Consider the following 226,121-nt stretch of genomic DNA (forward strand, 5'->3'; position numbering starts at 1 on the left):
GTGCCGGTCGGCCAGATGGGCGACGTGTTCTCCGGCGGACAGCTGCTCACCGCCGCCATCGCCCTGTACTGCACCATGGCCGCCCTGCGCAGTAACGACCGGGGCCGCGACAAGCACCGGCACGCCGGCACCCTCTTCCTCGACAACCCCATCGGCCGCGCCAACGCCACCTACCTTCTGGAGCTCCAGCGCGCCGTGGCCGACGCCCTGGGCGTCCAGCTGCTGTACACCACGGGCCTGTTCGACACCACTGCGCTGGCCGAGTTCCCCCTCGTGATCCGGCTGCGCAACGACGCGGACCTGCGCGCCGGGCTCAAATACATCAGCGTCGAGGAGCACCTGCGCCCCGGACTGCCCCAGCAGCGCTCCGGCGAGAGCGAGACCATCCACGGCGAGATCACCGCTACCCGGGTCTACCGCAAGCCCGGGGCGGACCCGGCGGCGGAAGCCGGAGCCGCCCCCGCTCAGTGATCGCGGTACCCGGCGGACTTGCGCCCGCGGGCCACGCTGCTCGGCACGGACACCACCCCGTGCCGCTGCCGCCAGGCCTGCCGGGTGATCCAGATGTCCAGCACCGCCCAGGTCGCCACCACCGTGGAGGCGACCGAGGAGATCGTCATCGGCAGCGCCAGCCAGGACCCGGCCAGCGTGCACAGCAGGACCACGACCACCTGACTGAGCGTCAGTGCGATGATGATGACCGCCCGTACCGCCGCGTTGCGCACGGGATCGGGCATCCGGGGTCTCGCATACACTCCGCCGTCCTCCGGTACGGTGAGATGTTCTGTTATGTCCCGCGGCTCCATGGTAAGGCGCCGCCCGGCGTACGCCCTCACCAAGTCCTCACGCCCAGCCGCTCGTCGCGGTAGTAGGCTCGCGCTGTCGCAGCACGCAACGGCACGGACACACCCCGGGGAGGGCACGCACGTGCGAGGGAAGTCGATCCGACGAAAGATAGGGGCGCTGCTGCTCGTGCCCCTGCTGTCGCTCGTATCGATCTGGGCGTTCGCCACGGCCATCACCGTCGCCGAGGCCAGATCGCTGCTCGCCGTCGCCTCCGTCTCCGACAAGCTCGGCACCCCGGCCGAGGCCGTCATCCACGCCATCCAGCAGGAGCGCCGCCAGACCCTCGTCTTCCTCGCCGACCCGCGCCGCTCCGACGCCCTCGCCGAACTCCACGACACCCAGGAGGCGACCGAGGCGGCCGTCGCCGAGGTACGCGCGCAGGCCGCCGGCGGCGCCCGCGACGACCTGGCCGGCGGCGCCGAGGACCGGCTGGACGCCTTCCTCTCCGGCCTCGACGGACTCGCCACCCTCCGCGACCAGGTGCAGAACAACATCATCTCCCGCACCGCCGCGCTCGACGCCTACACCGTCGTCATCGACCCCGGCTTCCGCTTCCTCGCCGCCCTGCACCTCGTCGAGAACGTGGACCTCGACCGGCACGGCCGCGCCGTCGTCGGCATCGCGCAGGCCCGCGAGTACCTCTCCCGCGAGGACGCCCTGGTGGCCGGCGCCCTCGCCGCCGGCCGCATGACCGACACCGAACTGCGCCAGCTCGGCGACCGCATCACCGAACGCGCCCTCGCCTACACCACCTACCTCCCCGACCTGCCCGCCGAGGACCAGCGCGCCCACGAGGTGTTCTGGGACACCGGGCCCGGTCATGTGCTCACCGTCGTCGAGGGCCGGCTGCTGGACGGCGGCACCCGCTCCGCCCGCCCCGACCAGTGGGTGGACACCGGCGGCAACGCCCTCGAACAGCTGCGCATCCTCGGCGAGTCCGCCCAGGAGCGCTACGGGGACGCCGTCGATCCCGAGGCCACCGCCGTCCTGGTGCGGGCCTGGGCCGCCGGGGTGCTCGGCGCCGCCGCCGTGATCGTCTCGCTGGTGGTCTCGCTGCGCATCGGACGGGCCCTCATCCGCGACCTGATGACGCTGTCGAAGGAGGCCAAGGACGCCGCCGAGGTACGGCTGCCCGGTGTGCTGCGCCGGCTCGCGGCCGGCGAGCGGGTGGACGTGGAGACCGAGGCCCCGCACCTGGAGTACGGGCGCGACGAGGTCGGCCAGGTCGGCCAGTCCCTCAACACCCTCCAGCGCGCGGCCGTCGCCGCCGCCGTCGAACAGGCCACCGTACGGCGCGGGATCTCCGACATCCTCGTCAATCTCGCCCGCCGCAACCAGGTGCTGCTGCACCGTCAGCTCGGCCTGCTGGACACCATGGAACGGCGCACCGACGACGCCGACGAACTCGCCGACCTCTTCCGGCTCGACCATCTGACCACCCGGATGCGCCGGCACGCCGAGGGCCTGGTGATCCTCTCCGGCGCCGCCCCCGCCCGGCAGTGGCGCAAGCCGGTGCAGCTGATGGACGTGGTGCGGGCGGCGGTCGCCGAGGTCGAGGACTACGAGCGCGTCGAACTGCACCGCATGCCGCAGCTCGCGGTGGCCGGCGGCGCCGTCGCCGATCTCACCCACCTCATCGCCGAACTCCTGGAGAACGCCACCGTCTTCTCCCCGCCGCACACCTCCGTGCAGGTCTCCGGCGAACGCGTCCCGCACGGCTACACCCTGGAGATCCACGACCGGGGCCTGGGCATGAACCCGGAGGCGCTGCGCGAGGCGAACGAGCGCCTGGCGCACACCCCCGAGTTCGATCTCTCCGACACCGACCGGCTCGGCCTGTTCGTGGTGGCCCGGCTCGCGGAACGGCACGGGGTGCGGGTGGCGCTCAAGGAGTCCCCGTACGGCGGCACCACCGCCGTGGTGCTGCTGCCCGGCGAACTGCTCACCGAGACCGGCGAATGCCCCGACGAACGCTCCCCGCTGCCCGAACGCCCGGCCCCGCCCGAGCTGTTGAACGGGCCGGTGGACGGCCCGGTGGAGCTGGAGGCGCCGGTCGGCTTCCGCGGTCTTGAGCGGTCCCGGGAGAGCGCGCGCGGGTTCGGCCCCTACCCCTTCTCCGACCCCGCACCCGGGACCGAGCCGCACCCCGGCACCCACACCGGGCCCGACGGTGACCCCGGACCCGGCGCCCGCGACCGGGTGCGCCACGCCGAGCCGGACCCCGGATACCCCGAACCACCCGCCGTCCCCCACCACGAGGATCCCGCGACCCCGGCCGGCACCCCCGCCGGGGCCGGCCCCGAACCGCCGATCCCGCTGCCGCAGCGGCGCCGCACCCCGGTGCTGGTCGCCGACCACGGCCGGCCGGTCGGCGAACCACCGGGCGAGGACCCCGCGCCCGGCCACGAGGAGGACGCCGGCACCGGCACCACCCTCGCCGGACTGCCGCGGCGGCAGCGCCGCACCCGGCCCGCACCCGCGCCCGTCCCCGACACCTGGGACGAGCCGGAGCCCGCGGGCCACCCCGGCTCCGACCCCACGGAGCAGGACGCCGACGAAGTGCGGGCGAGGATGGCCGCACTCCAGCTCGGCTGGCGGCGCGGCCGGCAGCACAGCCACCGTGATCACCGCGGTGATCACGCAACCACCACCAGGCGGGACGACGACCCGCAGGCACCGACACCGTAAGGGGCAGACCCATGACTGCACCGGGGGCCGACGCCCGGCACGGAACACCGCAGGACGGCGAGCGTCTCGACGGCGTACTGGACGAGTTCGTCGGCAAAGTGGCGGGAATGCGCCACGCGCTGATACTCTCCGCCGACGGTCTGGCGCGCGGCGCCTCCAGGGCCCTGAGCCGGGAGGACAGCGAACAACTCGCGGCCGTGGCCTCCGGGTTCCACTCACTGGCCAGGGGCGTGGGAACACACTTCAACACCGGCGGGGTGCGCCAGACCCTGGTGGAGCTGGACGACGCGTTTCTCTTCGTGGCCGCTGCCGGCCAGGGCAGCGCGCTCGCCGTCTTCGCCGACATCGAGGCGGACATCGGACAGATCGGCTACGAGATGACGCTGCTGATCAAGCGGGTCGGCGCGCAGCTGGGCATCGCCGCACGCGGCGGCCCGGCCGGCGAGAGCTGACCGGCCGGCCGATGAGCCACGGCTGGTTCGACGAGGAGGCGGGTCCCATCGTGCGGCCCTACGCGATGACGCGTGGCCGCACCAGGGGAACCGTCGATCACCCCCTCGACCTGATCGCCCTGGTGACGGCGGAGACCGGCGATCCGGACGGCGCGGCCGGCGGCGTCAGTGATCTCACCGACCGGGAACTGGCCCCGGAGCACGCCGAGATCATGCGCCGCTGCCGCCGTACCACCGAGTCCGTGGCCGAACTGGCCACCGGGCTCGATCTGCCGGTCGGCGTGGTGCGGGTGCTCATCAGCGATCTGCTGGACGCCGGCCTGGTCCGGGTCAGCCGCCCCGTGCCCGCCTCCCAGTTGCAGGACGACAGCACACTCCGTGAGGTGATCGATGGTCTCCGGGCCCTTTGAGCGCGGCCGCAGCCGGCCGGCGGATCCCACGGCACTGAAGATCCTCGTCGCGGGGGCCTTCGGCGTGGGGAAGACGACGCTGGTCGGCGCCGTCAGCGACATCAAGACCCTTCAGACGGAGGAGTCGCTGACGGAGGCCGGGCGGCCGGTGGACGACATCCGGGCGGTGTCCGGGAAACGGTCCACCACCGTCGCCATGGACTTCGGGCGGATCACGATCAGCGATTCGGTGATCGTGTACCTCTTCGGTACCCCCGGGCAGGAGCGGTTCCGCTTCCTGTGGGACGAGTTGGCGCGCGGCGCGCTGGGGGCGCTGATCCTGGTGGACACCCGGCGGCTGGCGGACAGCTTCTCGGTGGTGGACTTCTTCGAGACCCGCGGGCTGCCGTTCGCGGTGGCGGTCAACTGCTTCGACGGGGCGATCCGTTACCCGCCGGAGCAGGTGCGCCGGGCACTGGACCTGGACGAGGACGTCCCGGTGATGCTGTGTGACGCGCGGGAGCGCGCCTCGGCCCGGGACGCCCTGGTGGCGGTGGTGGAACACGCGCTGCACCGCTCGGCGCGGCAGCGTTCCGCCGTGTCCTGAACGGGGGTTGCGGCCGTGACGTCCTGAGGCTGTTGCGTCCATGTCGCGAGTAGGTGACAACGCGCCGGAGCGTGAAACGGAGCGCGCACACGTGGCGTCGGTGATCTGTGACGGCGGCGGACATCGGGACCCACGGGGGTGGCTCCAATGACCGCCGCCGTTGCCTGTGCTAACGAGCCAGGGCTTTGGTGGACACGGGAAAGTCGAAGTACGTCTCCGGATACGGCTCGTCCCGGTAGCCGAAGTGCCACCACTCGGTGCTCACGGGTGCGAATCCCTCGGCGTCCAGGGTGTCGGCCAGCAGCCGGCGGGCGGCCCGCGCCCCGGCGGGGACATCCGGCGAGTCGCCGTGCGATCGCGGGTCGAAGAAGTCGAAGCCGGTCCCCATGTCGACCGGGGCACCGTCCGCCGCCCGCACCAGGGTGAGATCGACGGTGCTGCCCCGGCTGTGGCCCGAGCGCACCGCCAGATACCCCTCCTCCACCAGCCGGTCCTTGGGGACACGCGGATAGAACTCGGCCCGGGTGCGGCCGTCCTCGGGGCGTTCCATCCAGGCGGTGAAGTGATCCACCGCGCGCTGCGGGCGGTAACAGTCGTACACCCGCAGCCGGTAGCCCCGCTCCCGCAGGGTGCGGGCGGCCCGCGCCAGCGCCTCGGCGGCGTCCCGGGTGAGCAGACAGATTGGCTCCTCGTAGCCGTCCACGGGCTCACCGGTGAAGTTGTGCGCCCCCGCGTACCGCATCTCCTCCTCGATGTCCGGGGCGATCTCGCGCAGCGCCACGAAGCCGGCGGGCGCGGTGTCCGTCACCGGCGCCGGGCCCTGCGACCCGGACAGCGGCAGGACGAGAGCGGCACCGGCGACCGCGGCGGCGGCCAGGACGGCGGGGGAGCGGCGCATAACCGGTTCCTATCAGGGGTGCGGAGGAGTCGCGAGCGCGGTGCGGCCGATGTGATGACGGAGTGCCGGATTCTCCACGTACCCGGTGGTAGGCGAGGCGGGCGAGCGCTCCTACCGTGAGGAGTACTCAGCCGTCATGGCGGTCCGGACCAGCCTCTGCCGCGGTGTCACCCCCCTGTGATCAGCGAGGAGCCGCCCCATGAAGCTGCCCGGGTTCCGTACCCGCACCCGCACCCGGCCCCGTACCGTACCCGCCGCCCTCGGCGCGGTGCTGGCCGCCGTCCTGCTCGCCCTGCTGTCCGCGCCCGCCGGCGCCGCCCCCGCGGCGACCGCCACCGGCGGCTGGAACAAGGACGGCTGCGTCCCGGCCGCCGCCCACCCCCGCCCCGTGGTCCTGGTGCACGGCACCCTGGCCGGCGGCACCAGCAACTGGCTGGGGCTGGCGCCCTACCTCGTCGCACGCGGCTACTGCGTCCACTCCTTCGACTACGGCCGGCTGCCCGGCGTCCCGCTCCTGGGCGGCCTGGCCCCCATCGAGGAGTCGGCGGACGAACTCGCCGCCGAGGTGGACCGGGTGCTCGCCGCCTCCGGAGCCTCGGAGGTGGACCTGGTCGGCCACTCCCAGGGCGGCCTGATGCCCCGCTACTACCTCAAGCACCACCCGGACGCGGCGGGCAAGGTGAATGCGTTCGTGGCGATCGCGCCCAGCACCAACGGCACCACCCTGCTCGGGCTCACCCGGCTCCTCGACCTGATCCCGGCACTGGACCGGGCCATCGCCGAGAACGCGCCCGCCCTCGCCCAGCAGGTGGCGGGCTCCGCCTTCCTGCGCGAGCTGAACGCGGACGGCTACACGGTCCCGGGCGTCACCTACACGGTGATCGCGACCCGCTACGACGAGGTGGTCACCCCGTACCGCTCACAGTTCATCGACGAACCGGGCGTGCGCAACGTGCTGCTCCAGGACCTGTGCCCGCTCAACATCTCCGAGCACGCCACCATCGGACTCCTGGACCGGATGGCCTTCCACGAGACGGCCAACGCCCTCGACCCGGCCGGCGCCGAGCCGACCACCTGCTGGTCGGTCTTCTCCTAGCCGGGATCAGTACAGACCCTCGGTGTAGCGCGGGCCGTAGTGCTCTTCCAGCTGCGCCAGGGAATCGTCCGGCCGCTCCAGCGCCTTGGCGATCCGGGCCCGGCTCGGCAGCGACTCGGGCTGCCAGCTGTCCGGGTCCCAGGTGTGGGAGCGCAGGAACGCCTTGGAGCAGTGGTGGAAGACCTCATCGATCTCCACCACCAGGGCCAGCCGCGGGCGGTTGCGCCGCACGATCATGTCGTCGAAGAACGGTGCCTCGCGCACGATCCGGGCCCGGCCGTTGATCCGCAGCGTGTCGCCGCGGCCCGGCAGCAGGTAGATCAGCCCGACGTGCGGGTTGGCGAGGATGTTCCGGAAGCCGTCCAGGCGCTTGTTGCCCGGGCGGTCCGGGATGGCCAGGGTGCGGTCGTCCAGGACGAGGGTGAAGCCGGGCGGATCGCCCTTGGGCGACACGTCGCAGCTGCCGTCCGCGCCGCTGGTGGCGATCAGGCACAGCGGGGAGCGGGCCAGCCAGTCGCGGTCCAGCGCGTGCAGCGCCGGGCGGGCCTTGTCCCGGGTGTACGGGGCGGGTTCGCCGATCAGCTCGCGCAGTTCGCTCTCGGAGGTGACCTCCGTGAACGGTCCGGATGCGGTCGTCATCGCTCTCCCTTTCCGGGTGCTCGCGGATGCTGACAGCAGGCAGCCTACGGCGGTGCCGCCGTCCTCCCCGAAGGTGGGGGCCGGGAAGACGGCGGCACCGGTCGGTGGGCCGCGCCGGTCAGGCGCGGCGGGCGGCGGCGGCCCGGCGCCGGGCCGCCAGCAGGAGGGTCGCGGTACCGGCGGTCAGCGCCGCGGCGCCGCCGAGGGCGAGGGCGGCGGTGCCGGCCGCGTCACCGCCGGTGGCGGCCAGTTCCGGGTCGTCCTCGCCGGTGACCGCGGTGCCCTGGTCGCCGGCCGGGGCGGGGGCGTTGCCCGCCGGGGCGGTGGTGTCCGCGGGCGGCTCCCGGTCCTCCCCGGGGGTGGTGTCGTGGCCGCCGGGCCCGGTGTGGTCGCCGTGGTCCTCGTGGTCGCTGTGGTCCTCGTGGCCGCTGTGCTCCCCGTGCTCCCCGTGCTCGCCGTGGTCCGTGTGGCCGGATTCCTCCGCTCCGGGCCCGGTCTCCGGCGCGGTGGCGGGCGGCGCCGGCTCGATGACCGTCCCGCCGCCTGCCGCGCCGCCGAACACCACGTCAGAGCATGTGTAGAACGCCTCGGGGCTGTCACTGCGCTGCCAGACGCTGTAGATCAGATGCCGCCCCGAGCGGTCGGGCACGGTCAGGTCGAAGACGTACGAGCCGTTCTCCAGCGGCGGGTCGGTGACCGTGCCGAAGGACTCCAGGTCCGACCAGCGCAGCGGGGTGCTGGGGTCGTACCCCTCCTTGGTGATGAACAGTTCGAAGCCGCCGCGGTGCGGCGCGGTGGCCCGGTAGCGGAAGGTGTGCTGCCCGGCGGAGAGCGTGGAGGCGGGCCAGTCGGCACGGGCCTGGTCGAGACCGGCGTACTTGTCGCGGCCCGCGCTGCACAGCTTGCCGTCCGGGATCAGCTCCCGGTGCCGGCCGGCGGCGTCGGCGAGGTTGACCTCGTTCCAGTCGTACAGGGGCTGGGTGCCGCCGATGGCCACCAGGTCGCGGCAGGCGTCGGAGACCGGGCTCTCGGGTCCCTCGTCGAAGCAGGTCTTCACCCGGCTGACCGGGTCCTCCAGCGAGCCGTGGGCCCCGGCCGGGGACGCGGTGGCCAGGGTGATCATCAGCGGGGCAACGGCAAGGGCCGCGACCGTGGCGGCGGCGCGCAGCGCAGTCATCGTCGAACGTCTCCTCGGATCGGGGGCCCGGGCCGTGACGGGGGATCAGCGGCCCGGGGAATGAGCACGCTAGCCGCCGGGCTGGCCCGATCCGGGCGGTCGAAGGGGGTTTCACGGGTCTTTAAGTCCGGGCTAAGGAGCGGGCCAAGGCCGGGTTAAGCACGGAAGGGGCGGGTGGGGCGCCTCGGGCGGACGGTGGACTTTCGGTCATAGGCCCCGAGCGGGGACAGGCATGGTTGACATGGTTAGGTATGCCTAACCTAAATTGATCGACGGCCGAGCCGCACTCGACCGCTGCGCACCACCCGCACCACCCGCACCACCGAGCACCCCCACCGTCAACGCAAGGGACCGTACAGAGCCCATGAGCATGCCCGGCCACGCACCAACCGTGCCCGTGCCCCCCACCCTGCTGGAACCCGACCTGCTCGCCGCCGACCCCGCCGGACTGGCCGACGTCGGCAGACTGGTCACCGAACTCACCCGCGAAGCCGCCGGCGCCCTGCGCCGCCGCACCGGACCGCTGCCCACCCAGACCCCCGGCCAGCTCGCGGCCCTCGTCGACCGGCAGTTCCCCGACGGGCCGATACCCCGGCACGGCGGCGGCCGGGCAGCCGTCCTCGCCCTGGCCCGCGCCTACGCCGCCGGCACCGTGGACCTCGCCGACCCGCGCGCCGCCGCGCACCTCCAGCCCCCCTCGCTCAGCGTCGCCGCCGCAGCCGACGTCCTCGCCTCCGTCTTCAACGCCTCCGTCGACACCTGGGACTCCGGCCCCTACGCCGTCGAACTCGAACGCCGTCTCATCGCCGCCCTCACCGAACTGGCCGGCTACGGCCCGGCCGCCGGCGGCGTCCTCACCCCCGGCGGCAGCGCCTCCAACCTCCAGGCCCTGCTCATCGCCCGCGACACCGCCCTGCGCCCCGGCCGCGACGTCCGCACGGCCGGTCTGAGCGGCCTCACCGTCCGCCCCGTGCTCTACTGCTCCGAACTCGCCCACTTCTCCATGGCCCGCGCCGCCGCCCTGCTCGGACTCGGTGAAGACGCCGTCCGGCCGGTGCCCGCCGACGAACACCACCGGATGCGCCCCGAAGAGCTCGACCGCGCCCTGCGCACCCGCGCCGCCGACGAACTCCCCATCGCCGTCGTCGCCACCGCCGGCACCACCGACTACGGCTCCATCGACCCGCTGCCGCAACTCGCCGCCATCGCCCGCGACCACGGCGTCCATCTGCACGTGGACGCGGCCTACGGCGGCGGCGCCCTCTTCTCCGAGCGGATGCGGCCCCTGCTGGACGGCATCGAACACGCCGACAGCATCACCATCGACCTGCACAAAACGGCCTGGCAGCCGGCCGCCGCCAGCGCGCTGCTGCTGCGCGACCGGGCCGGCTTCGCCGTCACCACCGGGCTGCGGGTGGCCTACCTCAACCCGGAGGACGACGGCGAAGCCGGCTACGACGGACTGCTCGGCCACTCGCTCCAGACCACCCGGCGGGCCGACGCGCTCAAAGTCGCCGCCACCTTCCTGGCCCTCGGCCGGGAGGGCGTCGGCGCGATGCTCGACGCCTGCCACGACCTCGCCCGGCACGCCGCCCGCGCGGTGAGCGCCCACCCCCGGCTCGACCTCACCACCGAACCCGTGCTGACCACCGTGGTCTTCCGCTACCGGCCCCGCACCACCACCGACCCGGCCGCCGTCGACGCCATCAACGGCGCGCTGCGCCGCCGGCTGCTGCGCGAGGGCAGCGCCCTGATCGGCCGCACCGAGACGGCCGGCGCCGTACAGCTGAAACTCACCCTGCTCAACCCGCAGGCCAGGGCGAGCGACATCGACGAGATGCTGGCCGCCGTGGACGCGGCCGGAGGGGCCGAAGAGGCCGAGGAGGAACACCACCATGGCTGAATCCGAACGGGAGACCGTGCTCGACCTCGCGGCGGTCGGCATCGGCCCCTTCAACCTGTCGCTGTCGGCGCTGGCCGACGGCGTACCCGGCCTCGCGTACGCGGCGTACGACCGGCGCCCCGCGTACGACTGGCACCCGGGGCTGATGTTCGACTGGGCCAAGCTCCAGGTCGGCTTCCTCGCCGACCTGGTCTCCCTCATCCGGCCGACCAGCCGCTGGTCGTTCCTCAACTACCTCGTCGAACACGACCGGATGTACCCCTTCTACATCGCCGAGCGCTTCCACATCCCGCGCCGCGAGTACGCCGACTACTGCGCCTGGGCGGCGGCCCGGATACCCGGGCTGCACTTCGGCACCTCGGTGGACGCGGTGGAGTGGGACGCCGGCCGCGACCTGTGGCTCCTGACGGTGCGGGAGGTCGCCACCGGCGCCACCCGGGTGCAGGCCGCCAGGAACATCACCCTGGGCATCGGCACCGAGCCGGCCCTGCCCGCCCCGCTGAAGGACCTCGCCGGCCACCCCCGGGTCCTGCACTCCGGCGAGCACCTGCACCGGATCGACGCGCTCGCGGCGGCCGGAGTACGGGACATCACGGTGATCGGCTCCGGCCAGTCCGGCGCCGAGGTCTTCCTGGACCTGATCCGCCGGCAGAAGGAGACCGGCTGGGCGGTCAGCTGGCTCACCCGCTCCTGGGGCTTCGCGCCGCTCGACTACTCCAAACTGGTGCTGGAGTACACCACCCCCGCCTACATGCGGTACTTCCACGGCCTGGACCCGGAGGTGCGCGACCGGCTCATCGCCTCGCAGTGGCAGCTGTACAAGGGCATCGACAGCGAGACGATCGACCTCATCCACGACGAGCTGTACGACCACCTGCTGGACGGCGACCGGCCGCCGGTCACCCTGCTCCCCGCCACCGCCCTGGCGGCGGCCGAGACCGGCGGCACGGACGGCAGCACGCTCCGCCTCACCACGCACCACGCCGATACGGGCGAACGCGCCGTCCGCGAGACGTCGGCGATCGTCGCGGCCACCGGCTACACCGCCCGCCGTCCGGACTGTCTGTCCCCCGTGGACAAACTCATCGCCTGGGACCCCAAGGGCCGTTACGACATCAGCGAGGGCCACCGCGTCACCACCGCCCCCGAGGTGACGGCCGGCCTGTACGTCCAGAACGCCGAACTCCACACCCACGGGGCAGCCGCCCCCGACCTGGGCATCGGCGCCTACCGGGGCGCACTGATCCTCAACGCGGTCACCGGAACGGACCACTTCCCGATCCCCCGCCGCACGGCGTTCCAGACCTTCGGTCCGCGGTAGCACTGCGACGACCGAGGGAGTCACCGCCGGCCGGGTACGTGGCCGGCGGTGACGTGCGCATGGTGACGGAGGCTAGCCGCTCGTGATGACGCGGTAGGAGCTGACCCACTTACCAATCTTCTTGTAGCCGGTCCGATCGATGACGATCGCCCCTCCGCTGCAGTTGTAGTTGTCCCACAGCTCCACCCTGGCCGCGCTGCTGGTCCGGGCGGACCGGATGCTGTCGTTCCAGCCGTCGCCGACGTAGACGCACGTGCCCACCGCCCCGGTGAACCTCTTGTTCGGCCCCTTGAAGTCGGTCTGCGCATAGGCGTAGAAGCCACCGGTCGCCTGCGCGGAGACATCGTTGGCGCTCTCGGTGACCGCCGGTGCGAGGGGCTGGGCGGATGTCGGGTTGGCCAGGATGACCGAGCCACTCAGAGCCGCCGCGGCGGCCGTGATGGCGACAAAACGCTTGCGCATCTGTTTCTTCACTCCCCTTCGGTGCCGGCCGCGGCTCCCTCCGCTGCCGTACGTCCCGTAGCGTCGCAGTCCATCAGAAACCCGGGCAACACCTTCGGTCCACCCCGAAACGCCCAGGTCGGGCAGAGGTTAGAGTCGACTGTCAGGCGTCCCCTCCAGCAGCGCACGGCCCAGCGGGCTGAGCGAGTGCTGGCTTGTCGCCCCCTCGCGCCGCGTCAGGACCAGACCCGCCTCGCGCAGCACCCGCAGATGTTCGCTCGCCGACGCGGCCGAGGCACGGATGTGACCGGCCAGCTCGGTCGTGCTTCCGCCCGAGGCGGCTGCCTCCAGCACCGCCGCCCTGGTCCGTCCCAGCAGCCGCGACACCCTGCGCAGCTGACCGACGTCGGGCGGCGGCGTGGCCCACGCCGTCTCGTGGCGGATGGGGTACACCAGCACCGGCGGCAGCGCCGGATCACGCAGTACCGTGGGCACCCGCCAGCAGAAGAACGCCGGAACCAGCACCAGGCCCCGGCCGTCCAGGCGCAACTCGCGTCCGAACGGCCCCTGTGCGACGCGCAGCACCGGGGGTTCCCAGGTCACCGTCGGATGCAGGGTGCTCAACAGGAGGTCGACCCCGCCCCGTAACAGTACCTGTGCCCGCCATGCCCGGTCGGCTGCCAGTTGCCGCTCCATGACGGGCATGAACGGTGCGAGCAGGGCACGGCGGAAAGCCGCGATCCCCTCTCCCAGGCGTCGCATGTCCGCCGCCTCACCACGGGCCAGAGCTCTGACCCAGGGAAAGTCCCGGCGGGCCGGCGGCAGCTGGGCGAGTTCGGCGCTCAGCCGGGCCCGGCCGGTCTCGCGCACCGCGTTCAGGCCGGCGTCGAAGCCGCCGCTCCGTGCCTCGGCAGGGGTGAGGAAGTCCGGTGAGTACCCGCGCGCCGGGGCGAGTACCAGCAAGCGGCGCATCGGTCCGGTCAGCCGGGAGGCGGCGAACCGCCGCCACTGTGCGAACACCTCGGCCCCGTCCTGCCGCTGCAGCTGATGAGCCGCCAGCAAGATCTCCCACAACTCGTCGGATCGCTCGGCCACCCGCACACGGCCCGTATCGGACTCACTGAACCTCACCCGCAGTGCCATTCACCCTCCCCGGAACAGCGGTGTTCACTTGCCTTGATGACGTGGCGCGGCGCCGACAGGATGCCGCAGGGCGGGCACCGGTGCGGAAAATGGCGGGGATTGGACGACGGGGGACATCAAGTGAGGGGCGATCCACCCAGGCCGGGGCGAGCGCCGGCGCCTGTGATGGCACTGACCCCAACGCCCTTGCGCACACGTGGTTTTGACAGCAGCGGACGGCCCTGTAGGTTCCGCTTCACGGTCTTCGCCCCTCCGGGAGGGTGGGCCGTCGGACAGGTCGAGCCGTGGAGCGAGCATGCGGGGGAAGACGCGGAAGCCGCGGGTTCCGGTGTGCGTGCCGCGGGGCTCGCCGGAGGCGGAAACGTCTTAGCCCCGGCGACATGATCGCGAAGATCAGCGGTCCACCGGGGCTTGTCACCGTGCATCCTACCCGATGTCCCGCAGGAGGAACAGTGACGCACATACCCCCGGCCCCCGCGCCGGGGCCGTGGGTGGAGGAGTGGCTCAGCCCCGCCCGGCACGCCGTCTACCTCGACGCGGCCGGGGGCGACCCGGCGCGGGCGCTGGCGCTGTACGAGTGGAACACGGCCCTGGCCTGCGCGGTGCTGCGCGATCTGAGTCACTTCGAGATCGCGCTGCGCAATGCCTACGCCCGGGCGCTGGACGCGACCTGGACCGGTGAGGGGCACTGGCTGGACGACCCGGCCAGCCCGCTGCGGGCCCCGCTGATCCGGGTGCGGAAGGGCGGCCGGGGCCGGGCGCGGCGGCGGGTGGACATCAATGACAAGACCCGCGGCGCCATCGACGGGGCGCGCCGGCGGTACGGGCGCGCGGCCCCGCCCGGCAAGGTGATCGCCGAGCTGTCGCTGGGCGTGTGGCGGTATCTGTCCACCTCCGCTCACGAGAAGACGCTGTGGGTGCCCCATCTCCACCGGGCCTTCCCGCCCGCCACCCACCGCGCGACGGTCGACCGGCATATCGGTGGGCTGCACGAACTGCGCAACCGGGCCGCCCACTGGGAGCCCTTGCTGACGGTGCCCGTCGGCGCGCGGATGCGCGACCTGCTGGAGGTCACCGGCCTGCTGGGCCCCGACCTGGCCGCCTACATCGAGCACACCAGCCAGGTCGCCCCCACCCTCGCCCGGCGCCCGTAACCGCGTCCGGCCGCCGGGCCGGTCCGGGGCCCGCACGGGTGGGGTGGGGCCGGCACCCCGGTCCCACCCCACCCGTACCTCACTCCTCGTCCTGCCGCATCGCCGCCGCCAGGCGCAGATGCGGGGCCGCTTCCGCCGGGCGGCCCTGGCGTTCCAGGGTGCGGCCCAGGAGCAGCCGCAGATACGCGTCGTCCGGGGAGTGGGCCGTCAGGCTCTCCAGTTCCGTCCGCGCCCGCTCCAGCTGCGCCGAGTGGTAGTAGGCCCGCGCCGCCAGGACGCGGACCGACCACTCCGTGCCGTGGTCCGCCAGCAGCGGGCGCAGCAGCGTCAGGGCGCCCAGCGGGTCGCGCTTGTCGAGCAGGGACTCGGCCAGCCGCAGGCGTTCCACCTCCTCCGGGAGCTCCCGCTCCGGCGGCGTGTCCGCCGCATCGCGCAGGAACGCGGTCATCGCTTCCGGGGACTGCGCGCCCGCCAGGGCCCGCTTGCCCGCCACCAGGGTGGGGGAGGAACGGACGCCGATGGCCTTGCCGCGCAGCAGGTCCTCGCGGACCCGGTCGGTGCCCGCGCCGGAGGCGAGCAAGTCGCCGCCGTCCGCGAATCCGGCCGCGCGGGCCGCTTCCGCCAGCACGTCCGGGTCGCTGATGTCGCGCGCGGTGACGAAGTGGGCCTTCAGGACCTCCTCCACGACCGCGTCCTGCAGCGCCGCCCCGCCCCGCTCGTGGGCGAGCGCGATCAGCCGGTGGGCCGGTCCGCTGTCCGCGCGCCAGACCGCTCCGAACGGGGTGCCGAGGCCGGCGTCGGCCGCGATCCGCGAGACGCGGGTGGCGTTCTCGACGGGGGAGAGGCCGTCGGGCGTGCAGGCGCTCAGCGCCTCGTCCGCCAGCGGGTCGATCTGCCACTCCGCCAGCGGCTCTGCCTTCCGCGGGGCCATCGGGTCGATGCGGAACGGCCGCCACACCACCTCGACGCGCTCGCCGTCCCAGCCGGCGAGCGCCGCCTCCAGGCGCCGCTTGCCGATGTACGCCCAGGGACACACCACGTCGGCCCAGATCTCGATTCGCATGCCCGCACCATAAACGACACCTGTTGTGTATGCAACATCTGTCGTACAGTAGGGGCCGTGAGCCCACTCAACCCCGACGATCCCCGCGCCCGCCGCACCCGGGAACGGCTGCGCGCCGCCGCGCTCGAACTGGCCGGTGAGCACGAGCTGAGCAGCATCACCATGTCCCTGGTCGCCCGGCGGGCCGCGATCAACCGTGCCACCGTCTACGCGCACTACCCGGACCTCGACGCCCTCGTCACCGACGCCATGGACGACGCCATCGGCGGGCTCTCCCGCGCCGTCGCGCTCTGCCCGCTCCAGGCGCCGCGCGACGCCCCGCCGCAGCCGCTCCTCGATCTCTTCGCCGAGGTGGAGGCGGGCGCGGTGCTCTACCGGCGGATGCTCTCGGAGAGCGGCAGCGCCCGGTTCGCGCACCGCATGCAGCGCCGGCTGGCCGCCGGGCTCGCCGAACGCTTCGCGCACGGCCACCGCCCGCCCGCCACCGACGACGTACCGCTCGACCTGCACGCCGGCTATCTCGCCGGCGCGCTCTGTGGGGTGATCACCACCTGGATCACGGCGGAGCCCCCGGTACCCGCCGCCGACGCGGCACTCGCCACCTGGCGGCTCCTCCTCGCCTAGGGCCCTGGCCCTGGCCCCGTACCCGCCCCGAGGCGGCAGCGCGCGTCGATCACGCCGGGCCCCGCGCACCGGGCTCGTATGATCGAACACCCTGCGCGTCATGCCCGGCGCACACCCGGTCGGTGAGCGCTTCCGGCTCACCGGCGCTTTCCGGCGCGCGGGGTCCGGACGAAGGGAACACCGTGGCGGAGAAGACCGGGGCGGACACGCCGACGGTGCGGAAGGCCCGTCGGCCGGTGATCCGGTGGCCGGGTGAGGACGCCCGGGGCCGGTCGGTCTGGACCCGGGGGCGGGTGCTCGCGGCGTGCGCGGTGCTGACGGCCGGCCTGCTGGCGTTCCCCGGCCTCGTGCCCAACACGCCCGGCCGGCTGGGGAGTCTGCTGGAGTCCTTCCTGCCCTGGCTCGGCCTGGTGATCGTGGTGCTGCTCGGCCTCGCCGCGCTGCGGCGTTCGGCCACCGCTCTGCTCGCGCTGCTGCTGCCGGTGGTCGCCTGGACCGCTCTCTTCGGCGGGCTGGTCCGGCCGGCCCAGGGCGGTGACGTCGATCTCGTCGTGGTGCAGCACAACGTGAGCGACGAGAACGACGACCCGGCGGGCACCGCCCGCGCCCTGGCCGGAGCGGAGCCCGATCTCATCGCGCTCCAGGAGCTGTTGCCCTCCGCGCTGCCCGTCTATCAGGAGGAACTGGCCGCGCGGTACCCGTACCACGAGGTCCGGGGCACCGTGGGGCTCTGGTCCGTTCACCCGCTCAGCGACACCCGGGCCGTGGACATCAAGCCGCGGGACATCGAGGAGTACTGGAGCCGTGGGATGCGGACCGTGGTCCACACCCCGCACGGCGAGATCGCGGCGTACGTCGCGCACCTGCCGTCGGTGCGCCTCGGGACCGGCGGGTTCGCGTCCGCCCGGCGCGACGAGAGCGCCCAACGGCTGGCCCGGGCCATCGCGGCCGAGGAACTGCCCCGGGTGGTCCTGCTGGGCGACCTCAACGGCACCGTCGAGGACCGCGGGCTGGCGCCGCTGACGGACCGGCTGAACGTGCCGGAGAGCGGCTTCGCCTTCAGCTTTCCCGCGGCCTTCCCGGTGGCCAGGATCGACCAGGTCATGGCCCGGTCCGCGACGGTCTCCCGCATCCACACGCTGCCCACCGCCGGCAGCGACCACCTGCCGGTGGTCGCCCACCTGCGGTGGGAGTGACCGGCACCGGCGCGGATCGGGGCCGGCCCCGGGACGTCCGCCCCCGGCGCCGCCGGGCGGCCCCCGCCCCGGTCAGCCCACCTGGATGGAGCGCTTGGCCAGCCCGCCCCAGAAGCCGTCGATCACCGTGCGCTGGCCGGTGAGCTGGTCCTCGCCCGCGCCCAGCGTCACGAACAGCGGTGCGAAGTGCTCCGTCCTGGGGTGGGCGATCCGCCCGGACGGGGACGCGTGCTCGAAGTCGAGCAGCGCGTCGATGTCCCCGGTGCGCAGCGCCTCCTCGCCCCAGGCGTCGAACTCCTTCGACCACCCCGGCGCGTCCTGGGGCGAACTGCCCCAGCTGAACCCGCTCAGATTGTGGGTGAAGAAGCCGCTGCCGACGATCAGCACGCCCTCGTCCCGCAGCGGCGCCAGGCGCCGGCCCAGCGCCAGCAGCCGCTGCGGTTCGAGGGTGGGCATGGAGATCTGGAGCACCGGGATGTCCGCCTCCGGGTACATCTCCTTCAGCGGTACGTACGCCCCGTGGTCCAGGCCGCGCGCCGGATCCTCGTGCACCGGGGTGCCGGGGGCGCCGGTCAGGGCGCGGACCCGAGCGGCGAGTTCCGGGGCGCCGGGCGCCGGATAGGTCACCCGGTAGTAGTGCTCGGGGAAGCCCCAGAAGTCGTACATCAGCGGCACCGGGTGGGTGGCGCCGATGGTGAGCGGTGCCGACTCCCAGTGCGCGGAGACGATGAGGATCGCCCGGGGGCGGGGGAGTGCGGCCGACCACCGGGCCAGCTGCCGGGTCCACAGGGCGTCGTCGGCCAGCGGGGGCGCGCCGTGGCTGAGGTACAGCACGGGCATCCGGTCAGTGGCGGGGGCGGTCATGGCACTCCACTCCTTCGGGAGGTGAATCCGGTCCGGTCGGACCGTCAGTTGCGGATCAGCAGGGTGACGCCCGCGACCACCAGGGCCAGCGCCAGCGCGGCGAGACCGTGGGTCAGCCGGTGCTCGCGCACCTGGGCGGGCAGCGGGAGGACGTGGTCGACCGCGTACCGGCCCGGCCCGGAGAGGGTCAGCGCGACGGCGGCGAGGCCGAGGACCAGCGGCAGTTCGAAGCCGCCGAGGAACGGGTCGTCCCAGTGCGCGGAGACGATGACGTTGATCATGGTGCCCACGATCGCCGCGCCCGCCAGCGGGGTGAGCAGACCGAGGGCGAGACCGAGGCCGCCGAGGGTTTCCGAGAGGCCGGCGACGAGGGCCATGGTGCTGCCGGAGGGGTAGCCGAGGAACTCGAAGAACTGGCCGGTGCCGTCCAGCCCGCCGCCGTCGAACCAGCCGAACAGCTTCTGCGTGCCGTGCGCGGCCATCGTCAGGCCGACGGCCAGGCGCAGCACGAGCAGGCCCAGGTCGGCGCCGGTGGGCGCGGTGCCGCCGCCGTCGAGGGCGGCGCGGGACGTCAGAGTCGTGGGGGAGGTCATAGGTGAAGGTCTCTCCATGTCGACGGTGTCATCGTTCAAATTCGAACCACGTGTCCCGGAGCGTACAGGAGAGGTTCGAATTTGAACAACAACGTAGTATGGAGATATGGCGAAGACGCGATGGCTGGACGAGCAGGAGATGGCTGCCTGGATTGCCTTCCTCGAAGTGAGCCACCGGGTCTTCCGCTCCGTGGAGGCCCAGCTCAAGGAGGACGAAGGGCTCTCCCACGCCCAGTACGAGATCCTGGTGAAGCTCTCCGCCGCCGGTGAGGCCGGACTGCGGATGACGGTCCTGGCCGACTCGCTCATCACCCCCAAGAGCGGGCTCACCTACCAGGTCGGCCGGCTGGAGCAGAGCGGCCTGGTCACCCGAACGGCCTGCGACTCCGACGTACGCGGCGTCACCGCCCGCATCACCCCCCGCGGCCTGGACGTCCTGCGGGCGGCGGCCCCCGGCCATGTGGCACGGGTGCGCGAGGTGCTGATCGACCTCATGGACCGGCCCCAGCTGCTCGCCCTGGCCGACGCGCTGGGCACCGTCAACGGGCGGCTGCGCGAGGGCACGGGCGGCACCGCGTAGCGCGCCGCGCCGGGCCGGGCGCCCGGGACGGCCCGCCGCCGGTGGCCGCCCCGGTGAGCGGGCGACGGGAGAGAATGACCGGCGTGAAGATCGTCATCGACGCCGACTCGGCCACCGCCCCCTTCGAGCAGCTGCGCGCCCAGATCGCCGGCCAGGCCCACGACGGCACCCTGCCCACCGGACACCGGCTGCCCACCGTGCGCGGCCTCGCCGAACAGCTCGGCCTCGCCGCCAACACGGTGGCCAAGGCCTACCGGGCCCTGGAGAGCGACGGGGTGATCGAGACCCGGGGCCGCAACGGCACCTTCGTCGCCGCCGCCGGGGACGCCGCCGCGCGCGAGGCAGCGGCGGCGGCCCTGGACTTCGCCCGGCGCGCCCGGCGGCTCGGCCTGGACCGGGACGCCGCCCTGGCCGCCGCGCACGAGGCGGTGCGCGCCGCGTACGACGAGAGCCGGTAGCGGGGTACGAGCGGTCCGCCCCGGCGGGTCCGCCCGCCGCCCGCCCCGGCCGCTGCGGTCCGCCCCGGCGGGTCCGGCCGCCGCCCGCCCCGGCCCCGTACCGCTAGACCGCCCGGGCACCCCCGCCCCACAGCCAGGCCGTCGTGTCCGGGGGCAGCTTGCCGGACTCGATGCGGTCACTGGACAGCAGCACGCCCCAGTTCTTCGGCAGCGGGTACGGCTCGGCGGAGAGGTTCACCACGCAGCGCAGCACCGCCGCCCGTTCGAAGGCCAGGATGTCCGGCGGCGTCTCCAGCCACCGCAGCGACTCGGCGGCGAACCCGCGCTGTCCGCGCCGCAGCCGCAGCGCCGACCGGTACAGCTCCAGCATGGAGCCGGGCGTACCGGACTGCCGCTGCGCCGTCCGCCCGTGCCACTCGCGCGGCTGCGGCAGCCACGGCTTGCTGCCGCGCGGCCCGAAGCCGAACGGCGCCTCCGTACCCGACCACGGCATCGGCACCCGGCAGCCGTCCCGGCCGCGCACCGTACCGCCGGTGCGCTTCCACGTCGGGTCGCGCAGCAGGTCCTCGGGGAGGTCCTCGACCTCCCACAGGCCCAGTTCCTCGCCCTGGTACAGATACGCGTTCCCCGGCAGTGCCAGCATGAGCAGCGCCGCCGCGCGCGCCCGCCGGGTGCCCAGATCGTGGTCGGCGGGACCGGACACGGGGACGTCGTACCCGTGCTCCCCGAGCATCGTCGCGCTCCGGCCGTACCGGGTGACCTGGCGGGTGACGTCGTGGTTGGCCAGCACCCAGGTCGCCGGGGCGCCCACCGCCGCGTGCGAGGACAGATTGCGGTCGATGACCCGCCGCAGCGCCTCCGGCTCCCACGGCGCCGTCAGGAACGGGAAGTTGAACGCGGTGTGCAGTTCGTCGGCGCGCAGGTAGTTCGCCAGCCGCTCCTCGCGCACATGCGCCTCGGCGACGAACACCCGGTCACCGGCGTAACTGTCGGCGATCTTCCGCCATGTCTGGTAGATCTCGTGCACGCCGTCGTGGTCCCAGTGCGGATGCCCCTCGCGGTGCCGCTCGTGCTCGAACAGCATGCCCTCCGGGACCCCCAGGTCCGGCAGCGCCGGATCCTTGGCGAGACCGTGCGCCACATCGATGCGGAAGCCGTCCACGCCCCGGTCGAACCAGAAGCGCAGAATCGATTCGAACTCCGCGCGCACCTCGCGGCTCGCCCAGTTGAGGTCGGGTTGTTCGGGCGCGAACAGATGCAGGTACCACTGCCCGGGGGTGCCGTCCGGGTCGGTGGTCCTGGTCCAGGCGCTGCCGCCGAACCGGCTGCGCCAGTCGTTGGGCGGCAGCGATCCGTCCGGGCCGCGCCCGTCCCGGAAGTGGTAGCGGTCGCGCTCGGGCGAGCCGGGCGGCGCGGCCAGCGCCTCGGTGAACCAGGCGTGCTGGTCGGAGGTGTGGTTGGGCACGATGTCCAGCAGTACCCGGATGCCGTGCGCGTGCGCCTCGGCGATCATCTCCTCCGCCTCGGCCAGCGTGCCGAAGGACGGATCGATGCCCCGGTAGTCGGCGACGTCGTAGCCGCCGTCCTTCATGGGGGAGGGGTACCAGGGGGTGACCCAGACGGCGTCGACGCCCAGCTCCTTCAGATAGGGGAGCCGGGCCCGCAGTCCGGCGATGTCGCCGATGCCGTCGCCGTTGCCGTCGGCGAAGCTGCGGATGTAGACCTGATAGCTGACGGCCGTACGCCACCAGGGCGTGGCCGGTGTCCGGTGAATACGGGTGCGGGGCACGTATCTTCCATTCCTCTTGCGAGTTGACCCTGGGAGATGCGCGGCTTCAGCGGCTCACCGCGCGGTGGTGCGGGTGTGCTGGTCCGGGAGCCGGTCGTACGCCGTACCGTCCCGGGGTGCCGGCGGCTCCGCCGCACGGCCGGGGTGTCCGGGGCGGTCGGGGTGCCCGGCGCCCTCGGGTCGGTCGGGAAGTCCGGGATGGTCCCGGCTGGTCCGGGGGCCGGCCACACGGGCCGCTCCGGTGGTGCCCCGGACCACGAGCCGGGTGGGCACCACCACCTCGGCGGGCTCCTCGCTCGCCCCGGACAGCGCGTCCAGGATCTGGCGGGCGAGCAGCTCCCCCTGGTGGGTTACGGGCTGGGCAATGGTCGTGAGGTTCAGCAGCTCGGCCGTCTCGTGGTCGTCGAACCCGATGACCGAGACATCGTCGGGGGCCCGCAGGCCCATTCTGGTCAGGGTGCGCAGCGCGCCGAACGCCATCAGATCGGACTCGGCGAACACGGCGGTCGGCGGATCGGGCAGGCTCAGCAGCCGGGCCATCGCGGAGGCGCCCTCCTCGATGCCGAAGTTGCCCGGTGCCTCCAGATCCGGCTCGTACGGGATGCCGGCCTCGGCCAGCACCGAACGGTAGGCGTGCTCACGGACGATGGGTGTGGTGAAGCCCCGGGGATCACCGAGCGCCCCGGTGATCATCCCGATCCGCCGGTGCCCGAGATTGATCAGATGGCGCACCGCCGTGGTGGCGCCCTGGGCGTTGTCGATGGAGACGTGCCAGCAGCCCGGCACGCGGGTGCCGAGGACGGCCACCGGGACCTCCATGGAGACCAGCGCGTCGGACTCCGCCGCCGACAGCGGGAGATTGAGGACGATGAGCGCGTCCACCCGGCGGCGCAGCGGCATCCGGGCGAAGAACCGTTCATGGACGCGGGCGTCGCCCAGGTTGTACAGCAGCAGATCCAGGTCGTTGGCGCGCAGCACCGAGTCGATGCCGGAGAGCACCTGGCTGTAGAACCACCGGTTGACGAACGGCAGTACGACGCCGATGGTGCCGGTCCGGCCCGAGGCGAGGCTGGAGGCGTGCGGGGAGATCGCGTACGACAGCTCCTCGGCCGCCCGCAGCACCCGTTCCCGGGTCACCTCGGACACGTTCGGCAGCCCGCGCAGCGCGCGCGAGACGGTGGCCGTGGACACCTTCGCGCGTTTGGCGACATCGATGATGCTCGCGGCCATACGCTCTGCTGACCCTCCGTTCGCTGCGACGAGAGCGAACGTAGCGCCGGTCACGGAGTGAGTGCAATCGTTTACATGAAAAGATCTTCGATATGCGCCAGTTCCCGCCGCACCCGGTGATCCACTCGCCAAAACAGCTGGTGGCGGCCGTGAAAGGCGATGTAAGCGTGTACATGCGGAGGCGGTGGCACACCGGTGGCCGGGCCGGATGACCCGGCCCGGCACGGTGAGGAGTGGCCAAAAACGTACGCTCCCGGCCGCCCTGACGATCAGCCGCCGAGCTTGGTCAGGGCGATCGCGGTGGTCTCCTTGAACGCGGACACCGGGGCGTCGGACAGCCGGCCCATCTCGCCCCAGCCGACGACGGTCACGGTGTCCCCGCTGCGCCCGACGCCGAACAGGTTCAGCCCGAGCCCCGCCTGCTGCGGCGCGGTGTGCACCCCGAACACCCGGGCGCCGTCGCCGGCCTCCACGGTGCCGAAGTCGTCCCAGCCGGCCGTCGCGCCCGGGTTCTCGCGCAGCCAGTCGGCGGCGCAGTCCGCCACCGCGTCGGCGAGTCCTGCGGCCAGCGCCTGCGCCTCGGCGGCGCTGCCGGTCTCGACCACGAGCTGGTGGGCCGTGGTGTCGACGTCGGTGTAGTAGTCCCGGCTCCAGGTCCCGCCGGCCGGCAGCTCCACGTCCCCCAGACAGAACTGCGGCAGCTCCGGCGCGCCCTGCCGGATGTCCTGCGCGAACCAGTCGGAGCTCTGGTGCGGCGGCAGGTCGCCGGTCTCCAGGAACGCCGGCGCCTGGCCGGCCGCCGTCGCGGCGCCCGCCGACGACAGCGTGAGCGCCGCCAGCGCGGCGAGCGCGCCGGCCGCCACGGCGGTACGGGTGCGGGTGAGTCGCATGGGAGTGCCCCCCTCGAAGTGGTGTGCAGCTGAACGCTCCGAGCCTCCGCCGCGCCCCGCCGCCCCGGCAACGCTTCGAGCACGTTCCGGGACGCCGGAACCGTTCCACCCCCCTTGACGTGGGACGATGCGGGGACCTGGAACGGTGGAACGGGACGGCAACAGGGGGCGGGCATGGCGGAAGACGACGCACCGGCACGGGAATTCGCCGAAGGGCTGCGGGCGCTCAGGGAACGCTCCGGGCTGAGCTTCGGCACTCTCTCCAGGCGGCTGCACCTGAGCACCTCGACCCTGCACCGCTACTGCTCGGGGGCCACGCTGCCGCAGGAGTTCACCCCGGCCGACCGGCTGGCGCGGGCCTGCGGGGCGAGCGAGGAGGAGCGGCGGCGGCTGCACCGGCTGTGGCTGCTGGCCGACGCGCGGCGGGCGGACACGGCGGCCAGGCGCGCCCCCGGCGCGGCAGCCGCCGCCACGCCGGAGCCCGAACCGGAGCCCGAACCGGAGCCCGAACCGGCTCCCGCTCCCGCGCCCGCGCCCACACCCCCGCCCGCGCCCACACCCCCGCCCGCGCCGACCGCCCGCCGGTCCTTCCCCTGGCGGCTGACGGTGGGGCTGGCCGCGCTGCTGCTCGCCGCCGTCCTGACCGTGGACGCGGCGGGCCGGGCGGAGGCGGACCCGGCCGCCGCGGAAGCGGCACCGCTCACCTGGACCGTCCGCTCCCACCTGTGGGCCTTCGGCTGCGGCCACACCTATCTGATCGACGCCCCGCCCGGGGACGTCCCGGCGCCCCCGGTGGCCCAGGACGCGCGGCGCTGGTCGGCCGAGCGGGGCGGGGTGCACGGCGACGCCGCCATCGTCGAGATCACCCTGACCCCGGAGCCGGACGGCGCCCCCGTCGTGGTCGAGGCCGCCCACATCCGGGTCGCCGAGCGCCGCGAGCCGCTGCCCTGGCCCGCCTACCGGATGGACAACGGCTGCGGCGGCTCGCTGACCCCGGCCGCGTTCACCGTCGACCTGGACGCGGACCGGCCGCTGGCCCACCCGGTCCCCGGCAGCGACGCGGCCACCGGCGAGGACTTCCCGGCCCCGCGACTGCCGTTCGCGCTGGACACCGCGGAACCGCTGCTGCTGCGTTTCGAGGTCCGGGCCGCCACCGGAGACGTCGACTGGTCGGTCGACCTGGACTGGAGCAGCGGCGACCGCGCCGGCACGCTCCGCGTCGACGACGCCGGCCGGCCCTTCCGCACCAGCGCGGCCACCGGACCGCTGTACGTCCACGACGTGCTGTCCGGGGAGTGGCAGCCGCAGTAGCGGCCGGGGCCGCTCCCGCTTCACCGCACCGGGACCCCGGCCCGCTGCCCCGGTGCGGCAGGATCGGGGCATGAGCAATCTCGATCAGCGCCCCGCCCCCACCCCCTGCGGCGCGGCACCCCGCACCGGCCCGGTGCACGAACTCCAGCCGGGCCGCGAGGTACCGCTCGGGGAAAGCACGGTCGTCCGCCGCCTGCTGCCCAACCTCGGCCGCCGCATGGTGGGCGCCTGGGTGTTCGTGGACCACTACGGCCCGGACGACATCGCGGACGAGCCCGGCATGCAGGTGCCCCCGCACCCGCACATCGGGCTCCAGACCGTCAGCTGGCTGCACGCCGGCGAGGTCCTGCACCGCGACAGCCTCGGCAGCCTCCAGACGGTCCGCCCCCGCGAACTGGGCCTGATGACCGCCGGCCGCGCCATCTCCCACTCCGAGGAGTCCCCGAGCCCGCACCGCAACGCCCCCATCCTGCACGGCGCCCAGCTGTGGGTGGCGCTCCCGGACGCGCACCGGCACACCGCGCCGGCCTTCGAACACCACACCACCCTGCCGGTCCTGCACGGCGGCGGCGGACTCACCGCCACCGTCATCCTCGGCGAACTCGACGGCGCGGCCTCGCCCGGCACCACCTACAGCCCCCTGGTGGGCGCCGACCTCGCCCTGGCGGCCGGCACCGACACCCGGCTGCCGCTGACCGAGGACTTCGAGTACGCGGCCCTGTCCATGTCCGGCTCCCCGGTCATCGACGGCGTACCACTGCCGCCCGGCGCCCTCCTCTACCTCGGCGAGGGCCGCCGCGAACTCCCGCTCCGCTCCGACCACGACGCCGCCGTGATGCTTCTGGGCGGCGTCCCGTTCGAGGAGGAGATCATCATGTGGTGGAACTTCGTGGGCCGCACCGGCGAGGAGATCGCCCAGGCCCGCGCCGACTGGGCACGGGGCACCCGCTTCGGCGAGGTCACCGGCTACGCCGGCGACCGCCTCTCCGCCCCTGCCCTCCCCCCGGTCCCCCTGAAACCCCGGGGCCGCACCCGCTGACCTGGTCTTTTCATGACCGGGTCTCTCATGACACGACGCCGTCCATTCCCGGGAGCGGTAGCGGCTCGCGGGAGTGGACGCGCAGCGCGGAGGGAACCGACGGGCCGTGGCCGCCTAGGGCTCGATCGAGATGATCGTGGACGACACGACCGCGACGGTGAAAGAAGAAGCCCTCTCGGGCGACCGAGCCGTGTGCTACTCGCAGATCTTCGACCGGCTCGGCGTCGGCTGAGCAGGGCGGGGGGCACGGCATCGCGACGCAGAACCCTCCCCGTCGGCGACCCTGACAGAGCGCGAACCGCCTCCGGTCGCCGCCGGTTGGCCAAGCGGCTTCTGGGACAGAGTCTCGCTACCAGCCGTGGACGGAGAACGTGTCGCCTTTGAGGTAGTGGGCGATGCCTGTGGCGTTGTACGACACGGTGTGGTCCGGGAGTTGGGCGGGGTGGTGCCATGTGATGCCGGTGCACTTGTGGGGTTCGGCGTTGACCGGTTCGCCGGTCCAGTGGGCGGTGGCGAAGAACCAGCCGATGCGGGGCCGGCCGTCGGGGTTGCGGTAGTGCATGACGTGCACGGTGCGCAGAGCTGCCGGGTCGATGGTGATGCCGACTTCTTCTTGTGCTTCGCGTACTGCGGCTTCGATGACGCTTTCGCCGGGGTCGACTTTCCCGGAGGGCAGGTTGAGGAGGCCGTCCGCGTAGCCGGTGTTGGCTCGTTCGGCGAGGAGGATCCGGTCTCCGCGTTCGAGGATGATCATGACGTCGATGACGGTGTGGGGCTGCACTCGGGTCCCTCCGCGTGGGTCTGGGGGCGGTAGGGACCCTAGCGGTCGTGCGGGGTCCGGGCGGCGAGAAGCCGGCGTTCATCCGCCTGCTGAGCTGTCCAGCGCACGCGGTCCGCGGCGGGACCGCTTGCGCAGGAAATCAGTCATCGCAGCGTCACAGCGCGGCGAGTTCGTCCGTCAGGTCGTCCAGGCCGAGTGAGCCGAGCGACAGGGCCGCCATGTGCCATGCCTTCAGGTCGAAGCCGGCGCCACCCGCTGTACGTGCTGCCTCGCGGCCGGCCAGCCAGGCGCGTTCGCCGAGCTTGTAGCTGATGGCCTGGCCCGGCTGGCCGAGGTAGCGGGTGAGTTCGGAGCGGGTGTACTCCGGCTCCGTGCCGGTGTGGGTCATGAGGAACGCGGCGGCCAGCTGAGGCGTCCACACCTCGCCCGGGTGGTAGCTCTCACCCGCCGGGATCTTCAGTTCCAGGTGCATGCCGATGTCGATGATCACCCGCACCGCGCGCAGCATCTGGGCCGACAGATAGCCAAGGCGGTGCGCAGGGTCGGTCAGGTAGCCGAGTTCGTCCATCAGCCGCTCGGCGTACAGCGCCCAGCCCTCGGTGGCCGCGCCGACCGAGCCGACGCTGACCTGGAAGCGGGAGAGCCGGTCCTGCACCAGCACCCACTGCGCCAGTTGGAGGTGGTGGCCGGGGACGCCCTCGTGGTACCAGGTGGAGACCAGGTTCCACACCGGGAAACGGGTCGCGCCCAGCGTCGGCAGCCAGGTCTGGCCCGGGCGCGCGAAATCCAGCGAGGGGCGGCTGTAGTACGGGCCCGCCGCGCTGCCGGACGGGGCGATCCGGGCCTCCACCCGCTTGATCGGGTCGGCCAGCTCGAAGTGCGTACCGTCCAGCTCGCGGATCGCCCGCTCCGTCAGCTCCTGGAGCCAGACCCGGATCTCCTCCTCACCGTCGATCGCCTGACCCTTCTTCTCCAGGTGCTGCATCGCGGCGAACGTCGATTCGCCGGGCAGGATCTCGGCGGCGACCGCGCGCATCTCGCGCTCCAGGCGGTGGAATTCCTCCCAGCCGTAGGCGTACGCGTCCGCCAGATCCAGGTCGGAGCCGGTCCACAGGCGCGCCGACAGCCGATAGCGCTCGCGGCCCACGGCGTCCGGGGTACCGGCGACAGCGGGCAGGTAGTCCTCGCTCAGATAGGCGCGCAGGTCCGCGAGACCGGCGGTTGCCGCGTCGGCCGAGGCGGCCAGCTCCGTACGCTGCGCCTCGGGGCCGCCGGCCGCGAAGGTGCGGTACCAGTCGGACTCCAGCCAGGCGTCCAGCTGTTCGACGACGGTCTCCACCTGGCGCGGCGCCGCGTTCAGGCCGCGGGCGCTGCCGGCCCGCAGCGAGTCGGCGTAACCGCGCAGCGCGGCCGGGACGTTACGGAGCCGGCGGCCGATGACGGCCCAGTCCTCGTCGGTGGCGGTGGGCATCAGCTGAAAGACGGCGCGCTGTTGCTGCACCGGGCAGAAGATGTTGTTGACCTCCCGCAGGTTCTCCCCCGCCTCCTCCAGGGCGAGCGAGGCGCCCAGCCTTTCCCGCAGCAGCCGGGCCGCGCGCCGCTCGTCCACGTCGCCGGGCTCGCCCACCGCGTCCAGCCGGGCCAGGGTGGCGCGTTCGAGGGCGGCGAGGGCGGCGTGCCCGGCCGGGGAGTAGTCGGGAAAACCGTCCGCGTCCGGGGTAACACCGAACAGGGTGCCGATCACGGGGTTGAGCTCGGCGAGCTGGTCGACGTAATCGTCGGCGATCCGGCGTGGGGTGCCGGGGAGGGGTGCAGTGGGGGAGGAGCCAGAACGCTGCATCGTGCCATCCTCTTCGACATGCGGGGACAAAGGGGAGGAACCCCGTTCGATTGAGGGGGTGCCTCGGCCGCAACCGTACGGTGGTGGCCGAGCCGCCGCCGTTGGGTCCGGCGGGCGAGCGTTACCAACGGGCCGGCGGGCTACCGCTGATCGTCACCTGTACCGGCAGCGCCCGGGAGCAGGACACCGCCTCCGCCCGTCTCGCCGCTGTCGTGGACGAGGCGGCCGAGGGCCGTACCGTCCTGGAGTCGATCAACGTCGAGGCGCTCACCGTCACCGACGAGGAGACCGCCGCGCTCTGGGCAGCCGTCACCGGGGCGACCGGCGAGGAAGCGTTCTCCCTCGCCGCCGCCCCGGGCATCGCCGCCATCGTGCTGGACGGCGTGGTGGAGAAGTCCCTGGCCGAGTCCGCCGCGACTCCACCGCCCCGGCCGGCAAGAAGTCCTTCCGGGTGCCCTTCGGCGTGCAGGGCACAGCGGAGGCCCACCCGTCGTCGGTGAAGATCTCCTACTCCACCGACGGCGGTGCGACCTGGAAGAAGGCGCCGGTCGCGGCGGGCGCCGTGCAGATCGACAACCCGCGGGCCGGCGGCTCGGTGTCGCTGCGGGCCGAGATCAAGGACGGCTGCGGCAACAAGGCCGTCCAGACGATCACCGACGCCTATCCGACGCGCTGAACAGCGCCGTTTCGCCCCGATGTACGGCCGGCCGGGTGGATCGCGTTCCCCGCGCCCAGCCGGCCACGGGTGCTCGTTACGCGGGCGAGCCGGGGGCCGGGGGTACCTCCAGCACGAAGAGCATGAAGCAGATTTTGGTCGAGAGGTCCTGGAAGTCGTCGGGGTACAGCTCCCGGGCGGCCGGGTCGGGCCGTGGCTCGCTGATCACGGTCAGGCGGAAGCCGGCCGCGGTGAAGGCGTCGGTCATCGCGTGCAGCGGCCTGCGCCAGAAGCTCATCCGGACGGGCTGCTCCGACAGATGGGTCCAGTCCTGGGTGTAGGGGGTGGTCGCGTGATAGTCGGGCCGCGGATCCCGGGTCGCGTAGTCCATGAACGGGTGGTGTATCGATGCGATCAGCCGGCCGCCGGGCCTGAGTACGCGCCGCAGCTCGGCCAGCGTCGGCCCCCAGTCCTCCAGGTAGTGCAGCACCAGCGAGGCCACGACGTCATCGAACGCACCGTCGGCGAACGGCAGCGGCTCGCCCAGGTCAGCCACGTGCAGGTCCGCGTCGGCGCCCAGCCGGCGCCGTGCCAGCTCCAGCATCCCGGCACTGGAGTCGAGGCCGGTGACGCGGGCACCCCGGTCGCGCAGCGCGGCGGACAGGGGGCCGGAGCCGCAGCCGGCGTCGAGGATCCGGCGGCCGGCCACGTCCCCGGCGAGGGACAGCATGGCGGGTCGCTCGTAGTAGGCGTTCAGCAGGCTCGTCTCGTTGTCCGTCGAGTACGCCTCGGCGAAGCTGTCGCAGTCGTTCGCCCGGGCCTCAGGTGCGGGTTGGGCACGGTTGTCGGTGGCTGTCATGCTGCGGTCTCCGTCGTGTCGTCTCGGCGCGGTGCACGGGCGTTCCGTCCTGGTGACCGACGTGGTGCCGTACGCCCCGGTTCCCCTCGCAGCGGATACGTGGCCGGCCGCATGATCGCTGCTGTGGGCGCGGGAGATCGCCGGGACCGCCGACGACTTCCGCCGAGCGGCGGCGGCAGCCGTCGTGGTGGGAGCGGACGGCGTGGAGGTCAGCGCACGGCGGTGCCGGGGGCCGTGTCGAGGAGCGGGAGTTCGTCCCGGTGCGGCAGGCCCTCCCAATCGCCGGAGGTCGCCACGGCGAAGGCGGCCGTGCGGGTGGCCCGGTGCAGCCGGTCTCCCGGGGACAGGCCGTCGAGCAGCCCGGAGAGATAGCCCGCGCAGAACGCGTCGCCCGCCCCGACGGTGTCCGTCACGGGCACCGGATGCGCCGGAACGTGCAGTGCGGGCCGGCCGGGGAGGTGGAGATCCGCGCCCTCGGCGCCGCGTTTGACGACCACCTCGCGTACCCCGTCCCGCAGCAGGAGTGCCGCCCGCTCCGCCTCGGCGGTGTCGTCGTCACCGGCGACCAGCGGCAGTTCGTCGTCCGAGGCGATCACGATGTCGACCCGGGGCAGCAGCGGACGCAGAGCGGCGGCGGCCTGGTCGGCGCTCCACAGCCGGGTGCGGTGGTTGACGTCGAGCGTCACGGTCCAGCCGCGCCCGGCGGCGTGTTCGGCCGCCGCCCGCACCGCGGCGAGCGGGCCGGCCCCCAGGGCGCAGGTGATGCCGGTGAGATGCAGGACGCGGGCGCCCGCGTCGAGGGCGGGCCCGAGGTGTCCGGGGCGCAGCCGGGAACCCGCCGAGCCGCCGCGCCAGTAGTGCACGCGGGCCAGGTCGGCGACGCGTCGTTCGCGCAGCATGGCGCCCGTGGGCGCCTCGTCGTCCGTGGTGGCGTGGGCCACGTCCACGCCCTCGCCGCGCAGGGTGCGCAGCACCATCCGCCCGGGCTCGTCCGCGCCGACCCGGCCCGCCCAGCGCGCGCGGTGCCCGAGTCGGGCCAGGCCCACGGCCACATTGGACTCGGCGCCCGCCACCGTGGGCCGGACCGGGTTGCCGACCGCGAGCGGCCCCTCCAGTTGCAGCGAGAGCATCGTCTCGCCGAAGGTCAGTACCTCAACGTCCGGTGCGCTCATGCCGCTTCCCCCGCCCGGCACAGGGCGCGGAACGCCCGGGCCCGCTCCCGCAGTGCGGCCGGGTCCCCGCCGTCGGCCGCGTCGCCGAGCAGGGGCGAGCCCACGCCGACGGCGACGGCCCCGGCCGCGAAGTACGCCGGGACCAGCTCGGCGTTCACCCCGCCCACCGGGACGAACGGCACACCGGGCAGCGGGTCGCGCAGCGCCCGCAGATAGCCGGGCCCGCCCAGCGACGCCGGGAACAGCTTCACGGCGTGAGCGCCCGCCCGCATGGCCGCCACCGCCTCGGTGGGCGTCAGCGCCCCGGCCAGCACCGGAACGCCCAGGGCGACGGCCTGTTCGAGCCCTTGGCCCAGCGCGGGCGTCACCATCCAGCTCGCCCCCGCGTCCCGGGCCCGCAGGGCGTCCTCCCGGGTGACGACGGTACCCGCGCCGACGATCGCGTCCGGGCCCGTCTCCCGGATCGCCCGCCGGATGACCTCATCGGCCTCCGGCGTGGTGAGCGATACCTCGACGAGCCGCACCCCCTCGCCGGCCAGGGCCACGACGCTGCGCAGCGCCGCCTCCGGGTCCTTGCCGCGCACGATGGCGACCAGGCGGTCGTGGCGCAGTGTCTGCGCGAAGTCGCTGTGTTCCGGCATGTCCTGTGCTCCGTGGTTCGGCTCGTCGGCGGGGGGAGGACGGGGAGGGCGGGGGAGAAGGAGCGGCGGCCGGCGTCACCACTCGGCGAACGAGCCGTCGGGGTGCCGCCACACGGGGTTGTGCCAGTCCGGCGCACTGCCGTCGGCACGGCGTACCGCCTGCTCGTCGACCTCGATGCCGAGCCCCGGGCCCAGCGGGCGCCGCAGATGGCCCGCGTCGAACCGGAACACCTCCGGGTCGACGAGATAGTCCAGGACTTCGGCGCCCTGGTTGTAGTGGATGCCGATGCTCTGTTCCTGGATGAGGAAGTTCGGTGTGGTGAAGGCCACCTGGAGGCTCGCGGCCAGCGAGATCGGCCCCAGGGGGCAGTGCGGTGCCAGCAGTACGTCGAACGTCTCGGCCAGCGACGCCAGCCGCCGTACCTCGGAGATGCCGCCGGCGTGCGACAGATCGGGCTGCAGGACGGCGATGCCCGCCCGCAGCGCGGGCAGCGCCTCGGCGCGGGAGTAGATCCGCTCGCCGGTGGCGATCGGCACCGGCGACGCCGCGACCACCTCGCCGAGCAGTTGCGTGTACTCCGGCAGGACCGGTTCCTCGACGAACAGCGGATGCAGCGGGGCCAGATGGGGCAGGACGCGGCGGGCGCCCGCGGCGCTGAAGCGGCCGTGGAAGTCGAGGGCGAAGTCCCGGTCGGGGCCCAGCACCTCCCGGGCGGCGGTGGCCCGTTCGACGACGGCGGCGACGTCCGCGGCGGTGGGCATCCGGTTCATCCGTCCGCAGGCGTTCATCTTGACGGCGGTGAAGCCCGCCTCCACCTGCGCCGTGACGGCTTCGGCGACGTCGGCCGGCTCGTCACCGCCGACCCAGCTGTAGGCGCGGACGCGTTCGCGCACGGGGCCGCCGAGCAGCATGTGCACCGGCACCCCCAGTGCCTTGCCCGCGATGTCCCACAGCGCCTGGTCGAGTCCGGCGACGGCGCTGGAGAGCACCGGCCCGCCCCGGTAGAAGGACCCCTTCGTCATCACCTGCCAGTGGTCCTCTATCCGCAGGGGGTCCCGGCCGATCAGGTGCTCGGCGAGTTCGTGGACGGCCGTGCGGACCGTGGCGGCCCGGCCTTCCACCACGGGTTCGCCCCAGCCCACCACGCCCTCGTCGGTCTCCACCCGGCAGAAAAGCCAGCGGGGCGGTACGGCGAAGGTCTCCACGCGCGTGATCTTCAAGGTGGCTCCAGAGCAGGTGGGGAGGGATCGGGGCCGGCCGCGCCCGGCCGTGGTTCAGGCGGAGTTCTTCAGCACGCTCCAGCCGCCGTCCACCACGAGCGAGGCGCCCGTGACGAAGGAGGCGTCCGCGCTGAGCAGGAAGGCGATGGCCGCGGCGACCTCCTCGGGTGCGCCGAGGCGCCCGGCGGCCGTTTCCCGGGCCGCCGCTCGCCGGTCCTCCTCGGCGATGCCGTCCCAGGCCCGGGTGAGGACCGGCCCCGGCAGCACGCTGTTCACCCGGACCCGGCCGCCGTACTCGACGGCCAGCTGCCGTGTCAGTCCGGTGAGTCCGGCCTTGGCCGCGGCGTAGGCGGGCCGTCCCGGCAGGCCCACCAGGGCGTGCACCGAGGAGACCAGGACCATGCTGCCGTTGGTCGCGGCGAGGTCGTCGAGGCAGGCGCGCGCGCCGAGGAACGATCCGGTGAGGCTCACGGCGAGCTGCCGGTTCCACTCTTCGGCGCTGGTCCGGTGGGCCGGGGCGACGCGGACGGTGTAGGCGTTGCTCACCAGGGCGTGCACGGGCCCGAAGGCCGATCCGGCGGCGCGTACCGCCGCGGCCCAGGACGCCTCGTCGGAGACGTCGCAGCGCTGGAACCGTGCGCTGCCACCGGCTTCTTGGATGGCGGTGACGACGTCCGCGCCCGACTCCTCGTCGATGTCGGCGACGAGGACGCCGGCTCCCTCCGCGGCGAGCCGGCGGGCCGTGGCGGCACCGATGCCGGAGGCGCCGCCGGTGACGAGCGCGCAGCGGCCGGCCAGCCGGGGGGAGAGGGGTGGTGGTGCGGACGGCACGGGGTGCCTCCTGTGGGCCGGCGGCAACGACGGAACAGATTAAATATTAATTATCTGACCGTGCCAAGAGGGTGCCGCACCCTGGCGAGATCGCCGTCACCCGGCCGCTGCCAAGCCCCGGGCGGGGATGGTTACGCTCCGAGCGCCTCGGCCGCGAGGGCGGTGCCCTGCACACGGGCCGCGATCTTGGCGAAGGCCACGTCCTGCGAGGTCACGGTGTCGTCGGCGAACGGGGCGAAGCCGGCGTCGTCGCAGGTGCCGAGCCGCGCGAGGGGCGGGGCCGCCGGCCGGCACGGTGGGTGACCGGGGAGGACCGGGGAGGACCGGTGGCGCGCCCCTCGCCGCGGGCGCAGGATGGCCATGGCCGCAAGCCGCCGGAACGGATGGCGGCGGGCGCACCCACCGTGCTCCCGTGTCACCGCCACCTGATCGTCCGGGTGGGCCACGGCTGCCGTGGACCGGCATCGGCCGCGAGGGAGTGCGCAGGGAGGACCCGGCATGAACGAAGCCGCAGCGACGCCGACGACGATGCGAGCCGTCGTCGTCTCCGAGACCGGCGGCCCGGAAGCGCTCCGGGTGGCCACCGTTCCGGTGCCCGAGGTGCGGCCCGGCTGGGCGCGGATCGAGGTGAAGGCGTTCGGCGTCAACGAGTCCGAGGTTCTCACTCGAAAGGGTGAGTCGGATCCGGAGGTGACATACCCGCGCATCCCCGGTATCGAGGGCGTGGGAATCATCGACCTCGCGCCGCCGGACAGCGGGCTGCGCCCGGGGCAGCCGGTGGCGACCATGATGGGCGGCATGGGCCGGTCCTTCGACGGCTCGTACGCGCAGTACGTGACCGTCCCCGTCGGGCAGATCCTCCCGTTCGAGACCGAGCTGCCGTGGGAGGTGGTCGGCGCCCTGCCCGAGGTGTTCCAGACGGCCTACGGCTCCCTCACCGCGGGCCTCGGCCTCACCGCGGGCCAGACGCTGCTGATCCGCGGCGGCACCTCCGCGGTCGGGCTGAGCGCGGCCACCCTCGCGAAGGACCTCGGAGCCACCGTGCTGTCCACCTCCCGCAGCCCGGACCGGGCCGGGGACCTGCGGGCCGCGGGGGTCGACCACCCCCTGGCCGACGACGGGGCCATCGCCCTCCGGGTGCGGGAACTGGTGCCGGGCGGTGTCGACGCCGCGCTGGAGCTGGTGGGCGCTTCGGTGCTCGCCGACACCCTCCGCGCCGTCCGCCCGCAGGGCACCGTCTGCTTCACCGGAGCCCTGGCGGGACAGTGGACGATCCGCGACTTCTCCCCGTTCATGCTCCCCGACCGGGTGCGGCTGACCAGCTACGGAGGCGAGGCCGCCGACCTGCCCGCGCAGGTCTTCCAGCGGCAGCTGCGAGCGATCGCCGAGGGACGGCTCCAGGCTCCGCTCGCGAAGGTCCACCGGGGCCTCGACCGGGTCCGCGACGCCCACGCCGGCCTCGAAGCCGGCACGACACCGGGCAAACACGTGGTGCTGCTCGACGACTGAGAAGACACATCCCCTGCCGTCGCCGCCCGGCGCGGGGCCGGACCAGGCGCGCGCCGGGCCCCGCCGGACTGTGCCCGGCGGGGCCCGTGTTCACCGGAGCCTCAGTCGAAGTGGATGGTCTCCCGCCACACGATGTTGATCGGTACCCCACCCCGGTTCTGGGAGCCGGGGCCGTAGGCGTTCCACGGCGTGAGAGTACGGAGCAGGGAGTCCCAGTTCATGTTGTCCGAGACCTTGATGACGACCTCCGCCGTGCCGGCGTTGTGGTCGATGCTCTCCACGTGCACCCGGACGTTGTAGGACCCGAGTGCGGCGTAGGAGCTGTTACCTGTCCCCACCATGTAGTTGGCGATGTCCTCCGCCGCCTGCGCGGCCTGTTCGGGCAGGGTCTTGTCGCTGTTCTTGTATTTCCACTCCTCGCCCTCGAACAGCGTGCCCGGCTCGGCCCCGCCGAGTCGTTCCCTGAGCTTCTCCCGGACGATCTCCATGTGGTGGTGCTGCCGCACCTCCTCGGTGAACGCGTCCCCGCCCGTGAAATACCACTCCTCGGGGTTGTTGAACCGGAGGAACTCGTCGATGATGTCGTACCCGTTCGGCCCGCCCTTCCGCTCCATCAGCCACGTGGCGAGCGGGCCGGCTCCGGTCACCTTGACCCACTGGCACAGGGCGTTGCAGCCGACCTCGGTCTCCCACGGCGCGGGCTTGCGCAGCGCGCTCTTCATCCCTGTGAAGGACGCGTTCCTGACCTGGTAGGTGGTCTTCTTGCGGGTCGGATTGCCGAGGTACTTCGTGTTCTTCTTCGCCGAGGGCTTGCCGAGTTGCTTCTTGATGCCCGAGCCGCCGGAGGCTTTCTTCTTCTTCGCCGAGGGTTTGCCCAGCTGCTTCCCGTACAGCCCGCTCGCGTCCGAGTACGCCAGCGGGTTGTTGTAGGCGTAGGCGTAGCCGTTCAGCTGCTGCGGATTCCGGTGGTCCACCACCGGGTCCGCGGACAGGAAACGACCGGTGTCCGGGTCGTACTCACGCGCCCCCAGGCCGACCAGGCCGGTGTCCTTGTCGTCCGTGCCGTTCGCGAAGGTACGGCCGCCGGGCCACTCGCCGCCCGACTGCTCGCCCCGGAGCCCGCCGAACGGCAGGGTCCGCCGCTGCACCAGCGCCTGGCTGTCCGCGTGCACGGCCAGCTGCCCGGTGCCGTGCTGGTCGGCGATGCTGAACGACACCTGCCGGTCGTCACCGATCACGGCGAGATGCCCGCCGCCCAGATCGAGGTGGCGGGTCGCCACCGCCCGGTCGCCGCCGGCCGGGACCGTCACCTCGGTGTCGCCCAGGTACAGCGTGGTGCCCGAGGCGGTCCGGCCGATCAGCCGGTTGCCGTCCGCGTCGTACACATAGGAGGCGGTGCCGCCGTCCGAGCCCTTCACCTCGGTCACCCGGCCCTCGGCGCTCCAGGTCAGCTCCTGGTCGACCGCGCCACCCGCCCGCGTGACGGTGTTGCCCGCCGCGTCGTAGGCGTAGCTGAGGGAGACCGGATCGGTCCCGGTGCCCTCGACACCCAGCAGCGCGCCGGGCCGGTCCTCGGCGTACCGGTAGGTGCGCGTCGTCCCCTGCTCGTGGCGGGTCTCGGTGAGCCGGTTGCCGGAGGTGTCGTAGGTGTAGGAGTGGTGGTACGGGGCCGGGCCACCCACCGTGGCCGCGCTGCCGGAGTCCGCGCAGCCCGTGGTGTCCTGCGTCCAGGCGTCGGTCAGCCGCCGCAGATGGTCGTAGGCGAAGCACTGGGTGTCGGTGCCGCCGCGCGCGACATCGGCGATGGACAGGACGTTGCCCGCCTGGTCGTAGGAGTACGTCTCGTGGCGGTCGACGCCCGGCTGGTCCTCCCGGTCCAGCCGGGTGGTGCGCAGCCGCTGCGTGCCCCACTCGTAGGTGTTGGTGACAAAGGACCGCTTCCCGTCCGCGCGGCCCAGGGCGAAGCGCAGCGGCTTGCCGGTGAGGCTGTACGTCACCTCGCTGGTGACGCCCAGCGGCCCGGTGGAGGCGACCGGCCGCAGCGTGCCGTCCTCGTATGTGAAGGTCACGCTCTGGCCGGGCAGGGACCCGGCGGCCGGCAGCCCGATACTGCGGATCTCACCGGACGCGTCGTACTGCGTGGTCGACACATAACCGCCGGCCAGCGCGCCCTCGGACTCCGGGATGACGACCCGGCTGCGCAGCGGCCGGTAGAGCTTGTCGTAGGTCATGACCTCCGACACATAGGCTTCGCCGTCCTCGTAGCGGATGCTGCGCCCCAACTGCCCCTGGGCACCGGGCACGGTGTCGTACTCCCAGCGGGCCAGCAGGGTGCCGTCGGCGGTGTCCTCGCGCAGTTCGGTCTGCCGTCCCATGCCGTCGTACCCGTACACCAGGGTCTGCCCCCGGTCGTCCGTGATCGAGACGGTGTGGCCCCGTTCGTCGAACTCCGTGGTCCGGGTGCCGGTGTGCGGGCCGGTCGAGGAGATCTGCTGCCCCACCTGGTCGTAGCGGTAGGTCCAGGTGCTGCCCGCGGGGTCGGTGACTTCGGCGAGGCGGCCGTGCCGGTTGTAGGTGTAGTGGGTGCTGTCGTAGCCGGAGTCCGCGTCGCGCCCGTGGTGGTGGCGGACCTCGACGGGTTCGCCGAGCGCGTTGACGAGGGTGGTGACGGTGGTGGCCCCCTCGGGCGGGACGACGGTGGCGCGGTCGCCGCCGTGGAGGGTGCGGGTGGCGGCCAGGACGGTGCCGCCGTCGCCGTCGCCGGCCATCACGGTGGACTCGGTCTCCCGGCCGAGACCGTCGTAGCGGTGCCGGGTCTGGGACTCGACGACCGACTCGTCCGCGGGCAGGAACACCTCCTGGGCGGGCGCCCCGGTGGTGTAGTAGGTCGCGAACGTCTTGGCCGTCAGGCCGCGCTCGTCGTAGAAGATGTCGGTCAGCAGCCGGCCGCCGTCCGGGCCGGGGGCCTGGGTCTGGCGCTCGCGCAGGAAGCCGTCGTACAGGACGTAGGAGGTGTCCTGGAGGCCCCGGTTGCCGATGGTGCGGGTGCCCACGGCCACCGGCTGGTCCTCGGCGATCCGGTAGGTGTAGGCGAGGCTGGGCAGTTGCCCGGTGCTGCGGTCGGGCAGCCACACCGCGGTCATCCGGCCCAGCGCGTCGTGGGTGTACGTGGTGGTGTTGCCGTTGGTGTCGGTCAGCCGCTCGGGCAGTCCGCGCAGCCCGTCCAGCCGGGTGATCCGCCGCTGGGCGGTGGTGGCGTCGCCGGCGACGGCGGGCGGGGTGGTCTCGGTGACGGTGTCCGGGATGCCGGTGGCGGGGGAGTACGCGGTGGTGACGGTCAGTCCGTCGCCGCGCGGGACCCGGACCGGGGCGCCGTCGCCGGTGACGGTGACGTCGGCGGTGATGTCGGTCGCGGCGGTGACCCGGCCGTAGCGGTCGTGGACGGTGCCGGACTCGACGTAGCGCGCCGTCGTGCCGTCGTGCTCGTGCAGGACCGCCGTGGCGGTCGGGTTCCCGGTGGTCGGCGCGTCGCCGTAGCCGAGGCCGTCGTAGGCGTACCGGATGTCGCTGGTGACGTCCTCGGCCCGGTCCGGGGTGGCGGAGCAGCGGCCGGCCACCGCCTCCTCGCGGGCGACGGCGCCGAGGATGTTGCGCTCGGTGCTGGTGGCGTACGTGGTGCGGACGCACTGCTCGTCGCCGGTGACGGCGGTGTCCCCGGTGTTGTCGGTCTCGACGACCCGGCCGGCCACCGTGTCGTAGCGGAAGGACTGTTCGGTGATCCGCCACCGCTGCCCCGCCCCGTCGTCCAGCGAGGTCCACGAGGTGCGGTGCGCGTCGTCGGTGAAGGCCGCCCGCAGCGTGCCCCAGTCGCGCTTGTGCTCGGCGGTCTGGTGGTGCCAGGGCCGGCTGACGGTCTTGGCCAGGACATCGCCGCCGGCGCCCGAGAAACTGACGGTCTTGTAGGGGTAGCCGGCCAGTACCGGGTGGTCGGTGAGCGGATCGCCCTCACCGGGGCCCAGCGCCACGGTGACGGACCGGGTGCCGCCCGAGGAGTTGCTGCGGTCACCGTCCATGCCGCGCAGGAAGTAGGTGTCCTCCTGGGTGGCGGTGCCGGTCTGGCCGCCGGTGGTGACCCGGACCTGGCCGTAGCCGCGCCACTGGGACCAGGTCTTCTCCTTCTCCGGCACCATGCCGTTGTCGTCGTCCCAGTGCCAGGCCGCCCCGCCCAGGTACTGGTAGCGGGTGACCTGGTCGGGTGCGCCGCCGGTGCGGTCGGTGCCGGTGACCGAGGTGGTCACGTACTTGTTGAACCAGTGCAGTTCGGGATCGTGGTGCGGGCCGCCCGCCAGGTACTGCGGGAAGCAGCGGGTGGTGTTGGACGCCGGGCTCGGCAGCGAGCCCGCGTCGCAGGCCGGGGCCGAGTAGCCGACGTCGAGCTGGCCGCCGACCTCGTCGGCGACGGTGGACAGCCTGGACTTGATGAACGGCGCGTACCCGTCACCGCTGCGGTCGAGCCGGTTGGCCAGCTGGGTGTAGCCGAAGGTGACCGGCGGCAGGGTGATGGGCTGCGCGGCGCTGTGCCCGGTGTGCGTCACCGAGTCCAGGAGCAGCTGGTAGTCGACGTCGGCGGTGCCCCAGTGGTGGTCGAGTTCCCAGGAGTCGACGGCCCGGTACGCGGTGCCCGAGCGGACCTCGGTGGTGACGCCGGTGAGCCGGTGGGTGGTGAAGAAGGTCGGGCTGAACCGTCCGGCGTCGCAGTCCTCGCCGGGCGCGCAGTGGAGGTCCCACGGGGTGTCGTACCAGTACCGCGGGTTCTTGTCGATGTCCGAGCAGTCGGCGCCGCCGCCGGGCAGGCAGCGGTCGCCGTTGGTGAACCGCACCCGGGCGAGCGGGGCGCCGTCCAGCACGGTGTCCTCGGTCAGGCCGTACTCGGCGCGGACCAGGGTGCCGCCGCGGGTGTAGCGGGTGTTGTTCTTTTCGTCCAGGAACCGGCCGTAGGAGTTCTCCTCGCGGTCGTAGTAGTAGGTCAGGACGTTGCCGCGGGTGTCGATGACGTAGTCCAGGTTCCAGCGCCAGGCCTGCTGGCACCAGGAGTCCTTCAGCGGGGTGGCGCGGCACGGGTCGGAGCCGTCGGTGCCGTAGACCGGCACGGTCCACGTGGAGTCGGTGACCGGGTCGCCGCTGCTCCAGCCGGGCAGCCGGTGGTAGCCGAAGTGGTACCGGACGCCGTCGGGGTCGGTGAGCCGCCAGTACTCGTTGTCGTTGTCGCCGTTGGCCCGCGCGCTGTCGGTGAGGCGTTCGATGACGGTGCCGTTGTCGTTCCGGAGTTTCCAGCGGTCCCGGCCGGCCGGGACGAGTTCGCCGGCCTCGCCGTTGAACGAGATGTAGGCGTTGTCGTGGTCCCAGCACAGGTCGGCGATCTTCACGCCGTCGCCGTTCTCGACGTCGTCGTAGCCGCACTGCTTGTACTTGCGCTCGATGTAGCCCGGCCACAGGTCGAAGCCGTCACCGATCCAGGAGCCCTGGTTGTTGGTGCCGCCGGTCCGGCCGTCGATGCTGCCGGAGGAGTAGGACAGGCCCAGGTCGGGGGCCAGGCCGCCGGGCACCTCGGGGGCGGGGAAGTCGTAGGACCAGGTGAACGCGCCGGAGTTGAGGTCGGTGCTCCAGGTGGCGGACGCCGCCAGGTCGGTGGCCTGGTAGGAGCCCTGCTCGCTCTCCTCCTCGGCCGCGGCGGCCAGCACCAGCGGCTCGCCGGCCGGCAGTTCCAGGGCGGTGGCGGTGAGCGCCTGCCGGCGGGTGTCGTTGGCGGCCGGTACGGGTTCGCCGCGCCGGCACTCGGCGCGTTCCGGGCTGGTCAGGGCGCAGGCCGGGAGCGCCACCAGGCCCAGCCGGGCGCCGTACCCGCCGCCGTAGTCGCGGGCGATCGCGGAGTAGTCGAGCGTCAGGTCGGCGGTGGCCGTGCCGGTGGCGGAGGCGGCCAGCGGCACGGGCGCGTTCCCGGTCTCGGCGGTGACGGTGAGCAGCGGGCCGGCCAGGCCCAGCGCGGCGGCGTCCGCCGGTTCGTGGACGGTGACCTCGGCGGTCAGCGGCGTGTCGGTGGCGGCCAGCGTGACCGGCAGCCCGAGCGCGCCGGCCGGCAGCCGCAGCGGCCCGGGCCCGGCGTCGAGGGTGATGGCGGCGGTGCCCGTGCCGTACGCGGTGGGTTCGGGCGGTGGGACGGGTTCGGCGGTGCTGCCGGGCCGGGGCAGGACGGGCAGTCCGTCGGTGCCCGGCACGCTGGTCTCCGCGTCGGGCAGGTCCGGTGGGCCGGCGGCCAGCGCGGGGCCGGCGCCGGTGGACAGCAGGGCGCCGGTCATGACCGACGCCAGCGCGGCGCTCAGCCAGCGCGAGGGCAGGGGTATGCGCGTCATCGGGCAGGGATTCCTTCGGGGTCGGCGCACGGGGCGCGGATCGGGGCGGCGCGGGGCGGGACGCGGCGAGGGGCGGGGGCGTGGGCGACGGCGGGGGGGGGTGGGGGCGGGCACGGTCCCGCCCCCACCCACCCGGTCGGTCACGGGGTGCCGGGCACCTCGGTGGGCATCCCGGAGACCCCGGCGGCCAGTTCACCGATCTGTTCGGCCGTCAGCGGCCCGTCGAAGACCCACAGGTCGTCGACGGAGCCCGGCCAGTGCCCGCCCCACTCCCCGTCGGCCAGACCGCGGCCGGCCTGGAAGGAGGCGGTGGCGGGGAAGACCGTCACCTGGTCGGCCCAGGACTGCTCCTCGGTGCACTCCGGCAGCGGGTCCTCGGTGCACACCGTCTCGGCGAGCCGGCCGTTGACGTACAGCCGCAGCCGGTGGTCGAGGCCGTCGTAGGCGACCGCGACGTGGTGCCACTCGCGGACGTCGGAGGCCAGGCTGTTGCCGACCGTGACCACCCGGGCCTGCGGTGCGTCCCGCTCGGGCACGGTCACCTGCCAGCTGCCCCAGGCCGGATCGTGCGCGTCCGGCACGAAGCGCACGGTGAGGGCGCTGTGGTGCTCACCGGCCGCGCTGATCAGCGTCACCGGGCCGTCGGGGGCGGCGGCGGCCTGCGCCCAGGCCGCCACGGTGAAGCCGCGCGAGAGGTCGGCCGGGACGGTGGCGGTGTCGGCGTGCCCGGTGACCCCGTCGAGTTCGAGGGCGCCGAGGTCGACGAAGCCGTCACCGACGCCCGCGCCGCCGCGCAGCGTCAGCGCGTTGCCGGTGCCCGCAGCGTCCGGCGTGGTGCCGCCGGTGCCGCCGTCCGTGCCGGTCTCCTCGAACATCCAGCGGGCGGCGACGTCCACCGGCTGCTGGTGCAGCCGGCCGGCCTCGTAGCCGGTGACCACCCGGTCCCAGATCCGGACGTCGGCGATCTCACCGGGGAAGAACGACTTGACGACGTCGTCGTACCGCCCGGCGCCGAACTGCACCGGCCCGGTCGCGTGCCAGGCGCCGCCGAGTGCCACCCGGTCCGCCTGCCGGCCGTTCACATACAGCGTGAGGGTGTCGCTCACCTGGTCGTGCACGCCCAGCAGATGCGTCCACTCACCGACCCGGGCGCTCTCCCCGTCGGGCTGCATGGCCCGCACCGGGCGGCTGCCGGGGCCGTCGGCGCTGTACTGGTTGAACGCCCAGCGGTCGTAGGTCGCCGAGTAGTACAGCTCGAACCCGGGCCTGGCGTCCGACAGCTGGGTGGCGATCACCGCCGCCGCGTCCGGTGCGGTCTCCAGCCGGGCCCAGGCGGAGACCGAGAAGCTGCGGTCGGTCCGCACGGCGCCCGTGGTGGTACGGGCCAGGCCGTCCGTGCCGTTGAAGCGCACCGCGCGGTCGAACGGGCCCTCGGCGCCCGCCGTCACGCCGCCCTCGGCCGTGGCCGGCAGCGCCCGGGCGTCCCCGCCGACGCTGTCCGCGCCCGCTTCCTCGTCCAGCCCGAACACCGCGAGCGCCGGCAGCGCGGGCTCGGTGTCCAGCCGTTCCCCCGCGTACAGCCGCTCGACGGAGGCGGTGCCGTCGTGCACGGCGCCGCCCAGGAGCTGCACCTCGTCGACCTGACCGGGGAACCAGGACTTCTGCTCGGTGCCGTACCGGCCGACGCCGAGCTGCACCGGCCCGCGCGCGTCCCAGGCCGCCCGGTACGCCAGCGACCCGGCGAGCACCCCGTCGACGTACAGCCGCAGGGTCGCCCCGTCGTAGGACCCCACCAGATGGGTCCACTCGCCGGTGCGCACCTCGGTGCCGGCCAGCACCCGGGCCATCCGGTCGTCGTCCGGCGCGTCCTCCCGGTACTGGTTGAAGGCCCAGCTGTCCTGGGTGGCCGAGTAGTACAGCTCGAACCCGGGCCGGTGCGCTCCCGTCTGGGTGACGACGATGGCGGCGTGGTCGGGCTTGTGGTCCAGCCGGGCCCACGCCGACACCGTGAACGGCCCGCCGGTGTCCACCACCGGGCCGTCGGTCGCGGCGTACCCGCTGCTGCCGTCCAGCGCCAGCGCGGTGCCGCCGGCGGCGGGCGCCCCGGGCGCGCCGGTGGTGGCGCCCCCGTGCAGGGCGGCGGTGCGGGCCGGCGCCGAGGCGGCGAAGTGCTGCGTGCCCTCCGGCTCGTTCAGCTGCCAGGCCATCCGCTCACCGCTGCCGGTGCCCACCCGGAACTGGTAGGTGCGGATCTCCGAGAGGTTGCCGGCGGCGTCCAGCGCCTGGGCGGTGACCATGTGCACGCCGGGCCGGTCCGGCAGCACCTGGACGGTGGCCGGGGCCCCGGCGGTGGTGGCCACCCGGTTGGCCGGGTGCGGGTCGCCGTTCACGCCGTACCGGTAGGCGGTGATCGAGGGGTCGTCGGTGCTGAAGGTGAAGGTGCCGTACTTGCCGGTGCCGTCCCGCCACGGGTCCTGCGGATCCTCCGGGTCGGAGGCCGGGTACTGCGCCGAGCTGATCACCGGGGCCTGCGGCACGGTGGTGTCGTACACGAAGTAGCAGCCGGTGGGGGAGCCGTCGGAGGACCAGGGCCCGTAGTCCCGGCCGTCGTAGGGGCGGATGATCCAGTGCAGCGTCTCGCCCTGCGGGAGGCCGGCGGGCATGGTCACCGCGTGCTGCGAACCGGACGCCTTGGCCGTGGTCAGACCGGAGTTCCACAGGATCTCGGACCCGCGCTTGATCTGGACCTGCACCCGGACGCTGTCACCGTCGGGGTCGGTGACGCCGGCGGCCCGCAGCTGGCCCAGGGTACGGACGCCGACCGGGTCGGCGGGCCCCCGGCAGGTGCCGCCGTACTCCATCGTCAGCTGCGCCATGGGGATCTGCCGGGGCGGCCGGTTGTACTCCACCCGCAGATGGGCGTTCTTGTGGAACCGCTTCCAGTGGTACGGGCTGGTCTCGTTGCCCGCCCGCAGCCCGAAGGTCATGGTGGACGTCCGGCTGTCGGCGGCCTGCTGCACGGCGGCGCGGATCGGGAACTCGGCGTCCCCGGCGGGCTTGCAGCCGGACAGCCCGCTGCCGTAGTTGAAGGACTCGGTGCGCAGCCGCTCGATCCAGAACCCGGAGGCGTTCTGCGTGTTCCAGTTGGTGCTGCTGGAGATGGCCTTGGTGCGCCACAGCTCCACGGGGTGGTTGGAGCACTGGGCGGAATGCACGTTGCGGACCACGAACTCGGCGCTCAGGACGCGGGTGCCGGCGAAGCGCGAGGTGTCCATCCGGTACATCAGCCGCTTCACGTCGCCGGAGGTGCAGCCGGACCAGCCGGTGCAGTTGCCCAGGCCCTCGTCGTTCTTCCCGTTGAACTGCCAGTAGCGGGTACCGGGGTACGCCTTGGAGGTCATCGTCCAGGCGGAGGCGCGCGGCGAGTGCCACTGCGGGTCGATGAACACCGGGTAGCTGGTGTCCTCGCCGGTGAGCAGTTCGGCGGCGGGGGTGAGGACCAGGGCGGAACCGCCGTCGGCGACCTCGACCCCGAGTTCCGCGATCCGGGACGCGGCGCCCGGACCCTCGGCGGCGGACGGCGGGGCCGTCCCGTCCTCCGTGGCGGCCACCCGGGCGGCGGCCTCCTCCGCGTCCGGCTGCCCCGAGTCCCACATCAGGGGCGCCGGTGCCTCGAAGACGGTGCCCCCGGCCCCCGCGTCGGTGGCGGCCAGTCCGCCGTCGGCGGTCACCGCCACCGTCATGCCCTCGGCCGCCAGGCCGAACCGCAGCTGTTCCAGCTCGGGATGGGCGGCGGCCTCCGGCGAGGAGACCACCAGCAGGGACAGGAACCCGTCGGGGACGGCGGTCAGCCGCAGCTCCACACCCGGCAGGATCTCCGGATAGTGGGCGGTGGGGCCGGCCAGCCGGGGCTCGGGCAGCGGACGCGGCCAGGACAGCGCCAGCTCGCGGCCGTTGCGGGACAGCCGCACCAGTGTGGTGTCGCCGCCCGGTGAGAAGGCGAGACCGACGGTGGAGGCGACCGGTCCGACCGTGCCGTCGGCGCGGACGGCCAGATCCAGGTCGACGGCCCGCCACTCGCCGCCGGCCCTGGTCCACACCGGAGTGACGTACTCGCGGGCCTCCAGCGTCCCGTGCGGAGTGGCGAAGACCTCCCGGGTCTCGCCGCGCAGCGCGAGCACCTCCACCGGTTCCCCGGAGGCGCGGGCCGCCGCCAGGGCGGTGCTCTCCGCGCTCTCCTCCGCCACCGACGGGTCGTAGCCGGCGCCCGCCTCGGCCGCCTCGGCCGCCTCGGCCGTCCGACCGGACGCCGGGTCGGCGGCCGACGCGGGCGGCGGGCCCGCCAGCGCGGTCAGCCACAGCGCCGCGCAGATCGCCGTCGTCAGTGCGGCGCGCCGTCCCCGCCGTGAGCCCCCTGGCCCCATCCTGTCCCCCTGTGCGGTGTGAACCGCGGTCGTGAACTGCCCCAACAGGGCCCGCACCAGGGCGGTGCGGGCACCCTTGCTCCTTCCTCCGGGCACGAGATGACCGGAGGAAGGAGAAAACATGAAGAAAAATTGGTCGTCAGGACCGTAGCCGCAGTTGATACGCGGCGGTGACGGTCATTCGACCCACACGGATACGGCGCCTCCCGACCATGGGCCGGGTGATCCTTTCAACCGACGCCGCCGAGACGGCGTTCACCGCCCTGTGCGCGGAATGGGCCGCCCGGCTGCGGGCCCTGGTGATGTGCTGCTGCGCCCTGCTCGGCGTGGCTGCTCCGCCCGCCGCGCACCCGGTGGCCGCCGGTGCGGCGGCACTGGCCGTGGTGTGGAGCGGTCTGCACGCGGCGGCGGTGCGCCGGGTGCCGCTCTCCCGGCCGCTCGCGGTGGCCGATCTCGGGGCGCTGTGCGCCCTGTGCCTGAGCCAGGGTGCGGTCCCGCCGGCCTCGTCCGCCTGGATACCGGTGGCGGTCGGCGTCGCCGTGGCGGGCGCGCAGCTCACTCCGTCGCGCGCCGTTGGAGCGCTGGTCGCGGTGGTGACGGCGGGGGCCGGGGCCGCCGGTGTACTGCTGGGCCGGGCGGACGGCGGGTGGCCGGCGCTGGCCCAGGCGGGCTGGCTGCTGGTACAGGCGGCGGTGGCCCGAGCGGTGTACGAGACGGTGCTGCGCCGCTGCCGGGAACGGGACGCGGCCGAGGCGGCGGCCGACGGGGAACGGCTGCGCCGGGAGACGGCGGAGGCCGGACACCGGGCCGAACGCCGTTTTCTGGCCACGCTGCACGACACCTCCTGCGCCACGCTGCTCCTGGCCGCGGACCCCCGCTCCGGGATGGACCCCCGGGAGCTGCGGGCCCAGGCGGCCCGAGACCTCGCCCTGCTCGGCGCGACCCCGGACGGCTCGGGCGCCGGGGAGGAGGGAGAAGCGATGGAAGCCGGGGAGAGTGGGGCGGCCGGATCGGCCGGATCGGCCGGATCGACCGGGGCGGCTGGGGCGACGGGGGCAGCTGGGACGGCCGGGGTGACGGAGGCAGCCGGGGTGGCCGGGGTGACGGAGGCAGCCAGTGTGGCCGGGGCGGCCAGGGCGACGGGGGCAGCTGGGACGGCCAGGGCGACGGGGGCAGCCGGTGTGGCTGGGGCAGCAGGGGCGGCCGGGGCGACGAGGGTGGCTGAGACGGCCGGACCGACCGGACCGACCGGACCGACCGGACCGACCGGGGCGGTCGGAGCGGCTGGGGTGGCCGGGGCGACGGGGGCGGTTGGGGCGATCGGACCGGCCGGGGCAGCCGGTGCGGCCAGGGCCACAGGGGTGGCCGGGCCGATCGGGGCAGTTGGGGCGATCGGACCGATTGGGGCGGCTGGGGCGACCGGGACCACAGGGGCGACGGGGGCGGCCGGGCCGATCAGGGCGGCCAGGGCAACGGGGGTGGCTGGGGCGACCGGATCGACCGGGGCGGCTGGGGCAGCCGTGGCAGCCGGGCCGGCCCGGGACAGTGACGAGACCACGCCCGCCCCCGGGACACCGCTGGCCGCCGCCCTCGCGGCCGAACTGCGCGGCCGGCGCCTGCGGGTGATCTCCGCGCTGGACCCCGGTCTGGGCTCCGTCCCGGCACCGGCCGCCCAGGCGCTGTGCGGCGCCGTGGGTGAGGCGCTGCGCAACACCGCCCGCCACGCGGGGGTGCGCACCGCACATCTGCGCGCGGTGCGCGACGGCTCGGGGGTCACCGTCACCGTGACGGACGACGGCGTCGGCTTCGACCCCGAGCGCGTCCCCGCGGGCCGGCGCGGGCTGTCCCACTCGGTGACCGAGCGCATGGCGCTGGCCGGTGGCACCGCCCACGTCGTATCCCGCCCGGGACGGGGCACCGAGATCCGGCTGCACTACGCCCCGCCCGCGGACCGGCCGGCCGAGGACCCCGGCCCGCCGGGGCCGCGGGCCGGATTGCCGCGGGTTCCGGGGCGTCGGCGGCGCGCGGAGGCGGCGGGCCGCCGTACCGAGACGGCGGACGCGGCGGGCCGCCGAACTGAGACAGCGGACGCCCCGCGCCGGTCGCCGCGCCACGGGAGGCCGGAGGCCCGGCCCACCGGGGCGTGGACTGGAAACGCCGGGACCGGAGGCATCGGAACCGGAGGCGGGGGGACCGCACCGGCGGGGCGCGGCCCCGCGCGCGGTACCCGGGCGCCGGGCGCGCCGCGGCGGCCGGACCGTGTCCAGCCCGGCCGGCGGCCGTTCGGGACACCGGCGCGAGGCCGTCCGGACCGGGACGCCGCCGCACCGCCCGGCCCTCCCGCCGGGGCACCGGACGCCGGGCAGCGGAGCCGGACGCGGGCGAACCGGTTGCCGGCCGGTACGGTCCTCGCCTCCCTCCGGGCCGGTGCGGGTCGTCGGCGGGTTCGGCCGCTGGCCGGTACGGTCCTCGCTCTCCTCCGGGCCGGTGTGGGCTGCAGGCGGGTTCGGCTGCCGGCCGGTACGGTCCTCGCTCTCCTCCGGGCCGGTGTGGGCTGCAGGCGAGCCCGGCCGCCGGCCGGCACAGTCCCCGCCCCCCTCCCGGCCCGTGCGGGCTGGCGGCGTGCCCGGGCGTGCCCGGGACCCCCGCGCGTCCGTGGTACGCGCCGGCCGCACCCGGCGGGCCCCGGCGTCGTCGCGGCTCTGTCCCTGGGGCTCGCGTTGCCCGTGCTCCTCCACCACCTCCCGCCGCACCCCGCGCCCGGGCCGGAACCCCTCGTCCTCGCCCTCCTCCTCGCCACCTGGCTGCCGGCCCTTCTGGCCCGGACCGCACCCGCACCCGCCCGCACCGCCGCCCGGCGCCGCGCCGCACCGGTCCTGACCCTGGCCCTGACCCGGGCCCTCACTCTGACCCTGTTCCTCACCCTCACCGCCGCCGTCCTGCTCCCGCTGTCCGGTGGCGGACACCCGGCGGGCGCCGCGCTCGGGGCCCTGCTCACGGCGGGCTGGCCGGCGGTGCTCCTGCTCCCGGACCGTGGGCGGCCCGCCCTCCTGTGCGGCGCGGTGGCCCATCTCGTCCACGCGGGCGCCCACCTGTGGCCCGCCGGAGCCCCGGACCACCGGACGACGGACGGACTGGTCCTCGGCGCGCTCACCCTGCTCACCGTCCAACTGGGCTGCGCCGCCCTCGGCCTCCTGCTGCGCGCCCGCCTCGCCGCTGCCCGGGACCGAGCCGCCCGCCGGCAGCACGCACACCGCCGGGCGCTGATCGGCGCCCGGCTCCGCAGCGACCGGCTGGCGTGCCGGGCCGCGCTGTCCCGTACCACCGTGCCGCTCCTCTCCGCCCTCGCGGACGGCCGGCTGGACATCGCGGACCCGGACGTACGGCACCGGTGCGCCGTGGAGGCCGCCCGGCTGCGCCGGCTGTTCGCCGAGCACGACAACACCGGCGACCCGCTGGTGCACGAGGTACTGGCCTGTGCCGAGGGTGCCGAACGCCGGGGCGCCTCCGTCGCCCTGGCGGTGCGCGGGGCCCCCGTGCCGCTGCCCCGGCCGGTGCGCCGGGCGCTGACCGAGCCCGCCCTGCTCGCGCTGGCCCTCACCCGGCGGACCGCCCGGGTGACCGTGGTGCGCGACCCGCGGGAGGTCCGGATCGCCGTCGTCACCGATCACCCGGGCGAACCGCCCGCCGTGCCACCGCTCCCGGACGGCCGGGCCGGGCCCCGGGTGCGGGTGACCGTGCTCGCCGGGGACGGCCGGCTGTGGCTGGAGGCGGTGTGCCCGGTTCACAGCTCGTCGAGCGAGACCAGCCCGTCCTGAACCGCCCGCGCCACCAGATGAGCCTTGGTGGACGCGGGCCGGCCCGCGTTGGCGTACTTGATCCGCACCCGGTCCAGATAGGTGTTCACGGTCCGGACCGAGATGCCCAGCCGCTGGGCCACCAGCAGCTTGGACTCGCACTGGAACCAGGCGCGCAGCACGTCGATCTCCCGCCGGGCCAGCGCCGGCCGCCCCGGACGCCGGTCGCCGATGAGCGCACCGGCCAGCGCGGGCGGCGTGTACGGCAGCCGCGCCGCGGCGGCACGGGTGGCGGCCACCAGGTGGTCCGCGCCCTCGGCCTTGGTGAGAAAGCCGACGGCGCCCAGGTCGAGGGCGGTCAGGGCGGCGTCCTCGGTGTCCAGCACGGTGTAGACGATCACCGCCCGGCCTTCGGCCACCAGCTCCCGCAGGAGGCCGAAGCCGGGCCCGGCCGGGCTCAGCTGGAGGTCCAGGACCACCACGTCCGCCTCCCGGCCCGGCCCGTGGAGGGCGGCGGAGCGGTCCGGCCCGGCGGCGAGCACCCGCACGGGTGGGTCGGCGGCGGCGTACCAGGCGGCGATGCCGGCCGCCACCACCGGATGGTCGTCGATGACGGCGACCGTCACGACGGGGGACTGCGGTGTCATCGGTGCGGGGTTCCTCTCCGGGCCGGCCGGCCTCGAATGTACGTGCTGCCGCCCCGCCGGGCGCCACCCGGGCGCCGAGATCGGATGCGGGTGCGAAAGCACTGGATCGCCGGGTGCGCACCCCCGTACGGTGGCGCCATGAGTGATCACTCCGACGCACCTGTCGCACCCATCGGGGCGTTCGAACCCCCGTACTACGTCGCCGTGTTCAGCACCATCCGCACCCAGGAGCAGGACGGCTACCGCGAGACGAACGCGCGCATGGAGGAACTGGTGCGGGCCGTCCCCGGGTTCCTCGGGATGGACCACGCCCAGACGCCCGGCGGGCTCGGCATCACCGTCGGGTACTTCCGTGACGCCGACGCCCTCGCCCAGTGGCGGACCAACGAGGAGCACCGCGCGGCGCAGCGGCGCGGCCGGGCCGAGTGGTACGAGAGCTACACCCTGCACATCGCGAAGGTGGAACGCAGCCACGGATACACCCGGGGGTAGGCCCCGCGCCCGGCCGGACCGTACCCGTGCCACCGGCTCGCTCCGCTCCCCGGGGCCCGCGCGGCTTGCAGCTGACACCGGCGTCAGCTTCTAGCGTGAGGGCGAACGGCCGGCCCGGCCGCGGAACAAGGGAGAACGTCATGCGCGCAGCGCGCTATCACGAGTACGGCGGTGTGGAGACCCTCGTCGTCGAAGAGGCACCGGAGCCGCATCCGGGGCCGGCGGAGATCCGCGTCCGGGTCGCGGCGGCCGGGGTCAACCCCGTCGACTGGAAGGTGCGTTCCGGAGCGGTGCGCGCGCTGCTCCCCGTGGAACTGCCCGCGATTCCCGGCCGCGAGGCCGCCGGGGTGGTCGACGCGATCGGGGCGGACGTGCGCGGGGTGAGCGTCGGTGACCGTGTCTTCGGACTGGGCGGTGTCACCGGCGCGACGGCGGAGCTGGCCGTCCTCTCGGCCTGGGCCCGGACGCCCGCACCGTGGACCGACGAGCAGGCCGCCGGGGCCGCTCTGGCCTCGGTGACCGCGATGGGCGGGCTGAAGGTGCTCGGCCCACTGCGGGGGCGCACCCTGCTCATCGAGGGCGCGGCCGGAGGGGTGGGCAGCGCCGCGGTCGAGATCGCGGTGGCCCGGGGCGCCACGGTGATCGGGACGGCGAGCGAGCGCAATCACGCGTTCCTCGGCTCGCTCGGGGCCGTGCCCACCACCTACGGCGCCGGTCTCGCCGAGCGCGTCGCCGCGCTGGCGCCGGGCGGCGTCGACATCGCGCTGGACACGGCGGCCTCCGGCTCACTGGCCGACCTCGTCTCCGTCGTGGGCGACCCCGCCCGGGTGGTGACGGTCGCCGACCACACCCGCGCGCCGGGCCTGGGGGTGGTGGTGGCCAACGCCGAGAACGACCCCGCGTTCCTGGCCGAAGCGGCCGAACTCGGCGCTCAGGGGCGCTACACGCCGCGCGTCGAGCGCGCCTGGCCGCTCGCCCAGCTGGCACAGGCGCACGCCCACGCCGAGCGCGGCCACACCCGGGGAAAGCTGGTGATCCGGATCTGAGCGTCCGGCCCCCGCCGGCCCCCGCCGGCCCCCGGCGCGCGGGGAAACCGGTTGCCTCCCGCCGCCCCCGACGCGCAGAATCGGCACCTCACAGCGGACGCGTCAGGAGGCACCGTGCGGACGATCGGCCTGATCGGTGGCATGAGCTGGGAATCGACGGCCGGGTACTACCGGGCGCTGAACGAGCTGACCCGGGAGCGGCTCGGCGGCCTGCACTCCGCCCGCTGCGTGCTGTACTCGGTGGATTTCGCCGAGATCGCCCAGCTCCAGGCCGCGGGCCGCTGGCAGGAGGCCGGCGAGATCCTGGCCGGCGCCGCCCGGGCGCTGGAGCGGGCGGGCGCCGACCTGGTGCTGATCTGCGCCAACACGATGCACAAGGTCGCCGATCAGGTCACCGCCGCGGTGTCCGTGCCGCTGCTGCACCTGGCCGACGCCACGGCCGAGGCGGTGCGGGCGGCCGGGGTGAGCGAGGTCGGGCTGCTGGGCACCGCGTTCACCATGGAGCAGGACTTCTACCGGGCGCGCCTGGAGACACACGGTCTGAAGGTACGGGTCCCGGACGCGGAGGATCGCGCCCTCGTCCACCGCGTCATCTACGACGAACTGTGCCGCGGGGAGGTACGGGACGCCTCCCACGAGGCGTTCCGCGAGGTGATCGGGCGGCTCGTCGAGGAAGGGGCGGAGGGCGTCATCCTCGGCTGCACCGAGTTGGAACTGCTCATCGGGCAGTCCGACAGCCCCGTACCGGTCTTCCCCACCGCCCAACTGCACGCCGAGGCCGCCGTCGCCGCCGCCCTGGCCCCCGAGGCGTAACGGCGCCCGCACCCCCGCCGGTTGCCGGCCGGGGCGGGCCGGCCCCGTACCCCCGGACGCGGAACGACCACCCCAGCGAGAGGAGACCGGGCGAGCATGGACCGCCCCCACGCCCGGCGCGCGCGTGCCGCCGCCCTGTCGATCGCCGCGTCACTCGGCCTGCCGGCGGCGGAGGCGATCGTGCTGCGCGACTCCAACAAGCTCACGCTGCGGCTGCTGCCCTGCGACGTACTGGCCCGGGTCGCCCCCGAAGCCGAACAGGTCGCGCACACCGAGGTGGAGCTGGCGCAGCAACTGACGGCGGCCGGAGCCCCGGTGGCCGCGCTCGATCCGCGGGTGCCGCCCCGGGTGTACGAACGGGACGGCTGGGTCGTCACCTTCTGGACGTACTACGCGCCCACCGCCGGCACCGGCGTCCCGCCGGCCGGCTACGCCCGGGCGCTGGAACGCCTCCACGCCGGCCTGCGCACGCTCGACGTCCCGGCACCGCACTGGACCGAGCGGGTCGGACGGGCGCTGCACCTGCTGGACGACCACGACCTCACCCCGGCGCTCGCCGACCGGGACCGGGACCTGCTCACCGGCACCCTGCGCGATTTGAGCCGGGCGATCCGCGCACACGGCGCCCCCGTCCAGCCGCTGCACGGCGAGCCGCACCCGGGCAATCTGCTCGCCACTCGCGGCGGACCGCTGTTCATCGATCTGGAGACGGTCTGCACCGGGCCCGTCGAGTTCGACCTCGCCCACGCCCCCGAGGCCGTCGCCGCGCACTACCCGGGCGTCGACCACGCACTGCTGCGCGACTGCCGGACGCTGGTCCTGGCCGTCGTCACCACCTGGCGCTGGGACCGGGACGACCGGTACCCGGACGGACACCGGCTGGGCACCGAGTGGCTGGGCCGGCTCCGGGTGGCCCGCGAGGGCGGCGGCCCGGACACCGGCGGGGCGTAGGCCGCCGCCGGGGCGCCGGATCGTCGGGGACCGCGATCGCCTTCGTCCGCGGAAGGGACGTCAGGCACCGTCCGGGCCCGCCGTCGCGCCCGCGGGCCGGCCGGCCGCCGCCGCGATGCCCGGTGTACCGCAGACGATGTACCAGACCGTCGTGGACCACAGGATCGCCGCGCATCCCAGGCCGCACAGGGCCAGCACTCCGGACACCTGCGCGCCGGCGAGAGCGGCGACGCAGCCGATGACGCCGACGCCGACCAGCAGGGTCGCCGTCCACCGGTACTCCGGGCGTCCGAACGGGCGGGCCAGCGGGTAGAAGTGGGCGCCGACCACGAGGGTGACGAGGGCCGGGATCCAGTGCTGCCGGCCGGTGCCGACCCCGATCGCGACGACGGCCGCGATACCGGCGGCCTGCGCGGCGTTGCTCCAGCGGAAGGTGGAGGCGGCGCGTTCGTAGGACTCCCGGCCGCCGGAGTTGTCGAGACGGCGGACGGCGAAGACCCCCAGCGCCACGGCAATGGCGAGGCCGGTGGCGACGGCGGCGGCCCGGGTGGCGGTGCCGTCCCCGAGGGCGAGGGCTCCGACCATCCACCAAACGGTGCCGAAGAAGGTCAGGATCACGCCGGAGCCGAGCGTGCCGTGCTGGGGCCGGAGCGGAAGAAGCGCGCGCATGGCAGTCATTCCATCGTATGGCAGCTCCGTCGGCGCGGCTGGGGTTGCGCGGGTGGCCTGCTGCCCGCGCACCGGGCGCCACGCCGCTCAGGCCGGTGGCGCGGCGGCGGGCGGGCCGAGCAGGGGGCGGACGCTGCCGGCCGCGCTGAGGGCGCGGTGCAGGGCGAGTTCGGCCGTGGGGCCCTCGGTGAGCAGGATGCCGGTGCATGCGCGCTGGTCCGTCAGCGCCGTGATCCGGTCGCCCGGGGCCAGGGTTGGATACCAGCGCGGGTCGCCGGGGAAGGCCGCCAGGCCGTCGAGTCCCTGCCAGCCGGCCAGCGTTCCGGTGCCGGGCGCGTACACCAGCACGAAGCCGCAGGCCGGGCCCGCTGCCGGGGGCGCGTCCAGCAGCGCCGGGCGGCGGCCCAGCGCGATGTCGATCTCCGCCGTGTACACATTGGTGCCCAGCCGCCGGCACAGCGCCTCGCCGACCAGCGCGCCGCCGATCCGGCGGTTGATCTCGACGAGTTCGGGGCCCTCGGTGGTCCGGACGAACTCGGTGTGCGCGAACCCGGCGTCGTGGCCCACCGCCGCCAGCAGCCCGCCCACCCACCGTTCGAGCCGCGCGTGGCCGGCGGCGTCCAGCGCCACGGGGAAGGCGGCGGCCTCCTCCCGGACGGCGGGTTCGGGCGACATCTGCCGGCTGGTGACCCCCAGCAGCGTGGTGTGCCCGGCCCAGGTCAGCGTCTCCGCGCTGTACACGGGGCCGCTCAGGAACGGTTCGGCCAGCAGCCCGCCCTTCAGCGGGACGCTCGCGGCCTCGGCGAGGGCGGCCCGCAGGGACGGTTCGTCGCGCACCGGCCACACCGCGCGCGAGGAGGTGCCGGCGGTGTCCTTGAGCACGGCCGGCAGCCCCACCGCGCGCAGCACGCCGGACGCGGCGGCCGGGTACGGGGCCGCCACCCGGTGCGCCGGTACCCGGCCGATCCCCAGGCCGTGCAGGACGGTACGCACCCGGTACTTGTCGCGGACCAGCCGGACCGCCGCCGGGTCCGGCCCCGGCAGGCCGAGCGCGGCGGCGGCGTCCGCGCCGGTGACGCCGAAGGTGTCGGTGGAGTTGATCAGCCCCGCGAGGTCCGGGACGGCGCCGAGCGCCGTGACGCAGGCGGCGGTGTCCAGGGTGTCGACATCGACGATGTCCAGGGCGTCCGGCGGCAGCCGGTCCAGCTCGTGGCGGTAGACGGCGCGGTCCCGGGTGAGCAGGCACAGCCGGTGCCCGGACTCCCGGGCGGCCGTGACGAGCCGGCCCAGGCCGAAGGTGAGCAGTTCGAGTGCGGCGATCGTCATACGGCGCCCTCCTGGCGGTCGGCCGGGCGCGGGCCGGCGGCGGGGGAGTGGGGGCCCGGCCCCGGGCCGTGGCGCCGGCGCCGCCACTCCATGACGGACCAGGGCGGGGCGAGGTCGGCGAGATCGGTGATCTGGTGGGGTTTCAGCGCGCGCGGGTCCGGCAGCTCCCGGTGCCGGGCGAACGCCCGCTCGGTGTACCGGTGGCCGGTGTCCGGGCCGATGACCAGGAAGGACTGCCCGGGATGGCGCGCCGCCTCCCAGGTGGCGGCCAGATAGGCGGCGCCGGTGGACAGTCCGGCGAACACGGCGTGGTCGCGCAGCAGTCCGACCGCCCCGGCGGTGGCGTGCCGGAAGTCGGTCCAGTGCACCGTGTCGTACAGCTCGTGGCGTACGTTCCCGAACGGGATCGCGCTGCCGATCCCGGCGATGATCGCCTCCGGGTCCTGGAAGCGGTCGCTGCCGAAGGTGACGCTGCCGAACGGCTGGAGCCCCACCAGCCGCACCGCCACGCCCCGCTGCCGCAGCGGCAGGACGAGCCCGGCGGTGGAGGCGCCGGTGCCGACCGCGCCGACGACGGTCAGCTCGGTGACCGGCAGCGCGGCGGCCACCAGATCGGCGAACTCGCGGTACCCGGCGTAGTGGACGGCGTCGTGGTACTGGCGCATCCAGTACAGTCCCGGCCGTCTCCGCAGCAGGTCGCGGACGCGCCGCACCCGGCGCTCCTGGTCCAGCCGCAGATCGTCCGAGGGCGGCATCTGCTCGACCGTGGCGCCCAGGATCTCCAGCTGGAGGCGGAGCGTCGTGTCCACGGTGGTGGACGCCACGATGTGGCAGCGCAGTCCGTAGCGGTGACAGGCCATCGCCAGGGCCAGCGCGTAGATGCCGCTGGAACTGTCGACGACGGTCTGCCCCGGTGTGAGGGTGCCGCGCTCCAGCAGGGTGCGGACCGCGCCGAGGGCGGCGTACACCTTCAGGGTCTCGAAGCGGGCCAGCACGGTGTGCGGGCCGAGCCGGATCAGATCGGGGGCCTTGACGGCGTCCGTGACATGCGGGTGGACGGGTACGGGCGCGGGACGGGCGGGGGGACGGGCCGGCACGGCGGTCACCGGCCGGCGGGCCGGACGCCCCGGACGATCAGCCGCCGGGCGTGCTGGTCGTAGGGCGCCCCGTCGAACCCGCCGAAGCACTCCACCTTGGTGAACCCGGCCGCCTCGAGGAGCGCGCACAGCTCGGCGCCGCTGTACAGCCAGCAGGTGATGGACGCCTCCCGGGCCGAACCGCCGCGCACCAGCGTCCAGTCGGTGCGCAGCCGGCGCCAGCCGTCGAGCACGGTGTCGCGCTGGATGACGTAGCCGTCGCCGAGTTCGACGAGCTGGGGCCGGCCGATCCAGCCGGCCAGCACCTCCTTGCCGAGCACGTCGATCAGCAGCCGGCCGCCGGGCGCCAGTGAGGCGAAGGCGTTGCGCAGCACCCGGACGTTGTCCTCCTGGCGCGCGAAGTACCCCCAGGAGGTGAACACGTTGAGGATCACGTCGTAGTGGCCCGGCTCGGTGTGGGTGAGCATGTCCGCGCGGACCAGCCGGGCCCGCGCCCCGGCGTCCGCGAGGGCCGCCCGTGCCCGCTCCAGCATGCGCGGACTCAAGTCGACACCGGTGACGGCGTATCCCCGGCGGGCGAGCGGGACCAGAAAGAGACCGGGACCGCAACACAGATCGAGCACCCGGGCGCCGGAATCGAAGGACAGTAGCGGGGAATCCGCTACCAGACGGGCGACTTCCGCCTCCCGGCGCGCGGAGAACATGGTGCCGGAGAAGTCGGACCAGAATGACTCGTCCTCGTACCATTCCATGTCATCGCCACCTCGCTGGAGAACCGTGCGGGACGCACATCGTCTGCTCGTTCGGCCCCGCGCGGCGGGGATCGCCGCAGCTCGGTGGGCACCGGCGCATGGCGGGCGGCGGCGGGGAACGGTGCGCGCATTCCCCTTTCGAGATGCTGCGGGAAGAGGCCCGCCAGGCATGGCGAATGATGCCCGGAGCCCGGATCGATAAACTCCGGAAAACGACTTCGAAAAGCCCGGTCGGGCCGGGAACCAACAGCCCTTCCGAGCCGACTCATCGAGAGGAATCCGCCGCGTCATTCCCCGCCGGAAGGCGGCACGGCGGGGCTCCCCTTCGGCTGCCGGGCCCGCCGCCCGCGGTGATCCGGCGGGATCTTCGCGCCCCGGAATTCTCCTCTGCCGCACATCTCCCCGATTCCGGATCCCGGTGCGAGGATGAGCCCCGCCATGGGGAGTTCCGGGAGCCGACCGAGCAGAACCCTGCGGGCCGCGGTGTTCGCGGCCCTGTGCGTGCTGCTCGCCGCCGCCGGGCACAGCCACGCCGCCGGGACGCCGCTGCCCTGGTGGCTGCCGCCGGCCGCCTGGCCGGTGACGGGGTGTGCGGCCTGGTTCCTCACCGGCAGGGAACGCGGCATCCCGGTGGTGCTCGGCGCCACGGTGACCGCCCAGGCCGCGCTGCACGTCGCCTTCTCGGTGGTGATGGCCTGGAGCGGGCCGGTCACCGGCGCGGCCGGCGACGGCGTGCCGGGCCAGTCGCTGCCGCACGCCCTCACCCTCGCCCTGGAGCACGCCGGCCACGCCGGTCACACCGCGGCGGCCCCCGGTACCGGGTCCGGCCCGAGTGCCGGCATGGCCGCCGCCCACCTCGGCGCCGCCCTGCTCAGCGGTCTGTGGCTGGCGTACGGCGAACGCGCCGTCTTCCGCGCCGCCCGGGCGCTGAGCGCCTGGCTGGTCGCCCCGCTGCGGCTGCTGCGCCGCCCACCGCGCCCGCCGCACCGGCCGTCTCCGGTGCCGCCGGCACCGTCGCGCCGCCCCCGGCGGCACCCGGCGCTCCGCGTCACGACCACCCGGGGACCGCCGCCGGGACCCGCTGTCGGCTGACAGCGGGTTCCCGCGCCGGAGCAGACTCCGGCGGCGGCTCCCCGGCCCACCCCCCACCGGGCCGGCTCTCCTTACGGGCGCGGTCCCGTGCGTTCCCCACGCGTCGGCGCGTGAGCGCACGCGTCCGCACGCGTCCGCACCGCTCCGCGCCCGGTGACCGGAAGGACCAGCGTGCTGACCACGCCTGCCCCCACACTTCCCCCGCCACCGCACCGCACCTCCGCCACCTCCGCCACCTCGGCCACCTCCCGTCCGGAGGCCGCCCACGACACGGTCACCCGGGTCGCGCTGCGCGCCCGCACCGGCGACCCGGACGCCGTGGAGGCGTTCGTCCGCGCGCTCCACCGCGATGTGTGGCGGTACGTCGCCCATCTCGCCGGTGACCCGCGGCTGGCCGACGACCTGACCCAGGAAACGTTTCTGCGGGCCCTGCGCTCCCTGCACCGGTTCGAGGGCCGCTCCACCGCCCGTACCTGGCTGCTGTCGATCGCCCGGCACACCGTCGTCGACAGCCTGCGCCGGGCCGCCGCCCGTCCCCGGACCTCCCCCTGGGAGGACTGGCGCAGCGCCGTCGAACAGGCGCAGCCGCGCGGCCTGCCCGGGTTCGAGGACGGCGTGGCGCTCATCGACCTGCTGGCGGCCCTGCCGTGCGATCGCCGCCGGGCGTTCGTGCTGACGCAGATCTGCGGCATGCCCTACGAGGACGCCGCCCGGCTGCTCGGCTGCCCGGTCGGCACGGTGCGCTCCCGGGTTTCGCGGGCCAGAGCCGGCCTGCTCGCCCTGCTCACCGAGGCCGATGCCGAGGCCGAGTCCGCCTCCCGCCGGTCCCGGGCGGCCGGGCCGTGCCCGCCGTGACGGCGCCCGGGCCGGGCCGGTACGGCGGCACCCGGGCGCCGCGCACCGGCCCGGGCCGGCTGCGGCCGGCGCGCGGGACACCCGGCCGGCGCGGGAGCCACGGGTGAGGGCCGGGCGCCCGGCGCCCGCCCCGGGCGCGGCCCGGCGCCGCGCTCCGGCCGATCGCGCCGGGCGGTCCCTCAGCGGCGCGCACCGTGCCCTGCTGGCCGGCGGATTCCTCGTCAACCTCGGTACCTTCGCCGTCTACCCGTACCTGGCGGTGCTGCTGCGCGACCGGCTGGGCGCCGGTATGGCCGAGGTGGGCCTGGTTCTGGGCGCCGCGACCCTGGTGCAGTTCGCCGGGGCGCCGTTCACCGCCGCCTTCGCCGAACGCGCCGGACTGAAGCGGTCCCTGACGCTGGCCACCGGGCTGTACTGCGCCGGCGCGGTGACCTATCTGTACGGCGCGGGGCGCCCCGCGCTGACGGTGCTCGGCCTCTTCCTCAGCTGCGGGGCCGGCGCCCTGTACTCACCGGCGTTCCGCGGCTATCTGGTGCACGCGGCACCGCCCGGGCGCCGTCCCCGCCTGCTGTCGGCAGGCAACGCCGCGGGCAACCTCGGCATCGCGCTCGGACCGGTGGCCGGCGCACTGTTCCTGGCCGAGCCGGGGCGGCTGTTCGCCCTGACCACCGTGCTGTACGCCTTGCTGGCGGCCGGTCATCTTCTCCTGCGGCCCGAGCCCCGGGACGGGGACGCGCCACCGGTGGAGCCGTTCCGCCGGGTGCTGCACGGCCTCGCGGGCCTGCCCTTCGCGGTCACCGTGCTCACCCACTACCTGTACCTCCAGTTCTACCAGTACCTGGCGGTCTACGCGGAAGGCCGGCTGGCGACCGCGGTGTTCGGCGCGGTCATGATGGGGTACGCGCTCGGCCTGGCGGTCCTCCAGCCGCTGCTGGCCGGCCGGATCGGCCCGCTGCGCTATCCGGTGGCGCTGGCGATCGGCTTCTCCTGCACGGGGGCCGGCATGGCGGCGTTCGCGACCGGCCACCCGGCGGGTATCGGGGCCGGGGCCCTCGCGCTGAGCGCCGGCACCGCCGTGCTGTTCCTCAAGAACGACCTGGAGGCGCTGGCCCACTCGCGCCGTTCGGCGACGGTGACCTTCGGCCAGCAACGGCTGGCGGTCGGTCTCGGCTCCCTGCTGAGCGGGCTCATCGGCGGCCGGCTGTACGGGCTGCTGGAGGAGGCCGGAGCGCTGCCCGGCTTCTGGCTGCTGGTCGCCGCCCAGTGCGTCCTGCTGCCGCCGCTTCTTCTGCTGGCCGCCCGGCGGCTGCCGGGCGCGCGGCGCGGCTGAGTGGCCCGTGCGCGGGGCGGCCCCGGCCGCGAACCGCCCCGCGCGCCGCGGCGTCAGGACGCCGCCGGCTTCTCGTACACGGAGATGTGGCCGCCCTCGGCGGTGAACGGCTCACGCCCCCAGCCGCCCCACCGGTACCGGCGCTCCAGCCCGGCCAGCCGGGCCATCAGATCGAGTTCGGAGGGCCAGGCGTACCGCATCGACGCCGGCGCCAGCCGGATCCCGTCGTTGCCGATGAGCACATGGTGCCCGTCGAACCGCTGCGCCACCGGATCGTGCCGGACGGCGGTGAGCCGGACCCGGTCGAGGTCCACCCGGTGCACCTCCAGATTCTGGTTGCGCCGGTAGCGCCCCACGTCCGGCATCGGGCACTCCAGCACGAACCGGCCACCGGGCAGCAGCCGCCGGGCGACATTGCCGAAACACCGCACCTGCTCCTCCTGCGTCAGCAGGAAGAAGAAGGTGGAGAACACGACGAACACCATCGCGAACCGGTCCGTACCGCCCGGATCCACATCCGCCATGTCGCCGATGGTGACGGGGATCCGCTCCCCGCCCGGCTTGGCCCGCATCCGCGCCACCATCGCCTCCGAGGCGTCGATGCCCCGCAGATCGACCCCGGTGGCGGCCAGCGGGATGGTCACCCGGCCGGTGCCCACCGCGAGTTCCAGGACCGGCCCGGCGGGGCCCTCCTCGATGAGCGCAGCCAGGGAACGGACGGCTTCCGTGGGGTCCAGCTCGGCGTGCCAAGCGTCGTAGACGTCGGCGTTCAGCTCGCCGTAGGTCTCCGGTCCGTGGTTCTGCATCACGCGTCCTCCGCGAGGGTCGGTTGAGCGGCCATCCTGCGGTCCGGGCCGAGCGCGGCGGCGCGGGAGAAGAGTGCGGAACGGGCCGCGCCGCCACGGCCCCTGACATCGGTCGGCCCGCGGTCCGGGGAAGTTCCCGCCGGGCCCGGCGAACCCGCCGCTGTCCGGTCCTGGCCGCGCTCCCGGCCGGTCCGCCGCGCGGCCCCTCACCTTGAGAGGTCGTGCGCGGCGGGGAGTTCGTTCCCGTGCTGTCCGGCACCGGCCAACTCCCGTGCAGCGACTTCCCGCTCCACCCGAACCCGGCTACTGTCCATCGCCGGTGGCGCCTGGCCCGGCGCGCATCGCAGCTGTGCCCTCCTGCCCTCGGCATACGGAAAGTGGTGTCCCGGACATGCCGGAACTCTCCGGATCGGTATCGGCCGCCCCGCGCCCGCCGCGCGGTCCGCGCGAACGGGGCCGCTTCGACTGGGCGGGGCTGCGGGCCGACCTGCGCGGCGCGGTACCGGACGCCTCCCTGGCGCTGCTGGCGACCGGGCTCATCTACTGGCTGCTGTACGCCCGGATCTCCAGCGGCACCTCGGCCACCCTCTCCCTGATGCCGCACATGGAGAACCCGGCCGAGTACTGGATGTACTGGATGTGCCAGGCGTTCGGCTGGTCGGCGCTGCTGTGGGCGTACATCACGGTGGTCTTCGGGCTGCTGCGCTCGGGCCCGTACCCGCGCTGGCGGTGGCTGCCGGTGACCCGGCTGGAGAAGTGGCACCGCACCACCAGCCTCACCACCATCGGGCTGATGTTCCTGCACGCCGCGTTCTTCTTCGGCGACCAGCTGCGGGACAACCTGACCCGCTGGGGGACCGGCCGCAGCCTGTGGACCGCGTTCGTGGATGTGTTCGTGCCCGGCGGGTACGCCACCGGCACCGGCCGGATCGCCATCCTGATCGGACTGCTCGCCCTCTATCTCGCCATCCCGCTGAGCCTGGCGTTCTATCTGCGGCACCGCACCGGCTCCCGGATGTGGGTGGCGCTGCACCGCTTCGTCATCGTGGTGTACGTCCTCAGCGTCTGGCACACCCTGCTGTACGGCACCAACGTCTGGTACGACGGCACCTTCCGCACCCTGGTGTGGGCGCTCCAGATGCCCATCGCCGCGCTGATCCTGCTGCGGCTGCTGGCCCCGGCGCGGCCCCGGGAGCGGCTGCGGCTGCGCGGCCACCCGCTCCCGGTGACCGTACGGCTGGCCGGCCGGCTCGCGGTGGTGGCGACCGTCCTGGGGCTGCTGGCCGTGCTGGTGACCGGGGTGGACGGCGGGCGCGACCCGGACGACCACGGGGGCACCTCGCCCGCGCTGTGGCCGGAACGATGGGTCATCTGGGCGGGGCTGCTCGCCCTCACCCTGGCCCTGGTGGCCGTCGCCCACCGCACCCGCCCCGCCGCCCGCAAGGACCGGGAACGGGACCGGGACCGGGACCGGCCCGGGGCCCCGGCCGGCTGACCGGCCGGGACGGCGGGCGCGCGGTCCGGCGGCGCGCCGCGGCCGGGCGGTCAGAAGCCGCGGTCGATCCACTCCGGGAGGTGCGGGGCCTCCTCGGCGATGGTGGTGGTCGGGCCGTGCCCGGTGTGGACCGTGGTGGCGCCGGGCAGGGTCAGCAGCTTCTCGCGCAGCGAGACGATGATGGTGCCGAAGTCGCTGAACGAGCGGCCCGTGGCGCCCGGTCCGCCCGCGAACAGCGTGTCGCCGCTGAACAGCGCCTGGAGCGCGGGGGCGAACAGGCAGACCGCGCCGGGCGCGTGCCCCGGGGTGTGCAGCACCTGGAGTTCGGTGCCCGCCACCGTCAGCGTCTGACCGTCCGTCAGCTCGCCGTCGGGCGCCCGGTCCGGGTGGGTCTGCCGCCACAGCGGCAGATCGTCGGCGTGCAGCAGGATCGGGGCGCCGGTGCGCTCCGCCAGCGCCGGCGCGGCGTCGATGTGGTCGTTGTGGGCGTGGGTGCACACGATGGCCCGCAGGGTGCGCGCGCCCACGGCGGCGGCGATCGCCTCCACGTCGTGCGCGGCGTCGATGACGATCACCTCCTCGTCGTCGCCGACGATCCACACATTGTTGTCGACGTCCCAGGTGCCGCCGTCCAGCGAGAAGGTGCCGGCGGTGACGAGCTGTTCGATACGGGGTCCGGTGGTCACAGGATCACCACCGAGCGCAGCACGTCGCCGTGGTGCATCCGGTCGAAGGCGTGCTCCACCTGGTCGAGGGCGATGGTTTCGGTGACGAAGGCATCGAGATCGAGCCGTCCTTGCTGGTAGAGATCGACGAGCATCGGGAAGTCCCGGCTGGGCAGACAGTCCCCGTACCAGGAGGACTTGAGCGAGCCGCCCCGCCCGAAGACATCCAGCAGCGGCAGTTCCAGCCGCATCTCCGGGGTCGGCACTCCCACCAGCACCACCGTACCGGCCAGGTCACGGGCGTAGAACGCCTGCCGGTAGGTCTCCGGGCGGCCCACCGCCTCGATGACGACGTCCGCGCCGAAGCCGCCGGTCAGCTCGCGGATCGCCTCGACGGGGTCGGTCTCGCGGGAGTTGACGGTGTGGGTGGCGCCCAGCCGCTGCGCGGTGGCCAGCTTCCGGTCGTCGATGTCCACCGCGATGATCCGGGCCGCGCCCGCCAGCCGGGAGCCGGCGACGGCCGCGTCGCCGACGCCGCCGCAGCCGATCACCGCCACGCTGTCGCCACGCCCGACCCCGCCGGTGTTGATGGCCGCGCCGATGCCGGCCATCACCCCGCAGCCCAGCAGCCCCACGGCGGCGGCGGACGCGTCCGGGGCGACCTTGGTGCACTGGCCGGCCGCGACCAGGGTCTTCTCGGCGAACGCGCCGATCCCGAGCGCCGGCGACAGCTCGGTGCCGTCCTCCAGGGTCATCTTCTGCCGCGCGTTGTGCGTGTCGAAGCAGTACCAGGGCCGGCCGCGCTTGCAGGCCCGGCACTGGCCGCACACCGCCCGCCAGTTGAGGATGACGAAGTCACCGGGGGCGACGTCCGTGACGCCCTCGCCCACCGCCTCCACCGTCCCGGCGGCCTCGTGGCCCAGGAGGTAGGGGAACTCGTCGCCGATGCCGCCCTCGCGGTAGTGCAGATCGGTGTGACACACCCCGCACGCCTCGACCTTCACCAGCGCCTCGCCGGGCCCCGGGTCCGGCACGGTGATCGTCTCGACGGTGACGGGGGCGCCTTTCGCCCGCGCGACGACAGCACGAACCTGGTGGGTCATGGGTCTCCTCGGTCGGTACGGATGCCCGGTTCGGGACATCGCGGCACAGCATGGGCGAGTGCTCCGCGGTGGTCAAGGAACCCTCCGGCGCCGCGATCCCCCGCCTTCGTTATCCTTTCGTGACAACCGATGGCCGGGGAACGGGGTCCATGGGGCGTGGACAGCGAAGCAGAGGAGTTCTTCACCGAGTTCTACCCGCGGCTCGCCGGCTGGTGCCGCGGGCTGGTGGACGACGACGCCACCGCGCACGACATCGCGTCCGAGGCGTTCACCCGCCTGTGGTCGCGCTGGCGCACGGTGGACCGGCCGGAGTCGTATCTCTTCAGCGTCGCCGCCAACCTGGTCAAGGACCACTGGCGCGCACGGGAGCACGAGCGCAGCGCCGTACGCGGGCTGCTCGCCGGGCGCCGGGAGCACGCGCCGGCCGCCGACCAGGGATTCGATCTGCGCAGCCTCGTGGAGGCGCTGCCGAAACGGCTGCGGGTGCCGGTGCTGCTGTACTACTACGCCGGCCTGCCGGTCAGCGAGATCGCGGCCGTGCTGCACCGGCGCCCGAACACCGTCAAGGGTGATCTGCACCAGGCACGCGAGCGACTGCGCACGGCCTTGAGGGGACTTCATGAGATCAGCACGTGATTCCGACCAGCCGCACGAGCCCTCGGAGATCGCCGAGGCGTTCCACGCGGCCGATGTCCGGCTCGATCCGCCGCCGGGCCGGTACGAGGACCTGCGGTACCGGGCCGCCGCGCGCCGCCGGCGCCGGGTGATCGCGGTCACGGCGGCCGTGGTGCTGTCGGCGGGCGGGACGACGGTGGTGGCCGCCATGGCGCGCTCGGGCGGCGGGGAACAGCCCCCGGTGGCCGCCGAACCGCCCGCGGAGGAGCGGCCCACCGCGCCGTCGGACGGCCCCGCCGTCCTGCCCACCGACGACACGGACCGGGACGGGGCGGGCGAGCCGGACCCGGAGCCGGGCGGCGGCGAGAGCGAGCGGGAGAGCCCGCCGGCCTCCGAACCGGCGGACGGCACCACCGGATCGGCGGGCACGGTGTGCGCGGCGGACGCGCTGGAGCTGTCCGTCGAGGACCCCAACGCCGGTGCCGGATCGGTGATGTACACCCTGGTGTTCACCAATACGGGGGACACCACCTGCTCGATGACCGGCTACCCCGGGGTGTCGCTGCTGACCGCCGAGGGCGGCGAGCAGATCGGCGCGCCCGCCGTCCGCGGCCCCGAGGGCGGGGCCGCGGAGCGGGTGGAGCTGGCCCCGGGCGAGACGGCCCGCGCGGGGCTGCGGCTCGCCCGGGCGGAGAACTACCCGGCCCCGGAGTGCGGCCCCGCGCCGGCCGCCGGTCTGCTCGTCTATCCGCCGGACGAGACGGAGGCGCTGTTCCTGCCGCAGGAGGGCGTGACCGGCTGCACCGACGAGAACGTCGAACTGCTGTCGGTGACGGTGGTGAGCTGACGGTGGGCGCCCGGTCAGCCCAGGGCCGCCGCCACCTCGGTGCGCAGCCGCGGCAGCATGTCGTGCAGCACCCCGGGACACAGGGTGGCGTTGAAGTCCTTGTGCCCGTACAGCTGGGTGGGCGCGATGCCGTACTGCTGGCAGGTGTACGCGCACAGGCTGACCAGGACGTCCCACTGGGCCTGCGGCGGGGTGGCCCCGTCGTGGTAGGCGCCCTCGTTGCAGATGCCGATGGCGTCGTAGTTCTGCCCGGAGGTGTGCGCGCCGAGCACCAGGCCCCGGCCGGCGCGCAGGGTGCGCAGGCTCTCGTGCCGGCCCTCGGTGATCCAGCCGCCCCGGCTGACGACGAAGTGGTAGCCGGTGTCGGACCAGCCGTTCTCGTCCATGTGGAGGTTCTGGACCCAGCGGGCGTGGCTGTGGGCCTGGGCGCGGGAGTAGTCGGTGCTGTTGGGGCCGGCCGCGTGGTGGACGATGATCTTGACGGGCCGGTTGTCCAGGACCGAGATGGTGCCGGACGGCGGGCGGGCGCCCCAGGTGGCCGTGGGATCGATGTCCGGTTCGACCGCCGCCGCCCGGGGGGCGGCGTGCGCGGTGCCGGAGAGGGCTATGGCGGCGCCGCCCGCCACCAGGCCGGCCGAGCCGGCCAGCAGCAGGCGGCGGCGGGTGAGATCGGCATCGGACATGGGATCTCCTTCGGGCTGAACGTGCGGGGGAGGGGGAGGAGAGCACCGGGGGAGCCGGAGGTAGGGGCCGGCTCCCCCGGGCGTGTCCTGCGGGTGGCGCGGGTGCTGCTACGGGGTGTTGTTGGCCAGCGCCAGCAGCCGGTCGCGCGAGCCGTTGAACTGGTTGCGGTCGACGGCGCCGGAGATGCCGCTCACCGAGCCGGAGTCGGTGTACTGCCAGACGGTGTGCACGTTGAAGCCGCCGGGCAGCGTCGGGCTGTTGGCGGTGGTCCAGTGCGCGACCCACAGCGGGCTCTGGCTGGCCATCCCGCTCCAGCTGCCGGTGCAGGTGTTCCACCAGCTGGGCGAGGTGTAGATCACCACGTCACGGCCGGTCCTGGACTTGTACGTGTTGTAGAAGTCCTGGATCCAGTTGCGCATCTGCGTGGTGGACAGCCCGTAGCACTGGGCCCCGTACGGGTTGGACTCGATGTCCAGCACGCCGGGCAGGGTGAGGTTGTCGGCCGACCAGGCTCCGCCGTTGGAGGCGAAGAAGTTGGCCTGGGTCGCCCCGCTGGAGGAGTTCGGCAGCGCGAAGTGGTACGCGCCCCGGATGACCCCGGCGTAGTAGGCGTTCGGGTAGTTGGTGTTGAAGTTGGGGTCGCGGTACGTGGTGCCCTCGGTGGCCTTCATCCAGGCGAACTGGATGCCGGCGTTGCGCACCGAGGTCCAGTTGATGGACCCCTGCCAGTGGGAGACGTCGATGCCCTGGACGCCGTCGGTGGGCGCGAACGGGATGAACTGGCGTTCGTCCTCCTGCGGGGTCTCGCCGTGGGCCAGCTCGCCGGCGCCCATGAAGGCCTGACCGGGGCTCAGCTCGCCCACCTCCAGGGTGGTGGGCTCACCGGCCGGCGCGCCGGCCGCGTCGGCGGCGGTCGCGCTGGTGGCGGTCAGCGGCGCGACGAGCAGGGCGAGGGACGCGGCGAGCACGCCGCCGAGGGTCAGCCGGCGCCGGCGGGATCCGGCGCCGCGGGATCGGATGGACATGTACTACCTCCTGGCACAGAGATGTGGGGTGAGTGCCACAGAGCGAATCAAGCAGTCCGGCGGTCGTGGGGCAGGGCGGCACGCCGGGCCGCCGCGTCGTCGTGTGGGGGGACGGGGGTGATGCGTTCCGGTGTCTTGAAGTGTTCGCGCCAACAGTCACGCACACGAACCCGGCGCTCGTAAAGGGACTTCGGTACCCGGCCGTGGCCCAGTCCAGTGAAAACGGCGCTGACCTGGTGCAACGGGCGTAGACTCCGGGAACTTTCGCGCGCGGAAAATTACCGCGGGTCGCACTGGAGCGCGGACAGTACCGGCCGACCCGGCACAGCGGGGCCGGTGACCCTCCGTCACCGGGACTGCCGCGGATACCGCCGGACGGGTCGTCAGCCACCGGGTTCTTGCCGCCGCCCCGCACCGCGTGACAGCCTGACCCGGCATCCGCCGCACCGAGGAGCCACCGGGGAGAGGCCAGTGACCAGCCGGAAGGAGCCCTCGCCCGACGGCGTCCGCCGCTGGCGCGCCGGGCTCTTCGTCCTCTTCGTGATCGTCGGCGTCACCATGTCGTCCTGGATCACCCGCACCCCCGACATCCGGGACGCCATCGGCGCCTCCACCGCCGGCATGGGCCTGGTGATCCTCGGGCTCTCCCTCGGCGCCATGATCGGGGTGCTCGGCTCCGGCCAGCTGGTCGCCCGGTACGGCGGCCGGCCCGTCGCCGGCACCGGCATCGCCCTCGTCGTGCTCGGACCGGTCCTGGTGGGCACCGGCGCCGTCACCGGCGCGGGCGGCCTGGTCTTCGCCGGGCTGGTGATCTTCGGCTCCGGCAGCGGACTGATGGAGATCGCCGTCAACATCGAGGGCGCCGCCGTCGAACGGGCGCTCTCCCGGCCCGTCCTGCCCGCCCTGCACGGCTGCTTCAGCGCCGGCACCGTCGTCGGCGCCGCCGGCGGCATCGCCCTGACCGGCATCGACTTCGCCGTCTCCTGGCATCTGTGGCTGATCAGCGCGCTGTGCGCGCCCGCCGCCGCCTGGGCGGTGCGGCAGCTGCCCGCCGGCACCGGCCGCGAGGGCGCGGGCGCCACCGACGAGCCGCGGCTGACCCGCGCCGAGCGGCTCGCCGTCTGGCGCGAGCCGCGCACCCTGATGCTCGGCGCCATCGTGCTCGGCATGGCCCTGGCCGAGGGCGCCGCCAACGACTGGCTGCCGCTCATCATGGTGGACGGCTATGACCTCGACGCCACCACCGGCTCCCTCGTCTACACCCTGTTCGCCGCCGCCATGGCCACCGGCCGGTTCGGCGGCGAGTTCGTGCTCGCCCGGCTCGGCCGGGTCGTGGTGGTCCGCGGCAGCGCCGTGCTGGCCGCCGTCGGCATCCTGATCGTGGTCTTCGCCCCGCACCCGGCCCTGGCAGCCGTCGCCGTCGTGCTGTGGGGCCTGGGCGCCGCCCTCGGTTTCCCGGTCACCATCTCCGCCGCCGGCGACAGCCCGCACCACGCCGCCGCCCGGGTCAGCGCGGTGGCCACCATCGCCTATCTCGCCTTCCTCGCCGGGCCGCCCGCTCTCGGACTGCTCGGCGAACACACCGGGCTGCGCAACGCAATGCTGGCCGTCGCCTTCGTGGCCCTGCTGGTCAGCACCCTCGCCTCGGCCGCCCGCCGCCCCGCCGCCCCGGCCGGCGGGACCGGGCGCGCCGCTACCGGGACGGGGCCGCGGCCCGCAGCCGCTCCCGCGCCGCCATCAGCGCGAAACCCAGCAGATTGAGCCCCCGCCAGCGGGCCGGATCACGCGCCCCCTCGTCGTCCGCCGCCAGCCCGATGCCCCACACCGCATCCACCGGACTCGCCTCCACCAGGACCCGCGCCCCGGTGCCCAGCAGATAGCCGCGCAGCTCCGGATGGCGGGCGAACTTGTGGACGCTGCCCTCCACCACGATGCCGAACCGCTCGGCGCGCCACCGCTCCTCGTCGAAGCCGCGCACCGCACGCCCGGCCAGCTTCGCCTCGCGCGGGTGCCCGGCCGCCAGCACCCGGGCCCGGGCCTCCTCGTCCCCGAACAGCCGGGCTTTGCCGGCCATCATCCAGTGCTCGGCGGTGGCGTACTCCTCACCCGCCACCGTGAACGGCGCGGGCCACCACTGGCTCAGGCACCCGGCCCCCACGCTGCCGTCCCGTTGCGGCCGGTGGCCCCAGAAGCACAGATACTTCAGCCGTTCACCGGCCGCCGCGCGCTCTCGCAGTTCCGTGATGTCCATGGGTCTAGAGATACAGGCCGGCCGGCTCGCGGGCGGGCGCGCCCTCCACGGCCGTCGGACCGGCGCCCCGGCGCAGCGCGTACAGCTCCGCCAGCGTCGCGCCCTCGCGCGGCACGCCCTCCTCGGTACCGAGCCAGGACACCGCCTCCGGGCGGGTCAGCGGCCCGACCTCGATCCGGGCCAGACAGCGTCCCGGACGGACCACGGCCGGGTGCAGCCGCTCCAGGTCCTCATTGGTGGTGATGGCCACCAGCACCCGGCGGCCCTGCCCCAGCAGACCGTCGGTGAGGTTCAGCAGCCGGGACAGCGCCTGCCCGGTGGCGTCCTTCGCGCCGCCCCGGATCAGCTCGTCGCAGTCCTCCAGGACGAGCAGCCGCCAGCGGCTCTGCCGGGCGGCGGCCGGGGACGGCTCCCGCTCCTCGCCGTAGCTCAGCTCCTGCTCGCCGCCGTCCTCCTCGTCCTCGTCCTCGTCGCCGATGACCACGTCCATCAGATAGCCGACCTCGGAGAACAGCCGCTCCGGGTCCAGCACGCAGTCCACCTGGCACCACTGGCGCCAGGAGCGGGCCAGGGTGCGCAGCGCGGAGGTCTTGCCGGTGCCGGGCGGCCCGTGGAGCAGCAGGAGCCGGCCGGCCACATCGGCCGCGGTGACCCCCATCAGCTGGTCCATCGCCCGGGCGACCGGCGCCGAGTACCCGGGGCGTACCGTCTCCCAGTTCTCCGCCGCGATGGTGCGGGTGGTGCGCACCGCGCCGCGTCCGCCGGGGGAGAAGTGCCAGAAACCCATGCTCACATTGCCGGGATCGGCATCCGGCGGCTCCTCGGCACCGGTCACCGTCTGCTTGAGGATCTGCTGCGCGAGTTCATCACTTCCGGCGATCACGGTCACCTGGGCGCCGTACGTCCAGCGCCGGGAACGCAGCATCCAGCCGGGCCCGGTGGCGAGCACCGCGTAGGTGTCGTCGCCGCGCACGGTGCGCAGCACCTCGGCGCCGTCGGGCAGCAGGAGATGGTGCTTGCGGACCTTTTCCAGCCGGCGGCTGCGCGCGTACGGGAGCCGGCCGGAGGCGAATTCGCTGACCAGCAGCATGTCGACGATGTCGGCGGGCGCGGTGCTGTCGGTGATGGTGACGGGCAGGGCGGCCTCCTCGCCGGGTGCGGTGGGCGTGGGGTGGGCGGTCATGCCCGCCATGATGACCGGGCCCGGGCGGCGCCGCATCCGGATTTCTGTCGCAAAACAGCTCACGGACGATGTTCGTCAACACCCTTGTGGGGAAAGGTGAATCCTGGGACCGGGATACCCACGCGCACTCGGGGGGCGTTAGGGTTACTCTGCCCGGACCGGGTGCCCTCGTACGGGTGGGAGAGTCATGGAGCAGATAACACGCGGCAGGCCCCGAGTGCCTGCGATCGATTGCGGGAGCGGCGCAAGCTCTACGCGCCTGGAACGCCATCTGAGCGTGCTGTCCGGACCTGCCGTGCCGGCGCGCGAGACCGAAGAGGCCACCATGCTGATGCGCGAGCTGACAACGCGGGATCGGCAGTCCGCCAGGAGCACCACCACCCGTGGTGCCCGGGTGCGGCTGTTCACCCCGCTGCGGAGGCTGCGGCGTACGCTCTTCGGCAGTCACGGCTGATACGGAACGTCACTTCCGTACCAGCCGCCTGGTCACTCACGCGTCACTCGGGGGAGGAGTCCACCGATACGGCGAAGGAGAAGCGGTCGCCCCGGTAGTGGATGCGCGCGACATCCACGGTGCGTCCCTTCTCGTCGTACACCACCCCCGTGATGTGCAGGATTGGGCTCAGCAGCGGCACCGCGAGCAGCTGCGAGGTGGTCGGGTCAGCCAGCCGAGCCTGAACCGTGTTGGCGATCCGGCCCACCGTCACTCCCGCGACGTCCCGCAGTACCCGGGTCATGGGCCAGCGTTCCAGATCCTCGGGCGTGATGCGCGCGGCGACCTCCGGGTGGAGCAAATTCTCCGCCCAGTTGGCGGCTTCTCCGCTCTCCCGGTCATACCGCAGCCGCCGGAAGGCCACCACTTCGGCCAGGCCGGGAAAGTGCGGGGCGACCTCCACCGGGACGGGGACCGGGCCGTGTTCCAGCAAGGTGGTGCTCTCGCCGGACTGCTGGGCCACGATGGCGTCCACCGAGCCGAGCAGCCGCACCGGTGAACCGGGCCGGGCGGCCGGCTCGATGAAGGTGCCGCGCCGCCGGTGCCGGCTGATCAGCCCTTCGAGTTCGAGTTCCTTGAGGGCCTGGCGCATGGTGAGGACGGAGACCCCGTAGTGCTCGGCCAGTTGTTCCTCGGTCGGCAGCCGCAGCGGGGCCTGCGGCGGGCGGCCGAGTATGGAGGCGCGCAGTGACTGGGACACCTGGTACCACAGGGGCAGTTTGCGGTTCAGTTCGAGTGAATCGGGTGCGAAGACGGTCACGGCGCGCTCCGGGAGTCGGGGCTCAGGCGGTGAAGTGCCGCTGAAGACCCTCCCACACATTGTCGTAACCGTGTTGCGGACGGTGCTCGTTCACCGCCGCGGGGGTCAGGGTCACCGGCCAGCGGGTCTCGAACATGAAGGCCAGACCGTCGGCCACCTTGGCCGGCACCAGGTCGGCGGCGCTGGCCCGTTCGAAGGTCTCCCGGTCCGGTCCGTGCGCCGACATCATGTTGTGCAGTGAGCCGCCGCCCGGCACGAAGCCCTCCGCCTTGGCGTCGTAGGCGCCCTCGATCAGCCCCATGTACTCGCTCATCACATTGCGGTGGAAGTACGGCGGGCGGAAGGTGTCCTCGCCCACCAGCCAGCGCGGCGCGAACACCACGAAGTCGACGCCCGCCAGCCCCGGGGTGTCCGAGGGCGCGGTCAGCACGGTGAAGATGGACGGATCGGGGTGGTCGAAGCTGATCGAGCCCAGCACATTGAAGCGGCGCAGGTCGTAGCGGTAGGGCACATGGCTGCCGTGCCAGGCCACCACGTCGAGCGGGGAGTGGTCCAGGGCGGTCGCCCACAGATTGCCGCAGAACTTGGTGACGGCCTCGACCGGGCCCTCGATGTCCTCGTACGCGGCGACCGGCGCTTCGAAGTCGCGGGCGGCGGCCAGTCCGTTGGCGCCGATCGGGCCCAGGTCGGGCAGCACGAAGGGCCGGCCGTAGTTCTCGCAGATGTAGCCGCGCGCCGCCTCCCCCGCCGGGAGTTCGACGCGGAACCGTACGCCGCGCGGCATGAGGACGATGTGCCCGGGGCCGGCCCGCAGTACCCCGAACTCGGTGCGCAGCCGCAGCTCACCGCGTTCGGGCACGATCAGCAGTTCGCCGTCCGCGTCGCTGAACACCCGGTCCTTCATGGAGGTGTTGGCGTGGTACAGGTGCACCGCCATCCCGGTGCGCTGCCGGATGTCGCCGTTGCCGCCCAGGGTCCACAGCCCGGCGACGAAGTCGGTGCCGGCCGGCGGGGCGGGCAGCGGGTCCCAGCGCAGCCGGTTGGGGTCGGGCACGGTGTCGTCGAACGGCGCGCCGCGCAGGGCGCCGTTGCCGATCCGGGTGAACGGGGGGTGGGCGGCCGAGGGCCTGATCCGGTAGAGCCAGGAGCGGCGGTTGGCGGCGCGCGGCTCGGTGAAGGCGCTGCCGCTCAGCTGCTCCGCGTACAGCCCGAGCGGGGCGCGCTGCGGGGAGTTGCGGCCGACCGGCAGGGCGCCGGGGACGGCTTCGCTGCTGTGCTCGTTGCCGAAACCGGTCAGCTGACCGGTCCCGCCGCCGGTCGTCACCGTCGTTCGCTCTCCGCTGCCCATGGCGTGCTCCCGCCCATCGGTCCCGACGATCATTCCTGTGAGTGACCGTAGGAATCGATGGGTGACAAGTCAACTACCCGGACCGCATCGGGTGGTGAAACCTTTGTTCAGAACGTGCCCTCCCCGGTCGGGGTCCCGGACCGCGCGAGCAGCCGCCCCACCCGGGGCTGCCCACGGTAGGGGCGCAGGGCGCGCCGCATCTCCCGCAGCGACCGCTCCGCGTCACCCGAGCGCAGCCGCTCCCGGCCGGTCACGAAAGCCTCCCAGGCCCCGCACGCCTCCTCCAGATGCCCGGTGTGCAGCAGCAGTTGCGCGCAGCGCGCCTGGGTGAGGGCGTGGCCGCGCAGGTCCGTCGCCGACCGCTCGGTCACCGCCCGGCGGCAGGCCGCCAGCGCGCCGGGCAGATCGCCGAGCGCCTGGAGGGTCAGCGAGGTCTGGTACAGCAGGCCGGCCCGGGGGTAGCTGTCGAACGGCCCGCCGGCCCCGGGGTCGTCCTCGGCCCGCTGCCCGGCGTACTCGGCGCGGGCCAGCGCCTTCAGCGCGCCGCGCCGGTCGCCGCAGCGGGCCAGGACCACACCGAGCTGGGCCTGGATGTACGACTGGTGCGCGGGCGGTGCCCAGCGGGCGGCGCGGGCGGCGGCCTCGGCCAGCCGCAGCGCGGTCGGCAGCTGGCCGAGCCGCCCGGCCTGGGTGCTCATGGCTCGCAGCACCAGGCTCCAGGTGAGCCGGTCGCCCGCCTCGGCGGCCAGCTGGTGCGCGGTGGTGAAGTACCGCTGGGCGAGCCCGTGCCGCTGGCCGTCCTCGTACATGCGGGCCAGCAGGAAGGCCAGCCGGGCGGCTCCGGTGAGCAGTTGGGCCCGGGCGGCGGCGGGCCGGCCGGTCACCGCGAGCAGCGGGGCCACGTCGTCGGCGAGATGGACGGTGAGGGCGCCGCGCGCGTGCCGTCCGCCGTGCGCGCGCATCGCGGCGGCGAAGAAGACCGCGGCCTCGTGCAGCGCCCGGGTGCCCTCGGCGGGCGCGGCCGGCGGCAGCGGCGGCCGGGGCGCGGGCACCGGCTGCGGTACGGCGGCGTCCGCCAGCCGGTAGGGGCGCTGGCGCAGCAGGGTGGCGCGCCGCCCGCCGTCCGCGTCGGTGCGGCACAGGGCGGCGAACCGGGGGACGGCGCCCAGCCGGTCACGGAGCGCGCCGGTATCGGGCGGGGTTCCGCCGGGGAAGCCCGCCGCGCGGGCGGTGACGGGGCGTCCGGTGCGGCGGGAGAGGGCTTCGGCGATCAGCTGGGGGACGGGGTGGCGGGGCTGGGTGCCGGAGAGCCAGTGGGCGACCGCGGTGCGGTCGTACCGCAGCGGGGTGCCGGTCTCGGTGCCGAGCGTGTTGACCGCGCGGGCGAGTTCCTGCTGGGTCCAGCCGGCCTCGCGCAGTAGGGCTCGCAGCTGGTCGTTGGGGCCGCGCCGTTCCTTCATGCCTCCTTGGTCTCACGGCGCGGGGTACGGGTGGCAGGGCGCATCGGCGCATGATCACACCCGGTTCTGACCCACTATCACACCATTGGGTAAGAATTTCAGTGCGATGTCACCCGCAGGAGGGAGCGCCCGGTGGTGCGTTGACGGCGGGTGCCGGTCAGAGGAAATACCGCGTGACCGTCTCCGCCACGCACACCGGCTTGTGCCCGCCCTCCCGCTCCACCGTCACCGTGAGCGTGAGCTGCACGCCGTCCCCCGGCACCGGCACCACCTCGTGGATCCCGGCCGTGCCCCGCACCCGCGAGCCGGCCGGCACCGGCGCCGGGAACCGCACCCGGTTCACGCCGTAGTTGACGGCCAGCCGGGCCCCGTCCACCCGCAGCAGCCGCCGGACGAACTCCGGTACCAGGGCGAGCGTCAGATAGCCGTGCGCGACGGTCGTCCCGAACGGACCGCCCGCGGCCCGCTCCGGATCGACATGGATCCACTGGTGATCGCCCGTCGCCTCCGCGAACAGCCCGATCCGCCGCTGGTCGATTTCCAGCCAGTCACTGGTACCCAGATGCGCGCCGGCCGCCGCCCGCAGCTCATCGACCGACGCAAAAACCCGCGGCTCAGCCATCGGGCCAGCATGCTGACCGGCGCGCGGCACTGTCAATGCCCGCGCGATGCCCGCGACCGGCGCCCGCCGGACCCCATTGACGCCCCCGTGCGCCGATGATCTGATCGACAGCGCCGTGGGGGCTGGTCAGATCGCCGTACGCCACCGACCCAAGGGGAGACGTTCATGCACGCCAGGCGCGCCAGGACGACCGTCACCGCCGCCCTCGCCGTACTCACCACCCTCACGCTCACCACCGGCGGCGCCTGCGCCACCGAGAACGACACCGGCTCCGGCACCCCGCCCACCGGCGGCGCACCCACCGCGAGCGAGGAGGCCGCCCCGCCCGCGGCCCTCACCCAGCCCGCCGGGATCGAGGAACTGTCGGCCGGCTGGTCGATGCCCTGGGGCGCCGACTGGCTGCCGGACGGCTCCGCGCTCTACACCGAACGCGACACCCACCGCATCGTCCACCTCACCCCGGACGGCACCCGTACCGTCCTGGGCACCGTCCCGGACGTCGTGCACGGCGGCGAGGGCGGCCTGCTCGGCCTGGCGATATCCCCCGGCTTCGCCGAGGACCGCACGCTGTACGTCTTCCACACCGCCGCGAACGACAACCGCATCGCCCGCCTCACCTGGGACGGCGACACCCTCGGCGGTTACGAACCCATCCTCACCGGCATCGCCAAGGCCGCCATCCACAACGGCGGCCGGCTCGCCTTCGGACCCGACGGCCACCTCTACGCCACCACCGGCGACGCCGCCGACCCGCCGCTCGCCCAGGACCGCGACGCCCTCGAAGGCAAGATCCTGCGCATCACCACCGCCGGCGAGCCCGCCCCCGGCAACCCCTTCGGTACCCCCGTCTACAGCCTCGGCCACCGCAACCCCCAGGGCCTGGCCTGGGACGACGAGGGCCGGCTGTGGTCCTCCGAACTCGGCCAGGACACCTGGGACGAACTCAACCTCATCGAGCCCGGCAACAACTACGGCTGGCCGCAGTGCGAAGGCGTCTGCGGGGAGCCCGGGTTCACCGACCCCAAGGAGACCTGGTCCACCGCGACCGCGTCCCCCAGCGGCCTCGCCTACGCCGACGGCTCCCTCTACATGGCCGCCCTGCGCGGCCAGCGGCTGTGGCACATCCCGCTGGAGGGCGCCGACACCGGCACCCCGCAGGCGTACTACCAGGGCGAGATCGGCCGCCAGCGCACCGTCCTGGCCACCCCGGACGGTACCGCCCTGTGGGTCTCCACCTCCAACGGAGCCGGCAGCGACACCGTCCACCGCGTCACCCTCCAGTAGGGCCGGGACGTGTATTGACGGCGGCCCGCCGGGACCCGAGGATCGGTGACAGCAGCGACGGCCGAGGCGACGGGACGAGGCAGGCATGGCGTACGACGCCGATGTGATCGTGATCGGAGCCGGCCTCGCCGGACTGGTCGCCACCGCCGAACTGGCCGCCGCCGGCCGCACGGTGATCCTGCTCGACCAGGAGCCCGAGACCTCTCTCGGCGGCCAGGCCCACTGGTCCTTCGGCGGCCTCTTCCTCGTCGACTCCCCGGAACAGCGCCGGCTGCGCATCCGCGACAGCCACGCACTGGCCTGGCAGGACTGGCAGGGCACGGCCGGCTTCGACCGCCCCGAGGACGACTGGCCGCGCCGCTGGGCCAAGGCGTACGTCGAGTTCGCCGCCGGGGAGAAGCGCGCCTGGCTGCACGGGCAGGGGGTGCGCTTCTTCCCCGTCGTCGGCTGGGCCGAGCGCGGCAGCGGCGACGCCGGCGGCCACGGCAACTCCGTCCCCCGCTTCCACATCACCTGGGGCACCGGACCCGGAGTGCTGGCCCCCTTCGAACGCCGGGTGCGGCAGGCCGTCGCGGCCGGCCGGGTGGCGCTGCGCTTCCGGCACCGCGTCACCGGGCTCGCCACCACCGACCGCGCGGTGGACACCGTCACCGGCGAAGTCCTCGCCCCCGATACGGCACCGCGCGGCGCCGCCAGCAGCCGCGAGGTGACCGGCGCCTTCGAACTGCGCGCCCCGGCCGTGCTCATCACCTCCGGCGGCATCGGCGGCAACCTCGACCTGGTGCGCGCCCACTGGCCGCAGCGGCTGGGCACCCCACCGCGCCGGATGCTCACCGGTGTGCCCGCGCACGTCGACGGCCTGATGCTGTCCGTCGCCGAACGCGCCGGCGCCCGGCTGATCGGCGGCGACCGGATGTGGCACTACACCGAAGGCATCCACAACGGGAATCCGGTCTGGGCGGGGCACGGCATCCGCATCCTCCCCGGCCCCTCCTCGCTGTGGCTGGACGCGACCGGGAAGCGGCTGCCCGTACCGCTCTTCCCCGGCTTCGACACCCTCGGCACCCTCGCCCACATCACCGGCACCGGCCACGACCACACCTGGTTCGTGCTCACCCGCCGCATCATCGAGAAGGAGTTCGCGCTCTCCGGCTCCGAACAGAACCCGGACCTCACCGGCAAGAGCATCCGCCAGGTGCTCGGCCGGGCCCGCTCCGGAATCCCCGCCCCGGTCCGCGCCTTCCTCGACCACGGCACCGACTTCGCCGTAGCCCGCGACCCGGCCGCCCTGGCCCGCGCCATGAACGCCGTCACCGGCGACGCGCTCGTCGACGAGGCCCGGCTGCGCCGCGAGATCGAGGCGCGCGACCGGGAGATCGGCAACCCGTTCAGCAAGGACCTCCAACTCACCGCCGTGCACGGGGCCCGGCGCTACCTCGGCGACCGGCTGGTGCGCGTCGCCCCGCCGCACCGGCTGCTCGACCCCGCCGCCGGCCCGCTGATCGCGGTGCGGCTCAGCCTGCTCACCCGCAAGACCCTGGGCGGCCTGCTCACCGACCTCGGCGGCCGGGTGCTCGGCGCGGACGGCACCCCCGTACCCGGCCTGTACGCGGCCGGTGAGGCCGCCGGCTTCGGCGGCGGCGGCATGCACGGCTACCGCTCGCTGGAGGGCACGTTCCTCGGCGGCTGCCTCTTCTCCGGCCGCGTCGCCGGCCGCACGGCGGCCCACAGCGTGTGAACCATCGAACCCCGGGGGAGACATGCGCATCACGGCCCGCACACCCGTCCTGCTCGTCCTGCTGCTGCTCCTGACCCAGCTCGCCGCCCTCGCCCGGCCCGCGCACGCCTGCGGCTGCGGCGCCCTGGTCACCGGAGCGGGGCAGCAGCTCACCGTCGCCCGGGAGACCTCGGCGGTGCACTGGGACGGCGAGACCGAACGCATCGTCATGAGCCTCACCGTGACCGGCGACGCCGCCGAGGCCGCCTGGATCATGCCGGTGCCCAGCCGCGCCGAGGTCACGCTGGGCGACCCCGCCCTCTTCGACGACCTCCGCGACGCCGCCGCCCCCGAGTACCGGGTCCGCCACTACTTCTGGCCGCGCGAGGACGACTGGCCACGGGGCGAGCGGGACAACAGCTACGCCGGCGCCGCGCCGGGCGACGGCGCCGCCCCCGTGGACGTGGTCAGCCGCGACCGGCTCGGCCCCTTCGACGTGGCCCGGCTGACCGCCACCGACCCCGCCGCCCTCGGCGACTGGCTGGCCGGCAACGGCTTCGCCCTCCCCGACACCCTGGCCGGCGCCCTCACCCCCTACGTCGAGCAGGAGTGGGAGTACGTGGCGCTGCGGCTCGCCCCGGACGCGGCCGGCGACCCCGACGTCGTCCTCGGCGGCACCCTGGACCCCATCAGCCTCACCTTCGCCTCCGGCGAACTCGTCTACCCCATGCGCTTGTCCCGGCTCGCCGCCACCGAACAGCTCCTCACCCTCTACGTGCTCTCCGGCCACCGCATGGAACCCCAGTCCACCATCGGCGGCGACCGCCCCGACATCACCTTCGCCGGCCGGCTGGCGCCCGCCCCCGGCCCGCTGCGCGACCTGGCGGGCGAGGACACCTTCCTGACCGTCATCGAGCAGGAATTCCCCCGGCCCGCCCTGATCGACGGCGACCACCTGCTGCGCCGCACCGCCGAGGACACCGCGTTCCGCACCGTCCACTACACGGACCGGATGCTGCACTGGTTCGGCGTCCCCGCCTGGCAGCTCACCACCGGCGCCGTGGCGCTGCTGGCCCTGGTTCCCGTCGTGTGGGCCGTGCGAGGATGGCGGCGGCGGAAGGAGCCGCAGTGGAGCTGATCCTGTTCATGACGCTGCCCGGCTGACGCCCCGCCCGTCCCCGGGCACCGCGCCCCGCCGCTCAGGAACCCGCGCCGAGCCGCGCCGATGGCGCGACGCCGTCCGGGCTCCGCGGTGGCTCCAGCCGGTCGATCAGCCGGCCGAGCAGGGCGGCCAGCACCTCCTCGTCCGCACCGTCCGGCAGCCCAGGGAAGCCGTCGGCCACCCGGTCGCGCAGCCGCCGCCAGTGGTCCAGTCCGCGCGGGGTCAGCGCCGCCAGCACCCGGCGGCGGTCCAGCGGGTCCACCCGCCGGTGCACCCAGCCGTCGTCCACCAGCTGGTCCACCAGCCGGGTCAGCGTCGGCGGCGGCAGCAGCACCCGCTCCGCGATCGCCGTCATACCGTGGCTCTCGCCGTCGGCCAGCAGCGACAGCACCCGCCAGGCGTCCACCGTGCAGCCGGTGCCCTCCAGAGCGGTACGCAGCCGGCGCGCCGCGAGCCGTTCGGCACGGGTGAGCAGCGTGGCCAGATCGTCAACGGACATCTCGCTCCTCGGGCCGCGGGAACGACCATCCTACAAACGGCGTCATGATGGCCGGGTGACGTACCGGGAACCTCTCGCCCCCGCCGCCACCGACACCCTCGGTGTTGCCCTCGTCGTGCCGCGCCAGGGCCCGGCCGGCATCTTCGGGCCCGGCTGCGAACTGTGCGCCGAACTCGCCGCCGAGGAGATCAACACGGCAGGCGGCGTCATGGGCCGCGCCCTGCGGCTGATCACCGTGGACGGCGGCGCGCCACCCGCCCGGGTCGCCGCCGAGGTGGGCGCCCTGGTGGACGCGGGCGCCGTGCAGGGCGTCACCGGCTGGCACATCTCCTCGGTACGCCAGGCCCTCGCCCCGCGGATCGCCCACCGGGTGCCGTACGTCTACACCGCCCTGTACGAGGGCGGCGAGAACACCACCGGCGTCTACCTCACCAGCGAGACCCCCGGCGGCCAGCTGCGCCCCGCCATGCGGCTGCTCGCCGCCGAGCGCCGGGTACGCCGCTGGTACGTCGTCGGCAACGACTACGTCTGGCCCCGCCGCACCGCCCGCGCCGCCCGCCGCTACGCCCGGGAGAGCGGCACCCGGATCTGCGGCGAGAGCTACCTGCCGCTCGGAACCGACGACTTCGCCGCCACCCTGCGCCGCATCGAGTACACCGGGGCCGACGCCGTCCTGATGCTGCTGGTGGGCAGCGACGCGGTGCGCTTCAACCGGGCGTTCGGCGCCGCCCACCTGGACCAGCGCGCGCTGCGGCTGTCCACCCTGATGGACGAGAACATGCTGCTCGCCTCCGGGGTGGCCGGGACCCGGGGACTGTCGGCCACCGCCGGCTTCTTCGGAGCGCTGGCCACCGCCGACACCCTGGACTTCCACGGCCGGTACGCGGCCCGGTTCGGCCCCGCGGCCCCCGCGCCGAGCAGTCTGGGGGAGTCCTGTTACGAGGGCGTCCTGCTGCTGGCCGCGCTGATCGCCCGGGCCGGCTCCTGGGCCGTCCCGGCCATCGAGGGCACCGCGGACGAGGTCAGCTACGAGGGCGCCCGGGGCGTCCTGCGGCTGACGGGCCGTCATGTACGGCAGCGGATCTACCTCGCGGAGGCGGACGGTCTCGACTTCCGGGTCACCGCCGATCTGGACGCCTGGAGCGGCTGACCGGCCCGCCGCCGCGGTGATGCTTCCGGACGGAAGTATTAATGGCGGTGACATTCCGGTGAAACAGCCCCTGCCGAAGCTGTGGCATGCCCTCGCCGGGCAGCGCGGCCCGGCGGCAACTCCCGATCGTGCAGGCCCCGTCCGGGGCCGAGGAGGAACCGCGATGCCGATAGCCCGGGGATACCGCCTGGCCTCATGCGTACTGGCCCTGGCCACCGCCGCCGCCCTCAGCGGCTGCGGCGCCCGCACCGGGGAGGAGAACGGGGACGGCCCGGCCGCCGCGACCATCGACACCTCGGGCGACACGATCAAGGTCGGTCTGCTCAACTCGCTCTCCGGCACCATGGCCATCAGCGAGGTGACGGTGCGCGACGCCCTCATGCTCGCCATCGAGGAGATCAACGCGGACGGCGGTGTCCTCGGCAAGCGCATCGAGCCCATCGGCGAGGACGGCGCCTCCGACTGGCCCACCTTCGCCGAGAAGGCCGGCAAACTCATCCAGCAGGACCAGGTCGCCGCCGTCTTCGGGTGCTGGACCTCCGCGAGCCGCAAGGCCGTCCTCCCGGTCTTCGAACAGCACGGCTCGCTGCTCTTCTACCCCGTCCAGTACGAGGGCCTCGAACAGTCGCCCAACATCTTCTACACCGGGGCCACCACCAACCAGCAGATCGTGCCCGCCCTGGACTACCTGCGCGAACAGGGCGTCAGCTCGCTCTACCTGGTCGGCAGCGACTACGTCTTCCCGCGCACCGCCAACCGGATCATCAGCGCCTACGCACAGGCCCACGGCATCGAGATCGTCGGCGAGGACTACGCCCCGCTCGGCTCCACCGAGTTCGCCACCATCGCCAACAAGGTCGAGGCGGCCGGCGCCGACGCCGTCTTCAACACCCTCAACGGCGACAGCAACGTCTCCTTCTTCAAGGAGTACGACGCCGCCGGGCTCACCGCCGACACCATGCCCGTCCTCTCCGTCTCCATCGCGGAGGAAGAGGTCAAGGGCATCGGCACCCAGTACCTCACCGGCCAGCTGACGTCCTGGAACTACTACCAGACCACCGACTCCCCGGCCAACGAGGACTTCGTCGCCGCCTACCAGGCCGCCTACGGCGCCGACAAGCCCACCTCCGATCCGATGGAGGCCGCCTACACCTCGGTGTACCTGTGGAAGGAAATGGTGGAGCAGGCCGGCTCCTTCGAGGTCGCCGACGTCCGTGCCGCCGCCGACGGCATCACCTTCGACGCCCCCGAGGGCACCGTCACCGTCCACGGCGAGACCCAGCACCTGTACAAGACCAACCGCATCGGCCGGATCGAAGCCGACGGCACCATCTCCGAGATCTGGACCTCCGGCGAACCGATCGAGCCCGACCCGTACCTCACCGGCTACGACTGGGCCGAGGGCCTGTCCTGATGACCGTCCTCATCGGCCAGTCCTTCACCGGTATCAGCATCGGCGCCGTCCTGCTGCTGATCGCCCTCGGACTCTCCCTCACCTTCGGGCAGATGGGGGTGATCAATATGGCGCACGGGGAATTCATCATGTCCGGCGCCTACACCACCTACGTCCTCCAGCAACACCTCACCGACGCCGGCACCTCCCTGCTCCTCGCCCTCCCGGCCGCCTTCGCGGTCGCCGGAACCCTCGGCATCGTCCTGGAACGCACCCTGATCCGGCGGCTGTACACCCGGCCGCTGGACACCCTGCTGGTCACCTGGGGCGTCTCGCTGCTGCTCCAGCAACTCGCCCGGGACATCTTCGGCGCCCCCAACGTCCAGACCAGCACCCCCGGCTGGCTCACCGGCCGGATCACCCTGTTCGGCGGCGAGCACCCGGTCACCCTCTCGCACGCCCGGCTGTTCATCCTCACCCTGGCCGTCGCCGCCGTCGTGGCCCTCACCCTCACCCTGCGGCTCACCCCGCTCGGCCGCCGCATCCGCGCCGTCGTCCAGCACCGCGAACTCGCCGAGGCGTCCGGCATCGCCACCGCCCGCGTCGACCGCACGACCTTCTTCATCGGCTCGGGCCTGGCCGGCGTCGCGGGCGTCGCCCTCACCCTCGTCGGCCCCATCGGCCCCACCATGGGCACCAACATCATCATCGACGCCTTCCTGGTCGTCGTGGTCGGCGGCATCGGCCGGCTCAGGGGCGCCGTCGTCGCCGCCTTCGCCCTCGGAGTGCTTCAGGCGCTCGTCGAGTACTCCACCACCGTCTCCCTCGCCAAGGTCACGGTGCTGATCGCCATCGTCGCCTTCCTCCAGTGGCGCCCGCAGGGCATCTCCACCGTACGCACCCGGAGCCTGGCATGACCCGATCCCGCCTCCTGCCGCTGGCCGGCTTCGCGCTCACCGCCGTGGCGCTGTTCGCCGTCGCCCCGGCCGTCCTCAGCGACTTCCGGCTCTCCCTGCTGGCCCGCTACCTCTGCTTCGCCATCGTCGCCGTCGGCATCGCCCTCGCCTGGGGCCGGGGCGGCATGCTCACCCTCGGCCAGGGGCTGTTCTTCGGCCTCGGCGGCTACGCCATGGCCATGCACCTCAAGCTCGCCGACGCCGGCCCCGACGGCCTCCCCGACTTCATGCTGCTCTACGGCACCGGCGGCGAACTCCCCTGGTGGTGGGAGCCGTTCCGCTCCCCGGTGTTCGCCCTCGCCGCCGTCCTGGTCCTGCCCATGACGCTGGCCGCCCTCATCGGCTTCCTCGTCTTCCGCCGCCGGGTGCGCGGCGCCTACTTCGCCATCCTCAGCCAGGCCCTGGCCGCCGCCTTCGCCCTCCTCCTCATCGGCCAGCAGGCCACCACCGGCGGCACCAACGGACTCACCAACTTCCAGGGCTTCTTCGGCTTCGCCCTCGCCGACCCGCTCAACAAGCGGATGGTGTACTTCGTCATCGCCGCCGCGCTGCTCGCCGTCCTGCTCATCACCCGGCAGCTGTTCCACTCCCGGTACGGCGAACTGCTCGTCGCCGTCCGCGACTCCGAGGAACGGGTGCGGTTCCTCGGCTACGACCCGGCCCTCGTCAAGCTCGCCGCCTACACCGTCTCGGCCGGCATGGCCGGCCTCGCCGGGGCCCTGTTCGTCCCGGCCGTCGGCATCATCTCCCCGGCCCTGATCGGCATCGTGCCCTCCATCCAGTTCGTCATCGGGGCCGCCATCGGCGGCCGGGCCTCACTCGCCGGGGCAGCGCTCGGCGCGATCGCGGTGGCCTGGGCCCAGACCACCCTCTCCGAGGAGTTCCCGGCCGCCTGGACCTACTTCCAGGCCGGCCTGTTCATCGCCGTCATCGCCTTCCTGCCCGGCGGGCTCGCCTCCCTGCGCCACCACCTCACCCGCCGCCGCACCCGAGCGACCCGCCCCCGTCCACCCACCGGCACCCCCGCGGCGGAAGGAGCCCCCGCATGACCGCCCCCACCGCCTCCACGGCCCCGGCGCCCCCGGCCGATCCGGCCGCCCTCGCCGTCCGGGACCTGCGGGTCACCTTCGACGGATTCACCGCCGTCGACGGCGTCGACCTCGACGTCGCCCCCGGCGATCTTCGCTTCCTCATCGGCCCCAACGGCGCCGGCAAGACCACCCTCGTCGACGCCGTCACCGGACTCGCCCCGGCCACCGGCTCGGTCCGCTTCGCCGGCCGCGAACTCCTCGGCCGCCCCGTCCACCGCATCGCCCGGCTCGGCATCGGCCGCACCTTCCAGACCGCCACCGTCTTCGAACAGCTCACCGTCCTCCAGAACCTGGACATCGCCGCCGGCGCCGGCCGCTCCGTCACCACCCTGCTGCGCCGCCGCCGGCACCTCCCGGAAGCGGTGGCCGCCGCCCTGGAGACCACCGCGCTCACCGCGCACCGCGACCGGCTCGCCGGCACCCTCGCGCACGGCCGGAAACAGTGGCTGGAGATCGGCATGCTGCTCGTCCAGGACGTCCGGCTGCTGCTCCTGGACGAGCCGGTGGCCGGCATGAGCCACCCCGAACGCGAGGCCACCGGGGAACTCCTGCACCGGATCGCCGCCGACCGCACCGTCGTCGTCATCGAGCACGACATGGACTTCCTGCGGTCCTTCGCCCGCAGCGTCACCGTGCTGCACGCGGGCCGGGTGCTCAGCGAGGGCACCGTGGAGCAGGTGCGGGCCGACCCCCGGGTCCAGGAGGTCTACCTCGGCGAACCGGCCCTCACCGCACCGGCCGGAGGTGAGGCGTGATGCTGCGCGTCGAGGACCTCACGGCCGGCTACGGCCGCAGCCGCGTCCTGCACGGCGTCTCCCTGGAGGTCCCCGGGGAGGCGGTCACCGCCGTCCTCGGTCACAACGGCGCCGGGAAGTCCACCCTGCTGCGGGCCGCGCTCGGGCTGATCGGGGCCGGGAGCGGCCGGGTGTGGTTCGAGGACGAGGACGTCACCCGGCTCCCGGCCCATCAGCGGGTGCGGCGCGGCATGGCGTATGTGCCGCAGGGCCAGCAGAGCTTCCCGCAGCTGACCGCCCTGGAGAATCTGCGGCTGGTCGCCGACGGCCGACGGGACGGCCGGGCCGCGCTGGAGGAGGCGCTGGACCTCTTCCCGGCGCTGCGCTCGCTGGGGGCCCGGCGCGCCGGGCTGCTCTCCGGCGGCCAGCGCCAGCAACTGGCGATCGCCCGCGCGCTGATCACCCGCCCCCGGCTGCTGCTGCTCGACGAGCCGACCGAGGGCATCCAGCCCTCGGTGGTGGCCGAGATCCAGCGCACCGTGATCGAGCTGGGCGAGCGCGGTCTTTCGGTGCTGCTGGTGGAGCAGCACGTGGGCTTCGCCCTGCGCGCCGCCCGCCGCTACTGCGTGCTGGAGGCCGGCCGGATCACCTCTTCCGGCATCGGCGAGCCCGGCGCGGAGGAGCGGGTGCGGCAGGCCCTGCGGGTGTGAGGCGGCGCGGGGGCGGTGTCAGTCGCCGCCCTCGCACAGCACCTCGTCGCGCGGCACGTACGTCGTGCGGTACGTCTCGCGGCCGGCCTCCGTGCCGTCGTCGACGAAGATCCGGGTGACCTCCACGTCGAAGCCCTCCAGCGGGGGCTGCGGGACGCACGCGTCGCCCGCGGCGCCCTCCCGGCTGCCGGGCTCCTTCACATTGGTGCGCGGGCCGGTCTCCGAGCGGACCTCGTCGTACCGCTTGGTGCCCAGGAAGGTGATGGTCACCGAGGAGTCGGTCGCGGAGGCCAGGATGTAGATGGTGTGGCCCGAGTCGTTGAGGAACCGCAGATCGAGGTGGCCCCAGGCGACGGTGGCCTCCCGGCCCTCGGGGTAGCGCTCGATGTAGAAGGAGTGCGCCCCGTACTCCACCGGCTTGACCCCGGCGAAGAACATCGCGTTGAACATGGTGGTGGCCACCGCCGAGACGCCGCCGCCCTGCGCGTTCGTGTACTGGTCGTCGAGGATGATGATGCCCTCGACGAAGCCGTTCTCCTCGGTGCGCTCGCCGACCGTGCGGTTGAAGCTCCACTCCTCGCCGGGCGCCACCGCCGAGCCGTTGATCAGTTCGGCGGCCCGGCCGATGTTGGTGATGCGGTACGGGGCGGGCTCGAACTCCACGGTGAAGGAGGACATCTCCTCCACGATGCCGAGATCCCGGTAGTTGGCGGGGGTGATGACCGGCTCCACCTCCTCGGTGGCGACGGTGCCGGTACGGGCGGCCTCGCCCTCGGCGTACAGCAGCGGCTCGACGGCCGGGCCGATGGCGTCCCGGTCCACCGTGCTGCCGTTGCTGCCGGGGCTGGCGGCCACCACCTGGCCGCCGTCCAGCCGCAGCTCGGCCTCCACCGGCTCCGTCTCGGCGGCGGCCAGCTGGTCGTCCAGCCGCTCGTCGGCGCTGAGTGCGGCGGCGTCGAACTCGGGCAGCAGGGCGCCGGTGTCGTCGGCGCTGAGGGTGAGGTGGTCGCCGATGAGGGTGGGGGAGATGGTGAGGGTGGCGTCCCCGGCGGTCAGCAGCACCGGGCCCGCCACGGCGGGCTCGGCCCAGGCGCGCAGCGCCTCCTCGATCTCGGCCTCTCCGGTGAGCGGCTCGGCCCGGGTGACCGGCAGCGGTACCGGATCGGCGGCCGGCTCCGCGTCCGCAGGGTCCGCTCCGTCCGCCGGCGGGGCGGCCGGGTAGCCCTCGCGCAGCCGGCCCAGCGAGCCCTCCACGTCCAGGGCGACCCCGGCGCGCGGTGTGGTGACCTCGGGCTCGCCCTCGGTGAAGGTGATGGCGCCCTCGCGGACGGTGCGGTCGGAGTCCGCCGCGAGACCGGTCAGGGCGGCGCGGCCGGCCTCCTCGTCCTGGTGGACGACCAGCTCGATCTCGCCGCCGCCCCGGCCCAGGATGCGGTCCAGCAGGGAGGGGTTGCCGGCCGCGGCCACGGTGGCCTCGAAGTCCAGCGACAGACCGGCCTCGGCCGGGTCCAGCTCGTGGATCTCGGGCTCCCCGGCTCCGTCGCTCCCGTCGTCGCCGATGACGACCCGCAGCGGGGCGGTGCCCAGGTCGCCCAGCTCGGCCTCCAGCTTGGCGCGGGCCTCCTCGGCGGAGAGCCCGCCGATGTCCACGCCGCGCACGGTGGTGCCCTCGGCGATGCCGTCGCCCATGAGCAGATAGCCGGTGACTCCGCCGGCCGCCAGCGCGACGAAGGCCACGGCGCTGATCAGGACGGGCCGGGGGAGAGCCGCGAGCCGTCGCCCGATGCCCCGCCGGTGCACCGTGGGGGGCTGGGCCGGCGGCGGGGGTATGGAGTACGACACGGATCTCCCCGGGGACTGCTGTGGACGGGGCCCCGGTCGGGGCCGCTGACGCCAGGGACACTAGCAAAACGCCCAGGGGCCGGATCAGGGGGCGATTTCCGCCCAGACCGTACATCCGGCTCCCTGGTGCGGAGAGATCACGCCCCAGCGGGTGGCCATCGCGTCCAGCAGCAGCAGTCCGCGCCCGCCCTCGGCGTCCGGATCGGAGGGGCCGGTGGGCGGCACCCGGGGGTCCAGCCCCGGCCCCTGGTCGGCGACCTCGATCCGCACCTGACGGCCCCGGCGCTCGACGCGGCACACGATGCGATCGCTGGCGGTGTGCAGCAGGGCGTTGGTCACCAGCTCGGAGACGATCAGCCGCGCGGTGTCCACCAGGTCGCGCGGCACCCCCCAGCCGGTCAGCCGGTGCCGTACCAGCTCGCGCGCGGCGGCGACCGAGGCCGGACGGGACGGCAGCTCGAATCTCTCTCCCGGCGGGTCCGCCGGGGGCGCGGCGGGCGAGGGGAGGGAGACCGGGAGCGGCGTCGTGCGGGGGGATGAAAACACGAGCGGGAGCGCCTTCCGTGGATCCGTAGCCGGCGTGAGCCGGGTCACGTGTTCACTATGAGCGCTGAAGTGAGCAGAGCGCAAGAGGAGTTCTGCGATTTGCAGAACGCGAAGCGATCTCTGTCGATGCCATTACCGCTGTGGCACACTTACGCCCTAAGGACCGTGACCGGTCGCATTGCGTACAACAACAAGGCGCGGCACACAGGGCGCTGGAGGAGACACCGTGGCGGAAGCGCGCTCGGGGCCGACCGTGGGACAGATCGTCCTCGGTCTGCGCCTCCGGGATCTGCGTGAGCGAGCCGGCTGTTCCTTCGGTGACGCCGCCAAGGCACTGAGCGTCAACACGACCACGGTGCGGCGCATGGAGAAGGCCGAGGTCGGCCTCAAGCCGCTGTACGTCAAGGCCCTGCTGGAGCGCTACGGGGTCGGCGGCGCGGAGGCGGACGCCTTCCTCGTCCTGGTCGAGGAGGCCAACCGGCCCGGCTGGTGGCACAACTTCCGCGACGTCCTGCCCGACTGGTTCAGCCTCTACGTCTCCCTGGAGGGCGAAGCCCGGCTCATCAGGTCCTACGAACCGCACTGTGTCCCCGGACTCCTCCAGACGCCGGCCTACGCCCGCGAACTGCTGCGCACCGGCTTCCCGCACGGCAGCGAGGAGGAGCTCGACCGCCGGGTCGCGCTGCGCATGGAACGATCCGAACTGCTCACCCGCGTCCGTCCGCCCCTGCTGTGGGCCGTGATGGAGGAGCACGTCCTGCGGCGCGAGCTGTCCGACCCGGCCATCATGGCCGAACAGATCGATCATCTGCTGAAGATGACGTCCCTGCCGAACGTGACCCTCCAGATCATGCCGTTCAGCGCCGGCCCCCACCCCGGCATGTTCGGGCCCTTCCAGCTCTTCCGGTTCGAGATCCCGGAACTGCCGGACATCATCTACACCGAGAGCCTCACCGGTGCGGTGTACCACGATGAACGCCCCGACACCATCGCCTACCTGGAGGTGCTGGACCGCATGGGCGCGCAGGCCGCGTCTGTACAGGACACCGTGGCCATCCTCGGTGAGATTCGCAAGGAGCTGTGACGCATGGGTACTACGCCCCCTCCTCACCCCCACATCTACAACGGGATGCCCGCCAAGGAGCTCGGCAGTGCGGGCTGGCGCAAGCCCTGGAGCGGTACCAACGGCGGCAACTGCGTGGAAGCCATGAAACTGGCCGACGGCCGGGTGGCGCTGCGCCAGTCCACCGATCCGGAGGGACCGGCGCTCATCTACACCCCGCACGAGATCGAGACCTTCATCCGCGGCGCCAAGCACGGAGAAGCCGACTTCCTGCTGACCTGACCCGACCCGGCCGCGCCCGGCCGGCCGGACCGGGCCGGCCGGATCACCGGGCCCGGAGCGCGGCTGCCGGGCCCGGTCCACCCGCGCCGGGCGTCACCGCATGACGCTGCCGCCCGCGATCACCAGGGACTCGCCCGTCACATAGCCGCCGTGCACGAGCGCCCACACCCAGTCGGCGATCTCCTCGGGACGGGCCACCCGCCGCAGCGGTATGCCCGCCGCCACGTCCGCCATCCGGCCGGTGGCCGCGTTGCCCGGGGTGTCCACCCAGCCGGGGGCGACCGCGTTGACGGTGATGTTGTCCGGCGCCAGTTCGACGGCGAGGGACTTGGTCAGCGAGACCACCGCCGCCTTCGAGGCGCTGTACAGCAACTGCCCGGGCGAGACCGCGAAAGCGTCCACCGAGGCGAAGTTCACCACCGCGCCGCCGCCGGCCGCCGCCAGCAGCGGGGTGGTCACCGCCGTCACATTGAGCGTGCCGAGCACGTTCACGTCGAAGATCCGCCGGTACAGCTCCTCGGTGAAGTCGTCCAGCCGGGTGGGCGGGTAGATGCCGGCCGCGTTCACCACCGCCCGCAGCGGCGCGCTGCCCAGCGCGCCGACCAGCTGGTGCTGGAGCCCGGCCCGGTCGGTGACGTCGGCGGCCAGCGGGACGAACGACTCGCCCACCTCCCGCGCCCCCTGCGCGAGCGCCGCCGCGTCCCGGTCCACGGCCAGCACCTGCCAGCCGCCCTCGGCGAACCGCCGGGCCACCGACTGCCCCATGCCGCTGGCGGCCCCGGTCACCAGGACGGCCTTCTCCCCATCCACCTCGTGCACGGTCGTTCCCCTCTCGCTGTTCGGGTATCGGTACTGGTCGTGTGCCGTCAGATCCCGGCTCATCGGATGCCCCGCGCGGCGGCACCGCGCTCCAGGCCGTCGAGGAAGCGGTTCACCTGCCGCATCTGCTCGCCCCACACCGGCCGCAGGATGTCGATCCGGTCGTCCGCGCCGAACCGGTGCTCCAGCAGCTGCGGCAGCGGCCGGGCGAGCCGGCCCGCGAACCGGTCCGTCAGCCCGATCAGCCGGGCGATCAGCCGGGACTGGGCGGAGAACACCGGGAACTGCGGCCCGCGCGGGCTGGCGAGGCCGACGAAGTACAGCCCGGACACCCCGGTCGGCACGGTCAGCCCGGCCGTGCGCAAGGGGGCGCCGCCCTGCCAGGTGAGGAGGTCCGGCGGCAGGAACGGCAGGCTCACCCGGAACCCGGTGGCCCACAGCACCGTGTCGTAGCTGCGGCGGGTGCCGTCCGTGAAGACCACCGTGCGGCCCTCGATCGCCTCGATCCCCGGGCGGACCGCGATCCGGCCGTGCTGGATCCAGTACAGCAGCAGCTCGTTGACCACCGGCAGCTGCTCGTTGAGGTTCCTGGTGACCGGGGCCGGCAGTCCCGGGTAGCGCTCGGAGGTGCCCACCGAGACCCGTACCAGCGCCCTGGCCACCCGCTCGCCGAGCCAGCCGGGCAGCTTCGGGACCAGCGGCAGCTCGTTGCGCGGCCGGCCGAAGAAGGTCTTGGGCTGGAACACATGGCCGCCCCGCACCGAGATGTCGGTGACGAGCCGGGCGTTGGCGGCGTCCACCGCCAGATCGCAGCCCGAGTTGCCGGAACCGACCACCAGCACCCGCTCGCCGTCGATGTCGCCGGTGTTGCGGTACTCGCTGGAGTGCAGCGAACGGCCCGCGAAATCGGCCGCGGCCTTCGGCAGCCGCGGGTCCCAGTGGTGGCCGTTGGCGACCACGACCGCGTCGTAGCGGCGCTCCGTCCCGTCCGCGGTGGCGACCGTCCAGGAGCCGTCCGGCTCCCGGCGCACCCCGGTGATCTCGGTGTCGAGCGTGATGTGCTCGCGCAGCCCCTCGCGGTCGGCGAAGTCCTCCAGGTAGTCGCGCACCTGGTCGCGGCTGGGGAAGAGCGGATAGTGGGCGGGCATCGGCGCGCCCTCGAAGCCGGAGCTGTCCCGCGGGGTGATCAGATGCAGTGCCTCGTAGTCGGTGTGCCAGTGGCCGCCCACGCGCCCGGTCCGCTCGAAGCAGTCCATCTCGAAGCCCTCGGACCGCAGCACCCGCAGGGCCTCCAGCCCGGCGGCCCCGGCGCCGACGACGCACACCCGCTGTCGGTGAATGGTTCCCATGTGCGGAGTATCACGACCGCCGCCGTCTCCGGTAAATGCTTGATTTACAGCATTACCGATAGGTTCAGCCTTGGGCCAGACCCCGCTTCGCACGGCGCTGGAGCGCCGCGATGTGCTTGTGCGCGATCTTCATGAACATCCGGGTGGCCGGGGAGAGCGCGCCGCCGGCCCGGGTGATGAACGCGAAGTGCTCCTCCACCGGCGGATCCAGCTGCGCCCAGTGCAGCCGCCGGGTGTAGCCCTGGGAACGCGCCACCAGATAGGAGACGAGCGAGTCGCCCACCCCGTGTGCGGCCAGCTCCACCGCGTGCGTCTGGAACTCCACCTCCGCGTACGGCCGCAGCGTCACCCCGGCCCGCTGCGCCCGCTCGGTCAGCGCCCGGCGCAGCGGGTCCTCGTCCTCCCAGCGGGCCTCGGAGAGCACCAGCGGGGCGGCGGCCAGCGCCTCGATGCCGACCGGCCCGCGGGCCCGTGCGGGGTCGGCGCTGACGTACACGACGGTGTCGGTGAGCACCGGCGGGCCCACCGAGAGGCCGTGGTCCTTGATCGGCAGCTGCACCAGACCGGCCTCCAGCTCGCCGGCCCGCACCGCGTCGCCGACCTCGGAGGAGTTGAGGCCGACCACCCGGACCTGCACCTCGGGGAACTGCTCGTGGAAGTCGCGGATGAGCGGGGTGAGCAGATACAGGTGCGCGCTGTTGAAGGTGCCGAAGGAGACGGTGCCGCCGGAGAGCGTACGGACCTCCCGTACGGCCTCGCTCAGCTCCCGTACGTCCGCCAGGGTGCGCTCGGCGTGCGGGAGCAGGGTGCGGCCGGCGTCGGTGAGCTGGAGCCGGCGGTTGGTGCGGGTGAACAGCACCACGCCCAGGGTGTGCTCCAGCCGTCTGATCTGCTCGGACAGGCTCGGCTGGGCGATGTGCAGGGCGTCGGCGGCGGCGGAGAAGGAGCCGTGGCCGACCGCCGCCAGGAAGTAGCTCAACTGCATCAGGGTCGGCTGTGCCATAGGAGGTTCCTTGAGGAAGCGCTGCGGATTGAGACTGTGCCGGGGGCCACGCTGCCCGTAGCGTACCGGTTTATCAATGTCACCCCACCCGTTAATTTGTTTGTAACCCACCCCCGGGTGCGGAAAAGCGAAAGTGGTGCCTGTTATGAGTACGCAAACCGCCGGAGAGCCGGCGACGGCGGTCTCCGCGAAAGAACCGGGATTCGCCTATGCGGCGGGCTCGGTACTCGTTGTCGTCGCGATACTTCTCATCGGATCCCTGGGATTCGACGCGGATATTCAGCTGCTGCTCTTCATTTCCATGATCGCGCTGGTTCCGCTGGTGATGCGTCTCGGTTACAGCTTCGAGGACGCCGAGAATTTCGCTTTCCGCGCCATCCGCAGCATCCTCGGCCTGATCATGATTCTGGTCGCGGTCGGTGCCCTCATCGGCGCCTGGGCGGAATCCGGCACCATTCCCGCGCTCGTCCACCTCGGGCTCTCGGTGCTCTCCCCGCAGCTCTTCCTGCCCACCACCCTGCTGCTGTGCATCCTGGCGTCGATGGCCACCGGCACCTCCTGGGGCACCATCGGCACGGTCGGCGTCGCGATGATGGGCGTGGGGGAGGGGATGGGATATCCGGTCGCCATGACGGCCGGCGCCATCGTCTGCGGCGCCTACTTCGGCGACAAGATGTCCCCGTTCTCCGACTCCACCAACCTGAACGCCGCGCTGGTGGGCACCGACCTCACCCGGCACATCCGGCATCTGACCTGGACGACGATCCCCACCATCGTGCTGTGTTTCGTCATCTTCACCGTGCTCGGCTTCACCACCTCGCACGGCGCGGGCTCCACCGCCGAGGCGGACGCCATCACCGCCGCGCTGGAGGACAGCTTCCACCTGGGCCTGCCGGCGTTCCTGCCGATCCTGGTGGTGCTGGCGCTGCTGCTGCTGCGCAAACCGGCCTGGCCCTCGATCTTCGTCGGCGCGCTGACCGGCGGCCTGGTCGCCGTGCTGTACCAGGGCGCCTCCGTCAGCGACACCCTGTCCGTCCTCTACAACGGCTTCGTGCTGGAGACCGGCGTCACCACCGTCGACTCGCTGGTCTCCGGCGGCGGCATGCTGTCGATGATGAGCATGGTGGCGCTGTTCCTGTTCGCCATCGGCATGGCCGGGCTGCTCACCGGCTCCGGCATGCTGCTGGCCCTCATCACCCCGGCGCTGCGCTGGATCACCAGCCCGCGCCGGCTGATGGTCACCAGCATCTTCCTGGTGCCCGCGCTGGTGGCGCTCGGCGGCTCCTTCAGCTTCGCCGCGGTGATGTCCGGCTCCCTGCTGCTGCCGCTGTACCACAAGTTCGGACTCGACCCGCGGAACCTCTCCCGCATCCTGGAGGACTCCGGCACCGCCAACGACCCGGTCTTCCCCTGGTCCAGCGGCGGGGTCTTCGTCGCCGGCGTGCTGGGTGTGTCCACCCTCAGCTATCTGCCGTTCTACTTCTTCGTCTTCCTGTCGATGGCGTTCTCGCTGCTCTACGCCGTCACCGGCTGGAAGGTCCCGCGCGCCGAGCGGCCGGCCGGCGCGGAGCCGGAGCAGCCGTCCGCCGCTCCCGCCGTCCCCGCCCGCCCGGCCGGCTGACCGGACGCCGCCGCGCCGCGCACCGGCCAGGGCCCGGCGCGCGGCGCGGCGGTGGCAGGGGCCGGGCCCGTACCGCCGGGCCCGGCCCACCGCCGTCAGGAGGCGGTGCCGCCGTCCCCGGGCTGCGGCGCGTGCTGGGAGCCGCGCAGCGCGACCTCCTTGATGAAGAGCGTGATCACCAGCGCCAGCACCGCCGCCGGGGCGCCGAACAGGAACACGTCCCCGACCCCGTGCCCGTACGCCGTCTCCAGCACCGCGCGCAGCGGATCGGGCAACTGGCCCAGGTCCGGGATGCCCCCGCCGCCGACCGCGCCGTCGCCCGCGTCCACGCCGAGCGCCGCCAGCCCGTCCGCCGTGTACCGCCCCACCCGGTTGGCGAGCACCGCGCCCAGCGCCGAGACGCCCAGCGCCCCGCCGAAGGAGCGGAAGAAGTTCACCACCGAGCTGGCCGCGCCCAGATCGGAGGGCTGCACCTGGTTCTGGGTGGCGAGCACCAGGTTCTGCATCATCATCCCGATGCCGAGCCCCAGCAGCGCCATGAACACGGCGACGTGCCAGTACGGGGTGTCGTACCGGATGGTGCCCAGCAGCAGCATCCCGGCGCTGATCAGCAGCCCGCCGGCGACCAGCCAGTTCTTCCACTGGCCGGTGCGCGAGATGATCCGGCCCGAGACGGTGGAGGAGATGGAGATCCCCAGGATCATCGGGATGGTCATGATGCCCGACATGGTGGCGGACTCGCCGCGCGCCAGCTGGAAGTACTGGCTGAAGAACACCGTGCCGCTGAACATCGCGATGCCGACGAACAGCGAGGTCAGCGAGGACAGCGTGATCGTCCGGTCCCGGAACAGCCGCAGCGGCATGATCGGGTCGGCGGCCCGCGACTCCACCAGCACGAACAGCAGCGCCAGCAGCACCGCGCCGCCGGTCATCGCGGCCGTCTGCCAGGAGGCCCAGGCGTAGGAGTCGCCGGCCAGCGTGACCCAGATCAGCAGCAGGGACACCGCGCCGGAGAGCAGCAGCGCGCCCAGCCAGTCGATGCGCACCGCGCGGCGCGTCACCGGCAGCTTCAGGGTGCGCTGGAGCACGACCAGGGCGATGGCCGCGATCGGCACCCCGATGTAGAAGCACCAGCGCCAGCCGAGCCCCGGGGTGTCGGTGATGACCCCGCCGATCAGCGGCCCGGAGACGGTGGCGGCGGCGAAGGTGGCGCCGAAGTAGCCGCCGTACCGGCCGCGCTCCCGGGGGCTGGTCATGGCCGCCATGATGATCTGCGCCAGCGCGGCGAGGCCGCCGACGCCGACGCCCTGCACCACGCGGACGGCGATCAGCGTCGCCGAGTTCTGCGACAGGCCGGCGATCAGCGACCCGGCGATGTAGATGAGGAGCGCCAGCTGGATCAGCAGCTTCTTGTTGAAGAGGTCGGCGAGCTTGCCCCACAGCGGCATGGAGGCCGTCATGGCCAGCAGCGTCGCGGTGATGACCCAGGTGTACGCGCTCTGGCCGCCGCCGAGGTCGGCGATGATGTGCGGCAGCGCGTTGGTGACGATGGTGGAGGAGAGGATGGCGGCGAACATGCCGAGCAGCAGCCCGGACAGTGCGCGCATGATCTCCCGGTGCGTCATGGCGCCGCCGTCCTCGCTACGGGTGACGGCGGCGTCGTGACGCACGGGTGCTGGAGAAGGTGAGGACATACGCGTCGGGTACTTCTTCCCTGGTTGGTTCAGTCGGCCGGTTCCGCCGGGCGGGAACGGCAGCTGTCGAAGCTCGTCCGCAGGCGGAACAGCAGGTCATTGAGGTGTCCGACATCCGCGGCGGACCAGTCGGCGAGGTAGCGGGCGAGGGCGTCGGTGTAGCGCAGGGACAGTTCGGCCAGCAGGGCCTCGCCGCTCGCGGTCACCCGCAGCAGCCGGGAACGCTTGTCGGCCGGGTCGGGCGTCCGCTCCACCCAGCCGCGCTCCACCGCGTGCGTGGCGTACCGGCTGGCGACCGAGATGTCCACGCCCAGCAGCTCGGCGAGCCCGCCCATCCGCTGCTCCCCCTTGCGGGACAGCACGGAGATCAGTCCGAGCGTGGCGGGCGGGCAGTCGTGCGGCAGGGACCGCCCCATCTCGCGGTTGATCGCCCCCACGGCCCACAGCTGGCGGCCCAGCTCCGCGTACGGAGCGGCGGGGTCGGTTCGATCGCGTGCGGGGGTCTCGGTCACGGATTCGACCGTACGACAAGTTGCTTGCTACATGTAAATGGTTTGGGGAAAGCTTGACCCGCGCTTCGTCAGCGCTTGGTGCCCAGCGGAGCCCGCACCAGCGTCTCGTCGACGAAGCACCACTTCCAGTCCTCGCCCGGCTGCGCCGACTGGATGATCGGATGCCGGGTCCTCGCCGCGTGCTCGCTGGCATGCCGGTGCGGGGAGTCGTCGCAGCACCCCACGAAACCGCAGCTGGTGCAGAGCCGCAGCGCCACCCAGTCGCTGCCGCTCGCCACGCACTCCGGGCACTCCTCGGCGTCCGTCTCGGTCACCCGGACCTGATCCAGATGCGTGCACGAGGTACTGATGGTCTCCTCCCGGACATAGGTCCAGTCCCGGCGCAGCAGCCAGTCCGGCATCACCCGCGCCAGATGGCGGGAGTGCGCGGCGAGCAGCGGCGAGAGCACCGCAAGCACCAGCACGTACAGCGCCACGAACGGGCCGATCCGGGCGTCCAGGCCCGCCGACAGCGCCAGCGTCGCCAGGATCAGCGAGAACTCGCCCCTCCCCAGCACCGTCAGCCCGATGTTGGCGGCCCCGCGCTGGTTGAAGCCGAAGAGCCGGGCGGTGATGATCCCCGCGCTCAGATTGGCCACCACGGTCACGGCCACCGCCAGCGCCACCGGCACCACCACCGCCCCCAGGTGGCCGGTGTCGATGCTCAGCCCGAACGCCACGAAGAACACCGCCGCGAACACGTCCCGCAGCGGGGTCACCAGCCGCTCCACCCGCTCCCGCAGCCGCGTCCTGGCGACCACCAGACCGGTCAGCAGCGCCCCGATGGCGTCCGAGACACCCGCCTCCTGCGCCGTGCCCGCCACCAGGACCACCAGACCGATGGTGACCACGGCCAGCACCTCGTCCTCGCGGGTGTCCAGCAGCCGGCCCACCGCCCGCGCCCCGAACCGTGCCACCAGGAGCAGCGCGGCCAGCATGCCGAAGCTCAGCGCGATGTCGCGGACGATCTCGCCGGTGGTGTCGCCGGCCGACAGCACGGGGGAGAGGAGCGCCAGATAGAAGGCGAGGAACAGGTCCTCCAGCACGATGATGCCCAGGATCACCGGCGTCTCGGCGTTGGTCAGCCGGTGCAGCTCGATCAGCAGCTTGGTGACGATGGCGGACGAGGAGATGCCCAGCGCCCCGGCGACGACCAGCGCCGAGGAGGCGCCCCAGCCCAGCGCGAAGCCGAACAGCAGCCCGGCCGTCATGTTCAGCCCGATGTAGCAGCTCGCCGCCACCACCAGCCGCCGCCCGCCGCCCAGCACCTCGTCCACCGGGAACTCCACGCCCAGGTGGAACAGCAGCAGCACCAGGCCGAGCGCCGCGATCACCGCCAGCTCGGCCGGATGCCCGATCAGCACCGGCCCCGGGGTGCCGGGGCCCAGCGCGATGCCCACCAGCATGTAGCACGGCACCGACGGCAGCCCGTACCGGCGGGCCAGCCGCGCCAGCAGGCCCGCGATGAGGACGGCGGCGCCCAGACCGAGCAGATCAGCTTCCGGCACCCGACCGCCGCCCCCTCACGCTTCGAAGAACGTCGCCGACAGCACCGCGCCCACCTTGCGGGCCTGCTCCTCCGTCAGCTCCAGCACGGCGGTCGGGTCGGCCGAGTGGGAGGTGAAGACGTACAGATCGCGGACCCCGCTGGAGCGGATCACGACCGAGACCCGCTCGTCCTCGCGTTCCAGATCGATGTCGTACCGCTTGCCGACCCCGGGCAGATCCGTGACGTGTACACCCTGGCCCATGGCTGGCCTCCCTGGATTTGCCCGGATTGTCGCTGTTCGCTCCACGAGTATCACCCAGACGATCAACCAGCAGGGGGCGGACGGGGTCCCTCCGGGTGATCGGTTAGCGTGGTGTGCCCTCCGGCGGAAGGAACCCGACCCCATGACCCCTCGCAGGCCACGGAGGCGCGGGCGGCTGCTCGCCGGTGCGGCGGCCCTGGCCGTCGTCCTCGCCGGCGGCGCCACCTGGACCGTCGCCGCGGGCGACAGCCCACCCGAGGTCCACCGCCAGGACCGGATGGCCGAGATGCCGGCCGACGACGGCGAACCCGTCGCCATCGACACCTCCTACTTCACCGCCGGCGACCCCGGCACCCGCCGCCCGGCCGTCCTGCTCGGCCACGGCTTCGGCGGCAGCAAGGACGACCTGCGCGCCCAGGCCGAAACCCTCGCCCGCGACGGATACGCCGTCCTCACCTGGTCGGCACGCGGCTTCGGCGCCTCCGGCGGGCGGGTCGGCCTCAACGACCCCGAACGCGAGGTCGCCGACGTCAGCCGCCTCATCGACTGGCTGGCCGAGCAGCCCGAGGTCCTGCTGGACGCCGAGGGCGACCCCCGGGTCGGCATGAGCGGCGCCTCCTACGGCGGCGCCATCGCCCTGCTGGCCGCCGGCCACGACGACCGGGTCGACGCCGTCGCACCGCGCATCACCTACTGGAACCTCGCCGACGCCCTCTTCCCCGACGGCGTCTTCAAGAAGCTGTGGGCCGGGATCTTCTTCACCACGGGGGAGGGATGCGCCAATTTCTCCCCCGAACTGTGCGCCATGTACGAACGGGTCGCGGTCAACGGCGCCCCCGACGAGGAGGCCACCGCGCTCCTCACCGCCCGCAGCCCCGCCGCCGTCGCCGACCGCATCGACGTCCCCGCCCTGATCGTCCAGGGCCAGCACGACTCCCTCTTCCCGCTGGACCACGCCGACGCCATGGCCACCGCCATCGAGGCCAACGGCGCCCCCGTCGCCGTCGACTGGACCTGGTCCGGCCACGACGGCGGCATCTCCGAGGACCACCGGATCGAGGAACGCGTCACCCGCTGGTTCGACCGCTACCTCAAGGACGACCCGGCCGCGGACACCGGCCCGGCCTTCCGCGTCACCCGCATCTCCGGCATCGACACCACCAACGGCGACACCCTGCTGCGCGGCGCCGAGGCCGCCGCGTACCCCGGCCTCGCCGGCGACCCGCGGAAGATCGGGCTCACCGGCTCCGCCCAGGACATCGCCAACCCGGCCGGCGGCACTCCGCCCTCGATCTCCGCCGTCCCCGGCCTCGGCTCGCTCAGCGGCCTCTCCACCCTGGGCATGGGCCTGGCCCTCGACTTCCCCGGCCAGTTCGCGAGCTTCGACAGCGCCCCGCTGGCGGAGACCGTCCGCGTCACCGGCTCCCCGGCCCTCCGGCTGCACATCGCCTCCGACGCGCCGGAGGCGGTGCTCTTCCTCAAGGTGTACGACGTCTCCCCGGACGGCAGCAGCCAGTCGCTGCCCGCCCAACTGGTCACCCCGGTCCGGGTCACCGGCACGGACGGCGAGGGCACCACGGCCGAGCTGCCGCTGCCCGCCATCGACTACCCCTTCGAGGCCGGCCACCGCATGCGCCTGGTGGTCTCCACCACGGACCTCGGCTACGCCTCCCCGCCCGAACCCGCCACCCACACCGTGACCCTGGCGGACGACGACGCGGCCCTGACCGTCCCCACCGCCCCGCAGGCCACCCAGCTCCCGGCCTCCCTGCCCTGGTGGACCTGGGCCCTGCCGGTGGCCGCCGCGGCCCTCGCGGCCCTCCTCCTGCTGACCGGCCGCCACCGCCCCACCCGCCGCACGCCCGCACCGGATCCGCAGGACCCACAGGACCCACGGGCCCGGTCCACCGGCACGGCCCCGGTGCCCGCCCAGGACCCCGGCCCGCACGGCGGCCCGCCGGCCGACCCCGCCGTCCCCCTGCACATCACCGGCCTCACCAAGCGCTACGCCGGCTCCGTCGACCGCTACGCCGTCCGCGACCTCGGCTTCTCCGTCGAACGCGGCCAGGTCCTCGGACTGCTCGGCCCCAACGGCGCCGGCAAGACCACCACCCTGCGCATGCTGATGGGGCTCATCACCCCCGACGCCGGCGAGATCCGGGTCTTCGGACAGCGCATCACCCCCGGCGCCCCCGTCCTCTCCCGGGTCGGCGCCTTCGTCGAGGGCGCCGGCTTCCTCCCGCACCTGTCCGGCCGCGCCAACCTGGAGCTGTACTGGCGCGCCACCGGCCGCCCCGCCGCCGACGCGCACCTGGACGAGGCCCTGGAGATCGCCGGCCTCGGCGACGCCCTCGCCCGCGCGGTGCGCACCTACTCGCAGGGCATGCGGCAGCGCCTCGCCATCGCCCAGGCCATGCTCGGCCTGCCCGACCTGCTGATCCTCGACGAGCCCACCAACGGCCTGGACCCGCCGCAGATCCGCGAGATGCGCGAGGTCATGATCCGGTACGCGGCCCAGGGCCGCACCGTCATCGTCTCCAGCCACCTGCTGGCGGAGGTCGAGCAGACCTGTACGCACCTGGTCGTCATGGACCGCGGCCGGCTGCTCCAGGCCGGCCCCGTCGCGGAGATCGCCGGCACCGGTGACACCCTGCTGGCCACCCTGGCCCGTCCCGTCCCCGACGAGCTGATCGAGCGGATCGCCGGCCTGCCCGGCGTCACCGCCGTCCGCCGCGCGCCCACCGACGACGAGGGCCTGCTGATCCAGCTGGCCGGCACCACCCCCGCCGACCTGCTGCCCGAACTGGTCCGGCTCGAAGTCCCCGTCGCCGCCATCGCCCCGCACCGGCGTCTGGAAGACGCCTTCCTCACCCTGATCGGAGGCGCGGCATGAGTGCCCCGACCGAGACCCTGGCCCCCGGCTACCGGCCGCACCGCACCCTCCCGCTGCGGGTCGAGGCCGCCCGCCAGCTGCGCCGCCGCCGCACCCAGGTGGTGGCCGGCGTCCTCATCGCGCTGCCGTTCGTGGTGGCCGTCGCCTTCGCGGTCGGCGGCGGACGCGGCGACCGCTCCACCTCCGGCATGATGGACGTGGCGACGCTCTCCGGGCCGAACTTCGCCGTCACCTGCCTCTTCCTGTCGGCCGGCTTCCTGCTGGTGGTGCCGGTCGCGCTGTTCTGCGGCGACACCGTCGCCTCCGAGGCCGGCTGGTCCTCACTGCGCTATCTGCTGGCCGCACCCGTGCCCCGCACCCGGCTGCTGATCAGCAAGCTGACCGTGGCCCTGGCCTTCAGCGCCGCCGCCATGATCCTGCTGCCGGTGATCGCCCTGGGCGTCGGCACCGCCGCCTACGGCTGGGGCCCGCTCCAGCTGCCCACCGGCGGCAGCATCGGCGAGGCCGACGCGCTCGGCCGGATCGCGCTCATCACCGGCTACCTCTTCGTCAGCCAACTGGTCACCGCCGCCCTGGCGTTCTGGCTCTCCACCGTCACCGACGCCCCGCTCGGCGCGGTCGGCGGCGCCATCGGCCTCACCATCGTCGGCAACATCCTGGACGCCATCACCGCACTCGGCGACTGGCGCGAATTCCTCCCCGCCCACTGGGCGTTCGCCTGGCTGGACGCCCTCCAGCCCCAGGTGGAGTGGACCGGGATGCTCAAGGGTGCCTCGGTGTCCGTGTCCTTCGCGCTGGTGCTGTTCGCGCTCGCGTTCCGGGGCTTCCGCACCAAGGACATCGTCTCCTGACACCCGACCGGTCCGGGGCGCGTACCGGCGGTACGCGCCCCGGACCGGCCCCGGCCGCCCGTGACCGGCTTTATCGGCTGGCGCGGAGCGGCCCGGTTGTCCGAGGCTGGGCGGGTGACAACACCCCGGTACGAGATCCGCGCCCTGCACACCGCCACCACGGTCACCGTCTACCAGGCCTACGCCCCGGCGATCGGCCTGCCCGCCGCCCGGGAGGGCCGCTTCCCGGCCACCTGGAAACGGGACCGGATGACGTGGATCAAACCGTCCTTCCTGTGGATGATGTACCGCTGCGGCTGGGGCACCAAGGAGAACCAGGAGACGGTCCTCGCCGTCGAGATCACCCGCGAGGGCTTCGAATGGGCCCTCGCGCACGCCTGCCTGTCCCACTACGCCTCCGGCCTCCACCCCGACCACGCCACCTGGCGCCGCCGGCTGCGGGAGGCACCGGCCCGGGTCCAGTGGGACCCCGAACGCGACCTGCACCTCGAGCCGCTGCCCCACCGCTCCCTGCAACTCGGCCTCACCGGCGAGGCCGCGCGCCGCTACGCGGACGAGTGGACCGTCTCCATCACCGACGTCACCGGCCTCGCGCACACCGTCCACAGCCACCTGCGGGCCGGCGACCCGGACGCGGCCCGCCGCCTGCTGCCCGCCGAGCGCCCCTACCCCGTCCCCGACGGCGCCCTGCGCCACCTGCGCGCCGAACTGCCGCCGTTCCCGGCCCCGGCGGCGGCGCCCGGCGCGTAACCGGCCACGGCACGGCCGGCGTCCGGCTTCTTGACGGGACGGCGGTACGCCTCCACGATGCGGATGGGAGCGCTCCCAAGGCGCTCCCATGCCCCCACACCGATCCGTGGAAGGACAAGAGCCGTGTCCTCAGCACCTCCCGGTCGCCACCGCAGACGCCGGCTGCCCGCCGCCGGCGCCGTGACCGCCGTCACCGCCCTGCTCGCCGGGTCCCTGGTGGCCTTCACCTCGACGGCCACCGCCGGAACCGACGAAGAAGCCCCCGAACTCATCGTCAACGGCGACTTCGCCGACGGCACCGACCCCTGGTGGTGGACCGAAGACAGCCCCGCCGCCATCGTCGACGGCCGGCTGTGCGCCGAAGTCCCCGGCGGCACGATCAACGCCTGGGACGCCATCGTCGGCCAGGACGGCCTCCCGCTGGCCGAGGGCGAGAGCTACACCCTGAGCTACACCGCCACCGCCTCCGCCCCGGTCACCATCCGCACCAATGTGCAGCTGGCCGAGGAGCCCTGGACCACCGAACTGGCCGCCGTCGACCCCATCGGCACCGGACCGGACCCCGAGCCGATCAGCCACATCTTCACCGCCGGGGCCGACTACACCGCCGCCCAGCTGGCCTTCCAGATCGGCGGCTACGCCGACCCGTACACCTTCTGCCTGGAGAACGTCTCACTGCGCGGCGGCGCCGAACCACCCGTGTACGAGCCGGACACCGGCTCGCCGGTGCGGGTCAACCAGGTCGGCTATCTCACCGAGGGCCCCAAGCAGGGCACCGTGGTCAGCGACAGCACCACACCCCTGACCTGGTCCCTGCGCGGCGCGGACGGCACGGAGCTGGCCACCGGCAGCACCACCCCGGCCGGCGTGGACGACAGCTCCGCCCAGCACGTGCACACCTTCGACCTCGGGGAGTTCGCCACCGAGGGCGAGGGCTACACGGTGGCCGTCGACGGCGAGGTGAGCGAGCCGTTCGCCATCGGCGACGACCTCTACTCCTCGCTGCGCACCGACGCGCTGGCGTACTTTTACCACAACCGCAGCGGCATCGAGATCGAGGCGCAGTACGTCGGGGCCCAGTACGCACGCCCGGCCGGACACCTCAACGAGGGCGCCAACCAGGGCGATTACGACGTCCCCTGCCGCCCCGGCCAGTGCGACTACCGGCTGGACGCGCACGGCGGCTGGTACGACGCGGGTGACCACGGCAAGTACGTCGTCAACGGCGGCATCTCGGTGGCCCAGCTGCTCTCCTCCTACGAGCGCACCCTGACCGCCGAGGGCGCCGACGGCGACGCGCTGGGCGACGGCTCCCTGGCCATCCCCGAGCAGGGCAACGGCGTTCCGGACATCCTGGACGAGGCGCGCTGGCAGCTGGAGTTCCTGCTGCGGATGCAGGTGCCGGCGGGCGAGCCGCTGGCCGGGATGGCGCACCACAAGCTGCACGACCGGCAGTGGACCGGCCTGCCGCTGCGCCCCGACCAGGACCCGCAGCCGCGTGAACTGGCTCCGCCGTCCACCGCCGCCACCCTCAACCTGGCCGCTGCCGCCGCCCAGTGCGCCCGGCTGTACACCCCGTACGACGCGGAGTTCGCACAGCGCTGCGCGACGGCGGCCGAGACGGCCTGGGACGCGGCCGTCGCCAACCCCGAGCGGTACGCCTCCCCGGACGACGGCCAGGGCGGTGGCGCCTACTCCGACGACGACGTGCGCGACGAGTTCTACTGGGCGGCGGCCGAACTCTTCCTCACCACCGGCGAGGACGGCTACCGGCAGGCGCTGCTCGGCTCCGAACTGCACGGCGACACCGAGGCGGTGTTCCCGCCCGGCGGACTGTCGTGGCAGTCGACGGCCGGTCTGGGCGCGCTCAGCCTGGCCACCGTGCCGAGCGCGCTGCCGGCCGCCGAACGCGACGCGCTGCGCGCGCAGGTGCTCGAAGCGGCGGACGGGTTCGTGGCGGATTCCGCCGCGTCCGCGTACGGGGTGCCCTTCCCGGCCGACTCCGGCTATGTGTGGGGCTCCAACAGCCAGATCCTCAACAACATGGTGGTGCTCGGCACCGCGCACGATCTGAGCGGGGACGACCGGTACCGGGACGCGGTGCTGCGCGGCTTCGACTATCTGCTGGGCGCCAACCCGCTGAACCTGTCGTACGTCACCGGCTACGGCGAGCGGTACGCGCAGAACCAGCACCACCGGTTCTGGGCGGCCCAGCTGAACCCGGCGCTGCCGCACCCGCCGCCGGGCAGTGTGGCGGGCGGGCCCAACCAGGAGCTCCAGGACCCGATCGCCGAGGAGAAACTGGCGGGCTGCGCCCCGGCCATGTGTTACATCGACCACATCGAGTCGTACGCGACCAATGAGGTCACCATCAACTGGAACGCCCCGCTGGCCTGGGTCGCCTCGTACGCGGACGACCTGACCGGCTGATCCACCCGGGTACGGGTACGGGGCCGCGCCGCGACCGGCGGCGCGGCCCCGGCACCCCGTTACTCCTCGTCGCCGCCGAAGTCCTCGGCGGCCTCGGCGTCTCCGCCGTCGTCGCCGTCCATCATCTCGCCGATGGCGTAGGCGCCGAGGGCACCGACGGCCACACCGGCCGCCGCGCCCGCGATGACGCCGCCCATGCCGGGGCCGGAGCGCTGCGGCTCGCCCTGGTAGCCGCCGTGCGGGTACCCCTGCTGCGGGTAACCGCCGTGCGGGTGGCCCTGCTGGGGGAACCCGCCCTGGCCGTAGCCCTGCTGGCCGTAGCCGGGCTGGCCGTACCCCATGGCGCCGCGCCGCTGCTCCTGCCGGGCGGCGAGTTGCTCCAGCCAGGAGGCCACCTCGGCGGACCAGTCGCGCTGTTCGGCGTCGCCGTGCTGGGCGGTGAAGCGCATCAGGGTGTCCTGGCCGCCCTGGCCGAAGAAGCCGGCGCGCTTGTCGGCCTCCAGGATGACCTCCACACCGGCCGGGTTGGTGAGGAAGGTCACCTCGACCTCGTTCATGAGGTGCGCGTACTGCGGCGAGGGTGTGAGTTCGATCTCCTGGAAGAACGGCAGGCGCTGGCCGGTGCCCGGGATCTGGCCCAGTTCCAGGTCGGCGGTGCGGAAGCCGAAGCCGAGGTTGCCGAACGCCTGGAGGATCGCCTCCTGCACGGGCAGCGGGGCCACCCGCAGCGGGTCGAGGTCGCCCTTGTCCTTGGCGCCGGACACGGCGAGTTCGGTACGGACGCCGAGGACGACACCCAGCGGCTGACCGTACAGCTCGGTCACCGGGGTCTCCCACGGCAGATGGACGGTGAACGGTACGGAGCGCTGTTCCTCCGCGCCGAGCCGGAATCCGCCGCCGACCGTGACCTGGTCGAAGGCGACGAAACCCTCGGCGTCGCGCCCGCCGAAGCCCTGGCCGTCGGCCTCGACCCGGGCCACGAGGTGCAGGGTGATGTGGGAGATATCCGTCTCATGGGAGCCGCCGCGCAGCTCCACCCGCCCGCTCAGGGCGCCGCCCGGCAGCACGGCGAGGCCCTGCGGGCCGCCGTCCAGGACCGTGTCCACGGTGGGGCCGCCCACTCCGAGGGCTCCGAGCAGCTTCTTGAACACCATCTCGGCGTTCTCTCCTTCGTGTTGTTCATGGAGGGATGAGCGTTGGCGCCCGGGGGCACTGCTCATCCGGGCACGAACACAACTAACCTGCCCCGGGTAGCCGTTCCCGTCGTACGGGCGCGCGGAAGTTTTCGGCCATGCTGGGTGTTACCCCCAGGACGTGGGCCCCGGCGGTCACCGTGGGGCATCCCGTGCAGATGGGGTGCGTGCGCCGGGCCGGGGAGGGGTTCCCGTCTCTCCCTGTGAGCGTCCGATGACACGTGACGCAGGTCATATCGAGGTCACGGGAAGAAAACCGGACCAAAAAATGGTTTGGTAAGCTAACTATTAACGCTTTCTTGACGCTCACTTGACCGAGACGTCCGGACGCCCAGGAGGAGACATCCACTTGACGACGCCCGCCCGCATCGGCTTCCGCCCGTTCCCGACCGTCACACCCCCCAGGTGACGGCCATGGGACATGCTGACACTCTGCTTGCCATGGGTGGCGCCTTCGTCGCCGCCGCGGTTCTGGCCCGCCTTGGCAGCCGCATCGGATTGCCGACCATTCCGCTCTTCATCCTCGCCGGGATTCTCCTCGGACCCAACACCCCCGGCTTCGTTCTGCTCGACGACCCGCACGACCTGGAGATGCTCTCCGCCCTCGGGCTGGTACTCCTGCTGTTCTACCTCGGCCTTGAGTTCCACATGGACGATCTCAAGACCGGTGGCAAGAAGATGGCCATCGCGGGATGCTTCTATCTGCTCCTCAACGTGGGAGCCGGGCTCGCCTTCGGCTTCATGATGGGCTGGGGTACCTCGGAGGCGTTCGTCTTCGCCGGTGTCCTGGGAATCTCCTCCTCCGCGATCGTCACCAAGATCCTCGTGGACCTCGGCCGGATCGGAAACCCCGAGACCAAGCCGATCCTGGGCATCATCGTGGTGGAGGACATCTTCCTCGCCATGTACCTGGCCGCGCTCCAGCCGATCATCTCGGGCGCGGACGACCTCGCGGAGACCGCCGGCCAGATCGGCAAGGCCTTCGCCTTCCTGCTGGTGCTGGCGCTGGCCGCCCGCTTCGGCACCAAGGTCATCGGCAAGCTGTTCGCGACCAAGGACAACGAGCTGCTGGTCATCTCGTTCCTCGGCGCGGCCGTGCTGGTGGCCGGGATCTCCGAGAAGTTCGGTGTCGCCGACGCGATCGGCGCCTTCATGGTCGGTCTGATCCTGGGCAGCACCGCGTCCGGGGGCAGGATCCGCGATCTCGTGCATCCGCTGCGGGACGCGTTCGCCGCGATCTTCTTCTTCGGCTTCGGTCTGTCCATCGACCCGGGCGACATCGGCTCGGTCATCGTCCCGGTGCTGATCGCCGTGGTCATCACCCTGGCGATGAACCTGACCGCCGGTATCGTCGCGGCCCGCATCTACGGATTCGGACCGCAACCGACGGCCAATGTGGGCACCACCCTGCTGGCCCGAGGGGAGTTCGCGCTGATTCTCGCCACCATGGCGGCGACCGCCGGACTCGACCCACGGCTCTCGCCCTTCATCGCCAGCTACGTGCTCATCCTCGCGGTGCTCGCACCGCTGGTGGCCGGGCGTTCGCACTGGGTGGCCAAGATACTGCCCGGTGGCCGCCGCCCGGACCAGGAAGCCGAGCGGCAGCCGGAGGAGGTGTCAGCGAGCCGCTGACCCCCGCTTCAGGCGAAGCTCAGCGTCTGGCATGCCGCCCCCGGCCCTCGGCCGGGGGCGTGCTGCTGTCCGGGGCCGGCTGCCCGGCCCCGGCCGGTACGGCGCCCTCCGCCCGCTTGCCGGCGCGGTGGGCCCGCCAGAACTCGATCACGATCGGCAGCACCGACAGCGCCACGATGCCGATCAGCATGAACTCGATGTTGGTGCGGACGAACGCGATCTGCCCCAGCGCGGCGCCCAGCAGCGTCACCCCGGCGCCCCACAGCACGCCGCCGATGACGTTGAAGAGCACGAAGGTGCGGTAGTGCATGCGCGCCACCCCGGCGATGATCGGGGTGAAGGTCCGCACGATGGGCACGAACCGGGCCAGGATCAGCGACTTCGGGCCGTGCTTGGCGAAGAACTCGCTCGCCTTGGCCACGTTCTCCTGCTTGAAGAGCCGCGAGTCCGGCCGGTTGAAGAGGGCGGGCCCCACCTTTCTGCCGAAGAGATAGCCCACCTGGTCACCGAGCACGGCTGCGATCACGATGAGGGTGCAGACCAGCCACAGCGGATAGTGCAGGTACTGGTCGGTGGCGACCAGCAGGCCGGTCGTGAACAGCAGGGAGTCACCGGGCAGGAAGAACCCGATGAGAAGTCCCGACTCGGCGAAGACGATCACCAGAATGCCGATGAGGCCGAAGGTCGGGATGAGCCAGTCCGGGTCCAGCCACTGCGGCCCGAGAGCAAGAGAAACCATGAGAAGGAAACCCCTGAGGAGAAGCCCGGACACGAAAGTCCTGGGCACTCGCCCCAGGCTACCAACGCAATTCGCGCATGGCCCGATTAAGACGTGCTCGACCGGGGAAGGGATGACAGGTCGGGCACAACCCCTTCACGCCGCCTCCGCCGCTCCGCGTAGATCCGCACGGCCTCCCACAGATGACGGCGCTCGAAGTCCGGCCACAGCACGTCGAGAAAGACCAGCTCCGCGTGCGCCAGCTGCCACAGCAGGAAATTGGACGTCCGGTGCTCACCGGACGGGCGGAGGAACAGCTCCACGTCCGCACCGTCCGCCTGGTACAGATGCCGCCCCAGCAGTTCCTCGTCCACCGCTTCCGGGCGCAGCACGCCCGCCCCGGCCTGCCGTGCGATCGCGGCCATCGCGTCCACCAGCTCGGCCTGACCGCCGTAATTGACGCACAGGTCCAGCGTCAGCCGGTCGTTGTCCCGGGTCAGCTCCTCGGTCGCCCGCAGCTCCCTGACCACCCCGCGCCACAGCCGCCCGGGCCGTCCCGACCAGCGCACCCGTACGCCCATGGCGTGCAGCCGCTCCCGCTGGGCGCCCAGCGCCTGCTCGCTCAGCCGCATCAGCGCGGCCACCTCCTGGGGCGAGCGGCGCCAGTTCTCGGTGGAGAACCCGTACACCACCAGCCGCCGCACGCCGATCTCCAGCGCCGCCCGGGCCAGCTCCGGCAGCCGTTCGGCCCCCGCCCGGTGGCCCTCGCTGCGGGACAGGCCCCGGGCCCGCGCCCAGCGGCCGTTGCCGTCCATGGCCACGGCCACCGTGCGGGGCAGCAGCTCGGCGGGGACGGGGGGCGGCGGCGCGGCGGTCCGCGCGGTGGAGGTCATGCCCGGCAGGGTACGGCGAACGGGCCGCGGCCGGGGGGTGCGGTCACCGGCTCCGGCGCAACGCTGTCGCCGCCTCGTGGAAGAGGGATTCCGCCGCCGTCTCCGCCGGGGTGGGGCGGCGGTCGGCCAGGCGGGCGAGCAGGATGCGGCGGGTGGGGGCCGAGGGTTCGAGGGCGATCACCTTGATGCCCGAGCGCAGGTTCGTCAGCGCCAGCCGGGGCGCCAGGGCGATGCCCAGGCCGATGGAGACCATCGCCTGCGCCTCCTGGTAGTCGTGGGCGAAGAAGGCGATCGACGGCCGGAAGCCGGCCGCGTGGCAGCTGCGGGCCAGTACGTCGGCCACCGGGTGCTCGTCGGCGCGGGTGATCCAGTCCTCGCCGCTCAGCTCCGCCATGTTCACCGCGTCCCGGTGGGCCAGTGGGTGGCCGTCGGAGACGATCAGCGCGGTGGCGTCGTCCAGCAGCGGGGTGAGGGCCAGCGCCGGGTCGTCCACCCGGCTCCAGTCGTAGTCCCACAGCAGCGCCAGCTGGATCTCGCGGCTCTCCAGCATCGACAGCAGCCCGTCGAGCACGGCGCTGCGTACGACCAGCCGGATGCCCGGATGGGCCTGTGCGAAGCGGCGCACCACGAGCGGCAGCAGCGAGGACCCGGCGGTCGGGAAGGACCCGATCCGCAGTTCGCCCGAGCGAAGTCCGGCGATCTCGTCCAGCTCGGCCGCCGCCGCGCCCAGCTGCCGCCCGATGCGCCGCGCGTGCCGGACGAGTGCCTCTCCCGCCGGGGTCAGCGCCACGCCTCTGGCGTGCCGTTCCAGCAGCGGCTGGCCCGCCTCGGACTCCAGCTTTGCGATTTGCTGCGAAACGGCGGACGGGGTGAACGCCATGGCCTGGGCCGCCGCCGTCAGGGAGCCGTGCCCGGCCACTTCGGCCAGCAGCAGCATCCGCCGCACATCGAGTCTCATGGCGCCAGCCTTAAGTTCTGCTAAAGGGGTCTCCACTTTTCCGAGATTGTACTGAACCTCCCCGGCGTCCATGCTCGACATCGCTCGGACCAGGTACGGAAGGACGTCGGGTGTTGCGACTGCCAGGAACCCTCATGCGCGGCGGTACCAGCAAGTGCTGGATCTTCGACGCCCGCGATCTGCCGCCCGGCGCCGACCGGCCCGGCGGGCGGCTGGACGAGGTGCTGGCCTCGGCGTTCGGCGCCCGTGACCCGCGCCAGATCGACGGCGTCGGCGGAGCCACCTCCACCACCTCCAAAGCCGCCATCGTGCACCCCTCCATCGAGGACGGCGTGGACGTGGACTACCTCTTCGCCCAGGTCGGCATCGGCACCCCCGGCGTCGAATGGGGCAGCAACTGCGGCAACTGCGCCACCGCCGTCGGCCTGTACGCGCTGCTCAACGGCCTCGCTGTGCCCACCGGGCCGCGCAGCACCGTGGTGCTGCGCAACCGCAACACCGGCGTCCGGCTCTCCGCCACCGTCCCCACCCCCGGCGGCACCGTCCCGGAACTCGGGACCGCGACCGTGCCCGGCTCGCTCGCCATCGGCGTCCCCGTCGGGCTCGGCTTCCGGAACCCGGCCGGGGCCAGCACCGGAGCGTTGCTGCCCACCGGGGCCGGTACCGAACTGCTCGGCGGCGTCCCGGTCACCCTCGTCGACGCCGGCGCCCCCGCCGTCCTCGCCGACGCCGCCGCCCTCGGCGCCACCGCCCTGGAGAACCCGGAAGAGTTCGCCGCGCACGTCCCGGCCCTGGCCGCGCTGCGCCGGGCCGCCGCGCTGCGGATGGGCCTGGCCACCGAGGCCGACCCGGTCAGCCACGCCGTGCCCAAGGCGGGCGTGGTGGCGGCTCCCGGCGACTACATCACCACGCTGGGTGAGACAGTGCGCATGGCTGATTACGATGTGGCCGTCCGCATGGTCTCCATGCACGCGCCGCACCCGGTCATCGGCCTGACCTCCGCCGTAGCCGTCGCGTCCGCGGTACTGACACCCGGCACGATCCCGGCAAAACTGGCCGGAAACCGACCGTCCGCCACCGTCGTGCGGCTGGGAACCCCGGCCGGCGTCGTGGCCGCGGAGGCGGAGACCGACGCCTCGGGCACCGTCCGGCTCGTCACCCTGCACCGAGCCGCCCGGCGCATCGCCACCGCTCACCTTCTCGTCCCCGCACTACTCCAGGAAAGCGTGTGAGCCCCGGCGCACCCGCCTTCTGGGCAGCAAAGGAGCTGTCGTGAAAGTCCAGTTGGAGAACATCACCCTCGCCTACGGCGAGGCCACCGCCATCGACCGGCTCAGCGTCACCGTCGAGGACGGCGAGTCACTGGTGCTGCTGGGCAAATCGGGCTGCGGCAAGACCTCCACCATGCGGTGCGTGGCCGGCTTGGAGACCCCGACCGGCGGCCGGATCACCATCGGCGACACCGTCGTCTTCGACGGCGAACGCGGCGTCCGGGTCGCCCCGAACAAGCGCAACGTCGGCATGGTGTTCCAGTCCTACGCGGTCTGGCCGCACCGCACCATATTCCAGAACGTCGCCTTCCCCCTCCAGCAACAGCGCCTGCCCAAGGCCGAGATCCGCGAGCGCGTCGCCGACGTCCTCGCTCTGGTCGGCCTCACCGAGTACGCCGAGCGCGGCGCCAGCCTGCTCAGCGGCGGCCAGATGCAGCGCGTCGCCCTCGCCCGCAGCCTCGTCATGCGCCCCAGCGTGCTGCTGCTCGACGAACCGCTCTCCAACCTCGACGCCCGGCTGCGCGACCGGCTGCGGGTCGAACTCCGCGAGATCCAGCAACGGCTCGGCCTCACCTGCGTCTACGTCACCCACGACCAGTCCGAGGCGCTCGCCCTCGCCGACCGCATCGCCCTTATGCAGGGCGGCCGGATCGTCCAGATCGACCGCCCCGAGAAGATCTACGACGCCCCGTCCTCCGCCGCCATCGCCGACTTCCTCGGCGTCTCCAACATCTTCCCCTGCGCCCCGGCCGGCCCCGGGAGCGCCCCGGCCACCTACCGGCTCACCGGACACGCCACCGAGGTCACCAGCGACACCCCCGCCGCCGGCACCGGCAAAGACCCCCGCGTCTGCATCCGTCCCGAGGACATCCGGCTCACCGGCGAACCCGCCACCGGCGCCAACAGCTGGCCGGGCCGCGTCGACGTGGTCAGCTTCCAGGGCTCCTACGTCCGCTACCGGGTCAGCCTCAAGGACGGCCCCGAACTCGACGCCGTCGTCCCGCGCCGCGCCACCCGCATGCTCGACGTCGGCACCCCCGTCTGGGCCTCCGCCGACCCCGACGCCGTCCAGATCCTGCCGGCGGAGGTGCCCGCGTGAGCACCCTGCTGATCAGAATCCGCCGCGGCCTGCCCACCTCCGTCCTGCTGCTGATCCTCGGCGTCCTCGTCATCGTCCCGATGCTGTTCATCGCGCTCGCCGCGTTCAGCTCCGAGACCCCGCGCCCCGGCTCCATCGGCCTGAGCGGACTCTCCCTCGACAACTTCGCCATCTTCGGCTCCAGCCAGGCCCTCGGCGCCGTCGGCAACTCCCTCCTCGTCGCCGGCTCCGCCTCCGTCCTGGCCCTCGCCATCGGCTGCGGACTCGCCTTCCTCGCCGCCCGCACCGACACCCCCGGCCGCCGGTTCCTCTATTTCGCCGGCATCGCCCCGATGTTCCTGCCCTCCCTGGTCGGCGCGCTGGCCTGGTCCCTGCTGGGCAGCCCCGCCACCGGCTTCCTCAACCTGCTGCTGCACAGCGTCGGGCTGAACATCACCGTCAACATCTACAGCATGCCGGGCCTCATCATGGTCCTGGCGCTGTACTACGCCCCGTACGCCTTCCTCCTGGTGCATGGCGCGCTCTCCCTCATGAACCCCGACCTGGAGGAAGCGGCCTTCGTGCACGGCGGCACCCGCCGCCGCACCCTGCGCCGCGTCACCTTCCCCCTCGCCCTCCCCGCAGTCCTGGGCTCCGGCATCCTCATCTTCGCCCTCACCATGGAGAACTTCCCCGTCGCCCAGGTGATCGGCAACCCCGCCCAGATCGACACCCTGCCCAGCTTCATCTACCGGCTGATGAACGCCTCCCCCTCCCGGGGCAACGAGGCAGCCGCCGTCGCCATCGTCCTCACCGGCGTCCTGCTCATCGTCACCGCGATCCAGCAACGGGCCGTGCTGCGGCGCAAGTTCACCACCGTCACCGGCAAGGGCGTCAAACCCAAGAAGGTGCCGCTCGGCCGCTGGCGCCTGCCCGCCTTCGCCGCCGCCGTCCTCTACTTCGTCCTCGCCGTCGTCCTGCCGCTGGGCGCCCTGCTGATCGCCTCGCTCCAGAACTCCCCGTACGTCGCCTCCCTCGGCCAGCTCACCGAACCCGGCGCGCTCTCCTTCTACGCCCTCGGCGAGCTGATCACCTCCGACGACTTCCTCCAGGCCGCCCGCAACAGCGTCCTCACCGCCGTCCTCGCCGGACTCATCGGCACCGCCCTCAGCTTCGGGCTGGCCTACACCGTCTACCGCACCGGCGCCGCCGGCCGCCGCGTCCTGGAGTTCGCCGCCATGGCCCCGCTCGCCGTGCCCGCCATCGTGCTCGGCCTCGGCCTGCTGTGGACCTGGCTGGTCGTGCCGCTGCCGGTGTACGGCACGGTCGTGGTGCTGATCGTCGCCTTCCTCGCCGTCTTCCTGCCCCAGAGCTACCGGGGCGTCAGCGCCTCCATCCTCCAGGTGGATCGCGATCTGGAGGACAGCGCCGTCCTGCTCGGCGCCCACCGCACCAAGGCCGTCACCAAGGTCACCCTCCCCCTGATGCGGGTCGGCATGGTCTCCACCCTGCTGCTCCTGCTGATGCTCTGCATGCGCGAACTGTCGGCCGCGCTCTTCCTGTTCACCTCCGACACCCGGCTGCTGTCCATCCTCATCTTCGACAACTACGACAACGGCGCCATGCAGGGCGCCGCCTCGGTGAGCCTGCTCTACTGCGGCGTCATCGGCGTCATCGCCCTGCTGGCCAAGTCCCTTGGAGCACGGACCGTGGACGGTGCCCGATGAGAACCCGCCTCCGCTACGCCCTCACCGCCCTCACCGTCCCGCTCGCCCTGGCCGCCGCCTCCTGCGCCGCGCCGCCCTCGGTCGCCGTCGTGGACGCCGAATCCGCCACCGTCGACACCAGCGACGGCCTGGTGGTGGACGGCGAGCGCATCGCCGACGCCGAACTGTTCGAAGCCGCCCGCGCCGAAGGATCGCTCTCCCTCTACAGCGGCTACGTCGAGAACTCCGAGAAGCAGGTGATCGCCGCCTTCGAACGGGACACCGGCATCGAGGTCAACCTGGTGCGGCTGGTGCCCAACCGGCTCGCCGAACGCGTCCTGAGCGAACAGGGCGCCGGCCGGCTCGGCGCCGACGTGGTGCGCACCTCCGACTACGACATCGCGATGCGCATGTACGACGCGGGGGTCTTCACCGGCCACGACGTGCCCGGCGCCGACAGCCTCGACGACACCGTCCGCTACCGGGACGGCGCCTTCTACCGGGTCTTCAATCCGCTCTACACCTTCGCCTACAACACCGTGCTGGTCGATCCCGAGGACGCCCCCACCTCCTGGGAGGGGCTGACCGAGGACCGCTGGCGGGGCCACCTCGGCATCACCCAGGTCGGCGCCGGCGGCTCCTCGCTGACCCTCACCCGCTTCCAGGAGGAGCGGCTGGGACCGGACTTCCTGCCCGCGCTCGCCGACCAGCGGCCCCGGATCTTCGACTCCTCCAGCGCCGCCCTGGAATCACTGGCCCGCGGCGAGGTCTCGGTGGCCACCGCCGTGGTCAGCAGCGTCAACATCGCCGCCGCCAAGAACGCCCCGGTCGACTTCGTCGTCCCGGAGGAAGGGATGGCCGCCTACGACTACTTCGTCGGCAAGACCACCTCCGCCCGCCACGAGGCGGCGGCCGAACTCTTCCTCGACTGGAACCTGTCCCAGCGCGGCCAGGACGTCTTCCGGCAGATCGGCGAGTTCCCGGCGCGCTCCGACGTCAGCCCGCCCGAGATCCTCGGCCAGCAACTGCCCGCCGCCGACTCCGGACTCATCGTCCGCATCCCGCCGCAGGAGCTGATCGACGCCGCCGAGGCCGACCAGCGGCGCTGGCTGTCGCTCTTCGGCTATCTGTGACGACGGCCGCCCCGGGGGCGTACCCGACCGGGCACGCCCCGGGGCCGGCGGGGGCCGCGTCAGCCGGCCTCCGGGGCGTTCACCTCGATCGAGAGATCGTTGTCCACCGTGTAGTACGGGAACACCCGCTGCCCGGCCACCCGGGTGTGCGGATAGACGAACACCCGCTTGCGCTCCGCCACATCGTCCAGCAGCCGGGAGATCCGGACGGGCGCGGCGGTGGGGGAGGGGAGCAGGAACAGATCCCAGTACGCGGCGCGCGGCGGCTCCTCCTCCAGCAGCCGCGCCAGCTCCACCGTCCACCGCAGTCCGCCCGAGGCGTCCACCCGCACCGGCACCTCGTGCCGCGGCCCGCCCGTGCCCCGGCGGCGCAGCAGCACCCGCGCCCCGGCCGTCACCGCCACCCCGACCGGCCGCGCCCACACTGTCAGCGCGCCGTCCGCCAATCGCAGCGGCCCCGCCTCCACATGGCCCTCCCGCAGCCAGGCCCGCACCACCAGCGCGCCGCCGCCGTCCGCGTACGGCACCCGCACCGCCAGCGGCCCAGGACCCGCCGGGAGCGGGCGGTCCACCAGGGCGCGCAGATCCCGCAGCCCGGCCGCCACCGGAGAGCGCCGGCCGCCGTCCTCCAGCAGCACCTCCCAGTGGCCCTCGGCCAGCACCCGTTCCCGGGGCAGCCGGAACCGCAGCCGCCCCGGCGCCCCCGGCAGCGGCTCCAGCGCGACCACCGTGGCCCGCGCGCCCGCCGCCGGGCGCAGCCGCAGCACCGCCCCGGCCGCGCCACCCGCCGGCAGCTCCATGTCCACGGTGAGCACCCCGGCCGCGTCCACCGCGCAGCCGGCCACCGGCCGCGCCGCGAACGCCTCCGTCCCCGTCCCGGCCGCCGTCGCCGTCACCGCGCCCTCCGTGCCGTCCTGAGCGTGGCGGCGCCCGCCGCCCAGGTCAGATCCCGTACCGCGTAGCCGCCGCTGAGCACCGCCGCGCCCACCCCGCGCAGCAGCCCGGCCCGGCGTCGCGGCGCCCCGGCGCGCCTGGCGGCCAGCAGCTCACCGAACAGCCTCTCCGCGTGCTCCACCACCGGCGCCGGATCGAACCGGGCGGCGTTCTCCCGCGCCCGCTCACCCATCCGCCGCCGCAGCGCGCCGTCCGCCATCAGCGCGGCGAGCGCCCCGGCCAGCGCGTCCCGGTCCCCGACCGGGACGAGCCGGCCGTCCTGTCCGTCGGCGACGATCTCGCGCGGCCCGTGCGGACAGTCGGTGGCGACCACCGGGAGACCGCACCGCATGGCCTCCACCAGCGTCATCCCGAACGGCTCGAACTCCGAGGTCAGCACCGCGATCGAGCCCTTGACCCACTCGGCCTCCAGCGGCGTGGCCGGGCCCATCAGGAAGACCTGGTCGTTGAGGGCGCGCGCGTCGATGAGCCGGCGCAGCGCGTCCCGCTCGGGGCCGTGCCCGTAGATCCGCAGCTGCCACGCGGGAAAGCGCCCGGCCAGCTGAGCCCAGGCCTCGATCAGCCGGTCGAACCGCTTGACCCGGTGGAGGCGCCCGGCGGCGATCACCACCCGCGCGCGGCCCTCGGCCGGCGCGACGGCGGGCTCGGGCACGCTGTTCGGCAGGGCCTCGACCCGCACCCCGGACAGCCCCAGTTTGCGGCGGTACGCGGCGGCGTCCGCCCGCGTGACGCAGGTGATCGCGTCCAGCCGGGGGTAGACGCGGCGCATGGCGTTGCGCATCCGGGAGGGCTGGCCGTCCAGGGTCAGGTGCTCCTGCGCCACCTTCACCACCCGGCCGGGCGCCTGGAGCGCCAGATGGACGTTCAGCCCGGCGCGGGTGCCGACCGCCACATCCGCGTCGAGGGCGCCGAGGGCGGCGGCGATCCGTTCGTCCGTCAGCTCGCTGTACTGGAAGCGGCGCGAGTCCCCGGACGGGAAGACCCGCGGGGGCCGGCGGTGCCGGGGGTCGTCCTGCTCGCCGGCCAGGTCCACCAGGGCCCGCATCCGCACCCGGGGATCGAGCGCCAAGTGCGGCTGCTCCCGGTGCCGCAGGACCGAGATGATCTCCACCTCGTGCCGGGAGGCCAGCGCCTGCGCCAGGTTGAAGGTCGTCCGGATCGTTCCCCCGATCCCGTACCCGTTGTGCAGGAGGAAAGAGATCTTCATACCTTCACAGACAAGCCCGGCGGCCCCGGGACCCCGCAGGCCGCACCGGGCCGTGGCGCGAATGGCGGGGCGGAACCGCCCGGTCAGCTCACGTCGGTCACGGTCACCCGCACCGCGACCCGCGCCGCCCCGGCCCCCTCCGGAACCGCGCCGCCGCTGCCCAGCACCTCGGCCACCGCCCCGGTGACCGCCGCGCGCACCGCCCGCGTCACCTCCACCGCCCGGTGGCCGCGCGCCGCCGCCAGCTCGATGTGGACCTCCCAGCTGCCCGCCGACCGGCCGGGCCGCACCCGCACCCCCGCCGGGCGCCGTGCCACCCGGCCGCCCGCTCCGCGCAGCACCTCCGCGAGACCGGGCCGCAGATACGCCACCCCCGCGACCTCGCGCGCCGCCGCCGCGGCGGCCCGCAGCACCCGATCGGCGAGCGCCGGTTCGCCGTTCACCACGGGGTCCGCCCGTTCCCGCCGGCCGGTTCCACCAGGTCCATGACCACCACGTCCACCGCCAGCACCTCAAGACCCAGCCGTTCGCCGGCCGCCCGCGCCACCGCGTCCCGTACCGCTTCCGCCAGCCGCGGAACCGTCCATGTCATCCCGGCCACCACCTCGATCCTCACCCGCACCGGGCCGCGCCCGGCCGGGTGCCGGCCGCCCGCGCCCACCGGGGCGATCCGGCAGCTGCCCGCGGTGACCTCCGGCAGCGCGTCCACCGCCGCGCGGAACACCTTGGCCGCCGCGGCCTCCACGATCCAGGCGTCCTCGTCCGGCTCGCCCAGCGGCAGCGTACGCCCCGGGCGCAGCTCCATCCGCACGATGTCCATCACCGTGGACACCGACAGCTCACGGCGCGGCGCCGCCGCCTCGCTCGCCCGGGAGCGCGTCACGAACTCCTCCAGCGCGTGCAGCTCGGCGAGCGCCGCCGCGCAGTGCGGGCACTCCTCGGGGTGCCCGGCCGGCGGCACCCGCGGGCCGGCGGGGTCCTCCCACAGCTCCATCAGCGATTGCCCGCAGGGCAGCAGTTCGTCCTCCGGCTCCTCGCCGGCCCCGTGGTTCACCGCCATGCCGCCATCGCCTCCGTCAGGGCGCGCCGGGCCCGGAATATCCGGCCGCGCACCGCCTGCGGGCTGATCCCGACCGCCCGCGCGATGTCCTCGTAACTCAGATCGTGGAACTCCCGCAGCACCCAGCACGCCCGCTGCTCCGGGGAGAGCCCGCCCAGCGCGTCGCGCAGCGCGTGCACCGCCGCCCCCGTCTCCGCCGCGCGTTCGGGGGACGCCTGCGGCTCGGGCGCGGCCGGCTCGGCGACCGCCTCCAGCGGCGTGAGCGGACGCCGGGCCCGCAGGACGTTCAGGCAGCGATTGGTGACGATCCGGTACATCCAGCTGCCGAACGCCGCCTCGCCGCGGAACTCCGGCAGCCGCCGCCAGGCGCTCACCAGAGCCTCCTGAACGGCGTCCTCCGCCTCGGCGGGTCCGCCCAGCAACTGCTCGGCCAGCCGCAGGAGTACCGGACCGTGCCGTCGTACCAGCACCTCAAAGGCATCCTCGTCACCCTCTCCCGCCCGCACCGCGAGCAGCGCGTCGTCGTGCCGGTCAAGGCTGTGCCCGGACACGCACCGCCCCCTTCCGAAAAAAATCCGCCGCGACCGCGTGACGATTCTCCCTCTGCCGTGTCCAACCTGATGTCAGCACGACGAACCGCATGACGGAAGGTACGCCATGGCAGCCAAGACAGTTTCCCCGAGCACCGTTCCCGGCCCCGCGACGGAGCGCGACGAGAGCGGCGAGCAGGACCGGGCGGCGGACCGGACGACCGACGGCGGCACCAGCCTCGCCGAGGGCGCCACCGGCACGCAAGAGCCGGCCGCGAGCCGGGGCCGTACCTCCATCGCCGGCGGCGTGGTGGAGAAGATCGCCGGCCTCGCCGCCCGGGAGGTGCCCGGGGTGGCCGCGCTCGGCGGTTCGCTGAGCCGCACGCTCGGCGCGGTCCGCGACCGCGTTCCGGGCGGGCGGTCCAACGTCAGCCGGGGCGTGAAGGTCGAGGTCGGGCAGAAGCAGACGGCCGTGGACCTCGACGTCGTCGTCGAGTACGGGGTGCCGATCACCGAGGTCGCCCACGAGGTGCGGGAGAACGTCATCGCGGCCGTCGAGCGCATGACCGGCCTGGAGGTCGTCGAGGTCAACCTCTCCATCGTGGACGTACGGCTGCCCGACGAGGAGGACACGGAGGAGGAGGCGCGGGTGCGGTGACCCGTCCCGTACGTCACTGGACGCAGCGGAGGACACCGGCCGTGGGCGTCATCGTGGCCGGGCTCGTGGTCTGGACCCTGCACATGGTCCAGGCGGCGGCCCGGCCGGTGCCGCAACCCGGAGAACACCAGAACGGGGAGGCGGGCAGCGGCTGCGCCGCTGAGCTGGTCCTATCCTGCGTAGGGTGGGCGCTGGGCGCCCTGGTCGAGGCCGTACGACAGGCAGGGTGAGCGATGCGCGGTACACGAGGGGGACGGAACGTCCACCGGCGGCGTCCGCCCGAGGACTGGGGCACGGCGCTGCGGCGCACCCCGGTGTCGCTGTGGCGCGACGACATCGACCACTGGGCCGCGGCCCTCACCTACTACACGGTGCTCGCGATCTTCCCCGGGCTGCTGGTCGCCCTGTCGGTGATGAGCCTCACCTTCCCCGGCGCCGCCCCCGAACTGATCGGCCATGTGACGGCGCTGGTGCCGGCCAACTCCCGGGGTGACGTGCACCGGGCGCTGCTCGACCTGGCAGACCAGCGCCAGGCGGCGTGGCTGCTGATCGTGGTGGCCACCGTCAGCTCGGTGGTCTCCGCCTACAACTATCTGAGCGTGTTCCGGCGGGTGCAGCACGCCATGCACGGGGTGGAGGACCACCGGCCGGCCTGGCGGCACATCCACCGCACGCTGCTCACCGCGCTCGGGCTGCTGGGGCTGCTGATCGTGTCGGCGACCGCGCTGATCCTCACCGGCGGTGCGGTCCGCACCCTGGGGCGGGCGCTGGGCACCGGGGAGGCGGTGGCGGCGGGCTGGAGCGCGCTGAAGTGGCCGCTGCTGATGGTGCTGGTGGCCGGCCTGGTGCTGATCCTGTTCCGCACCGGCCCACCGGCCGGCCGCGCTCCGGGCCGGGGTGCGGCGGGCGGGGCGCTGGCGGTGGTGCTGTGGCTGGGGGCGTCGGCCGGGTTCGCGCTGTACGCCTCGCACGTGAGCACCTACAACCGGCTGTACGGGCCGCTGGCCGGGGTGATCGTCTTCCTGGTGTGGCTGTGGCTGACGAACCTCTCGCTGCTGGCGGGTGCCCAGTTCAACGCGGAGCTGGCCAAGCTGCGCCGGCCGGGCGGGACGGCACGGGACGGGTCCGGGCCGGGCGCCGCGGCCTCCGCGCCGGCCCCGGCCGGTCCGGTCGGACCGGCGCCCGCCGGGCAGCCGGGGGCACCGCCCGCACCGCCCGGGCCCGGTACGGGGCCCGGCCCCGGCCCCGGGAGCACGGCGGCCGGTCCGGTGGACCCGCCCGCCGCCGCACCGTGGCCCCCGGCCGCCGCGCCCCCGCTGCCGCCCGTACCGCCGGGCCTGCCGCCCGCCGCCGTACCGCCGGGCCTGCCGTCGGCCGCGGTGCCGCCGTGCCCCTCGCCCGCCGCCGTACCGCCCGGCCCACCGCCCGCCGTACCTCCGCGCGCGGTTCCGCCCCGCCCGGCTGCGCCGGGGGACGCCGCCCGGCTGGCGCCCACCCCGCGCCCGCCGGCCTGACGGCCGCCACCGGTCCGGGCGACGGCTCCCGCGCCGCCCGCCCGGGCATGCCGCTCAGCGCCCCCCGCCCCCGGCGGGCGGCGCCAGGCACTCGCGGACCAGCGCCAGCGTCTCCTCGTCCGAGAAGCCCGACTCACGGGCCAGCGCCACCAGGTGGTGCCCCGCCTCCAGCAGCCGGGCCCGGGAGCGGGGCGCCGCGGCGGTCACCACCGCCCCGCGCCCCGGGCGCAGGTCGATCAGGCCCTCGGCCTTCAGCTCCTGGTAGCCCTTGAGCACGGTGTGCATGTTGATGCCGAGCGAGCGCGCCACGTCCCGGGCGGGCGGCAGCCGGTCGCCGCCGCGCAGTTCGCCGCCGGTCAGCGCGCGCCGTACCGAGGCCGCGATCTGCGCGGACAGCGGCCGGGACGACGCCGGATCGATACGGATGAGCATGTCAGCCCTCGGAGTGCGCGGACCGCCGGGCGATCAGGTCGTTCAGCAGCGCGGCGGCGGTACGGGCGTCGTCGACCACCACCACGTACTGCTTGCCGTCGGTGAGCTCCAGCCAGAGCCCGTCGCCGGAGCGCACCGCGAAGCCGCGCCGCCCGGCGGTGATCCGGTAGCCCCAGCCGCCCAGGTCCTTCAGCGGGCTGGTGGGGCGCACCTCCGCCGCCGCGATGCGGTCCAGCGGGACGCCGAGCCGCGGCACGCCGAGCAGGGCCGGGCGCAGCGCGAGCCCGAACTCCCCGGCGCTCACCCGGACCCGGGTGGTGAGGGCGAGGATCACCGCCCCGCCCAGCAGTACGATCCACGCGCCCGTGTCGCCGCCCACGGCCGCGATGAGGACGGCGGCGATCACCATGGCGCCCTGAAGGGCGGTCAGCAGCCAGGAGTGGACGGTGCGCTGCCACACCACGCGCTCCCCGGGGCGCAGCCCGAGTGTGCTGGTACGGGGCGCCGCGCCGTCGCCCCGCTCGCCCTCGGGCGCCGGACGGGTGGGGAGCACCAGGGCGAGCGCGGCGGCGGCGAGCGCCGCGCCGGCCGCTACGGCGAGGTGCCACATCGGGAACCGCACGTCGGCCGCCTGGTCGGCGGCGGCGTTGGCCAGCAGCAGCGCGGGGGAGAGATAACCCAGGAGGACGGCCGGGGCCAGCGCGCCGCAGTAGAGGGCGCGGGCGGGGACCCGGGCGGTACCGGCGAGCCAGGCACCGCCCGCTCCCCAGCCGGCGAGCAGCAGCACGGAGACGGTGACGAGGACGGCGGGGTGGGCGAAGCCGTCCGGCTCCCCGGTGCCGCCGACATGGGTGGCGACCCGGTCCGGCAGCCGGGACCAGACGGCGGCGGAGACGGCGGCCGTCACCACCGCGGCGATCAGGGGCGGTGCGGCGGCGATCAGCGGGTAGCCGCGCCGGGCGCCGGCGGGAGGGGCGGCGGATGTCATCGCGCTCATGGTGCCTCCTGAACCTGGGCAGAGAAGCAAGTTGTTCGCTTCATGCTAGAACAAGCTCGGAAACGCATGAGGCGTACGTGACGGGTGTCACAGGGCAGCGCGGTCCGCCGCAGGGGATATGAACAGGTGTTTGCGTCCGGTGCTCCTCGCACCGGTCATGAATCCCTTAAGGAGAGAACGTGCATCCATCACACGCGGGGGACCAGCGGGAGAACGGCCGTCGACAACCCGACTTCGCCGCCCTGACGCGGCGCGAGACACAGGTCCTGGCGCTGCTGGCCAGCGGCCAGCCCAACCGCAGTCTCGCCCGTCAGCTCGGCATCTCGGAGCGCACGGTCCGCGCGCACATCACCAGCCTCACCCGGAAACTCGGCATCCCGACCCGGATCGAGGCCGCGCTGCTGGCGTTCCAGTACCGCGACACGCTGTCCGCTCCCTGATCAGGACGGATCACGGGACGGACCGGGGCCGGCCGCTCAGCCCGCCCCCGACGGCCGCCGCCACCCCCGGCGGCGGCCGTCGCCCGGCTCCAGCGGCGGCGAGGTGACCGCGCAGTGCGTCCGGCACTGCGGCCGGTTCACCGGCGCGCCGCCCGGCAGCGCCGTCAGGGTCGCCGGCATCAGCAGCCACGACGCCACCCCGCCCAGCGCCATCAGCCCCGCGCAGAGCCACGCCGCCCTGCCGAACGCCGTGTTCACCTCGGTCGCCGACCGGTACTCGTCGGTGGACAGGCCGATCGCCAGCGGCAGCGCCGCCACGGCGAGCAACTGCGCCACCCGCGCCGCCGCGTTGTTCACCCCGCTGGCGATCCCGGCCCGCCGCACCTCCAGCGAGGCCAGCACGGTCGCCGTCAGCGGCGCCACGAACAGGCTCATCCCCAGCCCCTGCACCAGCACCGCCGGGAAGACGTCCCGCCAGTAGCCGCCGCCCGGATGCACCCGGTGCAGCAACAGCAGCCCGCACGCCGCCACCAGCGGACCCACCGTCAGCGGCAGCCGGGGCCCGATCCGCTGCGCCAGCGCCCCGGCCGGACCCGACAGCACCGTCATCAGCAAGGTGATCGGCAAGGTGGCGATCCCGGCCTCGAACGCGTCGTACCCCATACCGTTCTGCAACTGCACCGGCAGCAGGAAGAACACCCCGCCGATCGCCCCGTACAGACACAGCGTCACCCCGTTGGTCGCCGTGAACAGCCGGGAGCGGAAGATCCCCAGCGGCAGCATCGGCCGCGCCGTGCGCCGCTCCCGCACCACGAACGCCACCCCCACCAGCACCCCGCCCGCCGCCACCGCCGACGCGGTGCCCGCCCCCGAGGTCGGCGCCGCGATCAGCGCGTAGGTGACCGCGCCCAGCGACAGCGCCGCCAGTCCCGCGCCCAGCACGTCGAACCGCCCCTCCGCCTCCCAGTCCCGGCTCTCCGGCACGCCCCGGGCCAGCACCAGCACCACCACCGCGAGCGGCAGATTGATGAGAAAGATCCACCGCCAGCCGGGCCCGTCCACCAGCCAGCCGCCCAGGAACGGGCCGAACGCGATCGCCACCCCGCCGAGCCCCGACCACAGCCCCACCGCCTTCGCCCGCTCCCGCGGCCGGAACGAGGACTGGATCAGCGCCAGCGAACCCGGCGTCAGCAGCGCCCCGCCCACGCCCTGCAACCCGCGCGCCACCACCAGCGCCGCCCCGTTCGGCGCCAGACCGCACAGCAGCGAGGCCACCGTGAACCACACCACGCCCCACACGAACACCCGCCGCCGCCCGTAGCGGTCACCGAGCCCGCCGCCGAGCAGGATCAGCCCGGCCAGGGTGAGCATGTACGCGTTGAGCGTCCACTGGAGGGTGGCCAGTGGCGCGCCGAGCCCTTCCCCGATGCGCGGCAGCGCCACGTTCACGATCGTGCCGTCCAGCATCGCCATCCCGGAGCCGAGCACGGCGGCGGCGAGCACCCGGCGGCCACCCGGGCTCGCCGTGCTCAGTCCCTCCTGAGGTGCGGTCATGGCGGCAGGCTCGCACGGCGGCCACCGCTCCCCGCGCAGGCGCCGCCGGGCGCGGCGGCACCACGGGCCGCACCGGCCGGACGGCGTCCCGGCCACCCGGCCGTGCGGTACGGCCCCGGGCCTGCCGCCGCGCCCCGTTCCCCGGGCCGGCCGCCGTTGCGCCTCCGCTCCCGCGCCCCGCCGCCCCGCCCGCCGTCAGCCGGGAGTCCCGTCCCCCGGCAGCAGTTCCGGCAGCGGCGCCAGCCGCCCGACCACCTCCGTCCCCCCGTACACCGGCGCCGTGCCGAACGGCGCCAGCAGCGCGGGCTCCACCCCGCAGCGCAGCAGCGCGGCGACGGTGGCCGGCATCCGCGCCCGGTCCGTCCCGGCCGCGATCTTCACCGCCACCGCCCAGCCGTCCGGCAGCGCGGCGATCTGCACCCCCTCGAACCCGTCCTTGGCCAGCAGCCCCGGCACCGCCCGCATCAGCCCGGTGACATCCCGCCCCGGCCCGGCCACCATCCCGGGGTGCGCGCGCATCGCGTCCGCGACCCGCCCCTCCGGGCTGTCCGGCGCCGCCGTCACCAGCGCGGCGGCGGCCCGCGCCAGACCGCGCAGTGACACCGAGAACAGCGGCGCGCCGCAGCCGTCCGCCGTCACCGCCGCGATCCGTTCCCCGGTGAGCCGTTCCACCTCGGCGGCGACGGCGCGCTGCAACGGATGCCCGGGATCCGGATAGTCGCCGGCCGGCCAGCCGTTTCGGCCGCAGGTGACCAGCATCGCGGCGTGCTTGCCCGAGCAGTTCTGGGCCAGCGGGGAGGGCCCGTGGCCCGCCCGCAGCCAGGCCGCGCGCGCCGCCTCCCCGTACGGCAGGTCCGGCACATTGCGCAGCGCGTCCTCCCCGAACCCGCCGAGCGCCAGGATCCGCCGCGCCCCCGCCAGGTGCTCCGGCTCGCCCGAGTGGCTGGCGGCGGCCAGCGCCAGCAGTTCCCCGTCCAGCGGCAGCCCGGCCCGTACCATCGCCGCCGCCTGCACGGGCTTGAGCGCGGAACGCGGATACATCGCCGCGTCGATGTCCCCGGCGGACCAGGCGACCGCACCGGCCGGGTCCAGCACCACCACCGAGCCGTGGTGCACCCCCTCGGTGATCCCGGCCCGCTCCAGCGCGACCAGCGGCACATGCGCGGGCCGCCGCACGGCGGCGGGCCCCGGTGCTATCGGTGTGTTCACGACTCGCTCCCCTCACGGACGGCGGCGACCCGCCCCCGTACTCCGAACCAACCCGCCACCAGGGCGGCGGCGATCAGCGGCAGACACAGCACGGTGACCCGGCCCGGCCCCTCGCCGTCGGCGGCCATCAGCACCAGCACCGCGGCCAGGAAGGCGAGCGTGACCAACTGCGTGTACGGGGCGAAGGGCAGCCGGTAGCCGGGCCGCGTCAGCTCGCCCGTCCTGGTCCGGCGCCAGAACGCCAGATGACAGATCATGATCAACCCCCAGGTGGCGAGAATGCCGAGCGCGGCGAAGTTCAGCACGATCTCGAAGGCGTCCTCGGGCACCACGGCGTTGAGGCCGACACCGAGCACGCACAGCCCCGCCGTCAGCAGGATCCCGCCGTACGGGACCCGGTGCCGGTTCATCGCCCCGGTGAAGCGCGGCGCGGAACCGGACGTGGCCATCGACCGCAGGATGCGGCCGGTGGAGTAGAGACCGGAGTTGAGGGAGGACATCGCGGCGGTGAGCACCACGAGATTCATCACACCGCCCACCGCCGGGATGCCGATCCCGGCGAGCACGGTCACGAACGGGCTCTCCCCGGCCGAGTACGCGGTCCAGGGCAGCAGCATGGTCAGCAGCAGCACCGAGCCGACGTAGAACAGCGCGATCCGCCACATGATGGAGTTGATGGCGCGCGGCACCACCCGGTGCGGCTCCTTCGTCTCGCCGGCGGTGACACCGACCAGCTCCACCGAGGCGTAGGCGAAGACGACGCCCTGCACGACGATGAGCAGCGGCAGCAGCCCGGCCGGGAAGACCCCGCCGTTGCCGGCGATCAGCCCGGGGCCGCCGGGATGACCGGCCACGTCGTGCCGGGCCGCCAGCAGGAACAGGCCGATCACCATGAACGCGGCCAGCGCGCCGACCTTGACGATCGCGAACCAGAACTCCAGCTCGCCGAAGATCCGCACCGAGATCAGGTTCACGGACAGCACCACCGTCAGCGCGAGCAGCGCCAGCGTCCACTGCGGGATGTCGGTGAACATGCCCCAGTAGTGCGTGTACAGGGCGACCGCCGTGATGTCCACGATGCCGGTGGTGGACCAGTTCAGGAAGTACATCCAGCCGGCGACGTAGGCGCCCTTCTCGCCCAGGAACTCCCGGGCATAGGACACGAAGGCGCCCGAGGACGGCCGGTACAGGACCAGTTCGCCCAGCGCCCGCACCACCAGGAAGGCGAACAGCCCGCACACCGCGTACGCCACCGCCAGCGAGGGCCCGGCGTCGGCGAGCCGCCCGCCGGCGCCCAGGAAGAGACCGGTGCCGATCGCCCCGCCGATCGCGATCATGGTGATGTGCCGGGGCGCCAGCGTCTTGCTGTACCCCTCGTCCCCGGCGTCGACGGCCGGCGCCGCCGGACCGGCGCGCAGGCCGACCTCCACCTCCGGCCCGTCGCTCATGCGGGGCACCTGCGGCCCCAGGGCGCGGGGACGCCGGCGGTCCGGCGGTCTGACGGGTTCACGGATTGGATCTTGTGACAATCCGACAGAACTGTCAAGAAACCGGGCGGACCCCCTCACCCGTGCCGGGCGAACCGCCCCCCGCCGGGACGGATAATGCTCCGGTGAATGGAGACGGTCCCATACCGCTGTCGGCGCAGGACATACCCGAAGGGGCGCGCCCCTGGCGCCTGGCGGACGGCGAACGGTGGCGCGCCGTCGAAACCGCCCGCTGGGCGCGGCCCCTGTGGGCCGCCCTCGCCCTGCTGGCCACCGCGATCCACGCCACCGCCACCGTGTCCGAGCCGGTGTGCACCGACGCCGCGCCCTGCGGCCCCGAATGGTGGGGCTTCGCCCTGTTCGGCGCCGGACTGCTGCTGCTCCACCTCCTCTTCCTGTACCCGGGCGCCGCGCTGCTGTGCCTCGCCCCGGTGCTCGCCCTGATCCTGCTGGAACCCGGGGCCCTCGGCGACGCGGACGCCACCGCCCGGCTCGCGGTGGTCCTGGCCGGACTGTTCGCCGCCGCCGGGCTCCAGCACCGGCGCGAGGTGAGCCGCCGGCAGACCGCCCTCGCCACCGAGGCGGCCGGCGGCGTACGGCACCCGGCCCCGCTGGACCCGCACGCGTCCCCCGGCGGGCGGATCGCCCTCGCCGTCGCCGCCTTCCTCCTCCTCGTCGCCGGCGCCGCCCTGTGGCAGGCCCTGGCCGGGATCGACCGCGACCGGCACCGCGCCGCAGGGGCCACCGCCCACCAGGCGCAGGTCACCGAACGCGGCGAGGACTCCCTCACCGTCACGCTGCCCGGCGGGGAGAGCCGCACCCTGTCCGTCGCCTACCCCGAGGACTACCCCGAGGGCGCCACGATCGGCGTGCTCGTCGACGGCGACTGGGCCCGTACCGTCGCCGAACCCTACGACGCGTTCGGCTGGCAGCTCGTCATCCTGCTCACCGCCCTGCCCGGCACCGCCGCGCTGCTGCACCGGGCCGCAGCCCGCCGCCGTACCGCCGCCCTGCGCGACGGACCCCAGCCGGTACTGCGGGTGCTCGCCGCCGAGGGCCGCGACGACAGCCGCACCTACATCTTCGCCTTCGACGACCGCACCGCCTCCCGGCCGCTCCTCAGCTTCTACGGCTGGCCCGAGCCGGCCCCCGAGGACGCCGATCCGGACGCCATGGCCGAGGAGATCCGGGAGGCCCTGCGCGGTGGCGAACGCGACTGGGTGCTGCGCGACGCCGTGCTCTACGGGGCACCGGGCGCCGGCTCCGGAGCCGCCGTGGTGATGGCCGGCACCCGCACCCTCACCGTGGAACGCGCTCTCACCGGCGTCCGCCCCGAACGCGACCGCGCCGGAACCCGCCCCCGCCGCGCCACGACCACCCGGCGCCGCGGCACCGCACCCGGCCGGGCGGCCCACCGCGCCCCCGCCCCCGCCGACACCGCCGCCACCATGACCCCCACCCGGGAACCGCGCCGCTGGTCGGCCGGCGCCGTCTCCCGCGCGGTGGGCGTCTTCCTGCTGCTGTTCAACGCCGGCTGCCTCTGGCTCCTGCTGCACGACGGCGCCGGCCTCAACTGGTTCCTGCTGCTCGGCCTGCCCGGCGCCGTGAACATGACCGTGTGCGCTCTGAGCTGGCGCGTCACCGCCGACGCCCACGGCCTGTGGATCACCGGCCCCTGGCGCGTGCACCGCATCGCCTGGGACGAACTGACCGCCGTCCGCGCCGACGGCGACGCCCTGCGCTTCTCGGCCAAGGGACGGCCCACCGTCAACCTCCCCATCACCGGCTTCCGCGCCCTCGAACACCGCCGCCACGGCACATCCGGCGCCGAACGCGCACGCGACGAGATCCGCGCCCTGCACGCGTACCCCGACCTGCGCCCGCCCCGCGACGCCTCCGCACGGGAACAGGGCTTCGCCCTCGGCCCGGTGATCGCCGTCCTCATCGCCGCCTGGTCGGCGCTCGTCCTTCTGCTGTGATCCGGGGGAGACCCCGCGCGTCGCGATGAGTTCCGGCCCCCGTGGTGGTCAACCCTGGGAAGGGCTGACCACCACACCGGCACACCGGCACGGAAGGACACGCGTCATGGAGCGGCAGAAGATCACCACCTGCTTGTGGTTCGAGAACCGGGGCGAGGAGGCCGTACGGTTCTACCTCTCCGTCTTCGGCGACGACGCCCGGATCCTGGAGGAGACCCGCTACACCGAGGCCGGGCCGGGCGAGCCCGGGACGGTGCTGACCCAGACCTTCGAGATCGCCGGGCAGCAGTTCATCGCGCTCCACGGCGGCCCGCACGAGACGTTCAACGACGCCGTCTCGCTCTCCGTCGACTGCGCCGACCAGGCCGAGGTCGACCGGCTGTGGGCCGCGCTGTCCGAGGGCGGCGAGGAGCGGGAGTGCGGCTGGGTCAAGGACCGGTACGGGGTCTCCTGGCAGATCGTGCCCAGGGAGATGTCGGACATGGTCGCCGACCCCGACCCGGCCGCGGTGGACCGCGTCATGCGGGCCATGTTCACCATGAAGAAGCTCGACCTCCAGGCGCTGCGCGACGCCCACGCCGGACGGTAGGGGACGCGCGGTCCGTCCTTCCGGCCCGGGGGGCGGAAGGACGGACCGCCCGCCGGGCCTCCGCTACCGGCCCGCCAGCCGGTCGTACTCCGCCCGCGTCACCGGCAGCACGGTGCCGTGCCGCGGCGAGGCGGGCAACCGGTACCCCGCCACCGGGGTCCACACCCCGGAGGCGAGATCGGTGGTCTCGAACGGCACATAGCCGCGCCCGCCGAACTCGTCGATGAACAGGTACCACTTCTCCTCGGTGTTGGACTTCACGACCGTGGGCCCCTCACCGTGGGCCAGCGCCGGACTGCCGATGCAGTCGGCCACGAAATCCCACCCGGTGGCGCGCAACTCCGTGGACCGCTCGGCCACCACGAACTTGCCGCACGGGTGCGCGGCGCTCGCCTCCCGCTCGTCCTTCGTGAAGCGGTAGTAGACGCCGTCGTGCGCCACGACCGTCGAGTCGATCACCGAGTACCCCGGGTCGCTCCACACCCGCGGCTCGCTGAAGGTGACGAAATCCCGCGTGGTGGCGTACAGCATCCGGTGATGCGTGTTCCCGGTGTGGTCCGGGTCGTCGGCCGCGTACAGCTTCGACGCCCAGAACACCACGAACTCGCCGCGCGCCTCGTCCCAGTACGCCTCGGGCGCCCAGGTGTTGCCCGCCGTGGCGGGCGCCACCCGCACCGCGCGCTGCTCCGACCAGGTCACCAGGTCGGCGGACTCCCACACCATGATGTCCTGACTGCCGTGCCGCTGCGCCCGGTCCCAGTCGCCGTTGCCGTGGATCCGCAGATCGGTCGCGATGAGGAAGAACCGCCCGTCGCGCGGATCGCGGATGAGAAACGGGTCGCGCACCCCGCGCTCGCCGAGCACGGAGGTGAGCACCGGCCGGCCGCCGTTCAGCTCACGCCAGCGCAGCGGGTCGTTGCCCTCACTGAGCGCCATCCGGACCTGCTCGCCGTCCGCGCTGCCCTCGCCCGTGAAGTACACGAACACATAGCCCGCGTAGTCCGCGCGCGGCTGCGGCCCGGCCCGCTCCGCTCCTCCGGCCGGTCCGGTGAAGACCCCTGCCAGCAACGCCATCACTCCGATCAGTACACCCGCCGTGCGCCGCATGTGCCCACCTCTCCGTCGAGATGTTTACTTGACGTGCTTCCCGGCCTCAAGGGCGGGGACTCCGGCCTGGGCCGTCCGACCCTTCCGGGGGCTTCCTGCTTCACCGCGCTGTGCGGGCACGGGTGCCCGTCTTACCGGCGCTCCACAGGCGTTGAGCGTCTCCGCCCGTCCGGCGGCGACGATGCGTCGTCCTTCGACGAGGACGTTGCGGGCTGCGTTGTGGTCGCGGTCGTGCACAGTCCCGCACTTGCTGCACGTCCACTCACGGACGTGCAAGGGCTTGGGGCCGTCCCGGAATCCGCAGGCCGAGCAGATCTGAGAGGACGGGAAGGCCCGGCCCACCTTGGCAAAGGTGCGGCCGTGCTTGACCGCCTTGTACTCCAGCATGCCGACGAACGCGGACCATCCCGCGTCGTACACGGACTTGGCGAGCCGGGTGCGGCCGAATGCGGACACCGCGAGGTCTTCCACGTACACCGCTTGGTTGTCGCGAATGATCTGTGTGGATGTCTTGTGGTGCCAGTCCCGGCGCCGGTCGGCCACCTTGGCGTGCTGGCGAGCGACCCTGATGCGGGCCTTGGCCCGGTTCTTCGATCCCTTGGCCTTGCGGGACAGCTCCCGTTGAAGGCGCTTGAGCTTCTTCTCCGCCCGGCGCAGGAAGCGGGGGCTGTCGATTCTGCTGCCGTCGGACAGGACGGCGAAGGCGGACAGGCCGAGGTCGAGACCGGCGTCGGTCTCCAACTCGGGGAGGGCGTCCGGCTCGGTATCCACGACGAAGCTGAGGAAGTACCGGCCGGAACTGTCCTTGGTGACGGTCAGGGACGTGGGTGCGGCCGGAAGTCGGCGGGACCATGTGACCTTGAGGTTGCCGACCTTGGCCACGTACACCGTGCCGTCGTCCCGGAGGGCGAAGGCGTTGGTGTTGAGGCGGATCGACTGCCGGGTGTCCTTCTTCGACTTGTAGCGGGGAGGGCCGGCCCTGCGACCCTGCCGCTTGCCCTTGAGGCTGTCGAAGAAGTGCCTGTAAGCGGTGTCCAGGTCCCGCAGAGACTGTTGCCGGACCACCGCCGACACCTCGGCGAGCCAGGCGCGTTCCTCGGTGCGTTTGGCCTGGGTGATGCGAAGCCGGGACAGCTCGGCCGACTTCACATACGGCAGCCCCGCCGCGTGTGCTTCCTTCCGGTCGCGCAGGCAGTCGTTCCACACCACACGGGCGCACCCGAACGCACGCGCCAGCGCGCAGCGCTGTGCCGGGTCGGGGTAGGCCCGGTAGTTGTAGCGGAGCTGCACACCCGTGACTCTACGACAATTGATCTCATCGAGGGACAGAACGGCGACAGGCGTGGCAGCGATGCATGTGCACTCGGTGGCTTTGTTCACGAGTAGTGCCGTCGGTTGTTCATGCGTTTGGGAGGCACTCAGATCCACGGTCGGGTGATGGTCACGAGTTTTGACAGCACTGGGGTACTTGCCAGGGCAGCATCGGGGTGCTCCTGGTGAAAGGTCCTGGTCATGCCGCAGATGTCGAAGGTTGAGCTGTGCGGCGATCCGGCGTGATCACCGTGCTGGCATGAAGATGCGCGAACTGGAGCGCAAGTACAACGTGTCGTGACGGACCGTGAAGAAGGCCGTGGACTCGGTCTGGCCGACGCCGCGCAAGAAGCTTCCGCCGCGGCCGACCGCGCTTGATCCGTACAAGCTGGTGATCGACGAGATGCTGCGGACGGACCTCGACGTGCCGCGCAAGTAGCGGCACACGGTCACCCGGATCTTCCATCGGCTGGTCGAGGAGCACAACGCCGACGTCTCTTACCAGATGGTCCGGCGCTACGTCTCCGACCGGAAGCCGGAGATCCTCGCGGCCTCGGGCAAGGCCCCGGTGGAAGCGTTCGTGCCTCAGTCCCATCCGCCGGGTCACGAGGCGGAGGTCGATGTCGGCTTCACCCCGGTCCCGGAAGTCGACTCGCTCGCCGAGCTCAACGAGATGGTCGATCAGTCGGACCTGCACGACGGGCACCGCCGGATCGGCTCGCGGCCGCGGACCGTGGATGAGTACTTTGCCGTCGAGCAGCCGCTGCTGGCGCCGCTGCCTCAGGAGTCTTTCGAGACGGGCCGGCTGTTCACGCCGCGGTTCGACCGCTACAGCCAGATCAACGTCCGAACCAGCCGTTACTCGGTCCCGACCCGCTTCATCGGGACACGGGTGCGCGTCGTCCTGCACGCCTCTCATCTGGTGGTTTACGACAGGAACGTCGAGGTGGCCCGGCACGAGAGGCTGATCGCGAAGGGCGGGTTGCGCCTGGACCTGGACCACTATCTCGAAGCCCTCGTTCGCAAGCCCGGTGCTTTCCCCGGCGCCACAGCCCTGGAACAGGCCCGGTCCGCAGGGAAGTTCACCCCAGTCCACGACGCCTGGTGGTCCCAGGCCCGCAAGGTCCACGGCGAGCGGGACGGCACCACATGCTCATCGCCCTGGGCACCGAGGCCGCGATGAAGGGCTACCGGGTCCGCTACACGCTGGCCACGAAGCTGGTGAACGAGCTGGTCGAGGCTGCGGACGAGAAGCAGCCGAACAAGACGATCGCTCGATACGGGCGTGTTGATCTCCTCTGCATCGACGAGCTCGGCTACATGGAACTCGACCGCCACGGCGCCGAACTCCTCTTCCAGGTGCTGACCGAACGCGAGGAGAAGAACAGCGTCGCCATCGCCTCCAACGAATCCTTCGGCGGCTGGACCAAGACCTTCACCGACCTCCGCCTCTGCGCGGCCATCGTCGACCGTCTGACCTTCAACGGCACGATCATCGAGACCGGCACCGACTCCTACCGCCTCGCCAGCACCCGAGCCCGAGCCGAAGAACCCGCCAAGACCGGCTGACCTCCCTCGTCCGACGGTTCCCAGGGACAGGAGGCGGAGGTCCGACTGTCAACCGAACAAAGCGATGTCTACTGCACCAAGCTCAGATGGAAGCGCGTGTAGTTCTCAAACTCGGTCACCGGCTCGAAGCCCAGACGTTTGAGCAAGGCAACACTCCTGGCATTGCCATGCGTGACACCGGCGAAGATGTCGGTGGCGCGAAGTTTGCGTGCCGCATAGTCGTATAGGGGGGCACACGCCGCCATCGCATAACCTTTGCCGACATAGGCTTCGCCGAGCCAGTAGCCGGTGCCATAACGCGGCGGATCAGCAGCAGTCAGATCCACCCTGCCGATCAGTTCACCCTTCAGCCGGATGCCATAACGCAGGCTCTGGCCGGGATCCGTGCTCAGATGTTCGCGAACCCATGCCGAAGTGGCGTTGCCCTCTGCCTGGTAGTCGCCCAGTCGAGTCAAGTGCCTACGGTTGTTGTCCAGCAGCTTGTAGTAGGCATCCGCGTCCTTGACTGTCAGCTCACGCAGAGCCAGCCCCGGAACCAGGGTTGGTAGGTCCGGAACCAGCTGTTTCGGAGGCGGAGATTCAAGCATGGCCGGAGACCCTACAGGGAGACCTCCTTTCCTATCAACTGATTAACCGCAGCACATGGGGCAAGGCATGAGAAAGCTAAGTGCCTTCATTTCTCCTGAACATCCGCGACTCGGGTGAGCGCCATGCGCTGCCCAAATCCGTCGATAAACGCTGTCGCTAGAACTGAACGAAGCCAACTCGGTCTTCGGTGACGGAGTACCGGCGCGAAGTGTTCATCGACGACATGCTGACACGCTGCGAAGAGATCGCGCGCAAGATCTGCGAGGGCTACGAGCAGAGCTGAGGAAGAGCAGTCGCTGAGCAGTATCCCGCCCTCTGCCGTCCGGTCAATCCCGGGCGGGCGGGGCGGGGCCGGCGGCCCGTCCCGTGCACCCCCGGTGTGTCAGGCGTCACACGCGTACGGCGGAACTCCGCCCGGCCGGCGCCCGACTGGTTGGCTGTCCGCCCCGCACCGAGGAGTCCTGGATGTCCGCCGAACCCGAGACCGCCGACGCGTCCCCGCCACCCGCTCCCGCCCGCCGCGGCTGGCCGGCCCTGCGCCCCCTGGTGCTGCGACTGCACTTCTACGCCGGGGTGTTCATCGCCCCCTTCCTGCTGGTGGCCGCGTTCTCCGGGCTGTTGTACGCCGCCTCCTTCCAGGCCGAGAAGATCGTGTACGCGGAGGAGTTGCGCGTCCCGGAAGGGGAGCGCGAACTCCCGCTGCGCGACCAGATAGCCGCCGCCCGCGCCGCCCACCCCGAGGGCGAACTGAGCGCCGTGCGCCCCTCCCCGGAGCCGGGCGCCACCACCCGGGTGCTGCTCGCCGGGGTGGACGGGATCGACCCCGAGCACACCCTGGCGGTGTTCGTGGACCCGTACACCGCCGAGGTACGCGGCTCCCTGGAGCAGTACGGCTCCACCGGCGCGCTGCCGCTGCGTACCTGGATCGACAAGCTCCACCGCGATCTGCACCTCGGCCAGCCCGGCCGGCTCTACAGCGAACTGGCCGCCAGCTGGCTGTGGGTGATCGCGGCCGGCGGGCTGCTGCTGTGGTTCACCCGCCGCCGCGCGCAGCGCGCGGTGCGCGGCACCACGGGGCGGCGCCGGGCGCTGGGGCTGCACGGCACGGTCGGCGCCTGGGTCGCGGTGGGCCTGATCTTCCTCTCCGCGACCGGACTGACCTGGTCCACCTACGCCGGGCAGAACGTCACCGAACTGCGCACGTCCCTGGGCCAGCTGACACCGGAGGTGGACGCCGGGGCGGCGGCGGGCGGTGAGCACGCCGAGCACGGCGGGCACGCCGGGCACGGCGCCGACGGCGGTGACGGTGGTGACGGGGCGGGCCATGTGCACGACCACGGCGTGGACGGATCGACGCCGGGCGGGATCGACCTCGACACGGCGCTGGCCGCCGCGCGTTCGGAGGGGCTGACCAACCCGGTGGAGATCCTGCCCCCGGCCGATGCCTCGTCGGCGTACGTGGTGCGGCAGATCCAGCGCAGCTGGCCGGAGAAGCAGGACGCGGTGGCCGTCGACCCGTCCAGTGGCGTGGTGACGGATGTGGTGCGGTTCGAGGACTTCCCGGTGCTGGCGAAGCTGTCGCGGTGGGGCATCGATCTGCACACCGGCATCCTGTTCGGGCTGCCCAACCAGATCCTGCTGGGCTCGCTGGCGCTCTCGCTGATGTTCCTGATCGTGTGGGGCTACCGGCTGTGGTGGCTGCGCGGGCGCGGCTCCGCCTTCGGCCGTCCGCTGCCGCGCGGCGCCTGGCGCGCGGTGCCGCTGTCGCTCGGGCTGCCGCTGCTGGCGGTGGTCGCGCTGGTGGGCTGGTTCGTTCCGCTGCTTGGCCTGTCGCTGCTGGCGTTCCTGGCCGTGGACATCGTGCTCGGCGCGCTCGCCCGGCGCCGGGCCGGACGGGCGGGGGAGGGGGAGGGGGAACGGGCCGGCGCGGTACGCGGCTGAGCGCCCGGCACGCCCGCCGGGCCGGTCGGCGCCGGCGCGACGGCAGACGGGGCAGCGGGCCGGCCGGGTACGGCGGACCGGCGGCGGCCGGGTCGTCCCGCCGTGTGACCCTGGAGCGCGGCCATCCCGCCGCGCACCCGACGGGACTTCACGGAGCGACATGCCACTCGACCCCTTCCTCGCCGGCAAACTGCACCTCATCGACGGTCTCGCCTGGCCGGAGCGGCCCGATCCGGAGGTGGAGCGGCGCTTCGAGGAGTTCTTCCGCGACCCGGCGCCCTGGTCCCCGCCCGCGCTGTCCGTCGAGGACCGCCTCGTGCCGGGGCCGCACGGTGAGGTCCCGGTACGGGTGTACCGGCCGGACGAAGGGACGCCGGAGCGGGCGCTGTTGTGGCTGCACGGCGGCGGGTTCGCCGCCGGAGACCTGGACATGCCCGAGGCGCATCTGGTCGCCGCCGAACTCGCCGCGCGGGCCGGGGCGCTGGTGGTGTCCGTGGGTTACCGGCTGGCCGGGAACGGGGTGCGGTTCCCCGTGCCGGTGGACGACGCGGTGGCCGCCTGGCAATGGCTGACCGGTGGTGCGGACCGGCCGGGCCACCGGGGCCCGGCTGCCCTCGGTGGCGCCAGCGCGGGGGCGGCCCTCGCGCTCTCCACCGCCCTGCGTGTCCGCGACGAAGCGGGCGGCACCGCCACCGAGGCCGCCACCAACGCCCTTGAGGGCGGTACCGCCACCGGCGCCCCGGCCACCGGCTCCCCGGCCACCGACAGCACGGCCCCCGCGCCCGTACCGCCCGCCGCGCTGCTGCTCGCGTACCCGTTCGCGCACTTCCCGGTCCCCGCCCCGGACGACGCGACGGCCGCGCAGCTGCGGGACCTGCCCGCCGTGCTGCGCTTCACCACCGCCTCCATCGAGGACATGGTGCGCACCTACACCGGCCGCCTGACCGCCCTGCCGCCCGCCGCGCTGCCGGGTGCCGCCGACCTCGCCGGGCTGCCGCCCGCCGCCGTCCTGCTCAGCGAGCTGGACGATCTGCGCCCCTCCGGTGAACTGCTGGCGCGCCAGCTCACCGAGAGCGGCGTCCCGGTCCGCACGTATCAGGCGGCGGGCATGCTGCACGGGCATCTGAACCGCACCCCCGCCCTGGCCGAGGTGGACCGTTCGCTGGACTTCTTCGCCACCGCCCTCACCGAGCTTTCTTGAACGTACGATCCAGACAGGTTAGGGTCGTCCGCATGGCACGGACCCGGGAATTCGACACCGATGCGGCGGTGAGCCGCGCGATGGAGCTGTTCTGGACGCGCGGCTACGAGGCCACCTCGGTGCGCGACCTGACCCGGCACCTGGGTATCGGGCAGGGCTCCCTGTACGCCGCGTTCGGCGACAAGGACGGCCTGTACCGCGCCGCGCTCGACCACTACCGCGCCACCCTCGCCGCCGCCGCGCTGCGCGACCTGGAGGCGGGCGACGGCGCCCGCGCCGCGATCCGCACCATGCTGCTGGAGCGGGCCCGGATCGCCACCGAGGGCGGCGGGCGCGGCTGCCTGGCGGTCAACGCCGCCTGTGAACGCCTGCCGCACGACCCGGCGACCGCCCGCACGGTACGGGACATGCAGGACGCCGGCCGCGACGCGCTCACCGACCTGCTGCGCGCGGCGGCCGAGCGCGGCGAGATCGCCCCCCGGCACGACCCGTACGCCCTGGCCGGCTTCCTGGTCACCTTCCTCAACGGCCTGCTGGTCGCCGCCAAGGTCACCCCGGACGTCCGCGCTCTCGAACCGCTCGTGGAGGTCGCCCTGGGCGCCCTCGACTGATCTTTTGCTGCCCGCAATCTGTAACAGTCGATCCGGATAACGAGAAGACCGGAGCACCCATGACCCTCGCCCCCGCCCCCCTCGGCGGCTCCCGCTGGCACACCTTCCCCGAGCACGGCACCCTGACCGCCCGCCGGTTCGCCACCACCGCCGAACCCCTCCTCCAGGGCGTCATCGACGCGGGCGCCCTGGGCCCCGCCGACCTCCCCGTCCTCGACGAGCAGATCCACGCCACCCTCGCCCTCGGCACCCGCGAAACCGCCCTGCCGCTCACCCCGGGCCCCGACAGCCCCCGCGCCACCCGCGAACTCGCCGTCCAGGCCCGGGCCATCGGCCGCGAGATCGCCGCCTGGTCCACCGCCGCCCTGCGCCGCCTGCTCACCGACCCGGTGCCGCTGCCCGCGGGCCCGCTCGTCGTCCGCAGCCACTGCTACGGCCATCTGCTCACCCCGGCCGCCGCCGACCTGCTGCTGCGCCACCGCGGCGGCCCCGTCACCATGCAGCTGTACAACGAGTGGCTGCACCAGATGGTCCTGCTCCGCGACGCGCTGTTGCCCTTCACCAACTGGCAGGACGTACCGGTCCTGATCGGCCCCACCGGCCTGCGGCACACCGAGGACGGCCGCGACACCTTCCTCACCGAACTCCTCGTCCGGCAGATCCGGCACTCCGGCATCGTCGCCCACGCCCGCCGCACCCTCACCGGCACCGCGGGACCGGCCGGTTACGGCTTCGACCACGACGGCGGCACCGTCCTGCCCGCCGTCCTCGACAGCCCGCCCGCCACCGCGCCCCGCTATCTGCTCACCTGGCGGCCCGACCCCGCCGTCCGGCACACCGCGACGTACCTCCCCGACCCCGCCGACTACGATGCCGCGCCCCGCACCCCCCTCGACCAGCTGCCGCCGCACACCCCCGCCACCGCGCCCCGTACCCTCACCGGACGCGTCACCGCGGGACCGGTCCACGACGGCGTACGCACCGCCCGCATCGCGGTGACCCACGACGGCACCACCGCGCACGCCGACCTCGGCCAGGCCCTGCGCGGCCACCGCTTCGCCCACCGCCGCACCCCCGGACCGACCGGGACAGCGCCCCGCCCCGTCGCCGCCTGGGATCTCCTGCGCGCACCCCAGCTCGTCCAGGCCGGGGACACCGGCGGCACCGTGGACACCACCGGCCTCGACGGCCTCACCGTCCTCGCCCTCCTCGGCCGCAGCTATCCGCACGCCGTCGTGCTGCGCCCGGACGGCCTCACCCTGGGAGCGACCGGCCGCTCGCGGTGATCCGGGCGACGGCCTCCTCGGTCAGCGCCCGGCCGTGCGGCTCCCGGGCCAGCGCCCGGTGCAGGGTCAGCCCCTCGATGAGCGCGTCCAGCTGCCGGGCGGTGCCCGGATCGAAGTGCTTCTCCAGGTGCGTCCGGCTGCGCCGCATCCACTCATGGGTCAGCACCCGGTACTCGGGCCGGCGGGTGGCCAGCGTGTACAGCTCCTGGGTGAGGACGAGATCGCGCGCCGGACCGTCGGACATCGCGTGCACCAGGCCGGCCACCGCCGCCCGCGCCTGGGCGGGGTCGGCCGGCCCGGACAGATGCGCGTCGAACAGCGCCACCATCCGATCCGTGAACCGCTCGAACGCCTCCCGCAGCAACTGGTCCATGCCGTCGAAGTGATACGTCATCGACCCCAGCGGCACCCCGGCCCGTGCCGCGATCCGCCGGTGCGAGACCCGGGCGATGCCCTCCTCGGCGATCAGATCCAGCGTCGCGTCGATGATGCGGTCACGCCGCTGCGGGTCGGTGTGCCCGGTGGCCATGGCGGCGGCTCACAACTCCCGCACGACCCGGGCCGGGTTCCCGACCGCCACGACATTGGCCGGTACGTCCCGGGTCACCACCGCGCCCGCTCCGACCACCGAGTTGTCGCCGATGCTCACCCCGGGCAGCACGATCGCGCCGCCGCCCAGCCACACGTTGTCGCCGATGGTGATCGGCCGGGCCGCCTCCAGCTTCTCCCGCCGTGGCTCCGGCTCCAGCGGATGCGTGGGGGTGAGCAGCTGGACGTTCGGCCCGATCTGGCAGTCCGCGCCGATGCTGACCGCCGCCACGTCCAGCGCCGTGAGGTTGAAGTTGACGAAGGTCCGCGCGCCCAGCGTGATGTTGCTGCCGTAGTCCACGAACAGCGGCGGCACCACGTGCGCCTCCTCGCCGAGCGAGCCGATCAGCTCCGCGAGGATCGGCCGGGCGGCCTCCGCGTCCTCGACGTAGGCGGCCTGGTACCGGTGGGCGAGCCGCACGGCCCGCTGATGCCGGCGGCCGATCTCCGGGTCGTCGGCGATGTAGAGATCGCCCGCCAGCATGCGCTCCAGATTGCTGCGGGGGTCCCCCGCGAATCGATCGTTCGACACGGGGACGAGGGTACACGCGGTCCCGGACGGCACCGGACGCTGCGTTACTGTCGATGGACAAACCCGACAAACCATCAGGAGAGCGGCACATGCGCGTCTTTGTCACCGGTGGCTCCGGCTGGATCGGCTCGGCCCTCGTCCCCGAACTGCTCCGCGCCGGCCACGACGTGGTCGGCCTCGCCCGCTCCGACGCCTCCGCCGCCGCCCTGACCTCGGCCGGCGCCGAGGTGGTGCGCGGCACCCTCGACGACCTCGACACCCTGCGCGAGACGGCCGCCGCCTCCGACGGCGTCGTCCACCTCGCCTTCAAACACGACATCGCCTTCACCGGCAACTTCGAGGCCGCCGCAGCCGCCGACCGGCTGGCGGCCGAAGCCATCGGCAGCGCCCTGGAGGGCACCGGCCGGCCGTTCGTCCTCACCGCCGGCACCCCCGTCGAACCCGGCCGCCCCGCCACCGAACGCGACGGCCACGACGTCGAAGTGGACGCCGCCGACCTGGACGAAGGCCCCCAGGCCCGCGCCGCCACCGCCGAGTGGGTCCTCTCCCTCGCCTCGCGCGGCGTCCGCTCCTCCGTCATGCGCCTGCCCAGGACCAACCACGGCGAGGGCGACACCGGCTTCGTCGCCGGCCTCGTCGGCATCGCCCGCGACAAGGGCATGGCCGGCTACGTCGGCGACGGCGCCTTCCGCTGGCCCGCCATCCACCGCCTCGACACCGCGCACCTCTTCCGGCTCGCCGTGGAACAGGCCCCGGCCGGCGCCACCCTGCACGCCGTCGCCGAGGAAGGCGTACCGCTGCGCGAGGTGGCCGAGGTCATCGGCCGCCACCTGGACGTCCCCGTCGTCTCCGTGGACCCCGCCGACGCCGCCGGCCACTTCGGCTGGCTCGGCGGCGTCGTCTCCGTCGACCAGCCCGCCTCCAGCGCCCTCACCCGCGAACTGATGGAGTGGCGGCCCACCCGCCCCGGGCTGCTCGCCGACCTGGACGAGGGCCACTACTTCCGCGCCGGGTAACCGGGGTAACCCGGGTAACGGTGCCCCCGCCTCCCGGGCCCTCGCCACCCGCTCACCCGCGCCCGGCCGCCAGGCCGGCCAGCACCTCCTCCGTGTACGCCGCCAACCGGGCGGCGGTGCCCGCGTCGAGCGTCTTCAGAGACGGAGGGAGCCGCTTGCCCCGGTCGATCGCGGACAGCGCCTGCGCCGGCGGCCGGTCGATCCACTCCACGACCGGCCGCACGGCGTCGGCCACCGGCCGGGCGAAGAACCGGGCCAGCACCCGGAGGGCCCCGCGCACCACCGGACTCGGATGCCCGTCGATCCCGCTGCGGGTGAACCCCGGGGGGTACAGCACGTACCGCACCCGGCTCCCCGTCAGCTCCGCGAACCCCACCCCCAGCAGGTCGTTCGCCCGCCCCGCCTGCAACTGCGCCCGCACCTGCCCGTAACGCCGCGTCAGCTGCGGATCGTCCCAGTGGATCCGCCCGGCGGTGTTCCCCACCCCCGCCACATTGACGATCACCGGAGCGGGCGCCTCCTCCAGCAGCGGACGCAGCCGGTGCCCGAGCAGATAACGGCTGAGGTAGTACAGCGCGAACGTCGCCTCCAGACCGTCCGCCGTCTCCCGGCGCCTGGGATGGACCCGGTTGGCGAACAGCGCCAGCGCGTCCAGCGACCCGTACTCCTCACCCACCCGCGCCGCCACCCGCTCGGTCTCCGCGACCGACGACAGATCGGCCCGCAGGAACCGCAGCCGCTCGCTGTGCCCCGCCTCCGCCAGCAACGCCCGCCCCTTGGCCTCGCTGCTGCCCACCACCGTGACCCGGTCCCCCCGCGCCAGCCGCTCCAGCGCCGTCGCCCGGCCCATACCATCGGTGCCACCGCTGATGAGCACGGTCTTCGGTGATCGGCTGGGCATGGATTCCTCCGGGGGTTCGGTATCGGCTCGACCATCGTCGACCGGCGCCCCGCAGACCGAAAGAAGGCAGTTCGATGTCCGGTACGCACACCGGTGTTCCCTCGGTCCTCGCCCACCCCCCTGCCCCAGCCCGTCCCGGCCGGCGAACTCGCCGCCTGCCCGGCGAGCGACACCTTCCGGCGGGTCGGCGACAAATGGAGCATGCTGCTGGTGATCCTGCTCGGCACCCGCCCCTACCGTTTCAACGCGCTGCACCGCTCGATCGAGGGCATCAGCCAGCGCATGCTCACCCGCACCCTGCGCACCCTGGAGACCGACGGCCTCGTCCACCGCGAGGTGTTCCCGACCGTGCCGCCGAGCGTCGAGTACAGCCTCACTCCGCTGGGCCGCACCCTGCTGGAGCCGCTGTCGGCCCTCGCGGACTGGGCCGTCCGCCACGACGACGAGATCCGCGCCGCCCGCGCGCACGCCGCCGAGGCCGGGCGGGCAGCCGGAAACGGGCCCGGGGAGCACCCTCCCCGGACCCGCGCGCTGCCGTCCCGGACCCACCGGCCGGAGGTCACTCCGTGAGCTGACCCCGGTAGCCGACCGGCCCCTCACCCGGGAACTGGGCCGTGCCCTCGAACCGCGTCCCCTCGTCGAAGAACGTCACCGAGCCGTTCCCCTGATCGCCGCTCCACGTCACGGTGGTACCGGTGGACGGCGCCCCGTTCTCCGGCACCACGCTCTCGCGGTTCGTGATGCTGATGCTCAGCGGCTCGTCGGGCTGCCAGCCGCCACCGCCGGTGTGCAGCTCCGTCTCGTACGTGGCCATGTCCCTCACTCCTCGGTGACGTACTCCGTGTGCGCCAAGTCCCTTGCCAGGACACGGCGTCGCAACCACCGCGAGCCCGACCCGGAAGGAAAACCACCCGCGCGGGCGGCCGGTGAGGCGCAGACTGGACGCGTGGCAGACACAGCGGACACAGCGCGCGCGACGGACGGAGCGGGCGAAGCGGACGGAAGGCCCGCGAGGGAGCGAGACACCGGTACGGACATGGCGGCCTTCCGGGACGCCGTCACCACCTGGGCGGCCGGCGGCCCCGGCGAACCCGGCCACCGCGCCCACACCCTGGCCGCCCGGCTGCCCGTCCGGACGGCCGTCCTGCTCGAAGGCCCCAGCGACGTCGCGGCGGTCGAGACCCTGGCCGCCTGCCGGGGCCGCGACCTGGCGGCCGAAGGCGTCTGCGTCCTGCCGATCGGCGGCGCCATGAGCGCCGGACGCTTCGCCGCGCTCCTCGGCCCGCCCGGCCTGGGCCTGCGGCTGACCGGACTGTGCGACGCCAACGAACGCCGCTTCTACGCCCGCGCCCTGGAACGCAGCGACGCCACCCGCCCCGGGTTCTTCGTCTGCACCGCCGACCTGGAGGACGAGTTCATCCGGGCGCTGGGCACCGAACGCGTCATCGCCCTCATCCGCGCCGAGGGCGACGGCCGCCCCCTGGACACCTTCCTGAACCAGCCCGCCCAGCGCGACCGCACCACCGCCCAGCAACTGCGCCGCTTCTTCGGCACGAAGAAGGGCCGCAAGATCCACTACGGCCGCGTCCTGGTCGAAGCCCTCGGCCCGGACCGGGTACCCGCCCCGCTCGCCGGCCTGTTCGCCGCGCTGTGACCGCCCTGCCGTGACTGCCCTGCCATGACCGCCGCCCGCCCCGCCGGGCGCGCCCCGGATCAGCCCGGCTGGGCCCCGCCGCGCCACACCGTCAGGTCCACCGTCACGTACACGCTGGGCGAGCCGGACGGCGAGTAGTCCCGGACGGTGACCAGGCCGATGTCCCCGCCCTCCGTGGTCACACAGATCTCCGCGCCCGGCGGCGCGCTGGAGGCGGGGATGCTGTAGGTGTACCGGGTCACGGAACGGCAGGTCTCCAGCGAACCCGTCTCACCCGCCTCCAGCAGCACCATCGTGTTGTCCTTCTGGTGCGTGCCCATCAGCAGCCCGTTGATGAGGTCGTTGCTGAACCCGAAGTCGCCCTCGTAGGTGACACCCAGCCGCGTGTGCTCCGGCTTCGGCGGGTCGTCGTACAGCCGGATGACGTGCCGGTCCGGGACGCTGATGCCCTCGAACACCAGCGGCTCCGGGTCGGCCGGCGGTTCCTCCTCCGCCTCCTCGCCGGGGCCGGTGTCCTCGTCATCGGTGCCGCCCGAGGGCTCGGAGGCGTCCGGCCCCTCCTGACCGGCGGTGGTCTCGCCGCCCTGGCCCTGATCCGAGGAGTCGCTGTCACCGCTGAGCATATTGAGGCCGATACCGACCACTGCCAGAGCGACGAGCACCCCGAGAGCGGCCGTCAGCACCGTGCGCCCCCGCCGCTTCGGCGGCTCGGGCGCCACCGGCGGATACCCGCCGGACGGGGGAGCGGGCGCACCCGGCGCCCCGTACGGTGGCGCGGGCGGGGGCGGCGCCGACGCCGACGCTGGCCGGACGGTGGTCAGCGAGGTGACGGTGGCCGCCCGGTGATCGATCTCGGTCACCATGGCGGTCGGCAGCCAATTCCCCTCCGGAGGCGGGACGTTGCCCAGCAGCGGACGGCACAGCTCCACCACCTCGGCGGGCGAGGGACGCGCCGCCGGGTCCTTGGCGAGGCAACGGGACGTCAGCTCCCGCAGCGGCTCGGGCACCTTCGAGAGATCCGGCTCCTCGTGCACGATCCGGTACACCACGGCGGGCGACGACCCCTCGCCGAACGGCGGCCTGCCGCAGGTCGCGAACACCGCGACCTGCCCGAGCGCGAACACATCCACGGCGGGCGTCACCGTCTCGCCCATCGCCTGCTCCGGCGCCATGAACGCCGGAGTACCGGCGGTCACCCCACTGCGGGTCAGCGAGGTGGCGTCGGCGGCGCGCGCGATCCCGAAGTCGATGACCTTCGGGCCGTCCTGGCTCAACAGGACGTTGGACGGCTTGAGGTCGCGGTGCACCACCCCAGCGCCGTGGATGGCCTGCAACGCCTCGGCGATCCCGGCAACGGCCCGCACGGCAGCCCACACCGGCAGCGGCCCGTGGGTCGCCACGGCCTCATGGAGCGAGGGGCCCGGTACGTAGGCGGTGGCGAACCACGGCTGCGGCCCATCGGTGTCCGCGTCGATGACCGGGACGGTGTACGGCCCCTGCACCCGCTCGGCCGCCCGCACCTCCTGCTGGAACCGCCGCCGGAACTCGGCGTCGGAAGCCAGCTCGGGCCGCACCACCTTGATGGCGATGGGCCGGCCGCCCGGGGTCCGGGACAGATAGACCCGCCCCATACCGCCCTCGCCGAGGCGCTGGAGGAGCGGATAACCGGCGATGGCGGACGGATCGTCGGGTGTCAGTTGAGTCGGCACGGCCACACCCTATGCAGGGCGGCACCACGGGACGAGTGGCCAGTGCATCAGCTCTGCAACAGAGCGCAGACGGCCCCGACACCGAACGCCGGGACCGCTGCGACCAGTTGCGCGCTCAGCCCTTGACCGCCGCCACAAAGGCGGCGAAGGCCCCGGCGGGGACGGTGAGGACGGGCCCGGCCGGAGCCTTGGAGTCACGGATGGGAACGATGCCGTGAGAGGCTGCCAGGTTGGCCGCCACCTCGACGCATGCGCCGCCGTTGTTGCTGTACGAGGACGTGAACCAGCGAGGGGTTGCGGTCGTCACGTGTCGGCCCTTCCGCTTTTGAGGTCCGCCACGAAGGCGGCGAAGGCCTGCACCGGGATACGCAGCGTGGCCCCGGCCCGGTGCTTGGAGTCGCGGACGGGGACGATGCCCCGCGTGGCGGCGAGGTTGGCTGCCACCTCGACGCACTGGCCGCCATTGCCGCTGTACGAAGACCTGAACCAGTGGGGTGACAGCGATATCACGACGTGTGGTCTCCTTCCTTCACCGCCGCCACCAATGTGGCGAAAGCCCCGGCAGGAACGGTGAGGACCGGCCCAGCCGGGTGCTTGGAGTCACGTACGGAGACAACACCGAGCGAAGCGCTGAGGTTCGCCGCAATCTCGATGCACTGGCCGCCGTTTTCGCTGTAGGAGGACGTGAACCAGCGGGGAGTTGAGGTTGTCACGGGACGCCACCTCCACTCTTGAGGTTTGCCACCAAGGTAGCGAAGGACTGAACCGGGATGCGCAGTATGGCGCCGTTGGGGTTCTTGGAGTCACGAACGGGGACAACGCCGTGTGAGGCAGCAAGGTTTGCTGCCACTTCGACGCAGACTCCACCGTTGTCACTGTACGAAGACTTGAACCAGTGGGGGGATTCGGTCACGACACGCCCTCTCGTACCTGATTGATCAAGGCCACCGATGCCGCTTGAGGAAGCGCCTCAGCTTGTAGCTGATGGTAGGCCGCCAGTATGGGCAGCACGAACGTGCTTTCCCGCTCGAAGTGACCTCGATGGGCTGACTCGGCATAGGACATCAGCGCCCGGTCCTGTCGCGTCACAACGTACAGCGGTAGCGAAAACGGACGTTCCCCCATGCTGAACGGGGCAATCTGCAGCACAGTGTTGGGCAGCTTGGCGAACTCGACGAGACGTGCCAACTGCGCCTCCATGACTTCAGGTCCCCCGACGTTGCGGCGAATGCAACCTTCGTCCAGCACCATGAAGATGAGTGGCGGCTGTGGGCGCACGAGCGTGGCCTGCCGCTCCGCGATGAGCTGGACCCGTTCCTCCGCCTGTTCGGGCGTGATGGCTCCCCGCTTCAGTGCACTCTGCGCGAGTACAGTCGCATACTCGGGTGTCTGAATCAGGCCGGGCATTACCCCGACCTCGTAGAGTCGGATCTCTGCTGCCCGAGCCTCATACGTCAGGTACTCCGGAAGCCCTTCCAGTACACCGGTGTGCCGGAGTGCGCTGCTCTGGCGTTCCAGCCGGTCCCCAGTCCCAAACACGCGGTCAGCACCTGCTGCGAAGCGACGAGTTGGAGGACGGCGACCAGTTTCGATGGCAGAGATGTGTGTTGCCGAGAAGCCCATGCGCTCGGCCAGTTCGTCCTGAGTCCAGCCCCGCTCATCCCGCAGAGAGCGGAGACGATGGCCAAATGCCGCTTTAGGGGACTTTTCTGGGTCAAGCTCTTTCCGGTTCATGGCCCACCGCCTGTCTATCCGTGCAGTTCGCGCAAGTTGAAGGCTGCCCAGCGCTGAGCCAGGCTGAAACTCACTCGGTAGTGGCAGCACTACGGAGCGAAGCAGCCGCTCTGCTGTTGGAGGTGTGTCATGGCATCCGTGCGGACCGCGTACGACCAGAACGTGTTCAGCCGGACCTTACTGGCGGACGCCACAAGCATTGAGCGGTGGCGCTGGAAAGTGTGTGAAGTCGTCCGGGACTGGGGCGGGTCGGCCGGCCATGGATCTGGTGCGGCTCGGGGTGAGCGAACTTCTCTCCAACGTGGTCAAACACGTCCCTGACCCCCGCTGTTACGTCCGCGTCCTGCTCATCGGTGGCGAGGTGACCGTGCAGGTATTCGACCGGTCCCGGAAACTGCCCGTCGTCGGTGAGGTGCCCGACTGGGATGCCGAATCCGGCAGGGGGTTGTGGATGCTGCGGGAAATGGCGTCCGGCTTCGGCTGTGAACACACCCGGCACGGCGACGGCAAGATCGTCTGGTTCAGCTGCGACCTGGTGGGGGCGTTCGGTGAGTGAGGAACAGCCTCGGCAGCGGGTGGAGAAGGTGACGCTCGATGTGACGGCCGGCCGCGTCCAGGAGTGGGACTGGATCGACATCGGCGGCCGGCCCGAGCGGGTGGGGTCGGTGACCGTGCTGCACAACGGGCGTCGTTTCCGCTTCGTCCAGGGCGGCACCCTGACGCTCGGCACGCGCCGGATCGTGCGGGTGACCCGGATGGTGCGGCGCGACGCCCCCGACTCCACGCCCACCCCCGCCCCCGAAGGCGACGGGACATGACCGCGCCGACCCCGCTGGCCTGGCTGCACGTCGACGAGTTCACCGCGTGGGTGACCCGGGAAGGGACCTGCTCCATGTGCCGGGACGAGCATGTGCCGGTGATGTGGGCCGGGTCGGTGGTCGCGTACGGCCGGGCCCGTACCGTCCGGGCGTGCGCGCCCTGTCTGCGGCGGCTGGCCGACTTCGTACGGGGCGAGACCGAGGGGCCCTGCGGGCCCACCCGGTACGGCACCGGGGAGGCTCGGCCGCCGGCGCCGCCTCTCTCCGGGGCGACGGACCGGGCCTTCCACGCCATCACCGTGCTGGGCCTGGCCGCGCTGGTGGCGGGCATGGTCAACACCTGGTGGGCCGGGCACTGAACTGACCACGGCACCGCCCGTCCACCGGCTGCCGGGACCGGTGGAAGCAGCCTCCCCAACGGTCGGCGGCGGTGTTTCCCCGGGAAACAACCACCGCCGACCGTTGGGAGGTCAGGCGCCGGGTGTGCCGCCGGTGGGTGGCAGTCCGGCCAGCAGGGCGCGGCGTGAGGCGCGGACGTGCTCGCGCATGACGTGTTCCGCGCTGTCGCCGTCCTTCTCCAGGATCAGTTCGAGAACGTGGTGGTGCTCGCGGTCGGACTGGCGGGCCCGGCCCGGCTGGCTGAGGGAGGTGGTCACCAGGCGGGAGTACGCCAGCTGGTTCATCAGCGTGCGGTAATGGGCCTCCAGTTTGCTGTTGTCGGCCCCGGCGATCAGCAGATCGTGGAATTCCTGGACGAGTCCGGCGTACCGTTCGCGGTCGTCGCGCTCCACCGCGTTGTCCGCCTCCCGCAGGTTCCGTTCCAGCAGCTCGATCTCCGCGACCCGGCCGCGCTGGGCGAGGAGGCGGGCGGCGGCTCCCTCCAGCAGTTCCTTCATTTCGAAGAGTTCGGTGATCTCACGGCGGGACGGGGCGGTGACGAACGTGCCGACCCGGGGCCGGATTTCGACCAGGCCCTCGGTCTGGAGCTGTTTCAGCGCCTCGCGCACCGGTGTGCGGCTGACGCCGAACTCCTCCGCGAGGGCCAGTTCGGCGAGCGGCGACCCGGGTCTGATGTCGCCCCTGATGATGCGATGGCGCATTTCGGCGACCACCCGGGCCTGCACCGACCCGTTCCTGGGTCCGCTCTTTCCGCGATTCACCGATCTCATCCTTGTCGTCTCCCGGGCCGGCCGCCGGTCGTCGGTCCCTGCGGTCACCGGTCATCCCAGCGGGGCGAGCGCGCCCCCGTCGAAGAACTTACCCGCGCCGTACACCATGGGCGGCCACTCGGCGACATCGGCGTGCACCACCCGGCAGATGAAGATGGTGTGGGTGCTGGCCTGGAGCCGTTCGCGGATCTCGGCCTCCACCCGGGCGCTGCTTCCGGTGAGCAGCGGGCTGCCGAACGGTCCGCTCTCCCAGTCGACCTGGCGGAACTTGTCGGCGGACTTGCCGGCGAAGACACCGACGACGTCCAGTTGCCCGGTGGAGAGGATGTTGATGGCGAGGTGGCCGGCGCGGAAGAGGCAGTCGTGGGTGGAGGAGGTGCGCTGGACGCACACCATGACGGTGGCGGGGTCGAGGGAGATGCTGGAGAAGGCGTTGACCGCCAGGCCCCTCGGTGTCTCGCCGTCCATGGCGGTCACGACCGTGACCCCGGTGACGAACTGCCGGTTGACCTGCTTCATCACATCGATGCCGGGGGTGGCGGCGAGTGCGGTCATGGCGGTGCTCCTTGTCCTGGTCCGTGCCGTGGTGGCGGTGGCGGTGGCGGTGGTGATCGTCGTGCCGGTCGTGCCGGTCGCGGTACGGGTGGGTGTGCCGGTGGTCGCGCCCGTGGGCATGGCGCGGGCGGCGGCCGGGGCGGCGGCGGGGGCGGGGGCCGTCATCGCGGGCGTCAGTCCTGCCCCACCGGGAAGACGCCGAGCGCCGAGAGGAGGGCGCGCGGGTCCCAGGTGACGTGCTCCTCGGCGATCCGGTCGCCCGCGAACCGGGCGAAGGTGGCGCCGGCGACCCGCACGCGCCGCCCGGTGGCGGGGACGTCGAGGAACGGGTTCTCATGTCGGCCGGTGCTGTGCCAGCGGATCGCGGCCCGGTCCCCGTCGAGCAGGATGTCGTCGATGGTGGTGGTCAGGTCGGGGAACGCGGCCCGGGTGGTGAGGATCGCGGACTTGAAGCCGGCCAGGGGCTGCGGCTGCGGGTCGCTGCCGTACCGGAGGTAGTCCGGCGCGAGGAGCGCGTCGAGGGCGTCCACCTCGCCCCGTCCCCAGACGGCGGCCCAGGTCGTCTCGATCAGTTCGCGGCGGGCGTTACTGTCCGGCATCTGCCTTCTCCTTCTCTTCTTTCTCCGGGTCCGTGCCCGGCCGGGCGGCGAGGTCCGCGCTCAGTTCCTTCCGGAAGGACACCGCCAGTCCGGCGATGACCACGAGGAACGGCAGGGACGTGACGATGACGGTGTTCTGGAGGCCGTTCAGCCCGCCGGCGAGCAGCAGGGCGACGGCTGTGACCCCGGTGATGACGCCCCACAGGACGAGGACGGAACGGCGCGGGGTGAGCGACCCCTCGGAGGTCATCATGCTCAGCACATAGGTGTTGGAGTCCGCGCTGGTGACGAAGAAGATCACCACCAGCAGGATGGCCACGGCCGAGGTGACACCGGCCAGCGGGAAGTGGTCGAGGGTGGCGAAGAACGCCGTGTTGAGGTCGGCGGCCGTCTGCCGCGCGATGTCGCCGCCCTGGTACAGGTCGACATGGATGGCGGTGCCGCCGAAGACCGTGAACCAGGTGAAGAACGCGGCGCTCGGCACGACCAGGACACCGGAGATGAAGCCCCGGATGGTGCGGCCCCGGGAGATGCGGGCCAGGAAGATCCCCACGAAGGCGCCCCAGGAGACCCACCAGGCGAGCATGAAGTAGGTCCACAGCTGCATCCACTCCAGGCCGCCGAAGGCGGTGCCCTGGAGGCTCATCCGGAAGAAGTCGGTGGCCCACAGGCCCAGGGACTCGGTGTAGAGGTTGGCAACGAAGGCCGCGGGGCCCACGATCAGCATGAAGGCGACGAACGCGATGGCGAGCACCGTGCTGAGCTGGCTCAGGTACTTGATGCCCTTGTTGATGCCGGTCACCGCGGAGAGGGTGAACATGGAGGTCAGGGCGGCGACGATCAGCACCTGGCTCACCGAGTTGACCGGGACGCCGAACAGGCTGCCGAGACCGTTGTTGAGCTGGAGGGCGCCCAGGCCCAGGGACGTCGTGGTGCCGAAGAGGGTGGAGAAGACCGCCAGGACGTCGATGGTCTTGCCGATCGGGCCGTTCACGCGGTCGCCGAGCAGTGGCACGAACAGCTGGCTGACCAGGGCGCGGCGGCCTTTGCGGTGGGTGGCGTAGGCGATGGCGAGTCCGAAGACGGCGAAGACCGCCCAGGCGTGCAGGCCCCAGTCGAAGTAGGAGTACTGGAGGGCGCGCGCCGCCGCCTCCGGGGTGTGGGGCTCGGCCAGGCCGTGCGGCGGGTCCGCGAAGTGCGAGATGGGTTCGGCGACGCCGTAGGAGATCAGTCCGATCCCCATGACGGCGGCCAGCAGCATGGCCAGCCAGGTGGCCGTCGAGAACTCCGGGCGGTCGGTGTCCTTGCCGAGCCGGATCGCGCCGGCCGGGCTGAAGGCCAGGAACACCAGGAAGATCAGGATGGCGAGGGTGACCACCAGATAGGTCCAGCCGAAGGTCTCGGTGACCCAGCCCAGCGAGGCCGAGGTGACCTTGTTGAGGTTCTCGGTGAACAGCACCGCCCAGGCCACGACCACCAGCGAGATGCCGGTGGAGGTCCAGAAGACGGACCCGAGCCGGCCGAGCCCGCCGCGTTCCGGGGCGGGCCCGGCGTCGCTCCCCGGCGGTTCCGCGGGTGTGATCTCCGCACCCGTCCCAAGGTGACTGGACATGGGGCTCCTTGCGTCCGCAGGGTCGCCAGCTTCGCCGCTGGCATGCAAGGAGCAGTAATGCATGTCACCCAGCACGGGTCAAGAGATCGGACGGAATGAATCGGATACCGGTCCCAGGATCAGTGAAAAGCCTGCTAGCGCTTGTGTGTGGGCGGTGCCGAGCGAGCCGGAGTCCGCTCGGAACGGTCTCTCGGACGCAACTCTTGACCGAGACAAGACGGATGCCTATCGTCCTGTGGCATGCAAGAGCGCACTCCGGATCGCCCGGATCACTCCATCGGTCTCCGCAAGCTCGTGCTCTACCGCGACGTGGTCGTCACGGAGGCCGGCCACCCCCCGGCCCGGCCCGCCCGGCGGGCCAGCGTCGCCGCCGTCATCGCCAACCCCTGGCTGCACAGCGGACCCTCGGCCGACCTGTCCGAGGCCCAGGCCCGTATCGCTCCGGTCCTCGCCGGCCTGCTCACCGACCGGCTCATCGCCGCACTGGGCCCGGTGGAGGAGATCGAGGCGTTCGGCAAGGCCGCCGTTGTCGGCACCGGCGGCGAGATCGAGCACGCCGGAGCGCTCATCCACACGCCCTACTTCGGCAATCTCGTACGGGAGTTCCTGGCCGGCACGTCGATCATCTGCTTCGCCGACACCCGCGCCGAGGCGGGCGAGACCCTGACCGTCCCCCTGTGGCACAAGACCCACGCGGCGACCCGCAGCCACTACCAGACCATCAGCGCCCGGGTCCCCGACGCCCCGCGCGCCGACGAGATCGTCGTCATCGCCGCCGCGTCCACCGGACCCCGGCCGCACCCCCGCATCGGGGACCGCACCACCGACCGCACCGTCACCGCCGCAAGCCTGGAGGCCACCCCGTCATGAACGTCCGCAAGATCGTGACCGTCGTCGAGGAGATCCGCACCGAGGGCGGCCGGGAGGTCGCCACCCCGGCCAAGGTCGCCGTCGTCGCCGCCGTCATCGCCAATCCGTGGGCCGGCCGGGGCTTCGTCGAGGACCTGGCCCCCGGCATCGACGCCCACGCCTCCGACCTCGGGGCCCTGCTCGCCCCGGCGGTGCTCGAAGCGCTCGGCGCGCCCGCCGAGGCGTACGGCAAAGCCGCCATCGTCGGCCTCGACGGCGAGATCGAACACGGCTCCGCCCTGATCCACACCCTCAAGTTCGGCGACCACTTCCGCAAGGCCGCCGACGCCACCACCCTGCTGCCCGCCGTCGAGAAGCGCGGACCCGCCGGCGTCCTCTTCGACATCCCGCTCAAGCACATCACCGACGCCACGATCCGCTCCCACCACCAGAGCATCGAGGTCCGGATCACCGACGCCCCCCACCCCGGCGAGATCGTCGTCGCCCTCGCCGCCGCCGCCCAGGGACGCCCCCAGCAGCGGCTGGCACCGCTGGCGACCGAACAGTAGAGGTGACATGAGCAAGCCGACGCTGGTGCTGCTGCACGGCGTCGGGCTCGACCACACCATGTGGGAGCCCGCCGCCGTGCTCCTGAGCGACCGCTTCACCGTCCTCACCCCCGACCTGCCCGGCCACGGCGCCCGCCCGCCGGTCCCGGACGGGATCACCCTCGCCGAACTGGCCGACGACATCGCCGCCACCGTCCCGGCGGGCGCCCACCTCGCCGGATTCTCGCTCGGCGCGCTGATCGCCCAGCATGTGGCACTCCACAACCCCGGCCGGGCCGCCACCCTCACCTCCATCAGCTCGGTGTGCCGCCGTACCCCGGGAGAACGGGCCGCCGTACTCGCCCGGCTGCGCACCGCGGAAACCGACGTCGCCGCGAGCGCCGCCGCCTCCCTGGAGCGCTGGTACGCGGGCACCGGCGTCGGTCCCGACCTGGTGGCCCGCACCGAAGCCACCCTGCTGGCCAACGACCCCGGGTCCTTCCTCGCCTGCTACCGCGTCTTCGCCACCGCCGACGCCGAACTCGCCCCGCACCTCGCGGAGATCACCACCCCGGCGCTGGCCCTCACCGGGGCGGACGATCCCGGCTCCACCCCCGCCATGACCCACCGGCTCGCCGCCGCGCTGCCCGACTGCCGCGCGGTCGTCGTCCCCCGGGCCCGGCACATGCTGCCCGTCCAGTGCCCCGAGGCGTTCGCCGACGCCCTGACCCACTTCATCGGAGAGCGCGCCCATGCCTGAACCCACCACGCTCCAGCACTTCATCGGCGGGAAGCCGACCGCACCCGCCGCCGGGGAGTACTTCGAGAGCACCAACCCGGCCACCCGCAGGCCCCTGTACCGGGCGGCGCGCGGCAACGCCACGGACATCGACCGCGCCGTCACCGCCGCGACCGCCGCCTTCGAGGACCCGCGCTGGCGCGACCTCAGCCAGACCCGGCGCGGCCACCTGCTGCGCCGGCTCGGCGACCTGATCGCCGAGCACGCCGAGGAACTGGCCCGGACGGAGACCCTGGACAACGGCAAACTGCTGCGCGAGATGCGCGGCCAGCTCGCCACCCTCCCGGAGTACTACCACTACTACGCCGGACTCGCCGACAAGATCCACGGCGACGTCATCCCCACCTCCGACCGCCGGGTGCTCAACTACACCGCCCGCGAACCGCTGGGCGTGGTCGGCGCGATCACCCCGTGGAACTCGCCGCTCACCCTCACCAGCAGCAAACTGGCCCCGGCCCTGTGCGCCGGCAACACGGTGGTCGTCAAACCCTCGGAACACACCTCGGCCAGCGTGCTCCGGCTCGCCGAACTCGCCCTCGAAGCCGGCTTCCCGCCGGGCGCGGTCAACGTGGTCACCGGCTTCGGCGCCGAGGCCGGGCAGCCGCTGGTCGACCACCCCGGCCTGGCGAAGATCTCCTTCACCGGCAGCACCGCCACCGGATCGCGGATCGCCTCCGCCGCCGCCGGCCGCTTCATCGGCTCCACCCTCGAACTCGGCGGCAAATCCCCGAACATCGTCTTCGAGGACGCCGACATCCCCAACGCCGCCATGGGCGTGGTGGCCGGCATCTTCGCCGCCGCAGGACAGACCTGCATCGCCGGCAGCCGCGTCCTCGTCCACCGCTCCGTCCACGACGAACTGCTCGAACGCGTCACCGCCCGCGCCCGCGCCATCCGCATCGGCGACCCGCTGGAGGAGACCACCGAACTCGGCCCCCTCGCCTTCGCCGACCAGCGGGACAAGGTGGCCGGCTACGTGGACCTCGGCCGCGAGGAAGGCGCCCGCGTACTCACCGGCGGACGCGCCACCGACGGCGGCGGCCTCGGCGGCTGGTTCTACGAACCCACCATCCTCGTGGACGTCGACAACAGCATGCGGGTGGTGCGCGAGGAGATCTTCGGCCCCGTACTCGCCGTCCTGCCCTTCGACACCGAGGAAGAGGCCGTCCGGATCGCCAACGACACCGAGTACGGGCTGGCCGCGGGCGTCTGGACCACCAGCCTCTCCCGCGCCCACCGGATGGCCGACCGCCTGGAGGCCGGCACCGTCTGGGTCAACACCTACCGGGCCATGTCGCCCATGTCCCCCCGGCAGGGCTTCAAGACCAGCGGCGTCGGCGTCGAACACGGCACCGAGACCATCAAGGAGTACACCCGGCTCAAGAGCGTGTGGATCAACACCGGCGAAGAGCCGGTCGCCGACCCGTTCACGATGCGGAGCTGACCGTGCCCCAGGTCACCGTCACCCTCGCCGAGGGCCGCACCCCCGCGCAACTGCGCGCCCTGCTGCACGAGGTGCACGGCGCGGTGCTGCGCACCACCGGCACCCGTCCCGAGTACATCCGGGTCGTCGTGCACGAAGTCCCCCGTACGCACTGGGCCACCGGTGACGTCACCCTCACCGAGCTGGACGCCGCCGGACGGGACCCGGCCGGCCCAGCGGAAAAGGAGCAGTGATGAGGTTCTCGTTGTTCGTCCACATGGAACGCCAGGACGAAAAGGTCAGCCACCGGGAGCAGTTCGAAAGCCTGGCCGAGCTGGCACTGATGGCGGAGGCCGGCGGCTTCGGCACCGTGTGGATCGGGGAGCACCACGCGATGGAGTACACCATCTCCCCGAGCCCCATGCCGCTCCTCGCCTACCTCGCCGCCAGGACCTCCACCATCCGGCTGGGCGCGGGCACCATCATCGCGCCCTTCTGGCACCCCATCCGGGCCGCCGGCGAATGCGCGCTGCTCGACGTCATCAGCAACGGCCGCATGGAGGTCGGACTCGCCCGGGGCGCCTACCAGTTCGAGTTCGACCGGATGGCGGGCGGCCTCTCCGCCCGGGACGGCGGCAAGCACCTGCGCGAACTGGTGCCCGCCGTACGGGCCCTGTGGCAGGGCGACTACGCGCACGACGGCGAGATCTGGCAGTTCCCCACGGCCACCAGCGTGCCGAAGCCGGTGCAGCAGCCCACCCCGCCCATGTGGATCGCCGCCCGCGACCCCGCCTCGCACGACTTCGCGGTGGCACAGGGGTGCAATGTCATGGTCACCCCGCTGATGAAGGGCGACGAGGAAGTCGTCGCCCTTAAGGGGAAGTTCGACACGGCGGTGGCCAACCACCCCGAGGTGCCGCGCCCCGAGCTGATGGTGCTGCGGCACACCCACGTGCACGCCGCCGGGGACGCGGACGGCTGGCGCCCGGCCGCCGAGGCGATCAACCGCTTCTACCGGACCTTCGACGCCTGGTTCGGCAACAGCACCACCCCCGAGAACGGCTTCCTGGCGCCCAGCCCCGAGGCCAAGTTCGCGCAGCGGCCCGAGTTCGCCCCCGAGGCGCTGCGCGAAACGGCGATGATCGGCACCCCGGCCGAGGTCATCGAACGGCTGCGGGCCTACGAGGAGCTGGGCGTGGACGAGTACAGCTTCTGGATCGACACCGGGCTGTCCCACGAGGAGAAGCGCGCCTCGCTGGAACGGTTCATCGAGGAGGTCGTCCCGGCCTTCCGGTGAGCCGCACCGGAGGCCGGGACGGCGACCGGCCGCCCGCGCCGGGCACCCGCCCGGCGCGGGCGGCCGGCCCGAACCCGCTCCGCCCCGGTCAGCCGCCGGCCGGGGCGGTGTACTCGGTGCGGATGAACTCCCCCAGCCCCTCCGCGCCGTCGATGATGCGCGGGCCGCTGATGGCCTCGTTGTAGTCGAGGACGAAGAAGTTGTCCGCCCGGACCCCCGGAAGATTGCGGGTGATGGGGGAGGACTTCAGGAAGTCGATCTTCTCCTGGACCGGCTGGTCCTGGTAGTCCATCACGACGATGATCTCCGGCTCGGCCTCGACCACCGCTTCCCAGCCCACCGAGGTCCAGCGGTCGGTCAGCCCGGAGAAGATGTTCTCGCCGCCCGCGATCTCGATGATCTCGTTGGGCGGGGCCTGGTTGCCCGCGGTGAACGGCTGGTCCGTTCCGGCGTCGTAGACGAAGACCCGCGGCGCGGGCCCCTGCGGCGCCTGCTCCCGGACGGCCGCCACCCGCTCGCGCATCCCGGCGACCACCTCCCCGGCACGCTCCTGGGCGCCGAAGATCTCGCCGAGCAGCTCCAGGTCCCGGTACAGCCCCTCCACCGGGGTGAACTCCACCGGATGGCCGGGGTAGTTGTAGCAGGTCTCGCTGTGCATGAAGCTCTGGATGCCCAGCGTGTCCAGGATCGCCGGGGTGATGCCGCGCTCGTCGCTGAAGCCGGAGCGCCACCCGGCGACGACGAAGTCCGCCTCGGCGTCCACCACCAGCTCGCGGTTGAGCAGATCGTCGCTGAGCATCTCCACCTTCGCGTACTCGGCGGCCCACGGGGACTCCTCCACCGGCGGGTTGGCGGGCGGCATCACATAGCCGTGCACATGGTCGGTGAGGCCCAGGACGAACATCTTGTCCGCGCTGCCCGCCTCGTACACCACGGCCCGCTGCGGTACCCGGTACGTCACCTCCTCGCCGCAGCGCGGCACGGTCACCGGGCCGGCGTCCGGGCGGCTGTCGTCCGGTGCGACCTCCGCGCCGCAGGCGGCCAGCGGCAGCGCCGCCGCGGCGAGGGCGGCGGCGAGGAAACGTCGGGTCATGCGGGGGCTCCCAGGGAGTAGAGAAGTTGGGGATCGCCGGTCAGCGGATGGGGGACGACGGTGGCGTCGATGCCGAAGACGGCGCGCACCAGACGGGCGGTCAGCACCTCGCGCGGGGTGCCCGCCGCGACCAGCGCGCCCTCGGCGAGGACACCGATGCGATCGCACACGGCCGCGGCCAGATTGAGGTCGTGGAGCACGATCACCACCGTCAGCCCGGAGGCGCGCAGCAGCGTCAGCAACTCGATCTGGTGGCGGATGTCGAGGTGGTTGGTGGGCTCGTCCAGCACCAGCACCTCCGGTTCCTGCACCAGGGCCCGGGCCGCGAGCACGCGTTGCCGCTCGCCGCCGGAGAGGGTGAGGACGCCCCGGTCCGCGAGGTGGAGCACGTCGAGCTGGGTCATGGCACGCCGGCACAGCTCCTGCTCCCGGGCGCCGAGCGCCTGGTTGCCCCGCAGATGCGGGGCACGGCCCAGGGCGACGATCTCCGCGACGGTGAAGTCGAGTTCGGAGCCGCCCTCTTGGGTGAGGGCCGCGATGCGGCGGGCGCTCTCCCGGCGGGTGAGGGCGGTCAGGTCCCGGTCGTGCAGCAGGACGGCGCCGGTGGTGGGCGCCAGCGCCCGGTAGACGCAGCGCAGCGCGGTGGACTTGCCGCTGCCGTTGGGGCCGACCAGGCCCACGATCTGGCCGGCGCCGACCTCCAGGGAGAGGTCGCGGACCAGGGCGCGGCCGTTCCGCTCGACCCCCAGCGCGTCGAGTCGCAGGATCATCAGCGGCCTCCGAACACGTAGCCCTTGCGGCGCATCAGGGTGATGAACACCGGGACGCCGACCAGGGCGGTGATGACTCCGAGCGGCAGTTCGCGCGGGGCGACCAGGGTGCGGGCGACGAGGTCGGCCCAGACCATGAAGATGCCGCCGACGAGCGGGGCGAGCACGAGCACCCGGGAGTGGCGGGCGCCCACGAGAATCCGGACCAGGTGGGGCATGACGAGCCCGACGAAGCCGATCGCCCCGCTGACCGCGACCATCGCCCCGGTCATCAGGGAGGTGAGGACGAAGAGCGTACGCCGCAGGGCGGCGGTGTCCACGCCCAGGCTGGCGGCCGTCTCGTCGCCCAGCGCCATGGCGTCCAGGGTGCGGGCGTGCCGGTGCAGCAGGAACGTCCCGGCGGCGACGATCACCGCGACGGTCGGCAGCGAGCCCCAGGTGGCGGCGCCGAGTCCGCCGAGCATCCAGAAGAGCACCGTGTGGGTGGCCTCGCCGTCGGGGGCGAGGTAGACGAGGACGCTCATCACGGCCTGGAAGCCGTAGGCCATGGCGGTCCCGGTCAGGACCAGGCGCAGCGGGGTGAGTCCGGCGCGGCTGTAGGAGGCCAGGTAGACCAGGGCCGAGGCGGCGAGCGCGCCGGCGAAGGCGCCGGCCGACAGGGCGTGGATGCCGAACGCGCCGAGTGCGCCGGTGACGATGACCGTGACGGCGCCCACCGAGGCGCCGGAGGAGACGCCGAGGACGAACGGGTCGGCCAGCGCGTTGCGTACCAGCGCCTGCACCGTCACGCCGACCACGCTCAGTCCGGCGCCGATGACGACCGCCAGCAGGACGCGAGGGGTGCGGACCTCCCAGATGATCTGGTAGCCGGTCAGGTCCCCGGCCGGCAGGGTGCCTCCGGTGAGGGCCGCCCACAGGTAACGGGTGGTGTCGGCGGGGGAGATGGTGGCCGGGCCGAGGCCGATGGCCAGCACGACGGAGACGAGCAGCACGGCGAGCAGGGCGATCACGGGGAGACCGAGACCGAGGCCGCGGCCGGTGCCGGGGGTGGCGGGGGCCGGATGGTCCGGGAGGGAGGGCTGCGCGGGCCGCCGCTTGCTGACGATGAAATTCATTGTCGAATAAGCATTCTGTACGACCGTGATTTCGTCAAGAGACGTAGGCCGCCGTCCCCGTCCGCCCCCGCCCCCCGCCCGGTCAGGCCGGCGCGCTCCGCGAGAAATGACGGGCCGTGGGCACCAGCGCCGCGGCGGCCGGGACGAGGAAGCAGGCGACGGTGCACACGGCCAGGACCGGCCCCGCCCCGAAGGCGTCCGCGGCGGGGGCGATCAGCGCCAGTCCGACCGGGGCCAGGCCGTAGGACACCATGAAGTCGAGCGAGGACACCCGGGCCAGCAGCCGCGGCTCCACCTCGCGCTGGGTGGCCGTGAACCAGGGGACGTTGAACAGCTCGATCCCCACCCCGGCCACCGCGTAGGCCGCCACCACCAGCAGCGCGGGCACCGGCGCCCACAGGCTCAGCGGGGCGAACCCGTAGCAGGCCAGGGCGGCCAGCGCGGCCCAGCCCCGGGAACGCGGGCGCAGCCGGGCGATGAGCAGCGCGCCGAGCAGCGCCCCCGCGGCGTAGGCGGTGACGGCGGCGGCCAGCACCGCCTCGGTGCCGTACCGGTCCCGGCTGATCATCGGCAGCAGGACACCGGTCGCCGAGTAGCCGGTGGTGATGACGGCGGCGAGCGCTGCCAGACCCCCGAGGAACCAGGGATGACGCCGGGCCTCCCGCACGCCCTCGGTGAACTCGGCGACGAACCCCGGCCGGTGTCCGGCCCCGCGGGCGGCGGGGGCCGGGCTCCCGGGCGGCGGCAGCAGCGCGGCGGCCAGCCACAGCGCGCCGGTGCCCAGCAGCAGAACGGGTACGTTCAGGAACGCGGCCAGCACCGCGGTCAGCGCGGGCCCGGCCAGCGTGGTCACGCGCACGGCCAGGGTCATCGCGGCGTTGGCCTCCTGGCGCCGCCCGGGATCGACGACCTCGGCGGTCAGGGCCTGGAAGGCCGGCCGGCAGGCGCCCTGGCCCGCCCCCACCACGGCGGCGGCCACGGCCATCAGCGCCACGGAACGCCCGAGCCCCGCCGCGAGTACGGGCGAGGCGAGCGCCGCGGCCAGCCCGGACCACCGCACCACCGCCCGGCGCGACAGCCGGTCCGCGAGCACGCCGCCGATGGGCACCGCAGCCAGGAAACCGACCGTGCGGACACCGAGGACGAGACCGAGCGCGGCCGGGGTGATGGTGTCGTGCAGCACCGCCAGACCGATGACGAACGGCATCGCCCAGGTGGCCAGGCCGGACGCCGTGGAGCCGGCCCACAGGCGCAGAAAGGCGGTGTCGCGCAGGACGGACCGCGCGGTGTCCGCGGCGACAGCGTCCAGGGTGGACGAACCGGGGGCGGCCACGGTGGTGCCTCCTCGACGAGGTCCGGAGACCAGCCAATGAACATGAAAATACTTTTCAAGAGCATAGCGCCCGCACGGCGTTGCCCCGCACCACCGGACGGGCGGGTCGGCTCCCCGCTGACGGGCGCGCGAGCGGGTGCGCGGACGGTTGACGGTGGTGGGAGGCGCCGTTACCGTCACCGGCGGTTCGGTGGTGGGCACGGTGTTCCACATCCCGAACAGCCCGTGGTTCCGCGCGGGCACCCGCTCCGCTCCCGTTGTCCGGCAGAGCCGTCGGTCGCGCCGTGCTTTGGGAGCGCTCCCAAAGCACCTGTCGGTGCGTGGCGCTGAGGAGAGACGACATGGCGTTACACCAGAACGCGTCCGGGTCGGCCCGTCCGGAACCGCCGAACAGAAGGACCGTCCTCGCGGCACTGGGGGCGGGCGCGGCCCTGCCGCTCGTCGCCGCCGGCCCCGCCGCCGCGGCCGGCACCCGCCCGGCGCCGCGCACCGCCGCCGACGTGATCATCTCCCCGGCGGCGGAGCGGCAGCTCATCCGGGGCTTCGGCGGCATGAACCACACGGTCTGGATCAGCGACCTCACCCCCGAGCAGCGCAACACCGCCTTCGGCAACGGCGAGGGGCAGCTGGGCTTCACCGTGCTGCGGATTCCGGTGCACGAGGACCGGGCGAACTGGAGCCGGGAGGTGGCCACCGCCCGGCGCGCGATCGAACTCGGGGCCACCGTCATCGCGTCCCCGTGGAACCCGCCGGCGCACATGACGGAGACGTTCGTGCGCGGCAACCAGACCAACGCCCGGCGGCTGCGGCACGACATGTACGGCGCCTACGCCCAGCACCTGAACGACTTCCACCAGTTCATGCGGAACAACGGCGTGGAGCTGTACGCGATCTCCGTGCAGAACGAGCCCGACTACGCGCACGACTGGACCTGGTGGACCTCCGGCGAGATGGTCCGCTTCCTGCGCGAGAACGCCGGGTCGATCGGCACCCGGGTCATCGCCCCGGAGTCCTTCCAGTACGTGAAGAGCTTCTCCGACCCGATCCTCAACGACGCCCAGGCCCTCGCCAACACGGACATCCTCGGGGCGCATCTCTACGGCACGCAGTTCCAGAACTTCCCCTACCCGCTCTTCCGGCAGCGCGGCGCGGGCAAGGAACTGTGGATGACCGAGGTGTACTACCCCAACAGCAGCGACTCGGCTGACCTGTGGCCGCAGGCCCTCGACGTCGGCGAGCACGTGCACCGCTCCCTGGTGGACGCGGAGTTCCAGGCGTACGTGTGGTGGTACATCCGGCGCGGCTACGGTCCGATGCGGGAGAACGGGACCATCAGCAAGCGCGGTGCGGGCATGGCGCACTTCTCGAAGTGGGTACGCCCCGGGCACCGGCGGATCGAGGCGACCGCCCAGCCCGCGCCGAACGTCTACACCTCCGCCTACAAGGGGGACGGCAGCCGGCTGGTCGTCGTCGCGGTCAACAAGGGCGACGCGGCGGTGAGTCAGCGGTTCGTGCTGGAGAACACCACCCGCTCCAGCGTGCTGTCCTGGGTGACCGACGCGGGCCGCACCCTCGCCGCCCAGCCCGGGCCCGGCCTGTCGGGCGGCTCCTTCACCGCGGTGCTCCCGGGCCGGAGCATCACGACGTACCTGCTCCAGTGAGGCCGGCGCGGCGGAGCGCCTCCAGCGGATAGGGGGTCTCCCGGCTCTCCGCCTGGAACGCCCGGATGAAGTCCCACATCACCAGGGTGAGCGGCGCGTAGCGGGCGACGACGGCGGCGTCCGCCTCCGGCATCCCCGCCGGCCGCTCGCCCGCGGCGCACGCGCGCACCAGCGCGTAGCGCTTGTCCCAGCCGCACCCGGCCCCGTACCGGGCCGTGATCAGCCAGTGCACCAGATGCGAGGCGGCGTACGCCCGGTCGTGGGTCCGGTTGCGGTCGTGGAAGGCGGTTTCCTCCGGGGAGAGGTCGAAGCGGGAGGAGAGCGACAGGCCGTAGTCGGCGAAGTACAGGCGGCGGCCGTCGGTGAGGATGTTGCGGAAGTGGCCGTCGAGGTGCAGCAGGCCCCGCTCGGCCATGAAGGAGGCGCCCGCCCGGAGTTGGGCGTCCACCGTGGCGCAGGCCCGCCCGGCCGCCTCCTCACCGGCGGCGAACCGCTCACCCAGCCAGTCGTGCAGGTTCTGCGGGATGTACTCCAGGAACAGCGCAAGGCGCGCCGTGGACTGCTCCAGGGCCTCGATCCGGCGGCGTACCCCGGCCCGTCCTCCCCAGTAGGCGACGGCCCGGTCCACATCGGCCAGTTCTCCGGGCAGCGGCTCGCCGGGCCCGGGGAGCACCCGCCAGTGGTACATCAGCGGGAAACCCTCGTGGTCCCCGGCGATCACCCAGTTCGTGGTCATGGTGTGCACGGCCAGCTCCCGCCAGGCTCCGGAGCCGGGGCCGCCGAGGGCGCCGAAGCCGTACTGGCAGAACGTGGGCACGCCGAACAGGTTCGCCGTGGAGTGCCGGTTCTCCGGCCGCAGCTCCAACGCGGTCAGCGGCACCTGCTTGACGAACACCGGGGTGTCCGCGATCTCCAGCAGGACGGTCGTCCCCCCGATACCGGAACCGACCGCTGTGGCCCCGTCCACCAGCGTGCCCAGCTCACGATCACTGCACAGCGCGAGCGCGGTGGCCGCCCCGCCGTGGGCGGCCAGCCGGGCACCGCGGGACATGTCGGTGCTGTGCATCCGCCCCCCACCCTGCCGGAAAAACACAAAAACCCCAGGTGAACTGGGGTTCCTGCTGGTGTCCGAGGGGGGACTTGAACCCCCACGCCCATAAGAGGGCACTAGCACCTCAAGCTAGCGCGTCTGCCATTCCGCCACCCGGACAGGGTGTGTCGCTGTGACTGAGGGAAACCATAGCAAAGTCCCGGCCTTGGTGATCTCCGGGGGGCGTGGGAGAGGATGGGGGGATTCCATCGTGTAAGGAGCGCAGCGTGAGCGAGTCGGACACCGGCGGGCGGCAGCGGGCCGAGCAGGAGGTCGTGGATCTGTGCCGCGACCTGATCCGTATCGACACCAGCAACTACGGCGATCACTCCGGGCCGGGGGAGCGCGTCGCCGCCGAGTTCGTGGCCGGGCAGCTGGCCGAGGTGGGGCTCGACCCGCAGATCATCGAATCGCACCCGGGGCGGGCCTCCGTGGTGGCGCGGATGGAGGGCGAGGACTCCTCCCGGCCCGCGCTGCTCATTCACGGGCACACCGATGTGGTGCCGGCCAACGCCGAGGACTGGACGCACCATCCGTTCTCCGGTGAGATCGCCGACGGCTGCGTGTGGGGGCGCGGCGCGGTCGACATGAAGGACATGGACGCCATGACCCTGGCGGTGGTCAGGGAGCGGATGCGCAGTGGCCGCAAGCCGCCGCGGGACGTCGTGCTGGCCTTCCTCGCCGACGAGGAGGCCGGGGGCGTGTACGGGGCGCGGCATCTGGTGGACAACCACCGGGATCTGTTCGACGGGGTGACCGAGGCGATCGGCGAGGTCGGCGGGTTCTCGTTCACCGTGAACGAGCAACTGCGGCTGTATCTGGTGGAGACGGCGCAGAAGGGCATCCACTGGATGCGGCTCACCGTGGACGGCACCGCCGGGCACGGGTCGATGACCAACAACGACAACGCGATCACCGAGCTGTGCGAGGCGGTCGGGCGGCTGGGGCGGCACACGTTCCCGGTGCGGGTGACGAAGACGGTGCGTTCCTTCCTGGACGAGCTGTCGGACGCGCTGGGCACCGAACTCGACCCGGAGAACATGGAGGAGACCCTCGCCAAGCTGGGCGGCATCGCCAAGATCATCGGCGCGACCCTCCAGAACACCGCCGCCCCCACCCAACTGGGCGCCGGGTACAAGGTGAACGTGATCCCCGGTCAGGCGACCGCCCACGTCGACGGGCGCTTTCTGCCCGGCTACGAGGAGGAGTTCCTGGCCGATCTGGACCGGATCCTGGGTCCGCGGGTCAAGCGGGAGGACGTGCACGCCGACAAGGCGGTCGAAACCTCCTTCGACGGCGCGCTGGTGGACGCCATGCAGACCGCGCTGCGCGCGCACGACCCGATCGCGCGGGCGGTGCCGTACATGCTCTCCGGCGGTACGGACGCCAAGTCCTTCGACGATCTGGGCATCCGCTGCTTCGGGTTCGCGCCGCTGAAGCTGCCCCCGGAGCTGGACTTCGCGGGGATGTTCCACGGGGTGGACGAGCGGGTGCCGGTGGAGGGGCTCCAGTTCGGGGTGCGGGTCCTGGACCGTTTCCTCGACGAATGCTGAACCGCTCTCGTGTGCGATGTTACTCGGGATGGGTGAATATCCCTTAAGCCTCGTAGCCTTGTTCTCGCCTCCTCGTTACTCGTGATGCGGCCCTGCTGGGCCCGCATTGTCTACAAGGAGGAAGCATGATCAAGAAGGTCGTCGCCACCGCGGCCGCCACCGGCAGCCTGGTGCTCGCGGGTGCGGGCATGGCCGTCGCCAGCTCGGGCGCCCAGGGTGCGGCCGTGGGTTCCCCCGGTGTCATCTCCGGCAACGTGGTGCAGGTTCCGGTTCACATCCCGATCAACGTCTGCGGCAACACCGTTTCCGTGATCGGTCTGCTGAACCCCACCTTCGGCAACACCTGCATCGCCAAGTGACATTCGGCCCCCACACCATGAGGGCTTGACTTCGGGCGGTCCCGGAGCGCGTACGGCGCTCCGGGACCGTCGGGGTCTCTACGCAGGGCGCGGGATGCCCTCAGCCCCCACCCCGCGCCTCCATGTTGGAACAAGGCAGGGGAAACACCATGCGACAGGTCACCAGGAAGGGCCTGCTCTCCGTAGCCGCCGCCGGCGGGATGCTGGCCATGGCGGGCGGAACGGCACACGCCGACGCCGACGCCCATGGCGGTGCCGTCAACTCACCCGGCGTGGCCTCGGGCAACACCGTTCAGGTGCCGATCAATGTGCCGGTCAACGTCTGCGGCAACACGATCAATGTGATCGGCGTGCTGAACCCCGCGTTCGGGAACACCTGCCACAGCGGCACTCCCGGCGGCGGCCAGCACGACCCCGGCCATGAGGCCGGGCAGGGCGGGGCCCAGGCGGAGGGCGGCGCTGTCGACTCGCCCGGCGTCGGCTCCGGCAACAACATCCAGGCTCCGATCGACATCCCGGTCAACGCCTGCGGCAACGGCGTGGACGTCGTCGGCGTGCTGAACCCCGTCTTCGGCAACGAGTGCCACACCGAGCAGCCCCCGGTCGAGCACCCCGAGGAGCCGGGCAGCCCCGGTGAGCCCGAGCAGCCCGAGCCCGAGGAGCCGGGCGGCTCCGGCGGCTCCGGCGGTCCCGGCGGGTCGGGCGGCTCCGGCGGCGGCGACGAGGAGGAGCCGGAGGTTCCCGGTGGCTCCGGTGGTTCCGGCTCGGGCGGCGCCGGCGGTTCCGGCGGCGGCGACTCGGAGACCCCGGTCGAGGAAGGGCCCGGCAACGAGCCCTCCGAGCAGCTGGGCGGCGGCGAGCTGGCCGAGACCGGCAGCAGCGGCCCGGGCCTGGGCGTCATGCTTCCCCTCGGCGCCGGCCTGATGATCGGCGGCGTGGTGCTGTACCGGCGCGGCCGGGCGGCGCAGCAGTCCTGACGAGCCGCTTTCCACCAGGGGCCCCGCGCGTGCGCGGGGCCCCTGCGTGCTTCCGGGCGGCTACCAGGTGGGGCGCAGCTGACGGATGATCCGCCGTCTCAGCCGCACCCGGCGGCTCCCGTCCGGGTACAGCCGCAGCCGGGCCAGTTCCCACTGCCCGTACTCGGCCTGGTCGGTCAGCAGCCGGGTGGCCGCGGCGCGGGAGACCCCGCGCGGGACATACACATCACGAAACTCATATTCCGGCATCGAATCCATTGTGCGTCCAGGGGCCCGATGCCGATACCGTCTGCACCATGTCTGATGCTGTGCAGCCGACCGCTGCCGAAGTCCGCGCCGCCGCCGACGCGCTCAAGAACGCGATCGACCGGCACCTGGAAGCCATTGAACGGCGCGCCACCGGACAGGGCGCCGACACCGACGCGGAAGCCCAGGTGTACACCGCGTTCAACGAGATGGCCGCCGCCGGTGAGGTGTACGACGAGCTGCTGTACGACGTCTACGACGAGGTGACGCCCTTCGAGGTCCCCGCCACCGAGGGCGGCACCGGATACGCCGGACCGGAACGCCCCGAATATCTGAGCGTTTTCATGCGCCGCGACTATGTCGTGGTGGACCCCCGGCGGCTGCGCGGCCAGGCGCAGCGCGTCACCGAACTCGACCCGGAGACCAGCGGCGCCGAGGCCGCCGGCGCGCACGAGGCGGCGGGCGGCAGCCTGCACGCCGCGCTCGGGGTGATCTTCGGCGAGTTCGATCCGGACGAGATCGCGACCCGGCACAAGGAGTTCGGCCTGGAGGAGGGGGACGCCACGCTGTGGGTGGCCGCCGCCGACGAGCCGGTGGAGCCGGGGGAGTGGCTGGCCGCGCCGTTCGAGGCGGTCGATGCCGAGCGGGTGATCTGCCGCTTCGACATCAGCGACGCCTTCGACGAGGAGGACCTGGGCCCCGTGCGCTGAGCGCACGGGGCCGCCCGCTGCGCGCGCCCCTCAGCCGCCGGGCACCGGCTGGGGGCGCAGCAGCGCGGCCAGCCGGGTGCCGCGCGCCCCCGCCGGGGGCTCGGCGACCGCGCGGGCCAGCGCGGGCCCGGCGCCCTGCACCACGGACAGATGCCGCTCGGCCCGGCTGAAGGCGGTGTAGATCCAGGAGCGGTCGAGTGCCGCCACCGCGTCCCCGGGCAGCACCGCGACGACGGCCGGCCAGCGGGCCCCGGCCGCCTGGTGCGCGGTGATGGCCCAGCCGTGCCGTACCGCCCGCGCCACCCGGTCCCGGGGGACGGTGACGGGCCCGTCGGGACAGGTCAGCCGCAGCCCCTCGGCGTCGGCCCCGGTGACGGTGGCCGGCCGGGTGTGGCCCGGCGCGGGGGAGTACGCCACCTGATCGCCCGGGTCGAAGCCGGCGAACCGCCCGGGGCCCGGGTTCAGCCGCTCCTTGAGGGCCGCGTTCAGCACCCGGGTGCCCGCCGCGCCGCCGTGACCCACCGTGATGACCCGCACCTCGGCGGCCGGCACCCCCACCGCGCGCGGGATGGAGTCGGTGACCAGCTGGACCGTACGGTGCACCGCCTCGCCGGCGTCGGCGGCCGGCACGATCACCACTTCCCGGTCGGGCGCGGCCACCTGGTACAGCTCGCCGATCGCGATCCCGGAGACCAGCTCGCCCACCGGGCCGGCGTCCGGGGTGCGGGAGGTGAGGTGCGGAACGGCGCCGCAGGCCAGCACGTCGGCCAGCACCTGCCCGGGACCCGCCGCGCCCAGCACCGCCGGGTCGCCGCTGAGCACCAGCCGGGCGCCGTCCGGCAACGACTCCACCAGGGTGGCCGCCGTCTCCACCGTCAGCTGCGGGGTGTCCAGCACGGCCAGCAGGTCCAGGGCCAGGGCGCCCTCCGCGTCCCGCTCCGGGCCCTCGGCCCCGCTGAGCAGCCCGGCCACCGTGACCGCCGCGTCCGCCGCGCCCTCCGGGAGCAGCCGGGCCAGCCGCTCCCGGCCGTCCGGGCCGTGCGCCGCCGCGTAGGCCCGCAGCCCCAGGCCCCGGGCCGCCGCGACCAGCGCGGCCGGCTCGGCGCGCGCCGCCTCGCCCCCGGTGTGCGCCACGACGGTGTGCGCCGCCACGGCCGTGATCAGCTCGCCGGCCGACGGCGTCGGCGCCCCGGCGGCGGCCTCCGCCCAGCCCGGCGCGTCCGGCGCGGCCCCGGCCGGGGCGGAGCCGCCCAGCCGGGCCAGGCCGTCGGCCAGGCTCTCCTCGGCCAGCGCGCAGCGGTCGAGACCGAAGAGCACCCGCACGGGTGATGTCTCCTCCTCGCCCGGCACCGCCACGGTGTCCTGGAAGACCAGGACCGCGCCCTCCTCGACGGCGGCCCGCAGGGTCTCCTCCGGGTCCGCCACGCCCTGCCCGGCCAGGCTCTCGGCCAGCGCCCCCGACTCCAGCGCGGTGTGCCCGGCCAGCGCCGCGCGCTCCAACAGCCAGCCGGTCAGGGCCACCCCCCGGCGTACGTCCTGCGGGTCGCAGGCGGTGCCCAGCAGCGCCCGCGCGAAGCCGTCCGCCTGCCCGGGGAGCATGCCGGGCACCGCGAGCAGCCGCCACGGGTCGTCCGCCAGCTCGGCGGTGGCGCCCTCGCCGAGCGCGGTGGCCACCGGGCCGGCCAGCTCCGCGGGCGCGCCGCCGCGCGCCAGCAGCTCCACCAGGCCCTCCGGCATGGGGGCCTGCGCCCCGCCCGGCGCGGGCACCGGGCCCTCGGTACGGGCGCGCGGCGGCGCGGCCGGGCGGCGCGGCGCCGGCTCGGGCCGGGAGAAGAAGGACGCGGCCGACCGCTCCCCGCTCTCCACCGCCCGCACGGCGGCCCGCAGCGCGGCGGCCGGGTCCGCGGGGGCGCCCTCGGTGGACGGCGGCGGCTGGCTCCCGTCGGTCACAGCGAACTCCAGTCATGGTCCGGGTAGTGGTGCACCGGGGCCGAAATGTCATCCAGCGCCCGGCAGATCTCGTCAGGAAGCCTAAGGTCCTCCACTGACAACACCTCGTTCAGCTGCCGCGCCGTGCGCGCCCCCACGATCGGCGCGGCCACCCCGGGCCGGTCCCGTATCCAGGCGAGCGCCACCTGCGCCGGGGTGACGGCCAGGCCGTCCGCCGCCGTGGCCACCGCGTCCACCACCCGGCGTCCCGGCGCGTCCAGATAGGGGGCGACGAACCCGGCCAGGGTGCTGGAGGCGCCGCGCGAGCCGGGCGGGGTGCCGTGCCGGTACTTGCCGGTCAGCACCCCGCGCCCCAGCGGCGAGGACGGCAGCAGCCCCACGCCCAGGTCCAGCGCGGCCGGCAGCACCTCGCGTTCGACGCCGCGCTGGAGGAGCGAGTACTCCATCTGGGTGCTGGCGAGCCGGGTGCGCGCCCCCGGCACGCTCAGCTGCCAGGTGGCGGCCTTCGCGAGCTGCCAGCCGCAGAAGTTGGACACGCCGGCGTACCGGACCCGTCCGCTGCTCACGGCGATGTCCAGGGCCTGGAGCGTCTCCTCCAGCGGGGTCATCGGATCGAAGGCATGCACCTGCCACAGATCGACGTAGTCGGTGCCCAGCCGCTCCAGGGAGGCGTCCAGGGCGGCGAGCAGATGGCCCCGGGAGGCGTCGAAGCGGCGGTCCGGATCGGGCACGCTGCCCGCCTTGGTGGCGATCACCAGCTCGGAGCGCGGCACCAGGGAATCCAGCAGCCGTCCCAGCAGGTACTCGGCACCGCCGTCCGCGTACACATCGGCGGTGTCCAGCAGAGTGCCGCCGGCCTCCCAGAACATCTTCAGCAGCTCCGCGGCGTCCGGCTCCTCCGTGTCCCTCGCCCACGTCAACGTGCCGAGCCCGAGCCGGGATACGCGCAGGCCGGTGCGGCCCAGTTGCCGAAGATCCATGGCCGTTGAGCGTACTGGCGCCGGGGGGTAGAGTCCCGTCGCAAGGGCAGGTTACCGACGAGTAGAGGCGGTTGTATGCGGCTCGGAATCAACCTCGGGTACTGGGGCGCCGGAATGGACGCCGACAACCTCGCCGTCGCCCAGGAGGCCGACCGGCTCGGCTACGCCGTGTGCTGGGCCGCCGAGGCCTACGGCTCCGACGCGCCCACCGTGCTGAGCTGGGTCGCCGCCCAGACCCGGCGCATCGACGTCGGCTCCGCCATCCTCCAGATCCCCGCCCGCGCCCCGGCCATGACCGCCATGACCGCCGCCACCCTCGACTCCCTCTCCGGCGGCCGGTTCCGGCTCGGCCTCGGCGTCAGCGGACCGCAGGTCTCCGAGGGCTGGTACGGCGTCAGGTTCGACAAGCCGCTCGCCCGCACCCGCGAGTACGTGGAGATCGTCCGCACCGCCATGTCCCGGCAGCGGCTCACCCACCGGGGCGAGCACTGGACCCTCCCGCTGCCCGACGGCCCCGGCAAGCCCATCAAGCTCACCGTGCACCCCGTACGCGAGCGCATCCCGCTCTACATCGCCGCCATCGGCCCCAAGAACCTCCGCCAGACCGGCGAGATCGCCGACGGCGCCCTGCTCATCTTCTTCTCGCCCGAGCACGCCGAACACACCGCCCTCGCACCGCTGCGCGAGGGCCGCGCCGCCATCGGCGCCGGCCTGGACGGCTTCGACATCGCCCCCACCGTCCCGCTCGCCGTCGGCGACGACCTCGACGCGCTCACCGACCACTTCCGCCCGTACACCGCCCTGTACGTCGGCGGTATGGGCAGCCGCGAGCAGAACTTCTACAACCGCCTCGCCCGGCGCATGGGGTACGAGAAGGAGGCCGCCGAGATCCAGGACCACTATCTGGCCGGCGACAAGCAGGCCGCCGCTGCCGCCGTGCCCCGCTCGCTCATCGACTCCACCACCCTCGTCGGGCCCGTGGACCGCATCGCCGACCGGATGCGCGCCTACGCCGAAGCCGGCGTCACCACCCTCTCCCTCGCCCCCGCCGGGCTCACCCTCGACGAGCGGATCGCCGCCGTGCGGGCCGGGGCCGAAGCCCTGGAACGGGCCGGGATCGGCTGAAATCCTGCGGCCGTGGTGGGGGCTCGGGGTCTCCCCGCCACGGCCGTCGCCCTGCCCAACGACCCTGCCCCGGCGGGGGTTACTCCCCGATCCCGAACCAGTCCCCCTACCCTGGGCCGCATGCCCACCATGCTGCTGCTGCGCCACGGCAGGACCACCGCCAATTCCGCCGGAGTGCTGGCCGGCCGTGCCCCCGGCACCGGCCTCGACGACTTCGGCCACCGCCAGGCCGCCGCCCTGCCGGACCGGCTCGCCGGGGTACCGCTGGCCGCCGCCGTGCACAGCCCGCTCCAGCGCTGCGTGGAGACCCTCGCCCCGCTGCGCGCCGCCCGCCCGGACCTGCCGGTGTACGCCGAGGAGCGGGTCACCGAGTGCGACTACGGCGAGTGGACCGGACGGAGCCTGCGCGAACTGGCCGAACTGCCGCTGATGGCCACCGTCCGCACCCGCCCCTCCGCCGTCCGCTTCCCCGGCGGCGAGGCGATGCGCGCCATGGCCGAGCGGGTGGTCGCCGCGGCGGCCGACTGGGACGCCCGCATCGCCCGTGACCACGGCCCGGACGCCGTCTGGCTGCTGTGCACCCACGGCGACAACATCAAGGCCGTGGTCGCCGACGCCCTCGGCCTCCACCTCGACCACTTCCAGCGCATCGCCCCGCACCCCGCCTCCGTCACCGCCATCCGCTACCACGACCACCACCCCCTGCTGCTGCGCTTCGGCGACACCGGCGACCTGAGCGAGTTCGCACCGCACACCCCGGCCGCCGAACGCGACGTGGCGGCCGAGACCGATGCGCCCGTGGGGGGCGGTGCCTAGGCACCGAGATCGTGATGCGCAGTAGGGTGCCAGTGTCGACCGACAACAGTCCGTCCCCGACCCCACGGAGCAGTACGTGTCCCGTCAGGTGTTCCTCTACGACCCTCCGGAACGATTCGTCGCCGGGACGGTCGGACTGCCTGGCCGGCGCAGCTTCTACCTCCAGGCGACGGCCGGCCGCCGCACCACCAGCGTCGCCCTGGAGAAGGCCCAGGTGGAAGCGCTCGCCCAGCGCATCGACGAACTGCTCGACGAGGTGGTGCGCCGCTCCGGCGGCTCCACCTCCGTCCCCGCCGTCGCCCCGGCCGAACTCGCCGACACCGGGCCGCTCCAGATGCCCGTCGAGGAGGAGTTCCGGGTCGGCACCATGGCGCTGGCCTGGGACGGCGAGAGCGAGCGGATGATCGTGGAGGCCCAGGCCCTGGTGGAACTGGACGCCGACTCCGAGGAGGAGTTCGCCGAAGCCGAGGAACGGCTGCTGCGCGACGACGAGAACGGCCCGCCCATGCTGCGGGTCCGGCTCTCCGGCACCATGGCCCGCGCCTTCGCCAAGCGCGCGCTGGAGGTGGTCGGGGCCGGCCGCCCGCCGTGCCCGCTGTGCAGCCTGCCGCTCGACCCGGAGGGACACGTATGTCCGCGCCAGAACGGATACCGGCGCAGCCAGGCATGACACCCGATCAGCAGGAGGAGACCGGCAAGATCCTCGCGCACGGCCGGCTCACCGTCCTGGGCCGGATCCCCGGCGCCTCCAACACGGTGCTCTACGCCACGGCGGAACTCGGCGGCCGTACCGTGCCCTGCGTGTGCAAGCCGGTGGCCGGCGAACGCCCGCTGTGGGACTTCCCCGAGGGCAATCTGGCCCGCCGTGAGGTCGCCGCGTACGAGGTGTGCCGGGCGCTGGGCTGGGACCTGGTGCCGCCCACCGTGCTGCGCGAGGGGCCGGGCGGCGAGACCATGTGCCAGCTGTGGGTGGGCCCCGACCCGCTGGCCGGGGACCCGGAGCCGGCCGGGGAAGGGGAGGGGGACGCCGGCGCGGCGCCCGGCGAACTGCTGGCGCTCACCGAGGGCCCCGAGGCCGGCCCCGGCTGGCGCGCCATCGGCCAGGTGGAGACGGCCGACGGCACGCCCGCCTTGCTGGTGCACGCCGACGATCCGCGGCTGCGCCGGCTCGCCGTCCTGGACGCGGTGATCAACAACGGCGACCGCAAGGGCGGCCATCTGCTGCCCCAGCCCGACGGCCGGCTGCTCGGCATCGACCACGGTGTGACCTTCCACACCGAGGACAAGCTGCGCACCCTGCTGTGGGGCTGGGCGGGCGAGCCGCTGCCGGACGGTGTGCCGCAGGCCCTGCGGACGCTCGCCGACGCGCTGGCCGACCCCGGCGCCCCGGCCGCCCGGATCGCCGAGCTGATCAGCCCCGCCGAGTACACGGCGCTGCGCGAGCGGGTCGCGGACCTGCTGCGCACCGGCCGCCATCCGCGCCCGGGCGGCGAGTGGCCCGCCATCCCCTGGCCGCTGATCTAGGGCCGGGCTGCGCCCGGGCCGCGCCCGGGGCCCGCCGTGTAACCGGGGGCACCTGCGGATAGGCTCGTGGCATGTATGCCTGGCCCGCCTCCGAGGTCCCCGCGCTGCCTGGTCAGGGCCGCGACCTCAGGATTCACGACACCGCCACCGGGAGCCGGGTGACCCTCACCCCCGGGCCCGTGGCCCGGCTCTACGTCTGCGGCATCACGCCCTACGACGCCACCCATCTGGGACACGCGGCCACCTACACCGCGTTCGACCTGGTGCAGCGGGTGTGGCTGGACAACGGGCGGCAGGTGCACTACGTACAGAACGTCACCGACATCGACGACCCGCTGCTGGAGCGGGCGGTGGCCACCGGCGAGGACTGGACGGCCCTCGCGCTGCGCGAGACCGAGCTGTTCCGCGAGGACATGACCGCGCTGCGGATGCTGCCGCCCAGCCACTACATCGGCGCGGTGGAGGCCATACCGGGCATCGTCCCGCTGGTGGAGCGGCTGCGCGAGCAGGGCGCCGCCTACGAACTCGACGGTGACATCTACTACTCGGTGGCCTCCGACGAGCACTTCGGGAAGGTCTCCGGCCTCGACGCGGCGACCATGCGGGCGCTGTCCGCCGAGCGCGGCGGCGACCCCGACCGCCCCGGCAAGAAGAACCCGCTCGACCCGCTGCTGTGGCTGGCGGCCCGCCCCGGCGAGCCCTCCTGGGACGGCGGCAGCCTGGGCCCCGGCCGGCCCGGCTGGCACATCGAGTGCGTGGCCATCGCCCTGGAGCATCTGGGCATGGGCTTCGACGTCCAGGGCGGCGGCTCCGATCTGGCCTTCCCGCACCACGAGATGGGCGCATCCCACGCGCAGACGCTCACCGGCGAGTACCCCTTCGCGCTCAGCTACGTGCACGCCGGCATGGTCGGTTACCAGGGCGAGAAGATGTCCAAGTCGCGGGGCAACCTGGTCTTCGTCTCGCAGCTGCGGCGGGACGGCGTGGATCCGGCCGCCATCCGGCTCGCGCTGCTGTCGCGGCACTACCGCAGCGACTGGGAGTGGACCGAGGAGGTCCTGACCGAGGCCACCGAGCGGCTGGGCCGCTGGCGGGCCGCGGTCTCCCGGCCGGACGGGCCGTCCGCGCTCGCCCTCGTCGAGGAGATCCGTGAGGCGCTGGCCGACGACCTGGACGCCCCGGCCGCGCTCGCCGCCGTGGACCGCTGGGCCGGGGCTCAGGCCACCGCCGGCGGCGAGGACACCGGTGCCCCCGGGGTGGTCTCGCGCGCCGTGGACGCCCTGCTGGGCGTCGCGCTCTGAACGGCGACCGGGCCCGTACGGAAGCCGTACGGGCCCGGTCGAACGCGCGTAAACCGGACGGTCACTCGCCCGGCTCGGCCGGACCACCGCCCTCCGCGCCCGGCGGCTGACCGGGCTCGCCGCCCGGCTTGCGGCGGCGGCGCGGTCTGGCCCGTCCGCTGGTCGGATCCTTCAGGAACGGCCCCGGGCCGCCGCCGGCGTCCCCCGGCCCGGCGCCCGGACCCTGCTCCGCGGAACCGTCCCGGCGCCGCAGATAGCGCTCGAACTCCTTGGCGATGGCCTCGCCCGACGCCTCCGGCAGCTCGGCGGTGTCCCGGGCCTGCTCCAGCGACTGGACGTACTCCGCCACCTCGCTGTCCTCGGCCGCCAGCTGGTCGACGCCCAGCTGCCAGGCCCTGGCGTCCTCGGGCAGGTCGCCCAGCGGGATGCCCACGCCCAGCAGGTCCTCCAGGGCGTTCAGCAGGGCCAGCGACGCCTTGGGGTTGGGCGGCTGCGAGACGTAGTGCGGCACCGAGGCCCACAGGCTGACCGTCGGGAACCCGGCGTGGGAGCACGCCTCCTGGAAGATGCCGACGATGCCGGTCGGCCCCTCGTACCGGGACTCCTCCAGGTCGAGCGAGCGCGCCAGCCCCTCGTCCGAGGTGACACTGGTGACCGGCACCGGACGGGTGTGCGGGGTGTCGCCCAGCAGCGCGCCGAGCACCACCACCATCTCCACACCCAGCTCGTGGGCGAAGCCCAGCAGCTCGTTGCAGAACGACCGCCAGCGCATGCTCGGCTCGATGCCCCGCACCAGTACCAGGTCGCGGCGTCTGCCGGTGCCCCCGGCCGCGCCGCGGATCACCGACAGCCGGGTGGTCGGCCAGGTGATCCGCCGCACACCGTCGTCCAGCCAGATCAGCGGGCGGTTGACCTGGAAGTCGTAGTAGTCCTCGGCGTCCAGCGCCGCGAACACCTCGCCCTTCCACTCCCGCTCCAGGTGTGCGACCGCGGCGGAGGCGGCGTCGCCGGCATCATTCCAGCCTTCGAACGCGGCCACCATGACCGGGTCGACCAGCTCGGGAACCCCCTCGAGCTCGATCACCCAGCGCCTCCTTCCGGCCGGGTCGGGACGGTATGCCCGGCCCGGCTGCCGTTTGTCTACCGTGCGGCCCAGCCTACGGCGTCACCGTGCCCAGACCACGGCCTTTGTACGCATCGGATGACGGGCCGGGCGCGGGCGGCCCCGGGGCAGGGGCGGCGCCGGGGAGGCGGGAGGCGCCGCCCCCGCCCGGCCTCAGTCGGTGCGCTCGGCCAGCAGCGCGGCCACCCGCTCCCGTACCGGCTCGGTGTCCAGGCCCCGGATGGTGACGGTGGTGCGGCGCCGCAGCACGTCGTCCACGGTCCTGGCCCACTCCTGGTCACGGGCGTACACCACCTGCGCCCAGATCTCCGGGCCGTCCGGGTGGATGCGCTCGCCCAGCGCCGGGTCCCGGCGCACCAGGTCCGCGATCTCCAGGGCGAGCGAGCCGTAGTGGGTGGCCAGATGACGCGCGGTCAGCGGGTCCATCCGGGCACCGGGCTCGCGGTCCACCAGCAGCCGGTGGGCGACGGCGTTCGGGTTGGCCACCCCGGGCAGCGGGGTGCGGCGCACCAGCTCGCGCACCGGCTCCATGTCCTCCGCGATGCCGAGTCCCGGCAGCTTGGCGAGCTTGGCGAGGACGGTACGGCCGATGTGCCGGTACGTGGTCCACTTGCCGCCGGCCACCGACAGCATGCCGCCGCGGCCCTCGCTGACCACGGTCTCCCGCTTGGCGGACTCCGTCCCGCCGGGCCCGCCGGGCAGCACCCGCAGCCCGGCGAAGGCGTAGGTGAGCAGGTCGCGGTCCAGCTGGGTGTCGCGCACGGACAGCGACGCCTCGGCGAGGATCTGCTGGATGTCGGCCTCGGTGGCCTCCACCGCGCCCGGGTCGCCCTCGTACGGTTCGTCGGTGGTGCCCAGCAGCAGCTGGTCCTCCCAGGGGAGGGCGAAGGTGATGCGGTACTTGTCGACCGGCGTGGCGAGCGCGGCGCGCCAGGGGGCGCTGCGGCGCAGCACGAGGTGGGCGCCCTTGGACAGCCGGACGCTGGGCGCGGCGCCCGGGTCCTCCAGGCGGCGCAGGTGGTCGACCCAGGGGCCGGTGGCGTTGAGCACCAGCCGGGCGTCGATGCCGAACTCGGTGCCGTCCAGGCGGTCGCGGACCTCGGCGCCGGTGACCCGGCCGTGGGTGAAGCGCAGCCCGGTGACCTCGGCGTGGTTGAGGACGGCGGCGCCGGCGCCGACGGCGGCGCGGACGGTGAGGACGGCGACCCGGGCGTCGTTCATCTGGTGGTCGCCGTAGACGGCCACGGCCTTGAGATTGTCGGTGCGCAGCGCGGGGTTGGCGGCGGCGGCCTTGGCGGGGGAGATGATGCGGCCCACGCCGTCGCCGAAGGCGGAGAGCGCGGAGTAGGCGAAGACGCCGGCGCCGAGCTTGGCGGCGCTGTGCGGGCCGTCCTTGTAGACGGGCAGGTGGAAGGTGAGCGGGTTGACCAGGTGGGGGGCCACGTCCTTGGCGAGGACCCGGCGCTCGTGGTGGTTCTCGGCGACCAGCTTGACGGCTCCGGTCTGGAGGTAGCGCAGTCCGCCGTGCACCAGCTTGGAGGAGGCGGAGGAGGTGGCGCCGGCGAAGTCGCCGGCGTCCACCATCGCCACCCGCAGCCCCGACTGCGCGGCGTGCCAGGCCACCGAGGTGCCCAGGATGCCGCCGCCGATCACCAGCAGATCGTGGGCGGAGCCGGCCAGTCGCTCCCGGGTTTCGGCGCGGCCGGCTGCCGGGTGCGCCGTTATGGCGGATCCGGTGGCGTCCGTGGTGTGCTGCGGGGTGTTCATGAGTTCTCAGTCCTCCTCGTCGAGCCAGCCCATGGTCCGCTGGACGGCCTTGAGCCAGAGCTTGTACTCGCGGTCGCGCTGGGCCGCGTCCATCTGGGGGGTCCACTCGGCCGCCCGGCGCCAGTTGGCGCGCAGTTCGCTGATGTCCGACCAGAAGCCGACGGCGAGGCCGGCGGCGTAGGCGGCGCCCAGACAGGTGGTCTCGGAGACCATGGGGCGCACCACGGGCGCGTCCAGGAAGTCCGAGATGTTCTGCATCAGCAGGTTGTTGGAGGTCATGCCGCCGTCGACCCGCAGCGAGGTGACCTCGACGCCGGAGTCCTTCTTCATGGCGTCGACGATCTCGCGGGTCTGCCAGGCGGTGGCCTCCAGGACCGCGCGGGCGATGTGGGCCTTGGTGACATAGCGGGTCAGTCCGGCGATGATGCCCCGGGCGTCCGAGCGCCAGTAGGGGGCGAACAGGCCGGAGAACGCGGGAACGAAGTAGGCGCCACCGTTGTCCTCCACGGTCCTGGCGAGGGTCTCGATCTCGGCCGCCGAGTTGATGATGCCCATCTGGTCGCGCATCCACTGCACCAGGGCGCCGGTGATGGCGATGGAGCCTTCCAGCGCGTACACGGTGGGCTGGTCGCCGATGCGGTAGCCGACGGTGGTGAGCAGGCCGGCGTAGGAGTTGACGGCCTCGGTGCCGGTGTTCATCAGGAGGAAGGTGCCGGTGCCGTAGGTGGACTTGGCCTCGCCGACGTCGTAGCAGGTCTGGCCGAAGAGGGCCGCCTGCTGGTCGCCGAGCGCGGAGGCCACCGGCACGCCGTCCAGGGGTCCGCCCTTGGCGTGGCCGTAGACCTCGGCGGAGGAGCGGATCTGCGGCAGGACGGCGGCGGGCACCTGCATGGAGGAGAGGATGCGCTCGTCCCAGTCCATGGTGCGCAGGTTCATCAGCATGGTGCGGGAGGCGTTGGTGACGTCGGTGACGTGCTGCCCGCCGTCCACGCCGCCGGTGAGGTTCCAGATGACCCAGGAGTCCATGGTGCCGAAGAGCAGGTCGCCGCGCTCGGCGCGTTCGCGCAGCCCTTCGACGTTGTCGAGCAGCCACCGGATCTTGGGTCCGGCGAAGTAGGCCGACAGCGGCAGCCCGGTCTCGCGGCGGAACCGGTCCTGGCCGACGTTGCGGCCCAGTTCCCGGCAGAGCGCGTCGGTGCGGGTGTCCTGCCAGACGATGGCGTTGTGGACGGGCTCGCCGGTGTGCCGGTCCCACAGCAGGGTGGTCTCGCGCTGGTTGGTGATGCCGATGGCCCGGACGTGGTCCTTGGTGATCTCGGCCTTCTCCAGCGCGCCGGCGACGACTTCCTGGACGTTGGCCCAGATCTCGGCGGCGTCGTGCTCCACCCAGCCGGGCCTGGGGAAGATCTGCTCGTGTTCCTTCTGGTCGACGGAGACGATGCGTCCGTCGTGGTCGAAGACGATGCAGCGGGAGGAGGTGGTGCCCTGGTCGATGGCGGCGATGTACTCGCGCTGTTCGGCGGAGAAGGACGGGTCGTGCGTGCTGCTCATGCGGTCGGCTCCTGGTGGTTGCGGTTCGGGGGCGGAACGGCGGGACGGCTGCGGCGGGTCAGAACACCAGCTGGTGGATACCGGCCGCGGCGGCGCCGCCGAGCAGCGGGCCGACCACCGGCACCCAGGCGTAGGACCAGTCGGAGCCGCCCTTGTTGGGCAGCGGGAGCAGGGCGTGGACGATCCGCGGGCCCAGGTCGCGGGCCGGGTTGATCGCGTACCCGGTGGGGCCACCGAGGGACAGGCCGATGCCGAGGACGGTGAGCGCCACCAGCAGGCCGCCGATCGCGGTGACCTGGAGGGCGTCGTTCACGCCGGTGGCCAGGACGACGGAGACCAGGACGAAGGTGCCGAGGATCTCGGTGGCGACGTTCTGCCAGTAGACGCGGATCTCGGGGGCGGTGGAGAAGATGCCCAGCACAGGCCCCGGCTCGCCGTGTCCCGCGGCGCGGCGCTCGCGGACGGGCTTGGGCTCGTCGAAGGCCCGCACGCCGGGGGTGCGGGAGCCGCCCTCCTCCTCGCGGTCGGTGAGGTGGGCGATGAAGTGGCCGTAGTACCCGATCCAGACGCCGATGGCGCCGAGCATCGCCCCGGTGAGCTGGCCGAGCACATAGACCCAGAACTGGCCCCAGCCACCGTTGACGATCATGATGCCGAGGGTCACCGCGGGGTTGAGGTGCGCCCCGGAGATCTCGGTGGAGACGTAGACGCCGGCGAGCACCGCGATGCCCCACCCGAAGGTGATCGCGACCCAGCCGGCGCCGAACGCCTTGGACTTCTTCAGTACGACGCCGGCTACCACGCCGGCTCCCAGCAGGATCAGTACGGCGGTGCCGAGCACCTCGCCGTAGAAGATTTCGGAGTTGGACACCCGTGACTCCTTCGTCCCATGTCCGGTGGACCAGGTAGAGAGCTCCGTCCGGTGTTCGACATTGTCGACCACTGACCGCGAGTTTTCTCTTCGGTGAGGCTGCCGTCAAGGGATGTGATGCAAGAAACGGCAGAGAGCTGACGAATGTCCGTATTGTCCTAGAATCTACCTGATCCGAGGTCGCGCGACACGGAGCGGGCGCAGTCCCGCACCGCCGCCACCAGCCGGGGACGGGGCGCGGAACCCTCCAGCATCCGTTCCACCGCTCCGGTGATCCCCACCGCGCCCACCGGCATCCGGCGCCGGTCCAGGATCGGCGCGGCCACCGACGCCACCCCGTCCCAGGTCTCGCCCACGTCGGCGGCCCAGCCCCGGGTCCGCACCTCGGCCAGGCCCCGGTCGAAGGCCGCCGGGTCCACCACGGTGGCGTCCGTGATCGCGCCCAGCCCGGCCTCCATGGCCTCGTTGTGCGCCACCGGGTCGAAGGCCGCCAGCACCTTGCCCAGCGCCGTGCTGTGCAGCGGCTGCATCGCCCCCACCTCCAGCACCTGCCGGGAGTCGTCGGGCCGGAAGACGTGGTGCACGATCAGCACCCCGCGCTGGTGCAGCACCCCGACGTAGGCGCTCTCGCCCGAGGAGCGGGCCAGGTCGTCCGTCCACACCAGCGCCCTGGCGCGCAGCTCGTGCACGTCCAGATAGCTGTTGCCCAGCCGCAGCAGCTCGGCGCCCAGCTGGTACTTGCCCGAGCCCGCGTCCTGCTCGACGAAGCCCTCCTGCTGGAGGGTGCGCAGCAGCCCGTGCGCGGTGCCCTTGGCCAGGCCGATGGACGACGCGATGTCGGACAGCCCGAGCCGGCGCTCCCCGCCGGCCAGCAGCCGCAGCACCGCCGCGGCCCGCTCCAGTGACTGAATGGTCCGCGCCATGGGACCGCCTCCTGCCGTTCACGCCCTCGGCGGGCCCTGTCGCCCGCCCGCCACCACCATTCGACAATGCCGAACACCATCGGGTGATGTCGATAGCCCGGGGAATGTCATGAGTTTAGTTCCTGCCAAAGGACGCCACCGGCTGTCCACCCACCGGAAGCCCCCCGGGAAACTTCCGGCAGTGCGGATACGCTGAGCGGGTGCCTCCTTCGCGGAGCGCATAGCCGACAGCCGTCGCACACCAGGAGCACCTCTATGGCCTCGCCCACCCTGCCCCCGCGTACCCAGGCCGACCGCGTCGCCGCACTGCGCGAAGCGCTCGCCTCCCGCGTCGTCGTCGCCGACGGCGGCATGGGCACCATGCTCCAGGCCCAGGAGCCCTCCCTCGACGACTTCCAGCAGCTGGAGGGCTGCAATGAGGTCCTGAACGTCACCCGGCCCGACATCGTGCGCTCCGTCCACCAGGAGTACTTCGAAGCCGGGGTGGACTGCGTGGAGACCAACACCTTCGGCGCCAACCTCGCCGCCCTCGGCGAGTACGACATCCCCGAACGCATCGCCGAACTCTCCGAGGCCGGCGCCCGCGTCGCCCGCGAGACCGCCGACGACTTCGCCGCCCGCGACGGCCGGCAGCGCTGGGTCCTCGGCTCCATCGGCCCCGGCACCAAACTGCCCACCCTCGGCCACATCCGCTACGCCGACCTGCGCGACGCCTACCAGCGCAACGCCGAGGGCCTGATCGCCGGCGGCGCCGACGCCCTGCTGGTGGAGACCGCCCAGGACCTGCTCCAGACCAAGGCGGCCGTGCTCGGCGCCCGCCGCGCGCTGGCCGCCACCGGCGCCACACTGCCCGTCCTCGTCCAGGTCACCGTCGAGACCACCGGCACCATGCTCCTCGGCTCCGAGATCGGCGCCGCCCTCACCGCCCTGGAACCCCTGGGCATCGACATGATCGGCCTCAACTGCGCCACCGGCCCGGCCGAGATGAGCGAACACCTGCGCTACCTCTCCCGGCACTCCACCGTCCCCGTCTCCTGCATGCCCAACGCCGGGCTGCCCGTCCTCGGCAAGGACGGCGCCCACTACCCGCTGGGCCCCGCAGAGCTCGCCGACGCCCACGAGACCTTCATCGGCGAATTCGGCCTCTCCCTCATCGGCGGCTGCTGCGGCACCACCCCCGAGCACCTGCGGCAGGTCGTGGAACGGGTCCGCGGCCTGACCCCCACCCCCCGCGACCCGCGGCCCGAACCCGGCGCCGCCTCCCTCTACCAGACCGTGCCCTTCCGCCAGGACGCCTCCTACCTGGCCATCGGCGAGCGCACCAACGCCAACGGCTCCAAGAAGTTCCGCGAGGCCATGCTGGAGGGCCGCTGGGAGGACTGCGTCGAACTCGCCCGCGAACAGATCCGCGAGGGCGCCCACCTGCTCGACCTGTGCGTCGACTACGTCGGCCGGGACGGCGCCGCCGACATGTCCGAACTCGCCGGCCGGCTCGCCACCGCCTCCACCCTGCCCATCGTCCTGGACTCCACCGAGCCCGCCGTCCTGGAAGCCGGGCTGGAACGCCTCGGCGGGCGGGCCGTCATCAACTCGGTGAACTACGAGGACGGCGACGGCCCCGACTCCCGGTTCGCCAAGGTCACCCGGATGGCCGTCGAACACGGCGCCGCCCTGATGGCCCTCACCATCGACGAGAGCGGCCAGGCCCGCACCCCCGAGCACAAGGTCGCCATCGCGGAGCGGATCATCGCCGACCTCACCGGCAACTGGGGCGTGGCCGAGTCCGACATCATCATCGACTGCCTCACCTTCACCATCTGCACCGGCCAGGAGGAATCCCGCCGGGACGGCATCCACACCATCGAGGCCATCCGGGAACTCAAGAAGCGCCACCCGGCGGTCCAGACCACCCTCGGCCTGTCCAACATCTCCTTCGGCCTCAACCCGGCCGCCCGGCTCGTCCTCAACTCCGTCTTCCTCGACGAGTGCGTCAAGGCGGGCCTGGACTCCGCCATCGTGCACGCCGCCAAGATCCTGCCCATCGCCCGCATCGACGAGGAACAGGTGCAGGTCGCCCTCGACCTCATCCACGACCGGCGCGCCGAGGGCTACGACCCGCTCCAGCGCTTCCTCGAACTCTTCGAGGGCGTGGACGCCAAGTCCATGCGGGCCGGCAAGACCGAGGAACTGCTCTCCCTGCCCCTGGAGGAGCGGCTGCGCCGGCGCATCGTCGACGGCGAGCGCAAGGGCCTGGAAGCCGATCTGGACGAGGCGCTCACCACCCGCCCCGCCCTGGACATCGTCAACGACACCCTGCTCGCCGGGATGAAGACCGTCGGCGAACTCTTCGGCTCCGGACAGATGCAGCTGCCGTTCGTGCTCCAGTCCGCCGAGGTCATGAAGACCGCCGTCGCCCACCTCGAACCGCACATGGAGAAGTCCGGCGACGAGGGCAAGGGCACCATCGTGCTGGCCACCGTCCGCGGCGACGTCCACGACATCGGCAAGAACCTCGTCGACATCATCCTGTCCAACAACGGCTACAACGTCGTCAACCTCGGCATCAAACAGCCGGTCACCGCCATCCTGGACGCCGCTCAGGAACACCGTGCCGACGTCATCGGCATGTCGGGACTGCTGGTCAAATCCACGGTGATCATGAAGGAGAACCTGGAGGAGCTGAACCAGCGCGGCATGGCCGCCGACTATCCCGTCATCCTCGGCGGCGCCGCCCTCACCCGCGCCTACGTCGAACAGGACCTCCACGAGATCTACCAGGGCGAGGTCCGCTACGCCCGCGACGCCTTCGAGGGCCTGCGGCTGATGGACGCCCTGATCGCCGTCAAGCGCGGCGTGCCCGGCGCCACCCTCCCCGAACTCAAGAAGCGCCGGGTGGCCGCCCGCCCCGCCGCCGCCCTCCCGGAGGAGGACCGCGACGCGCCGGTGGCCCGCTCCGCCACCGCCACCGACGTGCCCCTGCCCACCGCGCCCTTCATGGGCACCCGGGTCATCAAGGGCATCCCGCTCAAGGACTACGCCGCCTGGCTGGACGAGGACGCGCTGTTCAAGGGCCAGTGGGGCCTCAAGGGCAGCCGCGGCGCCGAGGGACCCGACTACGAGGAACTGCTGGAGACCGAGGGCCGGCCCCGGCTGCGCGGCTGGCTGGACCGGCTGCACACCGAGAACCTGCTGGAGGCGGCCGTCGTCTACGGCTACTTCCCCTGCCACGCCGAGGGCCAGGACCTGGTGATCCTGGACGAGGACGGCAAGGAACGCACCCGGTTCACCTTCCCCCGCCAGCGGCGCGGCCGGCGCCTGTGCCTGGCCGACTTCTTCCGCCCCGCCGAGAGCGGCGAGACCGACGTGGTCGCCCTCCAGGCCGTCACCGTCGGCTCCCGGGTCTCCGGCGCCACCGCCGAACTCTTCGCCGCCGACGCCTACCGCGACTACCTGGAACTGCACGGGCTCTCCGTCCAGCTCGCCGAGGCACTCGCCGAGTTCTGGCACGCCCGGGTGCGCGCCGAACTGGGCATCGGCGGCGCCGACCCCGCCACCCTCGGCGGCATGTTCCGCACCGAGTACCAGGGCTGCCGGTACTCCCTGGGCTACCCGGCCTGCCCCGACCTGGAGGACCGCGCCAAGATCGCCGACCTGCTCCGGCCCGAGCGCATCGGCGTCACCCTCTCGGAGGAGTTCCAGCTCCACCCCGAACAGTCCACCGACGCGATCATCCTGCACCACCCCGAAGCCAACTACTTCAACGCCCGCTGACCCCGATATCCCTCGAACGGGTGACCCCCGGGGCGGCCGGCCCCGTACCCCCGTAGACTGATCTGTCCGGTACGCGGCCGGTCGTCCCTCTCCGAGGCCGGAGGGGTGATGACCGGCCGTCCTGCTCCCAGGAGGGATCACGGATGACCAGTTCCCCGCCCGTCATCGACACCGCCGCCGCCCCCAGCCCGCTGCCGCAGGCCGTGCTGCTGGACATGGACGGCACCCTGGTGGACACCGAGGGATTCTGGTGGGACGCGGAGGTCGAGGTCTTCGCCGGCCTGGGCCACACCCTCCCCGAGGAGTACCGCGCGGTCGTGGTGGGCGGGCCGATGACCCGCAGCGCCGGCTTCCTCATCGAGGCCACCGGCGCCGACATCACCCTGGACGAGGCCCGCGACGCGCTCAACGCCGCCTTTCTGCGCCGCCTCGACCGGGGCGTCGCCCTGATGCCGGGCGCCCACCGGCTGCTCACCGACCTCGCCGCCCACCGGGTGCCCACCGCGCTGGTCTCCGCCTCGCACCGCACCGTCATCGACCGGATGCTGCACTCCATCGGCGCCCACCACTTCGCGCTGACCGTCGCGGGCGACGAGCTGACCCGCACCAAGCCGCACCCCGACCCGTACCTCACCGCCGCGGCCGGCCTCGGCGCCGACCCCGCGCGCTGTGTGGCCGTCGAGGACACCCTCACCGGCGTCGCCTCGGCCGAGGCCGCCGGCTGCCAGGTCGTCGCCGTCCCCTCGGTGGCACCCGTACCGCCCGCCCCCGGCCGCACGGTGGTCACCTCGCTGGAGGAGATCAGCGTCCCCTTCCTGCGCGCCCTCCAGCACGCCACCGCCCCCCGCACGGCGGACGTCGTGCAGGGCTAGTCCGGGCGCTAGTTCCCCGGGCGCACCAGGCCGCTCTCGTACGCGTACACCGCCGCCTGCACCCGGTCGCGCAGCTGGAGCTTGGTGAGCACATGGCCCACATGGGTCTTCACCGTGGTCTCGCTGACGAAGAGATCCGCCGCGATCTCCGCGTTGGACAGCCCCCGGGCCACCAGCTTCAGCACCTCGACCTCACGCTCGGTGAGCGTGTGCAGGGCGTCGGGCACCCCGGCGTCCTCGCCCGAGGGCAGCTTGCCCGCGTACTTGTCGAGCAGCCGCCGGGTCACGCTCGGCGCCAGCGTCGCCTCGCCCGCCGCGACAACCCGGATGGCCTGCACCAGCTCGGCCGCCGGGGCGTCCTTCAGCAGAAAGCCGCTGGCCCCCGCCCGCAGCGCCTCGATCACGTACTCGTCCAGATCGAAGGTGGTCAGCACCAGCACCTTGGCCGGGCCGTCCCGCTGCGGCCCGGTGATCCGGCGGGTGGCCTCCACCCCGTCCATCCGCGGCATCCGGATGTCCATCAGCACCACATCGGGCAGCAGCGCCCGCACCTGGTCCAGGGCCTGGAGTCCGTCACCGGCCTCGCCGACCACGGCCACATCGCGCTCGGCCTCCAGGATCATCCGGAATCCGGTACGCAGCAGCGGCTGGTCGTCGACCAGCAGAACGCGGATGGGCATGAACCAACCCCTCGATCAGACGGCAGGCGCGCACCATTCTCGCCCACGGCCGCCCGGCTCAGCCCGCCGGGAGGTCGCCGCCCGCACCGCCCGCGCCGGCTCCGCCGCCCCCGTCGCGCTCACCTGCCGCTCCGTCCGCTCCGTCCGCTCCGCCGGTGTCCGCGGTCGCGTCCGCTCCCTCGGCTCCCGCCGCCCCGTCCGTGTCCGTGTCCCGGTCCTCGCCGGTCCGCTGCCCCGGCATCTCCAGCGGCAGCGCCGGCTGGATCGTCAGCGGGTACGGCGGGGGAGTGCCCCCGAACTCCGGGCAGTGCGCCTGATGGTCGCACCAGCCGCACAGCCGCCCCGGCTTCGGCCGCCAGTCCCCGGTCTCCGTGGCCCGCCGGATCGCCTCCCACAGCGCCAGCAGCTTCCGCTCCACGGCCAGCAGCTCGCTCTCCTGCGGATCCAGCGTCAGCACATCGCCGCTGCCCAGATAGACCAGCTGGAGCCGCTTGGGCACCTCGCCGCGCAGCCGCCACAGCACCAGCGCGTAGAACTTCATCTGGAACAGCGCGTCCCCCGCGTACTCCGGCCGCGGCGCCTTCCCCGTCTTGTAATCGACGATCCGCACCTCGCCCGTCGGCGCGATGTCCACCCGGTCGATCACCCCGCGCAGCCGCAGCCCCGACTCCAGCTTGGTCTCCACCCACAGCTCGCGCTCGGCCGGCTGGAGCCGCGTCGGGTCCTCCAGCGAGAACCACCGCTCCACCAGCTCCTCGGCCTCCGTCAGCCAGCGCGCCAGCCGCTCGGCGTCCAGCGCCCCCGGCTGTGCCCCCTCCGACTCGTCCGGGAAGAGCTGGGCGAGCTCCGGGCGTTTCTTCAGCAGCCGCTCCCACTCCCGCACCACCATCGACCGCGCCCTGGGCACACTGCGCTGCCCGGCGGGCGCGTCGAACACCCGCTCAAGGACGGCGTGCACCACCGTCCCCCTGGTGGCCGCCGCGCTCGGCGCCTCCGGCAGTTTGTCGATCACCCGGAAGCGGTAGAGCAGGGGGCACTGCATGAAGTCGGCGGCCCGGGACGGGGACAGGGAGGCGGTACGCGCGGTGGCTGACGCTTGCATGTCCGGAACCCTACGGGGCGTCACTGACAGCGGGGCGCTTACCATCGTCTTCATACCACCTCGTCACCCGAGGTCACACCCAGCAAGGGGAACTGGTGCCAGACTCCGACAGCGACCGGACAGCGCCCGGCAGCCCGGCCGGCCAGGAGAACGCCGGCGACGGACCGGGAACCCGCAAGGAAGCCGGCGGCGGCCTGCTCATGGGACGCGTCTTCGGCGTGCCCATCTACGTCGCCCCCAGCTGGTTCCTGGTCGCGGCCCTGATCACCTGGTTCTTCGGCAACCAGCTCGACCGGGTGCTGCCCGAACTCGGCGCCGGCCGCTACCTCGTCTCGCTGTTCTTCGCGGTGGCCTTCTACGCCTCCGTCCTCGTCCACGAACTGGCCCACACCTACGCGGCGATCCGCTTCGACCTGCCGGTGCGCCGCATCCAGCTCCAGTTCTTCGGCGGCGTCTCCGAGATCGAGAAGGAATCCCAGACCCCCGGCCGCGAGTTCGTGCTCGCCGGCGTCGGCCCGCTGCTCTCCCTCGTGCTCGGCGGCATCTTCTGGGCCGGCATGCTCACCGTGGAGCGCGGCACCGTCCCCGGCGTCCTGCTCGCCGGGCTGATGCTCTCCAACGTCATCGTCGCCGCCTTCAACCTGCTCCCCGGACTCCCGCTGGACGGCGGCCGGATGCTGCGCGCCGTGGTCTGGCGGATCAGCGGCAACCCCATGACCGGCACCGTCGCCGCCGCCTGGACCGGCCGGGTGCTCGCCGTCGTGGTCCTCATCGGCTTCCCGCTCGCCACCCATCTGACCGGCGTCACCGAGCGCGACTCGTACACCGGGATCAACTCCCTCACCGACGCCCTGCTGGCCGCCATCCTCGCCGCCATCATCTGGACCGGCGCCGGCAACAGCCTCAAGATGGCCCGGCTGCGCGAACGGCTGCCCGCCCTCAACGCCCGCACCCTCACCCGCCGGGCCGTCCCGGTCACCGCCGCCACCCCGCTCTCCGAGGCGCTGCGCCGCGCGAACGACGCCGGGGCCCGCGCCCTGGTGGTCGTCGACGGACAGGGCGCCCCGCACGCCCTGGTCCGCGAGGCCGGTATCGCCTCCGTCCCCGAACACCGCCGCCCCTGGGTGGCCGTCTCCACCCTCGCCCAGGACATCGAGGACGGCATGCGGGTGCCCGCCGACCTCACCGGCGAGGCCCTGCTCGACCATCTGCGGGCCACCCCCGCCACCGAGTACCTGGTCGTCGAGGAGAACGACGAGATCTACGGAGTCCTGTCCACCACCGACGTCGAACGCGCCTTCGTGGACGCCATGACCGGGCCCGCCGCCCGCCGCTGACCACCGCCCGCGCCTCCCCGCGCACGGAAGCGGCCGCGCCCTGCACTAGGCTGGCCCCCATGTCCGAACCGACCGGTGCCGCCCGCCGTCGCGGGCCCTTCCAGGTCGGGGACCAGGTACAGCTCACCGATCCCAAGGGCCGCCACTACACCTTCACGCTCGAAGCCGGGAAGAGCTTCCACACCCACAAGGGTGCCTTCCCGCACGACGAGCTGATCGGTGCCCCCGAGGGAACCGTTGTCCGCACCACGGGGAACGTCGCCTATCTCGCGCTGCGCCCCCTGCTCCCCGACTACGTCCTGTCCATGCCCCGCGGAGCCGCCGTGGTCTACCCCAAGGACGCGGGGCAGATCCTGGCCATGGCCGACATCTTCCCGGGCGCCCGGGTCGTCGAGGCCGGCGTGGGCTCCGGCTCGCTCAGCACCTTCCTGCTGCGCGCCATCGGCGACCAGGGCATGCTGCACTCCTACGAGCGCCGCGCCGACTTCGCCAAGATCGCCCAGGAGAACGTGGAGCGCTACTTCGGCTCCCCGCACCCGGCGTGGCGGCTGACGGTCGGCGACCTCCAGGACAACCTGTCCGACACCGAGGTCGACCGCGTCATCCTGGACATGCTCGCCCCCTGGGAGTGTGTGGAAGCCGTCTCCAAGGCGCTCGTCCCGGGCGGGATCGTGTGCGCCTACGTCGCGACCACCACCCAGCTGGCCCGCACCGTGGAGACCCTGCGCGAGCACGGCACGTTCAACGAGCCGACCGCGTGGGAGACCATGCTGCGCACCTGGCACGTCGAGGGCCTCGCGGTCCGCCCGGACCACCGCATGATCGGGCACACCGGCTTCCTGGTCACCGCCCGCCGGCTGGCCGACGGCGTCGAGCCGCCGCGCCGCCGCCGGCGCCCGGCCCCCGGCGCGTACGGTTCCGACTACACCGGCCCCGGCTCGGCGAGCGGCACCGCGCCCGCCCGCCCGGCGGAGGAAACGGACGCGTAAACCCCCCGCCGTATCCCGGTGATGTGAGATGTGGCACGATGCCGGGACCTGCCAACGCGCAGGTCCCGGCATCGAGTTGTCTCTCGCCTCCCCGCCCCAGGAGCCGTCCGCGTGCAGTCCCCGGCAGCCGCAGTACCTCCGTCCCCCAGTGGCCGTCCCGTGCACTGGATCACCACCGCCGCGGCCCTGGCCGCGCTCGCCGCGACGGCCGCCTGGCTCGGCCCGGGCGGCGCGGCGGCCGAGCCGCCCGCGGCGCCGGTGGCGGGCCCGGATCCGGCCGCGGCCGACTATCCGGTGGACTGCGGCCCGTACGGCATCACCGTCACCGACCACCTCACCGTCGATCTGGACGGGGACGGCGTCGCGGAGACCGTCGCCGCCGTGCACTGCGACGCCGGGGCAGGCACCCCGCCGCACGGCCTGTACCTGCTGACCGCGCCGGCCCGCGGCGAGAGCGCGCCCCGGGTGGCGCTGACCCTGGTCGACCCGGCCGAGGGCATGACCCTGGAGAACCTGGCCGCGCGCGGCGGCACCGTCTCGGTACGGCTGCTCGGCTACTCCTCGCCCGACGTCCCGCGCTCCGCGCCCGACCAGCGGCGCGATGTCTCCTGGGAGTGGACGGACGGCACCCTGGCACTGCGCGCGGCCCCGCCGCCCGGCAGCTACTGAGCGGATCCGGGCCCGGCCGGGCGCGGGGGTGCGCCCGGCGACGAGCGCAAGGAGATCAGGAGACGTCCGCGGGGTCCGCGACGGCGTCCGGACCGTACACCTCGGCCTTGTCCGCCGCGCGGCGCACGTGGATGCACTCGCCCGGACAGTCCTTGGCCGACTCGATCACATCGCGCAGCAGCGGCAGCGGCACCGGCGCGGTGGCCCCGGGTGCGGTGAGCAGCTCGGCCTCCCGGCCGTACGCCGCCGGGGGCTTCACATACGCGAGGCCGTCGATGTCCAGCTCGAAGACCTCGGGAGCGTACTGCGCGCAGATCCCGTCGCCCGTGCACAGGTCCTGGTCGATCCAGACTTCCAGGTCCGAGGAAGCATTCCGCGCGGTCATGTGGCCTGCCGTTCCTTGAGAGGGTGAAACAAAGAGAGCCATCCCTGCCGGGTGTTGACCGCTTACGACCATACAACCGTCCGCTTTCCACTCGTCCGGGGTGGGTATTCCCTGGCATGAGGGAGTGCGCAAGGGTGAAGATCGGATCCACCTCGACCGTCTTTGTGATCTAGGGGTTTCGAACCGCACCGGTCCAGGTAGGGTCTGGAAGCGTCCAGCTCCCTTTGGAGGAGGTGAGGACCGTGGCATCCCACGATGACGACAGCAACCGCGGCATCCGGCCCGGTCGGGCATCCGACGACCCGTCCCGGCAGCTTGCCGATCTTGAGCAGGAGATCACCGTCCTGCGCCGAAAGCTGGCCGACTCTCCGCGGCACACTCGGGTTCTCGAGGAGCGGATCGTCGAGCTGCAGACCAACCTGGCCGGCGTGTCCGCGCAGAACGAGCGGCTCGCCACGACCCTCCGCGAGGCCCGTGACCAGATCGTCGCCCTCAAGGAAGAGGTCGACCGGCTGGCGCAGCCTCCGGCCGGTTTCGGCGTCTTCCTGCGAGCCAACGAGGACGACACGGCCGACATCTTCACCGGTGGCCGCAAGCTGCGGGTGAATGTCAGTCCCAATATCGAACTGGACAAGCTGCGGCGTGGCCAGGAGGTCATGCTCAACGAGGCGCTCAACGTGGTCGCGGCCATGGAATTCGAGAGCGTCGGCGAAATCGTCACCCTCAAGGAAGTCCTGGAGGACGGCGAGCGCGCCCTGGTCGTCGGGCACACCGACGAGGAGCGTGTGGTCCGGCTGGCCGAGCCGCTGCTGGCCTCCGGCATCGTGCTGCGCTCCGGGGACGCCCTGCTGCTGGAGCCGCGATCCGGCTATGTGTTCGAGGTCGTGCCCAAGAGCGAGGTCGAGGAGCTGATCCTCGAAGAGGTCCCCGACATCGACTACAACAAGATCGGCGGTCTGGGCGGCCAGATCGAGCTGATCAGGGACGCGGTGGAGCTCCCGTACCTGCACCCGGACCTGTTCCGGGAGCACGAGCTGCGCCCGCCCAAGGGCGTCCTGCTGTACGGCCCGCCCGGCTGCGGCAAGACGCTCATCGCCAAGGCGGTGGCGAACTCGCTCGCCAAGAAGGTCGCCGAGGTCACCGGCAAGCCCGCGGGGAAGAGCTTCTTCCTCAACATCAAGGGCCCCGAGCTGCTGAACAAGTACGTCGGCGAGACCGAGCGGCACATCCGGCTGGTCTTCCAGCGGGCCCGCGAGAAGGCCAGTGAGGGCACGCCCGTCATCGTCTTCTTCGACGAGATGGACTCCCTCTTCCGCACCCGCGGCTCCGGGGTCAGCTCGGACGTGGAGAACACCATCGTCCCGCAGCTGCTCTCCGAGATCGACGGTGTGGAGGGCCTGGAGAACGTCATCGTGATCGGCGCCTCCAACCGCGAGGACATGATCGACCCGGCGATCCTGCGCCCCGGCCGTCTCGATGTGAAGATCAAGATCGAGCGTCCGGACGCGGAGGCCGCCCGGGACATCTTCTCGAAGTACCTCACGCCGCGGCTCCCGCTGCACACCGAGGACCTCCAGGAGCACTCCGGCAACGCCGAGGCGGCCGTCGCCGCGATGATCCAGACCGTGGTCGAGCAGATGTACGCCGAGACCGAGGAGAACCGCTTCCTGGAGGTCACCTACGCCAACGGTGACAAGGAAGTGCTCTACTTCAAGGACTTCAACTCCGGCGCCATGATCCAGAACATCGTGGACCGGGCGAAGAAGATGGCCATCAAGGCATTCCTGGACCACAATCAGAAGGGTCTGCGCGTCTCCCACCTCCTCGCCGCCTGCGTGGACGAGTTCAAGGAGAACGAGGACCTGCCCAATACCACCAACCCCGACGACTGGGCCCGGATCTCCGGAAAGAAGGGCGAGCGGATCGTCTTCATCCGCACCCTGGTCACCGGAAAGAAGGGCGCCGACACCGGCCGTTCCATCGACACGGTGGCGAACACGGGTCAATACCTGTAGCAGCGAAGCGTCCGGCTGCGGGGCATGCGACGGCATGAACCGCAGCCGGACGCTTCTCCCAAGGAGGGCCGCATGACTGTACGGCGAGTGATGGGGATCGAAACGGAGTACGGCGTCTCCGTCCCCGGCCACCCGAACGCCAACGCCATGCTCACCTCCTCCCAGGTCGTGAACGCCTACGCGGCGGCCATGCACCGGGCCCGGCGGGCACGCTGGGACTTCGAGGAGGAGAATCCGCTGCGCGACGCCCGCGGATTCGATCTGGCGCGCGACAACGCCGACGCCAGCCAGCTCACGGACGAGGACATCGGCCTCGCCAACGTCATCCTCACCAACGGCGCCCGGCTGTACGTGGACCACGCCCATCCGGAGTACAGCGCCCCCGAGACCACCAGCCCGCTGGACGCCCTGCTGTGGGACAAGGCCGGCGAGCGGATCATGGCCGAGGCCGCCCGGCGCGCCGCCGAGGTGCCCGGCTCCCAGCCCATCCAGCTCTACAAGAACAACACCGACAACAAGGGCGCCTCCTACGGCACCCACGAGAACTACCTGATGAAGCGGGAGACGCCGTTCTCCGACATCGTGCGCCACCTGACGCCGTTCTTCGTCTCCCGGCAGGTGGTCTGCGGCGCCGGGCGGGTCGGCATCGGGCAGGACGGCAGCGAGCACGGCTTCCAGCTCAGCCAGCGCGCCGACTACTTCGAGGTCGAGGTGGGGCTGGAGACCACCCTCAAGCGGCCCATCATCAACACCCGCGACGAGCCGCACGCGGACGCCGAGAAGTACCGCAGGCTGCATGTGATCATCGGCGACGCCAACCTCGCCGAGGTCTCCACCTATCTGAAGCTGGGCACCACCGCGCTGGTCCTGTCCATGATCGAGGACGGCTTCATCGCGGTCGATCTGGCCGTGGACCAGCCGGTCCGCACCCTGCACCGGGTCAGCCACGACCCCTCGCTGCGCCGGCTGATCACGCTGCGCAGCGGACGCAAGCTCACCGCCGTACAGCTCCAGATGGAGTACTACGAGCTGGCCCGCAAGTACGTGGAGGAGCGCTGGGGCGCGGACGCCGACCCGCAGACCACGGATGTGCTCAGCCGCTGGGAGGACGTGCTCGGCAAGCTGGAGACCGACCCGATGAGCCTGGCCAACCAGCTGGACTGGGTCGCCAAGCGGGAGCTGATGGAGGGCTACCGGCGCCGCGACAGCCTCGGCTGGGACGCCGCCCGGCTGCATCTGGTGGACCTCCAGTACGCGGACGTCCGGCCCGACAAGGGGCTGTACAACCGGCTGGCGGCCCGCGGCCGGATCACCCGGCTGCTGGACGAGGAGGACGTGCTGCGGGCCCAGGGCAGCCCGCCCGAGGACACCCGCGCCTATTTCCGCGGCCGCTGTCTCGAACAATACGCCGACGATGTGGCCGCCGCCTCCTGGGATTCGGTGATCTTCGACGTCCCGGGCCGGGATTCCCTTCAGCGGGTACCCACCATGGATCCTTTGCGGGGTACCCGGGAACACGTGAAGGATCTGCTGGACGCCAGCAGCAGCGCCCAGGATCTGCTCCGGGCGCTGGCTGGGGGCTGATTTCCTCCGGATACGGGAATCATGCGGAGGACCCCCGGACGTTGTAGCAATGAAGGAGCCGATGTCAGCACCGGCTAGTAGGGTCTGATCTTGTTACGTCGAAGCTGAGCAGGGGTGAGGGAGATGGCGACCAAAGACACCGGCGGCGGCCAGCAGAAGGCGTCGCGTACCAGCGAGGAAACCGAGGAAACGACCGCGGAGGTCTCCGAGGAGCTCAAGGAGCGCCAGGAGGAACTGACCGACGACGTGGACTCCGTTCTGGACGAGATCGACGAGGTCCTGGAATCCAACGCCGAGGACTTCGTGCGCTCCTTCGTCCAGAAGGGCGGCCAGTAATTCACGCCCCGGGTGGCGCGCGGCGGGCACGGCTGTTCGCGCGTCACCCGATGTGGATCTTGACCAGGTGCCGGGTAGGGTCCCTGGCGTACTCCTGGCCGGCGCCGTGCGCCGCCGGATCGTTTCCATGACCTGGAAGGACTTCTGTGGTAGGCAACTCCCATGACCAGGGGCGACTTCCGGCAGCCTTCCTGAGGCCCGGGTCCTCCTCCTTCTTCGACTTCCTCTCCGAGATCGCGCCGGAGCGGCTGCCGGGCAACCGGATGCTGCCGCCGGTGGAGGGGCCCGTGCAGATTCCGCACGGGACCACGATCGTGGCCGCCACGTTCTCCGGCGGCGTGGTCCTCGCGGGCGACCGCAGGGCCACCATGGGCCACCAGATCGCCCAGCGGGACGTGGAGAAGGTCTTCCCGGCGGACGAGTTCTCCGCCGTGGGCATCGCCGGCACCATGGGCTTCGCGATCGAGCTGGTGAAGCTCTTCCAGCTGGAGCTGGAGCACTTCGAGAAGGTCGAGGGCGAAGTCCTCTCCCTGGAGGGCAAGGCCAACCGGCTCTCCGCCATGATCCGCGGCAACCTGGGCATGGCCATGCAGGGCCTGGCCGTGGTGCCGCTCTTCGCCGGGTACGACCTCGACCGTGCGAAGGGCCGGATCTTCTCCTACGACGTGACCGGTGGCCGCTCCGAGGAGCTGGGCTTCGCCGCCGTCGGCTCCGGCTCCGTCTTCGCGCGCGGCTCGCTCAAGAAGCTGCACCGCGAGGACCTGACGGAGCAGCAGACGGTCACCGCCGTCGTGCAGTCCCTCTACGACGCCGCCGACGACGACTCCGCCACCGGCGGCCCCGACCTGACCCGGCGGATCTACCCGATCGTCACCGTGATCACCGAAGAGGGCTTCCGCCGGCTCACCGAGGCGGAGATCTCCGAGATCGCCCGTTCGGTGCACGAGGGCCGGCTCCAGCTGCCCAACGGGCCGCAGGCCCCGGTTCTGTAGATTTCCCAAGGATCAGGAAGGGACGAATAGCCGGTGTCGACGCCGTTCTATGTCTCACCCCAGCAGGTCATGGCGGACCGCGCCGAGTACGCCCGCAAGGGCGTGGCGCGCGGGCGCGCCCTGGTCGTGCTGCAGTATGCCGACGGCATCGTGTTCGTCGCCGAGAACCCCTCGCGGGCGCTGCACAAGGTCAGCGAGATCTATGACCGGATCGCCTTCGCCGCCACGGGCAAGTACAACGAGTACGAGAACCTGCGCATCGGCGGCACCCGCTACGCCGATCTGCGCGGCTACACCTACGACCGCGAGGACGTCACGGCCCAGGGGCTCGCCAACCTCTACGCCCAGACCCTGGGCACCATCTTCTCCAGCGCCGCCGAGAAGCCCTACGAGGTGGAGCTGCTGGTCGCCGAGGTCGGCGAGAGCGGCGCCGAGGACGAGATCTACCGGCTGCCGCACGACGGCTCCATCATCGACGAGCACGGCTCGGTCGCGGTGGGCGGCAACGCGGAGCAGATCGGCAGCTACCTCAAGCAGCGCCACCGGGACGACATGCCGCTGGGCGAGGCGCTGCGGCTGGCGGTGGCGGCGCTCGGCCGGGACAGCGGCGGCGGTGAGGTCCGTGAGCTGACCGCCGACCAGCTGGAGGTCGCGGTGCTCGACCGCACCCGCCCGCAGCAGCGCAAGTTCAAGCGGATCCTCGGCCGCCAGCTCGCCCGGCTGCTGGACGAGAACCCGCACGCCCCGACCGCGCCGGAGCCCTCGCCGGGCTCGGAGGGTGACGCCTCCGGCGGCGAGACGGACTGACAGCGCTCGCAAGCAGCCGCGCCCGGTGGGCCCCTGCGGACCGGACCGACGGTCCGGTCCGCAGGGGCCCACGGCGTGGTGAGCGGGTACACCGTCCGGCGCCGGTGGCGCGGTGCGGGTCGCCCCGGGGCTCTTCGGGCGCGGCACCACCGCCGGCGTTGTGGACGGGACCGGCACCCGGATGGGCGCCACGGCCCGGGCGTGCGGCCGGACCGGAACGGGTCAGCCCTCCGCCGCAGGCGGGCCCGTGGAGCCGCGCGGCACCAGGGCGACCGGCAGGACCGTGCCGGGCGCCGGCTCGCCACGCAGCACCGTCAGCAGGGCGTGCATGCCCTCCTCGCCCATGGCGGCGGCCGGCAGCCGGACGGTCGTCAGCTCCGGTTCCACGGCCGTGGCCAGGTCGGTGTCACCGAACCCGGCCACCGACACCTCCGTGGGCACCCGCAGCCCCAGCCGCCGGGCGGCCTTGCACGCCCCCGCCGCCAGCACGTCGTCGTCGCAGACCAGCACGGTCGGGCGGGGGAGGGCGGTCAGCGCGCGTTCTGCGGCGGCCAGACCGCCCCGTACGGTCAGCGGTGCCCGCTCCGTGCGGACGAGCGAGGCGTCCGGCACCCGCGCGACCTCCCGTGTCAGCTCCCGGGCCCGTTCCCGGAAGGTCCAGGAGTCCACCTCGGCCGCGATGTGCGCGATCCGCCGGTGCCCGAGACCCAGCACGTGCCGCGCCAGCTGCCGCATGCCGTCGCCGATGTCCGGGTTGACGGTGGCGGCGGCCCCCGGGTCGCGCGGTTCGCTGTCGAGCATCACCAGCGGCAGCCCGCCCTCGCTCAGGGACCGCAGGGCGGGCGCCGCCATCGAGGAGGCCAGCACCCCGTCGAGGGTGGCGCCGGAGTGCGCGAACGGATCGGGGGCCGGGCCGATGCCCTCCGGCGAGGGATAGAGCACCACTCCGAACCCGTGGTCCGCCGCCACCCGGGCCGCCCCCGCGTACATCACGGCGAAGAACTCGCTGGAGAGCGCGGGCACCACCACCAGCGCCGTCCTGGTGCGGCCGAGCCGCAGGCTGCGGGCGGCCAGATTGGGGCGGTAGCCCAGCTCCCGGGCGGCGGCGCGGACCGTCTCGGCACGGGCGGGGGAGACCCGGCCCTGCCAGCGCTCGCGGAGCACCAGGGAGACGGTGGCCTGGGAGACCCCGGCCCGTTCGGCCACATCCCGACTGGTGGGGCGGGCGGGGACGTCCCCCGGTCGGGCACTGCTGTTCACAGTCGGCCATGGTACGTACAATCGAGCGACGTTATACGTAACACTTCTCTCTGGCTGGGGAGCCTTCATGGCAACGGGATACCTGGATCTGCTGCGCGCGCCGCACGTGGCGCGGCTGCTGGGCAGCACACTGCTCGGCCGGCTGCCGAACGGAGTGGCCTCGCTCGCGGTGCTGCTCTTCGTGCGTGCCGAGGGCGGCAGCTACGGCCTGGCCGGAGCGCTCGCGGCCGGGTACGGGGTGGCCACCGCCGTCGGCCAGCCGCTGCTCGGCCGGCTGGTGGACCTGTACGGCCAGCCCCGGATCCTGCTCCCCGCCGCCCTGTGCTCCACCACCGCGATGGGCTCGCTCGCCGTCGCGGGCGTCGGCAGCCCCGCCCTGGCACTGACGCTGATGCTGCTCGCCGGGCTGACCACCCCGCCGCTGGAGGGCGCGCTGCGCGCCCTGTGGCCCAGCGTCCTGGACCACCGCGAGGACCGGGTGCACCGCGCGTACGCGCTGGAGGCGGTGGCCCAGGAGGTGATCTTCGCCGGCGGCCCGCTCGTGGTGATGCTCTGCGTCGCCCAGTGGTCGGAAGGGGCCGCCCTGCTGATCGTCAACGGCGCCGGGCTGCTCGGCGCCCTGTCCGTGGCGCTCTCCGGACCCTCCCGGCGCTGGCGCAGCGCCCCGCGCGAGGCACACTGGCTGGGCGCGCTGCGCTCACGCGGACTGCTGGCGCTGCTGGGCGGCTTCTTCTTCGTCGGCGGCGCCCTGGGCGCCATCGCGGTGGCCGCGGTGGCCTACGCGGACGCGCGCGGCAACGAACTGGTCGCCACCTACCTGCACTCGGGGCTGGGGGTGGGCGCGCTGCTGGGCGGTCTGGCGTACGGGGCCAGGCAGTGGCCGGGGGAGCCGGAGCGGCGGCTGCGGCTGCTGGTGGCCGCGCTGGCCGTCTGCTACCTGCCGCTGGCCCTGGTGCCCTCCGGCGTGGTCGTCATGACGCTGCTGTCCGTGCTCGCCGGGGTCTTCCTCGCGCCCGCGCTGGCCTGCGCCTTCGTCGTCATCGACCGGCACGCGCCCCGTGGCACGGTCACCGAGGCGTTCTCCTGGCTGGTGACCACCTTCGGGGTGGGCGCCGCGATGGGCACCGGGGCGGTGGGCCCGGTGATCGAACGGGGCGGCGAGGGCGCCGGATACGTCCTGTCCGGGGTGGCCGGCCTGCTCGCGCTGGCGGTGCTGTGGCTGACGCGGAACGTCCTGGCGTCGCCGCACCCGGTGACGGTGGCCGTGGCCGGGTCGGAAAATGATCGAAACGCCGCCCCCGAACCCCGTTTCAGAACTGAGGATCGGGCGTAATGTTCAGACATGGATCGCCGAATCTTCGGGCTGGAGAACGAGTACGGCGTCACCTGCACGTTCCGGGGACAGCGGCGGCTGTCCCCGGACGAAGTGGCGCGGTACCTCTTCCGCCGAGTCGTGTCCTGGGGCCGCAGCAGCAATGTTTTTCTGCGCAACGGCGCCCGGCTGTATCTGGATGTCGGTTCACACCCCGAATACGCGACCCCGGAGTGTGACAACGTCACCGAGCTCATCACCCACGACAAGGCGGGTGAGCGCATTCTGGAAGGGCTCCTCGTCGACGCCGAGCGCCGGCTGCACGAAGAGGGGATCGCCGGCGATGTCTATCTCTTCAAGAACAACACCGACTCCGCCGGAAATTCTTACGGCTGTCACGAGAACTATCTGGTGGCCCGGCACGGGGAGTTCTCCCGGCTGGCGGATGTCCTGATCCCGTTCCTGGTGACCCGGCAGCTGATCTGCGGGGCCGGCAAGGTGCTCCAGACACCGCGCGGCGCGGTGTTCTGCGTCAGCCAGCGCGCCGAGCACATCTGGGAAGGGGTGTCCTCCGCGACCACCAGGTCCCGGCCGATCATCAACACCCGTGACGAGCCGCACGCCGACGCCGAGCGCTACCGCAGGCTGCATGTGATCGTCGGCGATTCCAACATGTCCGAAACCACCATGCTGCTGAAGGTCGGTGCCACCGACCTGGTGCTGCGCATGATCGAGGCCGGGACGGTGATGCGCGACCTCACCCTGGAGAACCCGATCCGGGCCATCCGCGAGGTCAGCCACGACACCACCGGGCAGCGCAAGGTGCGGCTGGCCACCGGCCGCGAGGCGTCCGCGCTGGAGGTCCAGCAGGAGTACTACGAGAAGGCGCTGGACTTCTGCGAGCGGCGCGGGATGCGCAGCGGGCTCACCGAGCAGGTGCTGGAGCTGTGGGGCCGCACCCTGGAGGCGATCCGCGCCCAGGAGCTGGACAAGATCAACACCGAGATCGACTGGGTCATGAAGTACCAGCTGATCGAGCGGTACCGGGCCAAGCACAACCTCACCATGTCCCACCCGCGGGTGGCGCAGATAGACCTCGCGTACCACGACATCCACCGGCGCCGCGGCCTCTACTACCTGCTGGAGCGCAAGGGCCAGGCGCAGCGCATCTGCAACGATCTGAAAATCTTCCAGGGCAAATCCGTGCCGCCCCAGACCACCCGGGCCAGGCTGCGCGGCGACTTCATCCGGCGGGCCCAGGAGCAGCGCCGGGATTTCACGGTCGACTGGGTGCATCTGAAGCTGAACGACCAGGCGCAGCGCACGGTGCTGTGCAAGGACCCGTTCCGGTCGGTCGACGAGCGGGTGGAGAAGCTGATCGCCGGGATGTAAACCGGGAATAGCGGGACGGAGGCCGTAGGCTGGGCGGGACCAGCGGGTCCCCCCCGTCCGTCCCTAGCTGAGTTGGACTGATGATCCCTACGAAACGCGCGCGCCGTGTTGTCGCGGCGCTGGCAGTCCCGGCCATTCTGCTGACCGCCGCCGCCTGCGGCTCCGATGACGGTTCCTCGTCCTCGGGGCCGCTCGCCGCTGTCTCGGGCAAGCCCGGCGAACAGCCCACCATCGAATTCGACGAGGACGCCGCCGCGGGCAAGACCTCGGTCGAAGTGCTCACCGAGGGTGATGGAGCCGAGGTCAAGCAGGGTGACATGCTCGGCATGGATGTGATCGGCAAGACCACGGGTGAGCAGAGCGACCTGGTCAACACCTGGATGACCCAGGACGGCCAGCCGACCACCTCGGACGAGACCCCGCGTCCGCAGCTGGTCACCCAGGCCGGTGTGGAGTCGGCGCTGCCGGAGGCCATCACCGAGCCGCTGATCGGTACCCAGGTGGGCAGCCGGGTCAAGGTCGAAGGCACCGCGGGCGAGCTGCTGGGCGAGACCGCCGACGCGGTGGGCCTGGACAAGGACCAGGGCATGGTGTGGGTCTTCGACATCAACGTCGCCATCGACCCGACCTCCTCCGCGACCGGTGAGCAGGCCCCGGTCGAGGAGGGCATGCCGGAGGTCGTGGCGGAGGGCCAGGAGCCCGCCACCATCACCATCCCGGACGGTGACGCCCCGGCCGAACTGCGCGAGCAGACCCTGATCGAGGGCGACGGCGCCGAGGTGCTGGCCGGTCACACCCTGTTCGTCCAGTACACCGGGGTGAACTGGGAGGACGGCGAGAAGTTCGACTCCTCCTGGGACCGCGACGGCGGTGCCTCCTTCCAGATCGGCGCCGGCCAGGTGATCTCCGGCTGGGACGAGACGCTGGTCGGCAAGCACGTGGGCGACCGGGTGCTGATGGTGCTGCCGCCGGACAAGGCGTACGGCGAGGCCGGCAACGCCAGCATCCCCGGCAACTCCACCCTCGTCTTCGTCGTGGACATCATCGGCGTCGCGTGATCGGTCGGCGGAGCCCGTAGGCTTTCGTACGCACCATCGACCTGATCGTTCCTAGGAGTGAATTCGTGAGCATCGACAAGCCGGAGGTCGATTTCCCCATCGGCGACCCGCCCGCCGATCTGGAGATCAAGGACCTCTGGGAGGGTGACGGCCCGGTCGCCGAGGCCGGCGCCACCGTCGCCGTGCACTATGTCGGCGTCTCCTTCAGCAGTGGCGAGGAGTTCGACGCCAGCTGGAACCGCGGCACCCCGCTGCGCTTCCAGCTGGGCGCCGGCCAGGTCATTCCCGGCTGGGACCGGGGCGTGCAGGGCATGAAGGTCGGCGGCCGCCGGCAGCTGACCATCCCGCCGCACCTCGCGTACGGCGACCAGGGCGCCGGTGGCGGGCGGATCGCCCCGGGCGAGACGCTGATCTTCGTCTGCGACCTGGTCTCGGTCTGATCCGGGCAAGCGGTACCGTGGGCCCATCCCCGTGGGGGGATGGGCCCATCGCTGTGTGTGGGCGCGGACGAGGAAGGGGGCGGCCCGCCGATGGCGATCGCCAAGGCCGAGCGGCTGATGAATCTGGCGCTGTGCCTGCTGGGCACCGGCCGTCCGCTGACCAAGCGGGAGCTGCGCACCTCCATCGAGGCGTACATCGAGGCCGGCACCGAGGACGCCTTCAACCGCATGTTCGAGCGCGACAAGGACGATCTGCGCGAACTGGGCATGGTCATCGACACCGTGGAGTCCCTGGACGGCGAGATCGGCTACCTCGCCCGCCGCGACCGCAACCGGCTGCCCCCGCTGACCCTGGACGCCGAGGAAGCCGCCGCGCTCGGGCTGGCCGCCAAGGTGTGGCAGCAGGCCCGGCTGGCCGGAGCCGCCAGCGGCGCGCTCCAGAAGCTGCGTGCCGCCGGGATGCCGCTGGCCGGGGCGGAACAGGAGACCTTCAGCGCCCTGGAGCCGCGCATCCCCGCCGGTGAGGCCGCCTTCGAACCGCTGATGATCGCCTGCCGCGACCGCCGCCCGGTCACCTTCGACTACCGCAAGTCCAACGCCGCCCACGCCGAGCAGCGGCAGGTCGAACCCTGGGCCCTGGAGTGCTGGCGCGGCCACTGGTACCTGGCCGGTTACGACCGGGAGCGGCGCGCCGAGCGGGTCTTCCGGCTCTCCCGGATCAGCGGCCGGGTGCGCTCGCGCAGCGGCGCGTTCACCGCCGAGGTACCCGGCGTGGTGGCGGTGCGCGAGTCCGTCGCCGAGTGGGCGGGGGAGAGCGCCACCGGAGCCGCCAGGATCCGGCTGCGGGCCGGGGCGGGCTACCCGCTGCGGGCCCGTGCCACCTGGACGCGGGAGGGCGAAAACGGCTGGGACGAGCTGGAGATCCCGCACGGCCACGGCCTCGGCGCCTGGCTGGTGGAGTTCGGACCCGATGTGATCGTGCTGGAACCCGCCGAACTGCGGGCCGACGTGGTGGACCGGCTGCGCGCCGTCGCCAAGGGATGAGGGGACGCGCACACCATGGCGACCAATGCCATCGACCGGACCCGGCGGATGCTGTCCCTGGTCACCTATCTGCGGGAGCGCCCCGGCGCCCGGGTGGACGAGGTGGCCCGGGCCTTCGGCATCTCGCAGGACGAACTGATCTCCGACCTGAGCGTGCTGCCGATGTGCGGCACCAGCTTCCGGGGCGGCGATCTGCTGGACATCGACACCGACGGCGAGCACATCTGGTGGTACAACGCCGAGGCCACCGGCTCCTCGGCCGGCGAGCCGCTGCGGCTGGCCGCCGACGAGGCCACCGCGCTGCTGGTGGCCGCCCGCGCGGTGGCCACCCTGCCGGGCCTGCGGGACGGCGACCGCGAGGCGCTGCTGCGGGCGACCGCCAAGCTGGAGGCCGCGGCCGGGGAGAGCGCGGGTGCCTCCTCGCGGCTCTCGGTCACCTTCGAATCCGAGGGCGAGGTCTTCGCGGTGGCCGACCGGGCGCTCACCGAGCGCCGCCGGCTGCGCATCCGCTACTACTCGCCGGGCCGTGACGAGCTGACCGACCGGGAGATCGACCCGGTGCGGCTGTTCGCGGTGGGCCACACCTATCTGGAGGCGTGGTGCCGGCGCAGCGAGGCCCGGCGCACCTTCCGGCTCGACCGGGTGGCCAGCGTCGAACTGCTCGACACCCCGGCCGACCCGCCGCCGGTGGAGCCCCGCGACCTGAGCGAGGGGCTGGTGCAGCCGGCCGCCTCCGACCCCGAGGTGATCATCGAGGTGGGTCCCGGCGGGCGCTGGGTCGCCGAGTACTACCCGCACGACACCGCCGAGGAGCTGCCGGACGGCGGGCTGCGGATCACCCTGCGTACCCCCGACCCCGCCACGCTGCGCCGGCTGGCGCTGCGGCTGGGCCGGGACGGCCGGATCGTGGCCCCGGCCCAGCTGGCCGACAGCGCGCGCGAGGCCGCCCGGGCCGCGCTGGCCGCGTACGACACGCCGGTCTGACGCCCCCGCCGCCGGTACCCGGCGGGGGCACCGGCCGGGGCGGGCGGTGGCGTAGGCTCCGCACCATGTTCTGGGCGATGCTCCATCTCACCCTGGCCGCCGGCGGCGTTCTGCTGCTGGGGGTACTGGCCGTGCGCGTCGGTGTCGAGGCCGCGCGCTTCGGACGGGCTGTGGGGGAGGGGAGCGAGCGGATCGGCCGGGCCGCCGAGGAACTGGAACACTCAGCCGCGCGGCTTGCGCGCGAGGCGCCGCGCCGTTAGGGCTCCGCCCGGGCATTGCTTTGTGTTCACCCTTGGGCGTTACTATTACTCAGCTCGTGCGGGACGTTCACGGAAGTCCCCGTCCGGCACGGCTGGAGAATCCACCCGCCACCCCGGATGAGAGACTGGACGACAATTATGGGCCAGATCAGCGCTTGGCAGCTTCTTCTCGTCGTAGGCATCATCGTGATCGTTTTCGGGGCGAAGCGGCTGCCGGACACTGCCCGCGCGCTCGGCAAGTCGCTGCGGATCCTCAAGAGCGAGACCGCCGCCCTGCGCACCGACGGCAACGACAACGCGCAGAAGGACTCGGCCGGCGACACCGCCCAGAGCACCGCCGAGCCGCAGCCGGCGCCCCGCACCATCCAGGCCGCCCCCGGCGACGTCAGCAGCGCCCGGCCGGTGGACGAGCCCCGGAACACCAGCCAGGGCTGACCGTCACGCCGTACCAGCACTGACAGCCGGTGGCCGGAGCGGTTCCGGCTGCCTTGACGGATGAGGACGCAGGGGTGCCCAAGGCCGCCCGGAAGAAGGCGAAGGACCCGGAGGGGCGCATGCCCCTCACGGAGCATCTGCGCGAGCTGCGCAACCGGCTCGCGATCTCCGTGCTCGCGGTGGTGGTGATCACGATCGTGGCGCTCTTCTTCGCGAAGAGCATCATGAACTTCATCACCGAACCGCTTCCGCAGTGCATCGAGCTGGAGGACGCGGATCCCGCCGGAAACCGGTGCGCCACCCTGACCCAGGCCGGGCTCACCTCGCCGTTCGCCACCTACATCAAGGTCTCCCTGATGGTGGGGTTCGTGCTGGCCTCTCCGGTCTGGCTCTACCAGGCGTGGGGCTTCATGGCCCCCGGCCTGCACAAGAACGAGAAGAAGTACACCCGCGCCGTGGTCGCGGTGGGCGTGCCGCTGTTCCTCTTCGGCGCCTACTTCGCCTACTGGCTGCTGCCGCGCGCCATCCCGGTGCTGCTGAGCTTCTCCGCCGACGGCGCGGAGAACCTGGTCTCCGTCGACGACATCCTCGACATCACGGTACGGATGGCGGTCGCCTTCGGCTTCGCCTTCGAGCTGCCCCTGGTGCTCGTCATGCTGAACTTCGGCGGCGTGGTCAGCGGCAAGCGGATGCTCGGCTGGTGGCGCGGCATGGTCGTCGGCATCGCGATCTTCGCCGCCGCGATCACCCCCACCGACCTGATGTCCATGATCGCGCTCCAGGTGCCGGTGACCGGCCTGTACTTCCTGGCCACCGGGATCGCGCTGCTCAACGACTACCGGCGGCGCCGCAACGACCCGGAGGCCCAGCTCGGCGACGACGAGGCGTCCGACCTCGACCTGACCCCGTCCTCCATCGACGGCCCCGAGGACATCGGCCGCCCCGGCCGCGGCGGCTACGACGACGCGACCTGATCCCGGTCACGCGAGCCTTGCCCGCCGCCCCCGGCACCCACCGCGGTGCCGGGGGCGGCGGCACGATAAAGATCACCCCGCTGTCGGTGGTGGCCGGTAGGCTCGAAGCACGATGACCGAGGACATGTCCCCCGCGCAGCGCTACGCCGCCGCCCGCAAGCGCGCCGTCGAGCAGGCCACCGCGTTCGCCCCGTTCCGTCAGATGTACGACTTCGAGCTCGACGCGTTCCAGGTCGAGGCCTGCCAGGCCCTGGAGGGCGGCAGCGGTGTGCTGGTCGCCGCGCCCACCGGGTCGGGGAAGACCATCGTCGGGGAATTCGCCGTCCATCTGGCGCTCACCCAGGGGCGGAAATGCTTTTACACCACGCCTATCAAAGCTCTCTCGAACCAGAAATTCACCGATCTCGCCAAGCGCTACGGCGCCGACCGGGTCGGACTGCTGACCGGTGACAACAGTGTGAACGCCGATGCCCCGGTGGTCGTGATGACCACCGAGGTGCTGCGGAACATGCTCTACGCCGGCTCCCAGGCGCTGAACGGCCTCGGCTACGTGGTGATGGACGAGGTGCACTACCTCTCCGACCGGTTCCGCGGCGCCGTCTGGGAGGAGGTCATCATCCACCTCCCCGACTCGGTGACCCTGGTCTCGCTGTCGGCCACCGTCTCCAACGCGGAGGAGTTCGGCGACTGGCTGGACACGGTGCGCGGCGACACCCGGGTGATCGTCTCCGAGCACCGGCCGGTGCCGCTGTGGCAGCACGTGCTGGCCGGGCGGCGGATGTACGACCTGTTCGAGGAGTCGGGCGCCAAGCGGGAGGTCAACCCCGATCTGCTGCGGATGGCCAGGACCGAGGGCGCCCGCACCTGGAACCGGGAGCGCGGCGGCGGGCGGGACCGCCGGCGGGCCGCCGACCGGGAGCGGGAGCGGCGGGCCAGGAACCGGGTGTGGACGCCCAGCCGGGCCGAGGTCATCGACCGGCTGGACGCCGAGGGACTACTGCCCGCCATCACCTTCATCTTCAGCCGCGCCGGCTGCGAGGCGGCCGTGCAGCAGTGCCTGTTCGCCGGGTTGCGGCTGAACGACAGCGCGGCCCGGCTGCGGGTGCGGGAGATCGTCGAGCGGCGCACCGCGGCCATCCCGGACGAGGACCTGCGGGTGCTGGGCTACTTCGAGTGGCTGGAGGGCCTGGAGCGCGGCATCGCCGCCCACCACGCCGGGATGCTGCCCGCCTTCAAGGAGATCGTCGAGGAACTGTTCGTCCAGGGGCTGGTGAAGGCGGTCTTCGCCACCGAGACCCTCGCCCTGGGCATCAACATGCCGGCGCGCTCGGTGGTGCTGGAGAAGCTCGTCAAGTGGAATGGCGAGCAGCACGCCGACATCACCCCCGGTGAGTACACCCAGCTGACCGGCCGGGCCGGGCGGCGCGGCATCGATGTCGAGGGCCACGCGGTGGTGCTGTGGCAGCGCGGCATGGACCCGGGCGCGCTGGCCGGGCTGGCCGGGGCGCGTACCTATCCGCTGCGCTCCTCCTTCAAGCCCTCGTACAACATGGCGGTCAACCTCGTCGGGCAGTTCGGCCGGCACCGCTCGCGGGAGCTGCTGGAGACCTCGTTCGCCCAGTTCCAGGCCGACCGCTCGGTGGTGGGCATCTCCCGCCAGGTGCGCAAGAACGAGAGCGGGCTCGCCGGGTACAAGGAGGCGATGACCTGTCACCTGGGCGACTTCGAGGAGTACTCCCGGCTGCGCCGCGAGCTGAAGGACCGGGAGACGGAGCTGGCCCGCGAGGGCGTGGCGCAGCGGCGGGCCGCCGCCGCTGCGGCGCTGGAGAAGCTGCGGCCCGGTGACATCATCCATGTGCCCACCGGCAAGTTCGCCGGGCTCGCCCTGGTGCTCGACCCCGGGGTGGCCGGCGGCGGGCGCGGGCCGGCCCGGCAGCGCGGGATGGAGATGTACGACGGGCCGCGTCCGCTGGTGCTGACCGCGCAGCGGCAGGTGAAGCGGCTGGCCTCGGTGGACTTCCCGGTGCCGGTGGAGCCGCTGGACCGAATGCGGATCCCCAAGTCGTTCAACGCCCGCAGCCCGCAGTCGCGGCGGGATCTGGCCTCGGCGCTGCGCACCAAGGCCGGGCACCACGAGCCGGGGCGGCGCCGCAGGCAGCGGGCCCAGGCGGCCGACGACGCGCAGCTGGCGCGGCTGCGGCAGCAGATCCGGGCCCATCCGTGCCACGGCTGCGACGAGCGCGAGGACCACGCCCGGTGGGCCGAGCGCTACCACCGGCTCAAGCGCGACAACCGGCAGCTGGAGCGGCGGATCGAGGGCCGCACCAACACCATCGCCCGCACCTTCGACCAGGTCTACGCGCTGCTGTCCGAGCTGGGCTACCTGGACGGCGACGCGGTCACCGACGACGGGCGGCGACTGGCCCGGCTCTACGGCGAGCTGGATCTGCTGGCGAGCGAATGCCTGCGCGACGGGGTCTGGGAGGGCCTTGACCCGGCGGAGCTGGCCGCGTGTGTCTCGGCGCTGGTCTTCGAGACCCGCTCGGCCGACGACGCGCCCGCGCCGGAGCTGCCGGGCGGGCGCGCCAAGGCCGCGCTGGGCGAGATGGTGCGCATCTGGGGGCGGCTGGACGCCCTGGAGGAGCAGCACCGGATCAACCAGGCCACCGGGGTGGGCCAGCGGGAGCCGGATCTGGGCTTCGCCTGGGCCGCCTACCGCTGGGCGCAGGGGCACGCGCTGGACGAGGTGCTGGGCGACGCCGACATGACCGCCGGTGACTTCGTGCGCTGGTGCAAGCAGATCATCGACGTGCTGGGCCAGATCGCCCAGGCCGCGCCGCCCGGCGGGACGGTCGCCAAGACCGCCCACAAGGCGGTCGACAAGATACTGCGCGGGGTCGTCGCCTACAGCTCCGTCGGCTGAGCGCCGGTCAGCCGGGCCGCTCCTCCAGGGCGGTCAGCAGCCGCTCCAGGGCGCTGCCCAGCCCCCAGCGCCCGGCGAGCGCGTCCAGCGCCGCCGGATCGCGCGGGGTGCGCGGCAGGGTGGCGTCGTGCTCCGGCAGCGGCACCTCGGTGGCGACCCGGACCACCGTGGGGGCGACCGCGAGGTAGGGCAGCGCGGCCTCCAGTTTGGCGCGCTGCGAGCGGGTGATCTTGGCCATCGGGTCGTCCAGGGCGGTCAGGATGCCGGTGAGATCGCCGAAGCGCTCCAGCAGGGTGGCCGCGGTCTTCTCGCCGATGCCGGGCACGCCGGGCAGCCCGTCGCTCGGGTCGCCGCGCAGCACCGCCAGCTCCGCGTAACCGGGGCCGTCCACCCCGTACTTGTCGCGCAGCGCGCTCTCGTCGAAGGCGGCCAGGTCGCCCATGCCCTTGACCGGGTAGAGCACCCGGACCCGGCGGCCGTCGTCGATGAGCTGGAACAGGTCCCGGTCGCCGGTGACGATGTCCACGGGCCCGGCCGCCTTGGTGGCGAGCGTGCCGATCACGTCGTCGGCCTCGAAGCCGGCCGCGCCGAGCCGGGTGATGCCGAGAGCGTCCAGGACCTGCTCGATGACCGGCACCTGCGGGGTGAGGGTGTCCGGGACCTGCTCGACGTCCGGGTCGCCCGCGGTGGTCTCCTCGGCGACCCGGTGCGCCTTGTAGCTCGGGATCAGCTCGACCCGCCAGTGCGGGCGCCAGTCGGCGTCCATGCAGGCCACCAGCGCGTGCGGCCGGTGGTCGCGGACCAGCCGGGCGATGAAGTCGAGCAGCCCGCGCACCGCGTTGACCGGCGTGCCGTCGGGGGCCCGGACGGACTCGGGCACCCCGTAGTAGGCGCGGAAGTAGAGCGAGGCGGTGTCGAGCAGCATGAGAGAGCGGGTCATGCTGGGATCATCCCCGATGCCACTGACAGGCCGGCGGTTCACCCGCCGCCCGCCGCGCGGACGAGTGCGGCCATCAGCCGGGTGTCGTCCGCCATCTCCGGGTGCCACTGCACGGCCAGGGTGAACGCGGCGGCGGGGTCCTCCACGGCCTCCACGGTGCCGTCCGGCGCGTGGGCGCAGACGGTGAGGCCGGTGCCGATCCGGTCGACGGCCTGGTGGTGGTAGGTGGGTACGGTGAGCGGCCCGTCCAGGATCGCGGCGAGGCGGGTGCCGGGCACCGGGTCGATCCCGTGGCTGCCGAACCGCCCCGGGACATCGCCCGCGTGGTGGTCCAGATGCTGGAGCAGGGTGCCGCCCCTGGCCACGTTCAGCAGTTGCATGCCCCGGCAGATGCCCAGCAGCGGCAGCCGCCGCGCCGCCGCGGCCTCGATCAGGGACAGCTCCCAGTGGTCGCGGTCCGGATCGGGCGGGCCGGTGCGCGGGTCGCGGGCGGCCCCGTAGCGTTCCGGCGCGACGTCAGGACCACCGGCGATCACCAGCCCGTCCAGCCGGGCGACCGCCGCCGCTGCCGCACCGGGGGAGGGGTCGGGCGGCAGCAGCACGGCCAGCGCGCCGGCGCGCTGCGCCTGCCGGTGGTATCCGGCGGGCAGCAGCGCGGCGGGCAGGTCCCAGTCCCGCCAGCGGGCGGCGGGTTCCAGGTAGGTGCTGATGCCGATCAGCGGGGGCGTGCTCACAGGGGGTGCTCCGAACCGGGGGAAGGGGCGGGTGCTCGGTCGCGGTGGAGTTCGGCCTCCGCCGCCGCCAGCGCGGCGAACTCCTCCTCGGGCGCCGCCGCGACCAGCCGGTGCCGAGAGTAGAAGCCGAAGTAGCCGATCGCCACGACATACACCCCCAGCGCGATCAGCGCCGCGTCCCGGTCCACCAGGAAGGTCGCCACCAGCGCGGCGAGCGCCAGCACGAAGGCGGTGCCGGAGGTGAGGACGCCGCCGGGGGTGCGGTAGGGGCGGTGCAGATCGGGTTCGCGGCGGCGCAGCACGATGTGGGACAGGCTCATCAGCGCGTACGAGATGGCCGCGCCGAAGACCGCGACGTTCAGCATGGTGTCGCCGTTGCCGGTGGCCGCCGCCAGGCCGAAGCCGATCGCGCCGGGGATCAGCAGGCCCAGGTAGGGGGCCTTGCGGCGGCTGGTCAGGGAGAGGAAGCGGGGCAGATAGCCGGCCCGGGAGAGCGCGAACAGCTGCCGGGAGCCCGCGTACACCAGGGAGAAGAAGGAGGCCACCAGTCCGGCCAGGCCCGCGTAGTTGATGAACCGGCTCAGCGCCGTCGGCTCGCCGTCCTCCTGGAGCGCGGTCACCAGCGGGTTCCCGGCGTCCATCAGGGCCGCCGAGCCGCCCGCCCCGGCGGCGGCCACGAAGGTCAGCAGGGCGAGCACCGCGAGGATGCCGATCGCCGAGGCCATGGCGCGCGGCAGGGTACGGGCCGGGTCGCGGGCTTCCTCGGCGGCCAGCGGGACGCCCTCGACGCCGAGGAAGAACCACATGCCGAACGGGAACGCCGCCCAGATGCCGAGCAGTCCGAACGGCAGCCAGGAGGTGGCGCCGAAGGCGGTGGTGTCCACGGGTATGTCGTTGAGGGAGCCGGCCTCGAAGTCGCTGAGGGCGCCGAGGACGAAGATCAGCAGCGCGGCGACGGCGACGGCGGTGACCACCAGGGAGAACCGCAGCGCCTCGCCCACGCCCCACAGGTGGATGGCGATGAACACCACGAAGCAGCCCAGGTAGACCGGCCAGGCGGAGGTGAGCCCGAAGAGCTGGAGCGATTCGATGTAGTCGCCGATGAAGATGGAGATGGCGGCCGGGGCCAGCACGAACTCGATGAGGATGGCGGTGCCGGTCAGAAACCCGCCCCAGGGGCCCAGTGCCCGGCGGGCGAAGCCGTAGCCGCCGCCGGCCGTGGGCAGGACGGCGGCGAGTTCCGCGGTGGCGAAGACGAGGGCCGCGTACATCAGGCCCATCAGCAGCGCGGCGATGGCCAGGCCGCCGAACCCGCCTTCGGCGAGGCCGAAGTTCCAGCCGGCGTAGTCGCCGGAGACGACGTACGCCACGCCGAGCCCGGTCAGCAGCAGCGGGCCGGCGCTGCCGCCGCGCAGGGCGCGCCGGCTCAGATACGCCTCCCGCGCCCCGGGGCCGGGCGCGGGGCCCGGCGGTGCGGTGGGGGGTGCCTGGTTTCCGTCCGACATGGGCCGCTCCTGCCTCGCGCCGCAATGGTGTGGCGGCATACCTTTGTCCTCCGGGTGGGCGCTGCGCAAGACCGTTGCGTAAAACAGCGGTAAACACCCGGGGCGCGCGGGTCAGGTGAGGAAGCCCCGCAGCAGCGCGGCGGTCCCGGCGCAGTGCTCGCGGGCGATCTCCCGGGCGGCGTCCGCGTCCCCCGCCAGCACCGCCGCGACCAGGGCCGCGTGCTGCTCCTGGGAGTGGGCCAGATTGCGCACCAGCAGCGGGATGCAGTCCAGCAGCGCGTTGAGTTCGGCGCGCACCGCCGCGTACTGGGCGGCCAGGCTCGGCGAGCCGCTCAGCTCGGCGAGCGCCAGGTGCAGCGCGGTGTCGGCGCGCCGGTAGTCGGCCAGCGGCGCTTCCTGGGTGGCGGCGAGCGCGGCGCGCAGCCGTGCGGTGCGCGCCGGGTCGGGCGGATCGGCGGCGCACAGCCCGGCCGCCCCGGACTCCAGGACCTCGCGCAGCCGCAGCACGTCCTCCACGTCCACCCCGGCCAGCCGGCGGCGCAGTTCGCCGTGCGCGGCCTCCCGGCCGGGCCCGGGCCGCTCCCGGACGAAGGTGCCGCCGTACCGGCCGCGCCGGCTGACCACCAGGCCCTCGTCCTGGAGCACCTTCAGCACCTCGCGCAGCGTGACCCGGCTGACGCCGAGCCGCTCGGCCAGCTCCCGTTCGGCCGGCAGCCGGCCGCCGGGCGGCACCAGCCCGAGGCGCAGCACCCGCAGTATCTGCTCCAGCGCCTCCTCGAAGCCGTTGCCGGCCCGCACCGGGCGCAGCACCCCGGGTGGCAGGGCGCCGGGCGGCACCGGCGCCGCCGCGCTGCTGAAGTCGTCCATCGACCCTACTTCCCAATCAATGGTCTGCACGGATACCTTATGGCCTCCGGCGGTAGCGACAGGAGGCCCTCCCGTGGCAGCACCCACACCCCCGCTGAGCATCGAGGAACTGCGGGGCCTGGTCGACCTCGGCGAACTCGACACCGTGGTCCTCGCGTTCACCGACATGCAGGGCAGACTCCAGGGCAAGCGGTTCGCCGCCCGGTTCTTCCTCGACGAAGTGCTGCACCACGGTACCGAGGGCTGCAACTATCTGCTGGCCGTCGACACCGACATGAACACCGTCGACGGCTTCGCCATGGCCTCCTGGGAGAACGGCTACGGCGACTTCGCCCTCCACGGCGACCCCGCCACCCTGCGCCGGCTGCCCTGGCACCCCGGCAGCGCCCTCATGATCGCCGACCTCGCCTGGCACGACGGCAGCCCCGTCACCGCCTCACCCCGGCAGATACTCCGCCGCCAGCTCGACCGGCTCGCCCAGCGCGACTGGTACGGATACGCCGGCACCGAGCTGGAGTTCATGGTCTTCGACAACACCTACGAACAGGCCTGGGACGCCGGCTACCGCGGCCTCACCCCCGCCAACCGCTACAACGTCGACTACTCCGTCCTCGGCACCGGACGCGTCGAACCCCTGCTGCGCCGCATCCGCAACGAGATGGGCGCCGCCGGACTCACCGTCGAATCCGCCAAGGGCGAATGCAACTTCGGCCAGCACGAGATCGCCTTCCGCTACACGGACGCCCTCACCACCTGCGACCAGCACACCGTCTACAAAACCGGCGCCAAGGAGATCGCCGCCCAACAGGGCAACGCGCTCACCTTCATGGCCAAGTACGACGAACGCGAAGGCAACTCCTGCCACATCCACTTCTCGCTGCGCGACGGCGCGGGACAGCCGGTCTTCGCCGACCCCGACGGACCGTACGGCATGTCGCCCACCATGCGGCACTTCCTCGCCGGACAACTCGCCGCCCTGCCCGAACTCACCCTGCTCTACGCCCCCAACATCAACTCCTACAAGCGGTTCCGGCCCGGATCCTTCGCCCCCACCGCCGTCGCCTGGGGCCCCGACAACCGCACCTGCGCCCTGCGCGTCGTCGGCCACGGCCGCTCCCACCGCATGGAGAACCGGCTCCCCGGCGGCGACGTCAACCCCTACCTCGCCGTCGCCGGGATGATCGCCGCCGGACTGCACGGCGTGGAACAGCGCCTCGAACTCCCCGACCCCTGCACCGGCAACGCCTACACGGCCGGCGCCCGCACCGTACCCGGCACCCTGCGCGAGGCGGCCGACCTCTGGGAGCACAGCACCCTCGCCCGCGACGCCTTCGGCGACGACGTCGTCGAGCACTACCTCAATCTGGCCCGCGTCGAACAGAACGCCTTCGACACCGCCGTCACCGACTGGGAGCGCTACCGCTCCTTCGAACGCCTGTGAGGGAAAGGAGCACACCACACGTGCAGGACGAGCACGAGGTGATCAACCCGGCGACCGAGGAGACCATCGCCACCGTCCCCGCCACCGGCCCCCGCGCGGTGGACGCCGCCGTCACCCGGGCCGCGCGGGCCCAGGAACGCTGGGCCGCCCTCGCCCCCGCCGACCGGGCCCGGCTGCTGCGCCGCTTCGCCGCCGCCGTCGACGGCGCGGTGGAGGAACTCGCCGCCATCGAGGTGCGCGAGGCCGGCCACCCCATCGGCAACGCCCGCTGGGAGGCCGGCAACGTCCGCGACCTCCTGGAGTACGCCGCCGGCGGAGTGGAACGCCTCACCGGCCGGCAGATCCCGGTCGCCGGCGGCATCGACCTCACCTTCCACGAACCGCTGGGCGTCGTCGGCGTCATCGCCCCCTGGAACTTCCCGCTGCCCATCGCCGGCTGGGGCACGGCCCCCGCCCTCGCCGCGGGCAACGCCGTCCTGCTGAAACCCGCCGAGAACACCCCGCTCACCGCGCTGCGACTGGCCGGCCTCGCCACCGAGGCCGGACTGCCCGAAGACCTCTTCCAGGTCCTCCCCGGCGACGGCCCCACCACCGGCGGCGCCCTCGTCGACCACCCCGGGGTCGCCAAGATCGTCTTCACCGGCTCCACGGCGGTCGGCAAACACATCATGGCCCGCTGCGCCGCCGCCGTGAAGCCCGTCACCCTCGAACTCGGCGGCAAGAGCCCCAACATCGTCTTCGCCGACGCCGACCTGGAACGGGCCGCCGCCACCGCCCCCGGCTCCTTCCTCGACAACAGCGGCCAGGACTGCTGCGCCCGCAGCCGCATCCTGGTGCAACGCACCGTCTACGACCGGTTCCTCGAACTCCTGGAACCGGCCGTGCACGCCGTCACCGTCGGCGATCCCGCCGACCCCGCCACCGCCATGGGCCCGCTCGTCTCGGCCGCGCAGCGCGAACGCGTCCGCTCCTACGTCCCCGAAACCGCCCCCGCCGCCATCCGCGGCACCGTCCCCGGCGGTAAGGGCTACTGGTACCCGCCGACCGTCCTGGAAGCACACACGGTGGACGCCCGCGCAGCCACCGAGGAGATCTTCGGACCGGTCGCCGTCCTCACCCCCTTCGAGGACGAGGCCGAGGCGGTACGGCTGGCCAACGCCACCGCGTACGGCCTCGCCGGCTCGGTGTGGACCCGCGACGCGGGCCGCGCCCTCCGCGTCGCCCGGGGCGTCGCCGCCGGCAACCTCTCCGTCAACTCCCACAGCAGCGTCCGGTACGCCACCCCCTTCGGCGGCTACAAGCAGTCGGGGCTCGGCCGCGAACTCGGCCCCGACGCGCTGGTGGCCTTCACCGAGACCAAGAACGTGTTCATCAGCACCGAGGAGAACTGACCCATGCCCGAGGAGACCGCCGTCTGCCGCCGCCTGGTGGACCGCACCGCCGTCGTCACCGGAGCGGGCTCCGGCATCGGCCTGGCCACCGCGCGCCGGCTCGCCTCCGAAGGCGCCCACGTGGTGTGCGCCGACATCGACGCCGAACGGGGCCGGGCCGCCGCCGAGGAGACCGGCGGACTGTACGTGGCCGCCGACGTCACCGACCCCGACCAGGTGGAGGCGCTGTTCCGCACCGCCGACGACACCTACGGCTCGGTGGACATCGCCTTCAACAACGCCGGGATCTCGCCCCCCGACGACGACTCCATCCTCACCACCGGACTCGACGCCTGGCGCCGGGTCCAGGAGGTCAACCTCACCTCCGTCTACCTGTGCTGCAAGGCCGCGCTCCCCTACATGCGGCGGCAGGGCAAGGGCTCCATCATCAACACCGCCTCGTTCGTGGCCGTGATGGGCGCGGCCACCTCGCAGATCAGCTACACCGCCTCCAAGGGCGGCGTCCTGGCCATGTCCCGGGAACTGGGCGTGCAGTTCGCCCGGGAAGGCATCCGGGTCAACGCGCTGTGCCCCGGACCGGTCAACACCCCGCTGCTGAAGGAACTGTTCGCCAAGGACCCGGAACGGGCGGCCCGGCGGCTGGTGCACATCCCGGCCGGCCGCTTCGCCGAGGCCGAGGAGATCGCCGCGGCCGTCGCGTTCCTCGCCAGCGACGACGCCTCGTTCGTCAACGCGGCCGAATTCCTGGTCGACGGCGGCATCGCCGGGGCGTACGTCACCCCGCTGTAGCACGCGGACGGTGGTGGGTGACGCGATGCTGTGAGAAATTTCCGGCGTGAGTGCGGATTCTTCAGCTCCCGGATGGTTCCCCGACCCGGGCCACGCCGGTGACGGCCCGGCGCCCGAACGCTGGTGGGACGGCACCGCCTGGACGGGCGAAACCCGCGCCCCGGCCGCACCCGGGCCTGTCGCATCCCCCGGCCCGCCGCGCCGGCCGTCGTCCGGCGGCGCACGGGGACGGGGCGCGGCCGTCGCCGTGGCCGTGGGCAGCGCGCTGATGCTGGCCGCCCTGGTCGGAGGCGGGGCCCTGCTGCTGGGCAACGGAGCGGACGGTACGGACGGCACGGACGACGCGGGGGACGCCACCGCCCCGGCGAGCGGTCCCGGGCCGGAAGGCGACCGGGAACCGGCGCCCGGCACGGCGCCGTTGACCCGGCCAGGGCCCGGCGGCCTCGCACTGCCGGTCCTGCCCGGCTGGCAGGAGCATCCCCCCGAGGCGGCCGGCGGCGGCCTGCTGGTCACCACCGGCGGCTACCCCTGCCCGGCGGACCCGGCCCGCTCCTGCGTCACGGCGGGCGCGTTCCTCGGCCCGGCCGGCGACACCGCCGGTACCGACCCGCGGCAGGTGGCCGAGGCCGACATCGCGGCCCACATCGAGGAGTCCTTCGGCGCCGCCACCTACGACGGGGTGCGGGAACAGGAGGTCGTGCTCGCGGAGGAGACAACGGTGGCGGGGGAGCGCGGCTACCGGATCCGTACGCTGCTCACCACCGGCGCGGGCATCGACGCGTACGCCGAGTCGGTGGTCTTCCCCGCACCGGACGGATCAGGCCAACTCCTGGCGCTCCGCTTCGGTTTCGACCTCGGCGGCGAAGCCCCGCCGGCCGGGGACATGGACCGCATCACGGCGGGGATCCGCCCGCCGGACGGAGACGGATCGAGGACCGGCTAGGCGGCGGGGGGTTGGTACGCTCCCTCCTCCGGCGCCCGGTACCACTGGATGAACCGGTACACGTAGAGTGACCACCACCGTGATGAGCAGCGACGGAACAGGGTCGGTCGGGAGGGCGGGAACGGGATGAGCACCCAGCCGGGGCAGCAACGGCCCGCCACGCCCCCCACACCCCCGCGCCCCCCGCAGCCGCCCGCCGGCGCACCGGCGGAGCGCCCCGGCCCCGAGGCATCGGCGACCCCGCCCCCGGAGGACAACCCGCCGATACCGTCGGCACCACCGCCCCTCGCCCCGCCCCGTCCCCGCGCCCATCCGCCCGCACACCCACCGCGTCCGGCCACCACCCCGGTCGCGGCTGCGGCCGGCGGTCACGGGGCCCGGACCTCTCGACGCCCGGCCGCGCCGGCGGGGGGCGATGGGGGACCGGCGGCGACACCGGCCGCCCGCCCCGGCCCGGCGACGCCGCCCGCGTCGCGGCCTGCCGCGCGCACCACCGCGCCCCGCGCGGGCGGTCCGCCGCCGGCGGAGACCGGGCGAGGGCCGGCCGGACGCGCACCCGCTGACGGCCCCGGCCGCGCCGGAGCCAGCCCGGTCGGCGCACCCCGGACCGACCGGTCCGCCGCCCCACCGCCCCTTGACGGACAGGCCGTTCGGCCGCCATCCGCACCGCCGGCCGCCGCCGCGTCGTCGTCGGCCCCCGGCCCGCGGTCCGGCCGACCCGAGGCCGGCGCCGCCGGACGGCAGCCGGACACCGCGGCCCCGGTACGGGACGGCGCTGCCCGCACCGCAGACGGCGCGACTTCGGACCGGCCGGAGCCCGGGGGCGTCCGGAGCGGCCGTACGGGTCCTCCGCGCCTTGTACCGTCGGCCCCGGCCGGGCGCCCTGCGGGCGGCCCGCCGCCCTCGGGGCCCGATCCGGCGCGCCGTGTGATGGGTGCGGTATCGAGGTCCGCTGCCGGACGTGCGGACGGTGCGCCGCCGACGTCCGCGTCGGCCGGGCCCGGAACCACTGGCCTACCGGGGCCAGGTGCCCAGCCGCCCACCTCAGCCGCAGGCCGTGCGGCCACCGTCTCCGGCGCCCCTGCGGGGAGTTCGCCGTCCCCGGCTCCGGCACCTGCCGCCACCGCCCCCACGGCGCCGGGCCGTCCGGCTTCCCCGCTGCCGGGTGCGGCCGAGCGGCGTGCCGGTGGTGGACGGGCTCAGGAGGCCGGCACCCGCCCGGAGAGGGGAGATCCGGCGTCCGCCTCGGCGACCGTGGCCGGTGGTGGGGGCCGTCCGGCGGTCCCCGGGCCGCCCGTGACGGGGGCACGCGAGGGCATCACCCGTAACGGAACGAGCCGTTCGGTGTCCGCACCGGGTCCGGCCGAGCGGCGTGCCGGTGGTGTGCCGTCGTCGGAGGCGGCGGGGCATGCGGGTACCGCCCGTGCCACGCAGGGCCGTTCGGTGTCCGCGCCGGGCTCGGCGGAGGGGCGCACCGCCGGTGCGCCATCGGCCGTCTCCGCCGGTCGGGACGGCACCACCCGCCCCGTGCGCGGGGGTTCGGGGGCCGTCACCGCAGGTCGGGACGGCACCGCCCGCCCGGCGCACGGGGGTTCGGGTGCCGCCTCCGCGGCGTCCGCCGGACGCGCGGCCGGCCGGCCGGCCGGGGGTTCCGCCGCCTCCGCGACCGGCGCCGGGCACGGCGACTTCCACCTCGCGCCCGCAGAACGGCCGAGCCGTCCCACGGGTGAGCCGCCCGCTCCGCTGCGCGGGACCCGCAGCGCCGTGCCGCCGTCCCCGTCCCGGGAGACCCCTGGTACCGTGCCGCCCGCTCCGCCTCGCGGGACCCGCAGCGCCGCGCCGCCCGCTCCGCCTCGCGGGACCCGCAGCGCCGCGCCGCCCGCTCCGCCCCGGGAAAACCCCGGTACCGCGTCGGCGGCCGTGCCGCCGCGGCCGGCCGCCCCTCCGGCGGCCCGGGCCGGGCGCGAGCCCGGGCCGGGCACCGGTGCGGAGCCCGGGTTCGAGGAGGACTCGCACCCAACCCTGCTGCTGCGCGCCGTCGCCCCCCGGCCGCATCCGCTCCGGATCGTGGCCGTCGTCGTCGCCCTCGTCCTGGGAGCCGGGCTGCTCGGCGGCGCCGCCGCCGGGGCCTGGCTCACCGGGGACAGCGCGGACTCCGCCGCCCGCGCCGCCTTCGACGACAGCCGCGCGCTGTGGCGCGATCTGCCGGTCGACGAACTGTTCCCGCCCGAACTGCACAGCGAGGGCGCGGGACCCGGCGGCGCCGAACGCCGCTGGCTCCGGGTCGCCGTCGCCCCCGACAGCGACTGCGCCACCGCCCTCGGCGAGGACCTGGCCGGCGCGCTGCTGTCCGGCGTCGGCTGCGAACGCGCCGTCCGCGCCAGCTACGTGGACGACACCGTCACCTCCGTCACCACCGTCGGCATGGTGTTCACCGACGCCGACCCGGCGGCCACCGAAGCCCTGGCCGAGCGGTTCGCGACCGGCGGACTCGGCCTGCGCGCCGACCTCATGCCCGCCACCTACCCCGGCCCCGGCACCGCCGCCGAGACGTTCGGCGCCGCGCAGCGCGCCACCTGGACGGTACGGGTGCTCACCGACGCCCCCGTCATCGTGTACGCCGTCACCGGATTCGCCGACGGCCGGACCGCCGACGCCCCGCAGGCCGCCACCGAGGCGGTCGCGGACGGGCAGGACACCGTGGTCGCGCTGGCCGGTCTCGGACACGAGGCGATGGGCGTCGCGGACCGGGTCGAGCGGACCATCCGCCAGGCCGCCGACCGATTCACCGAGGAACACGGATGACCGCGTCCGCCCGCCGGCCGGTGCCGGCCCCGCTCGTCGCGCTCGTGCTGCTGTGCACGCTGTTCGTCCTCGGGACGCCGCCCGCCGCCGCCGACTCGATACGCGATCAGCAGCGCTGGGCGCTCGACGCCATCAACGTGCCGCTGGCCTGGGAGACCACGCGGGGCGCCGGCATCACCGTCGCCGTGCTCGACACCGGCGTGGACGCCGACCACCCGGACCTCGCCGGGGCCGTCCTGGAGGGCAGGGACCTCATCGGCATGGGTGCCGCCCCCGGGGACGAGACCTGGGCCTCGCACGGCACCGCCATGGCCGGGATCATCGCCGGACGCGGCCACGGTCCCGGCCGCGACAACGGTGTCATCGGCGTCGCACCCGAGGCCCGTATCCTGCCGGTACGGGTGCTGCTGGAGGACGACGACCCCGAGCGCGACGCCGCCCGCGACGCCCGGCGCGGTGCCCTCGCGGAAGGCATCCGGTGGGCCGCCGACCAGGGTGCCGACGTCATCAACCTCTCGCTCGGCGACGACAGCGAATCCGCCCACCCCGACCCCGAGGAGGACGCGGCGGTCCGCTACGCGCTCGGCAAGGGCGCCGTCGTGGTCGCGTCGGCCGGCAACGGCGGGGAGAAGGGCGACCCGGTCTCCTACCCCGCCGGCTACCCCGGCGTGCTCGCCGTGACCGCCGTCGACCGCAGCGGCAGCCGCGCCGAGTTCTCCACCCGCCGCTGGTACGCCGCCCTCAGCGCCCCCGGCAAGGACGTCATCGTCGCCGACCCCGACGGCCTCTACTACGCGGGCTGGGGCACCTCGGCCGCCGCCGCCTTCGTGTCCGGATCCGCCGCCCTGCTGCTGGCCGCGCACCCCGAGCTGACCCCGGCCCAGGTACGTACGCTGCTCACCACCACCGCCCAGGACCCGCCGCCCGGCGGGCGCAGCGACGCGCTCGGCGCCGGCCTGGTCGATCCGGCCGCCGCCCTCGCGGCTGCCGCGGCCCTGCCCGGGCACGGCGCCCCGCCCGCCTCCGAGGCGTACGCCGAGGCGCACTTCGGGCCCGGCCCGCGACCGGACCACGGCGGCGGCGGGGGAACGCACTGGCTGGCCCCCGTCTCCGGCGTACTGGGCGCGGCGCTGCTGGGGGTGTCCTGCTGGCAGCTGTGGACGCTCAGACGCCCTGGCCGCGCGGGCCGGCGCTGAGCGCGCTCACCGCCTCCCGCGCCGCGCTCTCCACGGCCGCGACGCCGCTCTCGTAGTCCGGGTGGCCGTCCGAGACCACCGCGATCAGATACGACCGGCCCTCCACCGTCACCCGGCCGATGCTGTTGACGTCCCACAGCCCGGTGGTGCTGCGCGGCAGCCAGCCGTTCTTCAGCTCCGTGCCCACCGCGCCGCCGGTGTCGGCCGCCGATATGCCCCACTGCTGTTCCGGCACCACCGTGCCCATCAGCTGCCGCAGATAGTCGCGGGAGGTGGCGTCCAGGACCGAGGCGTGCGCCGGACCGAAGATCTGCCGCAGCAACGTCAGCTGGTCCGCGCCCGTCGTCTGCGTCAGACCCCAGTGGCCGCCCGCGCCGCCCGTCGTCGAGGTGAGTCCGAGCCGCGCGTTCGCCGCGTCGAGGCCGGCCTGCCGTCCGATCACCCGCCACAGCACATCCGTGGCGTCGTTGTCGCTCTGCTGGATCATCGCCGCCGCCAGCGTCCGCTCCCGCTCGGTCAGCTCCCGGCCCGCGTCCTGGGTCTGGAGCAGCAACGCGGCCAGCACATCGACCTTCACGATGCTGGCCGTGTCGAACACGCCGGTGCCGTAGGCCGCGCTCGCCCCGCTCTCCAGGGCGAGCACGCACACCGATATCCGCATCCCCGGCTGCTGGGCGAGCAGCGGCTGGAGCGACCGGGCCAGCGCCGCGTCGGCCGGGGTGGCGGGCAGCCGGCCGAGCGCCTGGAGATCGGAGCCGTCGCCGCTGCCGGTGCTGCCGGGCGCCGGATCGAGGTCCGGAGACTGGGTGCTCACCGCAAGGTCCTCTCCCCGGGGCACGTCACCGGCCACCCCCATCGCCAGGACGGCGGTCGCCGTCACCGCCGGAACCGCCCATCGCCGGGCACGGGCCGCCAGGGGGCGGCGCGGCGATATCGGTTCGTCCATGCTGGGCACGGTAACCCGCACATCTGCCCGAGTCACCCGTCCTCCGGCGAAAAAGCGGTAACAGGAGGTAACAGGAGGTGACAAAAGGCTGGAAACAGCACGCACCGGCCGCGGCGCGTGCCCCCCGTACGGCCCCCGCCCGTCCGGCCGTACCCCGGCCCCGGATACCCTCGGCGGGTGGCGCTCAAGAACATTCCGCAGCCCGCGTTCGCCGGTGACGACGGCGGCCAGGACCCCGAACTCGGCCGGGCCCTCGCCGACTGGGCCCGCGATCCGGCCACCGAACCCCGCCTGCTCCAGGTGCTGGCCGGCGCCCGGCTGCTGGTGCCGGTGGTGGCGGTGCTCGGCGAGGCCGAGACCGGCCCGGACGGGCTGCGCCGGGAGAAGAGCAGCGACA

General features: G+C 73.3%; 211 protein-coding genes, 1 tRNA gene and 4 pseudogenes (2 of these 216 only partly in view). 114 read left to right on the forward strand and 102 right to left on the reverse strand.

The features are described from left to right. Positions 1-471 carry the 3' portion of a coiled-coil domain-containing protein gene (locus BM385_RS04730; protein ID WP_093842277.1) on the forward strand. It extends 4,203 nt beyond the left edge of the window, so only the last 471 of its 4,674 coding nucleotides appear in the window; its start codon lies off the left edge, out of view; the stop codon is at positions 469-471. A gap of 26 nt (positions 472-497) precedes the next feature. On the opposite strand, the pseudogene BM385_RS04735 reads toward BM385_RS04730, so the two are convergent. Continuing rightward, positions 498-746: pseudogene (locus BM385_RS04735) on the reverse strand (hypothetical protein); the annotation flags it as partial. Between the two features lie 181 nt (positions 747-927). Here BM385_RS04735 and BM385_RS04740 point away from each other — a divergent pair. From BM385_RS04740 to BM385_RS04755, 4 genes are read left to right on the forward strand one after another with little or no spacing between them, the layout of a single operon-like run. Next, positions 928-3,534, forward strand: a complete 2,607-nt coding sequence (locus BM385_RS04740; RefSeq protein ID WP_254791436.1) for a sensor histidine kinase — start codon at positions 928-930, stop codon at positions 3,532-3,534. Between the two features lie 11 nt (positions 3,535-3,545). Next, positions 3,546-3,986, forward strand: coding sequence for a roadblock/LC7 domain-containing protein (locus tag BM385_RS04745; RefSeq protein WP_019434551.1), 441 nt, complete (start codon positions 3,546-3,548; stop codon positions 3,984-3,986). 11 nt (positions 3,987-3,997) lie between these two features. Then, positions 3,998-4,396 carry a DUF742 domain-containing protein gene (locus tag BM385_RS04750; protein WP_019434550.1) on the forward strand — a complete coding sequence of 133 codons (399 nt, stop codon included), beginning with the start codon at positions 3,998-4,000 and terminating at the stop codon, positions 4,394-4,396. Beyond that, positions 4,377-4,982, forward strand: a complete 606-nt coding sequence (locus BM385_RS04755) for a GTP-binding protein (protein ID WP_019434549.1) — start codon at positions 4,377-4,379, stop codon at positions 4,980-4,982. Before BM385_RS04750 ends, BM385_RS04755 begins: the two co-directional genes overlap by 20 nt. A gap of 169 nt (positions 4,983-5,151) precedes the next feature. Here the strand turns inward: BM385_RS04755 and BM385_RS04760 are convergent, their stop codons facing one another. Beyond that, positions 5,152-5,880 (reverse strand): M15 family metallopeptidase, encoded by a 729-nt coding sequence (locus BM385_RS04760; protein WP_093842278.1) that lies wholly within the window; start codon positions 5,878-5,880, stop codon positions 5,152-5,154. A gap of 199 nt (positions 5,881-6,079) precedes the next feature. On the opposite strand from BM385_RS04760, the gene BM385_RS04765 reads away from it, so the two are divergent. Further along, positions 6,080-6,976 (forward strand): esterase/lipase family protein, encoded by an 897-nt coding sequence (locus BM385_RS04765; RefSeq protein ID WP_093842279.1) that lies wholly within the window; start codon positions 6,080-6,082, stop codon positions 6,974-6,976. A 6-nt stretch (positions 6,977-6,982) separates the two neighbouring features. On the opposite strand, the gene BM385_RS04770 is transcribed toward BM385_RS04765, so the two are convergent. Next, entirely contained in the window at positions 6,983-7,615 is a 633-nt protein-coding gene (locus BM385_RS04770; protein WP_019434546.1) for a pyridoxamine 5'-phosphate oxidase family protein, read from the reverse strand. Positions 7,616-7,733: 118 nt separating this feature from the next. Continuing rightward, positions 7,734-8,792: a lytic polysaccharide monooxygenase auxiliary activity family 9 protein gene (locus BM385_RS04775; protein ID WP_093842280.1), complete on the reverse strand. Its 1,059-nt coding sequence runs from the start codon at positions 8,790-8,792 to the stop codon at positions 7,734-7,736. A 391-nt stretch (positions 8,793-9,183) separates the two neighbouring features. Here BM385_RS04775 and BM385_RS04780 point away from each other — a divergent pair, with 391 nt between their 5' ends. Beyond that, positions 9,184-10,695: a pyridoxal phosphate-dependent decarboxylase family protein gene (locus BM385_RS04780; protein WP_019434544.1), complete on the forward strand. Its 1,512-nt coding sequence runs from the start codon at positions 9,184-9,186 to the stop codon at positions 10,693-10,695. Further along, positions 10,688-12,016, forward strand: a complete 1,329-nt coding sequence (locus tag BM385_RS04785) for a lysine N(6)-hydroxylase/L-ornithine N(5)-oxygenase family protein (protein ID WP_093842281.1) — start codon at positions 10,688-10,690, stop codon at positions 12,014-12,016. The genes BM385_RS04780 and BM385_RS04785 overlap by 8 nt, the downstream gene beginning before the upstream one ends. A 72-nt stretch (positions 12,017-12,088) precedes the next feature. Here the strand turns inward: BM385_RS04785 and BM385_RS04790 are convergent, their stop codons facing one another. Together BM385_RS04790 and BM385_RS04795 are read right to left on the reverse strand one after the other, a co-directional pair. Beyond that, positions 12,089-12,490 (reverse strand): peptidase inhibitor family I36 protein, encoded by a 402-nt coding sequence (locus BM385_RS04790; protein ID WP_139275142.1) that lies wholly within the window; start codon positions 12,488-12,490, stop codon positions 12,089-12,091. Positions 12,491-12,607: 117 nt separating this feature from the next. Beyond that, positions 12,608-13,552, reverse strand: a complete 945-nt coding sequence (locus BM385_RS04795) for an ArsR/SmtB family transcription factor (protein WP_175542921.1) — start codon at positions 13,550-13,552, stop codon at positions 12,608-12,610. A 500-nt stretch (positions 13,553-14,052) separates the two neighbouring features. Here BM385_RS04795 and BM385_RS04800 point away from each other — a divergent pair, with 500 nt between their 5' ends. Beyond that, positions 14,053-14,754: an Abi family protein gene (locus BM385_RS04800; RefSeq protein ID WP_093842284.1), complete on the forward strand. Its 702-nt coding sequence runs from the start codon at positions 14,053-14,055 to the stop codon at positions 14,752-14,754. A gap of 79 nt (positions 14,755-14,833) precedes the next feature. Here BM385_RS04800 and BM385_RS28145 read toward each other — a convergent pair whose 3' ends face one another. Then, positions 14,834-15,817, reverse strand: coding sequence for a DsbA family oxidoreductase (locus BM385_RS28145; RefSeq protein ID WP_093842285.1), 984 nt, complete (start codon positions 15,815-15,817; stop codon positions 14,834-14,836). Between the two features lie 57 nt (positions 15,818-15,874). Here BM385_RS28145 and BM385_RS04810 point away from each other — a divergent pair, with 57 nt between their 5' ends. Beyond that, positions 15,875-16,441, forward strand: coding sequence for a TetR/AcrR family transcriptional regulator (locus BM385_RS04810; RefSeq protein ID WP_093842286.1), 567 nt, complete (start codon positions 15,875-15,877; stop codon positions 16,439-16,441). 239 nt (positions 16,442-16,680) lie between these two features. Then, positions 16,681-17,637 (forward strand): endonuclease/exonuclease/phosphatase family protein, encoded by a 957-nt coding sequence (locus BM385_RS04815; protein ID WP_380980103.1) that lies wholly within the window; start codon positions 16,681-16,683, stop codon positions 17,635-17,637. 72 nt (positions 17,638-17,709) lie between these two features. Here the strand turns inward: BM385_RS04815 and BM385_RS04820 are convergent, their stop codons facing one another. Together BM385_RS04820 and BM385_RS04825 are read right to left on the reverse strand one after the other, a co-directional pair. Beyond that, the gene (locus BM385_RS04820; RefSeq protein WP_019434536.1) at positions 17,710-18,501 is read right to left on the reverse strand and encodes a dioxygenase family protein; all 792 of its coding nucleotides are present in this window, start codon (positions 18,499-18,501) and stop codon (positions 17,710-17,712) included. 44 nt (positions 18,502-18,545) lie between these two features. Then, positions 18,546-19,094, reverse strand: a complete 549-nt coding sequence (locus BM385_RS04825) for a DoxX family protein (protein ID WP_019434535.1) — start codon at positions 19,092-19,094, stop codon at positions 18,546-18,548. 106 nt (positions 19,095-19,200) lie between these two features. Between BM385_RS04825 and BM385_RS04830 the strand changes: the two genes are divergently transcribed. Both BM385_RS04830 and BM385_RS04835 read left to right on the forward strand, forming a co-directional pair. Beyond that, positions 19,201-19,674: a MarR family winged helix-turn-helix transcriptional regulator gene (locus BM385_RS04830; RefSeq protein WP_093842287.1), complete on the forward strand. Its 474-nt coding sequence runs from the start codon at positions 19,201-19,203 to the stop codon at positions 19,672-19,674. Positions 19,675-19,748: 74 nt separating this feature from the next. Next, on the forward strand, positions 19,749-20,132 hold the full coding sequence (locus tag BM385_RS04835) for a GntR family transcriptional regulator (RefSeq protein ID WP_019434533.1): 384 nt from the start codon (positions 19,749-19,751) through the stop codon (positions 20,130-20,132). A 103-nt stretch (positions 20,133-20,235) separates the two neighbouring features. Here the strand turns inward: BM385_RS04835 and BM385_RS04840 are convergent, their stop codons facing one another. The 3 genes from BM385_RS04840 to BM385_RS04850 form a co-directional block, all read right to left on the reverse strand. Next, positions 20,236-21,921 (reverse strand): glycoside hydrolase family 13 protein, encoded by a 1,686-nt coding sequence (locus BM385_RS04840; RefSeq protein WP_093842288.1) that lies wholly within the window; start codon positions 21,919-21,921, stop codon positions 20,236-20,238. A gap of 54 nt (positions 21,922-21,975) precedes the next feature. Continuing rightward, entirely contained in the window at positions 21,976-23,151 is a 1,176-nt protein-coding gene (locus BM385_RS04845; RefSeq protein ID WP_019434531.1) for a LacI family DNA-binding transcriptional regulator, read from the reverse strand. Between the two features lie 269 nt (positions 23,152-23,420). Then, positions 23,421-24,041: a hypothetical protein gene (locus BM385_RS04850; protein ID WP_093842289.1), complete on the reverse strand. Its 621-nt coding sequence runs from the start codon at positions 24,039-24,041 to the stop codon at positions 23,421-23,423. Positions 24,042-24,215: 174 nt separating this feature from the next. On the opposite strand from BM385_RS04850, the gene BM385_RS04855 reads away from it, so the two are divergent. Together BM385_RS04855 and BM385_RS04860 are read left to right on the forward strand one after the other, a co-directional pair. After that, positions 24,216-25,352, forward strand: a complete 1,137-nt coding sequence (locus BM385_RS04855; protein ID WP_093842290.1) for a helix-turn-helix domain-containing protein — start codon at positions 24,216-24,218, stop codon at positions 25,350-25,352. A 70-nt stretch (positions 25,353-25,422) separates the two neighbouring features. Then, positions 25,423-26,391 carry a pirin family protein gene (locus BM385_RS04860; RefSeq protein ID WP_019434528.1) on the forward strand — a complete coding sequence of 323 codons (969 nt, stop codon included), beginning with the start codon at positions 25,423-25,425 and terminating at the stop codon, positions 26,389-26,391. Positions 26,392-26,740: 349 nt separating this feature from the next. On the opposite strand, the gene BM385_RS04865 is transcribed toward BM385_RS04860, so the two are convergent. Both BM385_RS04865 and BM385_RS04870 read right to left on the reverse strand, forming a co-directional pair. Then, the gene (locus tag BM385_RS04865; RefSeq protein WP_019434526.1) at positions 26,741-27,172 is read right to left on the reverse strand and encodes an NUDIX hydrolase; all 432 of its coding nucleotides are present in this window, start codon (positions 27,170-27,172) and stop codon (positions 26,741-26,743) included. Positions 27,173-27,326: 154 nt separating this feature from the next. Further along, entirely contained in the window at positions 27,327-29,012 is a 1,686-nt protein-coding gene (locus BM385_RS04870) for a DUF885 domain-containing protein (protein ID WP_093842291.1), read from the reverse strand. Positions 29,013-29,095: 83 nt separating this feature from the next. Here BM385_RS04870 and BM385_RS04875 point away from each other — a divergent pair, with 83 nt between their 5' ends. Further along, positions 29,096-29,512 (forward strand): hypothetical protein, encoded by a 417-nt coding sequence (locus BM385_RS04875; RefSeq protein ID WP_139275143.1) that lies wholly within the window; start codon positions 29,096-29,098, stop codon positions 29,510-29,512. After that, on the forward strand, positions 29,509-29,688 hold the full coding sequence (locus tag BM385_RS04880) for an HFCD family protein (RefSeq protein WP_093842293.1): 180 nt from the start codon (positions 29,509-29,511) through the stop codon (positions 29,686-29,688). The genes BM385_RS04875 and BM385_RS04880 overlap by 4 nt, the downstream gene beginning before the upstream one ends. A gap of 76 nt (positions 29,689-29,764) precedes the next feature. Here the strand turns inward: BM385_RS04880 and BM385_RS04885 are convergent, their stop codons facing one another. The 6 genes from BM385_RS04885 to BM385_RS28440 form a co-directional block, all read right to left on the reverse strand. Then, on the reverse strand, positions 29,765-30,526 hold the full coding sequence (locus BM385_RS04885; protein ID WP_093842294.1) for a class I SAM-dependent methyltransferase: 762 nt from the start codon (positions 30,524-30,526) through the stop codon (positions 29,765-29,767). A 209-nt stretch (positions 30,527-30,735) separates the two neighbouring features. Further along, entirely contained in the window at positions 30,736-31,698 is a 963-nt protein-coding gene (locus BM385_RS04890; RefSeq protein WP_093842295.1) for a sugar kinase, read from the reverse strand. Then, positions 31,695-32,339: a bifunctional 4-hydroxy-2-oxoglutarate aldolase/2-dehydro-3-deoxy-phosphogluconate aldolase gene (locus tag BM385_RS04895; RefSeq protein WP_019434521.1), complete on the reverse strand. Its 645-nt coding sequence runs from the start codon at positions 32,337-32,339 to the stop codon at positions 31,695-31,697. The genes BM385_RS04890 and BM385_RS04895 overlap by 4 nt, the downstream gene beginning before the upstream one ends. 75 nt (positions 32,340-32,414) lie before the next feature. Further along, on the reverse strand, positions 32,415-33,560 hold the full coding sequence (dgoD, locus tag BM385_RS04900) for a galactonate dehydratase (RefSeq protein ID WP_019434520.1): 1,146 nt from the start codon (positions 33,558-33,560) through the stop codon (positions 32,415-32,417). A 54-nt stretch (positions 33,561-33,614) separates the two neighbouring features. Continuing rightward, a complete protein-coding gene (locus BM385_RS04905; protein ID WP_019434519.1) occupies positions 33,615-34,391 on the reverse strand; it encodes an SDR family NAD(P)-dependent oxidoreductase in 777 nt (258 codons plus the stop codon). A 131-nt stretch (positions 34,392-34,522) separates the two neighbouring features. Continuing rightward, positions 34,523-34,753 (reverse strand): hypothetical protein, encoded by a 231-nt coding sequence (locus BM385_RS28440; protein WP_237751329.1) that lies wholly within the window; start codon positions 34,751-34,753, stop codon positions 34,523-34,525. A gap of 166 nt (positions 34,754-34,919) precedes the next feature. Between BM385_RS28440 and BM385_RS04915 the strand changes: the two genes are divergently transcribed. Continuing rightward, entirely contained in the window at positions 34,920-35,900 is a 981-nt protein-coding gene (locus tag BM385_RS04915) for a zinc-binding dehydrogenase (protein ID WP_093842296.1), read from the forward strand. 101 nt (positions 35,901-36,001) lie between these two features. On the opposite strand, the gene BM385_RS04920 is transcribed toward BM385_RS04915, so the two are convergent. Together BM385_RS04920 and BM385_RS04925 are read right to left on the reverse strand one after the other, a co-directional pair. Further along, on the reverse strand, positions 36,002-42,310 hold the full coding sequence (locus BM385_RS04920; RefSeq protein WP_093842297.1) for an RHS repeat domain-containing protein: 6,309 nt from the start codon (positions 42,308-42,310) through the stop codon (positions 36,002-36,004). A 140-nt stretch (positions 42,311-42,450) separates the two neighbouring features. After that, positions 42,451-46,734, reverse strand: a complete 4,284-nt coding sequence (locus tag BM385_RS04925) for a LamG domain-containing protein (RefSeq protein ID WP_093842298.1) — start codon at positions 46,732-46,734, stop codon at positions 42,451-42,453. A 221-nt stretch (positions 46,735-46,955) separates the two neighbouring features. On the opposite strand from BM385_RS04925, the gene BM385_RS26710 reads away from it, so the two are divergent. Further along, complete coding sequence (locus BM385_RS26710; protein WP_139275144.1) at positions 46,956-50,552, forward strand: ATP-binding protein; 3,597 nt, start codon at positions 46,956-46,958, stop codon at positions 50,550-50,552. Here BM385_RS26710 and BM385_RS04935 read toward each other — a convergent pair. Next, the gene (locus tag BM385_RS04935; protein WP_093842300.1) at positions 50,519-51,178 is read right to left on the reverse strand and encodes a response regulator; all 660 of its coding nucleotides are present in this window, start codon (positions 51,176-51,178) and stop codon (positions 50,519-50,521) included. The genes BM385_RS26710 and BM385_RS04935 overlap by 34 nt on opposite strands. 138 nt (positions 51,179-51,316) lie before the next feature. On the opposite strand from BM385_RS04935, the gene BM385_RS04940 reads away from it, so the two are divergent. The 4 genes from BM385_RS04940 to BM385_RS04955 all read left to right on the forward strand — a co-directional run bounded on the left by BM385_RS04940 (position 51,317) and on the right by BM385_RS04955 (position 54,480). Next, entirely contained in the window at positions 51,317-51,670 is a 354-nt protein-coding gene (locus BM385_RS04940; RefSeq protein ID WP_019436502.1) for an antibiotic biosynthesis monooxygenase family protein, read from the forward strand. 140 nt (positions 51,671-51,810) lie between these two features. Continuing rightward, the gene (locus BM385_RS04945) at positions 51,811-52,716 is read left to right on the forward strand and encodes an NADP-dependent oxidoreductase (protein ID WP_093842301.1); all 906 of its coding nucleotides are present in this window, start codon (positions 51,811-51,813) and stop codon (positions 52,714-52,716) included. Between the two features lie 114 nt (positions 52,717-52,830). Continuing rightward, a complete protein-coding gene (locus BM385_RS04950) occupies positions 52,831-53,529 on the forward strand; it encodes an aspartate/glutamate racemase family protein (RefSeq protein WP_093842302.1) in 699 nt (232 codons plus the stop codon). Positions 53,530-53,625: 96 nt separating this feature from the next. Beyond that, on the forward strand, positions 53,626-54,480 hold the full coding sequence (locus BM385_RS04955) for a phosphotransferase family protein (RefSeq protein ID WP_093842303.1): 855 nt from the start codon (positions 53,626-53,628) through the stop codon (positions 54,478-54,480). 60 nt (positions 54,481-54,540) lie between these two features. Here the strand turns inward: BM385_RS04955 and BM385_RS04960 are convergent, their stop codons facing one another. The 4 genes from BM385_RS04960 to BM385_RS04975 all read right to left on the reverse strand — a co-directional run bounded on the left by BM385_RS04960 (position 54,541) and on the right by BM385_RS04975 (position 58,324). Beyond that, positions 54,541-55,149: a hypothetical protein gene (locus BM385_RS04960; protein ID WP_019436498.1), complete on the reverse strand. Its 609-nt coding sequence runs from the start codon at positions 55,147-55,149 to the stop codon at positions 54,541-54,543. An 87-nt stretch (positions 55,150-55,236) separates the two neighbouring features. Then, on the reverse strand, positions 55,237-56,475 hold the full coding sequence (locus BM385_RS04965; protein ID WP_093842304.1) for an ATP-grasp domain-containing protein: 1,239 nt from the start codon (positions 56,473-56,475) through the stop codon (positions 55,237-55,239). Then, positions 56,472-57,572, reverse strand: a complete 1,101-nt coding sequence (locus BM385_RS04970) for a pyridoxal-phosphate dependent enzyme (RefSeq protein ID WP_202803467.1) — start codon at positions 57,570-57,572, stop codon at positions 56,472-56,474. The genes BM385_RS04965 and BM385_RS04970 overlap by 4 nt, the downstream gene beginning before the upstream one ends. A 5-nt stretch (positions 57,573-57,577) precedes the next feature. Further along, the gene (locus tag BM385_RS04975; protein WP_093842305.1) at positions 57,578-58,324 is read right to left on the reverse strand and encodes a class I SAM-dependent methyltransferase; all 747 of its coding nucleotides are present in this window, start codon (positions 58,322-58,324) and stop codon (positions 57,578-57,580) included. A 438-nt stretch (positions 58,325-58,762) separates the two neighbouring features. Between BM385_RS04975 and BM385_RS04980 the strand changes: the two genes are divergently transcribed. The 3 genes from BM385_RS04980 (at position 58,763) to BM385_RS04990 (ending at position 61,601) form a co-directional block, all read left to right on the forward strand. Further along, entirely contained in the window at positions 58,763-59,416 is a 654-nt protein-coding gene (locus BM385_RS04980) for a hypothetical protein (RefSeq protein ID WP_254791437.1), read from the forward strand. Between the two features lie 171 nt (positions 59,417-59,587). Then, positions 59,588-60,271 (forward strand): sigma-70 family RNA polymerase sigma factor, encoded by a 684-nt coding sequence (locus BM385_RS04985; protein WP_093842306.1) that lies wholly within the window; start codon positions 59,588-59,590, stop codon positions 60,269-60,271. A gap of 103 nt (positions 60,272-60,374) precedes the next feature. Then, on the forward strand, positions 60,375-61,601 hold the full coding sequence (locus BM385_RS04990) for an MFS transporter (RefSeq protein WP_254791438.1): 1,227 nt from the start codon (positions 60,375-60,377) through the stop codon (positions 61,599-61,601). Positions 61,602-61,654: 53 nt separating this feature from the next. On the opposite strand, the gene BM385_RS04995 is transcribed toward BM385_RS04990, so the two are convergent. Next, on the reverse strand, positions 61,655-62,407 hold the full coding sequence (locus BM385_RS04995) for a class I SAM-dependent DNA methyltransferase (RefSeq protein ID WP_019436111.1): 753 nt from the start codon (positions 62,405-62,407) through the stop codon (positions 61,655-61,657). Between the two features lie 391 nt (positions 62,408-62,798). On the opposite strand from BM385_RS04995, the gene BM385_RS05000 reads away from it, so the two are divergent. After that, positions 62,799-63,902 (forward strand): ferric reductase-like transmembrane domain-containing protein, encoded by a 1,104-nt coding sequence (locus BM385_RS05000; RefSeq protein ID WP_019436110.1) that lies wholly within the window; start codon positions 62,799-62,801, stop codon positions 63,900-63,902. 50 nt (positions 63,903-63,952) lie between these two features. Here BM385_RS05000 and BM385_RS05005 read toward each other — a convergent pair whose 3' ends face one another. After that, positions 63,953-64,588: an MBL fold metallo-hydrolase gene (locus BM385_RS05005; RefSeq protein ID WP_019436109.1), complete on the reverse strand. Its 636-nt coding sequence runs from the start codon at positions 64,586-64,588 to the stop codon at positions 63,953-63,955. Beyond that, entirely contained in the window at positions 64,585-65,670 is a 1,086-nt protein-coding gene (locus BM385_RS05010; protein ID WP_019436108.1) for an S-(hydroxymethyl)mycothiol dehydrogenase, read from the reverse strand. Before BM385_RS05010 ends, BM385_RS05005 begins: the two co-directional genes overlap by 4 nt. Positions 65,671-65,799: 129 nt before the next feature. Here BM385_RS05010 and BM385_RS05015 point away from each other — a divergent pair, with 129 nt between their 5' ends. Beyond that, positions 65,800-66,306: an RNA polymerase sigma factor gene (locus BM385_RS05015; RefSeq protein WP_051131240.1), complete on the forward strand. Its 507-nt coding sequence runs from the start codon at positions 65,800-65,802 to the stop codon at positions 66,304-66,306. Further along, positions 66,290-67,132 (forward strand): DUF4232 domain-containing protein, encoded by an 843-nt coding sequence (locus BM385_RS05020; protein WP_019436106.1) that lies wholly within the window; start codon positions 66,290-66,292, stop codon positions 67,130-67,132. The genes BM385_RS05015 and BM385_RS05020 overlap by 17 nt, the downstream gene beginning before the upstream one ends. 14 nt (positions 67,133-67,146) lie before the next feature. Here BM385_RS05020 and BM385_RS05025 read toward each other — a convergent pair whose 3' ends face one another. Together BM385_RS05025 and BM385_RS05030 are read right to left on the reverse strand one after the other, a co-directional pair. Further along, on the reverse strand, positions 67,147-67,815 hold the full coding sequence (locus BM385_RS05025) for a peptidoglycan recognition protein family protein (RefSeq protein WP_019436105.1): 669 nt from the start codon (positions 67,813-67,815) through the stop codon (positions 67,147-67,149). Positions 67,816-67,923: 108 nt separating this feature from the next. Then, entirely contained in the window at positions 67,924-68,841 is a 918-nt protein-coding gene (locus BM385_RS05030; protein WP_019436104.1) for a lysozyme, read from the reverse strand. A gap of 471 nt (positions 68,842-69,312) precedes the next feature. Here BM385_RS05030 and BM385_RS05035 point away from each other — a divergent pair, with 471 nt between their 5' ends. Then, on the forward strand, positions 69,313-70,602 hold the full coding sequence (locus BM385_RS05035) for an MFS transporter (RefSeq protein ID WP_093842308.1): 1,290 nt from the start codon (positions 69,313-69,315) through the stop codon (positions 70,600-70,602). Here the strand turns inward: BM385_RS05035 and ybiA are convergent. Together ybiA and BM385_RS05045 are read right to left on the reverse strand one after the other, a co-directional pair. Next, the gene (gene ybiA, locus BM385_RS05040) at positions 70,535-71,092 is read right to left on the reverse strand and encodes a riboflavin biosynthesis intermediates N-glycosidase (RefSeq protein ID WP_019436102.1); all 558 of its coding nucleotides are present in this window, start codon (positions 71,090-71,092) and stop codon (positions 70,535-70,537) included. The genes BM385_RS05035 and ybiA overlap by 68 nt on opposite strands. A 4-nt stretch (positions 71,093-71,096) precedes the next feature. Further along, on the reverse strand, positions 71,097-72,275 hold the full coding sequence (locus tag BM385_RS05045) for a DUF5925 domain-containing protein (RefSeq protein WP_037756754.1): 1,179 nt from the start codon (positions 72,273-72,275) through the stop codon (positions 71,097-71,099). A 187-nt stretch (positions 72,276-72,462) separates the two neighbouring features. Here BM385_RS05045 and BM385_RS05050 point away from each other — a divergent pair, with 187 nt between their 5' ends. Next, the gene (locus tag BM385_RS05050) at positions 72,463-72,729 is read left to right on the forward strand and encodes a hypothetical protein (RefSeq protein ID WP_037756741.1); all 267 of its coding nucleotides are present in this window, start codon (positions 72,463-72,465) and stop codon (positions 72,727-72,729) included. Positions 72,730-72,772: 43 nt separating this feature from the next. Here BM385_RS05050 and BM385_RS05055 read toward each other — a convergent pair whose 3' ends face one another. The 4 genes from BM385_RS05055 to BM385_RS05070 all read right to left on the reverse strand — a co-directional run bounded on the left by BM385_RS05055 (position 72,773) and on the right by BM385_RS05070 (position 76,958). Then, positions 72,773-73,528, reverse strand: a complete 756-nt coding sequence (locus tag BM385_RS05055; RefSeq protein ID WP_019436099.1) for a GntR family transcriptional regulator — start codon at positions 73,526-73,528, stop codon at positions 72,773-72,775. A gap of 22 nt (positions 73,529-73,550) precedes the next feature. Continuing rightward, positions 73,551-74,876 (reverse strand): homogentisate 1,2-dioxygenase, encoded by a 1,326-nt coding sequence (hmgA, locus tag BM385_RS05060; RefSeq protein WP_093842309.1) that lies wholly within the window; start codon positions 74,874-74,876, stop codon positions 73,551-73,553. Positions 74,877-74,983: 107 nt separating this feature from the next. Continuing rightward, positions 74,984-76,336: an NsdA family TPR-like regulatory protein gene (locus BM385_RS05065; RefSeq protein ID WP_019436097.1), complete on the reverse strand. Its 1,353-nt coding sequence runs from the start codon at positions 76,334-76,336 to the stop codon at positions 74,984-74,986. A gap of 157 nt (positions 76,337-76,493) precedes the next feature. Then, on the reverse strand, positions 76,494-76,958 hold the full coding sequence (locus BM385_RS05070; RefSeq protein ID WP_019436096.1) for a MaoC family dehydratase: 465 nt from the start codon (positions 76,956-76,958) through the stop codon (positions 76,494-76,496). Between the two features lie 165 nt (positions 76,959-77,123). Between BM385_RS05070 and BM385_RS05075 the strand changes: the two genes are divergently transcribed. From BM385_RS05075 to BM385_RS05085, 3 genes are all read left to right on the forward strand, one after another. Then, a complete protein-coding gene (locus BM385_RS05075; RefSeq protein ID WP_093842310.1) occupies positions 77,124-78,242 on the forward strand; it encodes a PQQ-dependent sugar dehydrogenase in 1,119 nt (372 codons plus the stop codon). A gap of 85 nt (positions 78,243-78,327) precedes the next feature. Further along, a complete protein-coding gene (locus tag BM385_RS05080; protein WP_093842311.1) occupies positions 78,328-79,980 on the forward strand; it encodes an FAD-binding dehydrogenase in 1,653 nt (550 codons plus the stop codon). A 22-nt stretch (positions 79,981-80,002) separates the two neighbouring features. Further along, a complete protein-coding gene (locus BM385_RS05085) occupies positions 80,003-81,097 on the forward strand; it encodes a DUF2330 domain-containing protein (RefSeq protein WP_093842312.1) in 1,095 nt (364 codons plus the stop codon). A gap of 61 nt (positions 81,098-81,158) precedes the next feature. Here the strand turns inward: BM385_RS05085 and BM385_RS05090 are convergent, their stop codons facing one another. Beyond that, entirely contained in the window at positions 81,159-81,620 is a 462-nt protein-coding gene (locus tag BM385_RS05090; protein ID WP_093842313.1) for a MarR family winged helix-turn-helix transcriptional regulator, read from the reverse strand. Positions 81,621-81,675: 55 nt separating this feature from the next. Between BM385_RS05090 and BM385_RS05095 the strand changes: the two genes are divergently transcribed. The 6 genes from BM385_RS05095 to urtE all read left to right on the forward strand — a co-directional run bounded on the left by BM385_RS05095 (position 81,676) and on the right by urtE (position 87,654). Next, positions 81,676-82,770 carry a substrate-binding domain-containing protein gene (locus BM385_RS05095; RefSeq protein ID WP_093842314.1) on the forward strand — a complete coding sequence of 365 codons (1,095 nt, stop codon included), beginning with the start codon at positions 81,676-81,678 and terminating at the stop codon, positions 82,768-82,770. Between the two features lie 163 nt (positions 82,771-82,933). After that, positions 82,934-84,184, forward strand: coding sequence for an urea ABC transporter substrate-binding protein (gene urtA, locus BM385_RS05100; protein ID WP_019436090.1), 1,251 nt, complete (start codon positions 82,934-82,936; stop codon positions 84,182-84,184). After that, on the forward strand, positions 84,184-85,080 hold the full coding sequence (gene urtB / locus BM385_RS05105; protein ID WP_019436089.1) for an urea ABC transporter permease subunit UrtB: 897 nt from the start codon (positions 84,184-84,186) through the stop codon (positions 85,078-85,080). Before urtA ends, urtB begins: the two co-directional genes overlap by 1 nt. Continuing rightward, the gene (gene urtC / locus BM385_RS05110) at positions 85,077-86,168 is read left to right on the forward strand and encodes an urea ABC transporter permease subunit UrtC (RefSeq protein WP_019436088.1); all 1,092 of its coding nucleotides are present in this window, start codon (positions 85,077-85,079) and stop codon (positions 86,166-86,168) included. The genes urtB and urtC overlap by 4 nt, the downstream gene beginning before the upstream one ends. After that, positions 86,165-86,965 carry an urea ABC transporter ATP-binding protein UrtD gene (urtD, locus tag BM385_RS05115; protein ID WP_093842315.1) on the forward strand — a complete coding sequence of 267 codons (801 nt, stop codon included), beginning with the start codon at positions 86,165-86,167 and terminating at the stop codon, positions 86,963-86,965. The genes urtC and urtD overlap by 4 nt, the downstream gene beginning before the upstream one ends. Beyond that, positions 86,965-87,654 carry an urea ABC transporter ATP-binding subunit UrtE gene (urtE, locus tag BM385_RS05120; RefSeq protein ID WP_093842316.1) on the forward strand — a complete coding sequence of 230 codons (690 nt, stop codon included), beginning with the start codon at positions 86,965-86,967 and terminating at the stop codon, positions 87,652-87,654. Before urtD ends, urtE begins: the two co-directional genes overlap by 1 nt. Before the next feature lie 18 nt (positions 87,655-87,672). Here urtE and BM385_RS05125 read toward each other — a convergent pair whose 3' ends face one another. Both BM385_RS05125 and BM385_RS05130 read right to left on the reverse strand, forming a co-directional pair. Then, a complete protein-coding gene (locus BM385_RS05125; protein WP_093842317.1) occupies positions 87,673-89,496 on the reverse strand; it encodes a VanW family protein in 1,824 nt (607 codons plus the stop codon). Positions 89,497-89,580: 84 nt separating this feature from the next. Continuing rightward, complete coding sequence (locus tag BM385_RS05130; protein WP_019436084.1) at positions 89,581-90,042, reverse strand: ATP-binding protein; 462 nt, start codon at positions 90,040-90,042, stop codon at positions 89,581-89,583. A gap of 226 nt (positions 90,043-90,268) precedes the next feature. Here BM385_RS05130 and BM385_RS05135 point away from each other — a divergent pair, with 226 nt between their 5' ends. Together BM385_RS05135 and BM385_RS05140 are read left to right on the forward strand one after the other, a co-directional pair. Next, positions 90,269-91,126, forward strand: coding sequence for a Sco1979 family transcriptional regulator (locus BM385_RS05135; protein ID WP_019436083.1), 858 nt, complete (start codon positions 90,269-90,271; stop codon positions 91,124-91,126). A gap of 3 nt (positions 91,127-91,129) precedes the next feature. Continuing rightward, the gene (locus BM385_RS05140) at positions 91,130-91,387 is read left to right on the forward strand and encodes a DUF397 domain-containing protein (RefSeq protein WP_026047825.1); all 258 of its coding nucleotides are present in this window, start codon (positions 91,130-91,132) and stop codon (positions 91,385-91,387) included. Positions 91,388-91,480: 93 nt separating this feature from the next. Here BM385_RS05140 and BM385_RS05145 read toward each other — a convergent pair whose 3' ends face one another. From BM385_RS05145 to BM385_RS05155, 3 genes are all read right to left on the reverse strand, one after another. Beyond that, entirely contained in the window at positions 91,481-92,206 is a 726-nt protein-coding gene (locus BM385_RS05145) for an SDR family NAD(P)-dependent oxidoreductase (RefSeq protein ID WP_019436081.1), read from the reverse strand. A 59-nt stretch (positions 92,207-92,265) separates the two neighbouring features. Continuing rightward, positions 92,266-93,555 carry a flavin-containing monooxygenase gene (locus BM385_RS05150; protein ID WP_254791439.1) on the reverse strand — a complete coding sequence of 430 codons (1,290 nt, stop codon included), beginning with the start codon at positions 93,553-93,555 and terminating at the stop codon, positions 92,266-92,268. A gap of 64 nt (positions 93,556-93,619) precedes the next feature. Then, the gene (locus tag BM385_RS05155) at positions 93,620-94,558 is read right to left on the reverse strand and encodes a LysR family transcriptional regulator (protein ID WP_019436079.1); all 939 of its coding nucleotides are present in this window, start codon (positions 94,556-94,558) and stop codon (positions 93,620-93,622) included. 145 nt (positions 94,559-94,703) lie between these two features. Here BM385_RS05155 and nhaC point away from each other — a divergent pair, with 145 nt between their 5' ends. Further along, the gene (gene nhaC, locus BM385_RS05160) at positions 94,704-96,179 is read left to right on the forward strand and encodes a Na+/H+ antiporter NhaC (protein ID WP_078576457.1); all 1,476 of its coding nucleotides are present in this window, start codon (positions 94,704-94,706) and stop codon (positions 96,177-96,179) included. A gap of 95 nt (positions 96,180-96,274) precedes the next feature. Here nhaC and BM385_RS05165 read toward each other — a convergent pair whose 3' ends face one another. The 4 genes from BM385_RS05165 to BM385_RS05180 all read right to left on the reverse strand — a co-directional run bounded on the left by BM385_RS05165 (position 96,275) and on the right by BM385_RS05180 (position 100,175). Further along, a complete protein-coding gene (locus BM385_RS05165; protein WP_093842319.1) occupies positions 96,275-97,804 on the reverse strand; it encodes an MDR family MFS transporter in 1,530 nt (509 codons plus the stop codon). 98 nt (positions 97,805-97,902) lie between these two features. Next, a complete protein-coding gene (locus BM385_RS05170; protein WP_093842320.1) occupies positions 97,903-98,385 on the reverse strand; it encodes a MarR family winged helix-turn-helix transcriptional regulator in 483 nt (160 codons plus the stop codon). Positions 98,386-98,453: 68 nt separating this feature from the next. Beyond that, the gene (locus tag BM385_RS05175) at positions 98,454-99,932 is read right to left on the reverse strand and encodes a cation:proton antiporter domain-containing protein (protein WP_019436075.1); all 1,479 of its coding nucleotides are present in this window, start codon (positions 99,930-99,932) and stop codon (positions 98,454-98,456) included. Positions 99,933-99,947: 15 nt separating this feature from the next. Beyond that, a complete protein-coding gene (locus BM385_RS05180) occupies positions 99,948-100,175 on the reverse strand; it encodes a cation:proton antiporter regulatory subunit (protein ID WP_019436074.1) in 228 nt (75 codons plus the stop codon). A 142-nt stretch (positions 100,176-100,317) separates the two neighbouring features. Between BM385_RS05180 and BM385_RS05185 the strand changes: the two genes are divergently transcribed. The 4 genes from BM385_RS05185 to BM385_RS05200 all read left to right on the forward strand — a co-directional run bounded on the left by BM385_RS05185 (position 100,318) and on the right by BM385_RS05200 (position 107,099). Beyond that, the gene (locus BM385_RS05185) at positions 100,318-103,068 is read left to right on the forward strand and encodes an alpha/beta fold hydrolase (protein WP_093842321.1); all 2,751 of its coding nucleotides are present in this window, start codon (positions 100,318-100,320) and stop codon (positions 103,066-103,068) included. Beyond that, positions 103,065-103,919, forward strand: coding sequence for an ABC transporter permease (locus BM385_RS05190; RefSeq protein ID WP_019436072.1), 855 nt, complete (start codon positions 103,065-103,067; stop codon positions 103,917-103,919). Before BM385_RS05185 ends, BM385_RS05190 begins: the two co-directional genes overlap by 4 nt. Positions 103,920-104,033: 114 nt before the next feature. Further along, entirely contained in the window at positions 104,034-104,669 is a 636-nt protein-coding gene (locus tag BM385_RS05195) for a DUF4291 domain-containing protein (protein WP_093842322.1), read from the forward strand. A gap of 180 nt (positions 104,670-104,849) precedes the next feature. Beyond that, positions 104,850-107,099: a glycoside hydrolase family 9 protein gene (locus BM385_RS05200; RefSeq protein WP_019436070.1), complete on the forward strand. Its 2,250-nt coding sequence runs from the start codon at positions 104,850-104,852 to the stop codon at positions 107,097-107,099. Positions 107,100-107,158: 59 nt separating this feature from the next. On the opposite strand, the gene BM385_RS05205 is transcribed toward BM385_RS05200, so the two are convergent. After that, positions 107,159-108,253, reverse strand: coding sequence for a sporulation protein (locus tag BM385_RS05205; protein WP_093842323.1), 1,095 nt, complete (start codon positions 108,251-108,253; stop codon positions 107,159-107,161). A 480-nt stretch (positions 108,254-108,733) separates the two neighbouring features. On the opposite strand from BM385_RS05205, the gene BM385_RS05210 reads away from it, so the two are divergent. Beyond that, entirely contained in the window at positions 108,734-109,924 is a 1,191-nt protein-coding gene (locus BM385_RS05210) for a cation:proton antiporter (protein ID WP_019436068.1), read from the forward strand. Between the two features lie 19 nt (positions 109,925-109,943). Here BM385_RS05210 and BM385_RS05215 read toward each other — a convergent pair whose 3' ends face one another. From BM385_RS05215 to BM385_RS05225, 3 genes are all read right to left on the reverse strand, one after another. Then, on the reverse strand, positions 109,944-110,663 hold the full coding sequence (locus tag BM385_RS05215; RefSeq protein ID WP_019436067.1) for a DedA family protein: 720 nt from the start codon (positions 110,661-110,663) through the stop codon (positions 109,944-109,946). A gap of 86 nt (positions 110,664-110,749) precedes the next feature. Next, positions 110,750-111,535, reverse strand: coding sequence for a polyprenyl diphosphate synthase (uppS, locus tag BM385_RS05220; protein WP_019436066.1), 786 nt, complete (start codon positions 111,533-111,535; stop codon positions 110,750-110,752). A gap of 43 nt (positions 111,536-111,578) precedes the next feature. Further along, positions 111,579-112,493 carry a LysR family transcriptional regulator gene (locus BM385_RS05225; protein ID WP_037756736.1) on the reverse strand — a complete coding sequence of 305 codons (915 nt, stop codon included), beginning with the start codon at positions 112,491-112,493 and terminating at the stop codon, positions 111,579-111,581. Positions 112,494-112,603: 110 nt separating this feature from the next. Here BM385_RS05225 and BM385_RS05230 point away from each other — a divergent pair, with 110 nt between their 5' ends. The 4 genes from BM385_RS05230 to BM385_RS05245 are packed head-to-tail and all read left to right on the forward strand — an operon-like array spanning position 112,604 to position 117,681. Beyond that, complete coding sequence (locus tag BM385_RS05230; protein ID WP_026047824.1) at positions 112,604-113,725, forward strand: PrpF domain-containing protein; 1,122 nt, start codon at positions 112,604-112,606, stop codon at positions 113,723-113,725. Positions 113,726-113,765: 40 nt separating this feature from the next. Then, positions 113,766-114,863, forward strand: coding sequence for an ABC transporter ATP-binding protein (locus BM385_RS05235; RefSeq protein ID WP_026047823.1), 1,098 nt, complete (start codon positions 113,766-113,768; stop codon positions 114,861-114,863). Then, complete coding sequence (locus BM385_RS05240; RefSeq protein ID WP_217650937.1) at positions 114,860-116,569, forward strand: ABC transporter permease; 1,710 nt, start codon at positions 114,860-114,862, stop codon at positions 116,567-116,569. The genes BM385_RS05235 and BM385_RS05240 overlap by 4 nt, the downstream gene beginning before the upstream one ends. Further along, positions 116,566-117,681, forward strand: coding sequence for an ABC transporter substrate-binding protein (locus tag BM385_RS05245; RefSeq protein WP_093842324.1), 1,116 nt, complete (start codon positions 116,566-116,568; stop codon positions 117,679-117,681). The genes BM385_RS05240 and BM385_RS05245 overlap by 4 nt, the downstream gene beginning before the upstream one ends. A 59-nt stretch (positions 117,682-117,740) precedes the next feature. On the opposite strand, the gene BM385_RS05250 is transcribed toward BM385_RS05245, so the two are convergent. The 5 genes from BM385_RS05250 to BM385_RS05265 form a co-directional block, all read right to left on the reverse strand. Further along, on the reverse strand, positions 117,741-118,577 hold the full coding sequence (locus BM385_RS05250) for a hypothetical protein (RefSeq protein ID WP_246338171.1): 837 nt from the start codon (positions 118,575-118,577) through the stop codon (positions 117,741-117,743). Further along, positions 118,574-119,842 carry a glycosyltransferase family 4 protein gene (locus BM385_RS05255; protein WP_019436059.1) on the reverse strand — a complete coding sequence of 423 codons (1,269 nt, stop codon included), beginning with the start codon at positions 119,840-119,842 and terminating at the stop codon, positions 118,574-118,576. The genes BM385_RS05250 and BM385_RS05255 overlap by 4 nt, the downstream gene beginning before the upstream one ends. Before the next feature lie 83 nt (positions 119,843-119,925). Next, on the reverse strand, positions 119,926-120,285 hold the full coding sequence (locus BM385_RS26440; protein ID WP_175542922.1) for an Asp23/Gls24 family envelope stress response protein: 360 nt from the start codon (positions 120,283-120,285) through the stop codon (positions 119,926-119,928). Further along, complete coding sequence (locus BM385_RS05260; protein WP_093842325.1) at positions 120,282-120,902, reverse strand: hypothetical protein; 621 nt, start codon at positions 120,900-120,902, stop codon at positions 120,282-120,284. Before BM385_RS05260 ends, BM385_RS26440 begins: the two co-directional genes overlap by 4 nt. Further along, on the reverse strand, positions 120,893-121,453 hold the full coding sequence (locus BM385_RS05265) for an RNA polymerase sigma factor (protein ID WP_019436056.1): 561 nt from the start codon (positions 121,451-121,453) through the stop codon (positions 120,893-120,895). The genes BM385_RS05260 and BM385_RS05265 overlap by 10 nt, the downstream gene beginning before the upstream one ends. A 106-nt stretch (positions 121,454-121,559) precedes the next feature. Here BM385_RS05265 and BM385_RS05270 point away from each other — a divergent pair, with 106 nt between their 5' ends. Together BM385_RS05270 and BM385_RS05280 are read left to right on the forward strand one after the other, a co-directional pair. Continuing rightward, the gene (locus BM385_RS05270) at positions 121,560-122,090 is read left to right on the forward strand and encodes an Asp23/Gls24 family envelope stress response protein (RefSeq protein WP_093842326.1); all 531 of its coding nucleotides are present in this window, start codon (positions 121,560-121,562) and stop codon (positions 122,088-122,090) included. Between the two features lie 233 nt (positions 122,091-122,323). Continuing rightward, positions 122,324-123,604 (forward strand): YihY/virulence factor BrkB family protein, encoded by a 1,281-nt coding sequence (locus BM385_RS05280; RefSeq protein ID WP_254791440.1) that lies wholly within the window; start codon positions 122,324-122,326, stop codon positions 123,602-123,604. A 54-nt stretch (positions 123,605-123,658) separates the two neighbouring features. On the opposite strand, the gene BM385_RS05285 is transcribed toward BM385_RS05280, so the two are convergent. Further along, positions 123,659-124,036: a GntR family transcriptional regulator gene (locus tag BM385_RS05285; protein ID WP_093842327.1), complete on the reverse strand. Its 378-nt coding sequence runs from the start codon at positions 124,034-124,036 to the stop codon at positions 123,659-123,661. A 1-nt stretch (position 124,037) separates the two neighbouring features. Further along, entirely contained in the window at positions 124,038-125,033 is a 996-nt protein-coding gene (locus BM385_RS05290; RefSeq protein ID WP_093842328.1) for a DUF1648 domain-containing protein, read from the reverse strand. Positions 125,034-125,212: 179 nt separating this feature from the next. Here BM385_RS05290 and BM385_RS05295 point away from each other — a divergent pair, with 179 nt between their 5' ends. Continuing rightward, positions 125,213-125,473 carry a response regulator transcription factor gene (locus BM385_RS05295; protein ID WP_019436450.1) on the forward strand — a complete coding sequence of 87 codons (261 nt, stop codon included), beginning with the start codon at positions 125,213-125,215 and terminating at the stop codon, positions 125,471-125,473. Between the two features lie 36 nt (positions 125,474-125,509). Here the strand turns inward: BM385_RS05295 and BM385_RS05300 are convergent, their stop codons facing one another. The 3 genes from BM385_RS05300 to BM385_RS05310 form a co-directional block, all read right to left on the reverse strand. Beyond that, positions 125,510-127,027 (reverse strand): DHA2 family efflux MFS transporter permease subunit, encoded by a 1,518-nt coding sequence (locus BM385_RS05300; RefSeq protein WP_093842329.1) that lies wholly within the window; start codon positions 127,025-127,027, stop codon positions 125,510-125,512. Between the two features lie 195 nt (positions 127,028-127,222). After that, complete coding sequence (locus BM385_RS05305) at positions 127,223-128,236, reverse strand: asparaginase (protein ID WP_254791441.1); 1,014 nt, start codon at positions 128,234-128,236, stop codon at positions 127,223-127,225. After that, positions 128,233-129,684, reverse strand: a complete 1,452-nt coding sequence (locus tag BM385_RS05310; protein WP_093842331.1) for an amino acid permease — start codon at positions 129,682-129,684, stop codon at positions 128,233-128,235. The genes BM385_RS05305 and BM385_RS05310 overlap by 4 nt, the downstream gene beginning before the upstream one ends. 164 nt (positions 129,685-129,848) lie before the next feature. Between BM385_RS05310 and BM385_RS05315 the strand changes: the two genes are divergently transcribed. Together BM385_RS05315 and BM385_RS05320 are read left to right on the forward strand one after the other, a co-directional pair. Next, positions 129,849-131,702 (forward strand): hypothetical protein, encoded by a 1,854-nt coding sequence (locus tag BM385_RS05315; RefSeq protein ID WP_093842332.1) that lies wholly within the window; start codon positions 129,849-129,851, stop codon positions 131,700-131,702. 106 nt (positions 131,703-131,808) lie between these two features. Next, entirely contained in the window at positions 131,809-132,291 is a 483-nt protein-coding gene (locus BM385_RS05320; protein ID WP_019436445.1) for a VOC family protein, read from the forward strand. Between the two features lie 75 nt (positions 132,292-132,366). On the opposite strand, the pseudogene BM385_RS05325 reads toward BM385_RS05320, so the two are convergent. Together BM385_RS05325 and BM385_RS05330 are read right to left on the reverse strand one after the other, a co-directional pair. Next, positions 132,367-133,398: pseudogene (locus tag BM385_RS05325) on the reverse strand (glycoside hydrolase family 43 protein); the annotation flags it as partial. A gap of 24 nt (positions 133,399-133,422) precedes the next feature. Next, on the reverse strand, positions 133,423-134,688 hold the full coding sequence (locus BM385_RS05330) for an RNA-guided endonuclease InsQ/TnpB family protein (RefSeq protein ID WP_093842333.1): 1,266 nt from the start codon (positions 134,686-134,688) through the stop codon (positions 133,423-133,425). 328 nt (positions 134,689-135,016) lie between these two features. Between BM385_RS05330 and BM385_RS28155 the strand changes: the two genes are divergently transcribed. The 3 genes and pseudogenes from BM385_RS28155 to BM385_RS05340 all read left to right on the forward strand — a co-directional run. Further along, positions 135,017-135,148: a hypothetical protein gene (locus tag BM385_RS28155; RefSeq protein ID WP_019436442.1), complete on the forward strand. Its 132-nt coding sequence runs from the start codon at positions 135,017-135,019 to the stop codon at positions 135,146-135,148. Between the two features lie 234 nt (positions 135,149-135,382). After that, on the forward strand, positions 135,383-135,892 hold the full coding sequence (locus BM385_RS05335) for a Mu transposase domain-containing protein (protein WP_380980848.1): 510 nt from the start codon (positions 135,383-135,385) through the stop codon (positions 135,890-135,892). Beyond that, positions 135,853-136,278, forward strand: a pseudogene (locus tag BM385_RS05340) (ATP-binding protein); the annotation flags it as partial. The gene BM385_RS05335 and the pseudogene BM385_RS05340, both read left to right, overlap by 40 nt. A 68-nt stretch (positions 136,279-136,346) precedes the next feature. On the opposite strand, the gene BM385_RS05345 reads toward BM385_RS05340, so the two are convergent. Next, on the reverse strand, positions 136,347-136,865 hold the full coding sequence (locus tag BM385_RS05345) for a GNAT family N-acetyltransferase (RefSeq protein ID WP_019436439.1): 519 nt from the start codon (positions 136,863-136,865) through the stop codon (positions 136,347-136,349). 466 nt (positions 136,866-137,331) lie between these two features. On the opposite strand from BM385_RS05345, the gene BM385_RS05350 reads away from it, so the two are divergent. The 4 genes from BM385_RS05350 to BM385_RS05365 all read left to right on the forward strand — a co-directional run bounded on the left by BM385_RS05350 (position 137,332) and on the right by BM385_RS05365 (position 141,905). After that, on the forward strand, positions 137,332-138,807 hold the full coding sequence (locus BM385_RS05350) for a PepSY-associated TM helix domain-containing protein (protein ID WP_019436437.1): 1,476 nt from the start codon (positions 137,332-137,334) through the stop codon (positions 138,805-138,807). Between the two features lie 160 nt (positions 138,808-138,967). Continuing rightward, a complete protein-coding gene (locus BM385_RS05355; RefSeq protein ID WP_093842334.1) occupies positions 138,968-140,008 on the forward strand; it encodes an alpha/beta hydrolase fold domain-containing protein in 1,041 nt (346 codons plus the stop codon). A gap of 32 nt (positions 140,009-140,040) precedes the next feature. Beyond that, positions 140,041-140,619, forward strand: a complete 579-nt coding sequence (locus tag BM385_RS05360) for a TetR/AcrR family transcriptional regulator (protein ID WP_093842335.1) — start codon at positions 140,041-140,043, stop codon at positions 140,617-140,619. A gap of 59 nt (positions 140,620-140,678) precedes the next feature. After that, positions 140,679-141,905 carry a hypothetical protein gene (locus BM385_RS05365; protein WP_093842336.1) on the forward strand — a complete coding sequence of 409 codons (1,227 nt, stop codon included), beginning with the start codon at positions 140,679-140,681 and terminating at the stop codon, positions 141,903-141,905. Here the strand turns inward: BM385_RS05365 and BM385_RS05370 are convergent. Together BM385_RS05370 and BM385_RS05375 are read right to left on the reverse strand one after the other, a co-directional pair. Then, positions 141,874-142,434 (reverse strand): TetR/AcrR family transcriptional regulator, encoded by a 561-nt coding sequence (locus BM385_RS05370; RefSeq protein WP_093842337.1) that lies wholly within the window; start codon positions 142,432-142,434, stop codon positions 141,874-141,876. The genes BM385_RS05365 and BM385_RS05370 overlap by 32 nt on opposite strands. Before the next feature lie 9 nt (positions 142,435-142,443). After that, complete coding sequence (locus tag BM385_RS05375) at positions 142,444-143,025, reverse strand: sugar O-acetyltransferase (protein ID WP_093842338.1); 582 nt, start codon at positions 143,023-143,025, stop codon at positions 142,444-142,446. Between the two features lie 89 nt (positions 143,026-143,114). Between BM385_RS05375 and BM385_RS05380 the strand changes: the two genes are divergently transcribed. Then, on the forward strand, positions 143,115-144,041 hold the full coding sequence (locus BM385_RS05380) for an SDR family oxidoreductase (protein WP_019436431.1): 927 nt from the start codon (positions 143,115-143,117) through the stop codon (positions 144,039-144,041). 52 nt (positions 144,042-144,093) lie between these two features. On the opposite strand, the gene BM385_RS05385 is transcribed toward BM385_RS05380, so the two are convergent. Further along, positions 144,094-144,942, reverse strand: coding sequence for an SDR family NAD(P)-dependent oxidoreductase (locus tag BM385_RS05385; RefSeq protein ID WP_093842339.1), 849 nt, complete (start codon positions 144,940-144,942; stop codon positions 144,094-144,096). Positions 144,943-145,035: 93 nt separating this feature from the next. Here BM385_RS05385 and BM385_RS05390 point away from each other — a divergent pair, with 93 nt between their 5' ends. Further along, positions 145,036-145,512, forward strand: coding sequence for a winged helix-turn-helix transcriptional regulator (locus tag BM385_RS05390; protein WP_302848647.1), 477 nt, complete (start codon positions 145,036-145,038; stop codon positions 145,510-145,512). Here the strand turns inward: BM385_RS05390 and BM385_RS05395 are convergent. Continuing rightward, positions 145,502-145,756, reverse strand: coding sequence for a hypothetical protein (locus BM385_RS05395; RefSeq protein ID WP_019436428.1), 255 nt, complete (start codon positions 145,754-145,756; stop codon positions 145,502-145,504). The genes BM385_RS05390 and BM385_RS05395 overlap by 11 nt on opposite strands. A 222-nt stretch (positions 145,757-145,978) precedes the next feature. Here BM385_RS05395 and BM385_RS05400 point away from each other — a divergent pair, with 222 nt between their 5' ends. Further along, positions 145,979-146,596: a TOPRIM nucleotidyl transferase/hydrolase domain-containing protein gene (locus tag BM385_RS05400; protein WP_019436427.1), complete on the forward strand. Its 618-nt coding sequence runs from the start codon at positions 145,979-145,981 to the stop codon at positions 146,594-146,596. Positions 146,597-146,655: 59 nt separating this feature from the next. Here the strand turns inward: BM385_RS05400 and BM385_RS05405 are convergent, their stop codons facing one another. The 6 genes from BM385_RS05405 to BM385_RS05430 all read right to left on the reverse strand — a co-directional run bounded on the left by BM385_RS05405 (position 146,656) and on the right by BM385_RS05430 (position 150,039). Beyond that, a complete protein-coding gene (locus BM385_RS05405) occupies positions 146,656-148,305 on the reverse strand; it encodes a serine/threonine-protein kinase (protein WP_254791442.1) in 1,650 nt (549 codons plus the stop codon). Between the two features lie 115 nt (positions 148,306-148,420). Beyond that, entirely contained in the window at positions 148,421-148,612 is a 192-nt protein-coding gene (locus tag BM385_RS05410; RefSeq protein ID WP_019436425.1) for a DUF397 domain-containing protein, read from the reverse strand. Further along, complete coding sequence (locus BM385_RS05415) at positions 148,609-148,815, reverse strand: DUF397 domain-containing protein (RefSeq protein WP_019436423.1); 207 nt, start codon at positions 148,813-148,815, stop codon at positions 148,609-148,611. The genes BM385_RS05410 and BM385_RS05415 overlap by 4 nt, the downstream gene beginning before the upstream one ends. Continuing rightward, positions 148,812-149,018, reverse strand: coding sequence for a DUF397 domain-containing protein (locus BM385_RS05420; RefSeq protein ID WP_078576278.1), 207 nt, complete (start codon positions 149,016-149,018; stop codon positions 148,812-148,814). The genes BM385_RS05415 and BM385_RS05420 overlap by 4 nt, the downstream gene beginning before the upstream one ends. Next, the gene (locus BM385_RS05425; protein ID WP_237751346.1) at positions 149,015-149,218 is read right to left on the reverse strand and encodes a DUF397 domain-containing protein; all 204 of its coding nucleotides are present in this window, start codon (positions 149,216-149,218) and stop codon (positions 149,015-149,017) included. The genes BM385_RS05420 and BM385_RS05425 overlap by 4 nt, the downstream gene beginning before the upstream one ends. Then, complete coding sequence (locus BM385_RS05430; RefSeq protein ID WP_026047623.1) at positions 149,215-150,039, reverse strand: helix-turn-helix domain-containing protein; 825 nt, start codon at positions 150,037-150,039, stop codon at positions 149,215-149,217. Before BM385_RS05430 ends, BM385_RS05425 begins: the two co-directional genes overlap by 4 nt. A 259-nt stretch (positions 150,040-150,298) precedes the next feature. Here BM385_RS05430 and BM385_RS05435 point away from each other — a divergent pair, with 259 nt between their 5' ends. Genes BM385_RS05435 through BM385_RS05445 form a run of 3 tightly spaced genes read left to right on the forward strand, consistent with a single transcriptional unit; the run spans position 150,299 to position 151,216 of the window. Further along, entirely contained in the window at positions 150,299-150,595 is a 297-nt protein-coding gene (locus BM385_RS05435; protein ID WP_254791443.1) for an ATP-binding protein, read from the forward strand. Continuing rightward, positions 150,588-150,857, forward strand: a complete 270-nt coding sequence (locus BM385_RS05440) for a hypothetical protein (RefSeq protein WP_093842340.1) — start codon at positions 150,588-150,590, stop codon at positions 150,855-150,857. Before BM385_RS05435 ends, BM385_RS05440 begins: the two co-directional genes overlap by 8 nt. Continuing rightward, entirely contained in the window at positions 150,854-151,216 is a 363-nt protein-coding gene (locus tag BM385_RS05445) for a hypothetical protein (protein WP_019434945.1), read from the forward strand. The genes BM385_RS05440 and BM385_RS05445 overlap by 4 nt, the downstream gene beginning before the upstream one ends. 111 nt (positions 151,217-151,327) lie before the next feature. On the opposite strand, the gene BM385_RS05450 is transcribed toward BM385_RS05445, so the two are convergent. The 4 genes from BM385_RS05450 to BM385_RS05465 are packed head-to-tail and all read right to left on the reverse strand — an operon-like array spanning position 151,328 to position 154,792. Next, positions 151,328-152,017: a GntR family transcriptional regulator gene (locus BM385_RS05450; protein WP_380980847.1), complete on the reverse strand. Its 690-nt coding sequence runs from the start codon at positions 152,015-152,017 to the stop codon at positions 151,328-151,330. 60 nt (positions 152,018-152,077) lie between these two features. Next, positions 152,078-152,746 (reverse strand): flavin reductase family protein, encoded by a 669-nt coding sequence (locus BM385_RS05455; RefSeq protein WP_254791444.1) that lies wholly within the window; start codon positions 152,744-152,746, stop codon positions 152,078-152,080. An 8-nt stretch (positions 152,747-152,754) separates the two neighbouring features. Beyond that, on the reverse strand, positions 152,755-153,180 hold the full coding sequence (locus BM385_RS05460) for an ester cyclase (protein WP_093842342.1): 426 nt from the start codon (positions 153,178-153,180) through the stop codon (positions 152,755-152,757). Further along, complete coding sequence (locus BM385_RS05465; protein WP_175542923.1) at positions 153,167-154,792, reverse strand: BCCT family transporter; 1,626 nt, start codon at positions 154,790-154,792, stop codon at positions 153,167-153,169. Before BM385_RS05465 ends, BM385_RS05460 begins: the two co-directional genes overlap by 14 nt. Before the next feature lie 240 nt (positions 154,793-155,032). Here BM385_RS05465 and BM385_RS05470 point away from each other — a divergent pair, with 240 nt between their 5' ends. Genes BM385_RS05470 through BM385_RS05495 form a run of 6 tightly spaced genes read left to right on the forward strand, consistent with a single transcriptional unit; the run spans position 155,033 to position 159,708 of the window. Then, complete coding sequence (locus tag BM385_RS05470; protein WP_026047625.1) at positions 155,033-155,662, forward strand: amino acid synthesis family protein; 630 nt, start codon at positions 155,033-155,035, stop codon at positions 155,660-155,662. Continuing rightward, entirely contained in the window at positions 155,659-156,210 is a 552-nt protein-coding gene (locus BM385_RS05475) for an amino acid synthesis family protein (protein WP_093842343.1), read from the forward strand. The genes BM385_RS05470 and BM385_RS05475 overlap by 4 nt, the downstream gene beginning before the upstream one ends. Positions 156,211-156,217: 7 nt before the next feature. Then, on the forward strand, positions 156,218-156,949 hold the full coding sequence (locus BM385_RS05480) for an alpha/beta fold hydrolase (RefSeq protein ID WP_019434952.1): 732 nt from the start codon (positions 156,218-156,220) through the stop codon (positions 156,947-156,949). Beyond that, positions 156,942-158,432 (forward strand): aldehyde dehydrogenase, encoded by a 1,491-nt coding sequence (locus BM385_RS05485; RefSeq protein WP_019434953.1) that lies wholly within the window; start codon positions 156,942-156,944, stop codon positions 158,430-158,432. Before BM385_RS05480 ends, BM385_RS05485 begins: the two co-directional genes overlap by 8 nt. A 2-nt stretch (positions 158,433-158,434) precedes the next feature. Continuing rightward, a complete protein-coding gene (locus BM385_RS05490; protein WP_019434954.1) occupies positions 158,435-158,665 on the forward strand; it encodes a tautomerase family protein in 231 nt (76 codons plus the stop codon). After that, positions 158,665-159,708, forward strand: coding sequence for an LLM class flavin-dependent oxidoreductase (locus tag BM385_RS05495; protein ID WP_019434955.1), 1,044 nt, complete (start codon positions 158,665-158,667; stop codon positions 159,706-159,708). Before BM385_RS05490 ends, BM385_RS05495 begins: the two co-directional genes overlap by 1 nt. 88 nt (positions 159,709-159,796) lie before the next feature. Here the strand turns inward: BM385_RS05495 and BM385_RS05500 are convergent, their stop codons facing one another. The 4 genes from BM385_RS05500 to BM385_RS05515 all read right to left on the reverse strand — a co-directional run bounded on the left by BM385_RS05500 (position 159,797) and on the right by BM385_RS05515 (position 164,019). Continuing rightward, the gene (locus BM385_RS05500) at positions 159,797-160,801 is read right to left on the reverse strand and encodes an ABC transporter substrate-binding protein (protein WP_019434956.1); all 1,005 of its coding nucleotides are present in this window, start codon (positions 160,799-160,801) and stop codon (positions 159,797-159,799) included. Then, the gene (locus tag BM385_RS05505; protein ID WP_093842344.1) at positions 160,798-161,571 is read right to left on the reverse strand and encodes an ABC transporter ATP-binding protein; all 774 of its coding nucleotides are present in this window, start codon (positions 161,569-161,571) and stop codon (positions 160,798-160,800) included. Before BM385_RS05505 ends, BM385_RS05500 begins: the two co-directional genes overlap by 4 nt. After that, positions 161,571-162,686 (reverse strand): FecCD family ABC transporter permease, encoded by a 1,116-nt coding sequence (locus BM385_RS05510; protein WP_380980898.1) that lies wholly within the window; start codon positions 162,684-162,686, stop codon positions 161,571-161,573. Before BM385_RS05510 ends, BM385_RS05505 begins: the two co-directional genes overlap by 1 nt. A gap of 82 nt (positions 162,687-162,768) precedes the next feature. Then, complete coding sequence (locus tag BM385_RS05515; RefSeq protein ID WP_093842345.1) at positions 162,769-164,019, reverse strand: MFS transporter; 1,251 nt, start codon at positions 164,017-164,019, stop codon at positions 162,769-162,771. 341 nt (positions 164,020-164,360) lie between these two features. Between BM385_RS05515 and xynC the strand changes: the two genes are divergently transcribed. Beyond that, positions 164,361-165,680, forward strand: a complete 1,320-nt coding sequence (gene xynC, locus BM385_RS05520; RefSeq protein WP_093842346.1) for a glucuronoarabinoxylan endo-1,4-beta-xylanase XynC — start codon at positions 164,361-164,363, stop codon at positions 165,678-165,680. Here xynC and BM385_RS05525 read toward each other — a convergent pair. Beyond that, positions 165,658-166,746 carry a hypothetical protein gene (locus BM385_RS05525; RefSeq protein ID WP_093842347.1) on the reverse strand — a complete coding sequence of 363 codons (1,089 nt, stop codon included), beginning with the start codon at positions 166,744-166,746 and terminating at the stop codon, positions 165,658-165,660. The two genes, xynC and BM385_RS05525, sit on opposite strands and share 23 nt — an antisense overlap. Positions 166,747-166,802: 56 nt before the next feature. After that, positions 166,803-166,890 (reverse strand) — tRNA-Leu (locus BM385_RS05530). A gap of 107 nt (positions 166,891-166,997) precedes the next feature. Here BM385_RS05530 and BM385_RS05535 point away from each other — a divergent pair. The 3 genes from BM385_RS05535 to BM385_RS05545 all read left to right on the forward strand — a co-directional run bounded on the left by BM385_RS05535 (position 166,998) and on the right by BM385_RS05545 (position 169,659). Then, positions 166,998-168,323, forward strand: a complete 1,326-nt coding sequence (locus BM385_RS05535) for a M20/M25/M40 family metallo-hydrolase (protein WP_019434962.1) — start codon at positions 166,998-167,000, stop codon at positions 168,321-168,323. 125 nt (positions 168,324-168,448) lie between these two features. Next, the gene (locus BM385_RS05540) at positions 168,449-168,682 is read left to right on the forward strand and encodes a chaplin (RefSeq protein WP_019434963.1); all 234 of its coding nucleotides are present in this window, start codon (positions 168,449-168,451) and stop codon (positions 168,680-168,682) included. Between the two features lie 149 nt (positions 168,683-168,831). Further along, complete coding sequence (locus BM385_RS05545) at positions 168,832-169,659, forward strand: chaplin (protein WP_093842348.1); 828 nt, start codon at positions 168,832-168,834, stop codon at positions 169,657-169,659. A gap of 60 nt (positions 169,660-169,719) precedes the next feature. Here the strand turns inward: BM385_RS05545 and BM385_RS05550 are convergent, their stop codons facing one another. After that, complete coding sequence (locus BM385_RS05550; protein ID WP_026047630.1) at positions 169,720-169,908, reverse strand: DUF5703 family protein; 189 nt, start codon at positions 169,906-169,908, stop codon at positions 169,720-169,722. Between the two features lie 47 nt (positions 169,909-169,955). On the opposite strand from BM385_RS05550, the gene BM385_RS05555 reads away from it, so the two are divergent. Continuing rightward, complete coding sequence (locus BM385_RS05555) at positions 169,956-170,615, forward strand: hypothetical protein (RefSeq protein ID WP_026047631.1); 660 nt, start codon at positions 169,956-169,958, stop codon at positions 170,613-170,615. A 30-nt stretch (positions 170,616-170,645) separates the two neighbouring features. On the opposite strand, the gene BM385_RS05560 is transcribed toward BM385_RS05555, so the two are convergent. After that, complete coding sequence (locus BM385_RS05560; protein WP_019434967.1) at positions 170,646-172,565, reverse strand: ATP-binding domain-containing protein; 1,920 nt, start codon at positions 172,563-172,565, stop codon at positions 170,646-170,648. Then, positions 172,562-173,545, reverse strand: coding sequence for an aldo/keto reductase (locus tag BM385_RS05565; RefSeq protein WP_019434968.1), 984 nt, complete (start codon positions 173,543-173,545; stop codon positions 172,562-172,564). Before BM385_RS05565 ends, BM385_RS05560 begins: the two co-directional genes overlap by 4 nt. A gap of 75 nt (positions 173,546-173,620) precedes the next feature. On the opposite strand from BM385_RS05565, the gene BM385_RS05570 reads away from it, so the two are divergent. The 5 genes from BM385_RS05570 (at position 173,621) to mshC (ending at position 178,311) form a co-directional block, all read left to right on the forward strand. Further along, positions 173,621-174,670 (forward strand): LLM class F420-dependent oxidoreductase, encoded by a 1,050-nt coding sequence (locus tag BM385_RS05570; protein WP_019434969.1) that lies wholly within the window; start codon positions 173,621-173,623, stop codon positions 174,668-174,670. A 120-nt stretch (positions 174,671-174,790) separates the two neighbouring features. Continuing rightward, positions 174,791-175,486, forward strand: coding sequence for an MSMEG_4193 family putative phosphomutase (locus tag BM385_RS05575; RefSeq protein WP_019434970.1), 696 nt, complete (start codon positions 174,791-174,793; stop codon positions 175,484-175,486). A gap of 76 nt (positions 175,487-175,562) precedes the next feature. Further along, the gene (locus tag BM385_RS05580; RefSeq protein WP_026047632.1) at positions 175,563-176,156 is read left to right on the forward strand and encodes a DUF3090 domain-containing protein; all 594 of its coding nucleotides are present in this window, start codon (positions 175,563-175,565) and stop codon (positions 176,154-176,156) included. Beyond that, complete coding sequence (locus tag BM385_RS05585; RefSeq protein WP_380980902.1) at positions 176,117-177,010, forward strand: SCO1664 family protein; 894 nt, start codon at positions 176,117-176,119, stop codon at positions 177,008-177,010. Before BM385_RS05580 ends, BM385_RS05585 begins: the two co-directional genes overlap by 40 nt. Before the next feature lie 71 nt (positions 177,011-177,081). Beyond that, positions 177,082-178,311 carry a cysteine--1-D-myo-inosityl 2-amino-2-deoxy-alpha-D-glucopyranoside ligase gene (gene mshC, locus BM385_RS05590; RefSeq protein ID WP_093842350.1) on the forward strand — a complete coding sequence of 410 codons (1,230 nt, stop codon included), beginning with the start codon at positions 177,082-177,084 and terminating at the stop codon, positions 178,309-178,311. 61 nt (positions 178,312-178,372) lie between these two features. On the opposite strand, the gene BM385_RS05595 is transcribed toward mshC, so the two are convergent. From BM385_RS05595 to BM385_RS05615, 5 genes are all read right to left on the reverse strand, one after another. Beyond that, positions 178,373-179,395, reverse strand: coding sequence for a PAC2 family protein (locus BM385_RS05595; protein ID WP_019434974.1), 1,023 nt, complete (start codon positions 179,393-179,395; stop codon positions 178,373-178,375). 192 nt (positions 179,396-179,587) lie between these two features. Continuing rightward, positions 179,588-181,201, reverse strand: coding sequence for a glycerol-3-phosphate dehydrogenase/oxidase (locus BM385_RS05600; RefSeq protein ID WP_019434975.1), 1,614 nt, complete (start codon positions 181,199-181,201; stop codon positions 179,588-179,590). Between the two features lie 6 nt (positions 181,202-181,207). Then, positions 181,208-182,752: a glycerol kinase GlpK gene (gene glpK / locus BM385_RS05605; protein WP_019434976.1), complete on the reverse strand. Its 1,545-nt coding sequence runs from the start codon at positions 182,750-182,752 to the stop codon at positions 181,208-181,210. A gap of 58 nt (positions 182,753-182,810) precedes the next feature. Next, positions 182,811-183,623, reverse strand: a complete 813-nt coding sequence (locus tag BM385_RS05610; protein ID WP_019434977.1) for an MIP/aquaporin family protein — start codon at positions 183,621-183,623, stop codon at positions 182,811-182,813. A gap of 158 nt (positions 183,624-183,781) precedes the next feature. Beyond that, positions 183,782-184,546, reverse strand: a complete 765-nt coding sequence (locus BM385_RS05615; protein ID WP_093842351.1) for an IclR family transcriptional regulator — start codon at positions 184,544-184,546, stop codon at positions 183,782-183,784. 255 nt (positions 184,547-184,801) lie between these two features. Between BM385_RS05615 and metH the strand changes: the two genes are divergently transcribed. Further along, positions 184,802-188,317, forward strand: a complete 3,516-nt coding sequence (gene metH, locus BM385_RS05620; protein ID WP_093842352.1) for a methionine synthase — start codon at positions 184,802-184,804, stop codon at positions 188,315-188,317. Positions 188,318-188,460: 143 nt separating this feature from the next. Then, the gene (locus tag BM385_RS05625; protein WP_093842353.1) at positions 188,461-189,189 is read left to right on the forward strand and encodes an HAD family hydrolase; all 729 of its coding nucleotides are present in this window, start codon (positions 188,461-188,463) and stop codon (positions 189,187-189,189) included. A gap of 8 nt (positions 189,190-189,197) precedes the next feature. On the opposite strand, the gene BM385_RS05630 is transcribed toward BM385_RS05625, so the two are convergent. Together BM385_RS05630 and BM385_RS05635 are read right to left on the reverse strand one after the other, a co-directional pair. After that, positions 189,198-189,869 (reverse strand): response regulator, encoded by a 672-nt coding sequence (locus tag BM385_RS05630; RefSeq protein WP_019434981.1) that lies wholly within the window; start codon positions 189,867-189,869, stop codon positions 189,198-189,200. Positions 189,870-189,927: 58 nt separating this feature from the next. Next, positions 189,928-190,971 (reverse strand): RecB family exonuclease, encoded by a 1,044-nt coding sequence (locus BM385_RS05635; protein WP_093842354.1) that lies wholly within the window; start codon positions 190,969-190,971, stop codon positions 189,928-189,930. Between the two features lie 95 nt (positions 190,972-191,066). Here BM385_RS05635 and BM385_RS05640 point away from each other — a divergent pair, with 95 nt between their 5' ends. The 3 genes from BM385_RS05640 to BM385_RS05650 all read left to right on the forward strand — a co-directional run bounded on the left by BM385_RS05640 (position 191,067) and on the right by BM385_RS05650 (position 193,966). Further along, on the forward strand, positions 191,067-192,308 hold the full coding sequence (locus BM385_RS05640) for a site-2 protease family protein (protein ID WP_093842355.1): 1,242 nt from the start codon (positions 191,067-191,069) through the stop codon (positions 192,306-192,308). Positions 192,309-192,367: 59 nt separating this feature from the next. After that, positions 192,368-193,297 (forward strand): tRNA (adenine-N1)-methyltransferase, encoded by a 930-nt coding sequence (locus BM385_RS05645; RefSeq protein ID WP_019434984.1) that lies wholly within the window; start codon positions 192,368-192,370, stop codon positions 193,295-193,297. Positions 193,298-193,456: 159 nt separating this feature from the next. Continuing rightward, entirely contained in the window at positions 193,457-193,966 is a 510-nt protein-coding gene (locus BM385_RS05650; RefSeq protein WP_019434985.1) for a hypothetical protein, read from the forward strand. 55 nt (positions 193,967-194,021) lie between these two features. On the opposite strand, the gene BM385_RS05655 is transcribed toward BM385_RS05650, so the two are convergent. Then, positions 194,022-194,351: a ferredoxin gene (locus tag BM385_RS05655; protein ID WP_093842356.1), complete on the reverse strand. Its 330-nt coding sequence runs from the start codon at positions 194,349-194,351 to the stop codon at positions 194,022-194,024. Positions 194,352-194,593: 242 nt separating this feature from the next. Here BM385_RS05655 and arc point away from each other — a divergent pair, with 242 nt between their 5' ends. From arc to prcA, 5 genes are all read left to right on the forward strand, one after another. Next, a complete protein-coding gene (arc, locus tag BM385_RS05665; protein WP_019434987.1) occupies positions 194,594-196,366 on the forward strand; it encodes a proteasome ATPase in 1,773 nt (590 codons plus the stop codon). A 72-nt stretch (positions 196,367-196,438) separates the two neighbouring features. Continuing rightward, positions 196,439-197,950 (forward strand): depupylase/deamidase Dop, encoded by a 1,512-nt coding sequence (dop, locus tag BM385_RS05670; RefSeq protein WP_026047633.1) that lies wholly within the window; start codon positions 196,439-196,441, stop codon positions 197,948-197,950. 123 nt (positions 197,951-198,073) lie between these two features. After that, positions 198,074-198,286, forward strand: coding sequence for a ubiquitin-like protein Pup (locus tag BM385_RS05675; protein WP_019434989.1), 213 nt, complete (start codon positions 198,074-198,076; stop codon positions 198,284-198,286). A gap of 146 nt (positions 198,287-198,432) precedes the next feature. Beyond that, on the forward strand, positions 198,433-199,278 hold the full coding sequence (gene prcB, locus BM385_RS05680) for a proteasome subunit beta (protein WP_019434990.1): 846 nt from the start codon (positions 198,433-198,435) through the stop codon (positions 199,276-199,278). A 33-nt stretch (positions 199,279-199,311) separates the two neighbouring features. Further along, complete coding sequence (gene prcA / locus BM385_RS05685) at positions 199,312-200,085, forward strand: proteasome subunit alpha (protein WP_019434991.1); 774 nt, start codon at positions 199,312-199,314, stop codon at positions 200,083-200,085. Positions 200,086-200,307: 222 nt separating this feature from the next. On the opposite strand, the gene BM385_RS05690 is transcribed toward prcA, so the two are convergent. Beyond that, complete coding sequence (locus BM385_RS05690) at positions 200,308-201,291, reverse strand: LacI family DNA-binding transcriptional regulator (protein ID WP_093842357.1); 984 nt, start codon at positions 201,289-201,291, stop codon at positions 200,308-200,310. A 121-nt stretch (positions 201,292-201,412) separates the two neighbouring features. Between BM385_RS05690 and BM385_RS05695 the strand changes: the two genes are divergently transcribed. The 10 genes from BM385_RS05695 (at position 201,413) to BM385_RS05740 (ending at position 212,167) form a co-directional block, all read left to right on the forward strand. After that, positions 201,413-202,678, forward strand: coding sequence for an MFS transporter (locus BM385_RS05695; protein WP_019434993.1), 1,266 nt, complete (start codon positions 201,413-201,415; stop codon positions 202,676-202,678). A 9-nt stretch (positions 202,679-202,687) separates the two neighbouring features. Then, entirely contained in the window at positions 202,688-204,049 is a 1,362-nt protein-coding gene (pafA, locus tag BM385_RS05700) for a Pup--protein ligase (protein ID WP_019434994.1), read from the forward strand. A gap of 80 nt (positions 204,050-204,129) precedes the next feature. Next, complete coding sequence (locus tag BM385_RS05705) at positions 204,130-205,107, forward strand: FKBP-type peptidyl-prolyl cis-trans isomerase (protein WP_093842358.1); 978 nt, start codon at positions 204,130-204,132, stop codon at positions 205,105-205,107. Positions 205,108-205,172: 65 nt separating this feature from the next. Then, positions 205,173-205,547 (forward strand): FKBP-type peptidyl-prolyl cis-trans isomerase, encoded by a 375-nt coding sequence (locus BM385_RS05710; protein ID WP_019434996.1) that lies wholly within the window; start codon positions 205,173-205,175, stop codon positions 205,545-205,547. 90 nt (positions 205,548-205,637) lie between these two features. Continuing rightward, positions 205,638-206,591, forward strand: coding sequence for a helix-turn-helix transcriptional regulator (locus BM385_RS05715; RefSeq protein WP_019434997.1), 954 nt, complete (start codon positions 205,638-205,640; stop codon positions 206,589-206,591). A gap of 15 nt (positions 206,592-206,606) precedes the next feature. Then, positions 206,607-207,575 carry a helix-turn-helix transcriptional regulator gene (locus BM385_RS05720; RefSeq protein ID WP_093842359.1) on the forward strand — a complete coding sequence of 323 codons (969 nt, stop codon included), beginning with the start codon at positions 206,607-206,609 and terminating at the stop codon, positions 207,573-207,575. Positions 207,576-207,640: 65 nt separating this feature from the next. Beyond that, positions 207,641-207,835, forward strand: coding sequence for a hypothetical protein (locus tag BM385_RS05725; protein ID WP_019434999.1), 195 nt, complete (start codon positions 207,641-207,643; stop codon positions 207,833-207,835). A 138-nt stretch (positions 207,836-207,973) separates the two neighbouring features. Then, positions 207,974-208,270 (forward strand): Sec-independent protein translocase subunit TatA, encoded by a 297-nt coding sequence (gene tatA, locus BM385_RS05730; RefSeq protein WP_019435000.1) that lies wholly within the window; start codon positions 207,974-207,976, stop codon positions 208,268-208,270. Positions 208,271-208,344: 74 nt separating this feature from the next. Next, positions 208,345-209,244 carry a twin-arginine translocase subunit TatC gene (tatC, locus tag BM385_RS05735; RefSeq protein WP_019435001.1) on the forward strand — a complete coding sequence of 300 codons (900 nt, stop codon included), beginning with the start codon at positions 208,345-208,347 and terminating at the stop codon, positions 209,242-209,244. A gap of 112 nt (positions 209,245-209,356) precedes the next feature. Next, positions 209,357-212,167 carry a DEAD/DEAH box helicase gene (locus BM385_RS05740; protein WP_093842360.1) on the forward strand — a complete coding sequence of 937 codons (2,811 nt, stop codon included), beginning with the start codon at positions 209,357-209,359 and terminating at the stop codon, positions 212,165-212,167. A 7-nt stretch (positions 212,168-212,174) separates the two neighbouring features. On the opposite strand, the gene BM385_RS05745 is transcribed toward BM385_RS05740, so the two are convergent. The 4 genes from BM385_RS05745 to BM385_RS05760 form a co-directional block, all read right to left on the reverse strand. Continuing rightward, entirely contained in the window at positions 212,175-213,107 is a 933-nt protein-coding gene (locus tag BM385_RS05745) for a 5'-3' exonuclease (protein ID WP_019435003.1), read from the reverse strand. A 38-nt stretch (positions 213,108-213,145) separates the two neighbouring features. Next, positions 213,146-213,841: a gamma-glutamyl-gamma-aminobutyrate hydrolase family protein gene (locus tag BM385_RS05750; RefSeq protein WP_019435004.1), complete on the reverse strand. Its 696-nt coding sequence runs from the start codon at positions 213,839-213,841 to the stop codon at positions 213,146-213,148. Further along, positions 213,838-215,346, reverse strand: a complete 1,509-nt coding sequence (gene eat, locus BM385_RS05755) for an ethanolamine permease (RefSeq protein WP_093842361.1) — start codon at positions 215,344-215,346, stop codon at positions 213,838-213,840. Before eat ends, BM385_RS05750 begins: the two co-directional genes overlap by 4 nt. A 111-nt stretch (positions 215,347-215,457) precedes the next feature. Further along, positions 215,458-216,213 (reverse strand): FadR/GntR family transcriptional regulator, encoded by a 756-nt coding sequence (locus BM385_RS05760; RefSeq protein WP_093842362.1) that lies wholly within the window; start codon positions 216,211-216,213, stop codon positions 215,458-215,460. Between the two features lie 73 nt (positions 216,214-216,286). Here BM385_RS05760 and BM385_RS05765 point away from each other — a divergent pair, with 73 nt between their 5' ends. The 7 genes and pseudogenes from BM385_RS05765 (at position 216,287) to mycP (ending at position 224,778) form a co-directional block, all read left to right on the forward strand. Continuing rightward, complete coding sequence (locus tag BM385_RS05765; protein ID WP_093842363.1) at positions 216,287-217,654, forward strand: glutamine synthetase family protein; 1,368 nt, start codon at positions 216,287-216,289, stop codon at positions 217,652-217,654. Between the two features lie 20 nt (positions 217,655-217,674). Then, a complete protein-coding gene (locus BM385_RS05770) occupies positions 217,675-219,045 on the forward strand; it encodes an aldehyde dehydrogenase family protein (RefSeq protein ID WP_019435008.1) in 1,371 nt (456 codons plus the stop codon). Positions 219,046-219,048: 3 nt separating this feature from the next. Further along, on the forward strand, positions 219,049-219,834 hold the full coding sequence (locus BM385_RS05775; protein WP_019435009.1) for a 3-oxoacyl-ACP reductase: 786 nt from the start codon (positions 219,049-219,051) through the stop codon (positions 219,832-219,834). A 46-nt stretch (positions 219,835-219,880) separates the two neighbouring features. Continuing rightward, positions 219,881-220,000: pseudogene (locus tag BM385_RS28360) on the forward strand (DUF2510 domain-containing protein); the annotation flags it as partial. An 81-nt stretch (positions 220,001-220,081) separates the two neighbouring features. Next, positions 220,082-220,777 carry a hypothetical protein gene (locus tag BM385_RS05780; RefSeq protein ID WP_254791445.1) on the forward strand — a complete coding sequence of 232 codons (696 nt, stop codon included), beginning with the start codon at positions 220,082-220,084 and terminating at the stop codon, positions 220,775-220,777. 1,920 nt (positions 220,778-222,697) lie between these two features. Then, on the forward strand, positions 222,698-223,582 hold the full coding sequence (locus BM385_RS05785; RefSeq protein ID WP_093842365.1) for a hypothetical protein: 885 nt from the start codon (positions 222,698-222,700) through the stop codon (positions 223,580-223,582). Next, on the forward strand, positions 223,579-224,778 hold the full coding sequence (mycP, locus tag BM385_RS05790; protein ID WP_093842366.1) for a type VII secretion-associated serine protease mycosin: 1,200 nt from the start codon (positions 223,579-223,581) through the stop codon (positions 224,776-224,778). Before BM385_RS05785 ends, mycP begins: the two co-directional genes overlap by 4 nt. On the opposite strand, the gene BM385_RS05795 is transcribed toward mycP, so the two are convergent. Continuing rightward, a complete protein-coding gene (locus BM385_RS05795; RefSeq protein ID WP_374312751.1) occupies positions 224,747-225,724 on the reverse strand; it encodes a serine hydrolase in 978 nt (325 codons plus the stop codon). The genes mycP and BM385_RS05795 overlap by 32 nt on opposite strands. A 177-nt stretch (positions 225,725-225,901) precedes the next feature. On the opposite strand from BM385_RS05795, the gene BM385_RS05800 reads away from it, so the two are divergent. Beyond that, on the forward strand, positions 225,902-226,121 hold the 5' end (the start) of the coding sequence (locus BM385_RS05800) for an SseB family protein (RefSeq protein ID WP_093842368.1). Its footprint extends 524 nt past the window's final position; only the first 220 of its 744 coding nucleotides appear in the window; its start codon is at positions 225,902-225,904; the stop codon falls past the right edge of the window.

This window comes from Streptomyces harbinensis, from assembly GCF_900116145.1.
Classification (GTDB): Bacteria; Actinomycetota; Actinomycetes; order Streptomycetales; family Streptomycetaceae; genus Streptomyces; species Streptomyces carpaticus.

Coding starts and splice junctions, on each gene's coding strand:
- BM385_RS04755 (WP_019434549.1), top strand. CDS start 4,377: ATGGTCTCCGGGCCCTTTGAGCGCGGCCGCAGCCGGCCGGCGGATCCC.
- BM385_RS05475 (WP_093842343.1), top strand. CDS start 155,659: ATGAACGTCCGCAAGATCGTGACCGTCGTCGAGGAGATCCGCACCGAG.
- BM385_RS05080 (WP_093842311.1), top strand. CDS start 78,328: ATGGCGTACGACGCCGATGTGATCGTGATCGGAGCCGGCCTCGCCGGA.
- BM385_RS05225 (WP_037756736.1), bottom strand. CDS start 112,493: ATGAGACTCGATGTGCGGCGGATGCTGCTGCTGGCCGAAGTGGCCGGG.
- BM385_RS04965 (WP_093842304.1), bottom strand. CDS start 56,475: ATGACGATCGCCGCACTCGAACTGCTCACCTTCGGCCTGGGCCGGCTC.
- BM385_RS05190 (WP_019436072.1), top strand. CDS start 103,065: ATGAGTGCCCCGACCGAGACCCTGGCCCCCGGCTACCGGCCGCACCGC.
- BM385_RS05320 (WP_019436445.1), top strand. CDS start 131,809: ATGGAGCGGCAGAAGATCACCACCTGCTTGTGGTTCGAGAACCGGGGC.
- ybiA (WP_019436102.1), bottom strand. CDS start 71,092: ATGGACATCACGGAACTGCGAGAGCGCGCGGCGGCCGGTGAACGGCTG.
- BM385_RS05495 (WP_019434955.1), top strand. CDS start 158,665: ATGAGGTTCTCGTTGTTCGTCCACATGGAACGCCAGGACGAAAAGGTC.
- dop (WP_026047633.1), top strand. CDS start 196,439: ATGACTGTACGGCGAGTGATGGGGATCGAAACGGAGTACGGCGTCTCC.
- BM385_RS05065 (WP_019436097.1), bottom strand. CDS start 76,336: ATGAAGGAACGGCGCGGCCCCAACGACCAGCTGCGAGCCCTACTGCGC.
- BM385_RS05760 (WP_093842362.1), bottom strand. CDS start 216,213: ATGGACGACTTCAGCAGCGCGGCGGCGCCGGTGCCGCCCGGCGCCCTG.
- BM385_RS05720 (WP_093842359.1), top strand. CDS start 206,607: ATGGCGACCAATGCCATCGACCGGACCCGGCGGATGCTGTCCCTGGTC.
- hmgA (WP_093842309.1), bottom strand. CDS start 74,876: ATGGGCAGCGGAGAGCGAACGACGGTGACGACCGGCGGCGGGACCGGT.
- BM385_RS05485 (WP_019434953.1), top strand. CDS start 156,942: ATGCCTGAACCCACCACGCTCCAGCACTTCATCGGCGGGAAGCCGACC.
- BM385_RS05795 (WP_374312751.1), bottom strand. CDS start 225,724: ATGGACGAACCGATATCGCCGCGCCGCCCCCTGGCGGCCCGTGCCCGG.
- nhaC (WP_078576457.1), top strand. CDS start 94,704: ATGAGTACGCAAACCGCCGGAGAGCCGGCGACGGCGGTCTCCGCGAAA.
- BM385_RS05630 (WP_019434981.1), bottom strand. CDS start 189,869: ATGCCCATCCGCGTTCTGCTGGTCGACGACCAGCCGCTGCTGCGTACC.
- BM385_RS05365 (WP_093842336.1), top strand. CDS start 140,679: ATGACCCTCGCCCCCGCCCCCCTCGGCGGCTCCCGCTGGCACACCTTC.
- BM385_RS04870 (WP_093842291.1), bottom strand. CDS start 29,012: ATGCAGCGTTCTGGCTCCTCCCCCACTGCACCCCTCCCCGGCACCCCA.
- glpK (WP_019434976.1), bottom strand. CDS start 182,752: ATGAGCAGCACGCACGACCCGTCCTTCTCCGCCGAACAGCGCGAGTAC.
- BM385_RS05505 (WP_093842344.1), bottom strand. CDS start 161,571: ATGATCCTGCGACTCGACGCGCTGGGGGTCGAGCGGAACGGCCGCGCC.
- BM385_RS05370 (WP_093842337.1), bottom strand. CDS start 142,434: ATGGCCACCGGGCACACCGACCCGCAGCGGCGTGACCGCATCATCGAC.
- BM385_RS04895 (WP_019434521.1), bottom strand. CDS start 32,339: ATGCCGGAACACAGCGACTTCGCGCAGACACTGCGCCACGACCGCCTG.
- BM385_RS04995 (WP_019436111.1), bottom strand. CDS start 62,407: ATGCAGAACCACGGACCGGAGACCTACGGCGAGCTGAACGCCGACGTC.
- BM385_RS04765 (WP_093842279.1), top strand. CDS start 6,080: ATGAAGCTGCCCGGGTTCCGTACCCGCACCCGCACCCGGCCCCGTACC.
- BM385_RS05460 (WP_093842342.1), bottom strand. CDS start 153,180: ATGCCGGACAGTAACGCCCGCCGCGAACTGATCGAGACGACCTGGGCC.
- BM385_RS05740 (WP_093842360.1), top strand. CDS start 209,357: ATGACCGAGGACATGTCCCCCGCGCAGCGCTACGCCGCCGCCCGCAAG.
- uppS (WP_019436066.1), bottom strand. CDS start 111,535: ATGACCTCCACCGCGCGGACCGCCGCGCCGCCGCCCCCCGTCCCCGCC.
- BM385_RS05075 (WP_093842310.1), top strand. CDS start 77,124: ATGCACGCCAGGCGCGCCAGGACGACCGTCACCGCCGCCCTCGCCGTA.
- BM385_RS05480 (WP_019434952.1), top strand. CDS start 156,218: ATGAGCAAGCCGACGCTGGTGCTGCTGCACGGCGTCGGGCTCGACCAC.
- BM385_RS04885 (WP_093842294.1), bottom strand. CDS start 30,526: ATGACAGCCACCGACAACCGTGCCCAACCCGCACCTGAGGCCCGGGCG.
- BM385_RS04830 (WP_093842287.1), top strand. CDS start 19,201: ATGGCGAAGACGCGATGGCTGGACGAGCAGGAGATGGCTGCCTGGATT.
- BM385_RS04835 (WP_019434533.1), top strand. CDS start 19,749: ATGACCGGCGTGAAGATCGTCATCGACGCCGACTCGGCCACCGCCCCC.
- urtA (WP_019436090.1), top strand. CDS start 82,934: ATGCCGATAGCCCGGGGATACCGCCTGGCCTCATGCGTACTGGCCCTG.
- BM385_RS05430 (WP_026047623.1), bottom strand. CDS start 150,039: ATGAACCGGAAAGAGCTTGACCCAGAAAAGTCCCCTAAAGCGGCATTT.
- BM385_RS05745 (WP_019435003.1), bottom strand. CDS start 213,107: ATGACCCGCTCTCTCATGCTGCTCGACACCGCCTCGCTCTACTTCCGC.
- BM385_RS04980 (WP_254791437.1), top strand. CDS start 58,763: ATGGGGAGTTCCGGGAGCCGACCGAGCAGAACCCTGCGGGCCGCGGTG.
- BM385_RS04770 (WP_019434546.1), bottom strand. CDS start 7,615: ATGACGACCGCATCCGGACCGTTCACGGAGGTCACCTCCGAGAGCGAA.
- xynC (WP_093842346.1), top strand. CDS start 164,361: ATGGCGTTACACCAGAACGCGTCCGGGTCGGCCCGTCCGGAACCGCCG.
- BM385_RS04855 (WP_093842290.1), top strand. CDS start 24,216: ATGGCGGAAGACGACGCACCGGCACGGGAATTCGCCGAAGGGCTGCGG.
- BM385_RS05245 (WP_093842324.1), top strand. CDS start 116,566: ATGAGAACCCGCCTCCGCTACGCCCTCACCGCCCTCACCGTCCCGCTC.
- BM385_RS05155 (WP_019436079.1), bottom strand. CDS start 94,558: ATGGCACAGCCGACCCTGATGCAGTTGAGCTACTTCCTGGCGGCGGTC.
- BM385_RS04925 (WP_093842298.1), bottom strand. CDS start 46,734: ATGGGGCCAGGGGGCTCACGGCGGGGACGGCGCGCCGCACTGACGACG.
- eat (WP_093842361.1), bottom strand. CDS start 215,346: ATGTCGGACGGAAACCAGGCACCCCCCACCGCACCGCCGGGCCCCGCG.
- urtD (WP_093842315.1), top strand. CDS start 86,165: ATGACCGCCCCCACCGCCTCCACGGCCCCGGCGCCCCCGGCCGATCCG.
- BM385_RS05350 (WP_019436437.1), top strand. CDS start 137,332: ATGTCCGCCGAACCCGAGACCGCCGACGCGTCCCCGCCACCCGCTCCC.
- BM385_RS05030 (WP_019436104.1), bottom strand. CDS start 68,841: ATGTCCATCCGATCCCGCGGCGCCGGATCCCGCCGGCGCCGGCTGACC.
- BM385_RS04935 (WP_093842300.1), bottom strand. CDS start 51,178: ATGACACCGCAGTCCCCCGTCGTGACGGTCGCCGTCATCGACGACCAT.
- BM385_RS05470 (WP_026047625.1), top strand. CDS start 155,033: ATGCAAGAGCGCACTCCGGATCGCCCGGATCACTCCATCGGTCTCCGC.
- BM385_RS05435 (WP_254791443.1), top strand. CDS start 150,299: ATGGATCTGGTGCGGCTCGGGGTGAGCGAACTTCTCTCCAACGTGGTC.
- BM385_RS05385 (WP_093842339.1), bottom strand. CDS start 144,942: ATGCCCAGCCGATCACCGAAGACCGTGCTCATCAGCGGTGGCACCGAT.
- BM385_RS04750 (WP_019434550.1), top strand. CDS start 3,998: ATGAGCCACGGCTGGTTCGACGAGGAGGCGGGTCCCATCGTGCGGCCC.
- BM385_RS05050 (WP_037756741.1), top strand. CDS start 72,463: ATGGAGCAGATAACACGCGGCAGGCCCCGAGTGCCTGCGATCGATTGC.
- BM385_RS04975 (WP_093842305.1), bottom strand. CDS start 58,324: ATGGAATGGTACGAGGACGAGTCATTCTGGTCCGACTTCTCCGGCACC.
- BM385_RS05090 (WP_093842313.1), bottom strand. CDS start 81,620: ATGTCCGTTGACGATCTGGCCACGCTGCTCACCCGTGCCGAACGGCTC.
- BM385_RS05255 (WP_019436059.1), bottom strand. CDS start 119,842: ATGAAGATCTCTTTCCTCCTGCACAACGGGTACGGGATCGGGGGAACG.
- BM385_RS28145 (WP_093842285.1), bottom strand. CDS start 15,817: ATGCGAATCGAGATCTGGGCCGACGTGGTGTGTCCCTGGGCGTACATC.
- BM385_RS05045 (WP_037756754.1), bottom strand. CDS start 72,275: ATGACCGCCCACCCCACGCCCACCGCACCCGGCGAGGAGGCCGCCCTG.
- mycP (WP_093842366.1), top strand. CDS start 223,579: ATGACCGCGTCCGCCCGCCGGCCGGTGCCGGCCCCGCTCGTCGCGCTC.
- BM385_RS04745 (WP_019434551.1), top strand. CDS start 3,546: ATGACTGCACCGGGGGCCGACGCCCGGCACGGAACACCGCAGGACGGC.
- BM385_RS05510 (WP_380980898.1), bottom strand. CDS start 162,686: ATGAATTTCATCGTCAGCAAGCGGCGGCCCGCGCAGCCCTCCCTCCCG.
- BM385_RS05395 (WP_019436428.1), bottom strand. CDS start 145,756: ATGGCCACGTACGAGACGGAGCTGCACACCGGCGGTGGCGGCTGGCAG.
- BM385_RS05635 (WP_093842354.1), bottom strand. CDS start 190,971: ATGCAAGCGTCAGCCACCGCGCGTACCGCCTCCCTGTCCCCGTCCCGG.
- BM385_RS05140 (WP_026047825.1), top strand. CDS start 91,130: ATGGGTACTACGCCCCCTCCTCACCCCCACATCTACAACGGGATGCCC.
- BM385_RS05300 (WP_093842329.1), bottom strand. CDS start 127,027: ATGACCGCACCTCAGGAGGGACTGAGCACGGCGAGCCCGGGTGGCCGC.
- BM385_RS05015 (WP_051131240.1), top strand. CDS start 65,800: ATGGCCGGGGAACGGGGTCCATGGGGCGTGGACAGCGAAGCAGAGGAG.
- BM385_RS04955 (WP_093842303.1), top strand. CDS start 53,626: ATGGACCGCCCCCACGCCCGGCGCGCGCGTGCCGCCGCCCTGTCGATC.
- BM385_RS05585 (WP_380980902.1), top strand. CDS start 176,117: ATGTCCGCGCCAGAACGGATACCGGCGCAGCCAGGCATGACACCCGAT.
- BM385_RS05705 (WP_093842358.1), top strand. CDS start 204,130: ATGATCCCTACGAAACGCGCGCGCCGTGTTGTCGCGGCGCTGGCAGTC.
- BM385_RS05260 (WP_093842325.1), bottom strand. CDS start 120,902: ATGGCGGTGAACCACGGGGCCGGCGAGGAGCCGGAGGACGAACTGCTG.
- BM385_RS04825 (WP_019434535.1), bottom strand. CDS start 19,094: ATGACCTCCCCCACGACTCTGACGTCCCGCGCCGCCCTCGACGGCGGC.
- BM385_RS05645 (WP_019434984.1), top strand. CDS start 192,368: ATGTCCGAACCGACCGGTGCCGCCCGCCGTCGCGGGCCCTTCCAGGTC.
- BM385_RS05775 (WP_019435009.1), top strand. CDS start 219,049: ATGCCCGAGGAGACCGCCGTCTGCCGCCGCCTGGTGGACCGCACCGCC.
- BM385_RS05180 (WP_019436074.1), bottom strand. CDS start 100,175: ATGGGCCAGGGTGTACACGTCACGGATCTGCCCGGGGTCGGCAAGCGG.
- BM385_RS05000 (WP_019436110.1), top strand. CDS start 62,799: ATGCCGGAACTCTCCGGATCGGTATCGGCCGCCCCGCGCCCGCCGCGC.
- BM385_RS05210 (WP_019436068.1), top strand. CDS start 108,734: ATGGGTGGCGCCTTCGTCGCCGCCGCGGTTCTGGCCCGCCTTGGCAGC.
- BM385_RS05525 (WP_093842347.1), bottom strand. CDS start 166,746: ATGCACAGCACCGACATGTCCCGCGGTGCCCGGCTGGCCGCCCACGGC.
- BM385_RS05545 (WP_093842348.1), top strand. CDS start 168,832: ATGCGACAGGTCACCAGGAAGGGCCTGCTCTCCGTAGCCGCCGCCGGC.
- BM385_RS05455 (WP_254791444.1), bottom strand. CDS start 152,746: ATGACGGCCCCCGCCCCCGCCGCCGCCCCGGCCGCCGCCCGCGCCATG.
- BM385_RS04785 (WP_093842281.1), top strand. CDS start 10,688: ATGGCTGAATCCGAACGGGAGACCGTGCTCGACCTCGCGGCGGTCGGC.
- BM385_RS05270 (WP_093842326.1), top strand. CDS start 121,560: ATGGCAGCCAAGACAGTTTCCCCGAGCACCGTTCCCGGCCCCGCGACG.
- BM385_RS05445 (WP_019434945.1), top strand. CDS start 150,854: ATGACCGCGCCGACCCCGCTGGCCTGGCTGCACGTCGACGAGTTCACC.
- pafA (WP_019434994.1), top strand. CDS start 202,688: ATGGATCGCCGAATCTTCGGGCTGGAGAACGAGTACGGCGTCACCTGC.
- BM385_RS05500 (WP_019434956.1), bottom strand. CDS start 160,801: ATGACCCGACGTTTCCTCGCCGCCGCCCTCGCCGCGGCGGCGCTGCCG.
- BM385_RS04850 (WP_093842289.1), bottom strand. CDS start 24,041: ATGCGACTCACCCGCACCCGTACCGCCGTGGCGGCCGGCGCGCTCGCC.
- BM385_RS05185 (WP_093842321.1), top strand. CDS start 100,318: ATGACCCCTCGCAGGCCACGGAGGCGCGGGCGGCTGCTCGCCGGTGCG.
- BM385_RS05725 (WP_019434999.1), top strand. CDS start 207,641: ATGTTCTGGGCGATGCTCCATCTCACCCTGGCCGCCGGCGGCGTTCTG.
- BM385_RS05345 (WP_019436439.1), bottom strand. CDS start 136,865: ATGCTTGAATCTCCGCCTCCGAAACAGCTGGTTCCGGACCTACCAACC.
- BM385_RS04890 (WP_093842295.1), bottom strand. CDS start 31,698: ATGAGCGCACCGGACGTTGAGGTACTGACCTTCGGCGAGACGATGCTC.
- mshC (WP_093842350.1), top strand. CDS start 177,082: ATGTATGCCTGGCCCGCCTCCGAGGTCCCCGCGCTGCCTGGTCAGGGC.
- BM385_RS04920 (WP_093842297.1), bottom strand. CDS start 42,310: ATGACGCGCATACCCCTGCCCTCGCGCTGGCTGAGCGCCGCGCTGGCG.
- BM385_RS04775 (WP_093842280.1), bottom strand. CDS start 8,792: ATGACTGCGCTGCGCGCCGCCGCCACGGTCGCGGCCCTTGCCGTTGCC.
- BM385_RS05205 (WP_093842323.1), bottom strand. CDS start 108,253: ATGGTGTTCAAGAAGCTGCTCGGAGCCCTCGGAGTGGGCGGCCCCACC.
- BM385_RS05380 (WP_019436431.1), top strand. CDS start 143,115: ATGCGCGTCTTTGTCACCGGTGGCTCCGGCTGGATCGGCTCGGCCCTC.
- BM385_RS04860 (WP_019434528.1), top strand. CDS start 25,423: ATGAGCAATCTCGATCAGCGCCCCGCCCCCACCCCCTGCGGCGCGGCA.
- BM385_RS05290 (WP_093842328.1), bottom strand. CDS start 125,033: ATGAGCGCGATGACATCCGCCGCCCCTCCCGCCGGCGCCCGGCGCGGC.
- BM385_RS05360 (WP_093842335.1), top strand. CDS start 140,041: ATGGCACGGACCCGGGAATTCGACACCGATGCGGCGGTGAGCCGCGCG.
- BM385_RS28440 (WP_237751329.1), bottom strand. CDS start 34,753: ATGGCCATCCTGCGCCCGCGGCGAGGGGCGCGCCACCGGTCCTCCCCG.
- BM385_RS05010 (WP_019436108.1), bottom strand. CDS start 65,670: ATGACCCACCAGGTTCGTGCTGTCGTCGCGCGGGCGAAAGGCGCCCCC.
- BM385_RS05570 (WP_019434969.1), top strand. CDS start 173,621: ATGCGGCTCGGAATCAACCTCGGGTACTGGGGCGCCGGAATGGACGCC.
- BM385_RS05020 (WP_019436106.1), top strand. CDS start 66,290: ATGAGATCAGCACGTGATTCCGACCAGCCGCACGAGCCCTCGGAGATC.
- BM385_RS05070 (WP_019436096.1), bottom strand. CDS start 76,958: ATGGCTGAGCCGCGGGTTTTTGCGTCGGTCGATGAGCTGCGGGCGGCG.
- BM385_RS05540 (WP_019434963.1), top strand. CDS start 168,449: ATGATCAAGAAGGTCGTCGCCACCGCGGCCGCCACCGGCAGCCTGGTG.
- BM385_RS05085 (WP_093842312.1), top strand. CDS start 80,003: ATGCGCATCACGGCCCGCACACCCGTCCTGCTCGTCCTGCTGCTGCTC.
- BM385_RS05565 (WP_019434968.1), bottom strand. CDS start 173,545: ATGGATCTTCGGCAACTGGGCCGCACCGGCCTGCGCGTATCCCGGCTC.
- urtB (WP_019436089.1), top strand. CDS start 84,184: ATGACCGTCCTCATCGGCCAGTCCTTCACCGGTATCAGCATCGGCGCC.
- BM385_RS04760 (WP_093842278.1), bottom strand. CDS start 5,880: ATGCGCCGCTCCCCCGCCGTCCTGGCCGCCGCCGCGGTCGCCGGTGCC.
- BM385_RS05575 (WP_019434970.1), top strand. CDS start 174,791: ATGCCCACCATGCTGCTGCTGCGCCACGGCAGGACCACCGCCAATTCC.
- BM385_RS05310 (WP_093842331.1), bottom strand. CDS start 129,684: ATGAGCGACGGGCCGGAGGTGGAGGTCGGCCTGCGCGCCGGTCCGGCG.
- BM385_RS05025 (WP_019436105.1), bottom strand. CDS start 67,815: ATGTCCGATGCCGATCTCACCCGCCGCCGCCTGCTGCTGGCCGGCTCG.
- BM385_RS05695 (WP_019434993.1), top strand. CDS start 201,413: ATGGCAACGGGATACCTGGATCTGCTGCGCGCGCCGCACGTGGCGCGG.
- BM385_RS05625 (WP_093842353.1), top strand. CDS start 188,461: ATGACCAGTTCCCCGCCCGTCATCGACACCGCCGCCGCCCCCAGCCCG.
- BM385_RS05655 (WP_093842356.1), bottom strand. CDS start 194,351: ATGACCGCGCGGAATGCTTCCTCGGACCTGGAAGTCTGGATCGACCAG.
- BM385_RS04960 (WP_019436498.1), bottom strand. CDS start 55,149: ATGCGCGCGCTTCTTCCGCTCCGGCCCCAGCACGGCACGCTCGGCTCC.
- BM385_RS05400 (WP_019436427.1), top strand. CDS start 145,979: ATGGCGGCCTTCCGGGACGCCGTCACCACCTGGGCGGCCGGCGGCCCC.
- tatA (WP_019435000.1), top strand. CDS start 207,974: ATGGGCCAGATCAGCGCTTGGCAGCTTCTTCTCGTCGTAGGCATCATC.
- BM385_RS04940 (WP_019436502.1), top strand. CDS start 51,317: ATGAGTGATCACTCCGACGCACCTGTCGCACCCATCGGGGCGTTCGAA.
- metH (WP_093842352.1), top strand. CDS start 184,802: ATGGCCTCGCCCACCCTGCCCCCGCGTACCCAGGCCGACCGCGTCGCC.
- BM385_RS05675 (WP_019434989.1), top strand. CDS start 198,074: ATGGCGACCAAAGACACCGGCGGCGGCCAGCAGAAGGCGTCGCGTACC.
- BM385_RS05165 (WP_093842319.1), bottom strand. CDS start 97,804: ATGACGCACCGGGAGATCATGCGCGCACTGTCCGGGCTGCTGCTCGGC.
- BM385_RS05555 (WP_026047631.1), top strand. CDS start 169,956: ATGTCTGATGCTGTGCAGCCGACCGCTGCCGAAGTCCGCGCCGCCGCC.
- BM385_RS05600 (WP_019434975.1), bottom strand. CDS start 181,201: ATGAACACCCCGCAGCACACCACGGACGCCACCGGATCCGCCATAACG.
- BM385_RS04820 (WP_019434536.1), bottom strand. CDS start 18,501: ATGACCGCCCCCGCCACTGACCGGATGCCCGTGCTGTACCTCAGCCAC.
- BM385_RS05335 (WP_380980848.1), top strand. CDS start 135,383: ATGGTCGATCAGTCGGACCTGCACGACGGGCACCGCCGGATCGGCTCG.
- BM385_RS05615 (WP_093842351.1), bottom strand. CDS start 184,546: ATGGCGCGGACCATTCAGTCACTGGAGCGGGCCGCGGCGGTGCTGCGG.
- BM385_RS05215 (WP_019436067.1), bottom strand. CDS start 110,663: ATGGTTTCTCTTGCTCTCGGGCCGCAGTGGCTGGACCCGGACTGGCTC.
- BM385_RS05715 (WP_019434997.1), top strand. CDS start 205,638: ATGGCGATCGCCAAGGCCGAGCGGCTGATGAATCTGGCGCTGTGCCTG.
- BM385_RS04845 (WP_019434531.1), bottom strand. CDS start 23,151: ATGGCCGCGAGCATCATCGATGTCGCCAAACGCGCGAAGGTGTCCACG.
- BM385_RS04915 (WP_093842296.1), top strand. CDS start 34,920: ATGCGAGCCGTCGTCGTCTCCGAGACCGGCGGCCCGGAAGCGCTCCGG.
- BM385_RS05280 (WP_254791440.1), top strand. CDS start 122,324: ATGCGCGGTACACGAGGGGGACGGAACGTCCACCGGCGGCGTCCGCCC.
- BM385_RS05550 (WP_026047630.1), bottom strand. CDS start 169,908: ATGCCGGAATATGAGTTTCGTGATGTGTATGTCCCGCGCGGGGTCTCC.
- urtC (WP_019436088.1), top strand. CDS start 85,077: ATGACCCGATCCCGCCTCCTGCCGCTGGCCGGCTTCGCGCTCACCGCC.
- BM385_RS05465 (WP_175542923.1), bottom strand. CDS start 154,792: ATGTCCAGTCACCTTGGGACGGGTGCGGAGATCACACCCGCGGAACCG.
- BM385_RS04945 (WP_093842301.1), top strand. CDS start 51,811: ATGCGCGCAGCGCGCTATCACGAGTACGGCGGTGTGGAGACCCTCGTC.
- BM385_RS05355 (WP_093842334.1), top strand. CDS start 138,968: ATGCCACTCGACCCCTTCCTCGCCGGCAAACTGCACCTCATCGACGGT.
- BM385_RS05150 (WP_254791439.1), bottom strand. CDS start 93,555: ATGGGAACCATTCACCGACAGCGGGTGTGCGTCGTCGGCGCCGGGGCC.
- urtE (WP_093842316.1), top strand. CDS start 86,965: ATGCTGCGCGTCGAGGACCTCACGGCCGGCTACGGCCGCAGCCGCGTC.
- BM385_RS05285 (WP_093842327.1), bottom strand. CDS start 124,036: ATGCTCATCCGTATCGATCCGGCGTCGTCCCGGCCGCTGTCCGCGCAG.